Raw genomic sequence first — 225,437 nt, 5'->3', positions numbered from 1 at the left:
GTCCTAGGCGCCCTGCCGGTATTTTGTCTTGATAATCTTGCGCACGTCGCGCGCCCGCATCGGGCGGGCGAAACGGACAGTCCGACGCGAAGCCGCGGCGGGCCGAAGGCTTACGGCGCGGCACAACCGCGCACCCATCGAACAAAACGAGGAGTCACCTGGTGAAAAAGATTCTTGCGGCTGTGACCGTTGCCCTGCTCGCCGTATCGGCCGGCGGCGCGTACGCGAAGGACTGGTCGACCGTGCGGTTCGGCGTCGACGCAAGCTACCCGCCTTTCGAATCGAAAGGCGCTGACGGCAAGGTTGTGGGTTTCGACGTCGATCTCGGCAACGAAATCTGCCGCCGCATGAACGCGAAGTGCGTGTGGATCGAAAACGACTTCGACGGGATGATCCCGGCGCTGAAGGCCCGCAAGTTCGACGGCGTGCTGTCGTCGATGTCGATGACGCCGGCGCGTCAGGAGCAGATCGCCTTCTCGGCGAAGCTGTTCAACACGCCGACGCGCCTCGTGACGAAGAAGGGCGCGGGCCTGATGCCGACGGCTGAATCGCTGAAGGGCAAGTCGGTCGGCGTCGAGCAGGGCACGATCCAGGAAACCTACGCGAAGACGTACTGGGCCTCGAAGGGCGTGAACGTCGTGCCTTACCAGAACCAGGACCAGGTCTACGCCGACCTGATCTCGGGCCGTCTGGACGGCGCGCTGCAAGACGCGGTGCAGGCCGAAATCGGCTTCCTGAAGACGCCGCGCGGCGCGAATTTCGACTTCGCCGGCAAGGATATCGACGATCCGAAGACGCTCGGCAACGGTGCCGGCATCGGCCTGCGCAAGGAAGACACCGACCTGAAGTCGAAGATCGACGGCGCGATCGCCGGCATGCGCAAGGACGGCACGTACGACAAGATCGCGAAGAAGTACTTCGATTTCGACGTCTACGGCAAGTAATCCGCCACGCAAGCGCACGCTTCGCTTCGGCACAGACGGGCTCCGCAAGGCGCCCGTTTTTTTTGCGCGCGCGGTGCAGACAACATTATTTTTTCCGCGCCAACCTGATGATTCTCAACGGAAAACTGCATGCTCTGGCGCCGGTTTGGTGGCGGTGAGAAAGGCAACGTACAATCGTCCTTCCACGCACACCGGACATTCGCGGCTGCGCCGCACTCCCCTCATCATGCAAACGCAGACCCATCCGCTGATTTCCCCCGCCGTCGGCACCGAACGCCAGATCACGAGCTTCCACTACGGCCCGCGCGGCGGCAAGAAGGTCTACATCCAGTCGTCGCTGCACGCGGACGAACTGCCCGGCATGCTGGTCGCCACGCTGCTGCGCCGCAAGATCGCCGCGCTCGAGACGGCCGGCAAGCTGCGCGGCGAAGTCGTGATCGTGCCCGTGCCGAACCCGATCGGCCTGTCGCAGCACGTGTTCGGCGATCACCTCGGCCGCTTCGAGCTCGGCTCGATGCAGAACTTCAACCGCAATTTCTACGATCTCGCGGCGCTGGTGCTGCCGCGCGTCGAACACCACCTCACGAACGACGCGCAGCGCAACCTCGTCGCCGTGCGCGCCGCGATGCGCGAAGCGCTCGACGAACAGAAGCCGCGCACCGAGCTCGACTCGCAGCGCCTCGCGCTGCAGAAGCTGTCGTTCGACGCCGATATCGTGCTCGACCTGCACTGCGACAGCGATGCCGTGATGCACCTCTACACGAATCCCGATCTGTGGCCGGACGTCGAGCCGCTGTCGCGCTATCTCGACGCGCAGGCGTCGCTGCTCGCGCTGAATTCGGTCGGCAACCCGTTCGACGAAATCCACAGCTTCTGCTGGTCGGATCTGCGCAGCCGCTTCGGCGACCGCTTCCCTATCCCGAACGGCGCGATTTCCGTCACGGTGGAACTGCGCAGCGAACGCGACGTGTCGTACGAGCTCGCCGAAAAGGACGCGCAGGCGATCGTCGAATACCTGACCGAGCGCGGCGTCGTCGACGGCACGCCGGCGCCGCTGCCGCCGCTCGCGCATCCGGCGACGCCGCTCGCGGGCACCGATCCGCTCGTCGCGCCCGTGTCGGGCGTGATCGTGTTCCGCACGCCGGTCGGCGCGATGATCGAGGTCGGCGAGGCAGTGGCCGACATCGTCGACCCGCTGACCGATCGCGTCGTCACGCTGAAGAGCAGCGTATCCGGCGTGCTGTACGCGCGCCAGATCGTGCGCTTCGCGACGGCCGGCATGGAAGTCGCGCGGATCGCCGGCGCGACCGCGATCCGCACGGGTTCGCTGCTGTCGGCCTGAGCGCCCGCTGGGCGCGCCGGGCCACGGCGCGCCTCGCATGCACCAACGAAATCGCCCGCTTGCGCGGGCGATTTGCTTTCCGGCGGGCGCGTCGGCCGCCGGCCGGCACGCGTGAAGACCGGTCAGAACGCCGGCACGATCGCGCCGCTGAACTTCTGGTCGATGAACTTGCGCACGTCGTCCGATTCATAGGCCGCGACGAGCTTCTTCACCCACGGCTTGTCCTTGTCCTGCGCGCGCACCGCGATCAGGTTCGCGTACGGGCCGCGCAGATCCTCGATCGCGATCGCATCCTTCACCGGCGTGAGCCCGGCCTTCACCGCGTAGTCGGTGTTGATCGATGCGGCATCGACGTCGGGCAGCGCGCGCGGCAGCTGCGCGGCGTCGAGTTCGACGATCCTGATCTTCTTCGGGTTCTCGGCGACGTCGAGCGGCGTCGCGTTCACGCCGTTCGTACCGGCGCCCGCCTTCAGCTTGATCACGCCGTACTTCTGCAGCAGCAGGAGCGCGCGGTTGCCGTTCGACGGATCGTTCTGGATCCCGACCTTCGCCCCCACCGGCAAGTCCTTCAGCGACTTGAGCTTCTTCGAATAGAAGCCCATCGGCGCCGTATAGGTGAGCCCGACGTTCACGATCTTGTAGCCGCGCTGCTTGATCTGGCTGTCGAGGAACGGCTGGTGCTGGAAGCCGTTCGCGTCGAGATCCCCCGAATCGAGCGCCGCGTTCGGCTGCACGTAGTCGTTGAATTCGATGACCTTGATCGCGAGGCCGTCGCGCGCGGCGACCTTCGTCACCTCGGTCCAGATCTGCGCGTCGGGGCCGCTCATCGTGCCGATCTTCAGCGTTTGCGAGTCGGCGTGCGCGCCGGGCGCCGCGAATGCCAGCGCGGCAGCGAGTGCGCCGAGGCCGGTCAGGAATGAACGTCGCATGGTGTCCTCTTGTCCCGTGTCGTTTGTTGGAGCACGGATCGTGGCACGGGGCCGGAACGCCACCAACCAAGCTTATTTCATGTGCATATTCCTGATCCGGATCGATTCTCAGCCGAATTCGGTATAACTCCCGACTGTACAACCGGGCAGAATTCAGTGTCGCATCGGCACCACACATTCTTCATATGACAGTCGCTGTCATATTCATTACGTGCCCCGCCGATAAAGTTGCCGCCGGTCCGTGAAAGCGCCCATAGAGAGCGCCGGAACCGCAACTGGACACGCCATTTATTCGCTCGGAGAATCCTTTGAACAAGAAACTGTTGACCATCGCCGTCCTGGCAGCAACGGCCGGCACGGCGCACGCACAAAGCAGCGTGACGCTGTACGGCGTCATCGATGCCGGTATCAGCTACGTGAACCACAGCAAGACCGCCAACGGCGGTACGGGCAAGCTGTTCAAGTATGACGACGGCGTTGCCCAAGGCAGCCGTTGGGGCCTGCGCGGCACCGAAGACCTCGGCGGCGGCCTGAAGGCGATCTTCGTGCTCGAAAACGGCTTCAACAGCGGCAACGGCACGATCGGCCAGGGTGGCGCGATCTTCGGCCGCCAGGCTTACGTCGGCCTGAGCCAGTCGCAATACGGCACGGTCACGTTCGGCCGCCAGTACTCGTTCTCGACCGACATCCTCGGTTCGAACTACTCGACGGGCGGCAACACGGTCGCGGGTAACTACGCGTACCACGTGAACGACATCGACCAGCTCACGTCGAGCCGCATCAACAACGCCGTGAAGTTCCAGAGCGCGAACTACTCGGGCTTCACGTTCGGCGCGTTGTACGGCTTCTCGAACTCGACCGACTTCGCCGGCGCAGCCGCGACGACGTCGGGCACGACGACGACCGCAGGCTCGTCGCGCGCATACAGCTTCGGCCTGAACTACGCGAACGGCCCGCTGTCGGTCGGCGCAGCGTACACGGACATCCGCTTCCCGAGCCAGTCGTCGCCGGCATTCTCGACGACGATCGCGAACCTGAGCACGGGCAACGTCCGCGACCTGCGCACGTACGGTGTCGGTGGCCGCTACGTCTGGGGTCCGGCAACGGCATGGCTGCTGTGGACGCGTACGCAGTTCTCGACCGTTTCGGGCGCGGGCGGCACGTTCTACAACGCCTACGAAGCAGGCGCGAAGTACGCCTTCACGCCGGCTCTGTCGGGCGGCCTCGGCTACACGTACACGAACGCCACGCAGAACGGCAATTCGTGGCACTGGAACCAGGTCAACGGTATCGCCGACTACGCGCTCAGCAAGCGTACGGACGTGTACGGCCTGGTCGTGTACCAGCAGGCTTCGGGCAAGGGCGTGCAAGCGCAGATCGGCTCGAGCACGAGCTACTTCAATACGTCGGGCACGGGTTCGAAGAACCAGATCGCCGCACGTATCGGTATCCGTCACAAGTTCTAAAGCATCCGCTTAACTCGCGGATCACGACGGCAAGAAGCGCCCCGCTCCACGCGGGGCGCTTTTTTATGGGCTTTTAAGTTTCGCTTAATTCTGGGCTGAGAGGATGCTCTCACCCCCCCTGTTGGCCGCCTGAGCATCGGCGGCTTTTTTTTTAGACATGCCGACGGCGCCGCCATCGATTGCCCACAAGACAGGATCGGAGGCCATGATGATCGAAGATACCGTTTTCAGCCATCTGCACGCGATTCTGACGTGCCAACACTCGATGCCGGTCCAGAGCTGCCGCGTATCGGTTGAAATGCAGCGGCCCTGGGGCCGCCCGTATCGTCTCGTCGAATGGACGATGCATCTAGACGCGCCCGCGCGGCGCCAGATCGTGCCGGCCGAATCGACCGACGAAGAGATCGCCGAGGTCGTCGCATCGCACGTGCCGGGCCGGCTTTACGGCGACGGCCGGCTGCAGTTCTGAACGCGTTCCCGCGCCACCCGCTTCCCGTCTTTCGGCCGTCCCGCACACATCGTGCGGCAGTCGGTCTCGTTTGACGCGGCAACGAAACCTGCTACGCTGCGCGTTTTCGTCCACGCAACACACGATGGAAAACGCATTCAACGAACGTGGCGTCATGGTCACGCGCAACGGCCTGTCGGCCGCCGGGCAGGTATTCGCACTGCGTGACATCCGCCAGGTCGATGTCGTCAAGATTCCGAAGAACCGTCTCGTTCCGTCGCTGATCTCATTGATCGGCGCGGCCGTCGCCATCGCGGGCGGCATCGGCGCATCGAGCGCCGCACTCGTCGTCGGCGTGATGCTCGTCGTCGTCGGCTATCTCGCGTGGGCCACGCAGGACATCACGTACCGGCTGATGGTCGAGATGCCCGACGGCAAGCGCGAAGCGCTGTCGAGCGCCGACGCCGCGTTCGTCGAACGCGTCGCGCAGGTCGTGCGCGATGCGCAGGCCGCCAGGACCGTCAGTCCCGCCGGCTGATTCCGTTCGCACGGCTGCACGTTTCGACTCGACGTTGCCGGACGCATGCGGCGAGTGTCGGCGCGTGCGGCTGCCTCGTCGAATCGCATTCCTGTCCGTCATCGCCCGCCCTGCACCTGCGCTGCGCCCGCCGACCGCCTAGTATGGAAAGAGCGGCCCGCCGCCGCATCGTCCGAGGAGGCCAGCATGAACGTCCAGTCGCTGTCCGGCACGCTTCGCGCGCAGGAGTTGCTGATCGTGTCGATGATCCGCGCGCTTCCCCCTGACGCACGCCGTGCGCTCGTCGACCTCTACACCGAACAGATCGTCTTCGCCGAACAGGCGGGCCTCGATGTCCACAGCGATCGCGCAACGCACGATGCGTTCATCGCGCATGCGCGCAACCTGCTGATCCGCATCGAAGCGCTGGCCTGACCGGCCCGCACATATCTCGCGACATTCCCGCCGCGGCTCGCGCGAGCCGCGCGGGCGGGCGCTCGCTCACACGCGCCGCGCTTCGTTCTTGTATTGATAATAATTCTCATTTACACTGGTAAAGTTGTCAGTTGCCTTTCAATTCGCCGTTTGCCGCATGTCGCGCGCAAACGGGCCAGCCAGGTGAACGCGTCACCCAGCCAGCCTTCGGGCTTGTTATCGTCAATGGGAGACCACCTGTGCATTGCTATACGCTGGCGCGGCGGCCGATCTGTGCCGCGCTGTTCGGCGCGTTCGGCCTGTCCGCCGCCACGGCTCACGCCGATTCGTCGCCGCAAGGCGCCGCCCTGCCTTCTACCGTGCTCGTCGCCGCGTCCGCGCGCGGCGATGCGGCGCTGCTCGACCCCGTCACCGTCACGGCCACCCGTACCGCCACCGCTGCAAGCCGCACCGCGGCGTCCGTGTCGGTGATCACCGACGAGGATCTCGAGGAACAGCAGGCCACCAACATCAAGGACGCGCTGCGCTACGAGCCGGGCATCACGGTGCGCCGCACCGCGTACCGGCCAGGCAGCGCCGCGCTCGGCGGCGGCCGCGACGGCGATTCGAGCATCAACATCCGCGGCCTCGAAGGCAATCGCGTGCTGCTGATGGAAGACGGCATCCGCCTGCCGAACGCGTTCTCGTTCGGCCCGCTCGAAGCGGGGCGCGGCGACTACGCCGATCTCGACACGCTCAAGCGTATCGAGATCCTGCGCGGGCCGGCGTCGGCGCTGTACGGCAGCGACGGCCTGACCGGCGCGGTGAACTTCATCACGAAGGACCCGCGCGACCTGCTGTCGATCTACAACAAGCCTTATTACTTCTCGTTCCGGCCGAGCTACGACTCGGCCGACCGCAGCATCGGCGCGACCGTGTCGGCCGCGGGCGGCAACGACCGCATCCAGGGGATGATCATCGCCGACGGCCGGCGCGGCCACGAAGTCGACACGCGCGGCAGCAACAACTCGGCGAGCACGCTGCGCACGACGTCGAACCCGCAGGACGTCTATTCGGAATCGCTGCTCGGCAAGCTCGTGCTGACGCCGACCACCCGCGACACGTTCAAGTTCACCGCCGAGACGGTGCAGCGACGCGTGAGCACCGACGTGCTGTCCGCGATCAATGCGCCGACCACGCTCGGCCTCACGACCCACGACCGGCTCGAGCGCAACCGCTTCAGCGTCGACTACGACTTCCGCGACGACGCGTTCCGCTGGTTCCAGACCGCGCACGTGCAGTTCTACTACCAGGACGCGAAGCAGGATCAGTACGCGTTCGAGACGCGCGGCAAACTGCCTTCGCGCTCGCGCGACAACCAGTACAAGGAACGCACGTTCGGCGGCTCCGCGTTCGCCGAGAGCGGCTTCGCGACCGGCCCGTTCGCGCACAAGCTGTTGTACGGCGTGGACGGCAGCCTGTCGCGCGTGACGAACATGCGCGACGGCACGGTGCCCGGCGTCGGCGAAGCATTCCCGAACAAGGCGTTCCCCGACACCGACTACACGCTGTTCGGCGCGTTCGTGCAGGACCAGATCGGTTACGGCCGCCTGCTCGTCACGCCGGGCCTGCGCTTCGACACGTACCGGCTGAGCCCGACCGAAAACGATCCGCTGTTCACCGGCAAGGCCGTGTCGACGAGCGCGAACGAACTGTCGCCGCGCGTCGCCGTGCTCTACGAGATCACGCCCGCGGTCATTCCGTACGTGCAGTACGCGCACGGTTTCCGTGCGCCGACGCCGGACCAGGTGAACAGCAGCTTCTCGAACCCGGTGTACGGCTACACGTCGATCGGCAATCCGAACCTGAAGCCCGAGACGAGCGACACGTTCGAAGCCGGCCTGCGCGGCAAGGCCGGCGCCGGCTACGGCGTCGTGCGCTACAGCGCGGCGGCGTTCACGGGCCGCTACCGCAACTTCATCTCGCGCACGACGATCGCCGGCAGCGGCCGGCCGGCCGACCCGTTCGTGTTCCAGTACGTGAACTTCGCCGACGCGCGCATCCACGGCCTCGAGGGCCGCGCCGAATGGGTGATGCCGAACGGCATCACGCTGAAGACGGCGATGGCGTTCACGAAGGGCTCGACGCAGAACGACGGCGCGGCCAGCCAGCCGCTCAACACCGTCAACCCGTTCTCCGCCGTGTTCGGCGTGCGTTACGAGCCGAGCGAACGCTGGTTCGTGCAGACCGACCTGTTGTTCCAGGCCGCGAAACGCGACAAGGACATCGACAAGTCCGACTGTTCGAACAAGGCGTGCTTCACGCCGCCGTCGTCGTTCGTCGTCGACCTGCGTGGCGGCTACCGCTTCAACAAGCACGTGAGCGCGACGATCGGCATCCGCAACCTGTTCGACCGCAAGTACTGGAACTGGTCGGACGTGCGCGGCATCGCGGCCGATTCGCAGGTGCTCGACGCGTATTCGTCGCCCGGCCGCACGGTCGCCGTCAGCATGAAAGTGGATTTCTGATGCGCACCGCCTGCGCACCCACCCCAACCGTTACTTGAAGGAGTCCGACATGATGCAATCCGCCCTTCCCGGTCAATCGGCCAGCCCGGCCCGTGCAGCCGCCGCGCTGCGCGACGCATTCGTCAAGCTCAAGACCGAGCGCCAGCTGCGCAACCGCGACGTCGCGCAGGCGCTCGGCGTCAGCGAAGGCGAGGCGCTCGCCGCGTTCGTCGGCGAGCACGTCGTGCGGCTCGACGCGCGTTTTCCGGCGATGTTCGAGGAAATGCCGCGCCTCGGCCGCGTGATGGCGCTCACGCGCAACGACACGGCCGTCCACGAGAAGGACGGCGAATATGCGCAAATGAGCCATGACGGCCCCGTCGGCCTCGCGCTCGGCGACATCGACCTGCGCATCTTCTACCGCCACTGGGTGTCGGCGTTCGCGGTGCGCGACGAGACCGCGCACGGCCCGCTGAAAAGCCTGCAATTCTTCGATGCGCAGGGTCATGCGATCCACAAGGTCTACCTGCGCGCGCACAGCGACCACGCGGCATACGATGCGTTCGTCGAACGCTGGCGCGCGCCGTCGCAGGAGCCCGGCCTCGAGGTCGCGCCCGCCGCGCCGAAAGCGCCCGAGCGCGCGGACACCGAGATCGACGTCGCGGGTTTCCGTGCCGCCTGGGACGCGATGACCGACACGCACCAGTTCTTCGGCCTCACACAGCGTTTCGGCGTGAGCCGCATGCAGGCGCTGCGCCTCGCCGATCCGCAATACGCGTATCCGGTCGAGACCACGCATGCACTGCGCCACGTGCTCCAGCAGGCCGCACAAAGCGGACAGCCGATCATGGTGTTCGTCGGCAATGCGGGGATGATCCAGATCCACACCGGCCCCGTCGCGAACGTGCGCGAGGTCGGCGCGTGGATCAACGTGCTCGACCCCGGCTTCAACCTGCATGTGCGCGAGGACCTGATCGCGGCCGCGTGGGTCGTGAAGAAGCCGACGAGCGACGGCATCGTCACGTCGCTCGAACTGTTCGACCGGCAGGGCGACCACGTCGCGCTGCTGTTCGGCGAGCGCAAGCCCGGCAAGGTCGAACGCGACGACTGGCGTGCGCTCGTCGCGACGCTGCCGGCGGCCGCACGCGGGGACGCGCGATGAGCGCGCGGCCGTTCGATCCGCGCCGCCGCGCGGTGCTGGCAAGCGCGGCGGCCGGTGCGCTCGCGGGCGCGCTGCCCGGCAGCGCGCTCGCGCAAGTTGCGGCGGCCACCCCGAAGCGCGTGGTCGTGATCGGCGGCGCACTCGCGGAAACCGCGTTCGCGCTCGGCGGCGCCGAGACGCCGCGCTACCGGCTCGTCGGCGCCGACACGACCTGCACGTATCCGGACGCCGCGAAACGCCTGCCGAAGGTCGGCTACCAGCGCGCGCTGTCGGCCGAGGGGCTGTTGTCGCTGCGGCCCGATCTCGTCCTGGCATCGGCGGAAGCCGGCCCGCCCGCCGCGATCGCGCAGGTGAAAAGCGCGGGCGTCACGGTGACGACGTTCGACGAACGCCACGACGTCGAATCGGTGCGCGCGAAGATCGCCGGCATCGCGCAGGCGCTCGACGTCCGCGACGCCGGCACCGCGCTGCTGCAACGCTTCGATCGCGACTGGCAGGCCGCGCGTGACGCGGTCGCCGCGCGCGTGCCCGGCGGCGCGCAACCGCCGCGCGTGCTGTTCGTGCTGAACCATACCGGCAACCAGGCGCTCGTCGCCGGCCAGCGCACGGCTGCCGACGCGATGATCCGCTACGCGGGCGCGCGCAACGCGATGCAGGGCTTCGATCACTACAAGCCGCTGACGACCGAGGCGCTCGCGGTTGCCGCACCCGACGTCGTGCTGATCTCCGATGAAGGGCTCGCGGCCGTTGGCGGCCGCGCCGCGCTGCTGGCAACGCCCGGCTTCGGCGCGACGCCGGCCGGCCGCGCACAGCGCGTCGTATCGCTCGACGCGCTGTTCCTGCTCGGCTTCGGCCCGCGCCTGCCGCTTGCCGTCACGACCCTGCACCGGCGCCTGTCGGATGCGCTCGCCTGATTCCGGATTGCCTCGATGCCCGCTCACGCTTCGCCCTTCCCCGCGCCGTCGCCCGCTTCGCGCTCCGGCGCCGCGCGCGTCGGCACGTCGCGCCGCTTCGCGCCGTTCGCGCTGGCCGCGCTCGCCGTGCTCGTGTGCGCGATGTCCGTCGTCGCACTGTGTGTCGGCGCGTACCGCATTCCGCTCGCGGAAGCCTGGGCCGCGCTGACCGGCGATGCCGCCGCGCAGCAGGCACGCGCGGTGCTGTTCGACATCCGCGCGCCGCGCGTCGTGCTCGCGCTGCTGGTCGGCGGCGGCTTCGGTGCAACCGGCGCCGCGATGCAGGCGCTATTCCGCAATCCGCTCGCCGATCCGGGGCTCGTCGGCGTGTCGAGCGGCGCCGCACTCGGCGCGACGACGATGATCGTGCTCGGTCCCGCACTCTTTGCCGCGCACGCGAGCGCAGCCGCGCTGCCTGTCGCCGCCTTTGCAGGCGCGCTCGCGGTCGCGGCGCTCGTCTACCGGCTGGCCGCGTCGCGCGGCCGGCTCGCGCTGCCGCTGCTGCTGCTCGCCGGCATCGCGATCAATGCGCTGGTCGGCGCGGCGATCGGGCTGCTCACGTTCGTCGCCGACGACGCACAACTGCGCTCGCTGACCTTCTGGAGCCTCGGCAGCCTCGGCGGCGCGCAATGGTCCGCGCTGGCGGCCGTGGCGCCGTGCGTCGCGATCGGCTGCGTGCTGCTCGCGCGCGAACGCGACGCGCTGAACGCGTTGCAGCTCGGCGAAACTGAAGCGCTGCATCTCGGTGTGCCGGTGCAGCGGCTGAAGCGGCGCGTGCTCGTGGCGGTCGCGCTTGCCGTCGGCGCACTGGTGTCATGCGCGGGCATCATCGGCTTCATCGGGCTCGTCGCACCGCATTGCGTGCGCCTCGCGTGCGGCCCCGACCAGCGCATCGTGCTGCCCGGCGCCGCACTGCTCGGCGCATTGCTGACGCTCGCCGCCGATCTCGCCGCGCGCACCGTCGCCGCTCCGGCCGAGATTCCGCTCGGCGTGCTGACCGCGCTGCTCGGCGCGCCGTTCTTCCTCGCGCTGCTGTGGAAGAACCGCGGCGCGCTCGGCGGGTAATCCCTTTCTCACGACGATCATGCTGACTGCCCACCATCTCGACGTCGCGCGCCGCCACAACGCGATCCTGCGCGACCTGTCGCTGTCGATCGAACCCGGCCGCGTGACCGCGCTGCTCGGCCGCAACGGCGCGGGCAAGAGCACGCTGCTGAAGACCTTTGCCGGCGAACTGACCGGCAGCGTCGCGCCGAACGGCGTACGCGTGACGGGCGACGTCACGCTGAACGGCGAACCGCTCGCACGCATCGACGCACCGCGGCTCGCGTGTCTGCGCGCGGTGCTGCCGCAGGCCGCGCAGCCGGCCTTCCCGTTCAGCGTCGACGAAATCGTGCTGCTCGGCCGCTATCCGCACGCGCGGCGCAGCGGTGCGACGTCGCACCGCGATCGCGACATTGCGTGGCATGCGCTCGAACGCGCGGGCGCCGATGCGCTCGTCGGCCGCGACGTCACGACGCTGTCCGGCGGCGAACTCGCACGCGTGCAATTCGCTCGCGTGCTCGCGCAGCTGTGGCCGGACGACGACGCGCCGGAACGCGGCCCGCGCTACCTGTTGCTCGACGAACCGACCGCCGCGCTCGACCTCGCGCACCAGCATCGCCTGCTCGACACCGTGCGCGCGGTCGCGCGCGAATGGCAGCTCGGCGTGCTGGCGATCGTCCACGATCCGAACCTCGCCGCACGGCACGCCGATACGATCGCGATGCTCGCCGACGGCACGATCGTCGCGCATGGCACGCCGCACGACGTGATGACGCCTGCGCATATCGCGCAATGCTATGGATTCGCGGTGAAGATGGTGGAAACCGGCGACGGTGCGCCGCCGGTGATGGTGCCCGCGTAGCGCGGGATCGTTACCCGGCGCGATGCGCTGCCATCGTCCGCGACTGTCATTTGAGATCGTCCACACTGCCCCTTCGAGGAGACGCCCATGCCGCTTCCGATGACCCGCATCATCCTGTATGTCCAGAACGTCACGCTGCTGAAAACGTTCTACCAGCGGTATTTCGAGTTACCCGTCATCGAGGAAATCGACGGCGAATGGGTCGTGCTCGACGCGGGCGCGATTGAACTCGCGCTGCATCTGGCCGGCCCGGCGTTCCGCCATGCGACGGCGCCTGCGCCTGCAAGCGCAAAAGCGGACACCAGCAACGTGAAACTCGTCTTCAGGATCGACGCCGGTATCGACGCGCATCGCGACCGGCTCGCCCGCGACGGGGTGACCGTGCGCGATCTCAAGCGCTTCGACGGCTTCCCGTACGCGATGTACGACGGCATCGATCCGGAAGGAAACGTCTTTCAGGTGATGCAGCCGGACTGAACGCCGGTGCGGCGCGCGTGGCTGCGCGCGCTCAATGCTCGACGTCCGCCGCGCCGAAGGTCCGCATCTTCCAGCCCAGCTGCACCGCGAGCATCCGCATCGAGAAACCGGCGGCCAGTGCGACGATCGTCGCGAAACCCGCGTCGATGCCCAGATGCTGCATCCCGACATACAGCGTGCCCGTGACGAACGCGACACTCGCATAGAGCTCCTCGCGCAGGATCAGCGGCATCTCGTTGCACAGCAGGTCGCGCAGCATCCCGCCGCCGACGCCCGTGATCGCGCCGGCCAGCACGACGATGATCGGCGCGATGCCGGTCGACGCACCGATGTCGCAGCCGATGATCGTGAATGCCGCAAGGCCGATCGCATCGACGGTGACGAACAGCGTTTTCATCCGCGCGACGTGCCGTGCCGCCCACGACGCGACGGTCGCCGCGACCAGCGTGATCACCAGGTATTCCGGATGCGCGATCCAGCCGAGCGGATAGTGGCCGAGCAGCACGTCGCGCACGGTGCCGCCGCCGAGCGCCGTCACCGCGCCGACGAGCGCGAGCCCGAAGCGGTCCATTCCGCGGCGCATGCCCATCAGCGCCCCCGACATCGCTTCCGCGACGATCGCAATCAGATAAAGCGTATGCATGGTGTGCGTCAGTCGTCGGTCCGGAACAGGTCGAGCACGCGTTCGCGCTCGGCCGCATCGACCGCGGCAGGCATCGGTTCGTCGCGCCGGCCGCGGTCGGCCTGCGCATCCGGCGCATCGGTTGCCAGCGCACCGCCGCACGCAAAGCGGCTGCGGATATAGGCCGGCACGTCGGACGTGCACGTGCCGCGCGTGTATTCGGCGTAGACGAAATCGCCGTCGACGAGCGCGACGTCCTGCGGTGGCGTCGCATCGACCGGCGTGCGCCCGTCCACGGCCGTCTTCATGTAGTCGAGCCAGACCGGCAGCGCCAGCGTCGCGCCGGTTGCGCGCCCCATCGGGCGCGGCGTGTCGTAGCCGAGCCACGCGACCGCGACGATGCCCGACGAGTAGCCGGCGAACCACACGTCCTTCGATCCGTTCGACGTCCCCGTCTTGCCGGCCGCGTCGTCGCGGCGCAGCGCGAGCGCGCCGCGCGCGGTGCCGGCCCGCACGACGTCGCGCAGCATGCTGTCCATCACGAACGCATTGCGCGCCGACACGACCCGCTCGCCCGACGGTGCGGTCGCCTCGTACATCGCGCCGCCGTGACGCTGCTTCACCGACAGGATCAGCCGCGGCTCCATCCGCGTGCCGCCGTTCGCGAACACGCTGTAGGCGCTCGCGAGTTCGAGCGGCGTCACGGCGCCCGCGCCGAGTGCGAGCGGCAGCGACGCCGGATTGCGCTGCGCGTCGAAGCCGAAGTGCACCGCGTGCTGCTGCACGTAGCGGGCGTCGGTGGCCTGCATCAGGCTGACCGCGACCAGGTTCTTCGAGCGCACGAGCCCGCGCCGCACCGGAATGAAGCCCTCGTAACGATTGCCGAAATTGCGCGGACGCCACGGCCGCGCGCCGGTTTCCTCGTGCGTGAGCGTGCGCTGCGTATCGTCGACGAGCACGCCGGGGAAGTAGCCCTTCTCCAGCGCCGCCGAATAGACGAACGGCTTGAAGCTCGACCCCGGCTGGCGATACGCCTGCAGCGCATGGTCGAACACGTTGCGATTGAAATCCGCGCCGCCGACGAGCGCGAGCATGTCGCCGGTGGCCGCATCGAGCGACACGAGCGCGCCTTCGAGCCCGTTGCGCGCATCGCGCTTCGCGCGCGGCTGCCGGCTCAGCGTCCGGTCGAGCGAGGCTTCGGCCGCGCGCTGGTCGCGCATCGAGATCGTCGTCGTCACGTCGAGGCCGAGCGTGTACGCGTCGTCATGAAACCGCTCGACCATCATCCGGCGTGCGCGCTCGGCGACGTACGGCGCCGCGACGATCCCGGGCGGCGGCGTGGTCGCCAGCGCGATCGGCGCGTCGACGGCCGCGCGATAGGTCGCGTCGTCGAGCTGGCCCAGCGCATGCATGCGGCCGAGCACGTAGTTGCGCCGCGCGGTCGCGCGCGACGGATTCACGACCGGGTTGAACGCGGACGGCGCCTTCGGCAGCCCCGCGAGCACCGCCGCTTCACCCGCGCTCAGCGCGTCGAGCGGCTTGCCGAAATACACGTTCGCGGCGGCCGCGAAGCCGTATGCGCGCTCGCCCAGGTAGATCTCGTTCATGTACAGCTCGAGCAGCTTGTCCTTGCTGTATTCGCGTTCGAGCTTGGCGGCCATCAGGATCTCGGCAAGCTTGCGGCTCAGCACCTTGTCGCGCGTCAGGTAGAAGTTGCGCGCGACCTGCATCGTGATCGTGCTGCCGCCCTGCCCCGGCTGCCCGGTCACGACGTTCGCGAACGTCGCGCGCGCGAGACCGCCGATATCGACCGCGCCGTGCTCGTAGAACTTCGCATCCTCGGCCGCGAGCAGCGCGTGCCGCATCAGCGGCGGGATGCGTTCGAGCGGCACGAACTCGCGCCGCTCGACGCCGTATTCGGCAAGCAGGTCGCCGTCGCGCGAGAAAATCCGCAGCGGCAGCGCGGGACGATAGACGGCCAGGTGTTCGACGGACGGCAGTTGCGTCCAGATGCGATCGATCGTCCATGCGCCGATGCCGGCGCACGCGAGCGTCAGGCCCAGCAGCGCGCCCGCGAGCGTGCGCCACACGCGGCGGCGGCTCGGCGGCGGCGCGGGTTGCGGCGGCGGATTGGCGATGTGGTCGGTCATGTCGGGCTCCTTCTTCAGTGCCCGCGCCGGCCGGCGCAAGATGGGCGCCGACCGGTCACGGAAGGCGCGCATTGTCGAAGGGATAGCCCGAAACCGGAACATTCTTTAGCCAAAGTTTGGCTGGCTAAATTTTATTTAGGAAAGCGCGCCGGGGGCCATTCGCGCCGCATGCGCGGGCCTGCGGCATGTCGTCGCGGCGGAGCACACGGCACGCGATCCGGTTCGCTTGTACCATCGCGGGATGTTCGATCGATACCTCGACCTGTGGGGCCTCGCTCCCGACGGCTGCCCGATCCTGACCGCCAGCGGCGGCCTGTTACCCGTCGTGTGGCATGCGCGGCCCGCGATGCTGAAAGTCGCCACGTGCGACGAAGAACGGCGCGGCAATGCACTGATGGCCTGGTGGAACGGGCAAGGCGCCGCACAGGTGTGGCAGCACGACGTCGATGCGATCCTGCTCGAACGTGCGCAGCCGGCACCGTCGCTGGCCGCGTTGTCGGCATCGGGCCACGACGACGACACGATGCGCATCGCGTGTGGCGTCGTCGCGCGGCTGCACGCGCATCGTGCGCCGCAGCCGCCTGCGCAGATCGTGCCGCTTCATGACTGGTTCCGTGCCCTGCTGACGAATGACGCGGACCATAACGTGCTGCGCCGCTCGGCCGCAATCGCGCGCCAGTTGCTGGCCGAAGCCGCCTCGCCCGTCGACGATGTCGTCCTGCATGGCGACATCCATCACGGCAACCTCCTGCATTTCGGCGATCGCGGCTGGCTCGCGATCGACCCGAAAGGGCTACGCGGCGAGCGCACGTTCGACTACGCAAACCTGTTCTGCAATCCCGTGCACGACATCGCGGTCGATCCCGCGCGTTTCGGGCGGCGCGTCGCGCTCGTGGCCGATGCCGCACAGCTCGACCGGCGCCGGCTGCTGCAGTGGATTCTCGCGTGGTCCGGTTTGTCGGCCGTGTGGTTGATGGAAGACGGCCTGCTGCCCGATACGCGGCTGCAAGTCGCGACGCTGGCCGCGGCGGCACTCGGCCTGTAGCGAAACGCATCGCCCATGAAAAAAGCCCGCCGGCATGCACCGGCGGGCTGTCGTGTCCGACTTGCGCGGCGCTCAGCGCGCCGGGTTCAGCAACAGGTTCATGTGACGGTTCACGTCTTTGTACAGCAGGTAGCGGAAGCGGCCAGGGCCACCCGAGTAGCATGCCTGCGGGCAGAACGCGCGCAGCCACATGAAATCGCCCGCTTCGACCTCGACCCAGTCCTGGTTCAGGCGATAGACGGCCTTGCCTTCCAGCACGTACAGGCCGTGCTCCATCACGTGCGTTTCCGCGAACGGGATCACGCCGCCCGGCTCGAACGTCACGATGTTCACGTGCATGTCGTGGCGCATGTCGCTCATGTCGACGAAGCGCGTCGTGACCCATGCGCCGTTGGTGCCCGGCATCGGGATCGGCTCGACGTCCTGCTCGTTGGTCACGAACGCTTCCGGCAGCGGAATGCCGTCGACGGCCTGGTAGTGCTTGCGCACCCAGTGGAAGCGCACCGCGGCATCGCTGACGTTGTGCAGCGTCCAGTCCGCGCCCGGCGGAATGAATGCGTAGCCGCCCGGCTTCAGCGTGTGCTTGTTGCCCTGCAGCGTCAGCTCGGCTTCGCCTTCGACGACGAACAGCACGGCTTCGGCGTTCTTGTCCTGCTCGGGCTTGTCGCTGCCGCCGCCCGGATTCACTTCGACGATGTACTGCGAGAAGGTTTCCGCGAAACCCGACAGCGGGCGGGCGATCACCCACAGGCGCGTGTTCGTCCAGAACGGCAGCCAGCTCGTGACGATGTCGCGCATCACACCCTTCGGGATCACCGCGTACGCCTCGGTGAACATCGCGCGATCGGTCAGCAGATCCGTCTGCGGCGGGTGGCCGCCATGCGGCGCGTAATACGTTGTCTTAGACATATTGCATCCAGGCAATGGGTTGGTCCGGCCCCTGGCGCAAACGGCATCGGGCGGTTCGCACGCGCGTGGGGCACGCATGCGGCGGCGGGACATCGTTGCCGGGGTGGCTTGAAAGCGCATGCGCCTTCGTTCGGTCGGCCAGGCTTCGCGTCGGGTCCGTCCGGTTGATCGGACGCGGCGGCCCAGGTTGCTGGGTCCGGTGGCCGGGCCGCGGCGCTCGCGATCATGCGGCGAGGCGCGGCGGGCGGCACGGTCGACTCCGTACGCGGGCATCGTTGACGATAGCGAAGTCGATCACGATCGACCAATTAAATGTTGCGATGATATCCATTCGATTTTCCACTACCGGCCGGCGCCCGCGACGCGCGGTGAAGGGGCGTTGCGCGGCGTGCTGGCTATCAGGGAAATCCTGACTGCGGCGGATGGGCCGCAACCCGTCCGGTCATGCGAATCGACCGAAAGGCGACGGGCTCGCGGCAGCGGATCGCTGTGTCGCGGTCGTCAGGCCGGCACGGGCCGACGAACGATCCGTGATGACGCGTGCTGACACCGTGCCGGCGCGTTCAAGCGAGGCAGGCCAAGTCGTCGGGAAACGGGGAAACAGGGCGGGAGGGTTGTTGCCTGCCCCTGGATCGGGCGCATGGCAGCGGCTGATGAAGCCGGAGGGGGTCGCCGGCCAGGCCGGCGATGACGGCCCGGCAGGCCGCCGGGCCGAATCTCGCGTCGGGTGCCGACGCCGTGGCGCGCCGGTGCGCATGGCGCGCACCGTGCCGCGCCAGCGGCGATCAGTCCCAGTCGCGGTGATGACGATGCTTGCGGTGGCGATAGCCGCGGTCGCCGTGATCGCGCTCGTACGAGTTGCGCGACATGTTGCCGCCGAGTGCCGCGCCGGCGCCGCCGCCGACTGCCGCGCCCAGCAGGCCGCCCGTGCGGCCGCCCATCGCGTTGCCTGCCGCGGTACCTGCGCCGCCGCCGAGTGCGCCGCCGATGATCGCGCCGGTGCGCTCGTGACGATTCGACGTCACCGCACCACCCGCGCCGCCGCCGATGGCGCCGCCGATTACCGAGCCCGTGCTGCCGCCGAGCGCGCCGCCGACTGCTGCGCCGGCTACCCCGCCGAGCGCGCCGCCAAGCGCATTGTTCATGTCACCTGCCAGAGCCGGCAGCGCAGTCGCGCCGGTCAGCGCGGCGACGACGAGAGCGGGGGCGATTTTCTTCCACATTCCCGTATTCTTCCTTGTTCGCAATCTGGTTATTGAAGGTCCGCCCGGTACGACGATCTGAATCGATCGACGTCGGGTGAGGCATTGTGCCGGACCGCGGACCAATTCATTTCAATGAGCTTGCGGCGAAGAATAGCACCGGTCCCGCTTCCTTGCCGTGGACATTCTGGTAACAAGTTGTTTACGAATAAAGGCGGTCGAACGGGCATCCCGAAATCGGCTGAAACCCGCGCCGGCATTGGCTCCGGCAAAGGTCCGGCCGCGCACGGCGACCGGCCGGCCATGCGCGGCGCCGCACGTTTGAGACACACGTGGCAACACATCGGGCACGCGTCGTGAGCGGGCGGCCGGGCGACGGTCGGGGGAAGATTGACGGGGTCAGTACAGGCCGGGCAGCAACCGCCACGTCCGCGCGCAATACGCGTCGTATTCGGCGCCGAATTGCGAACGCAGCAGCGCCTCCTCCGAGCGGATGCGCGCGACGAGCGGCACCAGCATCAGCACGACCAGCAGCACGCCAACGCCCGAGCGGAACGCCAGCGCCCAGCCGACCGAATTGACGAGCAGGCCAAGGTAGCTCGGATTGCGGATGCGGCGGTAGATGCCGTCGGTCACGAGCGTATGGCCCGGCTGGATCGCGACGAGCCCGCTGAAGCGCTTGCCGAGCACGAACACCGGCCAGATCCGCAGCGCGCCGCCCGCGATGTACAGCACGACGCCGATCCAGCGCACCGTGTCGCCGCCGAAGGTCCAGACATCGAGCCGGTCGGTCAGCGCAGGCAGGTACGCGAGCAGGAACCCGCTCACCGCGAATGCGGCGAGCACCCAGCGGTTGTCGCGATTCTCGCGCTCGCCGCTGCTCAGGTTGCCTTCGGTGAACAGCGCGGCGACGGCCATCACGAGCGTCGCGATCACGACGACGGTCAGCTGGGGATGCGAGAAAAACACCGCGAACCCACCGCTGCCGAGTACGGCGAGCCCGAGATAGACGAGCGTGGAGACGCCCGACAGGACTGCGACCTTGCGGGTGACGGTCATGACGGCCTCGTGGGGATGCGCTTTCCTGTGAAGTATAGGAAGCGCGCACACGAAACGCCGTGCGCCGCCGTCATGCGGTGCGCGAATCCGCGCGAATCGTCCGGCGAAAGGCGGCGAACCAGGCCGGGGCGGCCGGGGCTCGCGCGCGGTGCCGGATCAGCGGATGCGGATGTTGCCGCCGATCCCGACGCTGACGGGCGGCGCGTAGTACGCGGGCGCATAGCCGTAGTAGGCCGGCGCGGGCGCGTAGCCGTACGGCGGCGCGACGTAGCAGCCGGACAGGCCGCCGATCAGGGCAAGCGTGATGAGAAGTCTGGACATGGCTCGGTTCCCGGCGCGAAAGACAAATGGCACCTCGCGAAGGCCGCGCCGCCGCACCAGGCGGTGGCCGGCACGAAGAGGCGATCCGCCCTTCCTGTCGCTCGATGATGCAATGCGCGGAGTCTAGCGCCGGGCCTGGCCGGCCGAGTTTCGCCAGCCGTTACACGTGTTACCTCGCATGACCGCTGAAACAACCGGTGGCGGCGCGGCGGCCGGCCGGCGGGCCGTTGCCGCGCCGCCCGCAATCGTCCCGTTACACGAAACGGGCGCGAATGCGCTGCGCGAGCGTTTCGAGCGTCGCCGCGTCGGCGATCTCACGCGCATGCATCCGCAACTCGGCGCCTTCCCAGCGCGGGATCACGTGGAAGTGCACGTGCGGAACCGTCTGGCCGGCCGCTGCGCCGTTGAACTGGCCGATGAACACGCCGTCCGGCTCGAGCGCCGCGCGCACCGCCGCCGCGACGCGCTGCGTCATGCGGATGCCGGCCGCGGCCGCGTCACCGGACAGCTCGAAGATCTGCGCGGCCGGCTCCTTCGGGATCACGAGCACGTGACCGTCGGCCTGCGGCATGAGATCCATGATCGCGAGCGTCGCGTCGTCTTCGGCGACCTTCACGCACGGCAGTTCGCCGCGCAGGATTTTCGCGAACGGGTTGTTGTTGTCATAGGACATGGCGTTTTCCGATATCGGTTGAACAGTGGGACCGCGAGAGCAATGCCGGACGATTATCGACCGATGGCGGGCCGGATTTCAACTTGTCGGGCCTTGGCGCCAGCGCGGCGAACAATGAACGGCGGCTCGCCTTCGACGTGTGTTGCCGGATGGAATATCCGGCCGTCGCCATCCGTTTATTTCGAGTGCGGGTTCGCGCGGCAAGCTGGCGAACCCGCACCGGACACCCGTCGGCTGCGCAGGCCGGCAGCCGGGATGACTGATCGCGATCATCAACCGGAGTCATGCCATGGACCCTCTTCCCTCCTGTCGTTCGCCCGCCCCGACCGTCTTCACCGCTCATCCGCCGCGCTTCGCGCACGCCTGTCGCACGATGGCGCGCACGCTATGCCGGGCAGCTTGCGGCGCCGCGCTCGTCGCGTTGTCGTCGGCTTTCGCGTGGGCCGGCGACGACGTCATCCTGCCGATTTCATCGGTCACCGCATCGACCGTGCCCGCCAACGGCGACGTCAATCCGTACGGCATCGCGTTCGTGCCGCGTGGCGTGCCGTCGTGGAGCACGCTGAAACCGGGCGACGTCGTCGTGTCCAACTTCAACGCGGCGTCGAACGCGCAAGGCACCGGCACGACGATCGTGAAACTGTCGCCCGGCCAACCGCCGGCAACGTTCTTCCAGGGCCGCAATCTCGGCCTGACGACCGCGCTCGCGGTGCTGCGCAGCGGTTTCGTGCTGGTCGGCAACGTCCCTGCGCCAGACGGCAAGACCGTGGTCGCACCGGGCTCGCTGCTCGTCATCAATCCGCAAGGCGGCCTCGTCACGCAACTCGTCAGCGCCGCGCTGCTCGACGGGCCGTGGGACATGACCGTGATCGATCGCGGCCAGCGCGTCACGGCGTTCGTGTCGAACGTGCTGAACGGGACGGTCGCGCGGATCGACCTGTCGATCGGCAACGACGGCGTCGCGATGCTGCCGAGCTCGCGCATCATCGCGTCGGGCTATGTGAACCGGACCGATCCCAGTGCGCTCGTCGTCGGCCCGACCGGTCTCGCGTACGACCCGAACATCGACGTGCTGTATGTCGCGTCCACCGGCGACAACGCGGTGTTCGCGATCCAGAACGCCGCGTCGACGAACCGTAACGGCGGCGTCGGACGGATGATCTACTTCGACGCGGCGCACCTGCACGGGCCGCTCGCGCTGGCGCTCGCGCCGAACGGCCATCTCGTGACCGCCAACGGCGACGCGGTCAATCCCGACCCGCTGCATCCGAGCGAGATCGTCGAATTCACGGTGAACGGCCGCTTCATCGCGCAAATGCAGGTCGATACCGCACCGGGGTCGGCATTCGGCCTGGCGTTCGGGCAAGGCAGCAAAGGCCAGCCGCAGTTCGCGGCCGTCGACGACAACACGAACACCGCGACGGTCTGGACGCTGCGTCCGGACAGCAACATGCAGTGAGCGTGACCTGAACGGGCCGCGCGCGGCCCGTTCGCCCCCGCTACGACCGACACAACCGATTCGCACACGCCGGGCAACATACGCCCGACCGACGCCGCCCGCCCCGCCATTGCCACCGCTCGCCCGAACCTGCGACACTGCCGGTTCCTGGCCTGCCTGCAGACAACCGAGGACGCTCGCGCATGACGATTCCCTTCAAGAAGCTGATGCTGCGCGGTGTCGCGCTCGCGCTCGCCGCCGCGGTCGGCTATGCCGGCTACATGCTGTCCCGGCTCGCGCCGATCGCGACCGGCTACGCGGCGAAGGCGCTGTGCTCCGGCGTGTTCGTGTCGGGCCGCCCGGCCGCGTCCGTGATCGACGTCGACATCATGGCCGGCGTCCATCCGCTGCTGAAACTGGTGCGCCCGTCGATCGATCCCGATCACCACCGCGCGACGGCGACCTTCGCCGGTTTCGCCGAGCGCGAAGCCGACTTCCGGCCCGGGCTCGGCTGCACGCTCGTGCCCGGGGCGTCGCCCGGCGCGACGTCGACCGCCCTGCCCGCCGCGCTGCCGCCGCTTCCCGATCCGCCGCCCGGCCAGCCTGCATCAGTCACCCCGCCTGCCGGCATCGACGCGCACAAGCTGCAGACCGCGCTCGACCGCGCGTTCGACGAACCCGATCCGGCACGGCCGCGGCGCACGCGTGCGATCGTCGTGATGTGGCGCGGCCAGGTGATCGCCGAACGCTACGCGCCCGGCTTCACGGCCGACACGCCTTTGCCCGGCTGGTCGATGACGAAGACCGTGACGGCCGCGCTGGTCGGCACGCTCGTCGCTCAGCACAAGCTGTCGCCCGACGCGGCGGCGCTGCTGCCCGAATGGCGCGGCGCCGGCGATCCGCGTGCGGCCATCACGCTCGACGCGTTGCTGCGGATGACGAGCGGCCTGCAGTTCAACGAGGACTACGACGACCCGCTGTCCGACGTCGCCGTGATGCTGTTCACGCAGCCCGACATGGCACGGTTCGCGTCGGCGAAACCGCTCATCGCGACGCCCGGCACGCAGTGGTACTACTCGAGCGGCACGAGCGCGATCGTCGCGCGCGTGATGCGCGAAGCGCTCGGCGGCAGCGAGAACGACTACCTCGCGTATCCGCGCCGCGCGCTGTTCGCGCCGCTCGGGATGCGCAGCGCGGTGTTCGAGCCCGATGCGTCCGGCACGCTCGTCGCGCCGTCGTACCTGTATGCGAACGCGCGCGACTGGGCGCGCTTCGGCCAGCTTCTGCTGCAGGACGGGATGTGGAACGGGCAGCGGCTGCTGCCCGAAGGCTGGGTGCGCTACCTGACGCGCGCGACGCCGCAGTCGGCGCGGCAGGAGTTCGGCGCGCAGCTGTGGGTCAAGGTGCCGGAGCCGTTCAACGATCGCGATCCGCAGGCGCCCGCGATGCCGGCCGACGCGTTTCATGCGGTCGGCCATGAAGGTCAGTTCGTGAGCGTGGTGCCGAGCCGTCAGCTGGTGGTCGTGCGGCTCGGGCTGTCGCGGCCGGAATCCGCGTGGAATCACGAGGCGTTTCTCGCGCGCGTGCTCGATGCGGTGCCGGCGCCGGGTGCATGAGCCGATGAATCAGGCGTAAGGCGGCAGCGATTGCAACACTGCCGCTTCACGCGCTACCTGCCTTGCATTACGGATTCGCGCTGCCCGCGTATTGCTTGAAACCTTCGCGCGTCGCCAGACGTTCGATGTAGCGCGACACGGCCGGCAGATCCGGATGCTCGAACGGCGTGCCGAACCAGCGGTTGACCGACAGGCCGATCGGAATGTCCGCGAGCGTGAAGGTGTTGCCGGCCACGTACGCGCCCGTCTTGTCGAGCTGCGCATTCAGCACGTGCATGTGCTTCGTCCAGCCCGCGATCGACTGCGCGATGCCGTCCGGATGCTGGTGATCGGGCGATTTGCGCACGAGGCCGAGAAACGCGCCGACCCACGAGCGGTTCAGGTCCGCACCCTGCCAGTCGATCCACTGGTCGACCCGCGCGCGCGCCTGCGGCTCGGCCGGATACAGCGCGTCGCCGCCGTAGCGGTTCGCGAGGTAACGGATGATCGTGTTCGATTCCCAGAGCACGAAGTCGTCGTCCTTGATGACGGGCACGAGCGCGTTCGGATTCAGCGCGAGATAGGCCGGATCGTTGGTCGTGCGGAAGCCCGCGCCCCAGTCTTCCTGTTCGAACGGCAGGTTCAGTTCGGTGCACAGCCACAGCACCTTGCGGACGTTGATGGACGGGATCTTGCCGAGGATGTGCAGCATGCAGTCTCCTTGTGAGGTCGGATGCGGAGCATTCGGGGCGTACGACACGCCCCGAACGCGTTCACGCCGAATTTATACACGACCTCGCGGCAAACGGCAGGCCGTGTGTGCGAAATCGGTGTGCGGCCGGTTCGTCAGATCGCGCAGCGCGTGCTCGATCGTTGGAAAGCGGAACATGAAGCCGTCCTGATGCAGCCGTGCCGGCATCACGCGCTGCCCGTCCAGCAGCAGCTCGGCCATCTCGCCCATCGCGACGCGCAGCGGCGCCCCCGGCACATGCAGCATCGCGGGGCGGCGCAGCACCTTCGTCACGACCTGCACGAACTCGCGCTGGGTCACCGGCACCGGTGCGACCGCATTGTAGACGCCGTGCATGCCCGCGTTCGACATCGCACGCGCAACGATCCGCAGCACGTCGTCGCGGTGAATCCAGCTGATCACCTGCGCGCCGTCGCCGAATCGCCCGCCCATCCCGAAGTAGTGCGGCAGCAGCATCGGTCGCAACGCGCCGCCGGGGCCGAACACGATGCCCAGCCGCAGCACCACCGTGCGCACGCCGTGACGCTCGAGCGGCTGCGCGGCCTGCTCCCACTGCCGGCACAGATCCGACATGAAGCCCGTGCCGGCGCTGCTGCGTTCGTCGAGCCGTTCGTCGCCCGGCCGCACGCCGTAATAACCGATCGCGGACGCCTGGATCCACGTGCGCGGCTTGACCTCGGCGCGCTCGACCCAGCGCATCAGCGACTGCGTGACGCCGACGCGGCTCGCGAGCAGCACCGCCTGCCGGTGCTTGCTCCAGCGTGCGCCCAGCACCGGTGCGCCCGCGAGATTGATGACCGTGTCGAAACGCTCGTGCGGCTGCAGCTGTTCGGCGGACGTCACGCTGCGCACGCGGCCGTGAAACAGGTAGGCCGCGCGCAGCGGATCGCGCGCCAGCAACGTGACGGTATGCCCCGCATCGAGCAGCTGGTTCACGAGAATTTCGCCGATGAAGCCGGTCCCGCCGGTCGCGAGCACGTTGCCGGGCGGCTGCCCCGCGAACGGGTTGGCGGCCGGCGCGCGGTGCGCGATGCGGCACGCGGCGATCCCGTCGCGAATGCCCGACACCGTCACGCCGACGGCAAACAGGCTGAGCAGCCAGCCGCGCCAGCCGAGATCGATCGGCTGCAGCGCGGTGGGTTCGTGCGCCCAAACGGCCAGTTGCATCGCGATCATCCCGAACAGCGCGCCGCCGTTGACGGCCAGCAGCGTGTGCAGCACGCGCTCGGTCGCCGGCAGCTTGCGGCTTTGGTCCTCGACGACGAAATCCCACAACGTCAGCACCACTTCGACGAGCACGACCGCCGCGAGCGCCGCGACCCACGCGCCGTGAAACGCGACGTTCGCGATCGATGCGAACACGAGGCCGTACAGTACCGACCGCACCGCGTGAATCGCCAGCTCGAGCCGCGCGCGCGGGCTGTGCGGCAGGTCCTGCGTGAGTTCATGGTGATAAAGCGTATCGAATGCGCCCATCGCGCCCTGCACGATCAGCAGGTTGAGCGCCCAGTCGAAAGCAGGCAAGGTGTTCATACCGTATCCCTCCTCCACAGCCAGACAAGCGGCGGCACCATCGCGACGAGCGCGGCAACGTCGATCGCCACGTGGCCCCACACATGCGCCTGCCACGACAACAGCATGTCCTGCGGCGCCCAGATCGACAGGCCGGCCAGCAGCCAGCCCCACACTTCCCGTTTCCGCAACCGGTTGCCGAGATGTACGAGCGCGAGCATCCAGACCGACGCGCACTGCACCGTCGCGCCGATCAGCGACATCCACCAGATCTGCTGGGCACGCGCGGCTTCGGGTGCCGCTCCCGCCCGGAAATGCAGTTCGATCCCCCGGTGATACGCGTCGAGCCACGGCGTACCGGCCACCCACGGCACGACTGCGCCGGCCAGCAGGTGCACGATCGCTACCGCCACCATCCAGTTCACGACGATGCGGCGCAGGGTGTCGCGCGCAGGGCGGTCTGCTTCCCGGCTTTCGGCGGGCTCGCCGGCACCGCACACTGCGTCGTCGCAGCACGCTTCGGCGCGATACCCGAGCCAGCGCGAAACAGCGTGCCGGTTGCGCGCGAAGCGGCGATACAGCGGCGCAAGCGCTGCGCGCAGCGCCGGCACGCGCAGCAGCCAGACGAGCCAGCGACGCCCGGCCAGCGCATGGGCGGCCAGGATGCTGTCGACGCCGGTCAGCATGCGTCCGTCAGGCAGGCGCGCATGCAGCTCGCGATTCAGCGCGTGCAGGTCGACGCCCAGCGGCGCCGGGTCGAAGCCCGGCCTGGCGATATCGACGAACGCCAGTTGATGCCGCGCGTCGCGGGCCCCGAGACGCCGAATTTCCGCGACGCACAACGGACACCGCCCGTCGAAGTAAAGAACCAATTCACTTGAGTTCATGCTTTGCACTCCTTCTTGTTTTAGCAAGCATCATGAATCGATCGGTTGACTGCATTCCGGTGCTGGTAACCGCCCTCGCGCACGGCGGCGACAGACTCACATCGGCTTGACCACCATCAGGAAGTAGACGGTCAGCATCGCGAAGAACGCCGGATAACCGAGCAGTTCCCAGCGCTTCGCGTAGCGCCAGTAGCGCTCCGGCAACGCGGCGTCGCCATTCGCGTGCGCGAGTTTCGCCATCGATGCAAGTTCGAGCTGCAGCCATACGACCGGCAGCCAGCACGCACCGGCGACCGCATACAGCACGATCGACGCGAGCAGCCACGGCGTATGCCACGGCCAGCCGGCCGTATGCGCGAGCCATAGCCCGGACGCCGGCTGGAAGATCACGGCCGGTGTCGTGAACCACCAGTCCGCACGCACCACGAGCCGCGACACGGCCGCGATCGCGGGCACCGAGCGCGTGCGGTTCGCGAAGAACAGGTAGAACGCGGTGCCGAACCCCGTGCCGACCAGCAGCACCGAGGACAGGATGTGAAGCGCCTTGATGACGAGATAGGTATTCATGCTCGTTCTTCTTCTGAATAAAGGATCAACAGGATGGCGAGAATCGGCACGTTCTTGAGCACGGGGCCGAACGGTTCGGCCAGCAGGCCGGGCATCGTGACCGCGATGACGGTCGAATACGCGACGATCAGCACGGCTTGCGCGGCCCACAGGCGCCGCGAAGGCGCGGCGACGGACGCGATGCCGAACGCGAAGTCCAGCGCACTGGCCGCATAGAGCGCAATCAGCGCGGGCAGCCCCGTCAGGTGCGCAGGTGCGAGCAGCGCGAGGCTCGCGTGCAGCGGATGGATGAATGCGCTGGCGATCGCCGTCCAGATCCACACGATCGCGAGCGCGCCCCGCAGCAACGGGCGCCGCCACATCGCGAGCGCGTCGCGGCGCAGCGCGGCGGCGTCCGCACCGATGAAGCTGCCGATGCCGCGCGGCGGCCGGCCCAGTACGGCTGCGGCGGCCGCCGGATCGCCGGTGTTCCCGCCGCGCAGCATCGTCCACGTGTCGCGCGTCAGCATCGCGCCCGGCAACGCGCCGGACAGCACGGCCGCCGCGCCGACCAGCGGGCCCGGCAGCATCACGCGGGCAGCCGGCGGGAAGCCCAGCGTGGCACGGTAACTCGCCAGCATCTCGCGGTATTCGACTTCGTCGTTGCCGACCACGTCGATCACCCGGCTGCCGGCCGCCTGCGCGTCGCCGGGTTGCACGACGAGCCGCGCGACGACTTCAGCGAGATCGTCGACATGCACGGGACGCAGCCGTTGATGGCCGCCGGCCGGCAGCATCTGCACGGGCAGGCTCGCGAGCATCCGGAAAAACCGCGCCGACGCGCCATCCACGCCGTAGACGAGTGCGGGCCGCACGATCCGGCAATCGATCGGCAACGTCTGCAGGAAGCGGTCGGCCGCGTGCTTGCTCGCGAAGTACCGCGTATCGCCGCGCTCGACGCCCAGTGCCGAGATCTGGATCACGCGCCGCACGCCGGCGCGGCAGCACGCGGTAAAAAGCGCGCACGGCGCGGCGCGATGCACGGCGTCGAGCGTCGCGCCGCGTCGATCGGCAAGGATGCCGACCGCATTGATCACCACATCGACGCCTGCCAGCCGCGCCAGCCACGCTTGCGGATCGACGTCCTTCGCGAAGTCGATCGCGACGTCGCACGGCCCGGCAGCGTGACGCACGCCGCGCAGCACGCGATGGCCGCCGGCTTCGAGCTGCGCGCACAGCGCCCGCCCGATGAAGCCGTTCGCGCCGCAGACGAGAACGGTCATGCTGCGCGCGCCGGTGCGATCGTGCTGGCAGGTCGACGGCAGGACTACGTTCATTTTCATCCTCTATTTACAGTTATTTCTGTACAGACAGAAATAACAACCCCGAAAAAAGCGGGCTGTCCGCCCGCACTGCCGTTACCGCTTACTTCGACGGCTTGCGCCTGACCGTCTGGCTGATCTTCGCGCCGATGCCGAGCGCCTTCATCAGCGTATCGGGCTTGAGCCGCAGCATTTCGTCCGACCAGGTCGTGAGCGTCTCGACGAACTGCAGCGTGTCGCGGATGCGCTGTTCGGTCTCGCGGCTCTCGTTCGCGATCTCCGGATTCGTCAGGCAGTCGCGCAGCACCGTAAGCGTCGGCTCGATCTCGCGCTGCCGCCGCCCTTCGACGATCAGCTTGAACAACTCCCAGATGTCGGTCGACGTCTCGAAGTGGTCGCGGCGGTCGCCCAGCACGTGCACGACCTTCGCGAGGCGCCACGCCTGCAGCTCCTTCAGGCTCGTGCTGACGTTGGAGCGCGCGACGTTGAGCGTCTCCGCGATCTCGTCGGCCGCGACCGGCCGGCCAGCCAGGTAGAGCAGCGCGTGAATCTGCGAGACGGTGCGGTTGACGCCCCACCGCGAGCCCATTTCGCCCCAGTGGAGAATGAATCGTTCGGCTATCGGTGTGAGTTCCATGTCGGCAAATTTATTCATTTCAGTTATTTCTGTCAAGAGAGAAATAACCGGATGATCCGGCACCGTCCGGCCGCGCCCGCCCGCGATCGGCCGCATCCATTACAATGCGCGGGATTTTTCCGATTTCAGGCCGTTTCTGCCTTTCTGACAAGAGGTTTCCATGATCATCAAACCGCGCGTGCGTGGCTTCATCTGCGTGACGACTCATCCCGTCGGCTGCGAAGCCAACGTCAAGGAACAGATCGACTACGTGACTTCGCACGGCCCGATCGCCAACGGCCCGAAAAAGGTGCTCGTGATCGGCGCATCGACCGGCTACGGCCTCGCCGCCCGGATCTCGGCCGCATTCGGCTCGGGCGCGGACACGCTCGGCGTGTTCTTCGAGCGCCCCGGCAGCGAAACGAAGCCCGGCACGGCCGGCTGGTACAACAGCGCCGCGTTCGAGAAATTCGCCGCCGAAAAGGGCGTCTATGCGCGCAGCATCAACGGCGACGCATTCTCCGACCACGTCAAGCAGGTCACGATCGACACCATCAGGCAGGATCTCGGCAAGGTCGACCTGGTCGTCTACAGCCTCGCGGCCCCGCGCCGCACGCATCCGAAGACCGGCGAAACCATCAGCTCGACGCTCAAGCCGATCGGCAAGGCCGTCACGTTCCGCGGTCTCGACACCGACAAGGAAGTGATCCGCGAGGTCGCGCTCGAACCGGCGACGCAGGAAGAGATCGACGGCACCGTCGCCGTGATGGGCGGCGAGGACTGGCAGATGTGGATCGACGCGCTGGCTGAAGCCGGCGTGCTGGCCGACGGCGCGAAGACCACCGCGTTCACGTACCTCGGCGAGCAGATCACGCACGACATCTACTGGAACGGCTCGATCGGCGAAGCGAAGAAGGATCTCGACAAGAAGGTGCTGTCGATCCGCGACAAGCTGGCCGCGCACGGCGGCGACGCTCGCGTGTCGGTGCTGAAGGCCGTCGTCACGCAGGCCAGCTCGGCGATCCCGATGATGCCGCTGTACCTGTCGCTGCTGTTCAAGGTGATGAAGGAAACCGGTACGCACGAAGGCTGCATCGAGCAGGTGTACGGGCTCCTGAAGGACAGCCTGTACGGCACGACGCCGCACACCGACGAAGAAGGCCGCCTGCGCGCCGACTACAAGGAACTCGATCCGCAGGTGCAGTCGAAGGTCGTCGCGATGTGGGACCACGTGACGAACGAGAACCTGTACGAGATGACCGATTTCGCCGGTTACAAGACCGAATTCCTGCGATTGTTCGGCTTCGAGATCGCCGGTGTCGACTACGACGCGGACGTGAACCCGGACGTGAAGATCCCGGGCATCATCGACACGACGGTCTGACGGGCCGGCCCGCCGCCACGCCCCGGAGCGCAGGCGGCGGGTCGAACCTGCGCGTTTTTCCCCTGAAGCAGCGACGAAGCAGAACCCGACCCCAACCCGGAGGTTCGAACCATGCCAGTCCATCACGCCCTCATCCCCTGCCTGCGCTACGTGAACGCGCCGGCCGCCATCGACTTCCTTTGCAACGCCTTCGGCTTCGAGCGCCACGCGGTCTATGCCGACGCGAGCGATCCGACGTTGATTCATCACGCCGAGCTGACGCTGCACGGCCAGATGGTGATGCTTGGTTCGGCCCGCCCCGGCCCCGTGCGCGACCTGTATCGCTGGAAGACTGCGTCCGAGGCAGGCGGTATCACCATGTGCGTATGCGCGGTGATCGACGACCCCGACGCGCACTGCGCCCGCGCCCGGACGGCCGGCGCCGAGATCCTCACCGAGCCCACGGACAACGACGGCTATCCCGGCCGCGGCTACAACGTGCGCGACCCCGAAGGCAACGTCTGGACCTTCGGCAGCTACGATCCCTTCGCCGCCCACTGACGCCGCTCGCGCGTCACCCGGCGCGCTGCGCTACTCCACCGCCCGCGCGGCATCCCACAGCGGCTGCCCGCCGCGCGCCGCATTCCACGCGGCGAACTGCGTGCGCCACGATTCGAACGGCTCGGCCAGCGGATGGCGCGGATCTTCGCTGAGCGAATACGCCATCCCTTCGATCAGCCAGCGCGGCTTGGTCACGACGGCGAGGTTGCCGAGCGCTTCCGCCTGGCGGTGATGGATCAGTTCGTGCGCGAGGAAGTAGGTCTGCCAGCCGCGCGGCGCAATCACCACGCCGAAATCGCCGAGCGTCAGCGCCGCGCGCGTGCCGAGGCCGAACGCGTCGGCGCACGCGCGCGTCGAGCAGAACACGACGCGCGGTGCGTCGCGGAACGCGCCGACGGCCGCCGCCGCACGCGCATAACCGTCGCGATAGAGTTGCTGCGCGTCGCCGAGCTTCGCGGCATCGTCCGTGCAGATGTCGGCGCTCGGGCACGACACGCCGGGGACCAGCGCGGGCGCGACGACGCGCAGCGGCTTGACGAGCGCATACGCGGCAATCGGCAGCGCGACCAGCAGGCCCGTGAGGGCGAAAGCGACGTGGGAGCGTTTCATCGAGGCGCGGTTCCGTGGCGTGGCGGTGGAGTCTTCCTGCGTGAACGTGAATATATCGGACCGGCAACGCGTCCAGCCCCGCTTTTCATGCCGGCTGGCTTCCGCTCGACGGCCAGCACGCGCCGCGACCCGGCAGACGTCCACGCGCGCGCCGCCACGAGCCCCCTCCCGCCTCGATAAAGACTTTTTACGACCTAATAGCGTCCAAATAATATATTGGACGTACGATTCGAAGCGCAGCATCCTTGCCCCCTATCGGCTCGCTCCACCGCTCGCGCAGCGGCCGCCTGGCAAGGACAGCACATGAACAGCAACGAACGGCTCGCCGGCATCAGCTACGGATTGCTCGCCGCGCTCATCTGGGGCGGCTTTCCGGTCGTCACGCGCCTCGGCGTCACGCACTCGGCATTCGACGCGTACGACATCGCATTCATCCGCTTCGCCGTTTCGGGCACGTTGCTGCTGCCCGTCCTGCTGCGCCGTGGCCTCGGCACGCTGCGCCCGGCATCGATCGCGCTGATGGTGACCGGCGCCGGCGCGCCGTACATCCTGACCGTCTCGGCAGCCTTGAGCCGCGCGCCGGTCGGCTATTTCGCGCTGACGCCGGGCAGCATGATCGCGTTCACGGCCATCCTCGGCCGGCAGGTCGCGCACGAACGATTGAGCGCCGCGCAGATCGCCGGCATCGCCGCGATCCTCTTCGGCATCGTGCTGACTGCGTCCGACGCATTGCACGGCGCGATCGGGCTGCCTGCGCTTGCGCTGTTCGTGCTCGGCGGCCTGCTGTGGGCCGTCTACAACGTGACCACGAAGCGGGCCGGAACCGGTGCGCTGCACGCGACGGCCGTCGTGGCGGTCGGCTCGGCGGTGCTCTACTGCCCGCTTTATCTCGCGATGCGCGGCGATGCCGTGCTGCATGCGCCGGTCGCGGCCATCGCGACGCAGGCGGTCTACCAGGGCGTGCTGATGTCGGTGCTGGCGCTCTACTGCTTCAGCCAGGCCGTCGTCGCGCTCGGCCCGGCGATCGGCGCGACCTTCGCCGCGATGATGCCGCTTCTTGCCACGCTCGAGGCGGTGCTGCTGCTTGGCGAACGGCCGCATGCGCCGGCGCTCGCGGGTATTGCGATCGTCACGGCCGGGATGGGCTTGAGTCTCGTGAGCCGGTGGCGAACGGGGGAACGGCAGGCCATCCGCCGGGCAAACCCCGCCGCGCAGGGCTGAAACGAAGCAGGTCCGTCACACGGCGGGCCCCGTACGCGCATCGCCCGCCCCCGCGCCCCGTCGGCTCCAGCGCATCCCCAACCCCAGAAGCGCGACACTGCACACGAACAGCAGCATCTCGACCAGCACGGTGTCGACATGCCAGTACCGCGTCAGCAGCACCGCCGCGAGGTCGAACATGAAATGGAACGCGATCGCATACGCGAGCCAGCGCTTCGTGCCGCGGACGAACGCCTGCAGCACGATCAGCGACAGCCCCACATGCGCGGCCATCGCGCTCGCCCGCTCGAACAGCGCGAGAAACGGCGATCCGGGGGTCATGGCCGCGAACTGCGCCCCGATCAGCGACCGATTGCCGGCCGACACGGCGTAGCCCGCATCCGCGAGCAGGTAGCCCGTGCCGAGAACGACAAACCCGACACCGACCAGCAGCATCGCCTCCAGCCCGCCATGCCCGAACCCGAGCATCACCGCCGTCTGCGTGTCGTGCCGCTTCGGCAGCAGATACCGGAATGCGACCCAGCGCCCGCATTCCTCGAAGAGCCCGGCCGTCAACGCCGCGAACGCGAGTATCGGCACACGCCAGCGCGGACCGGTCCCGAGCCAGTAGAACAGCGGCATCTGCCACGACAGACGCAGCACCGGCTGGAACACGAAGAAGGTCAGCATGCCGTAGAAAAACACGCGCAACGGCACCTGCGTGCGGCACCGCCACGCGACCGCGAGCAACGCCGGCGCGATCAGCGCCACGACACCCGCCGCGAGCGTGAAGCACAGGAGCGCCGGGGCGACCGGATGCATGACGGATGCCGTTACGCCAACTGCTTGTGGAAGTACGTCGTCGCGCAGAGCGCACCGTCGGGCATCAGCGCGTAGTTCGGCACGACGCCGACGCGCTGCCAGCCGGCCCGCTCGTACAGCCGCTCGGCGTCGCCGCCCGTCACGGTGTCGAGCACGAGCACGGTCTTGCCGGCGTCGCGCGCGGCCGCGTCGGCCGCCGCCATCAGCCGTGCGGCGATGCCCTGCCGGCGCGCATGCCGCGACACGAGCATCTTCGCGATGTCCGCGCGATGCGGCTGGTTCTCGGGTTGGCCGGTCACGACCTGCACAGTGCCGACGATCCGGCCGGACGCGTCCTCGGCAATGAGCAGGATGCGCTCGTCGTGCGCGACGCCCTCGGCCACGCGCGTCCAGAACGCGACGGCAGTCGGCCGCTCGATCGGCAGCATGAAGCTGACGGATGCGCCGCCTTCGACGCAATCGACCAGCACGTCGGCCAGCGCGTCGACACAGCTCATCGCTTCGCGCGCGTCGACGCGGCGGACGGTAACAGATTCGGTCATGCCATCTCCGGTAGTCAGGTGGGCCGCACGCGCGGGTTCGGCATGGGCCGGGATCGAAAGAGCACCGGCCGGCCATCGAAGCTCGCGACGGCGGCAGGCGTCCGGCAACGTCGCACCCGGTCGGCGCGCGTTACCGCCCCATCATCGTACGCGACGAAAATTTTCGCTGCATCGCCCGTCACGTCGTCTACACTTAGCCATATGGCTAACTTTCAACCCGGCATCAGCGACGTCTTCCACGCCCTTGCCGATCCGACACGCTGCGCGATCGTCAGCGCGCTCGGCCAGGGCGAGCGGACCGTCTCCGCGCTGGCCGCGCCGTTCGACATGGCGCTGCCGTCGTTCATGAAGCATGTCGCCGTGCTCGAGCGCAGCGGCCTCGTCGAGACCCGGAAAACCGGCCGCTCGCGCACCTGCGCGCTGGTCGGCAGCCGGCTGACCGAGGCCGAGGCATGGCTCGCCGCGCAGCGCGCGCTGTGGGAAGCACGATCCGATCGTCTCGTCGAATTCGTCGAACGCCATCATCAGGAGGAGCAAGATGTCAGCCAGCCACGTCGAACCCGTTGAAGCCCACGATCTCGTCATCACGCGCACGCTGCGCGCGCCGCGCCACGCGCTGTGGCGCGCATGGACCGACCCCGAGTTGCTGAAGGAATGGTGGTGCCCGCAGCCGTGGACCACCGAGGTGCGCGCATTCGACCTGCGGCCGGGCGGCGCTTTCCACACGTTCATGCGCGGCCCCGACGGCGGCACGAGCGACAACCCCGGCTGCTTCCTCGAAATCGTGCCGGAATCGCGCATCGCCTTCACGTCGATGCTCACCGGCGGCTGGCGGCCGCAGGCGCCATGGATGGGTTTCACGGCAGTCATCACGATGGCCGACGACGATGCAGGCAGCCGCTACGAAGCGCGCGTGATGCATCCGGATGCCGCGACGCGCGAGCGCCACGAAGCGCTCGGCTTTTTCGAGGGCTGGAACACCTGCATCACGCAGCTCGACGCATTCGCCGCAACGCTACGCTGAACGCAGACGAATGCGCGGTCATTGCGTGGCGCCGCGCCCACGCCTAGGATTCCTGAAGGAAGCATGACGACACGCCGGGCTCCGGCGTGCACCGTCGCGCGCGCTCCGCGGGAGGCCACATGTTGCATACGCACACGCATTCGACCCGGGTCAGCCGGCACCTGAACGCCCCGCGCGGGCGCGTCTACCGCGCGCTGCTCGACCCGCACGCAGTCGAGCAATGGAAGGTGCCCGACGGCATGACGTGCCGCGTGCATGCGTACGATGCACGCGAAGGCGGCGCGCTGCGCGTGTCGCTGAGCTACGACGCGCCGTTGGTCGGCACCGGCAAGTCCGGCGCACGCACCGACACCTATCACGGCCGCTTCGTCACGCTCGTGCCGGACAAGCAGATCGTCGAGATCGACGTGTTCGAAACCGACGATCCGATGCTGCGCGGCGCAATGACGATCACGATCACGCTGTCCGACGAAGCGGGCGGCACGCGCGTGGACGCCGTGCACGACGGCGTACCGCCCGGCGTGCCGGCCGCCGACAACGAGACCGGCTGGCAGATGGCGCTGGCGCGGCTCGCGGCGCTGGTGGAAGCCGCATAGCGCACCGGTCGCGCCGGCGGCGAAAAAGCGATGCGGCAGCGCAAAACGCCGCCGCGTGCGACACTGGTCCGCCCCGATCCACCGGACCCGCACGAGGAGACGCTCGCGATGAACGCCGCACGTACCGCCACCTGGTATTTCGATTTCGTTTCGCCGTTCGCTTATCTGCAACAGGAACAGTTCGACCGCCTGCCGCCCGCCGCGGCGTTCGAGCCGCGGCCGATCGTGCTCGGCGCGCTGCTCGCGCACTGGGGCCAGAAAGCGCCGGCGGAAATCGCGGCCAAACGCGTCTTCACCTATCGTCACGCGCAATATCGCGCGGACAAGCTCGGCATCGCATTCCGGATGCCGCCCGCGCACCCGTTCAACCCGATCAAGCCGCTGCGCCTCGCGATCGCGATGGGCAGTTCACGCGACGCGATCCGGCGGATCTTCCGGCATATCTGGCGCGACGGCCAGGACGTGTCGACGCCGGAAGGCTTCGCCGCGCTGTGCGAAGCCGTCGGTTTCCCGGAGGGCGTGACGGCCGTTGAAGCACAACCGGTCAAGGACGCGCTGCGCGCGAACACCGATCAGGCGATCGCCGACGGCGTATTCGGCGTGCCGACCTTCGCACTCGACGGCGACCTGTTCTGGGGCGAAGACGCGACCGACATGTTCGTCGACTGCGCGACGTCGCGTGCGTGGCTCGACTCGCCCGAGGTGCGCCGCATCAGCGCGCTGCCGGAAGGGATCCGGCGCGGCTGACGGCACGTGCCATCACGCGCCGGCTGGATCGCCCTCGCGCCCTTCGACGAGCGGCGGCACGGCCTCGCGCATCATCGCGACGAACCGCACGAGCCGCGACGGATAGAACTGCGCATGCGGATAGGTCAGGTAGACCGGCAGCGGCGCGGCCTGCCACTCGGGCGCGAGGTGCACGAGCTCGCCGCGCGCGAGATGGCCGGCCAGCATCCATGACGAGCCGACGCACGCGCCGACGCCCAGCAGCGCCGCGCTACGCAGTGCATACAGGTTCGCGGTCGTGATGCGCGGCCGGATCGCGATGCGCCGCGTATCGCCGGTGGCGGCGTGCGTCAGCGCGAGCTCGTTGCGGTAGTAGGTGCGCAGCGCGAGCCACGGCAGCTCGGCCAGCGCGTCGGGGTCGGCCGGCACGTCGGCGCCGTTCAGCACCGACGGCGCGGCGACCACGAAGCGCGGCACCTTCGTCAGCCGGATCGCGACCACGCCCGGATCGGTCGGCTCGCCGACCTGGATCGCGCAATCGATACCGCTGCCGACGAAATCGCGCACTTCGTCCTGCAGCAGCCATTCGATCGACACGCGCGGATAGTCGCGCAGGAACTGCGCGAGCGGCGCGACGAAACGCTCCTGCCCGAATGCGTGCGGTACCGCGACGCGCAGCAGCCCGTCGGGCTCCTCCTGCGCGCCGCGCAAGTCAGCCTCGAATGCCGCCCAGTTCGCCAGCAGCTCCTTCGCGCGCTTGAAACAGCGCTCGCCGTCGACGGTCAGCCGCATCGTGTGCGTCGTCCGTTGCAGCAGCCGCATGCCGAGCGAACGTTCGAGCGCCTGCAGCCGCCGGCTGATGGTCGGCTGCGTCGTATGCAGTTGCGCGGCGGCAGCCGACAGGCTGCCGGCCTCGACTATGCGTACGAAGGTTTCCATCAGCTCGAAACGATAGCCGGCGCCGTCCACCGGCACGGCCTGAACGCGCTGAGGCCCGCCAGCAGCGGGAGAAGAGGAAGATTTCTCGGTCATTCGCGCAGCGTATAACAAATCTGCGCAGGGCGGCACTACCGTGGCCTGCCACGTGCCGCCACACTCGCGTCCATCGCGTTATCCAACCGAGGATGCACACCATGTCCACCCCGACCCGACTCGACACCGCGCCCCGTATGGCGCATGCCCCGGCCCATCCGGCCACCCATCCGGCCGCCCATTCAATGCCCGATCGCCGGCTCGTGCTGCTGCTCGCGGCCGCCGCCGGCCTCGGCGTCGCCCCGCTCTACTACGCGCAGCCGATGCTCGGCGCGCTCGGGCCCGATCTCGGCGCGTCGGCGCGCGCGATCGGCTTCGTGCCGACGCTCACGCAGCTCGGCTATGCACTCGGCATCCTGCTGCTGGCGCCGCTCGGCGACCGCTTCGACCGGCGCCGCGTAATCGTAACCAAGGCTGCCGCGCTAGTCGTCGCGCTGCTGCTCGCGTCGATCGCGCCGTCGCTCGGGTTGTTGCTCGGGGCGAGCTTCGCGATCGGCCTCGCCGCGACGATGGCGCAGGACGTCGTGCCGGCCGCCGCGACGCTCGCGCACGACACGCATCGCGGCCGCATCGTCGGCACGGTGATGACGGGGTTGCTGCTCGGCATCCTGCTGTCGCGCGTCGTGGCCGGCTTCATCGCGGAAACGGCCGGCTGGCGCGCGATGTTCGCGCTCGCGGCCGTCAGCGTCGCCGTGATCGGCGCGGTGGCCGCGCGCGGGTTGCCGCGCTTCGAGCCGACCACGCGCCTGCCTTATCGCGCACTGATCGCGTCGCTCGGCGCGCTGTGGCGCGATCATCCGGCCCTGCGTCGCGCCGCGCTCGCGCAGGGGCTGCTCGCTATCGGCTTCAGCGCGTTCTGGTCGACGCTCGCGGTGATGCTGCACGGCGCGCCGTTTCATCTCGGCAGCGCGGCCGCGGGCGCATTCGGCCTCGCGGGCGCCGCTGGCGCGCTGGCCGCACCGATCGCCGGGCGCCTGGCCGACCATCACGGCCCCGAGCGCGTCACGCGCATCGGCATCGGCATCGCGACGCTGTCGTTCGCGTCGATGGCCGCCGCGCCGCTGATGTCGCCGCATGCGCAGCTCGTGCTGCTCGCGGTCGCGACGATCGGCTTCGATCTCGGCGTGCAGGCGACGCTGATCGCGCACCAGGCAATCGTCTACCGGATCGATCCCGCCTCGCGCAGCCGCCTCAACGCGGTGCTGTTCGTCGGCATGTTCATCGGGATGGCGGCCGGCGCCGCGATCGGCAGTTTGTTGCTCGCGCAACTGGGCTGGAATGCGGTGACCGCGCTGGCCGTTGCGACATCGCTGGCCGCGCTCGCCGTACGGGTCTGGCGCAACTGACATCCGGCGTCGCGCAGACGAGGCGGGCAGACCCACCGGGCTTGCCCGCCTTTTCTTTTATTTTCGATCGGCGCAGGCATGACGCCGCGCGGCCCGGCAGATTCGCCCGCGTATTGCCCGGCAATCGTTCATCCGGCGCAAGGTCCGCACCGGCCGGCCAGATTGCCCAGTTCAACCCAATATTTTTACAACGGCGATGCGTGCTCGCGCGCAAACGTCGGACGATTCGACCCTGCCGCACCGCGCGGCGCTCTCCCATCCGGCCCCACCACACAGCCCCGTTTTATCAGGGGATTCCCGGTATTTTTTCGCATTTTCTTCGAAAAAACGGGTGACATACTTGCCCCCCGTTGCGCTCCGGGCGAGCGCGCTTCCAGATCCTGCCGGCCGCATGTCATGTGCTGCGTCCGCCGGGGTCGCAGAACATGAACAATTTCGACACCACGATCCAGATCTTCCTCACCCACGTGACGTTCGGCCCACTGATGAATCACGCGATCCGCGTGATTGCCGGCCTGTACACGTTCAAGGGCTTCGTGCTCATTCCCGTGCTGTGCTGGCTGTGGTTCCAGCCGGGCCCTGAGCGCGAGCGGCAACGCGAACTGGTCGTCGCGACGATTGCGAGCGGACTCATTGCACTCGCATTCGGCCGCCTGCTCGCGCAGGTGCTGCCGTTCCGCGTGCGGCCGATCTACAACCCCGACCTGCACCTGCACTTCCCGTCGGCCGGACTGCGCGCCGCCACGTTGCAGGCATGGAGTTCGTTCCCGAGCGATCACGCCATGCTGTGGATGGCAATCGCGACCGGCATCTTCATCATCGCGCGCCGCGTCGGCATCGTCGCGCTGCTGTATTCGGTCGTCTTCATCTGCCTGCCGCGCGCGTATCTCGGCTTTCACTACCCGACCGACCTGATCGCGGGCGCCGCGATCGGCATCGCGATCGCGTGGCTGCTGACGCGCGACACGATCCGGTCACGCTTCGCGCCGCAGGTGCTGGCGACGATCCGGCGCTTCCCCGCGCCCGCCTATACGCTCGCGTTCCTGCTGTGCTTCGAGCTGATCACGCAGTTCGACGAACTGCTGACGCTCGCGCAGTCGGTCACGCATACGATGTGACGGACCGGAGCCGCGATGCTGCCGCTGCTGCTTTCATTCCGTCGCCCTGGCGCGCGCTGCCGGCCGTGCGCGGCGGCGGCGCGCCGCGCAACGGCCGCGCAGGTCAGTCGCGATCGGGCGCGCCGAGCGGGAAGAACGAGCGAAACGGCCGCGCCTCGTCCACCGCGCGCGCAAACGACGGCCGCGCGAGCAGACGCTTGCGATACGCGATCACGTTCGCAAACTTCGGATCGATCCGGTGCGTCCAGTCCGCGTAGAACAGGAACGGCGCGGCGCCGCAATCGGCGAGGCTGAAATGATCGCCGGCCGCCCATTCGCGATCGGCCATCTTGTTGTCCAGCCACGCGTACGACGTGTCGAGCATCGCGCGCGCATCGGCGACCCCGCGCGCATCGCGCTCGGATTCCCGGCGCAGCGCGTCGTGCACGACCTTCTGCTGCGGCGTCGACACGTAGTTGTCGAAGAAACGGTCCATCATCCGCACCTCGAGCGCGGCGTGCGGATCGTCGGGCAGCAGGCGCACGGGGCCCGGATGGTTCAGGCCGAGATACTCGATGATGATCGACGCCTCGATCACCGTGCGGCCTGCTTCGACCAGCACCGGAAAGCGCTTCAGCGGCCACAGCGCGGTCAGTTCCTGCATCGGCTTCGGATCGTCGTGTGCAAGCAGGCGATACTCGAACGGCGTGCCGTTCTCGTACAGCGCGGTCAACACCTTCTGGCAGTAGGATGAAAAGGGATGGGCATAGAGCGTCGGCATCATCGCGGGTTCTCTCAGGGTTTCGGCGCCGCGTCTTGCGGCGCCACATGAACGGATACCTTGACGACGAACGGCGCCGGGCCGGTTCGACATCGCTCCGGATATTTTTTGTGCGGCTTCGGTCGCTACGACCGGCCGTCCCTCACGACACGCCCCTCGGCGCGCCAGCGCAGCATCCCGCCGCCGAGATTCGCGACCGCATCGAACCCGGCCTTCAGCAGGATCACGGTCGCCTGCGCGGAGCGCCCGCCGGCCCGGCACACGGTCACGACCGGCCGGTCGCGCGCGATCTCGCCGGCGCGCGCGGCCAGTTCGCCGAGCGGGATCGGCGTCGCGCCGGGCAGATGGCCGAGCGGGCCCGCGAATTCGTCCGGCTCGCGCACGTCGACGACCTGCACGGCCGGCAGGTGATCCTCAAGCCACTGCGGATCGATTTCCCAGAACCCCGCGAACGTATAGACGAGCGGCGCCCAGTCGGGCGCCGCCTGCACATCGGGCGCGTTTGCGGCAACGCCGCATTGCAGGTTCGCCGGCACCGCGACGTCGATCTGACGCGGATGCGCGAGCCCGAGGTTGCGCATGTAGCCCGCGAAATCGTCTTCGCTGAGATCGCCGCCGAGGCGTGGATTGAAGCGCCGCTCTTCGCCGACGCTCGTCACCGTGAGCCCGCGATAGTCGTGCGCCGGATACAAAAGGCACGCGGCCGGCAGCGTGAAGAGCCGGCCGTGCACCGCGCGATACAGTGCGCGCGGATCGCCCTGCTGAAAGTCGGTGCGGCCGGTGCCGCGGATCAGCAGGCAATCGCCGGTGAACGCCATCGATTCGTCGTCGAGCACGAGGCTGATGCAGCCGCTCGTGTGGCCGGGCGTCGTGCGCACGGTCAGGTAGCGCGCGCCGAACGCGCAGCGGTCGCCGTCGTTCAGGTAGCGGTCGGCGCCCTGCGCGCCGCTCGCGGCCGAGATCGCGATCGCGCTGCCCGTGCGCTGCTTCAGGAGCCATGCGCCGGTCACGTGATCGGCATGCACATGCGTGTCGACGGTCGCGACGAGCCGTAGCCCAAGCTCGTCGAGCAGCGCCGCGTCGCGGCGCACCTGCTCGAACACCGGGTCGATCAGCAGCGCTTCGCGCGACGCGCTGTCAGCGAGCAAATACGTATAAGTCGACGATTGCGGGTCGAAAAGTTGCCGGAAGATCATCGCTCAGTCGCTCCGTCGCTGGTTCTTCGGTGAGGTGGGGTCGGGCCTGCGTGATGTACATCGTCGCCGGCTTCGGCTTCGGCTTCGGCTTCGGCTTCGGCTTCGGCTTCGGCTTCGGCTTCGGCATGATGACATCGCCGCCGCGCGAGCGGCATCGCGCCCGCCGCGTTTCGCACATCCCTACAGCGTAGATCAAAATGCACGCGCCGCCGGCATCCCATGCGCGGCAACCCATTCCGATGACGATTCGCCACGCCCGGATGGGTGCGCCCACTGCCTTACACTACGGCCTGTTTTCATCCCCGTTCACAGGAATTCCACCGACATGTCGATGACGATCGATCCGAAGCAGGCCGCCGCGCTGCTGGCCGTCGCCGACACCGGCAGCTTCGAGCAGGCGGCCGTGCGCCTGCACGTGACCGCCTCCGCCGTCACGCAGCGGGTCCGCGCGCTGGAAGCCAGCCTCGGCACGCCGCTCGTGCTGCGCACGCGTCCGTGCCGCCCGACGGTGGCCGGCCAGCGCGTGCTGCAGCACCTGCGCCGCGTCGCGCTGTTGCAAGCCGACCTGCAGAGCACGCTCGCGACCGAGCGCGAATCGCCGATCTCCGTGACGATCGCGCTGAACGCCGACAGCCTCGGCACGTGGTTCCTGCCCGCGCTGACATCCGTGCTCGCGGGCGAGCGCATCCTGTTCGAACTGATCGTCGAAGATCAGGACCACACGTTCGCCCTGCTCGAAAGCGGGATGGCGGTCGGTTGCGTGACGACCGAGCCGAAGCCGATGCGCGGCTGCATCGCCACGCCGCTCGGCACGATGCGCTACCGGCTGCTCGCGGCCGCCGCGTTTGCGGTGCGCTGGTTTCCGCGCGGGCTGAACCGCACGAGCGCGCGCAAGGCGCCCGTCGTCGCGTATTCGCGGCGCGACACGCTGCAGTCGTCGTTCCTGAAGGAGAAGTTCGGGTTGCCTGACGGCGCGTACCCGTGCCATTACGTGCCGGGCACCCATTCGCACTTTGCGGCGGTGCGGCACGGGCTCGGCTATGCGATGGTGCCGGAGCCGCTGATCGGCGCGACGCCGCTCGATGCGCAGGGGCTCGTCGACCTCGCGCCCGCGCATCCGACCGACGTCACGCTGTACTGGCACGCGTGGACCGTGCAGTCGCCGACGATGGCGTCGCTGTCCGAACGCGTCGTCGAAGCGGCGCGCCGGTTACTCGCGCCGCTGCCGTGACGCGCGGGTGGTCGACACTTCCGACGCGGTGCGCGTCGCGGCGAGCATCCCTGCCGCGCCGCCTATACTTTTTTCATCGACCTCGCGAATGCGCCGCGCGGCCGATCAAGCCAATCCGGCCGTTCCCTTTCCCGCAAGGAGAACATCATGTCCCGCCGCTATATCGATTGCCGCGAGTTTCCCAGCGCGATGAACTGCTCGGTCGCGATTTCTGCCGACTCCGACAACGAATTGCTGGAGGCCGCCGTGCAACATGCGGTGCTGGTGCACCAGCACACCGACAGCGCCGAACTGCGCACGCAACTGCAAGCGCTGTTCCGCGACGGCACGCCGCCCGCCGACGCGCCGCGGCAAGCGTAACCCGCCGACTCGCCCGATATCGACAGACGGGTTGCCACGCCGCCCCCGTCGCCTCTTCGCTCCCTGCTTCGCGCCACGTCTCGCCGGCGCCCCCGCCGGCCGGCGCATGCCACCTTACGCGCGGCGCTGCGCGAAATACGCGCCAACCGCATCGAGGAACGTGTCGATGTCTGCACGCGATACGTCGCAGTGCGTGACGAAGCGCGACGCGTACAGCATCTGCGTGAGGATCCCGCGCGCCTTGAGCCACGCCTCGAGCGGCGCGCAATCGGCTTCGGGGAATTGCGCGAACACCATGTTCGTCGCATGCGACAGCACCTTCACACCATCGATGCGCGCGAGGCCTTCCGCGAGATGCGCGGCATTCGCGTGATCGTCCGCGAGCCGCTCGACGTTGTGGTCGAGCGCATACAGGCACGCCGCCGCGAGGATGCCCGACTGCCGCATCCCGCCGCCGAGCACCTTGCGCCAGCGCTGCGCGCGCTCGATCAGCGCACGGCTGCCGACCAGCACCGAACCGACCGGTGCGCCGAGCCCTTTCGAGAAGCAGATCGACACGGTGTCGAACGGCGCGCACAGCTCGGCGATCGGCCGCCCCGACGCGACGGCCGCGTTGCACACGCGTGCGCCGTCGAGGTGCGTGGACAGCCCGCGGCTGCGCGCGAACGCGACGGCTTCCTGCACATAGCCGTCCGGCAAGACCTGGCCGCCGATCGTGTTTTCGAGCGCGAGCAGGCGCGTGCGGGCAAAGTGATTGTCGAGCGGCTTGATCGCCGCGGCGATCTTCGCGAGCGGCAGCGTGCCGTCCGGCGCATTCTCGATCGGCTGCGGCTGGATGCTGCCGAGCACGGCCGCGCCGCCGCCTTCGTACTTGTAGGTGTGCGCGAGCTGGCCGACGATGTATTCGTCGCCGCGCTCGCAATGCGACATCAGCGCGGCCAGGTTGCTCTGCGTGCCGCTCGGGAAGAACAGGCCGGCTTCCTTGCCGGCCCGCTCGGCCGTTACCGCCTGCAGGCGCAGCACGGTCGGGTCGTCGCCCCAAACATCGTCGCCGGTCTCGGCGGCAATCATGGCGGCCAGCATTGCCTGGCTCGGACGTGTCACGGTATCGCTGCGTAAATCGATCATCGCTATGCCCTGAGTAAACGCGGACCGGCATCCCTGCGCCCGGCCCTGCCGAAACGAGACTCAGAGTGTACGCAATTCACGCAGCGTGTGCCGGCCGGCGAGCCGCAATCGCGCGTCAATATCGCGGCGGCGGCGGCTGGACGCCGGCGGGCGGCATCGGCGGCGCCGCGCGCGGCGCGCCGCCGTATCCGCCGCCGTATCCGCCGCCATACCCGCCACCCCTGCCGCCGCTCATCCCGCCCGGCACCGGCACGCGATTGCCCGTCGCATACATGCACTGCAGGTACGCGTAGTCGTAACGGCGCTGAACATCGTAGGCCGAGCCCTGCGCGGCACCCGCACCGACGACGCTGCCCGCGAGCAGCCCCGCGCCCGCGCCGACGGCGGCACCGGTGCCGCCGTTGAACGCGGCGCCGGCCGCCGCGCCCAGCGCGGTACCGACGGCCGCGCTGCCGACCGCGCTCGCGGTCGACGCCTGTCCGGCGCTCACGCCGCCGGATTGCTCGAACGCGTACTGGCGGCAACTGCCGTCGTCGGCGCGGAACTGGTCGAACGACTTGCCGGTGCCGGGCAGCGCCATCACGCTCGGCCCGGCCGGCATGTACGCGCATGCGCCCAGCAGGCCAGCCAGCGCCAGCGCAGCCGGCACGCGCAAGAATCGATAGGCGGATGTCATCGTCGCGGCTCCGTTATTGCGGCCGCGCCGGCACCGATCGCCAGCCCGACTTGCAGGTCTTCACATACGGGTAGTAGTGCTTCGACGCGTCGCAGTAGTACCAGAGGCTCGCGTCGCCGTCGTCCTGCGGCTGCCCCTTCTCGACATACTCGGGCGGCGGCGGCGGATCGACCGGTACCGCGACGACGGGCGGCGGGTAGTAGTACGGCACAGGGACGACGGGGGTGTAATACGGGTAGCCGGGGCCGATATAGACCCCGACCCGGGCAGCATGGGCCACGCCGCCCGTCGCGAGCGCCACCGCGGCAACCGCGCCCAGCGCGAGCTTCAATCCATTCACGTCACGTTCTCCGGCAGGCCGGTTCGTCGATGCGAACCCGACACCCGGAACGCTACGCCGCGCGCGATCCGGCATCCATTACCGGCGGCCACGCCAATGTTGCGCGACGTTACCCGTGTGACACCGCTCCCCGCGACGGCCCGCCGGTACGCCGGCGTCCGTTACGCGTTAATGCGCCGAAACGGATCGGCTGCACCTGGCGCCGCGCGCGAACTGCCCGCCGCGCGATTTCCGCATGGCCGGAACCGTTCCGATGACGCGACGCGCCATATTGACGCACGTGCGTCAGAGCGCCACGCCGCACCCGCGTGCGCCGCGAACGGCCTTCTTGATACGAATCAACGATTTATCCCGCAATCACGCGCGACAGGCTGGACATCTGCGACGAGTTGGCGCATTTCGCGGTGCAACATCGCGGCACATACTCCAGCCAACCCCGACGCCTGTCTGCCGGGGTCCGCCGGCACCCGCCGGCGGGTATCGTCAGCTTCGGTCATCTGGTATGGACACCGCACTTTCGGCCCTCGATCTGGCCCGCCTGCAATTCGCGTTCACCGTCTCCTTTCACATCGTCTTTCCGGCGTTGAGCATCGGCCTCGCCAGCTTCATCGCCGTGCTCGAATACCGCTGGCTCAGGACCGGCAAGCAGTACTACAAAACCCTCTGTCTGTTCTGGTCGAAGATCTTCGCGGTCGCGTTCGGGATGGGCGTCGTCTCCGGCGTCGTGATGAGCTACCAGTTCGGCACGAACTGGTCGGGCTTCTCGAGCTTCGCCGGCGCCGTCACCGGGCCGCTGCTGATGTACGAGGTCATGACCGCGTTCTTCCTCGAGGCCGGCTTCCTCGGCATCATGCTGTTCGGCTGGAACCGCGTCAGCCCGCGCGCGCACTTCGGCGCGACGCTGATGGTCGCGATCGGCACGCTGATCTCGACGTTCTGGATCCTCGCGTCGAACAGCTGGATGCAGACGCCGCAGGGCTTCGAGATCGTCGACGGCCGCGTCGTGCCGACCGACTGGTTCGCGATCATCTTCAACCCGTCGTTCCCGTACCGCCTGTTCCACATGGCGATCGCCGCGTTCATCGTCGCCGCGCTCGTGGTGGCCGCGACGGGCGCGTGGCACCTGCTGAAGGGCCGCCGCGACAAGAGCGTGAAGAAGATGTTCTCGATGGCGCTGTGGCTGCTGCTCGTGCTCGCGCCGCTGCAGGCCGTGATCGGCGACCAGCACGGCATCAACACGCTGAAGCACCAGCCCGCGAAGATCGCCGCGATCGAGGGGCTGTGGGAAACCGAAAAGGGCGGCACGCCGCTCAACCTGTTCGGCATCCCGGACATGAAGGCGGAAACGACGCGCTACGCAGTGAAAGTGCCGCACCTCGGCAGCCTGATCCTCACGCACAGCTGGGACGGCGAGATCCGCGGGCTGAAGGAATTCCCGCCGGAAGACCGGCCGAATTCGACGGTCGTGTTCTGGAGCTTCCGGATCATGGTCGGCCTCGGCTTCGCGATGATCGGCCTTGCCGCGCTCGCGTGGTTCCTGCGCCGCCGCGGCCGCCTGTATGAATCGAAGGGGTTCCAGCGCTTCGCGCTCGTGATGGGCCCGACCGGCTTCGTGTCGCTGCTCGCGGGCTGGGTGACGACCGAAGCGGGCCGCCAGCCGTGGGTCGTCTACGGCGTGATGCGTACCGCGCAGGCCGTGTCGCCGCTGTCGGTGCAGCAGGTCAGCCTGTCGATGATGACGTTCGTGATCGTGTACTTCCTCGTGTTCGGCACCGGCGTGTACTACATGCTGAAGCTGATGAAGGCCGGCCCCGCGCTGCCCGACGCGAAGCACGACGACACGCCCGGCACGCGCCCCGATCACACCGCGCGCCGCCCGATGTCGGCCGTCGACGAGCCGCTCGAAACCGTCTGAGCCCCCCTTTCGCAAACGAGAAAACCTATGGACGTCACCGTAATCTGGGCCGCGATCATCGCATTGGGGCTCTTCATGTACGTCGTGCTCGACGGCTTCGACCTCGGCATCGGCATCGTCTTCCCGTTCTTCCCGGACGAGAAGGAACGCGACCTGATGATGAACACGGTCGCACCCGTGTGGGACGGCAACGAGACATGGCTCGTGCTCGGCGGCGCCGGGCTGTTCGCCGTGTTCCCGATCGTCTATTCGACCGTGCTGTCCGCGCTGTACCTGCCGCTGATCTTCATGCTGGTGTGCCTGATCTTCCGCGGCGTGTCGTTCGAGATTCGCGCGAAGGCGCGACGCACGAAACAGCTGTGGGATCTCGCGTTCATCGGCGGGTCGGCCGGCGCGACGCTGTTCCAGGGCATCGCGCTCGGCGCGTTCCTGCAGGGCATCAACGTGAAGGACGGCGTGTTCGCAGGCGACGCATTCGACTGGCTCACGCCGTTCAGCCTGCTGACGGGCCTCGGCCTGATCGTGACCTATGCGCTGCTCGGCTGCTGCTGGCTCGTCGCGAAGACCGAAGGCGACCTGCAGCGCCGCCTGCATCGCGTCGTGTGGCCGCTGACCGTCGTGCTGCTCGGCTTCATCGCGGTCGTCAGCCTGTGGACGCCGCTGCAGGATCCGGCCATCGCGCAGCGCTGGTTCGATTCGGGGCTGTTCTGGCGCCTGCTGCCGGTGCCGTTCCTGGTCGCCGGGTGCGCGGTGTGGATGCGCCGTGCGGTACGCGACCGGCACGACACGACGCCGTTCGTGCTCGCGCTGGCGCTGGTGCTGCTCGGCTATGTCGGCCTGCTCGTCACGCTGTTCCCGTATGCGATTCCTCAGACGATGACGATCTGGGAAGCGGCGGCCCCGCGTTCGAGCCAGACCTTCACGCTGGTCGGCGCAGCGGTTATCCTCCCGATCATCATCGCCTACACGACGATGGGTTACTGGGTATTCCGAGGCAAGGTGCGCCATGAAGACCAGCATTACTACCACCACTGATTCCGCCGATCGTCCACCCGAGGCGCCACGGCCGCGAATGCGCGGCTGGATGTGGTTCGTCGTCTTGTGGGCGGGCGGCGTGATCGGCGCCGTCACGCTCGGCTATGCGTTCAAGATCTTCATGAATCTGACGCTGTTTGCCGTGAAGTAAGCGAAGCGGTCGCCCCGGTCGAACGACGATCCGGGCGGCCGTTTTCTCGCAGGCGCCTTCGTGCTGCGCGCCGCGCGCCCCGGCTCGCGCATCCGCCCGCCGTCGGGCGGCAGCCCCCCTCCATTCCTCCCCGCCTCGGCACGTGCGTGCCGCTCACCGCTCGCACGACGTCGTGCACATCGCCTTGTCCATTGCACCGAAGAAGGTCTGGTAGCAATCGGGCTCGACGACGGTCTTCATCCGCGAATCGCCGTTGCTGTCCCACACCGTGCGGTCGAAGCGCGCCCGCACGATCGCGTCGCGCGCCGATGTGACGCGGACCGAAACGACGGCGGCCACGCGCTCGTGATCCGGTTTCGCGGGCAAGCCGCCGATCTTCGCCTTCAGCGCGCCGCGCAGCAGTTGCCGCCACTTCGGAATCAGCGTGTTGCTGCGGCCGCCTTCGATCAGCCCCATGTCGCGGTCGACCGTCACCGGCGCATAGCCCTGCGCGCGCAGCACGGCCGCCACCGCGTCGAGCGTGCGCGCCTGCGTCGCGCCCGCATAGCGGCGATCGGTCATCATGCGCAGCGTCTGTTGCTCGTGGTCCGTCAGGTCGACTTCAGTCTGGCTGGAGCTGTAGCGCACCAGCGATCCGCCGCTGCCGATCTGGCGTTCGTTCTGCGGCTTCGCCGCGCACCCGGCCAGCATCGCGAGCAGCCCGGCGCAGGCGAGCGCCAGCGCACCGCGGCCGCGCACCGGCGGCACCGCTGCCACGCGGCGCATCGCGCGCCGCGCCGTGCGCCGGTCGCGAAAACGGCGGCGAATTCCGGTTGATCGGCAATCGGGTGGCGCTATGATCGTCATCGCGGTTTTCTCCTGTCGGCGCCATCATAGGGACGCGCCCAAGCCGCGACAAACGACATTTTTTGACCCACTGTGTAGCTTTTCTTCGCGATCTCACGATGCGCCGATTGCCGCCCCTGAACGCGCTGCGCAGCTTCGAAGCTGCCGGCCGACTGCAGAGCATCACCCTCGCCGCCGAGGAACTGAACGTGACCCAGAGCGCGATCGCGCAGCAGATCCGCGTGCTCGAATCGTTCTTCGGGCAGAAGCTGTTCGAACGCGACGGGCGTTCGCTGCGGCTCACGCCGCGCGCGCGGCATTACCTCGTCGACGTCGCGAGCTGCCTCGGCCGGCTCGCACAGGCGACCGGGCAGATGTTCGAGCCCGTCGGCGGCCATTCGGTCCGGGTCAACGCGTCCGTGTCATTCGCGCATGGATGGTTGCTGACGCAACTGGCCGTGTTCCAGGCCGCGCATCCCGGCATCGACGTGCAGCTCGTCACGAGCGCCGACGTGGAGCGCGACCAGATCGACGAGACGTGCGACATCGTGATCCGCCGCTATACGCCGGAGCTGCGCCGCAAGGGCTTCGTGTCGCGCCCGCTGCTCGCGAACGTCGCGCTACCCGTGTGTGCGCCCGGCCATCCGGTGCTCGCACAGGCGCGTGTGCCGGCGGACCTCCGCAGCGCGCCGCTGCTCCACTACGCGGGGCTGCCGCAGGCGTGGCAATACTGGTTCCACCAGGCCGGCACGGACGTCACCGAAACCTTGCGCGGACCGTTCTATCGCGAGTTCTTCCTGCTGGTCCAGGCCGCCGCGAGCGGGCTCGGCGTGTGCCTCGCGCCGCGCGCGGTGGTGCGCGACGCTCTCGCGAGCGGCCGGCTCGTCGCCCTGTTTCCGGACGTCCACCTGGAAGGGCCGCCGTTTCATTGCCTGTATCGCAACGACGACGATCCGGCGTTGCGCACGTTCGTCGACTGGCTGTTCGCGCGGGCCGAGGAACTGGACGGGCCGCCGCCGCAGTAACCGGCGGTGACCACGGCGAGCGGCGACGCCCGTGGCCGTCTGCGTCAGCGCCGCTCGCGCAACGCCGCGTCGATCTTGCGGTCGGTCTTGTACTGGCTCAACGCATACACCGACCAGATCGCGGCCGGCAGCCAGCCGATGATCGTGAGTTGCAGGACCAGGCAGATGATCCCGGCGATCGGGCGGCCGATCGTGAAAAACTGGAACCACGGCAGCAGCAGGGCAAGCAGAAGGCGCATGAACGATCCTCTCGGTACGTCGTTGAACGGGTGATGCCTGGCCAATATGGCGGGTTGCGCCCGTCATTTCAAGCCCGTGCCCGACGCGCGCCCGTCGGCGCTATGCCGAATCGGCCAGCCACTGGGCAACCCGCACGACGAGCCCGTCCGCTTCGTCGAAGCACTCGACGCCCGCCACCTGCGGCGCGCCGCACATCGTGAACACCGGCTTGCCCCACTGCAGCCCGAGCGCGATTTCGGACAGCGTGCCGAGCCCGCCGCCGACCGCGATCAGGCAGAGCGACGCTCGCGCGACCAGTGCATTGCGCGTGATGCCGAGCCCGGTCGGCAGCGCGACGCTCAGGTACGGATTCGCAAGCGTCGCATCGTCTTCGGGCAACAGCCCGATCGCGCAGCCGCCGGCCGCATGCGCGCCACGGGCGGCGGCCTCCATCACGCCCTGCTTGCCGCCGCCGACGAGCGCGACGCCCGTCGACGCAACCGCGTGCGCAATCCGTTCCGCGGTGCGCATCTGCTCATCCGTCGCGTCGCGCGGGCCGATCAGGCCGACCGGCATCCGGTGCCTGCGCGTGCCGCGTTGCCGCTGCGCCAGTCGCGCGAGCGCATCGCGCGCCGGCTCGGACCACACGCATTCAATGACGTCGTTGGCGAACAAGACCTTCCCCCAGTGCCAGAACGCAGGTACAGATCGCCGTCAGCACGATCGACAGCACAGCCGCCTGCGAAAAATCGGTTTGCCCGTCCGACAGCTTCAGGTACATCAGCAGCGGCAGGATGTTGATCTGCGTGCCGGCCAGCGCGATCGCCGTGCCGTAGGTACCGAGCGCGATCGCGGTCACGAGGCACCATGCGGACGCGACCGACGGCCACAGCTCGCGCCATGCAACGTCGAGCCATGCACGCCACGGCCGCGCGCCGAGCGTCAGCGCCGCCTCGAGCGGCCGCCGGTCGAGATTCGCGAGCGCCGGGTAGATCATCAGCGCGACGCGCGGGATCAGGTAGTACGCGTACGCGACCGCGAGCCCCGGCATCGTGTAGATCGCGCCGCCGACCACGGTCGGATCGGCGCCCAGCGCGGCTAGCAGCGTGGTCACGAAGCCCGCGCGGCCGAAGGCGAGGATGAAGCCGTACGCGATCACCAGCCCGGAAAACGCGAGCGGTACACCGAGCAGCGCGAGCGACCAATGGCGCCGCGCCGGCGACTGCCCGGCCAGCGCGAATGCGACCGGCACGCCCACGCCGACCGACAACGTGCCGGCGCCGATCGCCAGCGCCAGCGAGCGCGCGATCGCGTCGGCGACGAGCGGATCGCGCCACACCGCCGCAAACGCGCGGCCACCGTCCGCGCACGCCGCCTCGACCAACGCGGCCAGCGGCAGCACGAAACACACCGCGAGCAAGGCCGCCGCGGGCAGCGCGCCGAAGCGGCGCAATACACCGCGTTCCGGTAAGGAAGCGTGCATCCCGCGCCCCTTACTGGCCGAGCGTGGCCTGCGACCAGAGCTGGTCGACTTCGGCCTTGCGCGCCGCCGCCTTCGCGACATCGAGCGGACGCACTTGCGGCGCGTTCGGCAGCTTCGCCGCGACCTCCGCGGCGACCGGCGTGCCGGGCACCGCCGGGCGCACATAGCCTTGCGCGAACAGCGCCTGCCCGACGTCGCTCATCACGAGGTTGAGCCAGAGCTGCGCGGCGGACGGGTTGGGGCCGTTCTTCACGAGACTCATCGCATAGGGCGCCGATACGCTGCCGTCCTGCGGAAGCACGACGTCGGCCGCATCGCCCATGCCGTCCGCGTACTTCGCCTTGAGGCCGTCGTTCTCGTAGCCGATCAGGATCGGGATCTCGCCCTTCACGAACTTCGCGTACGGCGTCGTGCCCTCGACGCGCAGCACGTTGCCGGCCTGCTTCAGCTTGCCGAAGAAGTCGGCGCCCGGCTTCGGGTTCTCGACGCTGCCGCCGTTCGCATACGCGGCCGCGAACACCGCGACCTGGCCCTGCCCGGTCGAGCGCGGGTCGAGATAGACCACCGCATTGCGGTACTCGGGCTTCAGCAGGTCGGACCAGCGCTGCGGCACGTTCTTGACGAGCTTCCGGTTGACGAGGAACGCGATGTTCAGCGAATGCACGGCGAACCAGCGGCCGTCAGCCGCGCGGAACACGCCCGGCAGCTTGTCGAAGTTGACCGGCCGGAACGGCGCGACGACGTCCTTGCCTGCGGCATCGAGCGCCGACGCCGCGAAGTAGTACGCGGTGTCGGCCTGCGGACGGCGGCGCGACTTGTCGAGCGCGACGACGGTCGCGGCCGAGCCGATGTCGTTGTACGTGATCTCGACCTTCGGATAGCGCTTGCGGAATTCGGCGAACAGCGCCTTCCAGTTCGCCCATTCGGGGCCGGTATCGAACGACACGACGAGCCCTTCGTCGGCCGCCTTCGCGTACAGCGCGTCTTCGCCCGGATACAGCGGCGCGGCCTGCGCTGCCGCACAAGAGAGCGCCGCGAGCGCGCACAGCGCCAGCACGCGGGCGCGCATGGCCTTCACAAGAGGGGAGCCTGCAAGCATCGTGAATCTCCGTTGAACGAAAGGGATCAGTGCGCGTCCGGCGATGCCGGCAGCACGAGCAGATGGCGCGGGTCGACCGCGATGCTGCGCGCGGCGGGTTCGCGCCCTTCGCACAGCAGCACGTCGGCCGAGCCGTCCGGCATGAAGTCGTAACGCTGCGTCGCGCCGAAATAACGCACTTCCCCGCGACGGCCTTCGATGCGGTTCGTGCTCTGCGCCGGCGGATCGGCCTGCACGTGCTCGGGCCGCACCAGCACTGCGACGTCCTCGCCCGGGCGATGCGCGCCCGTTTCCGCGCGCAGCGTCGCGAAACTCACGTCGATTTCGCCGTGCGCGAGTACCCGCCCGCGCAGTAGCGTCGAATGCCCGACGAAGCGCGCGACCTGCGCGGTGGCCGGGCGCTCGTACAGGTCGCGCGGCGTGCCGGCCTGCAGCACCCGGCCGCCGTCGACGATCGCGACGCGGTCGGCCATGCTCAGCGCTTCGTCCTGGTCGTGCGTGACGAACAGCGTCGTCGCGCCGCACGCGCGCTGCAGCGCGCGGATCTCGTCGCGCAACTGATGGCGGATGCCGGCGTCGAGCGCCGCGAGCGGCTCGTCGAGCAGCAGCAGCTTCGGTTCGATCACGAGCGCCCGCGCAAGCGCGACGCGCTGCTGCTGCCCGCCGGACAGCATCGCGACGCCGCGCGTCGCATGGGCCGACAGCCCGACCCGCTCGAGCATGTCGAGCGCGCGCCGGCGCCGAAGGCCGGCCGCCACGCCGCGCATCCGCAACCCGTACGCGACGTTGTCGACGACCGACAGGTTCGGGAACAGCGCGTAGTGCTGGAACACCATCCCCACTTCGCGCCGCCACACAGGCACGCCGGCCACGTCGGCACCGCCGATCGCGATGCGGCCGCGCCAGCCGTCGAGCAGCCCGGCCGCGAGCCTCAGCAGCGTGGATTTGCCGGACCCGCTGCGCCCCATCACCGCGAGCAGTTCGCCCTGCGCAGCGGACAGCGTGACGTCGTCGACGCCATGACGGGCGCCCGGATACTGAAAGCTGACGTGTTCGAATTCGAGACTCATGGATGACTCATTTCAGACGTTGCACGGTGCCGACGGACACGAGCGTCGCAAGCACGGCGAGCACGAGCAGTACGACGGTGGCCGCGCACGCCATCCCCGTCGCGCCGTAGAACGCCTGCAGCAGCACGATCGGATAGTTCCGGTAGCGAAAGCCGGCGATCAGGTTCGAGATCTGGAATTCGCCGATCGACAGCGCGGCGACCATCACGAGGCCGGAAAACAGGCTGTGCCGCAGGTTCGGCAGCACGATCGTGACGAACTGGCGCAGCGGCGTCGCGCCGAGCGTCGCCGCGCAGGCCTCGAGCCGTGCGAGGCCGAGGTGGCGCAAGTCGCCGAGCAGCGTCTGCAGCAGATACGGCAACGTCAGCACCCCGTGCGCCGCGATCATCAACGGCAACGTGCCGAGCCACGGCAGCGTGTCGCCGCTGAAGATCGCGATGTAGCCGAAACCGAGCGTCAGCGCCGGCACGGCGACCGGCAGCAGCATCACGACGCGCGTCGCGAACCCGCCGCCGGCCTGCGCGCGATGATGCAGCGCATACGCGAGCGGCAGGCCGATCACCGCGTTGAGCGCGCAGCACGCCAGCGCCACCATGAAGCTCACGCCGAACGCGCGGGTGAAGCTCCGGTTCGCAGCCAGGTCGGCAAACCAGTGCCCGGTGACACCGGTGGGCAGCAGCGTGTTCGTCCACGATTCGCCCACGGCGCCGATCAGCAGCAACGCGATCGGCAACAGCAGGTAGAGCGCGAACGCCGCGAGCAGCGCCTGCAGCAACAGTCTGCCGACGCGCGGACAGGCCGGTCTGTTACGACGAATCGGAACACCGTCGGCCAATGCCGGGGCGGTTGACGGATGCATGAACTCACTCGCTGACGATCGGGGAACGCCTCGCTCGACGCCCGCCGGACGGGGCCCGCTTGCGTTGTCGAAGCCGGCGCAGTGTGCGGTTTCGACATGGCATCGTCATGAAAAAAACGTAAAAAGCGCGCATCGACCTGTGCAAGGACGGAACAGCCCGCCATGAAGCACCTGTATCCGAACGTGGCGGAGCTGCACGCGTTCGCCGCCTCCGCGAAGTACCTGAACTTCTCCTACGCGGCCCGCGAACTGGGCCTGACGCCGAGCGCAGTCAGCCGGCAGATCGCGAACCTCGAAGCCCTGTTCGGCGTGAAGCTGTTCGTGCGCGAGGGGCGCGGCCTCGCGCTCACGCGTGCGGGCCAGGTGTATCACGCACGCGTCGTCGGGCCGTTGCGCGAAATCGGCAACGCATCGATCGAACTGCTGAGCGCGCGCGAGAACAGCGACCTGCTGACGATCGCGAGCGTGCCGACGTTCACGACCAAGTGGCTGCTGCCGCGCCTCACGCGCTTTCTCGCCACGGCGCCGGACGTCACGCTGAGCTTTCGCCGCCATCTCGCACCCGGCGACGTGTTTCCTTTCGGACTCGACGCGGCGATCCGCTACGGCGACGGCGGATGGGAAGGTGTGCGAAGCGACTATCTGGGCGGGCGAACCTTCGTGCCGGTCTGTTCGCGCGAATTCGGCGACCGGCATGCGCTGCACGCGCCCGCCGACGCGGCGACGGCGCCGCGCCTCGTGCACGAGCAGGCGGAGATCGCGTGGTCCGCATGGGCGGAGCGTCATCGAGCATCGCAGATGAACGCGCTGGCCGGGCCGCGCTTCGAGCAGTATTCGGTGCTGATCCAGGCCGCACAGGCGGGGCTCGGGATCGCCCTCGTGCCGCGTTTCCTGATTCTCGACAATCTCGCGGCGGGCACGCTGATCGAGCCGTTCGACGCACCGGTCGACGTGGACGCGCAGGGACATTACCTCTGCTACGCGCCGGAGCGTCTCGACACGAGCGATGCGTTGCGGCGATTCAGGGACTGGATGCTGGACGAATCGGGGCGCGCGTAGGGCGGCACGACGTCGCCTCGAAAGCGAACGGCGCGCGCCGCCGCACGGCAACGCGCGCCCGGCGGCGACATCCGGCCTGCCGCGTCAGCGCCCGATCCCGAGCCCCGGCAGCACGCGCGTGTTCTCGGCCACGACCGCATGCAGCAGGCGCGGGTCGGCGCCGAGCAGCTCGAGGATCGTCGGCGCGACCTGCTTCGTGCCGACGAGGTCGTTCACGGTGCGCGCGCGGTGGATGCCCGGATACGACACGAGCAAGCCGAGATGGCTGTCGTCCGGTGCGTTGCCGCCGTGCTCCTCGTCCTTCTTCGTGCTCGTCGTGTAGATCACGCCCGGATTCGGCTGGACGATGATGTCCGGCGTACGGCCGTTGGCCGGATCGCCGAAGCGGTCGGCCAGCGCCGCGCCATGCAGGACATACGCCTGCGGACCGTCCGCGCAGATCCCCGGCGCATTGCAGCCCAGGTTCGCCTTCAGCGTCTCGACCACCGCCGTGCGCTGGCTGCGGTCGCGCAGCCAGATCAGGCCCACGTCGTCGGTCTGCACGAAGCCCGTGCCGACCAGGCCCGAACCGTCGTTCAGGTTGCCCGTCGTCGTGTTGTTCTGGCCGAAGTTGCCGTTCGGATCGAGGTAATTGTTCGTTTCGAGCAGCTTCGTCAGCGTGTCGCCGTTCTTCACGAGCTTCGTGTGATCGGTCGGCGACTGGCCATGCTTCGACGTGACGATCACGGCCGTCGACGCGTACAGGTTCGCCTGCTTCAGCGCCGCGACGATATGACCGATCGAGTTGTCGACGTAGGTGATCGCGTTCGCGACCTGGCCGTTCGGCGTGAAGTCGGCATCGAGATAGCCGCCGCCCTTTGCGACCGGTGACTTCTGCGCGACGCTCAGCGTCTGGAAGTCGGCGCCGAACAGTGTCGGCACCGGCGCGCGCTTCGTGCCCGTCGAATCGCGGCCTTCGATCTGGTTGAGCAGTGCCTGCACGTGCAGGTTGTCGAAGCGCGCGGTGTGCGAATAGACGTCCGTGTAGTCGGTGTTCGTCGCCGGGTCGATCGAGTTGATCTCGGTGCGCATCATGTCGTCGACGCCGGTGCCCGACGGGCCGTTCAGCCAGTCGTAGCCCCACGCGTGCTTGTCGGCCCACGCGGTGTGCGCGTTCGGCACGCCGGCCTTCACGGCTTCGAACACCGTGTTGGTCTTCACGTAGTTGTGCGGATAAACGGGCACGCACTGGCCGTTCACGCGCGCATGCGGGATCGCCTGCGGGTTGAACGCGCCGCCGCCGTCGAGGTGCACGAGCTTGCCGCCGTTGATCGCGTCGATGCCCGTCGTTTCGTCGAACACGACGTTCCAGCCCTGCTTGCCCGAGCACATCGTATCGCCCGGCGCATACAGGTTGCGGTCATACGACACGTCGTAGAACAGGCCTGCCGTCTTCGGCGAGCCGCCCGTGACGAGCGCCGCGAGGCCCGGGAACGAATCCGACAGGCCCGGCGTGTACGCATTCGCGTACGTCACGCCGCTCTTCGCGAGCACCGCGATGTTCGGGCACGTGTTCGCGCCGATGCAGCGCGCGAGATCCTGCTCGTGCAGACCGTCGACGCTGAGCAGCAGCACGTGCTTCACCACGCGGCGCGCATTGCCGCCGTTCTCGCCCTGGCTGTTGCCATCCTGCTGCGCCGCATACGCGCCCGCGCTTGCGAGCGCCAGCGCGCCCGCCACCATCACCGCCATTTTTCGTTGCTTGACGAACCTGGAAATCATCACCCCACCTCATCGATTGACGTTGAACTGCACGACTTGCCATCAGGCGCGCAAAATATCGCCGGATCGTGCGGCGACCGGATGAAGCGGGGCTTTCTGTTCTCTGTCAAACGTAACCAATCGCAAGTGACATGACGCGGTCGCAATGCGATGCCGTTCGGGGCGCCAACGCGTGCAACCGGATTTTTTTTCGGCTTGGCCCGCGACTATTGGCGTGTGATAAAGGGTTTTCCCTGACCCGGAGCACGAGTATGTCGACCCTGGAAGCTCTCCGGTTCGTGCTGGACGATGCACGTACCCCCGAAATCATTCGCCACCACGTCGTCGACGCGCTGCAGTACGCGTTGCGCAACTACGGACAGGTGTTCACCGCGAAGGAAATCGAATGGCTGACGCAGTGGGACGACGCCCGTCTGCCGCTGGCCGCGAGGAAGGAACTGGACAAGCGCGAACCGGCGATCGCCGCGCGCTGAAAAAAACCGCCGCGCCCAGCAGGTGCGGGCGCGGCGGCGGATGGCGGCAAGGCTTACTGCAGCCCGAAGTCGACGCGGGTCGTCGCGCCCTTGTCCGAGATGCCCTTCGCGTCGAGCTTCGGCGCGACGACGAACACGCGGCTCGAATCGATCTTCCCGTCGAGGTACTGGCGCACGGCCTGCGCACGCTGCTGCGCGAGCGCCCGCAGCGCGTTGTCGTCGGCCGGCGCGTGATCGGCCAGCGCCTGCTTCATGTCTGCATCGGGCAGCGTCTTCTGCAGGCCGACGAGGTTGCGCGGCTTCTTGAAGTCGGCGGCCTTGTACGCGCGCGTCAGGTACTTCGTGTATTCGGTCTTGTCGACCTTCACCGACATCGGATCGACGCTTTCGCCCTGGCCGACCACGTCCTTCAGCTTCTGCTGGCGCACCAGCCGCTCGACGTACGCGTCGCGCAGCCCCGGCGTGTCCTGGGCCGGATCGACACGGCCGATCAGGTCCAGGCGGATCGACGGCTTCTCGGTCAGCATCTTCACGACCGTGTCGAGCTTCTTCTGCTGCGCGTCGGTCAGCTCGTACGAGCCCGGCGCAAACTCGACATAGCCGAGGTCCTCGCCGCCGCCGCCGAATGCATTCGCGAGCAGCGTGAACGGCGACGTGACGGCCTTCGCGATCAGGTTCAGCACCGCGTGCCAGATCAGCCCGCCGACGCTGAATTCCGGATTCGACAGCGAACCCGACACCGGCAGGTTCACGTCGATCTGGCCGCGCGTGTTCTTCAGCAGCGAGATCGCGAGCTTCACCGGCAGCTTCGTCGCGGTGTCGTTCTCGACGCGATCGCCGAACGTGAGCTGGTCGATGAAGATGTGGTTGTTCGCCGACAGCTGGTCGTTCGCGAGCTGGTAGTGCAGATCGACGTTGAGCTTGCCCTTCGTGATCGGATAACCGGCGTACTTCGCCGAGTACGGCGTCAGGTTGGTCAGCTCGATGTCGTGTGCGGTCGCCGTCAGGTCGAGCGCCGGCTTTTCGATCAGCGGGTTCACCGAGCCCTTGATCGAGATCGGCCCGTTGCCCGCGAGGTTCGCGGCGACGTCGACCGGCGCGGACGTCGTCGAATCCGTGCCGAACGCGCCGACCGTGCCCTTGATCGCGACGAGGTTCGCCGTGTAGTTCGGCTTGATGAAGTTGTCCGTGTAGGTCACGCGGCCGTTCTGCAGCACAAGCTCGCCGAAGTGCATCCGAACCGGATTCTGCGGCGGCGTCGCGGCCTTCACGACCACCGTCGCGGACGCGGGTGCGGGCGCAGATGCCTGCTGCGCGGCGGCCGGCGCCGACGCGGCCTGCGGCGACAGCGGCACCGGCTCGCCCTTGCTCGCGTCACGCGTGAGCGACTGCGCGGGGCCCGTCTCCTTCGCGACCACGTCCTTCAGGTTCAGACGCCCCTGCGCATCGAGCAGCACGCGGCCGTAGAAGTTCGAGAACGTCACGCGCGCGGCGTCGACGTCGGTGCCCTTCTCGTCGTAGTTCGCCTTCAGGTTCGACAGCGCGAGCGAGCGCCAGCCCGCGAACGGGTCGGACGTCGCCTTGTCGAGCATCCGCACGTCGACTAGCGCGACGTCGCCGCGATAAGTCGCGCGCGGCGTGTCCTTCACCTGCGCGAACGTCAGGTTGCCCTGCGCGTTGAGCAGCGCGCTCGCGATCGTCGCGTTCAGCGCACTGCCGAAGTACGGCTCGAACGCGGCCGCGTCGAGGCGGTTGCCGTTGATCTTCAGGCCGACCTTCAGCGGCTGCGCGGTCACGTCGCCCGTCACGTTCAGCGAGCCCTTGCGGTTCAGCGTCGCCTTCAGCTGCACGGGCAGCGGCTTCGTCAGGTCGTCGCTCAGCTTCTGCACCGACAGTTCCAGCGGCTTGATCGCCAGCTTCACCGGGCGCGGCGTCGACAGGTCGGTGAAGTTCGCGGACGAATCCTTCACGTTCAGCGCGTCGATCCGGTAGTGCCACGACGGCGCGGCGGCCTCCGCCTTGCGCGCGACCGTGCGCTTCGGCACCGACGCCTGCGCGGGTTCGGCCAGCGCGGCGAGGTCGATCTTGCCGTCTTTCAGGCGCTTCACGTCGAGCGCGAGCCCGCTCGCGTCGACGCTCGCGATCTCCGCGGTGCGCGCGGCGACGTCGACCTTCGCGATCTTCGCGCTCGCGTCGGGCAGCACGATCGCGGGCGCCTTGTTGTCCGGCGTCGCGATCTTCAGCGACTTCAGGCTGATCGTGCTGTCGGCGACTTCCGCGGCGAGCGGCGTCTTGCCCCAGTCGGTCTTCGCGTTGACGGTCGCGCCGAGCGTGCCGTCGAGCACGCGCGCACGCGTCGCCTCGCCCAGGTACGGCTGCAGCGCCGGCAGCGCGAGCGCGGCGACCGTCAGCTTCGTGTCGGCCTGCTTGTCCGCCAGGTTGAACGCGCCTTCGGCCGTCACGTCGCCGCCGCGCGACAGCGACGTCGACAACGTGTATTTCGCCGGCGTCTTGCCCTGCAGCGAGAAGCCGTCGAGCGTCGCGGCAAGCTTCGTCAGCGACATCGCGGTCGGTGTCGCAGGCACGCGGTCGTCGACGTTGACCGTGCCGCCGTCGATCGCGAAATGACGGATCGTCAGGTCGAGCGGCGGCGCTTCCTTCGCGGCGGCGGCATCGTCAGCCTTCGCGCCGCTGGCCGCGGCGCCGGCGGCGCCGGAAGCGGCGGCGGCACCCGGTGCGGCCGGCTTGCCGGCTTCGGCCTTCGGGGCGGCAGCCGGCTGCGCGACGAGCTTCTCGACGTTCAGCACGCCCTGCTTGTCGCGCGACAGGTCGACCACCGGCTGGTCGATCTTGATCTCGTCGAAGTGCATCGCGTTGCGCAGCGGCTCGAGGCTGGCCGCCGCGACGTGCACGCCGCGCGCGGCGAACAGCGGCGCGGACGCATGGTCCGTCACCTTCGCGTCGCTCAGGTCGACGGTGCCCGATACGCGAAGCGCGGGCGTCTCGCCGCTCATCACGAAATTGACCGTGAGGTTGCTGCTCAGCAGGCCGCTGGTCACGGCCACCGGCAGCTTCGCCGGCACGTACGAGATCAGCTTGGGGACGTCGAGGCCGTCGAACTTCAGCGCGATCTCCGATTCGCGCGACTGCGCGAACGGCTTGGTCTTGCCGTCGATCGAGAGCGGGCTGCCGTCGAAGCGCGCGCGCAGCTTCGGCTCGACGAAGATGTCGGTCTTCGAGGCCAGCGTCGCGATGTACGGAATGCCGAGCGTCCAGTTGTCGACCACGTGCTTTTCGTTCAGCAGACGGTCGTCGAAATCGATCCGGCCGTCGTTCACCTGGATGTTCGACACCGAGAACTGCGTCGGCTTGCTTTCGGGCTTCGGCGACGGCGCGGAGAACTTCTCGATCAGGTCGGTGAAGTTGAAGCGCTGCGCGTCGTAGCGGACGATGTGAAAGCGCGGCGAGTCGAGCCGGATTTCGTTGACGATCGGCGCACCGCGGAACAGCGACGACCACGACGGCCTCACGACGAGCTTGCCGATGTCGATGAAGTCGCCCTGGCCGCCGCGCTCGCCGAGGTGGATGCCGTCGGCTTCGAGGTTCAGCGTGTACGGGTTCAGTGCGATCCGCTGGATCGTGGCCGGCCGGTCGAGCTGCTTGCTCAGCTGCTGTTCGGCGATGTGACGGATCAGCGGCGGCGCCGCGAAGAACCCGAGCAGTCCGAACAATACGAGGAAGATCAGCACGCCGATGCCGATACGCCGGGCACGGCGCGAGCGTGCAACACCGCCGAGGGCATGGAGGGTCGAGGATACGGTTTCTTTGTCTGGGCTTGCCATGCTTGAATGCCTCGGGAATGGATGCCGGGCCGCGCCGGACAACCGGGCGGCCGCGCACGCTATCCCGAAAGTATAGGCTCAGGAGGTGACGATACGGGGTTCGGGCGCCACCACCGCGCCCGCCGGTCGGACAACGGTGGCGGTCAACCGTTCATTTCCGGACGACGACGGGCGGCATCCACGACCCGTCGCTCGCCTGCGGCTTCGGCGCGTACAGGCGCAATGCGAGCGCGAAATCGGTGCGCGGCGCCGGCAGCCAGTTGCCCGCATGCGCGCCGCCCGGCGATGCCGACACGACGATGTCGATCGAACCGTCGTGGTTGCGGCGCAGCCGGTCGCGATCGCCGAGCGAGCGGCGCGCCGACCCGACGTCGGGCAGTGCGCCGTTCGTCGTATAGGGGGTGAGCGTCCAGAACGCGCGGGCCGGCGGCAGCGCGCCCGGCGCGAAACGCAGCACGTAGCGGTTCGCGCCGTTCAGCGGGTGGCCGTCGCTGTCGACGCGGACGACCGCGAGCGTCTCGTCGTCGCGCGTCGCGGCGCCGAACTGCGTGTAGGCCGCATACGCGCGCAGCGCGTAGTCCTGGCCGTACTTGCCGGCCGTGTCGCCGATCCAGCTCCAGCCGTTCGCGTTCAGCAGGTTCGACGGCGCCGCCGCGAGCCGCGCGCGCGCCTCGGCGACGCCGGCCGTCGCGGCCGTCAGGCGGTCGCCCGTCCACAGCACCGGGTAGCCGGCCGTCACGCCGATGTCGCCGAGCGATTCCAGTGCGTGCGCGTCGTCGACCGGCGCCGGATTGTCCTGAAGCGCCTGCGCGAAGCGTGCGAAGAACGCCTTCGGGTCGAGCGCGGCCACCTGCTCGGCCGGCGTGCCGCCGCCCACCGCTTCGGACGGCGCGCTGCCCGCATGCACCGCGACCGACGCGCCGCGCTCGGCGCCCGTGTAGACGGACAGCGGCACCACGCGGATCGCCCGCTGCAGTTTCTTCACGTTCGTGAGGTCGCGCCCGCCGCTCGTCTGCAGCCGCACGTCGAGCCACGCATTGGCGGACGGCACGTCGACGCGCAGCGCGCCCTTCGGCAGCGTGCCTTGCCAGTCCTTCGCGGCGAAGGCAATCGTTTGCGATCGCACGGCACCGCGGGCACCGCGCGGCACGACGCTCGACGCCGACCACAGCACGTTCGTCCACATGTCGAGCGCGCGCGCGTCCCAGTAGCGGCCGCGCGTGTCGGGCAACGTGACGATCACGGGTTCGGCGGTCACGTCGAGCCAGCCGGTCGAGTCGAGCGTGTCAACGCCCGGCAGCGGCGGATTGACCGCACCGACGGGCGGCAGCGCCTGTGCGTGGCGCAGCGTGTTGAGCGGCGCCTGCCCCGGTTGCGCGCCGTCGCCGCCCGTCGCCGCTTCCTTCGCGACGTCCATCAGCACGAGCGGATACGCATACACATAGGAGTCGGCGACTTCCGCGCGCATCCAGCCGGTTTTCCGCTGGATCGCATCCGGTTGCGACGCGCACCCCGCGAGCAACGCCGTCATGGCCAGCGACACGCACGCGCGCCGCAGAGAAACTGATTCCTGCAGGTTTTCAATCATCGATTACTGGCCGAATATCGTTCTTTTCAGTCAACGCCTTGTTCGTCTCGCGAACGGCGAATGCAAGGCACCCCAGCCTGCCCGGATGCCGTTTTGCTACGTTTCGCAACGGTGGGCGCTGATGTCAGGCCGGTATCATAGCGCCTCGGGGCAATCCCTAATACGCCGAATACATCAGACTTCTGACCAGATTTCCGTTGTTGTGGAAATGAAAGCACAGGCAGGCGGTTCGTACCGCCGACGAACGCACCGTCTGTCGCGCCCTCCGCGCCTCGATCGGTGAAAACAAAAAAGCCCGCAATCGCGGGCTTCGTCACGCGGGCCTGCTCAACGATTACGCAGGAAAGCAATCTCGCAGGATCGGGCGACCGATGAGGCGCCCGGCGCCTTCGCGCACCCACGACACTTTCTGTCCCTTTTCCAGCGACGCGGCGCGCGCTTCGTACGCCTTGCTCCGATAGGCATTGACCGGCATGAACCGGTTGCGGGCCTTCAACTTCACGACGATGTTGTCGAAGGGATCCTTGTCGATGCTTTGAACCGTTCCGCCCACGGCCAGGGCCTTGCCCTTGCATGTCTGGTCCGCGGAGACTTCGTTCTTGTCGCAAGCGGTGAACAGCGCCGATGCGGTGACGCTCACCGTTTCAACGGGCTTTTGCTCCTGTCTGACCGCCATTTAAAAGCACCGCAAGGCTAACGAAGGGAGGCATACCGTCATTGTTAATATATAAACTTCAGGCTGGCGCCTCGTATCGAAGACGAAATGCGAAACGGTATGGCGCGGGGCCGCGGGATTTGGCGCCGTTCCGGCGCCCAGTTAATCAGGAGAATTGACCGGTTATATTTTTCGGCGTCGCCAACTATCCGGTATGGATCATGACGCGCCGGCCAATAGCGACGGTTCTCGACGGCCAGTCAATACCGGTACAACGTCAACGATTACGCGTTCCGGGCAGAGGCAGCGCAATGCCTTGCACGGAACGGGCGCGGTTTGCATTGTCGGCAAGCCCGTCGCTTCCCCGCGATGCAACGGCCCGCCTGCAATGCCTGTCACCTCGGGATTACGACGCCAGTATCTTCATCTTCTGCTCCGAGAACTCGGCATCGGTGAGAATCCCCCGCTCCTTCAACGCGGCAAGCCGCTCCAGCTTCGATACGACGTCGTCGGCGGCAGGCGGCGCGGATACGGCGACCGCCGGATTCGATGCCCGCGTGTACTCGCGAATCGCGTCTCTCACCTTGTTCGTGAACGGCACAACCGTTTTCTTCCAGACGTTCTTGATGATCCGCTCGCTGGCGCCATCCTCGATGCGGATTTCGCCGAACATCATTCCGGTCGTTCCCGATACCGAATTCACCTTGTCGAGATTGATCGAAACCTGTTTGAGACCGTAAATGAGACCTTTGTCGAGGAACACGACGCGGTGGTCGGTGAGTACGATCAACCAGGTATTGCCGTCCATCAATCCGGACGAAAAGGCCAACACCTGCTCGCCGTCCATCAGGATTTCAGGCAGATGATTCAACTCCTTTTTCGTAAAGAATTGATCGTCGCCGACTTCCCGGGCAATACGCTTGTATTCCGCCTTCAATGCCTCTTTGCTGGAATTTTTGAAATCGAACATCGGATGGCCCCCGCGCCTGTTTATAGAGCGTCGGATTTTACAGCCGGGGTCGGCATATTGCTCCGTCAGGTGCAGATCATGCGCCGCTTTCTACGAAAGCGAACAACTGGTGTGCAGCGCGATCACCCCCATATAGGATCGACAGGCTGAAAGGGGCCCGCGGGGGCTCCCGGAATCCGCCCCCCTCCGCACTTGCAATCTGGTGCTTGACCTTACCATCATGGGAATGTTGATACTGGAACCATTCGCGGCACAAACCGCGCTTTTGGGGAATCCGACATGACAGAACCACTTGCCTCCGCAGCGCTGCAAACGATCGGGCTGAGCGTCGACGGCATGCATTGCGGCGGCTGCACGGGCCGCGTGCAGCGGGCGCTGGCCGCCGTGCCGGGCGTCGTCGATGCTGCGGTCGATCTCGATGCGCATGCGGCGACGGTGACCGCGCAGGACACGGTCGAGCCCGGCCGGCTCGTCGACGCAATCCACGAAGCCGGTTACCGCGCGGCCGTGCGCGACGTGGCCGTTGAAGCCGCCGCGGCCGCACCGGCGGAGCATGTGCAGCACGAAGCAGCGCCGTCCGCAGCGACCATGCTTCCTCCCGCCGCCGCCACGATCGAGCTCGATATCGACGGCATGACCTGTGCGTCATGCGTGTCGCGCGTCGAAAAGGCGCTGGCGAAAGTGCCGGGCGTCACGCACGCATCGGTCAACCTGGCGACCAAACGCGCCACCGTCGACGCGTCGGCGGGGGTTTCCGCAGCGCAACTGGCGGATGCCGTGAAGCAGGCCGGCTATGGTGCGACGCCCGCGGCGCCGGACACCGCCATCCCGGCCGCCGTCGCCGCCTTGCCCGTCACGCCCGTCACGCCCGTCACGCCCGCCAGCATCGAAATCGACATCGACGGGATGACCTGTGCGTCTTGCGTGTCGCGCGTCGAAAAAGCACTGGCAAACGTGCCGGGTGTCACGCGTGCGTCGGTCAACCTCGCGACCGAACGCGCCACCGTCGACGCCACAGCCGGCGTGTCCGCCGCGCGGCTCGCCGAAGCGGTGAAACAGGCCGGCTACGGCGCGACACCGGTCGCCGCCGCCACGCCGCCCGCAGTCTCCGCCTCCGCCGGACTCGAACTCGACATCGGCGGCATGACCTGCGCGTCCTGCGCCGGCCGCGTCGAAAAAGCGCTGGCCGCCGTGCCGGGCGTCGCGCGCGCGACGGTCAATCTCGCGACCGAGCGCGCATCGGTGCATGGCGCCGGCGCACTCGACGCCGCCACGCTGATCGCGGCGGTCACCACAGCCGGCTACCGTGCATCGCTCGCCGCCGCGCCGTCAGCCGGCGCAACGGCCGGCACCGACGCGCAACCGGCCAGCCCCGCGCAGGACCCCGATGCCCGCAAGCGCCGCGAAGCGGTGCGCGAACGCAACCTCGTGATCTGGTCCGCCGTGCTGAGCGCACCGCTCGTCGCACCGATGCTCGTCGCGCCGTTCGGCATCGACCTGATGTTGCCCGGCTGGCTGCAGCTCGTGCTCGCGTCGATCGTGCAGTTCGGCTTCGGCGCGCGCTTCTACCGCGCGGCCTGGCATGCGGTGAAGGCGCGCACCGGCAACATGGACCTGCTCGTCGCACTCGGTACGTCGGCCGCATACGGCCTGAGCCTGTGGATGCTGCTGCGCGATCCCGCGCATCCCGGCCATCTGTATTTCGAGGCGTCGGCCGTCATCGTCACGCTCGTGCGCTTCGGCAAATGGCTCGAATCGCGCGCGAAGCGCCAGACTACCGAGGCGATCCGTGCGCTGAACGCGCTGCGCCCCGACCGTGCGCGCGTCGTCGAGTACGGCGTCGAGCGCGACGTGCCGCTGGCGCAGGTGCGCGTCGGCACGCAGGTCAGCATCCGGCCCGGCGAGCGCGTGCCCGTCGACGGCCGGATCGTGTCGGGCCGCTCGCACATCGACGAATCGCTGATCACCGGCGAAAGCCTGCCGGTGCCGAAAGACGACGGCGACGCCGTCACGGCCGGCTCGATCAACGGCGAAGGCGCGCTCGTCGTCGAAACCACCGCGATCGGCGCGGAAACGACGCTCGCGCGCATCATTCGCCTCGTCGAATCCGCGCAGGCCGAGAAGGCGCCGATCCAGCGGCTCGTCGATCGGGTCAGCGAGGTGTTCGTGCCGGCGATCCTCGGCATCGCCGTGCTGACGCTGGTCGGCTGGCTGATCGCCGGCGCCGGGACGGAAACCGCGATCCTCAACGCGGTCGCGGTGCTCGTGATTGCATGCCCGTGCGCGCTCGGTCTCGCGACGCCCGCCGCGATCATGGCCGGCACGGGCGTGGCAGCCCGGCACGGCGTGCTGATCAAGGACGCGCAAGCGCTCGAACTCGCGCAACGCACGACCGTGATCGCGTTCGACAAGACCGGCACGCTGACCGAAGGCAAGCCGTCCGTGACGGCGTTCGAAGCCGTCGGCGCGTCGCGCCCCGACGCGCTCGCGCTTGCGGCGGCCGTGCAGCGGCAGAGCGACCATCCGCTCGCGCGTGCCGTGGTCGCCGCATACGATGCGGACGTTGCCGCACGCGGCGACACCACGCCGCCGGCCGTCGCGGCCGATGCACGCGCGGTGGCCGGACGCGGCGTGGAGGCGCGTGTCGGCGGCCAGCTGCTCGCGCTCGGCAGCACGCGCTGGCGCGACGAGCTCGGCATCGCGGTGCCGCCCGAGCTCGACGCCCGCGCGGCCGAACTCGAACGCGCCGGCAACACGATCTCGTGGCTGATGCGTGCCGATGCGCCGCGCACGTTGCTCGCGCTGATCGCGTTCGGCGACACCGTGAAGCCGGGCGCCCGCGACGCGATCGCGGCGCTGTCCGCGCGCGGCGTCGTCAGCGCACTCGTGACCGGCGACAACCGCGGCAGCGCGGCGGCCGTCGCGGCGTCGCTCGGCATCGGCGAAGTGCACGCGCAAGTGCTGCCCGACGACAAGGCGCGCGTCGTCGCCGAGCTGAAGCGCACGCACGGCGGAATCGTCGCGATGGTCGGTGACGGGATCAACGATGCGCCCGCGCTCGCCGCGGCCGATGTCGGCATCGCGATGGCGACCGGTACGGACGTCGCGATGCACACGGCCGGTATCACGCTGATGCGGGGCGACCCGGCGCTCGTCGCCGACGCGATCGACATCTCGAAACGCACGTACCGGAAGATCCAGCAGAACCTGTTCTGGGCATTCGTCTACAACCTGGTCGGCGTGCCGCTCGCGGCATTCGGCTTGCTGAACCCGGTGATCGCGGGCGCGGCGATGGCGTTTTCGAGCGTCAGCGTCGTGACGAACGCATTGCTGCTGCGGAGATGGAAAGGCCGCGCACGCTGAAGCGTGCCGGTGGCGCTGGCCGGATGGCAGAACGGCCGTTCGGCCAGCGGCCATCGGCCAACAGGAAGGATCGGGAGGCGTGCCGGCGCTGGCCGGTTGCGGCGTGTCGAACCTCGAACCGGCAGCGCGTCACGACGCATCGCCGGCCGGCGGATTCAGTCCGACACGACCGGCTTGATCAACGTCGTCGTGATCGGCGCGAAGCCGCACGCGCGATACAGCGCCCGGGCGGCCGTGTTGTGATTGAACACCGACAGACCGATCTCGGTGACGCCGTACCGGCGCGCCTCGGCGTCGAGCGCATCGAGCGTGCGCGTGGCCCAGCCCTGGCGGCGCCGGGACGGGGCGATGTCGAGGTCGTAGATGAACAGCGTGCGGTTCGGCCCTTCGGGCACGATCGCGTACCAGAGGTCGCCCACCGCGTCGCCGCCGGCGCCGTCGATGAGCATCACGAGGGTCTGGCCGGCTGTCAGCAGGCCGTCCGGAAGGAGCGTGTCGAAACAGGCGCGCGCACGATCGACGGCGTCTTCGACAGCGTTTTGTCCGGATGAAACGAGATCGCGCGCGTAGCCGTCGATGGCTCGCGTGCGGTACGCACGGAATTCGCCGGCCGTCATCGGCCGCATCTGCAACATGGCCCGGTCGCCGCAAAGGGAATCGGACTTCCAGTGTAGCGGGACGGTCGCACCGGCGCGCAACGCGACGGCGGAAAGCGGGCAGGCAGGTGCAGCGAGCGCCGCGCCGAATCAGCGAATCAGCGAATCAGCGAATCAGCGAATCAGCGAATCAGCGAATCAGCGAATCAGCGAATCAGCGACGGTACAGGACGATCGGCACGAGGTGCGCACGGCGCACGCGCTCGGCTTCGGCGCGACGCGCAGCGTACGAGTATTCGGCGTCGAGCGGCAGATGCGGGGACACGAACAGGTCGTCGATCTTTTGCAGCAGGGCGAGGATGAAGCTCATGTGAGACTCCTGACAGATGTGACTAGGGTTATCCCTTAGATGACCTCCATTCTAAGGGTTTTCCCTGAACTCTGCCAGTGAACCGCATCAGTTTGCCGCAGGCGCGCAACCGCCGATCGTCGATGCAGAACGGCGATCCTTGCTCCGTCAGGCTTTCATGACAGGGTCGAAACGATTAACGCGCGCGGTGAGCACGCTTCGCGACGGCCGCCTCGCGGTTCGCGTTGCGCTGCAGCCGGTCGACTTGCGACAGCAGCGCTTCGTGGTGCTCTTCGAGCGTCATCAGCGTTGCCTGCTGCGTCGACAGATCGGCCGCGAGGCGATCGATCCGCTGCTGCTTCGTGGCCACGTCCTGCTTCAGGTGCGCGATCTGCCGCGTTTGCATCGCCAGTGCAACGAGCCCCGCCAGTACGACGACGGCCAGCGCCAGCAGCAGACGGTTGACGCGGCGCATCTCGCGATCGGCCGTGTGCGTCAGGCCGTCCACGTCGGCCTGCAGCGCGGCGAGCCGGTCGGTCAGCGGGCGCAGGTGCGTGTCCGGGTCGAACGCCGGCGCGGCCGGCTGCGCGCGTTCCGACGACGGCCTGGTCACGAAAGACGCGGCGGATGCCACCGGCTGCGTGACCGGCGACGGCGAAACGTCGGGCTGAGGCGTCGCTTCGCCGGGCTTCGCGGAATGCGCGGTGCTGGCCGGTTCGGCCGGCTGCGCCGGCGTCTGCGCTTCGACCGGCTCAGCGGCAACCGGCGGCAAGTTCGATTCGGTCGCTTCCGGCATCGAGTCGGCGCGCGTCGCAACCGCTCCGGATCGCGTTGCCGCCGCTTCGCCTGCACCGGCAGCCGCGCGGCGTTTGCCGCCCGACGATGGGCGGCGCTCTTTCACGGCATCGCCGGGGGCTTTCCCGTCGCGCGATTTGACGGCCACGACCTCGGCCGCGGGCTGCTCGACTTCAGCATCCGCCGCTGGCGATTCGATCGCCTTTGCCGCAGCGCCATCGGACGTTTGCAGCGTGGTTGCCGCCTTCATGGCGCCGTCGGCCGCAGGCACGCCGGCCTTCGTGGCCACGCCATCGGCCGCAGGCAGATCGGCTGCCTTCGTGACGCGCCCCGCTGCCGATGTACCGGCGGCGTCCGCGGCCGCATCACCTTCCGGCGTCGAAACACCCTCGGCTGCCGCCACGACATCCGGCGTCGCCGCACCTTCCGCTGCCGCGTGCACAGCCGAGGCCGCGATCGCCCCCTCCGGCGCGATGAACCCGTCCAGCGCGGCCTGTCGCCCGTCCGCGACACCGGCTGCCGCGTCGTCTTCCACGACAGCCTCATCGCGCGCCGCACCCGGCGCACGCTCGCCCGGCTCGAGCACCGGATCGCCGAACAGGTCGAGCGTCCGTTCGTCCCGCAGCGCATCGCCGGCCGGCGCGTTGCCGGGCCGCGCCGTCGCCCTTGCGGACGTGCTGCCTGCGGCAGCGGCCGAGCGCTGGCGGGAACGGGTCGACGAACGACTGGAACGGGAACGGGGGCGAGGCAAGGAAACGGATTCGGTCATGGAAATCGGATGGCGGGGCCCGCAGGCGCGGAACCGGATGTCGAACGGAATCGGTGGTCGGCCATTGTCGCATGCCCCGTTGCCGATTCAGCCTATTCGTCGCCCGACAGCCCGTTGCCCTCGTCGAAACGCGTGACGCCCTTCAGCGCACGCAGCTTGTCGCAGATCGCCTGGTATTCGAGTTCCGACACCCGTGCGAGCGCGATGCGCACTTCGTCGTGCTCGCCCGTATCGTCGGCGCGCTGCACGATGAACTGCTTCACGCGCGCACTGTCCGGGCCGAGCGCCGCGTGCAGCGAATCGAACGTCAAAGCGCCGCTCACGACCGTCAGCGCGAGCTGGCGCCGCTGGCGCACCGTGAAGTAGCGTCGTTCCAGCGGCTTGATGCCGGCCAGGATGATCAGGATGATGATGGTCGCCGAAATCGACGCGAGATAGAGCCCGCCGCCCACCGCGAGGCCGATCGCGGCGACCGACCACAGGCTCGCGGCCGTCGTCAGCCCGCGCACGATCTCGCCGCGCAGCAGGATCGAGCCCGCGCCGAGGAAGCCGATCCCCGACACGACCTGCGCGGCGATCCGCGACGGATCGAGCACGACGTGGTCGCTGCTGCCGAGCACGTCGGCGAAGCCGAACGCCGACACGATCATGATCAGCGTCGAGCCGACGCACACCAGCATGTGCGTGCGCAGGCCGGCCGCCCAAGACAGGCGCTCGCGCTCGAAGCCGATGACACTGCCGAGCGCCGCCGCCAGAACGAGCCGCATCACGAGTTCCAGGTTGCTGAGCATCCGATTTCTCTCCTTTTTTTGGTGCCGGCCGCGCGGAATGTTTTATCCTTGGCCCCGGCCGCGCCGATCCTCCGGGCCGCGCCGACACGTTTCGATCCAAGCGCTCAACCCCGTCATGCCCGTTTCCGACTCCGCTTCCGCCCAGGCCGCCCAGCTGCGCCACCATTTCGCGCACGTCGTCTTGCCGATCTGGCGGGGTTCAGGGTTCGACCAGACATTGCAGTTGCCGTTCGAGGCCGTCGATCCGGCCACCCACGCGCCGCTGCCCGTCACCCGTTATCGCGCAATGGCGTGCGCACGGCAACTGTTTGTGTTCGCGCAGGCCGGCGACACCGCGCACGCGGCCACGCTGTTCGACGCACTGTGCCGGCACTTTCGCGACGCGCGCCACGGCGGCTGGATCTACAGCGTCGACGCGCAGGGCGCGCCGCTCGATACGACCAAGGATCTCTATACGCACGCGTTCATCGTGTTCGCGTGCGCTGCGTGGCATGCAGCGTCGGGCGACGCCGCCGCGCGCAAAGTGGCCGAGGAGACTGCCGGGCTGATCCAGGACCGCTTCGCGCCGCACCACGGCGACGCGCTGCTCGATGCGGCGCGACACGCCGATTTCTCGTCGTCCGGCAGCGGGGCGCTGCAGAATCCGCTGATGCACCTGACCGAAGCGTGGCTCGCGGCCGCCGATGCCTTCGGCGACGCGGCGTTCGACGATGCGCTGATGCGCACCGCGCAGGCCGTCGAGCGCACGTTCGTCGACGCGGCCACCGGCTGCGTGGCCGAACTGCCGCTTGGCGCAGCCGACAACCGTTTCGAACCCGGCCATCAGTTCGAGTGGTTCTATCTGGTCGATGCGGCCGGCGCGCGGCTCGCGCAGACCGGGCTCCCCGCCGCGCTGTCGCGCGCGTTCACGTTCGCGGAGCAATACGGTGTCGATCCGCAGACGGGCGGCGTCTGTGCGGCGCTCGATGCGCAAGGTGCATGCGTCGACGGCACGCAGCGGATCTGGGCGCAGACCGAATACCTGCGCGCGCTCGCGACGCACGGCGGCACGCCGGCCTCCGCGCCGCTCGCGCGGCAGATCGAGCGGTTCGCCGCGCGCTTCCTGCATCCGCGCGGCTGGTTCGAGTGCAAGACGGCAGACGGGCAGGTGGCGCGCGCCGACATGCCGTCGACGACGCCCTACCACCTCGCGACCGCCTACGCGGCGCTGCCGGCCGGTTCGTAACCCGCCCCGGCGAACGACGGCGCCGCGCGCTCGCCGCGTGCGGAACGTCCGTCACCCAGCTCGAACACCGACACCGCCTGCATCAGGTGTGCGGTCTGGTCGTTCAGCGACGCGGCCGCCGCCGCGACTTCCTCGACCAGCGCCGCGTTCTGCTGCGTGAGCTGATCCATCTGCGTGACGGCCTGATTCACCTGCTCGATCCCGACGCTCTGCTCGACCGACGCCGAGGTGATCTCCGACATCGTCTGCACGACGCGCGTAATCGACGCCGACACCGTCCGCATCGCATCGCCGGCGCGCTCGACGAGCGCTGCGCCACCGTTGATCTGCGCGACCGAATCCTCGATCAACGCCTTGATCTCCTTCGCCGATTGCGCGCTGCGCTGCGCGAGCGAGCGCACTTCACCTGCGACCACCGCGAAACCACGCCCCTGTTCGCCGGCCCGCGCAGCCTCGACCGCCGCGTTCAGCGCGAGGATGTTGGTCTGGAACGCGATGCCGTCGATCACCGAGATGATCTCCGCGATCCGCCCCGAGCTCTGCGCAATGCCGCGCATCCGGTCGATCACGCTGTCGACCACGCCGCCGCCGTGGCCCGTCGCTTCGAGCGCCGCGTCGGCCAGCGCGCTGGCTGCGCGTGCGCTGTCGGTGTTCTGCCGGACGGTTGCGGTCAGTTCCTCCATGCTCGCGGCCGTTTCCTCGAGCGACGCGGCCTGCGTGCCCGTGCGCGCCGACAGGTCGGCGTTGCCGCCCGCGATCTCGCCCGCGCCGAGGTGGATCGCGTCGGACGCCTGGCGCACCGTGCGCACGGTGCCCGCGATGCTCGCCTGCATCGTGGCGAGGCCGCGCAGCATCCGGTCGATTTCGAACACACCGCCCGCGCGCACGGCTTCGTCGAGCCGGCCCTGCGCGATCCGCTCGAAGTGGCGGCCGGCTTCCTCCAGCGGTGCGACCACCGCGCGCCGTGCAGCCGCGTAGATCGCGGCGCTCGCCGCGAGCATCGCCACCAGCAGCACGATGCCGACCGACTTGAACCAGAGCATGCCGCCGTCGATCGTGTCGAGGGCCGCGCGGCTCGATGCGCCGCCGTAGTCGGTGAAGCGGTGCAGTTCGGCGATATAGGCGTCCTGGATGCTTTGCGTCGGCTGGTCGAGGAAAGCCTGGATGTTGTCGGCGTCGAGGAACTGCACGAGTTCGCCCAGCGCGCCGCGCAGCGCGCGATAACGCTCGGTCAGCGCCGCGACGCGTGCGCGGTTCGTGTCGTCGACCGCCTGCGCGGCCGTCAGCACGGCAAACGCCTTGTCCGCTTCCGCGAGCGACGCGCCTGCATGACGGATGATGTCTTCCGGCTTCGGGCCACCGCGCACCATCCGCGTGCCGGCGCGCGACAGGTTGATGCGCGCGTCGAGCAGCTGCTCGGTCGCCCGGCTGGCCGCGCCGACCTGCGCGATCGCGACGTTCGACAGATCGTCGACGCCGCTACGCGTCGACGTGAGCGCCCAGAAGCCGAGCGCTTCGATCGCGAGCAGGAAGAGGCAAAACACGGTCAACACGCCGAGCAGACCCGACGCGAGCTTGATTTTTCCGAACATGGGGAGGTTCCTGGAGAGCGGACGATGAAGCAATGCCCCGGCATTAGCGGCATTTCTTCGTCGGACTTTAGGAACGGAACGCGGCAAAGTTCGCGTTGCCCGCGCATTCCCGCGGAATCGCCCGCAAACCGGGAGATCTCCGGTATTTGACGCAATAATCGCGTCGCATCGCACCGGAATTTGCAGGAAATGCGGACGAATTTCCTTGCTTATCCGCAGCCCCCTTCCTAGAGTTCAGCGCAAGCGGGCACTCATTTCGAAGGAAGTTCGATGACCGACATCACGGACCACGCGCGCGGCGCATTGCGCGCGCAACCGTTCAGCATGCTGCTGGGCACGGAGCTGATGCATATCGGCGACAACGAAGTGTCGCTGTGTCTGCCCGTGCGCGAGGAACTGCGGCAGCAGCACGGTTTCGTGCACGGCGGCGTCATCAGCTATCTCGCGGACAATGCGCTGACGTTCGCGGGCGCGCTCGTGCTCGGCCCGCGCGTGATCACCGCGGAATACAAGATCAACTACCTGCGGCCGGCCGTGAACGGCACGCTCGTCGCGCGCGCGAAGCTCGTTTATGCGGGACGGCACCAGGCGACCTGCCAGTGTCACGTGTTCGTCATCGACGGCGATCACGAGCGGCTCGTCGCGATCGCGCAAGGCACGATCAACCGCGTCGGCGACGGGAAGATGTCGGATGCGCCGGAGGAAACGGCGTGAGACGGGCCGGATAACGGTCTGAGCGGCCGCTACCCGATTTCGCACAGCAAGCCTTCGCGCCGCTAACCGGCGGCGTCGTCAGCCAGCGGCAAGAAACGCGGCGCCACGCGCGCCCGCACGTTTCCGTTCTCGTCAGTTCGATAGATCCCGCGCGCCGCGTTGTGCGGATGTACGGCCGCGTCGGCCACGCTCAGCACCGGCGCGAAACACGCGTCCGTGCCTTCGAGCAGCGCGCGCCAGTGCGCGGACGGCTGCTGCGCGAACACGTCGGCAAAACGCGCCTTCAGCGCCGGCCAGCGCGCGCGGTCGTACTGCGATGCCGGATCGACGTCGGCCAGCCCGAGCCGTTCGACCAGCAACGCATAGAACGGCGGTTCGAGCGCGCCGATCGTCACGTACTCGCCGTCCGCGCAGCGATACACGTCGTAGAACGGCGCATCGTGGAACAGGCTCGGCTGCGCGCCGTCGAGCTGCCCGTTCGCTCGCGCCCACAGCGCAAGCGAGCCGAGCATCGACACGATGTCGACGATCGCGCCGTCGACCACGCGCCCCGGCCCGCCGCCGCGAACGTCGAACAGCGCGCAGACGATCCCGAACGCGAGCCCGAGCGCGCCGCCCGCATCGCCGACGACGGTCGGCGGCACGCCCGGCCGGCCGTCGCGCGGCGCGGACAGCGACAGCAGCCCCGTCAGCGCGACGTAGTTCAGGTCGTGCCCGGCCGCGGCCGCGAGCGGGCCGTGCTGCCCCCAGCCGGTCATCCGCCCGTACACGAGCTTCGGGTGGCGGCGCGAGCAATCGTCGGGCCCGAGACCGAGCCGCTCCATCACGCCGGGCCGCAGCCCCTCGATCAGCGCATCGGCCTGTGCGATCAGGTCGAGCGCCGCATCGCGGCCGGCCGGCGCCTTCAGGTCAAGCTCGACGATCGTCTTGCCTTCGCGCAGCAGATCGCCGTCGCGGGCCCGCAGCGCGTCCGGCGCGCTCGTGCGGCCGGACGGGCGCGCGATCAGCGTGATCCGTGCGCCCATCCCGGCGAGCATCCAGCCCGCGAGCGGGCCGGGGCCGAGACCTTCGAATTCGACGATGTGGATGCCGGAAAGCGGCGCGTTCAATGCCATGGCGACCTCGCTGAAATGCAGCCGGAACAGGAGCGGCGAAACTTCCCGATTCTATGCGAATGCCGGCTCGCGCCGGCGTCGGCCGACTAGTCGACTAGCCGGCTGCCGCATCCGGACGCCGTGCGTCAAGCGCCTCCCGCATCGCCTTCACGATCGCGTCGCGACGCGCGTCGATCCTCTCGACGGGACCGGCCACCCCCATCGCCAGCGGCAGGCCGTTCCAGCCGTCCGCGATCACCATCGAGATCATCGCCGCGCCCTGCGTGACCGTATGCGCCGAATACGAATAGCCGAGCCGGCGCGTCTGTTCGACCTTGTCGAGCACGACATCCTCGTCGATCGTCCTGCCCGACTTCCCGATCCTGCGGATGCTGCGCGAGACGAGCCGGCGGATCGCGCTGTCCGGCTGAAGGCTCAGCAGCGCCCAGCCGAGCCCCGACATACACATCTCGCGACGCGTGCCGATCGGCGCGTAGAACTGGATCGGAATCGTATGCGAACCCTCGACCGCATCGATGTACTGCACGTACAGATCGCTCTGCACCGCGATCACGACCGCCTCGTGCGTACGTGCCGCCAGTCGCTTCGCGACGGCATGCCAGTGCCGCCGGCTGCCGGCCGCCGAATCGACCAGCGCTTCGCCGAGATTGACGAGCCGCGCGGTGGGCGCACACGCGTGGGTCGCGTCGTCGTACGCGAGATAGCCGAGCGCCTTCATGCTGGTCAGCAGCGCCGCCGCGCTCGACCCCGGATACCCGCAGCGCGTGGCGATCTCGCGCACGCTCAGCGGCCGCTGCAATGTGCTGAAGAGTTCCAGTACCTCGAACACGCGCGCCGCGCTCTTGACCACGTTTCCGCTCATCCCGCCCTCTCCGCAGCTACCGGGACGGGCCTTCCACATATGTGGAACGGAATTTCCCGCCGCCAACCGTCGTGACGATACTAGGCTTCGGCCCGCGACGTGAAGTCCCGCGGCACAGAACACACGGAGACACCAACCATGGCAGCCTTTCTGATCCGTGAACGGCAGGGCCCGATCCTGACCGTCACGATGAACCGTCCCGAAACCCGCAACGCCATTTCGGACACCGATGCGATCGACGCGCTGACCGAATGCTGCGACGACGCGAACCGCGACGAATCGATCCGCGTGCTGGTCCTGACCGGCGCCGGCACGACGTTCTCGTCGGGCGGCAACGTGAAGGCGATGCGCGCGTTCATGGAATCGGACCCGCACGATCTCGCCGCGATCCGGACCAGCTACCGTCGCGGCATCCAGCGCCTCGCCCAGGCGTTCCGGCATCTCGAAGTGCCGGCCATCGCGGCGGTCAACGGCCCGGCGATCGGCGCCGGCACCGATCTCGCGTGCATGTGCGACATCCGCATCGCCGCCGACCGCGCGCGCTTCGCCGAGAGCTTCATCGCCCTCGGCCTCGTGCCCGGCGACGGCGGCGCATGGTTCCTGCCGCAGATCGTCGGCGCCGCCGTCGCCGCGGAAATGTCGTTCACGGGCGACGCGCTGGACGCACAAGCGGCGCTGCGCTGCGGGCTCGTGTCGCGCGTCGTGCCCGACGGCGACCTCCTCGCGCACGCCCACGAACTCGCCGGCCGCATCGCCCGTCACTCGGGTACCGCGTTGCGCCTGACCAAGCGGCTGCTGCGCGAAGGCCGCCATGCAAGCCTCGACACGCTGCTCGACCTGTCCGCGTCGTACCAGGCGTTCGCGCACGCAACGCCCGAACATCGCGCGGCGGTCAACGCGCTGTTCGCCGCGCGCGGCTGAACCAGCGACACATCACGGCCGTGCAGCCGGCGCGTGCCGGACTGCCGGCGCATCGCATCCACATCGAAGGAGACATCGTCATGATCAGCAGTACCGAAGGCGCGCTCGCAGGCGTGCGCGTGGTGGACCTGAGCCGCGTCTATGCGGGGCCGTTCTGCGCGCAGACGCTCGCCGACCACGGCGCGGACGTCATCAAGATCGAACCGCCGCAGGGCGACGAGACGCGCGACTGGGGGCCCGCGATGCCGAACGGCATTTCCAGCTACTACTGGGGGCTCAACCGCAACAAGCGCAATCTCGCACTCGACCTGTCGCATCCCGACGGACGCGACGTGCTGTTCCGTCTGCTCGAAACAGCCGACGTGCTGATCGACAACTTCAAGCAAGGCACGCTCGAACGCTGGGGCATCGGCTACGAGGACTGCCTGCGCGAGCGCTTCCCGCGCCTCGTTCATTGCTCGATCTCCGGATACGGCACCGACGGCCCGCTCGCGCGCTTTCCGGGCTACGACGCCGTCGCGCAAGGCCTCGCCGGCTTCATGTCGATCAACGGCGAGCCGGGCGGCATGCCGCTCAAGGTGCCGTTCCCGGTCGTCGATTTCGCGGCCGGCCTGAGCGCGGTATCGAGCGTCCTGCTCGCACTGGTCGAACGGACGCGCTCCGGCCTCGGGCAGCACGTCGACATCGACCTGTTCAGCACCGCGCTGTCGATGCTGCATCCGGTCAGCACGAGCTGGATCGCGACCGGCGAGGTTCCCGTCGCGACCGGCAACGTGTACGGCGCGATCGCGCCGTACGGCGTCTATCCGTGCAAGGACAAGCCGGTCGCGACCGGCGCCGGCAACAACCGAACGTTCGCACGGCTCGTCGACGCGCTCGGCGTGCCCGAGCTGGCGCGCGACCCGCGGTTCGCGACCAACGCGCAGCGCGTCGCGCATCGCGACGCGCTCGACACGCTGCTCGGCCAGCTGACCGCCGAGCTGCGTGCCGACGACGTCGTCGAGCGGCTGATGCAGGCCGGCGTCGCGACCGGGCCGGTCAATACCGTCGCCGATGCATTCGGCCACCCGCAGGCCGCGCGCAACGCGATGTTCGTCGACACCGACACGTACACCGGCGCAGGCATCCCCGCCAAACTGTCACGCACGCCCGGCTCGATACGCCGGCCGCCCCAACCGTTCGCCGCCGACACCGACGCCGTGCTCGACGCGTTCGGCATCGACGCAGCGCGCCGGGATGTACTGCGGCAGGCTGGCGTACTCCACGACACGCGCGCGGACGCCACCGGGAGCACGTCATGAGCGCGTCCGGCTCGTTTTCCTCGCTGACGGGCGACGACGCGCCGTCGATCTTGCGCAACGACGACGACGGCATCGCGTGGCTGACGATCCATCGCCCGCACGTCGCCAATGCGCTGTCCGCCGAAGCGATCCGGCGCCTGTGCGACGAACTCGTCACGCTCGACGACAACCCGTCGATCCGCGTCATCGTGATCCGCGGCTCGGGCGAACGCGCGTTCAGCGCGGGCGTCGATCTCGGCGATCCCGAGATACGCGGGATGCAGCCGATGCGCGGGCTCGCCCGCAACGTGCACGAGCTGATTCTCGAACTGCGCAAGCCGACGATCGCGGCCGTCAACGGCCACGCCATCGGCGGCGGCTGCGAAATCGCGCTCGCGTGCGACCTGCGGATCGCCGCCGATCACGCGACCTTCGCGCTGCCCGAAGCGCGGGTCGGGATGGGCGCGAACTTCGCGAGCGTGCTGCTGCCGCGCCTGCTGCCGCGCGCGATCGCGATGGAGCTGCTGTTCACGGGCCGCCGCTTCGACGCGGACGAAGCGCAGCGCGCCGGCTTGCTGAACTGCGTCGTCCCCGGCGCCGCACTCGACGACACCGTGCGCGAACTGGCGCAGACGATCGCCGCGAACGCGCCGCTCACGATCCGCCGCATCAAGGAAACCGCGACGCGCAGCCAGGGGCTGCCGGTGGCCGCCGCGCTGCGGCTGGACGTCGGCCCCGACGTCTACGCGAGCGAGGACCGGATCGAGGGCGCCCGCGCGTTTCTCGAGAAGCGCAAGCCGGTATTCAAGGGGCGCTGAACCCGATACGGCACGGCGACACCCCGCGCGCAACCGCTCCCAGAACGCGGGCGCGCAAAAAAAAGACATGGAACGGAGACACCTTCATGCAACGGAAAGCACTCCTGATCGGCGTGTGCATGCTGTGCGCCACGTCGGCGCACGCGTCGTCGGTCACGCTGTACGGGATCGTCGACAGCTACGTCGAATTCGATCGCATCGGCAGCCTGTCGAGCGTGCGGCAAAGCGGCGGCGGCTCGTCGACGAGCCGCTTCGGCCTCACGGGCGTCGAGGATCTCGGCGGCGGCACATCGACGAAGTTCGTGCTGGAAAGCGGCTTCTCGCCGGCCGACGGATCGTTCCAGGGCGGCACGCTGTTCTACCGGCAGGCCTACGTGTCGCTGCAGAACACGCGCTACGGCGACCTCCGGCTCGGCCGGCAATACACGCCCGCGTTCTACGTCGTGTATGACGGCGATCCGTTCGGGCTCAACGAACGATTGTCGCCGCTCGCGCTGCTCGCGACGTCGACCGACACGATCACGAGCAACACGACCCCGCCGATTCCGCGCTTCAACCAGGCGGCGTCGTATCTGAGCCCCGACTGGAACGGCCTGCGCGTGATGGCCACGTACGGCTTTCCGACGCCGAACGCGCTGTCGACGCAAGCCGGGCGCAACTACGGCGCCGGGCTCCAGTACCGGATCGGCGGGCTCTACCTCGGCGCCGGCTTCCAGGGCGACACATCGGCCGGCAACCTGGCGCCCGTCGTCTCGCCGTCGACGACGCGCCACTACGTATTCGCGGCCAACTACGCGTTCGCGCGCGTCAAGCTGTACGCCGCGTTCCTGTACGGCGTCGGCACGGCGCCGCACCTGCCCGCGTTCTCGACCGCGAGCGCCGGCGCGTCGATCAACGTCGGCGCGCTCGATCGCGTGCTCGTCTCGATCGTGCGCCGCGACGTGAAAGGCTCGGCGAACGACGCGACCGCGCTCGGCGTCGGCTACGACCATCCGCTGTCGAAGCGCACCTCGCTCTATGCACGCTATCTCTACATGAAGAACGGCGGCGACGCCCGCAACACGGTCGTCGTCGGCCTGCAGCCGCAACCGGGCGGCACCGAGCAGGTGTTCGCGCTCGGCATCGTTCACCGCTTCTGACGGAGTGTCCATGACCCCGACCCTTTCCACTCACCCGGCCGCCGTCGACGAGCGCGCGACGCAGGCGCTCTACCGCCGGATCTCGCGCAGGCTGCTGCCGTTCCTGATCCTCTGCTACACGCTGTCGTTCATCGACCGGATCAACATCGGTTTCGCGCACGCGCAGATGGCCGCCGAACTGCATTTCTCCGACGCCGTCTACGGGCTCGGCGCGGGCATCTTCTTCATCGGCTACATGGCATTCGAGATTCCGAGCAACGCGTTGCTTGCGCGGATCGGTGCACGCAAGACGATCGCCCGGATCATGGTGCTGTGGGGGCTCGGCTCGGCCGCGACGATGTTCGTCACGACGCCCGCGCAGTTCTACGCGTGCCGCTTCCTGCTCGGCGTGTTCGAGGCCGGCTTCTTCCCCGGCATCCTGTTCTATCTCGGCGCGTGGTATCCGCCGCGGCAGCGCGCGAAGGCATTCGCGCTGTTCATGACCGCGCTGTACCTCGCGGGACTGATCGCCGGCCCCGTGTCGGGCGCGATCCTCTCTTACTTCGACGGCGCCGCCGGCCTGAGCGGCTGGCAATGGCTGTTCCTCGTCGAAGGGCTGCCGAGCAGCGTGCTCGGCCTCGTCGCGCTGCGCTTTCTCGACGACCGGCCGGGCGACGCACGCTGGCTGTCGGATGCCGACAAGGCCGCGCTGCGCGCCGCGCATGCGCAGGCCGAAGCCGGCACGCCGGACGCAAACGCGGCGCGGCCACTGCTCGCACACCGCGACTTCTGGCTGCTGTGCGCGGCCAATTTCGCGATCGCGGCCGCCGGCTACGCGCTCGTGTTCTGGATGCCCGTGATCCTGCATCGCGGCGGGCTGCATGGCGCGATGCAGATCGGTCTGCTGTCCGCGCTCCCCTACCTGTGCGGCATCGTCGGCATGCTCGCGATGGGCTGGCGCACCGAGCGCCGGCGCGAATGGCGCGGGCACGGCGCCGTCGCGATGCTCGCGTGTGCGGCCGCGCTCGCCGGGCTGGCGAGCGTCGGCGGCACATCGCACCTGCTGATCGCGCTCTGCCTCGCGGTCGCCACGCACGCCGCGTCGTTGCCCGCTTTCTGGGTGCTGCCGGGGCTCGCACTGCCGAAGCGCTCGATGGCGGTCGCGATCGCGGCGATCACGATGTCCGGCGCGATCGGCGGGTTCGCGAGCCCGTTTCTGATGGGCGTGCTCAACACGGCCACCGGGTCGATGCGCGGCGGGCTGTATTTCAACGCCGCGCTGCTCGCGGCCGGCGCCATCGCGTTGCTCGGCACGCTGCGCGGCCGCGCGGTGTCACGCGCGAACGCCGGCTGACGGCATCGACCTCCCTTTTCTCCCACTCATCGACTCCCATGAATTTCGACCTTGAACTCGAACACCGGATGATCCGCGACCTCGTCGCACGTTTCGTGAAGGACGAGCTGATTCCGCTCGAAGCAGCCGTCATGGCGCGCGAGGCCGACGGCCAGCGTTTCGGGCTGCTCGACGATGAACGCTCGCACCTCGACGAGCGTTCCCGACAACTCGGCCTGTGGGGCCTCGACGCGCCACTCGATGCCGGTGGCTCGGACCTGCCGGCCGTCGCGATGGTCGGCGTGAACGAGGCGATCGGCACGACCGTGACACCGTACATCCTGCCGCCCGATTCACCGAACCTGCGGATGCTGTGCGAAGTGGCCGACGACGCACAGCGCGCGCGCTATCTCGCCCCGTACGCACGCGGCGTCACGCACGCCGCGATGGCGATCTCCGAACCCGGCGCCGGCTCGGATCCGGGCGCGTTGTCGACGACGGCCGTGCGCGATGGCGACAGCTGGGTACTGAACGGCCGGAAGATCTGGATCAGCCACGCGCCTGAAGCCGACTGGACGATCGTGATGGCGCTCACCGATCGAAGCAAGGGCAAGCGCGGCGGCATGTCGGCGTTCATCGTCGATCGCGACACGCCGGGCTTCGTCATCGAGCGCCGGATCCCGATGATCGGCGGACTGTCGACGTATGAAATCGTGCTGGAGGACTGCCGCATTCCCGCGGCGCAACTGCTGGGCCAGGAAGGCGCCGGCTTCGCGCCGATGCAGGCACGGCTCGCGAACCGGCGGCTGGAGATGGCCGCGTGGTGCATCGGCCGCGCCGAGCGCGCGGTCACGATGCTGTGCGACTATGCGAAACAGCGCAAGACCTTCGGTGTGCCGCTCGCGGAACGCCAGGCGGTCCAGTGGTGGGTCGCCGACGCGCTCACGCAGATCCACGCGTGCCGCCTCATGACCTACGAAGCGGCCGCGCGCGTGGATGCCGGGCAGGATGCACGCACGCAGATTTCGATGGTCAAGGTGTTCGCCACCGAAATGGCATCGACCGTCATCGATCATGCGATGCAGACGCTCGGCGCGATGGGCATGACGAAGGAAATGCCGTTGCAGCAGATGGCCAGCGAAGCGCGGTTGATGCGCATCTTCGAAGGCCCGACCGAGGTGCACCGTTGGGTCATCGCGCGCAGCGTGCTCTGACCACGGCGCACCTCCTACCTTCATGATGGAGCCACGCGTTGGACACCCTGCATCTCGTCGATCCTGAAATCCGCCCGCTGCTCGAGACCTGGCCGACCGTCACGCTCGGCGTCGAAAACCTCGCGCAGTCGCGCGAACGCGTGCTTCCGCTGCCGCCGCCCGACCTTGCCGGCAGCACGCTCGAACGCCACATGGTGCCCGGTCCCGCCGGCGCGCCGGACGTCCCGGTCCTCGTCTACCTGCCCGACGATCACGCGCGCCCGCTCCCGGCGATCGTCCACATGCACGGCGGCGGCTTCGTGCGCGGCAAGGCGAAGGATCTCGAGGCGGTGCACCGGTCGCTCGTCACGCAGCTCGGCTGCGCGCTGATCTCGATCGACTACCGGCTCGCGCCGGAAACCGTGTTTCCCGGCGCGATCGAAGATTGCTACGCGGCGCTCGCCTGGGTCTTCCGCCATGCCGATACGCTCGGCATCGACGCAACGCGGATCGGCGTGGCCGGCGAAAGCGCGGGCGGCGGGCTCGCCGCCGCGCTGGCGCTGCTGGCCGGTGACCGCGGCGAATACCGGCTCGCGTTCCAGCACCTGGTCTATCCGATGCTCGACGATCGCACCTGCACGCGCACGCCGCATCCGCATACCGGCGAATTCGTCTGGCATGCGGCCAACAACCGGTTCGGCTGGACCTCGCTGCTCGGTCACGCGCCAGGCATCGACGGCGTGTCGCCCTACGCGGCCGCCGCGCGCGCCACGCGGCTCGACGGCCTGCCGCCCGCGTTCCTGTCGGTCGGCTCGCTCGACCTGTTCCTCGACGAAAATCTCGACTATGCGCAGCGCCTGCTCCGCGCGGGCGTGCCGACGGAACTGCACGTGCTGCCCGGCGGCGTGCACGGTTTCGACATCGTGCCTGGCGCACGCGTGTCCGAAACGGCGCGCCGCCTGAGCCACGACGCGCTGCGCCGCTTCCTGCACGGCTGACGAAAACGACGCGGGCGGCCGAAGCCGCCCGCATCTCCATCGATACCGCCCGCAACGATCAGAACGCGTCGCCCGGCACCCGCACCCAGCCTTCCATCAACACGCGCGCGCTGCGGCTCATGATCGCCTTCGTGACGCTCCACTCGCCGTTCTCGAGCTGTGCTTCCGCGCCGACGCGCAGCGTGCCCGACGGATGGCCGAAGCGCACCGCGTTGCGTGCGCCGCCGCCCGCCGCGAGATTGACGAGCGTGCCGGGGATCGCCGCGGCCGTGCCGATCGCGACTGCCGCCGTGCCCATCATCGCGTGGTGCAGCTTGCCCATCGACATCGCGCGCACCAGCAGGTCGACGTCGCCCGCGTTCACGCGCTTGCCGCTCGATGCGACGTAATCGGCCGGCTTCGCGACGAACGCGATCTTCGGCGTGTGCTGCCGCGTCGCGATTTCATCGAGCGTATCGATCAGGCCCATGCGCAGCGCGCCGTGCGCGCGGATCGTCTCGAACTTCTCGAGCGCCTTCGCATCGCCGTTGATCGCGTCCTGCAGCTCGGTGCCCGTATAGCCGATCGCTTCCGCCTCGACGAAGATCGTCGGGATGCCCGCGTTGATCATCGTCGCCTTCAGCGTGCCGACGCCCGGCACCGCGAGATCGTCGACGAGGTTGCCGGTCGGGAACATCGACCCGCCCGCCCCTTCTTCCTCGGCGGCCGGGTCCATGAATTCGAGCTGCACTTCGGCGGCCGGGAACGTGACGCCGTCCAGCTCGAAGTCGCCCGTCTCCTGCACCGCGCCGTTCGTGACCGGCACGTGCGCGATGATGGTCTTGCCGATGTTCGCCTGCCAGATCCGCACGGTCGCGACGCCGTCGCGCGGCACGCGCACCGGATCGACGAGCCCGCCGCTGATCGCGAACGGGCCGACGGCCGCCGACAGGTTGCCGCAGTTGCCGGTCCAGTCGACGAACGCCTTGTCGATCGCGACCTGGCCGAACAGGTAGTCGACGTCGTGGCCGGGCCGCGTGCTCTTCGACACGATCACCGTCTTGCTGGTGGACGACGTCGCGCCGCCCATCCCGTCGATCTGCTTGCCGTACGGATCGGGGCTGCCGATCACGCGCAGCAGCAGCGCGTCGCGCGCGGCGCCCGGCGCCTGCGCGGCGTCCGGCAGATCCTGCAGCCGGAAGAATACGCCCTTGCTGGTGCCGCCGCGAATGTAGGTCGCGGGAATCCTGATTTGAGGAATGTGAGCCATATGTGTGTTCCCAATGTGCGCCCGTCAGGCCGCCTGCGACGATTCGAGGAAGTCCTGCGCGAAACGCTGCAGCACGCCACCCGCTTCGTAGATCGACACTTCCTCGGCCGTATCGAGCCGGCACGTCATCGGCACCTCGACGCGCTCGCCGTTCTTGCGGTGAATCACGAGCGTCAGGTCGGCGCGCGGCGTGCGCTCGCCGATCACGTCGAAGGTCTCGGTGCCGTCGATGCCGAGCGTCGTCCGGTTCGTGCCCGGCTTGAACTCGAGCGGCAGCACGCCCATCCCGATCAGGTTCGTGCGGTGGATCCGCTCGAAGCCTTCGGCGGCGATCGCCTCGACGCCCGCGAGCCGCACGCCCTTCGCGGCCCAGTCGCGCGACGAACCCTGGCCGTAGTCGGCACCGGCCACGACGATCAGCGGCTGCTTGCGATTCATGTACGTCTCGATCGCTTCCCACATCCGCATGACCTTGCCTTCCGGCTCGACGCGCGCGAGCGAGCCCTTCTTCACCGCGCCGTCGACGACCGCCATCTCGTTGATCAGCGTCGGGTTCGCGAAGGTTGCGCGCTGCGCGGTCAGGTGGTCTCCCCGGTGCGTCGCGTACGAGTTGAAGTCTTCTTCCGGCAGGCCCATCTTCGCGAGGTATTCGCCGGCCGCGCTATCCAGCAGGATCGCGTTCGACGGCGACAGGTGGTCGGTCGTGATGTTGTCGCCGAGCACCGCGAGCGGGCGCATGCCCTGCAGCGTGCGCTCGCCGGCCAGCGCGCCTTCCCAGTACGGCGGACGGCGGATGTACGTGCTCTGCGCGCGCCAGTCGTACAGCGGCGCCGCGCGCTCGCCCGCATCGGCGCTGCGCGCGAACATCGGTTCGTAGACCTTGCGGAACTGTTCGGGCTTCACGCTCGACGCGACGATCGCATCGATCTCCTCGTCGGTCGGCCAGATGTCCTTCAGCGTGACGGGCTTGCCGTCCTGGTCGTGACCGAGCACGTCCTTCTCGATGTCGAAGCGGATCGTGCCGGCGATCGCATACGCGACGACGAGCGGCGGCGACGCGAGGAACGCCTGCTTCGCATACGGGTGGATGCGGCCGTCGAAGTTGCGGTTGCCGGACAGCACGGCCGTCGCGTACAGGTCGCGATCGACGATCTCCTGCTGGATCTTCGGGTCGAGCGCGCCCGACATCCCGTTGCAGGTCGTGCACGCGAACGCCACGATGCCGAAGCCGAGCTTCTCGAGTTCGGGCAGCAGGTTCGCTTCTTCCAGATACAGCTCGACCGCCTTCGAGCCGGGCGCGAGCGAGCTCTTCACCCACGGCTTGCGCGTGAGGCCGCGCGCGTTCGCGTTGCGGGCGAGCAAGGCCGCGGCGATCACGTTGCGCGGGTTGCTGGTGTTCGTGCAGCTCGTGATCGCGGCGATGATCACCGCGCCATCGGGCATTTCGCCCGCTTTTTCTTCCCACTGACCGGCAATCCCGCGCGCGGCGAGATCGGACGTCGGCAGCCGCTTGTGCGGGTTCGACGGGCCGGCCATGTTGCGCACGACGCTCGACAGGTCGAACGTCAGCGTGCGCTCGTATTGCGCGTTGGCGAGCGTATCGGCCCACAGGCCCGCTGCCTTCGCATAGGTCTCGACGAGCTTCACCTGCTCGTCGCTGCGGCCGGTGAGGCGCAGGTAGTCGGTCGTCTGGCCGTCGATGAAGAACATCGCGGCCGTCGCGCCGTATTCGGGCGCCATGTTCGAGATCGTCGCGCGATCGCCGAGCGTGAGGCTCGCCGCCCCTTCGCCGCGGAATTCCAGGTACGCGCCCACCACCTTTTCCTTGCGCAGGAACTCGGTCAGCGCGAGCACGACGTCGGTCGCGGTGATGCCGGGCTGGCGCTTGCCGGTCAGCTCGACGCCGATGATGTCGGGCAGGCGCATCCACGACGCGCGGCCGAGCATCACGTTCTCGGCTTCGAGGCCGCCCACGCCGATCGCGATCACGCCGAGCGCGTCGACGTGCGGCGTGTGGCTGTCGGTGCCGACGCAGGTGTCCGGGTACGCGACGCCGTCCTGCGCCTGGATCACCGGCGACATTTTCTCGAGGTTGATCTGGTGCATGATGCCGTTGCCCGGCGGGATCACGTCGACGTTCTCGAACGCCTTCTTCGTCCACTCGATGAAGTGGAAGCGATCCTCGTTGCGGCGATCCTCGATCGCGCGGTTCTTCGCGAACGCATCCGGATCGAAGCCGCCGCATTCGACGGCGAGCGAGTGGTCGACGATCAGCTGCACGGGCACGACCGGGTTCACCTTCGCCGGGTCGCCGCCGCCGTCGGCGATCGCGTCGCGCAGGCCGGCGAGATCGACGAGCGCCGTCTGCCCGAGGATGTCGTGGCACACCACGCGCGCCGGAAACCACGGGAAGTCGCGTTCACGCTTGCGCTCGATGATCTGCTTCAGCGACTCGGCGAGGATCGCCGTATCGCAGCGGCGCACGAGGTTTTCGGCGAGCACGCGCGACGTGTACGGCAGCGTGTCGTAGGCGCCGGGCGCGATCGCGTCGACCGCGGCGCGCGCGTCGAAATAATCCAGCGACGTGCCGGGCAGGGGTTTGCGGTTGGCGGTATTCATGATGTGGGGCGGGAATCTGGGTATGACGTTCCGCGCGCGCCGGCAGCCCGCATCACGGGCGCCGGCACGCGCGGCGGGCGATCAGCGCTTCTCGATCGGCACGAACTGCAGGTCTTCCGGGCCCGTGTAGTTCGCGCTCGGGCGGATGATCTTGTTGTCGACGCGTTGCTCGATGATGTGCGCGCTCCAGCCCGACGTGCGCGAGATCACGAACAGCGGCGTGAACATCGCGGTCGGCACGCCCATCATGTGATACGACACCGCGCTGAACCAGTCGAGGTTCGGGAACATCTTCTTCGCATCCCACATCACCGATTCGAGACGCTCGGCGATGTTGTACAGCTTCACGTCGCCCGCTTCCTTCGACAGCTTGTGCGCGACGCCCTTGATCACCTTGTTGCGCGGATCCGAGATCGTGTAGACCGGGTGGCCGAAGCCGATCACGACTTCCTTGTTCTCGACGCGGCGGCGGATGTCGGCTTCGGCGTCGTCCGGCGAGCTGTAGCGGCTCTGGATTTCATACGCGACTTCGTTCGCGCCGCCGTGCTTCGGCCCGCGCAGCGCGCCGATCGCGCCGGTGATCGCCGAGTAGATGTCCGAGCCCGTGCCCGCGATCACGCGGCCCGTGAACGTCGATGCGTTGAATTCGTGCTCCGCGTACAGGATCAGCGACGTGTGCATCGCCTCGACCCACGACTTCGACGGCGTCTTGCCGTGCAGCAGGTGCAGGAAGTGGCCGCCGATCGAGTCGTCGTCGGTTTCCGTTTCGATGCGCTTGCCGTTGTGCGAGAAGTGATACCAGTACAGCAGCATCGAGCCGAGCGACGCCATCAGGCGGTCGGCAATGTCGCGCGCGCCCGGCAGGTTGTGGTCGTCCTTCTCCGGCAGCACGGTACCGAGCACCGACACGCCGGTGCGCATCACGTCCATCGGGTGCGCGGACGCCGGGATCTGCTCGAGCGCCACCTTCAGCGCGCTCGGCAGGCCGCGCAGCGCGCGCAGCTTGGTCTTGTATGCGGCCAGTTCGGTCAGGTTCGGCAGCGTGCCGTGCACGAGCAGGTGCGCGATTTCCTCGAATTCGCACGATTCGGCGACGTCGAGAATGTCATAGCCGCGGTAATGCAGGTCATTGCCGGTCTTGCCGACCGTGCACAGCGCCGTGTTGCCGGCCGTCACGCCCGACAGCGCCACCGACTTCTTCGGCTTGAATGCGCCTGCGGCGGCCGGTGCTGCTGCGTCTTTCGTCTCGCTCATCTCTGGATTCTCCGATTTGTCGGCCAGTGTTGGCGCCTCAGCGCTTGTGCTGGCCCCATACAACGTTCAGATTCGTGTCTCGTGGGGGCGGGCCGCGTTACTTCTTGCCCTGCGCGAACAGCTCGTCGAGCTTGCGTTCGTATTCGTGATAGCCGAGGAAGTCGTACAGCTCGGCGCGCGTCTGCATCGTCGGCACGGCTGCCTTCTGCGTGCCGTCGCGCCGCAGCGTTTCGTAGAAATTCAGCGCGGCCTTGTTCATCGCGCGATACGCGCCGCAGCAGTACAGCGCGATGTCGACGTTCGCCTCGCGCAGTTCGTCGAGCGTGAACAGCGGCGTCGAGCCGAATTCGGTCAGGTTCGCGAGGATCGGCACCTTCACGGCGGCCTTGAAGCGGCGGTAGTCGTCGAGCGACTTCATCGCTTCCGGGAAGATCATGTCCGCGCCGGCTTCGACGTAGGCCACCGCGCGCTCGATCGCCGAGTCGATCCCTTCGGCGGCGGCTGCATCGGTGCGCGCCATGATCACGAACTGGTCGTCGGTACGCGCATCGACCGCGGCCTTCACGCGATCGACCATTTCCTCGACCGGCACGACTTCCTTGCCCGGACGGTGGCCGCAACGCTTCTGGCCGACCTGGTCTTCGAGGTGGACGGCCGCGACGCCGGCCTTGATGAACGAGCGGACCGTACGTGCGATGTTGAACGCGCCGCCCCAGCCCGTGTCGATGTCGACCAGCAGCGGCAGGTCGGTCGCGTTGGTGATCCGGCCCGCGTCGATCAGCACGTCTTCCATCGTGCTGATGCCGAGGTCGGGAATGCCGAGCGAGTTTGCGGCGACGCCGCCGCCCGACAGGTACACGGCCTTGAAGCCGACGGCCTGCGCCATCTTGGCCGCGTACGCGGTGATCGCGCCGACCACCTGCAGCGGTTGTTCCGCCGCGACTGCCGCGCGGAATTTCGCGCCGGCGCTCTGAAGATGCGTATTGCTCATGAACGGCCTCCTGATGGAATGCCCGATAACAGCAAGGACCGGGCCAGCTCGCGAAACGTCGCTAACCCACTGATTCTTAAGCAACCGCCCCGGGCGCTACAGCGTCCTGAGATTTCAATTCGGCAATTTCATGTTTCAAAAATGAAATCGCACGCGCATAATCGGCCGTCATGGACCTCTCCTCGACCAAGCCCGCCGGCCCGGCCGACCGCACGGTGCGCCCGCGCATCTGGGCGATGGGCATCAGCCGCCTGCGCGACCTGTTTCGCGAGATCGCCGGCGAATTCGACGAACGCGCCGACGTGCGCATCGTGACGCGCGCGTATGAGGATGCGCTCAGCGCGATCGCCGAGGCCGGCGCCACGCGGCCCGACGTGATCGTCGCGGCCGGCTCGAACGGCGGCTTCCTGAAAACGCGTGCGCAGGTGCCGGTGGTGGTCGTGTCGCCGACCGGCTTCGACGTGATGCAGGCGCTCGCACGCGCGCGGCGCGACGCATCGCGGATCGCACTCGTCAGCGCCGGGGAAACGCCGCCCGAGGTGCGCCGCTTCGTCGCCGCGTACGGCCTCGACGTGCAGTTTGCGTCATATCAGTCCGCGCAGGAAGCGGAAGCCTGCGTGCACGACCTGCGCGATCGCGGCATCGAAACGATCGTCGGCCCGGGCCTCGTCACCGATCTCGCGGCCAGCGCCGGCATGGGCGCGGTGTTCCTGTATTCGCACGCTTCGGTGCGCAAGGCCGTCGAGACGGCGCTCGAAGTCGCGTATGCGACGCACGCCGAGGGGTTCCGCCGCCAGCGGCTCGACACGCTGCTGCAACACCTGCGCGATGGCGTGGTCGCGCTCGACGCACGCGGCCGCGTCGAGGCGATCAACGAGCGGCTCGCGTCGGCGCTCGGGGTCGAACCCGCGGCGGCCGTGGGCCGCGCGCTCGTCGACCTGCGCCCCGAGCTGCGCACGCTGCGCGGCGAGGACGGCGACGCGCTCGCGACTGTGCGCGGCGTGCGCTACGTCGTGCATCGCGGGCCGCTGGTCGATCGCGGCGTGACGTCGGGCAGCGTGCTGACGTTCCAGGAATCGCGCGCGGTCGAACGGCTCGACCGCGCATTGCGTTCGCAGCCGACCACGCAGCAGTTCGCCGCGCGCTACGCGCTCGACGACGTGGTCGGCGCGTCGGCGCCGATGGCGCGCGTGCGCGACCTCGTGCGCCGCTACGCGAAATCCGACGCGACCGTGCTCGTGCTAGGCGAAAGCGGCACCGGCAAGGAAATGATCGCGCAGAGCCTGCACGCGCTGTCCGCGCGGCGCAGCTATCCGTTCGTCGCGGTCAACTGCGGCGCGTTTCCGGAAGCGCTGCTCGAGAGCGAACTGTTCGGTTACGAGGAAGGCGCGTTCACCGGCGCGCGGCGCGGCGGCAAGACCGGCCTGTTCGAGGCCGCGCACCGCGGCACGCTGTTTCTCGACGAGATCGGCGAAATGCCGCCGTCGCTGCAGAGCCGGCTGCTGCGCGTGCTGCAGGAGCGCGAGGTGATCCGCCTGGGCTCGACCGAGCCGATCCGCATCGACGTGCGCGTGATCGCCGCGACGCATCGTCCGCTGCTCGCGGCCGTCGAGGCCGGCACGTTCCGCGCGGATCTCTATTACCGGCTCAACATCCTGAACGTCGGCCTGCCGCCGCTGCGCGAGCGCGCGGCCGACATTCCCGCGCTCGCGGCAACGCTGCTCGTGCAGGCCGCACGACGCGAACCGCGCCTCGCCGAACGCCTGCGCGACGCCGATGACGCGACGCGCGTGCTCGGCGCAACCCGGGCGACGCTCGCGCGCTACCGGTGGCCCGGCAACGTGCGCGAACTGCAGAACGTGATCGAGCGGATCGCGGTGGAGCTGGCCGAGGAAGCCGACGAAAACGATCCGGCCGCCGCTTGCGGCGCGCTCGATCCCGACGCGCTGCAGGCGATCGCGCCCGAGCTGTTCGCGGCGCCGCCCGACGCGGCCGACATCGACGATGCGCAGACACTGCACGCGCGCCGCCGCCGTGCCGAAGCCGACGAGATCCGCGCGGTGCTCGACGCGTGCGGCGGCGACCGCGACCGCGCGTGCGCGATGCTCGGCATCAGCAAAACGACGCTGTGGCGGAAGCTGTCGGTGAAATAGGCAGGCCGGATTCGACGCGCCGGCGCGCTTGCCTGAAACGGTCCGTCACTCGGCCTTGTGATAGTGGCGGTACGCCTTCGCGCGATTGCCGCACGACGACATCGAACACCAGCGGCGGCTGCCGTTCTTGCTGTCGTCGATGAACAGCCACTGGCAGGCGTCGTTCGCGCAACGCTTGACCTTCGCGAGCCGCGCCCCGCCGAGCAGGTCGATCGCCGACCACAGCACCGGGCTCAGCAGCGCCGCGAGCGTGGCGCCCGTGCCGCCGATCCGCCACCCATAGGCGCCGTCGATGCGCGCCAGCGCGACGCGCGGCGCCGCTTCTGCAAGAAAACCGCCGAGCAGCGCCAGATCGTCGGCGTGCGGCTCGCGCTGCTCGGCCTGCGCATGAAAGAGCCGATACAGCGCCTCGCGCAACGCGAGCGCGCGAGCGAGCGTCGCCGGTTCGTCCCCCTTCTCCCGTACGTGACACGCGTCGGCCAGACTGGCCGGTACGCCTGCCTGCTCGCGGCACCACGTGACCAGGTCGTCCAGCGTCCCGAGGGTTTCAGTCGGCGCATCGGCGCCGCGCCAGTACAGCGTGTTCGCGAAATCGATGCTCAGCGTTTCCGGCGGCGCCGGAATCAGGCAGTCCGTCATGACGGAAGGTTGCGTTTTGCTCATGACGCGATCGTATCTAACCATCATGCCGGTTGACAAGCTTCCGGCCGCTTTCTAACATAACCATCATGGTGGTTATGAACGGGTTGGCTGCACTGGCCCCTTCAGATCAAGGAGACACAGATGATCGATCGGCTTTCCTTCGGTGTTATCCACAACGACCGCAGCCGCGCGTCGTACGACAGCACGCTCGGCGCGCTTCGCTGCAAGCGGCTGGCATGGTGCCTGTAAGCCGGCTTGCTGCACTGACGTCCCCCTCAGTTCAAGGAGCCCACAGATGATCGATCACCTTTCCTTCGGCGTCGCCCACATCGGCCGCAGCCGCACGTTCTACGACAGCACGCTCGGCGCGCTCGGCTACAAGCGGCTGTATAGCGACGACGGCTCGATCGGCTACGGCGCGACCGAACCGGTGCTGTGGCTGCAGCATGCAGCTCGCCCCATCGCCGCCGATCCCGAGTCCGGGTTGCACCTGTCGTTCAAGGCAGCGTCGCCCGTCGAGGTCGACGCGTTCTACCGCGCCGCGCTCGAGCACGGCGGCCAGGACAACGGCGGGCCCGGCAAACGCGAGCACTACGGCCCCGGCTATTACGCGGCGTTCGTCGTCGATCCCGACGGATACCGGCTGGAAGCGCATTGCGAACTGGACAACATCGTGTGACCCGTTCGCGTACGAACGCCAAGGGCCCGATTCCTCTTGATGCGGAATCGGGCCCTCGCTTTTGAATCATCGCCGTCCGGTTGCCGACGACCCCCGCAGGCGGTCGTTCAGCGGAATCGCGGCATGCGCGGTTATTGCGCGCCGCGCGTGCGCTGCAACTGCTCGCCAGGCCCTTCGATGCCGAGGCGCACCGCAGGCAAGCTGTGGTATTCGGTGAACTACCGCGCTTGCGGCAAGCCCGCCGCCGGCACCTGCTGGGGCTGGTAAGCGAGCGGCCTGGCGCGGCGTTTTCACATTCAGACGTCGCCCTGCATCGCGGGGCGGCTCTTGACCTTGCCCAGCCAGGCCTGCACCTTCGGGTGCGCGGCCACCGGCGCGCCCACCATGGCGGAATACCCGACCACCGACCCGACCACCAGGTCCGCCAGCGAGTATTCGCCGCCCAGCATCCAGGGCTGGCGCGCCAGGTGCGCATCCAGCAGCCCTAGCAGGGAATCCAGGTCGGCGGTGGCGCGCGCGGCCTGGCCGGCATCGCGAATCTGTTCATCGCCGTGGGTCGTGAGGAACAGGCGCGACAGCACCGCGCCATACGTCACGTAGGCCCAGGCGCACCACGACAGGGCGGCCAGCCGCTCGGGGGTACCGGCGACGGGCCACAGGCCTTGCTTGACACCCCAGTTCTCGCCCAGCCACAGATGGATCGCCAGGGCCTCGAACATCGGCGCGCCGTCCACCGTCAGCGTGGGCACCTTGCCATTGGGATTGAGGGCCAGGAATTCGGGGCGGCGCTGTTCGCCCGCGCGGATATCCACCTTGACGCGTTCGTGCGGGACCTGCAATTCGGCCAGGGCGCAGGCGATGGGGGAGGCGCTGGACTGGGGGTGCCAATAGAAAACGATAGACATGGAAAAGGCTCCGGATTTCGGGGGGTGAGTGCCGCGGCCCCGTGGCCGCTGACGACGGACGAACTGTAGAATCCATTGCGGACAGTTTCTGCCCTCGATACGAGGTATCGTCGCCCCACCATGCTCAGTTCCAGCAACCGCCTGCTCCGCCTGCTTTCCCTGCTGCAGACCCGCCGCCATTGGGCCGGCGCCGAGCTGGCGCAAGCCTTGGCGGTGCACCCGCGCACGCTGCGGCGCGACATCGACCGGCTGCGCGAACTGGGCTACCCGATCCAGGCCAGCAGCGGCGTGGCGGGCGGCTACGCGTTTCGCGCGGGCAACACGCTGCCGCCCCTGCTGCTGGACGACGACGAGGCCATGACGGTGGCCATCACGCTGCGCACGGCGGCCACCGGGTCGATCGGCGGGGTGGAAGAAGCCGCGCTGCGCGCCCTGGTCAAGCTGGAACAGGTCATGCCCACGCGGCTGCGCCACAAACTGGATGCGCTGCGCTCGGCCATCGTGCCGCTGCCGCGCGCCGGCCCATTGGTGGACGCCGGCCAGCTGGCCACGCTGGCGGCCGCCTGCCGCGATCAGCTGCGCGTGAATTTCGACTACGCCGACAGCCGCGGCCAGGCCAGCACGCGCCAGGTCGAGCCGCAAGGGCTGGCGCACACGGGGTGGCGTTGGTATCTGGTGGCGTGGGACCCGGCGCGCGACGACTGGCGCACCTTCCGGCTGGACCGCATTGCCGGCCCCGTGGCGCTGGGCGCGCACTTCGCGCCGCGGCCGCCCCCGGAAGGCGGCGACCTGCGCGCGTATGTGGCGCGTTCCGTGGGCCAGGCGCCCAATGCCGAAGAAGCCCGCATCGTGCTGCATGCGCCGCGCGCGGTGATGGCGGCGCGCATTCCCGCATCGGCCGGCCAGGTCGAGGCGCTGGACGACGACAGCCGCTGCCTGCTGCGCTGCACAGGGCAATCGCTGGAATCGCTGACGTACTGGCTGATGGCGCTGGAAGTGGAATTCGAGGTGCTGGCGCCCGACTCGCTGGCGCTTCGCTTTCAGGCGGCGGGCGAACGTGTCGCCCGCATGCTGCAACGGCGCGAGACGGGCGGCCAGACTTAAGCGCGCAGCCGGCTCGCCGACATGGAGGCTGACGTCGTGCCGAAAGGCGGAACTGACGTGTCGTCGCCCCCGTAAGGAGGTCAGCTGGCCAGCTTGGCCTGGTTGGCCTGGTTGGCCTTCGACAGCTGCTTCATCATCAATGACACTTTCTCGGCGACCTTCAGCTTGTCGGCGGCCGACACGGCGTCGTAGTCTTTCTTGGAAATACCCAGCGACTAGCGACGACGGCGCCATCGGGCACGGCACGACCGAACCGGAGCTGTGGTTGCAGCACGCTGCCCGCCCAGTCGCCGCCGATGCCGAGTCGGGGCCGCACCTGTCGTTCAAGGCGGCTTCGCCCGTCGAGGTCGACGCGTTCTGCCGCGCCGCGCTCGAGCACGGCGGCCAGGACAACGGCGGGCCTGGCAAGCGCGAGCACTACGGCCCCGGCTACCACGCCGCGTTCGTCGTCGATCCCGACGGGTATCGGCTGGAAGCGCATTGCGAACTCGACAACGTCGTGCGATCGAGCCCGCATACACCACGTACAAACGGCAAGGGCCCGATTCCGCATCGCGCGGAATCGGGCCCTTGTCCTTGCTGCATCGATGTTCGGTTCGCGACGCGCGCCGCAGGCAGGCACGCCGACGACCGGGCGGCGCGGCCGGGTTGCGACTGATTGCACCCGCGGCCCGGCTCGCGCCGGGCACATGCTTACTGCGCGTTGCGCGTGCTCTGCAACTGTTCGCCGAGCCCTTCGATCCCGAGGCGCACCATTTGGCCAGCCTTCAGGAACACCGGCGACGGCTTGATGCCCATGCCAACGCCCGGCGGCGTGCCGGTCGTGATCACGTCGCCCGGCTGCAGCGTCATGCAGGTCGACAGATACGCGATCAGTTGTGCGACGGTGAACACCATCGTGCGCGTGTTGCCGTTCTGAAAACGGTGGCCGTCGATCTCGAGCCACAGGTCGAGACGCTGCGGATCCGGCACCTCGTCGCGCGTGACGAGCCACGGGCCGATCGGGCCGAACGTGTCGAAGCCCTTGCCCTTGTCCCACTGGCCGCCGCGCTCGATCTGCCATTCGCGTTCGGACACGTCGTTGACAACGCAGTAGCCCGCGACGTAATCGAGCGCGCTCGCCTCGTCGACGTCCTTGCACTTCGCGCCGATCACGACGCCCAGCTCGACTTCCCAGTCGGTCTTGACCGAGCCTTTCGGGATGTCGATGCCATCGTTTGGGCCGCAGATCGAGCTCGTCCACTTGCCGAACACGACCGGCTCCTTGGGCACCGGCATGCCGGCTTCGGCCGCATGATCGGCATAGTTCAGCCCAATGCCGATGAACTTGCCGACGTGCCCGACGCACGCGCCGATGCGCGGCTCGCCGGACACGAGCGGCAGCGTAGCCGGATCGATCGCGCGCAGCCGCGCGAGACCCGCGTCGGTCAGCACATCGCCGGCAAGATCCGGCACGTGCGCGGACAGGTCGCGAATCCGGCCGTCCGCGTCGAGGATACCGGGCTTTTCCTGGCCGGACGGGCCATAGCGAAGCAGTTTCATCGTGCTTAACCTCTGTTGTCGAATGGGACAGGATTACCGGTCGACGCGACCCTTCGCGGCCGCGCGCCGGACTGATTGTCGATCGTCGATTGCGCGCGTCGGTACCGCATCCGGCGGGCGGTTCGACGCGCGAAGGTCGCGCGGGCGCAGCGATCGCGGCGCCGCACGAAAGTACGGCGCGCATCGAACGGGCGGCCGCCGGTCTGCGCATCGGCGACGACGGCCCGGCACCCGCGACGCGTGCCGGCCCATGGCGGCCGGCTTCACGCGCGGCCGCACCGTCGCTGGCCCGCAAGCCTTTGTACCATCGGCCGCGCATCGTGAAATGACGCGCGACGGATACCGACTATTGGTGCGCCTGCCGACGTTGCGGCGCAGCATCGAATGCACGAACGCCGGCCGACCGCTTGCGGCTGCCGGCGTCGCCTGCCATCAGACCATGAATACTGGATATTCGGGCTGCCCCTGTCATCGAGAACGTTTGCTGATCCGTTCTTGTCCGGTAACGATCGGTAAAAAGACGCTGCATTGCACACTATTTGTTTATTGCTAAGCTCGTACGAATGGCTTTCATTGCCATACGCGGGCCCGAACCATGCGCGTGCAGAACCGGCCAGCGTGCGTCGCCAACCGATCGACGGTAATCCCCCAACCTCACACCGACAATGCAGACAACCAACGACCCGCTTCCCGGCTGCGACGCACGGGAATCGATGGCCGCTATCGACCGCTATCGCGCACCCGCGCTCGACAAGGGCCTCGACATTCTCGAACTCCTGTCCGAACAGAAAGAAGGACTCACCCGCACCGAAATCACGAAGGAACTCGGCCGCAACGCGAGCGAAATCTACCGGATGCTCGAACGCCTCGTCGCCCGCCGCTACGTGATGCGCTCCACCGGCGGCGACCGCTACACGCTCAGCCTCAAGCTGTTTGCGCTCGCGCACCGGCACCCGCCGATGAACCGGCTGATTGCCGAGGCCCTGCCGCCGATGCAGCGCTTCGCCGATGCCGCCGAGCAATCGTGCCATCTGTCCGTCTACGATCGCGGCAACCTGCTCGTGATCGCGCAGGTGGACGGCCCTGGCCCATGGGGCGTGTCGGTCCGCCTCGGTTCGCGGGTCGGGCTCGCCGATACGGCATCGGGGCGCATGATGCTGGCGTTCCAGGGCCCCGAGCAACGGGCGCACATGCTGGCCGAGCACCGCAAGGTCAAGGGCGAAGCGCCGCTGAACGAGCAGGAACTCGCGATTGCGTGCCAGTCCATCCGGCAGTCCGGCTACCTGCGCCAGGACAGCCGCCAGGCGTACGGCGTGACCGATCTGACCGTACCGATCCTAGGGCCGTCCGGCCTGGCGATCGCGGTGCTGACCTGCCCGTACATGCGCCGCATCGACGCGCACACGGTGCAATCCGTCGACGTGGCCGTCGAAGCGTTGCGCGACACGGCCGCCCATCTGTCGATGGGCCGCACCGAAACCTGCTGACACGCGGGTTCGATGAAGCACACCGGGTACGGCGCAATGGCGCCGACCCCGGTCGCGCGCGACGCCCGTTCGGCGCGCGATGCACGCCGTCGCATCGCGCGCCCACGGCGCTACGCTAAAATAGCGGCCCTCTCAAAAACTACGGCGGCCGGTTGTCGCGGCCGTCGTGTCCGATGGATGTCATGGCCAAACTTCTGAACGATCAAGAATTCCAGCGTTTCTCCGAACTTCAGCAGAAGCAGGCAAGCTTCACGATCACGCCCGAGGAAGCGGACGAGCTGCGTGATATCGTCGCGCGCGCGCAGCAAAAGCGCGACGATCGTGCCGCCGCAATGCAGGCGATCGAGAACTACATCGAGCAGTTCGACATCACGCCTGACGAACTCTTCTCGCCCGAGCAGATCGGCGACGCGGCCCGCACCTACGGGCTCATCACGGCGACCAAGAAGGAACGCACGCTGCCGCCGTCGATCACGTTCAACGGCAAGCCGTACCAATGGACCAAGACGCTTCCGGACGACGTGCGCGGCGCGCTGTTCGAAGCATTCACGTCCGGCGAATCGGTCAAGCGCTTCATCGCGATGCCGAAAGACACCGCGCGCTGTGCGCTGACGATCGCCCGCCTCGAGCGCGAAACCGGTGCCGTCTATGCCGATCCGCACCTCGAGGAACTCGCGATTTCGCGCGACCAGGTGAACGACGCGGCGTCGAAACTCGCGGCGTAATGCTGCTGGCGGGCACGGTTCATGCGTGCCCGCACCCGCGTATGACGCCGGCATGGGCCGGCGCCGCGCTCGCGGGAGTCGTGCTTCCGCACGCTCCCGAAAAGCCTCACCTCGGCGTCCCGCAAGCACTCACCCATATCTCCCGAAAAAGCTCACCCAAGGCTCCTGGAGATCCTCACCAACGCCTCCCGAACGTCCTCACCAACACCTCCCGCAGGTGCTCACCGACGCGTCCCGGAAAGGCTCACCAGCGGCTCCTGCAGGTCCTCACCGGCTGTTCCCGGGAAGGCTCACCGAACGCTCCCGTATCGGCTCACCGTGCCATTCCGGAACGGCTCATGTACGGCTCCCGAAAAATCTCACCTTCGTGACGGTTTCGAATCTCCGAGGCCGGAATGCGGCAGCGACATTGCGAAAACACATCGTTTGAACCCGCTTGCCGGACGCGTATCGCGCCATGCCACCCTGCATCGTCGCACACCTCGCGTGCATTGATATTGCCGCGGCTGACAGGGCCCGCGCATTCGCAGACGCTTCGCTCCACAGGCTGGTTCAAATATCCTGCATTCCTGAGTAAGCTTGCGGCGAGGCGAAACGTCGGAGGCATCGACTGCATGCGACAACCCCAAGCCTCAGGCCGCGGGCCGATGCCTACGGCTGCAACTTCATCCTGAAACCCACGACACCGGGCTCTTCCGTCGTCGACACCGCGAAGCCGCACGACTTCGCGAGCGAGATCATCGCCGAATTCTCGCGCAGCGCCTCGCCGACCATCCATGCGGTGCCGCGCGAGCGTGCGTAGTCGATGATGCGGGCCATCATCAGCCGGCCGAGCCCCTTGCCCTTCTGATCGGGCCGCACGGCAATCGCGAACTCCGCCGTCTCGTTGTCGGGATCGGCAACCGCACGCGCCACCGCAAGCGTGTGGTCACGCCCCGACACATCGGTGAACGACACGATGAAAGCCATCTCACGGTCGTAGTCGATCTGCGTCATGCGCGCCACCTGCGAATGATCGAAGCTGCGCACCGCACCGAAGAAACGCATCCGCAGATCTTCCGGCGTCATCGCGCCGAGCAGTTCGTTGTGCGCAGCCTCGTCCTCCGGACGGATCGGGCGGATCGTTACCGTCTCGCCGCGCCACTCGAGCGTCTGCTCGAGGTGCCGCGGATACGGCATGATCGCCAGCCGGCTGCGCCCCGTGGCCAGCGTGATGCGCGGCGCGAGTACCCTTGCGCGGTCGGACATCACGCGCAGCGTGACCGACATCGCGACGACTTCGCGCACGTCGCAGACGACCTGTGACAGCGCCGTCAGCGCATCGAGCGTCGGTTCGACGGGCGTACGGCGTACGGCGCGCATACGGCGAGCGCTCCATTACCGCACGGGCGAGCACGCTGTTCAGCGGCGGCAGGCCGTAGACGACGAACGGCGCCGACACGCCGTCCGCAGGCGGCACGGCATAGCGAAACACCGGACCGAAATTCGCATCGTCGTACATGTCGACCGTGATATCGACGACCTTCGTGCCGACAGGCTCGTTGGCCTGCTCGCCCTGCAAGCCGAAATGGGACAGCCAGCGCAGCGCGGCCTCGCCGGCCAGATCATGCTCACCGGCTTCGACCATCCTGCGCGCGTCGGCCTGTGCGGATGCCACGCACTCGGCCGGCTGCGGCGGCGTACCTTCGGGCGTCTGCATCAGCAGTTGCCGCCCGAGGTTGTAGTCGACGAGACGCGCATACGCGCGTGCCAGCCGCTGCGGTGTCGTGTGCACGGGAATGCCGTTCGCGTGCAGCGCATCGCGCGTCGCTGCGTCGACCGCACCGAAGAAACACGCGAGGATACCGCGATGCGCGTACTGCCGCGAGTCGATCAGCGTGCGTGCGACCGACTCGGCCGGCGCACTGTGGGACGTCGAATGGACGACGAACAGCGTACCCGTTTGCGGAAACGGCGCGAGCGCCTTGATCGCCGCGGCAAAGTGCTCGGGGCGTGCGTCGTCGCCCAGCGTGAGCGGATTGGCGGGCGCCGCGAGATGCGGCAGCGCGGCCGCCACGGCGGACGTGGCCGCGGGCGACCAGTCGGCCAGCACGTCGCGTACCTCGGCAACCGCATCGACCGCGAGTTTCGCCACGCCCGCATCGCTCGTCACGAGCGTCGCCGCGCCACGCGCGGTGACACGGCCGACGCCGAGCGTCTCGATTTCGTCGAGCAGATCGTCGAGTGCATCGACGCGCACCATGCCCGCACGCTGGAACGCCGCCGTATAGAGTGCGTCGCCGGGATCGGCGCGGCCGGTGCGCAACGCGAGCACCGGCTTGTTGCGCGCGGCCGCACGCGCAGCCGACATGAACTTGCGCGCCGCGCGCACGGTATCGAGTTCGAGCAGGATCGCGCGCGTGCCGGGATCGCTTGCCAGATAGTCGAGCACATCGCCCGCATCGACGTCGGATTCGCTGCCGAGCGCGACGACATGCGAAAAGCCGAGACCCCGCGCATCGGCCCAGCCAAGCACCGCGTTCGTCAACGCATTCGATTGCGACACCCATGCGACGCCGCCCGATCGCGCGGTGTACGCCGGCGCGCCGAAATGCGCATGCCGCGCAGGCGACAACACGCCGAGGCTGCCGGGCCCGACGATACGGAGCACGAACGGCTTCGCCGCCTTCAACGTGCGATCGACCGCGGCGCGATCGGCATCGGTGCGCGCCTCGCCGACGATCACCGCGACGCGCGTGCCGAGCTCACCGAGCTTGCGCACGATGCCGGCCCAGGTTGCGGGCGGCGTGCAGATCACGGCAACCGACGGCGGCGCAGGCAACCGGTCGACATCGGCGACAACGGCATGCCCGTCGAGCGCGCGATATTTCGGATTGACGGGCCACACGGGCCCCTGGAACGCACCGTCGAGCACACGCGACCACACCATTGCGCCAATACTGCCCGCACGCGATGACGCGCCGACGACCGCAACGGACCTGGGCTGAAACAACGCATCGAGATGGCGAACGGTCACATCGGCTCCCTGCGGTGACGAAAGACGACACGATCGGCACGCGGCCGGGCAGGCCGGGCGCCGATCGACGCGAACCCCAAGCATAGGCGAAGCGCCTGCGGCTGCCTATATGCCGAACGGCCGACTGTTCGACGAACGTCAATGCTCGCACCATGGACCTGCAACACACGTGTCCGGCATCGCAGCGCCGCTCGCACGACGCAAGCAACGCGGCACGGCACGGCGGCCGCTTCCTCAAAGGTGAGGATTTACAGGAGCGATGGTGAGTATGTTCGGGATTTGCACGACACCCCGCGCAAACACGCGAAAGGTGATGATTATCCGCTGCATGCCTGCACCGCGAAAATCGCGAATGCCAATGCGCGTGCCTGGCGTCATTACGCGATTGTTTACCGGAATTCCCCGCAATATGCAGCCGGATCGCGGCGAATTGGCAAAACAGGATCCGTTAATTGCGCGGCATGACACGTCCATTCGTCAGGGAAAATCGCATGGCGACTGCCCAAAAACAAAACGGTGCGACGGCCGCATGGCCATTCGCACCGTCGGTCAACTTGCGAAAGGTGAGGATTTTCGGGAGTCAGTCCTTGATCAGGAAACGTGCGCGGTTCTTGCCGAGCCAGGTCGGCGATCTTCCGCGGCCACTCCACGTTTCGCCCGTCTTCGGGTTCAGGTATTTCGGCGGCAGCGTCCGCTTGGGCTTCGCGGCGGCAGCGGCATTCGCTCCCACCGGACGAAAACCGAGCTCTTCCGGCGTAATGTCGTATTCCTCGATTTTCGCGCGGATATCCGCAATCGCGTCGGCAATCGCCTTTTCACGTTCCTTGTCGATCTTTTGCTGAAGCCTTTCGAGCTGCGCGGTCAGTTGCCTGTAGGTCGCCATATGGATGGGACTCCGTGAATGTTATTCGTGAAAAACAGGTGACTTCATGCAAACAGAAAAGCACTTCGCCCGATCGTGGTCTCCTCAGCCGGTCATTTCGGGATCAATAACCGCTCTTCTTCTTGCATGCGAAGAGAAGATTTCGCACGGCGTCATCAGTCGATTGCTGAATCACTTCGAAATCCCCGTTGCACATGGCCCGGGCATTGTCCGTGCAATTGCTCCAGTCGCTGCCGGTGCATTGCACCTGGGTGGTCGGACGGCCGTCCGACGTGAAGAGCGGGGCACTGCCACCGCACCCGCCGAGCCCCGCAACCAGAACCAGCATTGCGGCCGCCCGAGGCCACCGACAGACCGACGCAAGCATGTGTTTCATTGTTCTTCCCGTCAACCATTTTTTGAATGTCGCGAGTATGCCATGCGCGGCCCTCCGGCTGTCAGTCCGGCTTGCGGTCGGGTTGCCCACGCGCCTTGTACGGCAAGCGCTTGCGCGGATCGTCGGTGATGCGAACGAACACCTGCTCGACGTCCGGAAGCGCCTCGAATTCGCGTTGCAGCGCCTGACGATCGAACGCCGCATCCGCGCATCCTTCGACGTAGATGAAACGTCGCTGCACGGTGATCCACAGGCTCGTGCCGCGCAGATGATCGGAGCCGGCGAAGTGGGCCTTCGCCGCATCGGCGATCGACGCGTCATACATATACGAGTTCGGCTTCGTGCAGCGATGGGCGAGCCAGCAGGTCGTGCCGCGTTCGGCGCGGTAATGCGCGTCGTCCGTCATCTCGGCGCGCGTCATCCACGGGCCAAGCGGCAGCGGGCATTCGGCCACGTCCCGCGACAGCGCGACGAACGGATCGTTGTACCAGTTGCGCCGCGCCTCGGGCGCGTCGGCGTCGCCGGCCTGCGCAAACGCGGACGTCGCCAGCAACATGGTCAGCCACCCTGCGATGCCGATCCGCTTCATCGTGATCTCCTGTTCGATGCTTGACGTCACGCCGCATCGGCATCGCCGGCCGGTCTACCGGTCGATGCCCAGCGCAGCCAGTTTCTTGTACAGCGTCGCGCGGCCGATCCCGATGCGCGCGGCCGCTTCGACGACCTTCCCGTCGCAGGCCGCCAGCGCGTCGGTCAGGAACTGGCGTTCCCATGCCGCCAATGCATCGGCATACGAAGCGGCCGGTGCGCCGGATTCACCGGCCATATCGCCTGCGCGCCGCCCGGCCGGCGACGCGGCAACCTGCTGCACCGGTGACGCGCCATCCGTCGATACGCGCACCGGTCCGAGGAACGGCGCGAGCGCGCGCGCATCGATGACCGAACGGTCCGACAGCATCAGCGCGCGTTCGAGCGTATTGCGCAACTCGCGCACGTTGCCGGGCCACGGATACGCACACAGCATCCGCAGCGCATCGTCGGTCAGCTCGCAATGCGCGGCGCGGCCGTGCTGCGCGGCCAGCTCCTCGAGCGTCGCGTAGACGAGCGCCGCGATGTCGGATGCGCGCTCGCGCAGCGGCGGCGCATGGATCGTCAGCACGTTCAGCCGGTAATAGAGATCCGCGCGAAAACGCCCGGCCGCCACGAGCGCCGGCAGGTCGGCCGACGTCGCGGCGATGATCCGGACGTCCGCGCGCACGATCCGGTTCGAGCCGACCGGCTCGAACTCCTTGTCCTGCAGCACGCGCAGCAGCTTGCCCTGCAACGGCAGCGGCATATCGCCGATCTCGTCGAGAAACAACGTGCCGCGATCGGCCAGCTCGAACTTGCCGACGCGCCCCTTGCGATCGGCACCCGTGTAGGCGCCGGGCGCCGCGCCGAAGAATTCGGTTTCGAGCAGCGTGTCGGGAATCGCGGCGACGTTGACGGTCACGAGCGGCTGGAGCGCCCGCGCCGACGCCGCATGGATCGCGTGTGCGAGCAGTTCCTTGCCGGTGCCCGTCTCGCCGAGCAGCAGCACCGGCGAATCGACCTGTGCGGCACGACGGGCCTGGCGCTTGGTTTCGAGGCTCGCGGCACTCGTGCCGACGAAGCTCGCGAACGTATATTTCGCGCGGCGGGCCTGCGCGAGGGAGCGCTGCGTCGCGATCAGCTGCTGCTGCAACTGCGCGTAGCGGGAAAAGATCGGCGTGAGCGTCTTCAACTGGTCGAACAGCGCGAAGCCGATCGCGCCGACCGTCTCGCCCGCCTCGTTCTTCAACGGCAGGCGCGTGACGACGAGCGGCTCGCGGCCCGTCTCCATGATGTCGAGCAGGATCGGCTGCCCGGTCGACACGACCTCGCGCATCAGGCTGTTCGGGATCACGGTCTCGCAGTCGAGGCCGACGGCCTGTTGCGGATCGGCGAAACCGAAACGCGCCGCATATCGCTCGTTCATCCACACGACGCGCGCATCGCGATCGACGACCACCGTGCCCGCGCTCGAATCCTCGAAGGTCCGGAACAGCGACTCGGCGGCGCGCCGCAGCACGTCGCCGTAGTTGACGGGCAGGCGGGCCCAGTCGTTCATCATCGTGTCTTCGTCTCCGTGTATTTTCGGCCGGATGTCTCCGGAACGAGACGGATTATCTCATTATGGAGACGCGCCGCAATGCGTTGTCCGGGCAAGCCCTGCACGATTTCATGGGCTGGCCGGATGGCCATATCGTCTCCAGACGGAGACGATTTATGTAGAATCGTCAGACATAGGCCGGCGCGGGCCCGCCAGCCTCCGGCGGACCCATGTCCGGCGGCGCAATCCGGCCGATGGCACGAAACCTGCACGAACCTGAGCCGGTCCGCGGCGCATCGCGCGATCGAACAACAACCAAAGCCATTAGGAGACTCCCTTGTCTTTCGTGATCGTCCTCGCCGCGCTGGCGTTCCTGATGTTCGCCGCCTATCGCGGCTACAGCGTGATCCTGTTCGCGCCGATCGCCGCGCTCGGCGCGGTGCTCCTGACCGAACCCGCCGCCGTCGCCCCGGTCTTCTCCGGCATCTTCATGGAGAAAATGGTCGGCTTCGTCAAACTGTATTTCCCGGTCTTCATGCTCGGCGCCGTGTTCGGCAAGGTGATCGAACTGTCCGGCTTCTCCGAGTCGATCGTCCATGCGGCCATCCGCTACATCGGCCGCTCGCGCGCGAATGCGGTGATCGTCGCGGTGTGCGCACTGCTCACCTATGGCGGCGTATCGCTGTTCGTCGTGGTGTTCGCGGTCTACCCGTTCGCGGCCGAACTCTATCGCCAGAGCAACATCCCGAAACGGCTGATGCCCGGCGCGATCGCACTCGGCGCGTTCTCGTTCACGATGGATTCGCTGCCGGGCACCCCGCAGATCCAGAACATCATCCCGACCACGTTCTTCAAGACGACCGCCTGGGCCGCGCCCGCGCTCGGCACGATCGGCTCGCTGTTCATCATCGTCGTCGGCCTCACGTATCTCGAATGGCGTCGCCGTTCGGCCATGGCAAAGGGTGAAGGCTACGGCACGTCGCTCGTCAACGAGCCGGAACGCGTCGAGGCGACGTCGCTGCCGAATCCCGCGCTGGCGATCCTGCCGCTGATCCTCGTCGGCGTGTCGAACTTCGCGTTCACGAAACTGATCCCGCAGTGGTACGGCGCCGCGTCGTACACGGTCGCGCCGGACGTGCTGCCGGGCGTGCATGCGCCGGTCACGGCGTCGATCAAGACCGTCGTCGCGATCTGGTCGGTCGAAGCCGCGCTGCTGCTCGGTATCGTGCTGGTCGTGCTGACCGCGTTCAAGCGCGTCAGCGACCGCTTCGCGGCCGGCTCGAAGGCCGCCGTCGCCGGTGCGCTGCTCGCGGCGATGAACACCGCGTCGGAATACGGCTTCGGCGGCGTGATTGCCGCACTGCCGGGCTTCCTCGTCGTCAGCGATGCGCTGAAGAGCATCCCGAACCCGCTCGTCAACGCGGCCGTGTCGGTCAGCTCGCTCGCCGGCATCACGGGCTCCGCGTCCGGCGGCATGAGCATCGCGCTCGCCGCGATGTCGGACCTGTTCATCAAGGGCGCGCAAGCGGCCAACATCCCGATGGACGTGCTGCACCGGGTCGTCGCGATGGCCAGCGGCGGCATGGACACGCTGCCGCACAACGGCGCGGTCATCACGCTGCTCGCGGTCACGGGCCTCACGCACCGCGAGTCGTATCGCGACATCTTCGCGGTCACCGTCATCAAGACGCTCGCGGTGTTCTTCGTGATCGCCGTGTACTACGCGACGGGGCTCGTGTAAGCGCCTGTGTGAGGCGGCGTCCTGCACGCCGCCTCGCGACCTGTCCTTCAGGATCGGACCGCATGCGAACCGGAACGGATTCCGGCCTTCGCATCCGGTCCGATTTCTTTTGTCCGCTCGCCGGGCCCCGGTCGAAACCAGGCCGCCGCGGGCCTGCGCAGCACCGCCGGGCCGCCATTCGGCATCGCCGCCGCCCGCCCATTGTTGCCCGCAACAAAACACAGCGTTGGGCGCGATCGCATTTTTCACGCGCCCGCCTCGGCCTACACTGGTTTCAACGTCGCACGGCGCTTCGGCGAACGAAGTGCAGCGATTTACCGGAATCGTGGAGGTCCCGATCATGAAGCGCCTGATCCAAGCCGTTGCCATTGCCCTCGCCGTCTCGGCCCCGCTCGCCGCGCAAGCCCAGTCGAACCCGCCGCTCACGCGCGCGCAGGTCCACGCCGAAGTCAAGGCACTCAAGCAGGCCGGCTTCCAGTCGAGCGACTGGTTCTATCCGGCCAGCATCGTTTCCGCCGAAGCGAAGATCGCCCGCCAGCACGATGCCGGCCACGGCAGCGATCGCGGCACGTCGTCGGAGTCGGGCCGGTAATCGATCGTCCGGCCCGCTCGACGATGCCTGCTTGCTTCGTCAGGCCTTCACGGGCTGGATCAGCTTCGTGCACGCCGCTGCCTGCGGATCGCCCGCGGGCAGTTTTCCGCATACGCCGTCGAACTGCTTCACGACCGACCTGACCGACGCATCGTGCGCGCCGCCGGCGCGCCAGCGGTTCAGCTGCGTGACGACCTTGGTCAGCGCGCGCAGGTTGGCGCCGTAAAACGCGTCCCGTGTCTTGTCGGCCTGGGTGAGCACACTGGCGGCGATCCCTTCGATGCGCGCCGAATCGTCCGGCGCCAGCTGGACCGCATTCGCAAAGTAAGTCGCGCCCCAGCGCAGCTTCGTCGCCGGCCCGTTCGCCGCGTCGTAGGCCTTGCGGTACCAGTCGAGCGCCGCGGCCTTGTCGCCGCGCGCCTTCGCATTCGCGGCCAACCCGGACATGAAGTAGTACGGCGTGGACGAACGCGGCAACTCGGCCTTCAGCAACGCATCCGACGCGTCGTACAGCCCCGCGTCGGTCAACGTGTCCGCGCCTTCGCTGACGAGCGCCTGCCGCTCGTACGCATTTGCCGCGCCCTGTACCGATGCGGCGATCTGCTTGCGTGCGGTATCGGCCAACGCGGGCGGCGCGCCCTTGCCCGCGTCGCCGCGCGCGAGCAGCACGCGGCCATGCAACGCCATCAACCGGTCGATCGACGACAGCGTGGTGTCGGCCGACAGGCGCGCGAGCGCCGTGTCGTACGCGCCGCGGAGCTTCGCGCGCTGCGCGTCGTCACCCCCGAGATAGGCAACCACCCGCGCAGGCGCCGTGACCAGCACATCCGAATCGGCCCGCGACAGCACCGGATCGTGCAGCACCGTGCGCAGCGATTCGGCGAGCGCCGCCTTGTCCAGCGCACCGGCCTGCGCCGGATCGTCCGATGCGGCGACCGCCGCCGATTTCAGCGCGAAGCGTGCCGCTTCGGCCTTCGCGCCGGCCGCCCGCGCGCGTTGCGCGAGCGACTGCAGCGTCTCCGCGACACGATCGGCCGGCACCGGCAACGCGCCGTCGGTATCCCACGAATAGTCGGCCAGCAGGCGCCACTCGTCCGGCGTCAGCGACGCGCCGTTCTTCAGCGCGGTCGCGAGCGTCTGCCGCACCGGATGCGCGGCCGTCATCCCGAGCGACAGCGCCTGCATGTAGCGGTCGAGATCGGCTTCGCCCGGCAGCCGCGTCACTTCGGTGCCGTCGGGGCGGAACAGGATCATCGTCGGATAGCCGTGCACCTTGAAGCGCTCGCCGAGCTTCTGCGCGCTTTCGGTATCGCCGTCGAGATACACGGGCACGAAGAACGACGAGCGCGTCTTGAATGCCTGCTGGCTGAAGATCGTCGACTTCACCTGGTTGCACGACGGGCACCACACCGCGCCCCAGTACAGCAGCAGCGGTTTTCCCGTGCGCTTCGCGAGCGCGAATGCGGCATCGACGTCACCGTGTTGCCACGCGATGCCGGGCGGCAGATGCGCGCCATCGGACGCGGCGCTCGCCACCGGCGCGCCTGCAGGCGTAGCAGCGGCAAACGCCGCACCCGCGGCGGCGAACAGGCAGGCGGCAGTCAGATTCCGGAGAACGGTTTTCATGGAAGCGGGTTCCGTTGAAAGGGACGGTTGCGGGACAGCAAGGCGAGCCAAAACACGGGCCGTGAAGCGATGACGATGAAGCCAGCCGACGTGCAACGCCGCGCATGCATCGAGTCGGAAAAGCGAGCACCGGCCGAAGCGGCCGGCAAATCGTTCAACGATACGACGGGTACAGCCGGGGGAAAACGAACGAATTCTCGAATGAATATGACGCGCGGCATCGCGGCCGCGCGTGCCGACGCCCGGGCGGCGGCCGGCCCTTCACTGCCGGCCCTTGATCCGTGCCATGTGATACACGGACGCATGCACGCCGTCGCGCAATGCATAGCCCGGCGATTCGCCTTCGATCCGGAAACCGTGCTTTTCGTAGAGCGCGATCGCCGCGCGGTTGTCGGAAAACACGGTCAGTTCGAGGCGCGTGACGTTCAGCCAGTTCTCCGCGAGATCGATCGCGGCCGCGAGCAGCCGGCTGCCGATGCCGTGCCCGTGACGGGCCGCATCGACCATCATGCCGAGCCCTGCCGCATGGCGCCGGCGCGGATTCGGCTCGGGATGCAGGCCGAGATGGCCGACCACCGTGCCGTCGATTTCGGCGACGAGGCTCACACCGTGCTCATGCACGTTTTCGATCCGCTTCTGCCATTTCCCGAGCGACGGAAACGGATGCTGCAGCGTATTCATGTACACCGCGGGATGTGCGGCGATCTGCCGGATCGCGTCGACGTCGTGCGTCTCGCTGTGCCGGATCTTGATGTCGGTCATGGGTAGGCCGGTTCCGAAAAGTCGCGCCAGCGGCGCGGGCTGCAACACGTATGCAGCAACGTGTCGAGCTTATCCGATTTCACGCATTTGAAACACGGGCGTCACGCAGCTTCCTGGGTCGTTGCCTTTACAACGACAGGCGACCACGCGCACGGGCCACGAGTCGGAAATATCTGACCGGTCCCGCGCGAGGGAATCGGTAATTCCTAGCCTTTTCTGCCGACATAGTTGCGCACGCAACGTCACACGCGCGACATGCGGTGTCATGCCTTCATCACGTCGACGTCATCTCGTCTCCCTAGACTGGGCGCCACCCAGCCCGGCATGCGCCGGACCGGTGTGTGCCGCCGCCCTGTCCCGCGCATCACGAGCGCGCGGCACGCAGGATCGCGTCGACGGCCGCTGCCTCTGCGCGACACCCCGTGCCGGACGCGATGCGCGCATCTCCGCCGCGTGCGGCCGGCGCACCCGAACCCACACGCATCGCGATTCGTCCCGGGGGGACGACGCATGGGCGCCTCCACACGAAGTCACGAACGCTCCCACCATCACAGGATCCGAACGCCATGACGTCACGCCGCAAATTCCTTCAGCAGACCGCCACTTCCGGCCTCGCCGCCGCCGCGCTGTCCGCGTTCCCGCCGAGCATCCGCCGCGCGCTCGCCATTCCCGCGTTCCACGAAACGGGGACCATCAAGGACGTCAAGCACGTCGTGCTGCTGATGATGGAGAACCGCGCGTTCGACAGCTACTTCGGCACGTTCAAGGGCGTGCGCGGCTACGGCGACCGCTTCGCGGTGCCGTCGCCGAACGGCCGCGACGTGTTCTACCAGTCATACACGAAGGCGACGCCCGCCACGACCGTGACGCCGTATCACCTCGACGCGAGCCAGGGCAACGCGCAGCGCGCGGGCGGCACGCCGCACACGTGGGCCGATGCGCAGGCCGCGTGGGACCACGGCCGGATGAACCGCTGGCCCGACGCGAAGACGCCGCTGTCGATGGGCTACTACGACGCCGCGGAAGTACCGTTCCAGCGCGCGCTCGCCGATGCATTCACGCTGTGCGACCACTACCACTGCGGGATGCACACGGGCACGATCGCGAACCGCCTGTTCTACTGGAGCGGCACCAACGGCCCGAACGGCATCAGCCCGGCCGACGGCAGCCGCGTGAAGATCGCCGCGCTGAACAACCAGTTCAACGGCGGCAACGACATCGGCCCGTCGAGCCAGGGCTGGACCTGGACGACCTATGCCGACCGGCTGCAGCAGGCCGGCGTGAACTGGAAGGTCTACCAGAGCCTGATCGACAACTTCGGCTGCAACGAGATGATGAGCTTCCGCCACTGGCGCGCGGCGATCGAGCAGATGCCGGCCGCGCGCCGGCCCGCGTACGTCGCGTCGACGGACATCACGCAGCCGGTGACGGCCGCCGGCGCGTTCTACGACCCGGCGATCGACGATCCGCTGAGCCCGCTCGCGAAAGGGTTCGGCAACACGATGCCGTACGGCTTTCTCGAATCGTTCCGCGACGACATCCGCAACGGCACGCTGCCGGAAGTGTCGTGGATCATCCCGCCGTCCGTGTACAGCGAACACCCGGGGCCGTCGAGCCCCGCGCAGGGCGGCTGGTACGTGCAGGCCGTGCTCGACGCGCTGACGGCGAACCCGGAGGTGTGGAGCAAGACCGTGCTGCTGGTCAACTACGACGAGAACGACGGCTTCTTCGACCACATGCCGTCGCCGGCCGTGCCGTCGCGCAACGCCGACGGCACGCTCGCGGGCGGCCATACGCTGCGCGACGCCGACGTCGCCGCCGAATACCACGACTTCACGCCGGCCACGTCGAGCCAGCCGGCCAGCGACGGCCGCCCGTACGGCCCGGGCCCGCGCGTGCCGATGTGGGTCGTGTCGCCGTGGAGCCGCGGCGGCTGGGTCAACTCGCAGGTGTTCGACCACACGTCGACGCTGCTCTTCCTCGAGAAGCGCTTCGGCGTCGCCGAGCCGCAGATCAGCGCGTACCGCCGCGCGGTGTGCGGCGACCTGACGAGCGCGTTCAACTTCCGCTCGCCGAACAACGAGCCGCTGCCGACGCTCGCGGGCCATACGACGAAAAGCCAGGTCGACGCGCTGAGCGCCGCGCAGCAGGCCGCGCCGAAGATCGTGCCGCCGACCGCGCCCGCGCTGCCCGCGCAAACCACCGGCGTGCGCCCGTCGCGCGCGCTGCCGTACGAGCTGCATGCGAGCGCGCGTACCGACGCCGACACCGGCACGGTCACGCTGAAGTTCGCGAACACCGGCCGCGCGGCGGCCGTGTTTCACGTCTATGACAAGCTGCACCTCGACCGGCTGCCGCAGCGCTACGTCGTCGAGCCGGGCAAGACGCTGCACGGCAACTGGGCCGCGCGCGCCGACAATGGCGGTAAATATGACCTGTGGGTGCTCGGCCCGAACGGCTATCACCGCCGCTTCACCGGGGACCTGGGCCGCCTCGCCGACACGCGCGCGCCGCGCCCGGAAGTGCGCGTCGGCTATGCGGGCGCCAGCGGCAACCTCCATCTGCGGCTGCGCAACGAAGGCGGCGGCACGGTGCGCTTCACGGTGAAGTCGAACCAGGTCTACGGGCCGCTGTCCGGCCGCGGCGGCAACGACGGCCACGGTCATGGCCATGGCAACGAGGACGGCAACAGCCAGGGGCGCGGTCACGGCACCGGTACCACGTGGACCGTCACGGTGCACGCCGGCGACCAGTCCGAACTGCACTGGAAGCTCGACTCGACCGGCCACTGGTACGACTTCATCGTGACCGCCGACAGCGACGCGAGCTTCTCGCGGCGTGTGGCCGGCCGCGTCGAAACGGGACGCCATTCGGTCAGCGATCCGGCGATGGGGCTCGCCGACCGCTTCTGACGCCACGCTCGGCGACACGCATCGCACCGCGTGTCGCCGCCCGCGCCGGCGCGACCGCGAACGCCGGTCCCGCGCCGGCCGCGGCCGGTGCCCGATCTGGCTGAAACGCCCGCCCGGCATGGCTCAAACATCAGAAGGATCGGTGGTACAACCCTCATTTCACCGCACGAAAATGCTCCGTGTTGCGGCCCGTTCGCGTTAAACTGCGTCAAGCCGTATTCAACAAAGACATCTTTGCCGCCAAGGCATCCACGACACGATACGAGGATAGGTTCGATGCGCACTACCGGCTCATCCGGGGCAATGACCCTGCTCACCGAACACGACCCGGCCGACGGCCGTGAATTGCGCTCGCTCCGGCTCGAAGCAACGGGCGATGGCAAGAGCGTGCTGCTGATCGAGATCGACGAACGCAAGCCCGGCATTCACCGCGAGGTTCGCTACGAGATCACGCCAGCCGAACTGATCGCCGCGATCCGCTCGCATGGCGCCGAGCTGCCCGGCGAAAACCACGGTGCCGCGTCGCTCGCCCGTACCCCGTCCTGATTCCGAACGGTGAGCCGCGCGCAATGCGCAGGCTCACCGACATCCCCCTGCCGCCGTCAGGCGCTTTCCGTCATTCCCGCCGTTGTCTTGAAAAAGGCCGATAATCGGCCCATCTGCATTTCCTGCCCACGCCATTCCTTTTCGGCCAGCCGTCATGCTCCTACGTGACCTCGTCGCCCAGTACGGGCCGCTTCTCGTGTTCGTCAACGTGCTCGCGGCGGCCATCGGCCTGCCGGTGCCCGCGATGCCGACGCTCGTGCTGTTCGGCGCGATGTCCGCGATGCATCCGGCGATGATCGGGTCGCAGCTCGTGACGGTGGTCGCGCTGTCGGTGCTCGGCGCACTGATCGGCGATACCGTCTGGTACCTCGCCGGTCGGCGCTTCGGCGGCACGACGCTGAAGACCATCTGCCGGCTGTCGCTGTCGCGTGACAGCTGCGTGAAAAAGACCGAACGCTTCTTCGGCCGCTACGGCGTGCGCGTGCTCGCCGTCGCGCGCTTCATTCCCGGGCTGTCGCTCGTGTCGGTGCCGATGGCCGGCGCGTTCGGCACGCGCTATCGCACGTTCGTCGGCTACGATGCGCTCGGCGCCGCGCTGTGGACGATCGTCGGGCTGGTGGTCGGGGTGATGTTCTATCGCCAGATCGACTGGCTGTTCGCCGGCGCGGGCCAGCTCGGCCGTGTGGCGCTGCTGGCGGCCGTCGCGGTGCTGGCGGTGTACGCGGCGATCCGCTGGATGCGCCGCCGCGCGCTGATCCGCCAGCTCGCGAGCGCGCGGATCGGCGTCGACGAGCTCGACGCGATGCTGCGCGATACGTCCGCGCCGGTGGTCCTCGACGTGCGCTCGCCCGAGCACCGCAAGCTCGACCCGTTCACGATTCCCGGCGCGCAGTTCGCGGACGAACGCCAGATCGGCGACATCGTCGCGCGCTATCCGATCACGCAGAAGTTCGTCGTGTATTGCTCGTGCCCGAACGAGTTCACGGCCGCGCTGATGGCGAAGCGCCTGCTCGACGCAGGCTTCACCGATGCGCTCGCGCTGCGCGGCGGCCTCGACGCATGGCGCGATACGGGCCGCCAGCTCACGTCGCTCGTGGAAGAGATGCCCGCCGCGAACGATCCGGTCGCGGGGTTGCACAAGCCGGCCTGAGCACGGGTTATACGGTAGCTGTTTCAAACGCTCATGGTAACGACACCGTTGTAAAGAGCCGTACTGCAGTGTGGTAACTCAACGCCACGCAACGATCTGCCGCGACACGAGCGCCTCTCCAAGTCAGCAAACACCGTCCGTATCGCCGCCGAAATCCCGTTTGACGGCCCGGCAAAGCGTCGATTTCGACACGCCATCCGTTGCCCGGAACACCCTCCTGAGAATTCGATCGATGCCCGCGTAGGTATCGACGATTGCCTGATCAAGCCCCAACGACATTCAACTGCTCGCGCTTTCAGCTCGTCGCCTCGCTAGTGCGCCCGGATGCGTCTCCTGTGGATCTGCAAGACCACCGACGGCCACCCGTTCAATGCTCGGTATAGCTGAGCCGGAGATCGACCAACCAGTTCGCCAACCTCAGGGTCTCCTTGCACGATATCGCCGCGGAATCCCTTGCGAGGGAAACATCCCGCGAAAATGGTTATCCGAACTCCGGATTTCGTACGACGAAATTTATTCGATAGATATTTTTGATTAGCTACATTTACAAAAAATATATCGAATAATTTCGCATTCCTTCATGAATATCGATCTTATCTCACTGGAGCAAATTTGCTCGTCGCATGGCTGCGTCATTTCTGAAACAGTTACGCAATTCGACATTTACAGATCTGACCGAGGTCGCTTTCGACCTGCCAGCGCATTCACTAAATCGTCAGGCATCACTTTCCTCTCGCGCACCACTCCATTTTCGAATTTGTCCCATAGACGGACATGTCGTCTTCGTCAACCATCACCACTCAAGCGTCCGCATGCACCGTCGGCGGCGTCATGAAGATGGCGATTACGTTGCTCACCGAACATACCCACGGTCGAATGATCGCTACGTAAAACATGCCTGCAGGTAAATGAATTCAAAGCATGAAGCAAAAGACGAGTCTCCCGTTCGATATCGTCGACAACGGCAACCATGCAGCGTTGGCAGGCTGAAAGCCCAGGGATGTTGCTGCGATGGCTCGTTTGATGACGCCCCCAAGCCGGGTCTTGTGGTGGACGTTCATCACTACTCGTTCGGCAATACATTGTGAAAGCCATTTTCGATGGTAATGAGCCGACTATGCCCACGCAATCCGACCTGCGCTTTACCTTCACCGCTGGCGATGAATCGTTCGAGGTGGTGGAGTTCACACTGCACGAGGGGTTGTCCGAAACCTTCCTGTTGCAGATCGAACTCGCCAGCGCCAACGGCGCCATCGACTTCGGCCAAGTGCTCGATCGCAGCGGCCTGCTCACCATCTGGCAAGGCGGCGTGCCCGTGCGTTACGTGTACGGCGCGGTGTCCAGTTTCGTGCAGCGCGACACGGGTTTCCGGCGCACTCGGTATGCCGCTGTAGTCGAGCCGCGCCTGGCGCGCCTGAAGCTGTCCTCCGACTGGCGCATCTTCCAGACTCTGAGCGTGCCTGAGATCGCCACGGTCGTGCTCAAGGCGCATCACCAGACGCTGGACTATGAACAGCGTGTCACCAACGAGCATCTGGCGCGCGAGTACTGCGTGCAGGCCGGTGATACCGACTACGATTTCGTCGAGCGCATCCTGCGCGAGGAAGGCTTTTTCTACGCCTTCCAGCACAAGGCCGACGGCCACCGGCTGATCCACTGCGATCGACTCTTTATCTTCGGTCGCCAGCAGGGCGAGCCGGTGCTGTATAACCCCACACCCGGCGGCGACCAGTCGCAGCCGTGCCTGCGTACGTTCGCCTATACCGAGAACGTGCGCACCGCGCGCCAGGTGCAGCGTGACTACACGTTCAAGAGCCCACGCTATCCGCACGAATATCCGCGTGAGGGCACTGACCTCCATCACCAGGGCCGCAGCTACGCGCGCTACGACTATCCGGGCCGCTACAAGCACGAGGGTAGCGGCAAGGCCTTCACGCAAGACCGGCTGCGCGGCCACCGCCGCGATACGCGTATCGCGCGGGTTAGCGGCGACGATGCGCGCCTGCAGCCGGGCATCGCGTTCGACCTGACTGGCCACCCGCGTGAGGACATGAACCGCGGCTGGCGTCCGGTCAGCATCGTGCATCACGGCGTACAGACCACCAGCCAGGCGGAGGAAAGCGCTGACGCGCGGCAAGGCACGCACTACCGCTATGACGCCGTACTGGTGCCGGACGATATCGAGTGGCGCGCCGAGCCGCTGCCGCGCCCGCGCATCGACGGCCCGCAGCCGGCGACCGTGGTGGGCCCGGAAGGCGAAGAGATCTACACCGACGAATTCGGCCGGGTGAAGGTGCAGTTCCCATGGGATCGCGACGGCAAGCACGACGAGCACAGCTCGTGCTGGATCCAGGTTGCGCAGAACTGGGCCGGTGCGACCTGGGGACATATGGCGATTCCGCGCATCGGGCAGGAAGTGATCGTGGTCAACCTGGATGGCGATCCGGACCAGCCTCTCATCATCGGGCGGGCGTACAACCGCCTGCAGTTGCCGCCGTACGAACTGCCGCGGCACAAGACGCGGATGACAATCAAGAGCCAGACGCACAAGGGCGAGGGCTACAACGAACTGCGCTTCGAGGACGAGAAGGACCAGGAGGAAATCTACGTCCACGCGCAGAGGGATCAGAACATCCACGTCAACCACGACGAAACCACCTTCGTGGGCAACGACCGCAGCGAGCAGGTCGAGCACGACGAAACGATCGCCATCGGCAACGATCGCAAAGAAACCGTGGGTCGCGACGAGCAGGTCACCATCGGTCAGGACCGGCGCCACGACATCGGGCAGGACGACTTCCAGGCTATCGGCCGCAACCACACGATCCACACCGGCAAGGATCGAACCGAGGAAGTCGGCAACCATCGCTGCGACAAGACCGTTGCCGATCACACGGTGGATATCGGTGGGCATCTAACGCAGCGCGTGCAGGGCCGTGCCGAACTGGAGGCGAGGCAAGCCATTCGCCAACGCACCAAGGTCTATGAAATCAACGCTGCCGATTTGCTGGAAGTCAAAGGCCCAGGTGGCACCTTGCGCATCGATGGCGGCGGAATCACGCTGGAAGGCGTGACGATTCGGACGAAGGGGTCGATGCAAATCAACTCCGGCACGGCAAGCAACGCGCTCACGCTGCCTGCAGCGCCCCGTAAAGGGCAAGGTATGGACCTCGCCTGCACGATGCGCGTCGATGGTTCCTGCCCACGCAGGCCGTGTCCCTGCAGCAAGGGAGCAGCATGATGAACACGATCGATCCACTCCCCTGGTCGCGTCAGGTGGTGAGCACACTGCCTTGCACGAGCTGGGCGACGCTGGAACAGGGGCCGCGCCCCTGGCTTTGCTTAAGCGGGGTTCACAGCAAAGCGCTTGAAGAAGACGTGCAAGCGATCACCAAGGGCTTTGATTATCGTTGGGTCTGGCGCAACACGGCATGGGAGTACGGCTCCCCAGGCTATCGTGAAGGCCCCTTGCTGGTGCCGCTCGACGAAGCGGTGTACGCCCACGCCGTCGACCATTGGATAACCCGACAAGCCGGACTGATCCTGCTGGCCCCCGCTGATGGCGACGACCTGGTGATTCATCTGCAACGATTGCGTCAGTTGACGGCACCCGACGGCTTTCCGCTCGGCTTCAGCCTGCATGCCGCGCGACAACTCGAAGAACTCTGCGAAGCGTTGCCGACCGAACGTCTGTCCGAACTGTTCGGCCCCATCCAGCGCCTCATCTGGCATGCGGATGATGAGCGGACGGTTGAATGGTTGTTTGCCGATGCACCGGCAACCGATCGTCCGCAGACCGTGACCGACGAACCCATCGCTTTGACGCACGACGACGAGTTCGCACTCGATCAAGCCAGCTTCGCATGGGTCATGCGCGACTGCGCCCGCGAGTTCCGCCACCGCTTTCCGGTTTACGACCATCCGGATAACGAACCAGTGCTACGGCGCTACCTGATCCACTTCGCCAACGAAGCGATTGATCGACTAGCACTTACCGCAGAGCGGGACGTGCGCCACTACATGGAGCTGCGTTTCCGGTATCCGCATGATTTCTTTGCCACGGACGCCTCGTTGCGCAACATCTTGCTCCAGCGGCAAGTGAAGGGGAAACAGCGATTGTCCAATGCGGAGGCGCTGCTGGCGGCGCGGACCGCCGCAACGTCCTGAAGGACACCACATGGCAACCACCTCCCCAAAGGCCCTCGGCCCGAATCGTCCCAACGAGAAGCAAGTGGGCAAAGCCATCTCGCCGCCATCATGTGAACGAGGCGTGCCAGTCTACCCGTTGCGCTATGGCATCGCGGATCAAGCGCCGGATAAAACGGTGTTTTCCACACTTGGCACCGACGGCTATCCTGCGCTCACGGCGGGCAGAGCCTACGGCTTGCGCGTGCTGCGTCCAGGCAGCTACGTCTACCTCTGCTACTTCGAGAACGGTCGCATGTGGACGCAGCACTACCAGGTGACCGAGCAAGTGCGCTTTGCGCGCATCTGGTGGCGCAAGGCAGACGACGACCACGACGCACCGGGACGCCTGTCTGAACCGGATACCGCCGTGGCCAAGCCCTATCTGCTGGCACCCGAAACTGCCGAGACGGTATACGTTCTGGCGGCCGATACAGTGCTCACCCATGACACGCTCTGGCGTATCGAAACGAACAAGGACGGGCTGCGCGACAAACTCGCCACGACCGTCAAACCGGCAAATGGCGTCGGGCAGCCGCATGCGTTCAATGCCGCCCTGCTAGGCAACGCCACGCGCGAACTGGTACCGCCCGCCGTGTATGGCGTACCCATGCAGTACACGTGGAGCGAAATCTCGCTCCCTGACGGTATACCAGGGTACGGCGCTATCCTGACCGCCATGTCTATCGCCACGGCGCCGCGGAAAGACATCACACCATTGGCCGTGGTGTTGCAGGATCCGATCGGCGTGGTCAGCGAGTTGCACCATCTGGCCGCAGACGCTGTCAAAGCGAAGGCCCGGTACGAGGGCAAGCATGCCCACAAACTGCAAAGTGCGAAGTACATCGCCGATTACTTCGCGGCCGCGCAACAGCGCGCGCAACGGTCACCCGACGTGGCCAAAGTCGTCGCCAGGCAGCGCGACCTGACCGACTACAACGGCGCCATCGCCTTTCCTGCGAAACACGCCAATCAGCTTTCCGAGTTCGATACCCGTATCACGATAGCCGTTTCGGATGTCGTGGCCTGGGTCAAGCACCTCGGCAAACCCAGACGGCTAGGTGCTGCGCTCAGTTGCTTCGACCTGACCGTGCTGTGCAACGCACGCGACTATGAAAAAGCCGTGTTCCAGTGTCTCGGTGCCCTGGTTCATACCGACGAAGGGCAGAAAACGCTGGCGGACATCGTCGAGATGTCGGCCGACGAAAGCCCCTATTGGCTGGCCTTGATCAACGGCAGCCAAGTGCTCATGGAGCGCGTGAAAGACAAGACACTGGACATTGCCAGAAACGTTTTCGACGTGGTGGACAAATTCCTCGAGGAGCACGCGGCCACGCCGGCTACCAACGCGTTGATCGGCTTGTTGCAGGCACTACCGCCAGAGAGATCCGCTGATGTGCTGGTGCGGCGCATGCGCCACGTGCTCGAAATCCGCTTCAACGCCACCATTGTTCTTTACGAACTCGCGGTCGCCGATTTCCAGCGCTTCCTTTGGGAATTCCAGGGATTCCAGACGCTGGGCGCGGAGCGCATGCGCGGCTGGCAACTGTCTTCGCCCACGGTGATTCATGTGGAAGGGGCAGCACGCGTCGTGTTTTACGACTGGGTCAAGGTTGGCGAAACCACTTTCCGTGAACTGGATCAGGCACCTCCCCAACGACCGGCTTTGCCACCGAAGCGTCCTATCCGGTTGGAAGGGAATCCCTTTGTCAATGCGGTGAATCGTGTGCGGGGGCCGGGGGGGTACGCTTTTACAGGAGTGGGGGGATATCTGGCTTGGAAAGGTCTAAAAGACGCAGGTACCGAGTTCAATATGGCAAGAAACGATGCAGCAAACTTTGCGAGCTTTCTTGGAGCTGGCAGCGCTCTCATTGGCACCGGAATTGAAATGTCGGCAACAGCAGTCGCGTTCGGTGCCGAAAAGCGTATCAACGCGACTCTGGCAGCCAGTGTCAGGGTATTTTCCGCCAAGTACGGTGTTGCCATGTTCGGTGCCGGAGGCGCCGGCCTTGCGGCATTGGCTGACACCGTTCGTGCAGGTAACGCGTTAAGCGACAGCAACACCGTGCAAGCTAGTATGTATCTGACTTCAGGTCTCGCCGGAGGTGTTATGGCGCTCGCTGCGTGGGGCGGGGGCACGGCAACCGTGGCGACTATAGTTGGCGGCACCGGCCCGGCCGCCGCAGTACTGGGTCTCACACCGGCAGGATGGGTCGTGGTGGGCCTGATTGCCTTGGGCGTGGGCATCGCCTTTTCCGTCGGAGCGGATCTTACGAAACATGGGCCAGTGGAGATATGGCTCAAACACAGCGCGTGGGGCGCCAATCACCGCCATTACACCAACAGCGAGGAACTCGATGCCATCCACGGTCTCTATTTCCGCCCGCGCCTAAGCGCGGAATGGGACCAAGCCTCCGGTTATGAGGTCGGCACGCTACGTATCCATTGCCAACTGCCCGGCGTTAACGATCGGCCTGGCGAGCGTTTCCAGGCACGCCTGAAGGTCACCCTTCGGGGCAATCTGCTAACGCGGATCGACGGCCCGATTATGCATCCCATGGGAAGCAATCCCATCAATTACAAAGCTCAATGCTTAGTCACCGCCCTTGGCCATACCGGCAGCGAGTGCGGCTGGGCTATCCAGATGCATGAGGACTCTGTGGTAGCGCTGGAGTACCTGTATCGGCCTGCACCGGAAACGCAGCCTGGTTTAGTCATCGATCAGGCTGGTGCACCAGCCCCGTTGGTATTCACCTCTAGCGGCTTGTTCCGTGGCCCGATCGATCCAGCCAAGCTGGAGCCGGTACGAGCGCCCAAATGAGCGATGCAATCAAACGGTTGCCGGGCAACCTGCGCCTGGGTGGCACGAAGCTGTATCACGGTCAGTGCACAGGCGCATCACCGCAGCCGGATGGCGTGCGGAGAGTCAATATGCAGTGTGTGGAGTTGGAGACCTATGCCAACTTCACGCGTGGAGGAAGCGCAGGATTCGTTGGAATGTCGGTCATTGTGACCATTGCAACCACGATCCTAGGTATTTCCATTGTTGGTCTGGACGAGATGACTGTCCAAATCGCGATGAATATGCTGATTTGCGCTCCACTTCTGACTGGAATGGCTTTTTTGTTTTACTACGCAAGCGGCGCGCACCGGTGCCGCGGCGGCTTCATCCGCATCCATCGCGGCACCCGCAAGCTGTACTTCATCTACCCCAACGACCTCACGCGCTTGCATGTGCTCGACTGGGATCAGCTCGAAGTCCTCGCCGGCTATATCCCTATCGTCTCGGCCAGCGGCTATGCCAGCCGTCATCCCCTCTACCTGATCGGCGTCGATCACGCCATGACCCCGCCCACCGAGATCTGCGCGGCAGCCGGCAATCTCGGCATGGTCGACGGCGATCGCTCCGCTCGATCGTTGTGGGCGTATCTGCAAGCCTTTATGGCACACGGCCCGGAAGGCTTGCCCGAGCCCCCGCCGTTGCCTCCCCGGCTCAGCCGCGGGCAGGCCACGTTGCAACCCTACCGCGACTGGTACGCCGGCTTGCGTCGCACGTTGGCCAGGCCATACGGCAAGCTCTGGGCACCTGTCACCATTCCCCTGTGGCTTGGCTGGCTACTGATCAACGCCTTTCCCGACAGCGTTGGGGCCTGGCTGCAATACCACGTGCCTTATGCCACGTTCTCGAACGAGATCGACGAACTTTGCGGCTTTGCCGAGACACGCAAGCCAGTGATCCGCGTCAACTGCGAGATCATCGAACCATGACAACGACAGTCAAGAACAGGCTGCCATCTGGCTTGTCGATGCACCAGCGGCTGTGCTTACTACGGTAGTGGCACAAACCATCCAACAGTGATCCGCATCAACCGATCCAGATTCGGCAAATACGCGTATTGAGCGCGCGGACGTCGCCGCGCGCATGCCCTTCCAGTTTCTCGCCCCGCCAATCAGAACGCGTGCAGCGGCAGGTTCACGACCAGACGGTACTCGCGGTTCGTCGCGTCCGAGTAGTGAGCCGAACCGTTGTGCCACATCGCGATGAACGTGACCTTCGTGTCCTTCAGCTTGCCGCTCTGGAACGTGTACGACGGGATGAAGCCGAACTCGTGGTGACGGCCCTGCACCGGCGCGCCGTTGCTCCAGTAGATGCTCGACTTGCTCGGATCGTTCGCCGCCCCCGCGCTGCCGTCCGCCCCCCAGCCCGTCACGCCCCAGACCATCGCCTTGAAGCCCGGCAGGCCCGCTTCCTTGCCGTAGAACGTGTAACGCAGCTGCAGCGATTTTTCGTGCGGCGCGTTGTAGTCGACGTCCATCGAGTTGGTCAGGAAGATGCCGTTCGTTTCGTTCAGGTAGTCGAAGAACTGATCGCCGAGCACCTGCTGGAAGCCGAGCAGCAGCTCGTGCGGGCCGTGCTGTGCGGCCACTGACAGGCTGTATGCGTTGTTGTCGATCTTGCCCTGCAGCGCATCGCCCGTGTCGTGCGTCGAGTAGACGTTGCCGAAGCCGGTCCACTTGATCGTCTGCGGGCTGCCGATGCTGTGCTTCACCGACGCGTAGTACTGGTGCCACACGTCGTCGGCCTGGTTCGCGTACAGCGCAACTTCGCCGTTCGGCGAGTAGTCCCACGTGCCGCCGACGTACGACAGGCGATTGACGCGCGTGCCGCCGTACTGCGTCGTCAGGTTCGTGAGCGTCGTGTGACCGCGCGCGTCGGTCTTCGTGAAGCTGCCGGCCTCGAGCATCACGTTCTTGAATTCATTGCTGACGATCGTCGCACCGAGGAACGTCGGCGGCAGCGCACGGTTGTCGTGCTGCTCCATGAACGGGTTGTCGACGGCCTGCAGACCGTACTTGACCACCGTGTTCGAGATCCGCGCCTTGATGTCGTAGATGCCGGGGTATGCCCACGCCAGCTGGTTGCCGCCGCCGCCGCCCTTCGCGATGTGCACCATGCTGCCGGCACCCTGGCCGCCGTCGAGCTTGAGTGCCGCATACAGCGATGCGTCGAAGCCGATCCCGATCAGGCCCGTCGTGTAGCCCGACTCGAAGTTCGCCATCGCGCCCTGGACCCATGCGTGGCGATGCGGGCCGCCCTTGCTGTCGAGGACGTCCGAGTAGTTGCGGAACAGGAAGTCGAGGTGGCTGTCGGCGATGAAGCCCTTCGACTTCGACTGCGCCGACGGCTCATCGGGCGGCGTGACGGCCTGGGTCGCTTCGGCGTTGACAATGGCGTTCTGCGTCGGTGCGCCCGTGCCGTTGGCCGGTGCGGCCTGCGCGACCGTCAGCGGCGCGGGGGCCGCGTCGTCGGCGTGCGCGACGCCCGTCAACGAGACGCCGGCGAGTGCCGGCAGTCCCCATGCGAGCAGCATCTTCGATGCCGTCCCGATCGTCTTCTGCTTTTTCATCGTAATTCTCGTCTTGTGTTGATATCGTCCACGCCGGTCGCGATCCGCTTCCGGCCCCCCGGCGAGCCCGGCTAAGGACGCGCCTGTACCCGCGGCGCGAAGATCGTTCGCGCCGCACCTACCCCTGTTGACCTGCCTTGGTTATGTTTGCTGCGTCACTTCACATCACGCCGCGCCCGCGCGGATGCATGCGACGCGCGCCGCCGACCCCTGCCGAACTTCCGGCAGCGGCACGTCCCGCGCACACGCGTCGATCGCGACCGGGCAGCGCGTGCGGAATGCGCAGCCGGACGGCGGGTTGAGCGGCGAGGGCATCTCGCCCGCCAGCAGCATCGGACGGCGAGCACGCTCGCGCGCCGGCTCCGGCGTCGGCGCCGCATCGAGCAGCGCCTTCGTGTACGGGTGTTGAGGCACGCCGTACACGTCATGCCGCGTGCCGAACTCCATCACGCGGCCGAGATACATCACGAGCACACGCTGGCTGATCGCCTTGACCACCGCCAGATCGTGCGCGACGAACAGATAGGACAACGACAGTTCGCGCTGCAGGTCGCGCAGCAGGTTCACGATCTGCGCCTGGATCGACACGTCGAGCGCCGATACCGGTTCGTCGCAGATCACGAGCTTCGGCTCGCCGATCAGCGCACGTGCAATTCCGACGCGCTGGCACTGCCCGCCGGAAAATTCATGGGGATAACGCAACAGGTGATGCGCGTTCAGGCCGACGCGTTCGAGCATCGCGATCACGCGGCGGCGCACTTCGGTGCGGCCGAGGCCGGACTGGTGCGTGACGAGCGGCTCCGCGACGACCTGTTCGATCGTCATGCGCGGGTCGAGCGACGCAAGCGGATCCTGGAAGATCATCTGCACTTCGCGCCGCATCGCGTTGCCGCGCAGGTGATCGGGCGTGACGGCTTCGCCGCGCCATTTCACGGTGCCGGCCGTCATCGGCACGAGGCCGATCAACGCGCGCGCGAGCGTCGACTTCCCGCAGCCCGATTCGCCGACGAGCCCCACCGTCTCGCCGCGCTTCACGTCGAACGACACGCCGTCGACCGCGCGCAGCGTGCCCTTCGGCGACCACGGATAGCCGCCGAGCGGCACGCGGAAATGCACCTTCAGATTGTCGACGGACAGCAGCGTGTCGTCCGTCGCGCCGGCATCGCGGCGTTCATTGACGCTCATCGCAAACCTCCCGTCAGATCGGCCACGGGCCGGTGGCATGCGCGCACCGCGCCCACGGCGCCATAGGTTTCGAGCACGGGGCGCGCGGCGCCGCAGCGTTCTTCCGCATACGTGCAGCGCTTCGCGAACGCGCAGCCGGCCGGCGCGGTGCCGGGCATCGGCGGATTGCCGGGAATCGCGACGAGCGGCGTGTCGTCCGCGTCGGTCAGGCGCGGCAGCGCATTGAGCAGGCCGATCGTGTACGGATGCGACGGCGCCGCGAAGATCGATTCGGCCGGCGCATGTTCGACGGTGCGGCCCGCATACATGACCATCACGTCGTCCGCGAGGCCGGCGACCACGCCCATGTCGTGCGTGATCAGCACGATCGCGGTGCCGCGCTCGCGGTTCAGCTCGCGCAGCAGGTCGATGATCTGCGCCTGCACGGTCACGTCGAGCGCGGTGGTCGGCTCGTCGGCGATCAGGATTTCCGGCTCGGACAGCAGCGCCATCGCGATCATCACGCGCTGCCGCATGCCACCCGAGAACTCGTGCGGATACATGCGGATGCGGCGTGCCGCATCGGGAATGCGCACCGATTCGAGCGCCTCGATCGCGCGCTTGGTCGCTTCCTTGCGCGACAGCTTGCGATGCAGCTGCAGCGTCTCGGTCATCTGCCGCTCGATCGTGAGGAACGGATTGAGCGACGTCATCGGATCCTGGAAGATCATCGCGATCCGGTCGCCGCGCACCGCGTTCAGTGCGCGCGTATCCATCTCGAGCAGGTTGTCGCCGCGGTAGCGTGCGGCGCCCGTCGTCGTGCCGTTGCCGGCCAGCAGGCCGAGCAGCGCCATCACGGTCTGGCTCTTGCCCGAGCCCGATTCGCCGACGATGCCGAGCGTCTTGCCGGCTTCGAGCGAGAACGACACGCCGCTCACGGCGTCGATCGGCGGCGCATCCTTGCGCGTGAAGCGCACGCCGAGGTTGTCGACTTCCAGCAGTGCTGTCATGTCAGCCTCCGCCGGGCCGCCCGGTACTTCGATGGAAGCGCCCGGGGGGGCTGCGCGCCCCCGGGCGAGCGAAGCGAACGTGGGAGTTGTTTCATCGTCAGCGATCCTTCGGGTCGAGCGCGTCACGCAGGCCGTCGCCAACGAAGTTCACGCAATAGAGCGTCACGCACAGCATGACGGCCGGAGCCAGCAGCAGCCACGGCATCGATTCCAGTTTCTGCGCGCCGTCCTGGATCAGCACGCCCCAGCTCGTCATCGGTTCCTGCACGCCGAGGCCGAGGAACGACAGCACCGATTCGGTCAGCACGATATTCGGCACCGAGACCGTCGCGTACACGACGACCACGCCGAGCAGGTTCGGCACGACGTGGCGCAGCACGATCGAGGCCGGCGACACGCCGATCGCACGCGCCGCATCGACGAATTCGCGGTTGCGCAGCGACAGCGTCTGGCCGCGCACCACACGCGCCATGTCGATCCACGAGAACGCGCTGATGGTCAGCACGACCAGCATGAACGAGCGGCCGAACAGGGTCATCATCAGGATCGCGATCAGCAGGTACGGGATCGCATACATCATGTCGACGACGCGCATCATCAAGGAGTCGACACGGCCGCCCGCGAAGCCCGCGGTCGCGCCCCACGCGACGCCGAACAGGCCCGACACGAGCGTGCCGAGCAGGCCGACCTCGATCGACACGCGGCCGCCGATCAGCGTGCGCACGAGCAGATCACGGCCAAGCTCGTCGGTGCCGAACCAGTGCTGGTTCGCCCAGGTCGGCGGCAGGCTGATCGAGCCCCAGTCGCTCGCGGCGGGATCGGCCGCGAGCAGCCACGGGCCGACGAAGCAAGCGAGCGTGATCAGCGCGAGCAGCACGAGGCTGAGCACCGCTGCGCGGTTGTGAAGGAAGCGCGCGAACGCAAGCTCGAGCGGCGAGCGCGAACGCGGCGGCGAATCGGTCTGCACGGGCAGGCCGACGACAGGAGTAGTCGGAGTCATCGCTGTGCCTCGCTCAATAGCGGATGCGCGGATCGAGCCATGCGTACGCAAGGTCGACCAGCAGGTTGAACAGCACGGCGCAGACGGTCGTCAGCACGACGAGGCCGAGCACCAGCGTGTAATCGCGGTTGATGGCACCGTTCACGACGAGCTGCCCGAGGCCCGGCAGCGCGAACACCGATTCGGTGACGACGGCCGCCGTGATCGACGTGATGCAGACCGTGCCGAACAGCGACACGACCGGCATCAGCGCGGGCTTCAGTGCGTGGCGCAGCACGATCGTCGAGCCCGGCAGGCCCTTCGCGCGCGCGGTGCGGATGTAGTTGCTCGACAGCGTCTCGATCATCGAGCCGCGCATCACGCGTGCGAGCAGCGACACGTTGATGAGGGTCAGCAGCGCGATCGGCAGCAGCCGGTAGCGCCAGCCGCCGTCGCCCCAGCCGCCGGCCGGCAGCCAGCCGTTGCCTTCCGACGTCTTCAGCAGGATCGCGAAGATCCACACCATGACGGGACCGAGCACGAACGGCGGCACGACGTTGCCGAAGTTGCCGATCAGCATCACGAAGCGGTCGATCGCGCTGTCGCGGCGCACGGCCGCGACGGTGCCGAGCAGCACGCCGAACACGATCGAGATCGGGATCGACACGCCGCCCACGCCGAGGCTCACGGGCAGCGCCTTCTTCACGAGATCGTTCACCGACCAGTCGACGTAACGGAACGACGGGCCGAGATCACCGTGCAGCAGCGAGCCGAGATACATCAGGTACTGCTTCCACAGCGGCTCGTCGAGGTGGTATTTCGCGTTCAGGTTCGCGAGCGTCGCGGCGGACAGCTGCTTCTCCGTATCGAACGGACCGCCGGGCGTGAAATGCAGCAGCAGGTAGCAGACGGTGATGACCGCGAGGATGGTCGGCACCGCCCACAACGTGCGCCTCAATGCGTAGGCCAGCATGATCGCTCCGCTCAGTGCTTGATCAGGTACATGTCCTGCGAAGCACGCATGTCGATCACGTTCTTCAGCGAGTAGCCGCCCACGTAGGACTTCACGAGACGGTCGGCCGAGTACTGGAACAGCGGCACCATCGGCGTGTCGTTCATCGCTGCGTCGTGCGCCTGCGTGAGCAGTGCGGCGCGCGCCTTGTCGTCGAGCTTCTGGTTGCCTTCCTCGACGTACGCATCGACCTGCTTGTTGCAGTAGCCGACGGTGTTCTGCGAGCTGCCGCAGCGGATCAGGTCGAAGAAGGTCATCGCGTCGTTGTAGTCGGCGAACCAGCCGTCGCGCGCGATCTGCACCTTGCCGTCATGACGTTCCTTCATCAGCACCTTGAACTCGACGTTCTCGAGCTTCGTGTTAACGCCGAGCTTCGTACGCCATTCCGATGCGGTGAACAGCGCGACCTTCTTGTGCAGGTCGTTGGTGTTGTACGTCAGCGTGAACGACAGCGGCTTCGCATCCGAGTAGCCGGCCTGCTTCAGCAGGTTCTTCGCGGTTTCGACGCGCTTGGCCATCGGCCACGCCGCCCATTCCGGCGTGAACGACTGCACGCCCTTCGTGCCGTTCGGCATCAGGCCGTACATCGGCTTCTCGCCGGCCTGCGTGAGCTTCTGCGTCAGCACGTCGCGATCGATCACCATCGACAGCGCCTGGCGCACGCGCTTGTCCTTCAGCGCCGCGTCGCTGTTGTTCAGGTAGTAGTAGTACGTCGCGAGCTGCAGGCCCGGGCGCAGTTCGCCGCCGAACTGCTTGCTGACCTGCTGGAAGATGCCCGACGGGATCGAGTAGCTGTAGTCGATCTGGCCGGCCTGGTACATGCGCATCGCGGTTTCGTCGCTTTCGATCGGCAGGTACGTGACCTTGTTGATCACGACCTTCGGCGCGTTCCAGTACTTCGCGTCCTTCGACACGACGATACGGTTGTTCGGCTGCCAGTCGACGAGCTGGTATGCGCCGTTGCTGACGATGTTGCCCGGGCGCGTCCATGCGTCGCCGAACTTCGCGACGACGTCCTTGTTCACCGGCACGAGCGGCGCCATCGCGGTCAGTTCGGGGAAGAACGCGACGGGCACGTCGGTCGTCACTTCCAGCGTGTACGGATCGACGGCGCGCACGCCGAGCGTCGACGGCGCGGCCTTGCCCGCAATGATGTCCTTCGAGTTCTTCACGAACTCGACGAGGATCGTGTATTTCGAGCCGGTCTTCGGATCGACGAGGCGCTGCCACGAATAAACGAAATCGGCGGCCGTCACCGGCTGGCCGTTGCTCCACTTCGCGTCATGGCGAAGCTTGAAGATCCACGTCTGCGGCGTCTTGCGTTCCCACGACAGCGCGACGCCCGGCACGACCTGGCCGGATGCATCGATGCGGGCCAGCCCTTCGAACAGGTCGAGGCCGATCGTGTTGCCGGTCCACGATTCGATGTGCGCGGGGTCGAGCGACTCGACTTCGGCGGGCACCTGTCGCGTCAGATCCTGTTGAGGAGCGAGCGCGACGTTCGACGGGACGGTAACGGCGTGGGCAACAGGCGTCGTCAGGGCGAGCGCGGCCAGCACGGCCGACATGGCATGCAAGGATTTCATCGTGGCTGTCTAGAGAAGGTTGGTTCGGGGCGTCGCGCGGCGAATGCCGCGGATTACGCGTGAGACGCTGACGGGTACAGCGATTGAGGAGGCCCGTGATTCTCGTATTGCATATTAGTATTCCTTACGTTTCTTTCGACAGGCATCCCGTCTTGGAAACGAAGGAATACCTGTGCGTTAGAACAGCCTTGGTGTACCGACCCAGACCACCACCGACTCCACTTTCGCGGTGTTGACCCAGCTGTGCGGCACCGTCGACTGATAGTGCGAGCTGTCGCCGGCCTGCAGGACGAACGTCTTGCCTTCCAGCGTCAGCGACACTTCCCCTTCAATCACATACAGGAACTCCTCTCCTGCATGCGTCGTCACCTCCGACCGCTTCTGCCCCGGCGGCATCCTCACGAGGATCGCCTCCAGCTGGCGCCCTTCGGATACGTTCGTCAGCCGCGCGAACAGGTTCGCCGAATCGGCAAACCCGAAGAAGCGCAACTGCTCGCCTCGGCAGACCGAGCGCTCTTCACTCGGCGTATCCACGAAGTACTGCACCGTCACACCGAGCGCGTGCGCGATACCGGCCAGCGATGTCAGGGACGGTGACGCGAGCCCGCGCTCGACTTGAGACAGAAACGGCTTCGAAATCCCCGCGGCGGTAGCGGTGTCGTCGAGCGTGCGCTTGAGTCGTTGGCGCAACGCGCGAATCTTGCTGCCCAGTGCGGCGGCAGCGTCTGCAGACCGCGAGTTTTCAGTGGGGGGAACCATAGCAGGCCGAAAAGTGATCGTCAAAAAATGTTTGATGGAAAATAACTAAGTTAGATCGATATAGCTTAGTCTTCGGGTTCGCACACGTCTTCGGTGTTGAGCCCGGTGCGCTAAACAGGGCACGAGGCGAGCGAAACGACGCGCTATCTTGCCAGACTCGCCCGCTTCACAGGCAAGCTGCAAGCGGCTCTCCGGGAATCTTCGGAGGACCTGCGCGGATTCTTACAAATAGATGATGAGACGAATGTTCCTGAAAGCTGCTGCCAAATCGGGAGTTTCCCTAGGTAGCACACACCTGTCGCACCGGACCGGCAACCGTTACCATGCGCGCGCCGGTCGGGGACCTTCCCCGCCCCACCAGGCGGTGTCCGACCCCGGCCCGGGCTAATCCGCCCGACTGTTCCATCGCCAGCGCAAAGCTTACCCGGCCCATTGCGCACAGGCGCCAGTTCGACCCCAAGACGACGCGCGATCCGTGCCGTCCGTTTCAACCGAGATTGATGATGCATGCACCTGTTTCACAAACCCGATCGTTCACGACGGTCTTCCTCATCGAAATGTGGGAGCGCTTCGGCTACTACGGCATGGCCGCGCTCCTGGTCCTCTTCATGGTCGACCGGCTCGGTTTCACCGACAGCCATGCGAACCTGACCTGGGGTGCGTTCACCGCACTCGTCTATGCCGCGCCGTCGATCGGCGGCTGGATCGGCGACAAGGTGCTCGGCGCCCGCCGCACGATGATCATCGGCGCGTCCGTGCTGTGCGCCGGCTACCTGATGCTCGCGGTACCGAACGATCACCTGACGTACATGTATGCGTCGCTCGGCGTGATCGTCGTCGGCAACGGCCTGTTCAAGGCCAACGCGGCGAACCTCGTGCGCCGCATCTACGAAGGCGACGACGCGCGCATCGACAGCGCGTTCACGATCTACTACATGGCGGTCAACATCGGCTCGACGGTGTCGATGCTCGCGACGCCGTGGATCAAGGATCACTGGGGCTGGCACACCGCGTTCGCAGTCTGCTGCGGCGGCATGCTGCTCGCGATCCTCAACTTCATGCTGATGCACCGCACGCTCGCGCACGTCGGCTCGAAGCCGGACGACGAACCGATCCGCTGGAAGCGCCTCGGCTCGGTCGCGCTGGGTGGCGTCGCGCTCGCGCTGGTCACGCTGTACGTGCTGCAGCACAAGCAGCTCGCGGTCGCCAGCGTGTGGACGGCAGCGTTCGCGATCCTCGCGATCTTCGCATACATGATCGCGAAGTCGGAGCGCTCGGAGCGCGCGGGCCTGATCGCGGCACTCGTGCTGATCGGACAGGTGATCCTGTTCTTCATCTTCTACGTGCAGATGTCGACGTCGCTGACGCTGTTCGCGCTGCGCAACGTCGATCCGCGCTTCATGCTGTTCGGCACGACGCTGTTCACGTGGAGCGCCGCGCAGTTCCAGGCGCTGAACCCGATCTGGATCATGCTGCTGAGCCCGGTGCTCGTGCTGATCTACAACGGCATCGCGAAGGGCGGCCGTGACCTGCCGGTCGCGGCGAAGTACGCGCTCGGTTTCGGCGCGGTCGCCGCGGGCTACCTGGTGTTCACGATCAGCGGCCGCTACGCGGTGGACGGCCGCGTGTCGTCGTGGTTCATGGTGTGGGGCTACGGCCTCTACTCGCTCGGCGAACTGCTGGTGAGCGGCCTCGGCCTCGCGATGATCGCCCGCTACGTGCCGGCGCGCATGAGCGGCTTCATGATGGGCGCGTATTTCGTCGCGACGGGCGTGTCGCAGTACCTGGGCAGCGTCGTCGCGAACTTCGCGCAGATGCCGTCGCACGACCTGCCGGCTACCGATTCGCTGCCGCTCTACCTGTCGCTGTTCGAGAAGCTCGGCTGGCTCGCCGCGATCGGCATGGTGCTCGCGCTGCTGCTGCTGCCGCTGATGAACCGCCTGTCGCGCCAGCATCAACGCTGCGCGGAAGAGCGCCGCGAAGAGGCACTGCAGGCGCAGGGCGTCGCCACGGCGCAGTAAGTAATATCCCTCGGCGTGCGGCCTGCACGCCACATTCTCCCGCCAGGCACGCGAACGCGTCCTACACTGGTTGCAGGACGTGCATCTGCTTCGCACGATGCGCACTGGCGGGAGAAAGCCATGAAAAGCAAGACAACGCGGCTGCTGAGAATACTGTCGGACATCCGGCACGCTCAGCGCTGCACCGCGATGCGCGCCGCCCGGGCCGCAGCCGAAGCCGACGCGGTTCTCGCCGAGCCTGACGATCCGGCGCAGGACGAACGCGACGACACCGAATCCGACGACGCAACCGCCGTTCCCCGCTCCCGTATCGGCTCACCTCACTGACGCCGCGCGGCACATTCCGTGCCGCACGCGCCGCCTTTCGCACCGCTCACGCAGCCGCACTGCGCCACCGCGCGATCCACGTTCCCGAACCGGCCACGGCCATCATCAGCCCGAGCGCGCATGCGTCGGCCACGAGGCCCACGCCGACATGCCGCAGATCGGCGCTGCGCACGACCGGATGCAGCAGCGAATCGATGACGAGCGAGATCGCCGCGCCCGCAACGAAGCAGATCAGCCCGCGCTGGCCGACCGCCACGACGGGCCGCACGCCCTGCGCTATCCGCGCGATCCAGCCGAAGCGCACGCAATCGGCCATCAGCCACGCGACGGCCGCGAAGCTCACGACACGCGGCAGTGCGAGGTCGCGCTTGAGCACGCCTTCGGGCAGCGGCAACCCCGAGAACAGCTTGTAGCTTGCGCAACCGAGCACGACCGCGCACGCGAGCCCGGTTGCCGCCGCGCCCCAGCGCCCGAGCGCGAGGTGCCGGTAAAACGGCTGGCAGCGCGCCAGCACGCCGGCGACGAACATCAGCTGCCATGCGAACGGGTTGAAGCTCCAGCGGAAGCCGTCGGTGTCCAGCAGCTCGGGGCCGAGCCAGCCCGCCGCGATCCACGATGCGGCGCTGAGCGCGACCAGCAGCCACGGATGACGCCGCGCGAACGGCACGAGCACCGGCGACGCGAGCGCGAACAGCACGTACATCGGCAGCACCGACGCGAGATACGGCTGGCGCTGGAATGTCAGCAGTTCGGCTGCGCCCGTGAGCGGCGACGCGAGCATCACGCTGACGTCGTCGAGTGCGAGGTTCGGCGCGTCGATCCCGTAGTGATCGAGCACGGCCGACACGACGAGCATCAGCGTCGACGTCGCGAGAAACGCGCGGTAGATCTGCATCGCGCGACGCACGAAGCGCTGCTGCGCGGCACGCGCACCGTGCCGTTCGGCGATCGCGCCGTACGCGCTCGCGGTCGCGAAGCCGCCGAGAAACACGAACACCTCGGCCGCATCGCACAGCGCGAACGCGTGCAGCGTCACGCGCGACAGCACGCTCGCGCCGATGTGATCGACGACGATCATCAACAGCACGAGCCCGCGGAAGAAGTCGATTTCGATCAGGCGGCCGCCGCGCGACGGCTGAACCGTGGCGGCAGGCGGCGGGCTCAACGACATGAGCGCACCTGCGCGACGGCGGTGCGACGCGCACCGGGGAAGGAATCGGGAAGGAGAAGGCGAGCGCGATCGGCGGCGATACGCGTATGCTCGCATCGCGCCAACCCGGCCGGCCAGGCACGGAGATGACCGTTCATTGAAAAGCTGCATACGAAGGGAAGTCGGTCAGGCCAGTCTAATGGCCGATCCGGGCAGACCCTAAGTAACAAAGTGCAACCGAATCTTCTGTTCGATTACACGCCCGAGCCTTGTGGAGAGAAGCGGTCAGCGTCGCCAGATTCACGTCAGCGCGACGCCAGTTTGCGGTCAGCCTCGCTGCATGCGCGTGCCGAGCGATCGATGCCCGACCGCTGGATGATGCGCGATGCGCGGCACGTTCCGTGCGGCCGCCGCATCGCGACCGGTGCTTATCCGCGTGCGGGCAGGCGCCGCATCAGCAGCGCGCTGTGCCACGCGGTGAGCGCGACGGCAACCCAGATCGGGCCGTAGGTCGCGAGCTTCGCGACGCTCAGCGTCTCGCCGAGCAGCAGCAGCGACACGGCGACGAGCAGCACGGGCTCGACGTAGCCGAGGATCCCGAACAGCGCCATCGGCAGCATCCGGCTCGCCTTCAGGTAGCTCGCGAGCGCGAGCGTGCTGAGGATGCCGAGCCCCGGCAGCAGCACGGCCCACAGCACCGGATGCACGGCGACGCGCGTCGTGCTCGTCGAAACCATCGCGAACGCGATCGGGCACAGCAGCGCGATCTCGACCGCGAACGCGGCCAGCGAATCGGCGTTGATCCGCCGGCGCAGCACGAAATACGGCGGATAGCCGAGCGCGACGACGAGCGTCGGCCACGCGAACGCGCGCGTCGCCCACACTTCATGCGCGACGCCGAGCGCGGCGCACGCGACCGCCGCCCATTGCAGCGGATCGAGCCGTTCGTGATAGTAGAAGCGGCCGACGAGCACCATCGTCAGCGGCAGCAAGAAATAGCCGAGCGATACTTCGAGCATGCGGCCGTGCAACGGCGCCCACAGGAACAACCACAGCTGCACGCCGAGCAGCGCCGCGCTCACCGGCAGCGCGATCAGCAGGCGCCAGTCGCGCACGGTGCGCCGCGCGAGCTCGACGAGCGCCGGCCAGCGGCCGCGCAGCGCGATCAACGCAAGCGCGCCCGGCGCGGTCCACAAGACGCGCCACGCGAAGATGTCGAGCCCCGTGAGCGGCGCGAGCAGTTTCGCGTAAGCCGACATCAGCGCGAACAGCGTCGACGCCATCACCGACAGCATGAGGCCGCGCCCGGCTTCCGGATACCCCGTCATGATTGTTCCGCGCCTCTTACTGCTGCTGGAAACGCTCGAAGCGCCGTTCGGTCTGGCGCTCCTCGAACGTCACTTCGGTCACGCGCGCGGCCGGCGGCCCGTGCCGCAGCCACGCGAGCATCCGGTCGATCTGCGCGCCGGGGCCCTGGATCATCGCCTCGACGGTGCCGTCCTCGAGGTTCGCGACCCAGCCGCGCAGTTTCAGCGCATGCGCTTCGCGCACCGTCGCATGACGAAAGCCGACGCCCTGCACGACGCCGCGCACCCGCACGTAGTAGGTCTCGATCCGTTCGTCCAGTTCATTGCGGCTCATCGCGTCGCCCTCCCGTTGCATTCAAGCCCGGCATTGTAGTCGCGTCGGCCGCTTCGCACACGCGCCGGCCAGGCGTCGCCGCGCGCGCCGACCACGTACAATCTCGCCGATGCTCAACCGCCGCGCCGCCCGCGCGCGGCCCTGAAGGAAACGCATGACTGATACCTCCCGCGATCTCGTTCTCGTCACCGGCGCGTCCGGTTTCGTCGGCTCGGCCGTCGCACGCATCGCGCAGCAGAAAGGCTATGCGGTGCGCGTGCTCGTGCGCCCGACCAGCCCGCGCACGAACGTCGCGGATCTCGATGCCGAGATCGTCACCGGCGACATGCGCGACGAGGCGTCGATGCGCGCCGCGCTGCGCGGCGTGCGCTACCTGCTGCACGTGGCGGCCGACTACCGGCTGTGGGCGCCCGATCCCGACGAGATCGAGCGCGCGAACCTCGAGGGCGCGGTCGCGACGATGCGCGCGGCCCGCGCGGAAGGCGTCGAGCGAATCGTCTACACGAGCAGCGTTGCGACGCTGAAGGTGACGAGCGCCGGCGATCCGTCCGACGAGAACCGGCCGCTCACGGCCGAGCAGGCGATCGGCGTGTACAAGCGCAGCAAGGTGCTCGCGGAGCGCGCGGTCGAGCGGATGATCGCCGACGAGGGGCTGCCGGCCGTGATCGTCAATCCGTCGACGCCGATCGGCCCGCGCGACGTGAAGCCGACGCCGACCGGCCGCATCATCGTCGAAGCCGCGCTCGGCAAGATTCCCGCGTTCGTCGATACGGGGCTGAACCTCGTGCACGTCGACGACGTCGCACACGGCCACTTCCTCGCGCTCGAGCGCGGACGGATCGGCGAGCGCTACATCCTCGGCGGCGAGAACCTGCCGCTGCAGCAGATGCTCGCGGACATCGCGCAGATGACGGGCCGCAAGGCGCCGACGATCGCGCTGCCGCGCTGGCCGCTGTACCCGCTCGCGGTCGGCGCCGAAGCGGTCGCGAAGTTCACGAAGAAGGAGCCGTTCGTCACCGTGGACGGGCTGCGGATGTCGAAGAACAAGATGTATTTCACGTCCGCGAAGGCCGAACGCGAACTCGGCTACCGCGCGCGTCCGTACCGCGAAGGGCTGCGCGATGCGCTCGACTGGTTCGGCTCGGCGGGCTACCTGAAGTAACACAAAGCGGCGCACCTCGCGCCGCTTTGCGCACTTTGTTACACGACCCGCGCGGCCCGGCACCGGCGCAGCGGGTAAAATCGCGGGTCTTACGCAGAGAAGACACGCATGAACCTGAACGATCAGATCGCTTCGCTCACCACGGGCGTCGATCAGCTCCTCCACGATCACCACGCCGCCCAGCAGGCGGCCCGCAGCGCGGAAGCCTTCGCGCGCGCCGCCGCATCGGAAGCCCAGGCCGCAGCCGAACGTCACGCCGCCGCCGAAACCGAAGCGCAGGCCGCCGCGCAGCGCCACACGGCCGCTGCCGCCGACGCCGACGCCGCGCAACAGCGCCATGCCGACGCGACCGCCGCCGCCGAAGCCGCCGCCCAACGTCATACGGATGCTGCCGCGCAGGCCGAAGCGGCCGTGCAGCGCCATGCGGAAGCCACCGCGCTGACCGAAGCGCTCGCGCAGCGTCACGCGGATGCCGAAGCCGCATCGCAGCGCCACGCGGCTGCGATCGCCGAAGCCGAAGCTGCTGCGCAGCGCCATCACGCCGCCGCGACCGAAGCCGATGCCGCCGCGCAACGTCATGCGGCCGCGACCGTCGAAGCCGGGGCCGCCGCGAAGCGTCACGCGGAAGCGACCACCGAGGCCGAAGCCGCCGCACAGCGTCACACAGCCGCGATCGCGGAAGCCGAAGCGCTTGCGCAACGTCACGCGCAAGCAATCGCCGAGGCCGAAGCCACCGCGCAGCGTCACGCCGATGCGGCCGCCGAGGCCGAAGCCGTCACGCAGCGTCACACGGAAGCGATCGCGCAGGCCGAAGCCGCCGCGCAACGCCACGCCGACGCGACCGCCGAGGCCGAGGCCGTCACGCAACGCCATGCCGCGGCGATCGCACAGGCCGAAGCGGCCGCGCAGCACCATGCGAAGGCCATCGCCGACGCCGAGGCGCTGGTCGAGGCCGTCGTCAAGGAAGCCGCGACGCACACGGCAGCGGCTACGGCCGTAGCCGCCGAAGTCGTCGCCCCGGCGGCGTCGGACACGCCGGCGGCGGAAACCGTCGTGAGCGCAATGGCACCGGCCGAGGCCGAAACGGCCGACGTTTCCGACGCACCGGCCGACGCGGGAACCGCGATCGTCCCGGCCGCACAAGCCGAACCTGCGGTGGAAACCGAAACCGCTGCTGCGCCGGCCGACAAGGCGACGCTGCACGTCGCGCGCCCGTCGCAGAACGAACTCACGCTGACCGTCAACGGCCAGTCGATCACGCTGAATCCGGAGCAACTGGGCCAGCTGATCGAGGAACTCGCGCATGCACGCGCGTCGATGCAGCCGGAGCCGCCGCCCGGCATCCCGGCCGGCTGGCGTTTCGTGACGACGAAGAACCCGATGATGGCCGTGCAGAAGCAGTCGAACGGCGACCGCCTGCTGGTCGCGCGCCACACCGGCTACGGCTGGGTGCCGTTCACGTTCTCGCCGGACGTCGTGATCCAGATGTACATGATGCTGACCCAGCGGTAAGCACACGCGCTGGCGGCAGCCCCCGCCGAAAACGAAACAGCCCGACCGGTTTGCACCGATCGGGCTGTTTCGTTTGCCGGCTGCCGGGAGGCACGCCTCCCGGAACACGCTCAGCGATCCACCGGCGCCTGCACGCGCGCCTTCCACTGGCCGCCCTTGCCGCGCCAGTAGCGCCACGCGGACGCGAACGTCGCGCCGACGTAGAACAGCGCGACGAGCGGCAGCGCGGGCGCCCACAGCGGCGAGCGCCGGTAGTAGCGCAGCATCGGCGCATACGCGGCACACATCGACGCCCACGCGAGCCAGGCCGGCCACGCACGCGCGCCGTACGCGAGCGCCGCGACGGGCGGCACGAGATAGATGATCGTCATCCCGAGCAGCGTGCCGGCCAGCAGCAGCGGCGAATAGTGCAGCTGCGTGAACGCAGTGCGCGCGATCATGTTCCAGATGTCGCGCCAGCTGTCGTACGGGCGCAACGACACGCTGCGGTCGGCCAGGTCGAGACGGATCGGATGGCGGCCGCTGCCGCGATGCTTGATCTGCGCGGCCAGGCTGCAGTCGTCGATCAGCGCGCCGCGGATCGACTCGATGCCGCCCGCTTCCTCGAGCGCCGTGCGCTTCACGAGCATGCAGCCGCCGGCGGCGCCGGCCGTGCGGTTGCGCGGGTTGTTGATCCACGAGAACGGGTACAGCTTCACGAAGAAGAACACGAACGCCGGGATCAGCGCCTTTTCCCAGAACGAATCGCAACGCAGCCGCACCATCAGCGACACGAGATCGCGGTTCTCGGCCTGCGCGCGCGTCACGAGCTGCGCGACGGCATCGGGCGGATGGCCGATGTCGGCGTCCGTCAGCAGCAGGTAGTCGGCCGGCAGGCCAAGCGTCTGCACCGCGGCGATCCCCTGCGACTGCGCCCACACCTTGCCCGACCAGCCGGCCGGCAGCGGCTTCGCGGCCAGCACCGTCAGCCGGTCGGCGCGGTTGATCGCGAGCGCGGCCGCGCGGGCCGCGTCGGCGGTGCCATCGTCGCTGTGGTCGTCGACAATGATCAGATGAAATCCGCCCGGGTAATCCTGCTCGAGCAGCGAGGTCGCTGCGCGAGCGATCACGTCGGCTTCGTTACGCGCCGGCACGACCGCGACGACGGCCGGCCAGCCAGCCTCGGCAGCCGCCCCGCGTGCCTCGGGCGGCAGCGGCCGCGCAGGCTGCGCACGCCAGAAACCGCCGCGCGCGACGAGCAGCACGATCCAGATCATCAGCGACAGGCCGGACACCAGGAAAGCAATCACCAGCATCATCGGCATGCCTCCTGCCGGACGCCGGCATGCCCGATATCAATAGGGGTCAGGAACAAAACGCCCAAAACCGCACCGGCGGACGGGCAATACGCGTAAGAATCGACGGTCATCGAATGGCCTTGAAATGAGCGCGACGCCGGGCAGCCGGAGCGGCCGCCCGCGAAACCGCGTAGTTTACTGGGTTCCGCGCACGCCAGCGCCGACGCGGCTCTCCCGCAATTGCAACAGCGCCGACACAGCACCAGAGCAAGGACGGCGCGATAGGGTTAAAATGCGCGATTAATTCGGGGTTCCGGGGCCTGGCCGGCCGGTTCGTTCCTGCCTTCATAACATCAAGCCGGGGCGAGCGAGCAGGTGCCAGCTCCTTGAACCCCGGCGTCTGTCGTCGGAGTTCGCTCACCTATGCGAGTCATCCTTGCCCAGCCCCGCGGCTTTTGTGCGGGGGTTGTCCGCGTGATCGAAATCGTCGATCGCGCGCTGCAACAGCACGGTGCGCCGGTTTATGTACGCCATGAAATCGTGCATAACCGGCACGTCGTAGAAAATCTGCGTAATAAAGGGGCACGATTCGTTGAGGAACTCGACGAGGTGCCGCACGGCGCTGTCGCGATCTTCAGCGCGCACGGTGTCGCCCAAACGGTCGAGCGCGACGCGGAAACGCGCGGGCTCGACGTGCTCGACGCGACCTGCCCGCTCGTCACGAAAGTGCACGTGCAGGGCCGCCAGTATGTCGGGGCGGGCCGCCGGCTGATCCTGATCGGCCACGCGGGCCACCCGGAAGTCGAGGGTACGATCGGCCAGATTCCGGCCGAGGTGATCCTCGTGCAGAGCGAAGCCGAAGTCGATACGCTGACGCTGCCCGTCGACACGCCGGTCGCGTACATCACGCAGACCACGCTGTCGGTCGACGATACGCGCGGCATCATCGAAGCGCTGCAGCGCCGGTTCACCGACATCGTCGGCCCGGACACGCGTGACATCTGCTACGCGACGCAAAATCGCCAGGCCGCCGTGCGCGAGCTGAGCGAACAGGTTGACGTGCTGCTCGTCGTCGGTGCGACGAACAGCTCGAACTCGAACCGCCTGCGCGAGATCGGCACCGAAAGCGGTGTGCCGAGCTATCTCGTCGCCGACGGCTCGGAAGTCAAGGCCGAATGGTTCGCGGGTGTGCAGACGGTCGGCCTGACGGCCGGTGCGTCGGCGCCCGAAGAGATGGTCGAGGATGTAATTGGCGCGCTGCGCGCGCTGGGGCCCGTCGATGTCGCGACGATGGCGGGCCGTGAGGAAAAAGTCGAATTCAAGCTGCCGGCGAAGCTCACGCAAGCTGTCGCCCGCGAAGTTTAAGGAGGACATCCCTTGTCTATTCCGCTGCTCCAGCAAGTCCGTGTCGGCGCCTACATCGTGCGCCAGCACCTGTCCGGCAACAAACGCTATCCGCTCGCGCTGATGCTCGAGCCGCTGTTCCGCTGCAACCTCGCGTGCAACGGCTGCGGCAAGATCGATTATCCGGATCCGATCCTGAACCAGCGCCTGTCCGTCGAGGAATGCCTGCAGGCCGTCGACGAGTGCGGCGCGCCCGTCGTGTCGATCGCCGGTGGCGAACCGCTGCTCCACAAGGAGATGCCGGAAATCGTCAAGGGCATCATGAAGCGCAAGAAGTTCGTGTACCTGTGCACGAACGCGCTGCTGATGGAAAAGAAGATGGACGACTACGAGCCGAGCCCGTATTTCGTCTGGTCGGTCCACCTCGACGGTGACAAGGAAGCGCACGATCACTCGGTGTCGCAGGACGGCGTGTACGACAAGGCCGTCGCGGCAATCAAGGAAGCGAAGCGCCGCGGCTTCCGCGTGAACATCAACTGCACGCTGTTCAACGATGCAGTGCCGGAGCGCGTCGCGAAGTTCTTCGACACGCTGGGCCCGATCGGCGTCGACGGCATCACGGTGTCGCCGGGTTACGCGTACGAACGCGCGCCGGATCAGCAGCACTTCCTGAACCGCGACAAGACGAAGAACCTGTTCCGCGAAATCCTGAAACGCGGCGAAGGCGGCAAGCGCTGGTCGTTCAGCCAGTCGTCGCTGTTCCTCGACTTCCTGGCCGGCAACCAGACGTACAAGTGCACGCCGTGGGGCAACCCGGCGCGTACGGTGTTCGGCTGGCAGAAGCCGTGCTACCTGGTCGGCGAAGGTTACGTGAAGACCTTCAAGGAACTGATGGAAACGACGGAGTGGGACAACTACGGCGTCGGCAACTACGAGAAGTGCGCGGACTGCATGGTCCACTGCGGCTTCGAAGCCACCGCCGTGATGGACACGATCTCGAACCCGCTGAAGGCGCTGCGCGTGAGCCGCAAGGGCATCAAGACCGACGGCCCGTTCGCGCCGGACATCTCGATCGCGAAGCAGCGTCCGGCCGAGTACGTGTTCTCGCGCCACGTCGAGATCAAGCTCGAGGAAATCCAGCGCGCCGGCAAGGGCAAGCTGCAGAAGCCGGCCAAGCCGGCAACCGCGGCTTAAGCGCGGTTGGCCACGCGGAGGCTTGCGCCTCCGCGCCGGCAGGTATCGAAAAAGCGCCACGGAGTTCGCTCCGCGGCGCTTTTGTTTTTCCGGACGCGGTGTCGCGCATTGCGCTTGCGCGCAGCGTGCCGGGGGCGAACGCCGGTTGCCTAGCTTCGCGACTCCGCCGCCGCGATCAGCTGCCACGCGGTCGGACCCGGATCGCGTGCCGGGTCGGACGGCGGATCGAGATCGTGGCGATGCGCTTCGTCGGATGGCAATGCCTGCGACTTCGCGATGCCGATCTCGTCGCCGCATACGGTGCATCGATAAATGCCCGCAACGGTCACCTGACTGCCCGGTGACAGGTTCTCGCTGAATGCGCGACCGCTTCCGCACGTGAAGTAGCCGCCGATCCTGTATTGCGCCATCGCTCCTCCTGACCAAAACGAATGCGTTCACTTCGACACGCACGATCGTCGCAAACGCGAGGATGGACCGTCATCGACCGAACGCATCCGGGCTCCAGTGATGACATTAGACGGCGAGCGTCGGCACGATGAAATGGGACGCGTATGAAACACGCCCCACGGCCGGTCACTCAATGCAGAACGGCGGGCGCGCGCATCTTCGCCGCCGCCTGCGCGACCAGTGCCGGCTGTTCGGCCGACGCGAACGTGCAGACATGACGCCACAGCTCGGCGAGCCGATGCCGGGTGAGCGTCGCGACGCAGGCATCGTTCGCGGCGAGCACGGGTTCGAGTACCGCGCATTCGTCGTCGTACAGCGTCCATGCGCCGCTTTGCGCGGCGCGCGCCACGCTCGCGTCGAGCGCGCGCTCCGCGTCGACGCACAGGTCGATGCTCGCTTCGGGAGAAACCGCATCGTCGAGCGCGAGAAAAACCAGATACACGCTCGTGCGCAGCCGCATCAGCAACGTTTCGCTGCCGTGCTCGCCGCGCAGCGCGACGAGCGCCATGTGGCATTTCAGCGAGATGTCGCGTGCATGCGCGGGCGGCAGCGGCAGCAGCCATTCGCGGGTCAATGGCGGATGGCGACGGACTTTCCGGGCGGCCTTCATGATTCGGCCTCGCTCGCGGCCCCGTCGTCCGCCGCAAATGCCGGCCACGCGGCGCGGCACGCGACGGCGCCGCGGCACGCGCCGCCAAGGCCGCTCGCGCGGCGCCGCCCGCCGTGCACATCGGCCCGCTGCCGCGTCGCGCATGCTTCCGGCAGCCTGCGTATCGCCGACGCGCACAACGCGCCGGCCAACCGGTTGGGGCATGCCATGTTCGTCTCCTGCATCAGAACGTGTTCTCGCCCTTCAGGTAGTACGCGGTTTTCACGAAGAACGCCTTCACCGGATGACCGCCCTGCGCGTCGCGGGCTGCCTGCGCTTCCATCGCGGCCTTCTCTTCGCGCGAACGGTCGGGCACCGGATCGTGCACACGCTGGAGCGCGCGCTGCATCTCGAGCGGATAGTTCTGGTTGCCGGCCGACGTCGCGCGATAACCGGCACGTGTCATCTGCATCAGCTGCGCATCGGTTTCGGCACGCGCCGCCGACCAGGTCATCCGCGCGGCATTCGGGGTGTCGCCGGTACCCATCGACTGCGCAAAACCGACGGCGGGCAGCGCAGCGAGTGCGCAGGAAAGAACAGCAACGGGAACGAGGGATCGCATAGTGGCCTCCAGATGGTTGTCCCCGCATCGATCGTTCATCGTCGATGCGTTGAAATCATCGTATGCCGCGCCGCATGCCGCTTGAATAGACGAATCCGCAATTGATATTTTCGGCTTCGGAATCGGGCGCGCGAGTCGTGTCATTCGCGAATCCCGTCGAAATGGAATTTCTTTATTTCATTCAACGACCTGATCGCATTTTTGCGAGCGATCAGAAGCGCCATGCCCACCGCTTTTTCAATTTCCGAAATGACGTGTTGCCGGTGCGATTCCGGCCGGCACCCGTGCCGGCAGGGCTTCCGGCGTGATATCGCGCACGCGGATAGCGTGACAATGATTTCATCGGATCAAACGGTTCTTCTGATACCGGACAAATCATCTGCTTCGGATTACCGGATCGCGACACGACGGTCGCAGCAAGGACGCGCGATAATCACGCATCGACCGTTTCGCACGGCATCTCACGCATTCCTTTTTTATCGAGTCCTTCCATGGCAGCCCTCGACACCACCGCCATCGCCAGCTGGCATGCACACGTCTATTTCGATGCGGCCAGCCGCGACGCAGCCTGGGCATTTCGCCAGGTCGTCGACGAACGGTTCGGCGCGGTCATCGAACTCGGCCGCTTTCACGAGCGCCTCGTCGGCCCGCATCCGGCCTGGTCGTACCAGATCGCGTTCGACGCCGCGCGATTCGACGACATCGTGCCGTGGCTCGTACTGAACCACGGCGCGCTCGACATCTTCCTGCATCCGAATACGAACGACGAACTGCGCGACCATCGCGATTGCGCGGTGTGGATCGGGAAGTCGTATGCACTGAATCTCGACGCGCTGGCCGGATAAGGGCCCGCGGCGACCGGCGACGGCGACGGCGACGCAGCCGGCGATCGCGATCAATCGATGTCGTTCGCGCGCTCGATTCCGGCCATCCGTTCGAGATTCGCATTCACGCGGCCGAGCAACGCCGCCAGCTGTTCTCGCTCCGCGTCGCTCAACCCCGCCAGCGCCTGCTCGCTCGCACCGTCCATCACGGCCCGCCCCTTCGCAAGCCCCTTCGTCGCCGAATCCGTCAGCGAGATCAGGCGGCTACGCCGGTCGTCCGGATCGGGCACGCGCAGCACGAGGCCGTCGCGCTCCATCCGGTTCAGCAACTGCGCCATGCTCGGCTGCTCGACCTGCGCACGCCGCGCGAGCTCCGTCTGCGACAGCGCGCCCGCCTTCTTCAACGACACCAGCACCGGGACCTGGCTCATCGCGAAACCCAGTTCACGCAGCGGCCGATCGACCACGCGCGCGAACAGCCGGTAAGTGAAGCCGATCAGCGGCAACGGATTCGTCTTCGTCGTCTCGGGAGCGCTCATATTGACATTCCATAGGTGGCCATGATTTTATATAGGCACCTATATTATCAAACCGTGAGCGCACCATGGAGCCGGGTTTCCGCATTGCCATCGTCGGGGGTGGGCCGGGCGGCCTCACGCTCGCCCGCCTGCTGACCCTCGGCGGAATCGACGCAGTCGTGTACGAACGCGACGCGCATCCGCTCGAACGCCCGCAGGGCGGCACGCTGGACCTGCACGAGGAGTCGGGCCTGCTGGCGCTCGCGCAGGCAGGCCTCACCGGCGCGTTCCTGGCCGTCGCGCGCTACGAGGATCAGGGCTCGCGCCTGCTCGATCGCGCGGGCCGCGTGCTGTTCGACGACGACGGCGCCGGCGGCAACCGGCCCGAGGTCGACCGCACCGCGTTGCGCGCGCTGCTGCTCGACGCATTGCCGCCGGGCTGCGTGCAATGGGACCGCCCGGTACGCGAGGTCCGGATGGCGTCCGACGGGCGCGCGACGCTCGTGTTCGAGCACGGGACGGAGGGACCGTTCGACCTCGTGGTCGGCGCCGACGGCGCATGGTCGCGCCTTCGCCCGCTGCTGTCGCCGTACCAGCCGCAGTACAGCGGCCTCACGTTCATCGAATTCGGCATCGACGACATCGATCGCCAGCATCCCGCGCTGTCGCAGCTCGTCGGCCGCGGCAAGATCGGCGTGCACGGGAACGGCAAGGCAATCATCGCGCAACGCAACGGGCATGCGCACGTGCGCGGCTATGCGATCTTTCGCGTGCCGCTCGACTGGGTCGCACGGCGCTTCGACTGCGCATCACCCGAGGCGATGCGTGCCGCGCCGGTCGCCGAATTCGACGGCTTCGCCGACGCCTTCCACGACCTGTTTCGCGCCAGCGGCGACCGCTTCGCCAACCGGCCGATCGTCGCGCTGCCGGTCGGACATTGCTGGGCGCATCGTCGCGGTGTCACGCTGATCGGCGACGCCGCGCATGTGATGTCGCCGTTCGGCGGCGAAGGCGTAAACAACGCGATGCGGGACGCAGCCGAACTCGCGGCCGGCCTCATCGCCCACGCCGATCGCGACGCGGCCGTCGCGGCATTCGAGCAGCAGATGTTCGTGCGCGTGACCGAATCGGCACGGGAAGCGGCCGACGCCGCCGCCACCCAGCTTTCGCACGACGCCGAAGCCCTGACCCTCGCGCGGTATCGCGCCCTGCACGCGGCTTGAGCGGCGCGCACATCGCGCGCCGGCATCCACGTTTCGGGTTGGCGTGAAACGTCTCGCGGTGGCGCGCCCATACAGTGGGTTTCCGTTATCGACGCTTCCGGAAACCCGCCATGACACCCGCAGACACCGACGCCGACGCCCGGCGCATCCATGAAAACTGGCACGCGGCCGTCGTCGCCCGCGACCTCGACGCGCTGATGGCGCTGTATGCCGACGACGCGGTGCTCGAAACGCCGCTCGTCGTCGTCACGCTGCCCGCGCACGGCTCCGGCGTGCTGCACGGCAAAGCCGCGATCGGCGAATTCTTCGCGGCCGGCCTGCGCAATCCGGGCAGCCGGCTTGGACGCTGGTACCGGACCGGACTGTTCGTCTCGAACGGCCGCCAGCTGACATGGGAATATCCGCGCGCCACACCGGACGGCGATCAGGTCGATCTCGTCGAAGTGATGGATCTGCGCGACGGGCTGATCGCGCATCATCGCGTGTATTGGGGATGGGTCGGCTTTCTCGCGCTGCGGGCCGCCACGCCGTCGCCCGGCCGCGCATGACGGCCGCCGCGGCGGACCGCGCCGCCGCCCGCCGCGTGCTCGCCGCGACCTGCGTGAGCTACACGCTCGTGCTGCTCGACGCGTCCATCGTCAACGTCGCGCTCACCGACATCGCACACACGTTCGGCAGCCATGTGGCCGGCCTGCAGTGGATAGTGAACGCTTACACGCTCGCGTTCGCAAGCCTGCTGCTGACGGGCGGCACGCTCGGCGACCGGTTCGGCGACCGCACGGTCTATGTCGCCGGGCTCGCGGTATTCGTCGTCGCGTCGGCGCTGTGCGGCATCGCGCCGACCCTCCCGGCACTTGCCGCCGCCCGCGCGTTGCAAGGCGTCGGCAGCGCGATGCTGGTGCCCTGCTCGCTCGCGCTGATCAACCGCGCCTTCCCCGAGCCGGCCGCGCGCGCGTCGGCGATCAGCCTGTGGATGGGGTGCGGCGGCATCGCCATGGCGTCCGGCCCGCTGATCGGCGGGCTGCTGATCCACCTGTCCGGATGGCGCAGCCTCTTCTTCGTGAACCTGCCGCTCGGGCTCGCCGGCATCTGGCTCGGCCGCACGGTCGCGCGCGCCGCCGTCGACCGGTCGCGGCATTTCGACTGGGGCGGCCAGGCCGCGGCCATCGTCGCGATCGCGGCGCTGATCGGTACGCTGATCGAAGGCCCGTCGCTCGGCTGGCGCTCGGCGCCGATCGTCGGCGGGGCCGTGACGAGCGTCGCCGCATGGATCGCGTTCGTCGTGATCGAAGCGCGGCGCCGCGAACCGATGCTGCCGCTCGCGTTCTTCCGCAACCGGTTGTTCGCGGGGTCGACATTCGTGTCGATGGTGTCGGCGTTCGTGTTCTACGGCCTGCTGTTCGTGCTCAGCCTGTTCTATCGGCAGGTTCGCGGCGCGAGCCCGCTCGACACGGGGCTCGCGTTCCTGCCGATGACTGCGATGGTCGCGCTCGGCGGGCTGTGTTCGGGGCGGATCGTGGCACGCTTCGGCGCACGCGGCACGATGTGCGCGGCGTTCGGGCTCTATACGGCCGGCGCGCTCGGGATGACGGGCATCGGTGCAACGACGCCCGCGTGGCTCGCCGTCGCGCCGATGCTCGCGATCGGCTTCGCGTCGGGATTCATCTCGCCGGCCGCGACATCGCCGGCGCTCGGGACGGTCGACCGGCACCGTGCCGGCGTGGCGGCAGCCGCGCTGAACGCGGCGCGGCAGAGCGGATCGGCGCTTGGCGTGGCGGTCTTCGGCGCGTGCATCGCGACGCTGCAGCCGTTTCCGGCTGCGATGCGGGTAGCGCTGGTCATGGCCATCGCGTTGTCGGCGCTCGCCGCGGCAACGTGGTGGATCACGGCCGGGCGGGCACCGGCAACCGGCGCAACGGCCGCGCACCTGCAAGCCGCCACGCGCCGTTAGCGAATGCGCCAGCCGATGCGCCGCCCGAGCGTGGTCATCGGCTCACCGCCGCGTTCCGGTCACGCGACATACATCGCGACACTGACGAACTGGCACAGGCTGCCGGCCAGTACGAAAAGGTGCCAGATGCCATGCCCGTGGCGGATGCGTTCGTCGTTGATGAAGAAGTAGATCCCCGCGCTGTAGATCAGGCCGCCGGCCACGAGCCACGCGGTACCGACCGGCGGCAGCGCGTGGATCAGCGGCCGCACCGCGACGAGCGCGAGCCAGCCCATGGCCACGTACAGGATCATCGACAGCAAGCGCGTACGCCGCCCGAGCGTCAACTCCTGCACGATGCCGAACACGGCGAGCCCCCAGCTCACGCCGAACAGCGACCAGCCCCACGGGCCGCGCAGCGTGACGAGTGTGAACGGCGTATAGCTGCCGGCGATCAGCAGGTAGATTGCCGAGTGGTCGCATTTCTGCAGGATCGCCTTCAGGCGCGGGTTGCGCACGCTGTGATACAGCGTCGAGATCGCGTAAAGCAGGAACAGCATCGCGCCGTACACGCTGAAGCTCACCACCTTGTACGGATCGCCTTCGAGCGCGCCCATCGTCACGAGCGCCACGAGGCCTGCCACCGACAGCACCGCGCCGATGAGATGGGAAATACTGTTGAAACGCTCACCGACATGCACGACGTGTTCTCCTGCGGGTCCATCGGGAAAAGAGATAACCCTATGATACCGGCGGCCGGATTTCGCCGTGCTGCGCTCGGGCAAACGGCGACGCGGCCGCTGCGCCGCCGCTCCAAAGAAAAAAGCGCCGCGATCTCCATCGCGGCGCTTCCCTTTCGATTACCGAACGGCTTGAACAGCCCGGTTCAACAGCACTTCCCCGCCCCCGACCCGTACCGCGCATTCTGGCGTTCGCGGAAAAATTCCTCGTACGTCATCGGTTCGCGGTCCGGATGGGTTTCGCGCATGTGCGCGACGTAGGTGTCGTAGTCGGGCAGGCCGACCATCAGCCGCAACGCCTGCCCGAGGTAACGCCCCGCGCTGCGCAGGTCGCTGCCAAGATCGCTGAACATCGCGGCCTCCCCTTAGCGTCCGCTGCCGAGCGCCTGCGCGGCCGGCATCGCTTCGTACGGCGTCTCGCGCACGGTCGGCTTCGACTCGCGGCGCGCGCGCAGCACGGCGATGACGCCGTACACCGCGATCGCCACGACGACGAAGATGAACAACCCGGCCAGCGCCGCATCGATGTAGTCGTTGAAGATGATCCGCTGCATCTGCGCGATCGACTTCGCCGGGGCGAGCACCTTGCCTTCGTCCACCGCGGCCTGCAGCTTCGCGGCGTGCGCGAGGAAGCTGACCTTCGGGTTCGAGTCGAAAATCTTCTGCCAGCCGGCCGTCAGCGTGCAGATCAGCAGCCACGCCGTCGGCACGATCGTCACCCACGCATAGCGCTCGCGCTTCATCTTGAACAGCACGACGGTACCGAGCACCAGCGCGATCGCGGCGAGCATCTGGTTCGAGATGCCGAACAGCGGCCACAGCGTGTTGATGCCGCCGAGCGGATCGACCACGCCCTGGTACAGGAAGTAGCCCCACGCGGCCACGCACAGCGCGGTGGCGACGAGGTTCGCGGGCAGCGACTCCGTACGCTTGAGCGCCGGATGGAACGTGCCGAGCAGGTCCTGCAGCATGAAGCGGCCCGCACGCGTACCGGCGTCGACGGCCGTCAGGATGAACAGCGCTTCGAACAGGATCGCGAAGTGATACCAGAACGCCATCATCGCTTCGCCGCCGATCACCTGGTGCAGGATGTGCGCCATGCCGACGGCCAGCGTCGGCGCGCCGCCCGCGCGCGCGATGATCGTCGTTTCGCCGACGGCCTTCGCGGTCTGCGTCAGCATGTCGGGCGTCAGCACGAAGCCCCACTGCGTGACGGTGTTCGCGACGGCCTCAGGCGTCGAGCCGAGCACGGCGGCCGGCGCGTTCATCGCGAAGTAGATGCCCGGCTCGATCACGCAGGCGGCGACCAGCGCCATGATCGCGACGAACGATTCCATCAGCATCGCGCCGTAACCGATGAAGCGCGCGTTGGTTTCGTTGTCGATCAGCTTCGGCGTCGTGCCCGACGAGATCAGTGCGTGGAAGCCCGACACCGCGCCGCATGCGATCGTGATGAACAGGAACGGGAACAGGTTGCCCGACCACACCGGGCCCGTGCCGTCGACGAACTTCGTCAGCGCGGGCATCTTCAGTTCCGGTGCGACGACCAGGATGCCGATCGCGAGGCCGAGGATCGTGCCGATCTTCAGGAACGTCGACAGGTAGTCGCGCGGCGCGAGCAGCAGCCACACCGGCAGCACCGACGCGACGAAGCCGTAGCCGATCAGGATCCACGTGAGCTGCGTGCCGGTGAACGTGAACCACGCGGCAAGCGTCGGCGAATCGTGCACATGCTGGCCGAACGCGATCGACGCCATCAGCAGCACGAAGCCGATGATCGACACTTCGCCGATGCGGCCCGGACGGATGTAGCGCGTATAGACGCCCATGAACAGCGCGATCGGAATCGTCGCGGCGACGGTGAACGTGCCCCACGGCGAGTTGGTCAGTGCCTTCACGACGATCAGCGCGAGCACCGCGAGGATGATCACCATGATCAGGAACGCGCCGAACAGCGCGATCACGCCGGGCACCGTGCCAAGCTCCATCTTGACGAGATCGCCGAGCGAGCGGCCGTCGCGGCGCGTCGAGATGAACAGCACGATGAAGTCCTGCACCGCGCCGGCGAACACGACGCCGGCCAGGATCCACAGCATGCCGGGCGTGTAGCCCATCTGCGCGGCGAGCACGGGCCCGACGAGCGGGCCGGCGCCGGCAATCGCGGCGAAGTGATGACCGAACAACACGTACTTGTTGGTCGGCACGTAGTCGAGGCCGTCGTTGTACTTCACCGCCGGCGTCATTCGCAGCCCGTCGAGCTGCATGACCTTGCTGGCGATGAAACGGCTGTAGAAGCGATACGCGATCAGATACACGCAGACTGCGGCGATCACGATCCAGAGGGCACTCACGCGCTCGCCGTGTGCGAGTGCGATCGTCCCGAACGAGAACGCGCCGAGCAGCGCGACCGCGATCCAGAGCAGGGTACTGGAAGCCCGATTCATGGCGTCTCCTGGTCTCCAATGTGGTTTTAGATGGCATGCGGCGAGGGTGCCGCACACGCGTGACGTCGATGCGTCGTGCCACGGTCTCGCTGAGACCGGGGCGATGGGCCGTAGTATTCCGCGCGACCGGGGCCGCTTACAAGCGGATAACTACGTATGCGGGGCTACGTAGAATTACGTAGACACCGGTTGCGTGTGCATCGTCCGGCGCGCGATTGATCGCGGCCGGCGAGCCACGTACAGTATTCGCCTGCCTCCATGCCGGAACCGCCATGCCGATCGGATTTCAGAAGATGCACGCAAACGGCGATGACTTCGTCATCGTCGACCTGCGCGGTCAGGATCACGTACCGCGCATCGACCGCGACCTCGTGCGACGCATGGGCGACCGGCATAACGGCATCGGCTTCAACCAGCTCGCGGTGATGTCGGACTGCGACGACGCGGCCGCGCGCGTCGCGTTCTGGAATCCCGACGGCTCGACGCTCGATACGTGCGGCAGCGCGACGCGCGGCGTCGCGTGGAAGCTGATGCGGGAAACCGGTACGGCGTCGGTCTTGCTGCGCACGAATCGCGGGCGCCTGCTGTGCGCGCACGATACGCACGGGTTGATCAAGGTCGAGATGGGCGCGCCGCGTGTCGGCTGGCAGGACGTGCCCGTCGCCGAAGCGGTCGATACGCTCGCGCTGCCGCTGCCCGGCGCACCGGCCGCGTGCAGCATGGGCAATCCGCACTGCACGTTCTTCGTCGACGCGGTCGATGCGCTCGACCTCGAAGCGTTCGGCCCGTCGATCGAAACGCATCCGCTGTTTCCGCTGAAAACCAACGTGCATGTCGTGCAGGTCATCGACCGTTCGCACATTCGCCTGCGCATCTGGGAACGCGGCGGCAGCGTGCCGCTCGGTTCCGGCTCGTGTTCGTGCGGCGCGGTGGTCAACGGCATCCGGCGCGGGCTGCTCGACGATACCGTGCGGGTGACATGCGACGGCGGCGACGTCACCGTTCAATGGGATGGCGCCGGCAGCGTGTTCCTGAGCGGGCCGGTTGCGTTCGGGTTCGGCGCGGTGTGGGTGGACGGGGAGGCGGCGGCGAGCTGATCGCCGGTGTGTGCGGCATTCATGGCGTGTTGCGGATCACCGCGCCGATTCGCGCACGATGCGCAACCGCGTCGCCATCGATCGTCGAGACAATTCGTCCGGTGCCATGATGCGACGCCATGCCTCCGCCGTTTCGCGCCGACCCGCATGGCGATCGACGGCCGGCGATCGCCAGCCCGGGCGCAATGCGCGCCGGGCTGCGATACATCGAATCGATGCTCAGTGCTTGTCGTCGAGCTTCTTCGGCTTCGGCGGCGACGGCACCTTCGCGTACTGGAACGCGGGCGTCGCCTTCAGCGCGTCCTTCGTCGCGCCCGGCAGGTAGATGTTGCCGTTGCGCACGTCGAGCGACGCGATCGGCACCGCGACGTCGTGCGCGGCCACGCCAAGGAACCCGCCCGCCGACACGATCGCCGCCGACACCGAGCCGTCCGGCGCGACGATCAGGTCGCGCACGGTGCCGACCTTCTTGTTTTCGTCGTTGTAGACGGCCTTGCCGAGCACGCTCTTCTTCACGCTCCAGCCTTCGAGCAGCGCCTGCGATTGCTCGACGGTCACGCTGAGCGGCTGGGCGCCGGCGATCTGCGCGTGCGCGCTGACGCTCGAGGCGAGGATGGTTGCTGCGATGAGGGTTTTGTAGAACGTCATGTGTTTTGCACTCCGGTTCGATTGTTGTTGATTCCGGGAGCGAAGCGACGCGGACGCAACGGCCGATCGGTGGGCACCCCGCGCTTCGTCGGTGGCATGGCGGCCGGCCGCACCGCCACTGCTTGCGTGCATGACGGACCGGCATGGCCGGACCGCAACGTGCAACACGGCTTTCATGGTAACGGCATTCGCCGGATCGTGCGTTCGGAGTGCGACTTGACAGGAGAGTCGAGCCGGACGGAGATCAACGAACGTGCGGATAGTCGATGCCGCGCACCACGGCATGTCGATCACGCGGTCCGACCTTCCTCGATCAGCTTGCGGGATGCGAATAGTTCGGCATCGCTACGAATGCCGAGCTTGCGAAACGCCGATTGCTTTTGCGCGCTGATCGTCTTGGGGCTGCGGGAGAACTTCGAGGCGATGTCGGATACGGACATGCCGGCGAGAAAGCAGCGCAGCACCTCGTGCTCGCGCGGGCTGAGGCGCAGGTCGGTGGACGATGCCGATTCGGGCGCCAGCGTGCCGTTGCCGCCCGCCGCCTTCGTGTCGGCCATGCGCGGATCGGGCGTCGCGCTCGACTCCATCCGCGCGGCCAGTTCGGCGCTGATGTACGGACGGCCGTTTGCCACGACACGGATGGCATACGCAAGCTCCCCGAGATCCTCGCTCTTGCCGAAGAAGCCGAGCGCCCCCGCGCGCATCGTCATGTTCACGGTCGCAGGCGTATCGCTGCTCGACGTCATGAGAATCCGGCAATCCGGAAAGCGCGTATTGACGAGCTTGACGAGATTGAGGCCGTCGATCTCGCCGGGGCCGAGCGTGTAGTCGAGCAGCACGACATCCGCGCGATTCGCCTCGAGCCAGCGGATCAGGTCGCGCGATTTCGCAAAGCTCGCCACGACCTGGATGCCGGTCTTCTCCGTCAGGTAACTCGCGATCCCGTGCTGGACGACGGCGTGGTCGTCCAGGATCACGACCTGGATCGGCTGGTGCTCTGGCCTCATTGCTAACCCTTTATCTATTTCAGTGCGGCTGTGACTGGCTGCGCCCCGTTGCTCGTCGTCGCAAGCCGCCATCGATGCCATCGTTTATTGGGATTAGCTTACCGGCTTTCCGGTTGATTTTTAACCCCGCCGGCTAAACCGGGCAGGCCCTTTCAGCCTGGTTCCTCCGCAATAGGGCGGCGTTGCGCTTCCCCGGCGCGCGACCTATGATGGCGAGCCCGTTTTCCGACGGTTCTCGCGCTCGTCGCGGCGACCGATGCGGATCCGGCCGCCGTGCGCCGCACCTGACGGAAACCACGACGCCGGAACTGGCGGCATCGCCGCAACCACTCCGGTCACGCGGCCGGTTCGATTGCAACCCGGCCGATAACGCGAGGGAAGAACGTGAGCATGATGAGGTTGAAGGGTTGCGCCGTCCTGATCGGCATGACGATCGGGTTGACGCCGGCACCCGGACAGGCGGCCGGCGCACCGCAGTTTACGGCAGAGGAACGGGCGTGGATAGCCGCGCATCCCGTGGTGCGCGCCCGCGCCGATTCGAAATGGCGCCCGTTCGAATTTCGCGAAAACGGCAAGGTCGTCGGCGTGGTACCGTCATTTCTCGATGCCATCGCGCGGATCAGCGGGTTGCGCTTCGAGTATGTCGACGATGTCATGTGGCGCGACTCGATGGACGCATTGCGCGCCGGCCGGATCGACATCGTTCCCGACGTGACGTGGCGCAGCGCGTCCGATGCAATGAAGATGCCTGCCCCCGGTGCCGCCTCCGGTGCGACGGCGAGCAGCGCTGCCGCATCGCTCCGCAGCGACCTCATCGTCAGCCGCCCCTATTTCGTCGGCACCGTGTTCGTCATCGCGTCCGAGCGCCTGAACCTGTTCGTCGACTCCCGCAATCTCGCCGGCCGGCGCGTCGCGATCAAGGGCGGGGGCGCACTGGAATACGCGATCCGCCATGGCGACATCCCCATGACCCTGCTGACCTACGACGACGAACGCGACGCGCTCGCGGCCGTCTCCGACGGTGACGCGGACGTCGCGATCGGTCCCGACATGTCCATCCTGCCGCTGCTGCAGCGGCAATACCGCGACAAGCTGTTCGTAGCGGGCGGCCTGCCCGACAGCCCGTATGCGCTCGCGATCGCCACGCGCCCCGACCTGCCGGTGCTCGCATCGATTCTCGACAAGTCGCTCGCGGCGATCCCGGCGCGCGACGCCGAGCACATTGCGCGTCAATGGATCGAATCGGCCGATTATGGCAAGCCGTCGCTGCACTCGATCCTTTACTACCGGCGCTGGCAAGTCGCGGCGGCCGGGGCCGGCCTGCTCGCGCTGGCCGCAATCGCATTCGTTTCCTGGCGCTCGCGCGCCGCGGCGCTGCGCAGCGAGCGCGACAAGGCAATGTTCTTCGCCTTCATCAGCCACGAGATCCGCACGCCGATGCACACGATCCTGTCGTCGCTGGAATTGCTGCAACGCTCGAAGCTGCCGCCGAAGGAGGCCGGCCGCGCGGATGCGGCGGTGGCCGCATCGGAATCGTTGCTGACGCTGCTCGACGACATCCTCGAATACTCGCGCCTCGAATCGCACAACGTGACGCTCGCGCCCGAGCCCACGCACATCGAGCCCTGGGTGCGGCACAGCGCCGACATGGTGCGCTGGCGGGTGGACGACAAGAAGCTGAGCCTCGCGCTCGAACTCGCGTGCGCGCCCGTGCTGTGTGTGCTGATCGACCCGGTGCGCACGCGGCAGATCGTGTTGAATCTGCTCGTCAACGCGATCAAGTTCACGTCGGCCGGCTCGATTGCGCTGCGCGTCGACTATCTCGACGGCAAGCCGGACCGTGCCGGCTCGCTCGTGATCGAGATCCGTGATACCGGCATCGGTATTCCGCCCGAACGCCAGCGCCGCATTTTCGAGCCCTACCAGCGCGTCGAGCCCTCGGGCAACCGTCGCGTCGCCGGCAGCGGATTGGGACTGTCGATCTGCCGCGAACTGGTCGACCTGATGAAAGGCGTGATTACCGTCAGCAGCAGCCCCGACAAGGGCACCGTCTTCACGGTGATCCTGCCGGCGCGGCGCATCGCGCTCACGCCGGCGCCCGGCACAACCGGCACACCGGGGGAAACGCCGCTGGCGCGCATGCAGGTGCCTGTCGAAACCGGCATACGACAGCCAGCCGGAAACGGCCCGATGATTCTGGTCGTCGACGATCACGAAGCCGTTCAACATGCGATCGAGCATCAACTCGCCGCGCTCGCATGCCGCTCGGCGATTGCCGGCACCGGTGAGCAAGCCCTCGCGCAGTTCGAGCACACGGCGTTTGACATGGTGCTGCTCGACTGCGACCTGCCCGACGTCGACGGCTATACGGTCGTGCAACGCATACGCGACAGCGAACGCCTGCGAAAGCAGACACGCACGCCCGTCATCGCGATCTCGGCGTCGACCGGCGACGCGCATCGCGAGCGGTGCTTCGACAGCGGCATGGACGGCGTGCTGGGCAAGCCGCTGCGGCTCGATGCGCTGCGCCAGATGATCGACCTGTGGTGTCCGACCGGCGTCGCGGACGAAATCGCGCCACCGGCGCAGGACACGCGATCGGCGCAAGCCGATTTCCGGGCGATCTACCGGGAAAGCGTCGACGCCGATCTGGCGGCGCTCGGCGATGCGCTGTCGAATGACGATGCCGAGCGCGCGCGTCATGCTTCGCACCGCATCAAGGGTGCCGCGGCCATCGCCGGCCATGCGGCGACGAGCGAACTGGCAGCCGAACTCGAACGCCGGCTGCAATTCGCATCCGGCGGCATGCCGCCCAGCATCCGTGCGCTCGGTGACGAACTGTTGCGCCAGCATCGCGCCGACATGGCTCGGCCGGACGCCCGTGAGCGCGAGTCCGGCGACGCCGACACATAGATAACCCGCGTGGCCGGAAACCCGGTCCCGGGCCACGGGGACGCGTAACGCGTCGCGGCCCTATGGCGCAATCGACGCATCCGGTGCGGTTCCCGCATCGGCCGGGCACCAGGTCGCGATCGCCTGCCGGAGCGTTTCGAGGCGCAGCGGCTTGCCCAGCACGCCGTCCATGCCGCTTTCCAGGCAACGCACCCGGTGCGCCTCGCCGGACTCCGCCGAAATCGCGATGATCGGAACGTGCCCGGCCATCCGCGCGGTTTCTTCCTGACGGATCATCTGCGCGAGCGCATAACCGTCGATGTCGGGCAGATTGCAATCGAGCAGCACGATGTCGATCCGGCCCTGCCCGACGTGCCGCAACGCATCCTCCCCCGTACCGGCGACGATGCCGACGCAGCCGAGCGCATCGCACTGATCCTGCAGTGCGGCCCGCACGGTGTCGTGATCGTCGACAATCAGGACGCGCGGGGCGCCGCGATGTGCCGGCGCTGCAGCTGCGTCCGCCAGTGCCGGCGGCGGCGCGGCGGGCTGTGTCGACGGCACGCCGTCCACTGTCGTCACCGGCAGATGCACCGTGAATACCGTTTCGACGTACGGCGCGCTTTCGACCGCGATCGAGCCGTGCATCAACTCGACGAGCTCCCGGCAGATCGCGAGCCCGAGCCCGCTACCGCCGATGCCCTGTTGCGGCGTGCGATCGGCCTGCCAGTAGGTTTCGAAGACGTGGCCGATGCGATCGGGCGCGATACCGATGCCGGTGTCGCGCACTTCGAGGCACAACGTGCCGTTGCGCCCGTGGCGAGCCGCCAGATAGCGCACGCGCAGCGTAACAGCCCCGGATGCCGTGAAATTGATCGCATTGACGAGCAGGTTCAGCGCGATCTGGCGCACGCGGACAGGATCGATGACGACGTGCAACGGCAGCGGCCCCGCAACGTCGAGCATCAACGCCAGCGCCTTTCGCTCCGCACGCCAGCGCACCATGTCGACGGTTTGACGAACCCACGCGTCGAGCTCGACCGTTTGCGGCGACAGCGTGACCTTGCGCGATTCGAGGCGCGAATATTCGAGGATGTCGTCGAGCAGCGTCAGCAGCGTTTCGGAAGCCGATGCGGCCGCATCCACACGGCCTGCCTGCTGCACGGGAAGCCGCGAGCGCTTCAGGAATTCGAGCGACGACAGGACCGTCTGCATCGGCGTGCGGATCTCATGACTGACGAAAGCCAGGAACATCGCCTTGTCGCGCTTGCTCCGGATGGCCGCCGCACGTGATTTCCACATCAGGTAGGCGAGCACTGCGAACGTCAGCAAGGTCACGGCGATGGCCAGCACCACCGGCGCACGATAATGCACGATCGAGCGGATCGTCGGCTTGCCGTAGTCGCCCAGCTCGATCGAGTCACGCGTGATCCCGGCCGTCTCGCTGACCGGAATGGCCGCGAGCGACTTCTCGATGATCGACGCGAGAATCGGCAGGTCGGCGCGCGTGAGCATCGCGAGCGACACGGGGCGGTCGGCCAGCATGCCGGACATGTAAAGCTGGCCGGTGAATTGCCGCCGCACGATCGGCAGGATCGTGACGTCGATGCCGAGCGCCGCGTCGGCTTCGCCGCTGGCAACCGCGGCAAGCGCAAGGTCTTCCGTGTCGAACGTGAGCACGTGAAGCGGCACGCCGCTGTGGCGCACGAAGTACTCGACCGCACCATGCCCCTTGATCGCGATGCGCCGCCCCTTCAGCCGTTGCAGGCCGAAGATCATCGCGGAATTGTTGCGCGTCACGACGGTCAGCCGCCCGACCAGGTAGGGCGCGCTGACCAGCGCACCGACACCGACGCGATCCGGAACCAGCTCGCGCCAGACACCCGGCAGCAAATCGACCTTGCCTGCGACGAGCGCGTCGTACGCACGGCCCCATTCAGTACCCGGCACCGTCTGGAACGCGAGTCCGGTCATTTTCGAGATCGCGCCCAGGTAGCCGGCGACGAGCCCCGCATGCCTGCCGTTGCGCATGTATTCGATCGGGTGCCAGTTTGCCTCGACGGCGATATGGACGACCGGGTGCGCGCTGATCCAGCGCAGCTCTTCATCGGTGAAGATCGGCTTCCAGCAGGCGGTCGCGGCGCCCGTGCCGATCGGGACGGTCAGCAGCATCGTGATCAATACGTGGCGAAGCATGCGCCACACCGGGCGATGCGCGGAGAACCTTGCTTCCATGATCGATTCGCTTGGGGTAAGGCGCCCGGCGCCACTTCACGGGCGCCGAACGCGCTAGAGACTCGCTGACGATGGCGTAAACGTGATCGTCAGTTTGTTGCTGTACTTGCCCGGACGCTTCCAGACCGACTGGAATTCCGGCGTCTCGAGTGTCAGTGGCGTCGGCGTGCAGACGACCGGCACCGAAATGCCCGGCAGCGATACCGAGCGACCGGCGCTGTTGTTCACGCCCTGGAGTCGCACGGTCTCTTTGTTCTGCAGTGCGATCTTCATTCCTGAGTACGTCAGGCTCACGTTGTAATCGACGCGTGATTCGTAGGCACCGCTCTTGTCCTTATCGAGCAGCACGGAATAGCTCCCTTTGTCGCGGCGGTCGATCGTGAGGCCATCGCTCGCAGACACGTCGAACCACGTGCTCTGAGCGTTGTAGCCGTCGTACAGGCACATGTCGACGTTCGACGTGCCCGACATCCGGCTACCGTTCGGCAGCTTTCGCAGCTTGAGGTCGACGGTGGGCGTCGCGCTCGTAAACTCCGGCAGGTAGACCTGGATGTTGTTCTTGTCGGTGACGTTCAGCTTGATCGCGGCATTGAAGACGGCGATCGTGGCAAGCACATTCGTACTCCACAGTCTCAGGTTCAATTGAAGGTTCGCCTTCCAGATTCCGCCCGAAGGGAGATGCTTCAGTTCCGCGGCGGGAATCTTGACGAAGAGCGTGCGCCCGTCCCAGCGAATGTTGCTGCAACTGCTCACAACAGCGGACTGCGCCATCTCGATTGGCGTTTGCGTTTTCGACACGGATTCCGGAGCCGCGTTGCCGTTGCAATCTTGGTGACGGCTGTACGCACTCCCTCCCTGAAGATTCAGCACGGCCGTAGCGCCGGTTTTTTCCTCCTTGAACGACAGCCTGATCGTGGTCGAGTTGCCCGCCACCACCCATATCGGCTCGGTCGCGCACGCACCTGTCGCCGTGTCGGCGGCCGACTGGCATGTCCACGAATTTCGCCCCCATCTATTGGGGTCCGTCGTGTCATAGCCACCCGACGCTCTGTTGAACACCATGACGTCCGCCTGCGGCGCGCCACGATCCAACGTAGCTTCCACCGTATCGTTGCGGTTGGCCGGCTGCTCGGAGGCCGCCGATGCGTCAAGCGCGACCGCACTCAATGCGGCCGCCAGAACGATTGCCCGGCAGCGACTTCGACTGATCTGAATCATTTGAATGGCTGTTTCCTTTTATATTCGAAATCGCAGGTCGCGCCGCGTGGCATCCGCGCATACGCGTCATTGCGCCGCGTTGGTCACGTCCGGCGACTGCGCCCGCATCGACATTACGTAGCGATGCTCCAGCAGCTTGCGCACGCGGGCCTGCTTGCGCAGCGATTCCGGCAACGCATCCGGCCCGGCCACTTCGCAACGCACCTTGCCCACCATCATCAGCACGTCCTGCTGGCGCTTCACGTGCAGCGGGCAACGCATCAGCGTCGGACCGTCCACGACGAACAGTTCGCTTTCCTTATTGTCAAGCTCGGCAATGAAGCCGCCCTGACTGTCGATCAGCGGCATCGCGCCGTTGAGAATCACGCTGTCCGACAGCGGCATGCCGCCCTTCGAGAAGGCCTGGCCGACATAGGTATACGTCACCTTCGCGTCGACGTTGCGCAGCGCGAGCTGCCCCGGCACCATGAACAGCATGCGCTTGCCGAGCCCCTCGGTCACGCTCGTCGCGCCCGCGGCCGCCCGGGCACCCGCGTCGTTCACTTCGGTCGTCACGGGCGTGAATGCCGACACCGGCAACAGCGCGCGCTGCCCGAAACCCACCTTGATCCGCGCGCTCGAATCGCTGTGCACCTCGGCCGCCATGCCGCTCGCATCTCCGCGCTCGCCGACCCGCACGGCGAACCCCGCGAGTGGATCCGACTGCGACGCGGATGCGCCGAGGAACACGCCCTGCCGCGCCACCGCGAACGACGACGAATAGCTCGCCGTCACCGATGGATTGTTACCGCCGCTGTCGCGGCTGTAGCTGTTCGCGACCGACCCGGCGACGTCGCCGTAGCGCCCCTTCCAGCGGCCCTGCACGGTGCCCGTCAGGCTGTCGGCACCATATCCCGACACGCCGAGCGCGAGTTCCCGGTAGGTGTCGCCCTGCCAGTTCCAGTTGCGGTCGAGCGTATAGTTCGTCGTCGTGCTGTTGCGATCCGTGCGAACATCGACGCCCGCCGACGTGTACGCGGACGCACTCCCGGGCTGCATCGCGGGTTCGGCCATCGACAGCGTCACACCGACATAGCCGCCGTACTCGCTTCGAGCACCGGTATTGCGGTTCGCGTACGCGCCCACGCGCAGGTTCGCGCTGACCTTACGCCATGCGAAGGATCGCGATAGCGACGCCTGAAGCGCGCGCGACACCTGATCGCCCTGACGGAAGACCGGCGTCGCCCACGGGCGATCCGTCGTGTCGGGCTGCCAGTTCTGCGACCGCCCGACGCTCTTGTTGTACGTGTAGCCGAGCATCGCCGACCAGTTTCCCACCGGAAACGACACGGTCGCGTTCAGCATGTCATAGCAACCGATGTCGCGATACGACACGGCCGGGCCGTTGCACGCCGCGCCGCGCATCTGGTAGCGGTACACGCTCCACGACACGCCGTCGGCGAACGAAACCTGCTGCGTGTTGCCGCGCGACCCATCGTCGCCGACGAAGAACGAACCGCCGGCGGAGAGCACGCCCAGCGCAAACGCATGGCGCCACTCCAGCGCAGTTTCGTTGTACACGTGCCGGCCGACGCTCGCGATACCGCTCGTCAGCGCCATTTCGCGCAACAGCGGAATCCGCACGCCGGCTGCCGCTGCCATGCCGTCCGGTGCGTCCCGGTCGGACGGGCGACCAGCCTGCGCGAACCATTGTCGTGTGCGCGAATTGACACCACCGCCCGTCTTCGTGAACGGCGTCGTCTGCGTGCGTACCTGCACGCCATTCTCGAACACGCGAAGCGCCAGCGGATACGTGCCTTCCGGAAAACGAGACGTATCGAGCGCATTGACACCGGCCTTCATGTAGAACGTGCCCAGCAACTCCTGCCCGCGGTACGCGTCGATCCGCGAATCACGCGGCAACAGCAGCGTGACCGGCGTGCCCTGTTGCGCGACTTCCGGGTTCACATAGGCCAGCGTCGTGCCGACGCGCACACCGTCAAGCGTACCGACCGGCAGCATCGTGAACCCGAAGTTGCCGCCGAGCGCGCTCGCGAGGTTGCGGTTGTCCATCCGGCCGGCCTGCGCGTAATGCTCGGTGCCGAGATCGCGGCGGTAGTAGAGATCCTGAAGCTGGATGTGGCTGTCCGATCCCCTCGAATAACCCGTATGGGTGAAGCTCCAGTTCCCGCCGATGAAGCTCTTCGGCGTGATGCCGAGCGCGCCCGTGCCCGACACGGACAGGCTCTCGTAGCCGCGCCCGCCCGACAGGTTGATCGTCTGCTGGTGAATCAGCGCGTTTTCCGTGAGCGGCGACGGCTCCCGAAACCGCCGGTCGTGCTCTTCGGTGCTCACCCAGTCGCGCGACAGGAACAGTTCGAGGTTGCCTTCGCTTTCGTCGTAGATCACGGCCGCGCTGTCGGTGTCGACATACCCGCAGCCGTTCACGCCCGCTTGCCCCGCGCAGGCGAGGTTGCCGTTGCGCGCCATCGACTTCGACAGCGCGTCGCTGATCGTCGACACGTCCGCCGCCGGGTTCACTTGCGAGTCGAGCGCCTGCAACACGTGCGCGGGATCCTCGAAACGCACTGCGTCCGGCGTCACGAACACACGAAACAAGCCGAGCGGCTTGCCCAGAAAGTTGACGTTGATACGCTCGTCGTGCCCCGTCATGATGTCCTCGAAGCCCGGCGGCACGGCCGAAGCAGCCTGCGCGACGGACACGATGTCCATCACACACAGAGCGCTCAGGCATGCGACAACGGTCTTCTTGAGATCAAATGGGATCATGAAGGAATCTGGGATAATTTAGAAGGAGTACTACAAAAAACAAGGCGCGCCATTCAGGCGCGCCCGTCGATACTTCGGAGGGGCTTAGCTACCCGATGCCGCGCTCTGCGTGACGATCACGCTGACGAGACCCTGGTAGCTGCCGGAATCCGTGACGGCTGCGACGGTCTTCTGACCGATCGACAGCGGCAGCACGTTCGAACCCTGCGCCAGCTCGCCGGGGAAGAGTTCCGCTGTCTTCAGCGTCGTCGCCGTGGTGCTCAGCGCGGTGCTGCCCAGCATGACCGTCAGGGGAATTTCCTTTGCGCCCGGGCTCGTCTGGTTCTTCAGCGACGGGTCGGTCGCGAGGCGGATCTGCAGATCCTTCGCCTTGTCGTTCGTGAAGATCTTCGTGTTCACGACGGCGGCCTGAAGACCCGTACCCGGCAGATATTGCATCTGCATGGTCGTCGGCAGTGCCGAGCCGTCCGCCGACAGCATTTCGAGCGTCGAGTCGACATTGGCGGTGACAGTGATGTCCTTCTGGACGGCATAAGCCGACATCGACATCAGGGCTGCAGCGGCGATCGGAACGTATTTCAGCATGGGTTAGTCCTTCTGGTTGGTTGAAACAATGGTATGACCCGTCCGGGTCTCGTTATTCGCGCTCGGCGCGTTCATCGCGTCGACGGAATGCGTGCGCACAACCTTCTGCTGTACATCGGCCATTCCCCCCACTCGATATCGGATTCGCACATAAGGTGCGGAATGCAGTCCCTCCAGCCTGAAGTGCTGGTCCGGGTAGACACTGCGGTCGAATTTCGTCCACTGGCATGAAGCATCGTCCTGCTCGGACTGGCACGCGCCGGCCTCCAGCAAACCGATCCGCACGTTGCCGGTATTGGTCAACGCGCCATTCGACACGTCGAAATCAGGTACCGGCGACTTCGGCAGCACACGGATGAGCGGCGCCCAGACCAGGCTGAAGTCGACCTTGCCGGACACGTCGCCCGTCGCCGCGGAATCGTCGTCGGACGGTGCCGCCACCGGCTGCAGGTAGACGCGATACAGCACCTCCTTCTGCGGCGCACCCAGTGGAATCACCCGCAGGAGCCGCGTGCCGCCGGCCGGCAGCGCGAACTTGGCCGGCGAGATGACGATCGCGTCGTCGCCGGAATTCATGCTGGCCTCTTCGCGCTCGTGATCCGTCGCCGGATCGATCACACGCTTCGCGATCGCCTTCACGTATTGCGTCGCATCGGATTTTGAGTAGATGCGCAGCTCGGCGGCCGATTCCCGGCCGGCCCCGATCGACGCCGTCATCGGATAGACCAGCATGTTCGCGCTGGCGATCGACGAGGCAAGCGACATCGCGATTACGGCAAGCCATATCCGGTGCGCACGGTACTTCTCGCTATAAATAATTTGCATAACTTATCGATATGGAATCCATTTCACGCATTCACGGACAGTCTCACCTCGATCGAGTCAAGCTCCAGGTGACTTCCGACCGACTCGCGACATGCCTGAATCCGCTGCGGATACGGGCCCCGGCGCTCCCCCCGAACCGCCGAGTCATCGGCGACGAACGCGGCGCAGGTCATGAAACCCTTCGTCGATGCGGCCTGCAAGCGACAGGCCGATAATTCGGGCGGCCGCGGAATCTCCAGCGCTATTTCGTATCAGGTGCCATATCCAGCGCACCGGCTATCGCAACGCATTGCTTGATTAGGATTCTGACTAATCCGACGGACATGGAATATAGGAATCGTCCTAAATTCAGCGATCCTGCGCCAATCTCCGGGACTAGTTCGCCCATATCAGCCTAAGTACCCGCTATCCGCATAGTGGGACGAAAGGTGATGTCCTGTGTGGAAAACTCGCTCACGGGATTTTTCCGAATGGGGCTGCGCACCGGATAGCGAATGTCGCCACCGGGCAATCGAGGCGGGAAGACGCGCGGGCACGATGCCGGCGTCCGATGTGAAGCCGAAAGCGCAGGCGAACGCGCCCTCGGTGGAACAAATACCTTGCGCGGCGCCAATCTTCGTTGACGCACCGCATATGACAACGGCGGGCGCTGGCCCGCCGCCGTTACCTCACGCGTTTCGCGAATACACGCGCCGATGCCGCACCGCCTCCGCCAGCACGTCCAGCACCGGCTCCGTCTGCGTCCAGCTCAAACACGCGTCGGTGATCGACACCCCGTACTTCAACGGCACGCCCGGCTTCAGATCCTGCCGCCCCGCCTCGAGATGGCTCTCGACCATCACGCCGACGATCCGGTGCTCGCCCTGCGCAAGCTGCCGCGCGAGATCCTGCGCGACGTCGATCTGCCGCTCATGCGACTTGTTCGAGTTCGCGTGCGAGCAGTCGACCATCACCTGCTCGCGCAAGCCGGCCTTGCGCAGCACCGCGCAGCACGCCTCGACATGCTCGGCGTCGTAGTTCGGGCCGTTCTTGCCGCCGCGCAGGATCACGTGCGCGTCGTCGTTGCCGCGCGTCTCGAAGATCGCGGCCATCCCCATCTTCGTCATCCCCATGAACGCATGGCTCGCGGCCGCGGCGACGATCGCGTCGGACGCGACCTGCACGCCGCCGTCCGTGCCGTTCTTGAAGCCGATCGGGCAGCTCAGGCCCGAAGCGAGCTGCCGATGGCTCTGGCTCTCCGTCGTGCGCGCGCCGATCGCACCCCACGCGATCAGGTCGGCGATGTACTGCGGGCTCAGCAGGTCGAGGAATTCGGTCGATGCCGGCAGGCCGAGCGCATTGATGTCGAGCAGCAGTTGCCGCGCGGCGCGCAGCCCCTCGTTGATGCGGAAGCTGCCGTCGAGGCGCGGATCGTTGATGTAGCCCTTCCAGCCGACCGTCGTGCGCGGCTTCTCGAAGTAGACGCGCATCGTGATCAGCAGGTCGTCCTTCAGCGCATCGGCCGCGACCTTCAGGCGGCGTGCGTATTCGAGCGCCTGGTCGTGATCGTGGATCGAGCACGGGCCGACGACGAGCAGCAGCCGGTCGTCGCGGCCGTGCAGGATGTCGCCAATCGCGCGGCGCGTGTCCTCGACGAGCGTCTGCGTGCCGGCCGGCACCGGCAGCTCGTCCAGCAGCAGCGCGGGCGAAATCAGCGGGCGCACGGCGCCGATGCGGACGTCGTCGATACGCGTGGTGTCCTGCGTCGCGTCGGCGCTGCCTACCTCGCGATCATGGGAAGGATTGTCGAGGTTCTGCATGGTGATTCTCCGGGGGACGTCTGGAATGATGGGCAGGCTCGATTATGGCACCCGGAGGCGGCAGCAGCGGGTTACCGTGCGCGCATGCGGGTGGCGACGGCGGCGGTCATGCGGCCGGCACGAGACCCGCAAAGAAAAAGGCGACCCCTCGCGGGTCGCCCGGCCATTCGCCGCGTTGCGCGGCGCGTCTAGTGCAGCGTCTCCGGCGCCAGCGAGTTGCTCGGCAGCAGCGACGTCAGCCAGCAATTGCTCGGCGCGGCTTTCCCGTTGAAGCGGTCGTAGAGCCAGGGCAGCATCCCGGCCACCCACGGCACGATCGCGCCTGCATGTTCCAGCGGATACTCGTTGTACGTGACCCGTGTGCCGCTCGCGCAAAACTTCTGCGCGAGTGCGCGCACGTCGTACGCGAGCATCACGCCGTCGCCCACCTGGCTGCTGAAGGTGCCGTCCAGCGCGCCCGCGGTGCCCTGGCCGATGAACATCGGGATCGTCGGCGACGCGGCCAGCCCCGCATTCACCTTGTTCGCATACGTCACGTACGCCGGAATGCTGTTGATGTCGTTCGCGTATTGCGGCTTGAACAGCGTGCTCCAGTGCAGACCCGTGTACTTCGGCAGGATGTACGCGAGCGACTGGTTCTGGATGTCCTTGAACACGGCGACGCCCGTATCGCTGAGATACGGCGTCAGGTCGAAGTTGTAGCCGCGCGACAACCCGGCCAGCGCGGCCGCGGCCACGCCGCCCCACACGATGCTGCCGTCGACATAGCGCAGGTTGTGCGCCGGGTCGACCAGCACGCCGCCCTCCGCCGCGCCAACGAGCTGCTTGTTGATCTCGGGCGCATAGCTCGGCGCGAGCTGCGCGGCCCAGTTCGTCGCGATCGCGCCGCCGGAGTAGCCGATCATCGCGACCTTGCTCGACGGATTCAGGCCGGTCGACGGCGTATTGAGCGCCGCGCGGATCGAATCGAGCGTCGTCATCCCGTATTCGGGGCCGGCCGCGAAGTCGGCCGTCTGGCCTTCCGTATCGGGCACGATGATGTTGTAGCCGAGCAGCAGCAGCGTCGACAGCGGAATCGATTCCGCGCTGTAGAGCAGCGTGCCGATGTTGATGATCTTGGTCACGTCGCGGTCGCCGGCGATCACCTGCGACGGCTCGTCGTACGGGTTCAGCGAATCGTAGGCCGACTGGTACGAGATGGCCTGGCCGTTGCTGACCTGGCTGCGGATCACCGACGTCACGTTGACAACCGGCTGGTTCTGCGCGTTGTTGGTGCGGTACAGCAGCTGCTGCGCGGTCACGGCGGTCGGAATGCCGGCCACGTGATAGGTGACGTTGCGCGTCTTCAGCACCGTGCCCGGTGGAACCGATGCCAGCGGCGTGGTGCCGGTGTACGTGTAGAACGGATCGGGCACGGTCGGCGCGGCGGCGTTGACCGGCGGTGCGGCAATGGCCAGCGCAGCGCACACGGCGGCCGCGACGGTCATGAATCGTCTGGAGGACATGGGTGGGGGCCCCTGGGATAACCTGCTTTCATCGAAGGAAGTTCGCGGTGTTGCAGACCATCGTGTGCCGCTTCAAAGCCGTTTCCGAGCCATCGACTGTCTCCTGTGAATGAATAATCCGGCTTGTTCTGAATCTGTAATTTTAGTAGGAGTACAAACCGGATTAATTGAAGCACAACGAGAACGCAATCGAAGGGCGTTTTCCATTGTTTGAAGGTAAACGTCTAAACCCGCCGTCACACGATGCGGGTCGCGTCGGCCATTCGGCCGACTGTCCTCGCTTTGCCGAAGTGCCGTACGATCACGGCTGTCCGGTGCCGAAGCGGCCGCGTCGTGCGACGCCGGTCGCGCCGCACGCCGTCTGCCAGCAACCGATCGTTCCCTGCCCGACCGACACGCCACGATGACCGTCTCCGAACTGCTCCGCGCCATCCGCCAACCGTATGCCGACCTGCTCGCGAAAGCGGCTGCACAACCGGCCATGATCGTCGAACCGGCCTACCGGCGCCCCGACGGCACGCTCGCCACCGAAGGGCCGCTCGCGCTGCCGTGCCGGGCCGACATCATCGCGACCGAAGGCGAATCGGCCGGCCAGCCGACGATGGTCGATTCCGCCGCGCAACTGGCGTTCGAGCCGCTGGCGTTCAACCTCGAAACGGCGGCCGTGTCGATCCGCCCGTTCGTATGGGACTGGGCCACGATCGAGGCCGACGGTCTCGACGAAAGCGCGGCGGCCGATGCGATCAAGACGTGGTTCTTCGCGTGGTTCGACGTCGACGACGAGAACACGCCGGCCGAAGACGGCCTGCATGGCATCGTTCATTTTTTGTCGGAACCGGTTCGCACGGAACAGGGGTGGCGCGTCAATGCGGATCTCGGCTCCGCGCCCGAGACGGCCGTCGAGGATCTGCTTTTCCGGCTCGTCGACGCGGGCGCTTCGCGGATCAGCGTCGGTTGACGCACCGCTTCATTTCTCTCGCTCCATCATGAAAAAAGTCCTCGCAGCCGTGCTGCTCTGCGTGTCGCTACCGGCACTCGCCAAGGTGTCCACCGAAGTGTTCTGCTTCCGGTCGGACGGCGACAAACCCGCGCGCTTCGAGATGCGCACCTACTATGACGATGCGGTCAAGTGGTCGGGCGGCATGGTCCGGTATGCGCAATCGAAAACGGCCCTGCCGCTGGTGATCGAGCACGAGGAGGACGAAGTGCTCGACGAAAGCCGTCCGCACCAGTACACGACGACCTGGGTCGAAATGGTCGGCGGCAGGATCAACGGGCGCTACGAAATGATGACCCAGGGCGCGATGGTCTATTCGATGACCTACACCAATGCGCGCACCGGCAAGCAGACGGCGTTCGGCCGCGCGCTGGATGTCGACGCATCCGAACAGACCGGGTGCCGCTGGTGATGCGCCCGCTGATCCGAATCGCGGGGTTGCTGGCCGCGCTGCACGCGGGCTTCGCCAATGGCGCGCCGCGCGCCGTCTACGAAGGAACGCTGCAGGGCGCCGGCACCGTCGTCATGGAGCTCGACGATCACCCTTCCAAGGACGGTTCAATCTCCGGCCGCTACTTCTATGCGCAGCACGGCGTCGATATTCCGCTGCACGGCACGCCCGCGCAACTGATCGAACCGCTCGTGCGAACGCAGTTGCCGGACGATGCCCGCAGTCCATTGGGATTCCGCGAGCAAGCCGATTTCGATCATGCTGCGGCCACCTGGCAGGGCACGCGGGACAAGGCCGGCTATCGCGGCCGCTGGACCGATGCACGCTCCGGCAAAACGCGCAGCTTCACGCTGCGACGCATCGCTGAATACGATCCCGACGCGGTTGCGCCCGGCTCCGTCGAAGCCGTCACCAACAGCATCGCCGGCGGCGGCGGCAGCGGTATCGCAAGCGGCGTGGCCATCGACATGCGGCAGGCGCCTTATGCCACGCTGAAGCTTGCCGGGCACGCGGAGCCGGCTGGCCCCGAGATCGGAGACGGCACCGTCGCGTACCGAATGTGGCGCGACCCGCGCACGAAGCTCATGTATCCGCGTCTGAGCCGCCATCCCGATCCAGCGGTCATGGCACGGGTCAACCTCCTGCTCGAACAGCAGCACTGGCAGATGAATCTCGCCGCGCTCGAATGCGCGTCGACCCGCTATTCCGACGACGGGCCGGCCGCCGGTTCGCTCGGCGGCTACGACGACGAACAGGTGACGGTCACGTGGCTGTCACCTGCGGCACTCGGCATTGTGGAATCGGGCAGTACGTACTGCGGCGGCGCTCATCCAAACAATCACTACGATCCGGTCACGTTCGACCTGCTGCGTGGTACGTACCTCGATTGGAATCGCGTGATCGACGCGGCTACGGCAGGCAAGGACGGCGACCCGGGAACGAGCCCCGCGCTGGTGAGTTTCATTACGCAGTTGCGCGACAAGGCAACACACGGTCAGCAAGTGACGGACGGCGAAGGCGATTCGCTGTCGTGTGCCGACGTGTTCCCGCAGTATCTGACGTTCGAGCTCGATGCGCCCGGCAAGCTGTCGTTCGTCGTATCCGGAATCGGTCATGCGATGGGCGCCTGTCTCGGGCCACAACTCGATGTGCCGTTTGCGGCGCTCGCGCCGATCCTGAGACCGGACGGCGCACGCTATCTGGTACCGGGCGTCAAGCTGAAGTAACGCGGCGGCGCAGCCGGTATCCGCAGCGCGCTCCGGCCCGGCCGCGTGGCGACGGGGCCGGGCGATGCACATGCACCGCAGGCGCTCGTGTCAGGACGCGTCGCCTTGCGCGTCGACGTCGATGCCCAGCTCGCCGGCCATCCGCAGGACCAGCGCATTCAGCCGCGCCACGTCATCCACGAGGCGCTTCTGTTCGGCCTTCAGCGCTTCGAATTCCGAAGGCGGCACCGAATCCGCGCCGCCGCCGGCCTCCGCGCTTGCGAAGTCCGCGATGTTCACTTCACCGCACATCAGGTGCATCCAGCGGTTCTCGCGCGCCCCCGGTGCACGCGGCAGCCGGATGACGAGCGCCTGCGCGCGTGCCGCGAGTTCGTCGAGAAATGCCTCGACCGACGAGATATCTGCGAAGCCGTGCAGGCGCGCGCTGTTCAGGCGCAGTTCGGCGGCCGTCTGCGGGCCGCGCAACAACAGGATCGTCAGCAGCGCGATCGCCTGGCTCGGGATACCGAGCACGCGGTTCATGTTGTGCTCGAAACGCGGCACGCGGCTGCTGCTGCCCTCCATCACGAGGCTCAGGCGCTTCAGTTCGTCGAGCGCGGTCGTGACCTCGTCCTCGCTGACGCTCATCACGGGCAAGCGCGCGGTTTTCTGGTTGCAGCCCGCGGTCAGCGCGTTCAGCGACAGCGGGTAAGTATCCGGCACAGTGTGCTGTTTCTCGACGAGCACGCCGAGAATGCGGGCCTCGAGGGGCGTGAGTTCGCGAAGGGCGCGAGGCGTAGGCGTATCCGGCGTGGTGTTCATGAGTGGCGTCGCAGCGTGCAGCAGGTGAAGGGAAACGATCGCGGCCCGTCCGGCATCGCGCACGGGCGAGCCATATGATAGCTCGCGGCGCGCGGCCCGGCTCCGCTCGCTGCACCGGCGCGCGCACTTGCCGCAGCGCGCTCTTGTCCAACCTATCGGGCCGCCCGATGCCGCCCGATGCCGCCCGATGCCGCCCGATGCCGCCCGATGCCATGCGGTGCCGTGCGGTGCCACGGCGATGCGTGTGCGCGGCGGCGCACGTTCACCCGTCACGTGCGCCCCGACGTTTGCGCGACGCGCATGCCGGCGCTACGATATGCGTTCGTTCCGATATCCGCGGCGCCGCGCGCCACCGTCTTCGCGCGCAGGCTCCACGCATCGCCCGTCCTTATGGTGCTGCCGCCGCGCATGCACTCCGCTCGTCAACATCGTTCCCCCCATCACCGGTTCACCGCCATGACTGCATCCTCTACCGCGCACGTGCGCGCCATCGTCACCGGACATACTCGCGGCCTCGGCGCGTCGCTCGCCGAACAACTGCTGCTGGAAGGCATCGCCGTGCTCGGCGTGTCGCGCAGCCGTCATCCGTCGCTCGGTTCGCAAGCCGGCGACCGCTTCTCCGAAGTCGAACTCGACCTGTCCGACTCCGCGGCAGTCGCGACCTGGCTCGCCGGCGATACGCTACGCGGCTTCGTCGACGGCGCGTCGCTCGTGCTGCTGTTCAACAACGCAGGCATCGTCGATCCGATCGGTCCGCTCGCCGCGCAAGACCCGGCGATCGTCGCCCGCGCGGTCGGCCTGAACGTCGCAGCGCCGCTGATGCTGTCGGCCGCACTCGCACAAGCGGCTTCGGCCACGACCGAATGCCGGATCCTGCACCTGTCGAGCGGCGCAGCCCGCAACGCATACGCGGGCTGGAGCATCTACTGCGCGACCAAGGCCGCGCTCGATCACCATGCGCGCGCGGTCGCGCTCGACGCGAACGGCGCGCTGCGAATCTGCAGCGTCGCGCCGGGCGTCGTCGATACGGGCATGCAGGCCACGATCCGCTCGACCAGCGACGACAACTTCCCGATGCGCGAGAAATTCGACCAGTTGAAGTCGAGCGGCGCGCTCGCGACACCCGAGGCAGCCGCGCGTCAGCTGATCGGCTATGCGCTGAGCGACGCATTCGGCGCCGAGCCGACGGCCGACGTGCGGAACCTGCCGGCCCGATAAGCCGCGGCGCGGCCCGTCAACCTTCGAGCCGCTTCGTCCAGTCTTCGACCTGCCGTTCCGTCCGGCGCTTTTCAAGCATCTTGCGCCAGCCGGGCGGCAGCAACGGCACATCGCACAGCGCATCGAGCGCGGCCATGTCGAGCGTGCGCCGGTACAGCACATCGAGCACCGCCGACAGCGGCCATTGCGGATACGGGCGCGCGTGCAGCGTCAGACCATCCCCCGCCTCGACCCAGCCTTCCTGCAGCACGCGGTAATACCAGCCGGTCCGGCCGCTCTGCTGCACGAGCGCGGCCATCCTCGGATGATCGAAGCGTGCGTTGAGTTTCCAGCACGGCTGCCGCGACTGCGACACCTGAAGCGCCGTACCGCCCAGCGTGAACACATCGCCGAGACAGACGTCGCGCTCGGTCACGCCGTGCGTCGACAGGTTCTCGCCGAACGCGCCCGGCTGCGCGAGCACGCGGCGCGCGCCGATCTGCTCCGACCACCACGCATAGTGGTCGTGTGCATAGTGGTGGACCGCCTTGTCCGGGCCGCCGTGATGCCGCGCATCGGCCTGTTCGTCGCCGGCGAAGCCGAGCGCGCCCAGCCATAGGCGTGCATCGACCGGCTGCTTGTCGATCGCGCTCGCATGCGGCGTGCCGGCCAGCGGCCGGCTCGTGCCGACGCGCACCGCGCCGATGGCGGCCGCGATCGCCGGCCGTGCGTCTTCGCTCATGCCGTCACACCGTCCGGCAATGCTGCAAGCAAGCGTTCGAGTTCGCGTGTGCGTGCTTCGCCAAGCGGCAGCAGCGGCTTCCTCGGCTCGCCGGCGTCAAGGCCGCGCAGCCGGAGACCGGCCTTCACGGTCACCGGCAACCCGCCGTTGACGATGAACTGCAGCAACGGCAACTGCGCGTGAAATACCGCCCTGGCACGCGCCAGATCGCCCGTCCGCATCGCGTCGACCAGCGCCAGCGGCCACGCGGCATTCAGGTTCGGCGCGGCCGTGCACCATCCGGCCGCACCGGCGGCCAGCGCGGCGAGCGCCATCGGGTTGCTGCCGTTGTAGAACGGGATCGTCCCGTCGCTCAACTGCGCGAGCCGGTGCATCCGGCCGATGTCCCCGGTACTCTCCTTGACCATCGTCACGTTGTCGACGCTCCGGCAGATCGTCGCGATCAGGTCAGGCAGCATGTCGACGCCGCTCGTCGCCGGGTTGTTGTACAGCATGATCGGGATGCCGATCGCGTCGCCGATCGCGCGGTAGTGCGCGACGATCTCGTCGTTGCCGAGCTTCCAGTACGACACCGGCAGCACCATCACCGCATCGGCGCCGGCTTGCTCGGCGAAACGTGCACGGCGCACCGCACCCGCCGTGGTGAGGTCGGAAATCCCGACGACGGTCGGCACGCGCCGGCGCACCGCGCGAATCGACGCGGTGGCGACGGCCTCCCATTCGGCGTCGGACAGGTAAGCGCTTTCGCCGGTACTGCCCAGCGGGGCGATCGCGTGAACGCCGTCGGCAATGAGTCGCTCGATCAGCGCGTCGAGCGTTTTCAGGTCGACGCCGCCATCAGCGGCGAACGGCGTGACCGGGTAGGCAATGATGCCTTGCAGCAGGATGGACACGATGTGTATTCCTCAATGATTGTCTGACAAGGTGGAAACGACGTACGCATTCACGCGACGCAGTCCCGATGTGTACGCAACGCGCGGCGCGCGTAGTAGTCGAACGTCACCGCATCGCGCTTCGGCTTCGAGATCCAGTCGTGCGCTTCCCTCGCCAGCGCCGGCGGCACCGGCTTGATCTCGCCGGCCGACATCGCGAGCAGTTGCAGTTTCGCGGCCCGCTCGATCAGCAGCGCGAGAATGCAGGCCTCTTCGATGGTCTTGCCGACCACGAGCTGGCCGTGATGCGACAGCAGGATCGCGCGCTTGCTGCCCAGCGCCTTCGAGATGATCTCGCCCTCCTCGTTGCCGACCGGCACGCCCGGCCAGTCCTTCAGAAACGCGCAATCGTCGTACAGCGGACAGGTGTCCATGTGCGACACGACGAGCGGCTGCTCGAGCATCGACAGCGCCGCGACGTGCGCCGGATGCGTGTGGATGATGCAGTTCACGTCCGGGCGCTCACGGTAGATCCACGTATGGAACCGGTTGGCCGGGTTCGGAATCCCTTCGCCGTCGACCACGTCGAGATCCTCGTTGACGTGCAGCAGGTTCGCGGCCGAGATCTCGTCGAACCCGAGCCCGAGCCGCTGCGTGTAATACGTGCCGGCGTCGGCCGCACGGCAGGTGATCTGTCCGGCCAGGCCCGAGTCGTGACCGGCGTCGAACAGGATCCGGCACGTGAGCGCGAGCTTCTGCCGCGCGGACCAGCCGCTGTCGCCCACTTCGCTCTCAAGCCGCCGCTCCGCCAGCGCGACCAGCGCGTCCTTCGTCAAATGCAGCGTTTCCGCCATGTTCGCCTCCTGATTGGATCGGGTCTGCCGCGCCGTCCGCGGCCGTTTCCCCGGCACCACGTGACACACGATACACCACAGGACACTTTGTGTCATGCGTTACAATCGGTTTTTCGAAGGACACCTGGCGCCCCATGACGATTCGCCTGAAGCTGCTCAGAAAACAGAAGGGCTGGACGCTCGATGTGCTGGCCGACGAGACGGGCCTCACCAAGAGCTACCTGTCGAAGGTCGAGCGCGGCCTGAGCGTGCCGTCGATCGCGGTCGCGCTGAAGCTGTCGAAGGCGCTGAACGTCGACGTCGAGCAGCTGTTCTCGGAAAGCCACAACCGCGAGCTGATCACGGTCACGCGCGCCGGCGAGCGCACGGCGATGGGCGCGGCGGCCGACAGCCACGCGCACCGCTTCGAAAGCATTGCGGCCGGCGTCGCGCCGAAGAAGATGCTGCCATTCGTCGTGCACCCGCCGCACGAATTCGTCGCGTCGACGTTCCGCGAGCACGAGGGCGAGGAATTCCTGTTCGTGCACAAGGGGCGCGTCGAAATCGAATTTCCGAACGAGACGGTGCAACTCAAGACCGGCGATTCAGTCTATTTCAACGCACTCATCCCGCACCGCACGCGCAGCCTCGGCACCGCGCAGGCGGAGATCCTGGTCATCGTCAGTCACGACGACTAGCCTCGTCACTTCTTCGCGCAAGGATCCCCGATGGTCACGAAGGCCACCGCCCCGTTCCAGCAGATCAAGACGCTCGTTCGCCAGAACGTCGAGTCCGGCGACTGGCGCCCCGGCGACCGCATCCCGTCCGAGCTCGATCTCGCCGCGCAGTTCGGCGTCGCGCGCATGACGGTCAACCGCGCGCTGCGCGAGCTGACCGAGGAAGGCGTGCTCAAGCGCATCGCGGGCGTCGGCACTTTCGTCGCCGAGGTGAAGCCGCAGTCGAACCTGCTGATGATCGCGCACATCCGCGACGAAATCCGCGCACGCGGGCACGAATATCGCTGTCGCGTGCTGAGCCGGTCGAGCGAGCCTGCGTCGTTCGACGTTGCGGCCGCGTTCGGCCTGGCGGTCAACACGCCGGTCTTCCATGTGGTGTGCGTGCATGAGGAAAACGGCCGCCCGATCCAGCTCGAGGACCGCTACGTGAACCCGGCCGCCGCGCCCGGCTTCATCGACCAGGATTTCCAGGCCGAGCCGCCGTCCGAGTACCTGTTCAACAACGTGTCGCACTACGAACTGGAAATCGAGCACGTTGTCGACGCGTCGCTGCCGACCGCCGAGCAGGCGCGCCTGCTCGACATGCGCGCCGACGAGCCGTGCCTCACGCTCACGCGCCGCACCTGGACGGACGGGCTGCCCGTCACGTTCGTGCATTTCCTGCATCCGGGCAACCGCTACCGGCTCGGCTCGCGCTTCAAGCCGGGCGCCGGGCGCCACCCGACCTGACCGTTCGTCATCCGCAACAAGCACCGGGCGGCCGTTTCGTGATGAAACGGCCGCCGTGTTCGTGACCGGCGCGGCTCAGATCGCGCCAACCTGCCCCGCGCCGCGCGACCATACGACCGGAAACAGCGGGTGGTCGAGCGTTGCGCCGTCGGCCAGCTGCTCCGCGAGCCCGGGGAAATCGGGCGACGTCTTCCAGCGGCGCGGCGCGTGACGGACATCGTCGCCGACGAAGCGGATCGAGAACGCTCGCCGGCGGTTCTGCGTCCCGCCCGACGCGTGCAGCGTCAGCATCCGGAAGCACACCATGTCGCCGGGCTCGAGCGCCCAGTGGCGGATCGGGAACGCCGCGCGGTCGGCTTCGATGTCGGGCAGGTCCGCGAGGCTGCCTTCCGGAAACCACTTCGCCTCCTTGTCCATGAACGTGCGCGGCATCAGCCACGGCCCGCGATGCGAGCCCGCGACGAACTCCAGCGTCGATTCGAGCGGCACCGGATCGACCGGAATCCACATGCTGACGTTGTCGTCGCCTTCGATGTTGTAGTACGGCTGGTCCTGGTGCCACGGCGTGCGCTGCCGCGTGCCGGGCTCCTTCACGAGCAGGTGGTCGTGATGCAGCCGCACGTGCTCGGTCCCCATCAGCGCGGCGGCGACCGACGGCGCCGGCGAGCGCACGATGAAATCGCGATACGCGTCGTTGTGCTGCCAGTTGCAGAAATCCTCGAAGAACCAGCCCGGATCGTCGGGCCGGCTCGCCACTTTCGCGCGTTCGCTCGGCTGCGCGAGATTCGTATCGATGCCGGCCCGCAGCGCGGCCACTTCGTCGGGCGAAAAGATGCCCTTGATGCAGACCGCACCTTCCTCGCGGAACGCGGCGATCAGTTCGGGCGTCACGGCTTGCGCGACGCGATCGTGGATACTCGTCATGGTGTGCCTGTCGATGGAATGAGTCACGGAATCACGGTGCCGAAGTCAGCTGCTGCTTCGTGCCGTAGATGTCGAAGTCGAAGTATTTCGCGGCGATCTTCTGATACGTGCCGTTCGCGCGGATCGCGACGATCGCGTCGTTCAGCCGCTTCTTCATGTCGGCGTCGCCCTTGCGCACGCCCATCGCGACGCCGTAGCCGGTGATCCGCACGTCGGTCACGTCGGGGCCCGCGAACGCGTAGCCCTTGCCGCGCGGCGTCTTCAGGAACGAGTAGCCGGCCTGCGTCTTGTCCTGGAACGTCGCGTCGAGGCGGCCGTTGACGAGATCCTGGTACACCTGGTCCTGATTCTGGTACGAGACGATCGTCACGCCCTGGGTCGCCCATTCGGCCTTCGCATACGCCTCCTGCGTCGTGCCCTGGTCGATCCCGATGCGCTTGCCCGCGAGCGACGCGGCGGTCGGCAGCAGCTTCGAGCCGACCGGCGCAACGAGCGCGCCCGGCGACGCATACAGCTTGTTCGAGAAGTCGATCTGCTTGAGCCGCTCGTCGGTGGCCGTCATCGCGGACATGATCACGTCGAACTTGCGCGCGCGCAGCGCCGGAATCATCCCGTCGAAGCCCTGCTCGACCCACACGCACTTCGCATGCAGTTGCTCGCAGATCGCATTGCGCAGGTCGATGTCGAAGCCGGCGAGCGACCCGTCGGGCTGCTTCGCCTCGAACGGCGGATACGTGGGGTCGATACCCCAGCGGATCGTCGACGTGTCCTGGGCGAACGACACGAGCGGCGCGAACGCCAGCGCGGTAACGAGGAGCTTTGCAGTGCGGTTCATGGCGTGTCCTTGAAGGTCTCGACGCGGCGGGCAACGCCGGCGTCCGGTGGTGGGCGCCGCGCCGGGACGCCGGCACGGTGCGCGAAAGACGGGACTTCGATGAAACTGCGATGCAGTCTAGACCGCTCAATTTATGAGCGCAAGCGGAGGAATGCGGGGACGTGGCGGATTGACGGGCGAGGGGGACCGGGCAAGCGGGATCGCGCTTGATTGGCGGCCTTATCGCGGGGTTTTCGGGTGTTTACCCTGCGCGACGCCCCTCAGCCACAGAGCGCGTTTTTCCGGATGTTCGCTGGATTAGGGTGTCTATACCGGAGATCGACGTGAAGGCGCGCCCGATGCTGAATCGGCGGCGTTGACAACGCGCCCTATACCGTATGGCAAATCGCTCGAACACGATAACGCGTTCGACGATGCAAGATAGCCCTTTATATTCATGCGCTGCTGAATCCGTGCCTGGGGGCCCGCATGCAACTCAATGAGATCGGTCAGGCCGTGGCGAAACGGAGAGCGGAACTCGCCCTCACACAGGCCCGATTGGCCAAGCTCGCCGGGCTGTCTCGCCTCACCGTCAACCAGCTCGAATCGGGCAAGCTCAACGAGCTCGGCATCAACAAGCTGATTCCGTTGCTCGCATTGCTCGGCATCGAACTCGTGACCCGTGCGCGGCCCGCTCAAAAGGACCTCTACAAGGCCGTCGTGAGTGCAAACGTCAGTTGCAAAGGTGAATTGACCGAGCAGCGACTGGTCGACGCATTGGCCACCGGGCACATCCCGGCAGGGTATGCATCGCAGTTCGCCGTCATTCTCGACGAGGTGCCGCTCCCCGTCGTCGTGCAGGCGGCCGAGGAAGCCGCGGAACGCTCTGGCACCCCGCTGCGGTCCATCTGGAAAAACCTTGCCGCATGGTCGCAGGCGCTGCACCTCTATCGGAAAGTGTGGATCCAACCGCAGCACCTTCCTGCCCCCGCTAAACCCTACCGCGCCCCCGCCGCCGCCAGCACCCGCTCGATCGCGCCATACCCGCGCTGCCGCGCATGCTGCAGCGGCGTCACACCGTTCGAATCGGCCAGATCGACGTCCGCGTGCCCGTCGACGAGCAACTGCACGATCCGCACAAAGCGCTCGCTGCCGTCGCCGAGCATGATTGCCTCCAGCAGCGCGGTCCAGCCGAGCCGATTCACGTGGTCGACGTTCACGCCCGCATCGATCAGCGTGCGCACCGTCTCCACATGGCCGCGCTCCGACGCAGGAATCAGCGCGGTGCCGCGATACCGGTTCGTGCTGCGCAAATCGGCGCCGTGCGCGAGCGTCATCCGCAGGATGTCGAGATAGCCGCGCGCCCCCGCATACAGGTACGGACTGTCCTGGATCGCATCCTTGGCATTGACGTCCGCGCCCGCGTCGATCAGCACGCGCGCCGCCTCGGCGTGATTGCCGTGCGTCGCGATCAGCAGCGCGGTGCGGCCCTGCCCGTCGCGCGAATCGATCTGTGCGCCGTGCTCGAGCAGCGTGCGCACTTCGCCCGCGTCGCCACGGTCGGCCGCGCTGCGCAGCCGGTTCTCGGGCGCGCCGCCGTCGGCGGCGGCCACGGCCGACGTCAGCGTCGTCAACGCAAACGAGCCGACGATCGCGATCCGTTTGAAAAACATCCCGTTTCCTCCTTGCGCGCCGCGCACGCCGATGCGCGGCCGATGCGATGCGTCAGGCGCCGGCACGGCACCCCACCACGCCGCGCCGGGTCCGGCGAAACCGCGATTGCCCGCGGCGTCCGGTCATGTTAAAAGTCGTCGCAGGCATTTGGAAATGGAATGTTCGAATCCACAGAAGTGCAGAAATGAATAGACCCCTGTTCGACATCGACCTGTTGCGCGCGCTCGTGATGGTCGCCGACTGCGGCAGTTTCACGACGGCTTCCGCGCGCCTGCATTCGACGCAGTCGACGGTCAGCCAGAAGGTGCGCCGGCTCGAGGAAATCGCCGGCCACCGCCTGCTCGACCGCGGTACGCGCGACGTGCGGCCGACCGATGCGGGCGTGACGGTGCTCAGCTATGCACGGCGCATGCTTGCGCTGAACGACGAGATGCTGGAAGCGCTGTCGGGCGCGACGGTCGCGCTGACGATCCGGCTCGGCGTGCCCGACGATTTCGCGGCGGGCCGGACGACGCACGCGCTCGCGGCGTTCAAGCGCGAGCATCCGCAGGTCAAGCTCGAAGTGATGTGCGGGTTGAGCCGTGACATCAGCGCCGCATACGACCGCGGCGAACTCGACCTCGTCTTGATCAAGCAGCGGCGCGACAGCCGCGAAGCCGTCGTGCGCTGGCCCGAGAAGCTGCGCTGGATCGACAGCGCGAAGCATCCGTCGATCGATCTCGACCCGGTGCCGATCGTCGTGTTTCCACCGCGCGGGCTCTACCGCGACGACATGATCAAGGCGATCGAGGAGCGCGGCCGCCGCTGGCGGATCAGCTTCACGACGTCGAGCCTGAGCGGCATCCAGGCCGCCGTCGCGGACGGGCTCGGCATCAGCGTGCTGCCCGCGCGCGTGGTGACCGACGAGCACGTCGTGCTGACCGCGAAACAGGGCTTCGAGCCGATCGAGAACATGGACATCGCGATCCTGCACCGCCCGACCGCCGACCCGATGGTCAGCGAACTGACGAAGACGCTCGCGGCCATGCTGGAACTCGAGAGGCAGTAGGCGCTGCGTGTTTCATTCGGCAGCAGGGAACCGGGCGCGGCGTGCTGCGCCCCGCTTGCATCAGAACATCGTGTTGCCGTTCGCGGCCTGCTCGGGCACCGGCTGGTTCACGTCCCAGTGCTCGACGATCTTGCCGTTCTCGAGCTTGAAGATATCCATGATCGCGCTGCCGCGCGTGCCCGGTTCGCGCACCGCATGCACGTGCAGGATCACGTAGTCGCCGTCGACGAACGAGCGCTTGATCTCGCTATGCGACTGCGGGTATTTGTCGCGCAGAAAGGCGACGAACTTGCGGAAGCCGTCGCGGCCGTCGGCCGCATTCGGGTTGTGCTGCACGTAGCGATCGCCGACATACGCGAGCGCGGCGTCGGCGTCCTTTTCGTTCAGGCCTTTCTCGTAGAACGCGAGCACCGTCCGCCGGTTGGCTTCCTGCTGCGCGTCCGCCGGGCCGGCCGCCACCGCATGCGCGGCCGTCACGGCGAACAGGGTCGCCGCCATCCATCGTGCGGCCCGTGCCGCTGTCGTGCGTCGCATCGTCGTCTCCCCGGAGATCCGGCTGAAAACCGGATCATACCGGGGCGACGCGACGCTCAGACCAGTGCGCCGTTGCGCGCGACGATCTTCCCGGACGACACGACGAGACGCCGCACCGGCCGCGCGACGACGGCCTCGGCGAACGTCAGCGCGTCGACGAGCACGACATCCGCGCGGCTGCCCGGCTGCAGCCCGTAATCCGCGAAACCGCAGCCGCGCGCCGCGCTGTGCGTCACGCAGTCGAGCGCGACTTCCAGCGCATCGTCGCGGCGGAAATCGTTGCGCATGCCGATCAGCATCGCGCGTTCGAGCATGTCGGGCGAACCGTACGGCGACCACGTGTCGCGCACGCCGTCGTTGCCGCCGATCACCGTCACCCCCGCTGCGCGGCACGCGACCACCGACGGCACCGGCACCGCCGCCGGCGCGGTCGTGACGATGGCCACGCCGAGTTCGGCCATCCGCGCGAGCAGCGCATCGCGCTCACGTTCGGCGATATCGCCGAGACAGAAGCCGTGGCTGATCGTGACTTTCCCCTGCATGCCGTGCGCGGCCGTGCGCTGCAGGATCAGGTCGAGCGAGTACGCGCCCATCGATGCGCGCTCGTGCAGGTGGATATCGAGCCCGCGGCCGTGGCGCTCGGCGATCGCGAACAGCACGTCCACCGCCTCGACCGGATCGCCTTCGATCGCGCACGGATCGAGCCCGCCGAGCAGGTCGGCGCCCGCGCCGAGCGCGTCGGACAGCAGCGCATCGGTGCCCGGCCGCTTGAGCACGCCCGATTGCGGAAACGCGACGATCTGGATTTCAACCTGCCCGCGCAGCGTCTCGCGCGTCGCGAGCACGCCGTGCAGATGGCGCAGCCCCGCTTCGGTATCGACGTCGACGTGCGTACGGATGCGCGTCGTGCCGGCCGCGAGGAATGCGCGCGCCAGCGCGAGCGATGCGGCACCCGCGTCGTGGCCGCTCGTCGCGCGATAGTGGCGTTCGTTCTCGATGCGGTCGACGAGGCGCGGCCCGACCTGGTTGCGATACCACGGCAGCCCCCAATGGGTCTTGTCGAGGTGCGTGTGGCCTTCGACGAGGCCAGGCAGCGCAAGCGCGCCCGCGCCGTCCTCGATCGCGCAGCCCGCAGGCGCGTCGAGCGACGGGCCGACGCGCGCGATGCGGTCGCCTTCGATCAGGATGTCGAGCGCCGTGTCGGCGCTCGTGCGGACGTTGCGGATCAGCAGGTTCGTCATGTCGGTTCCGGTGAGGTCGGTCAGTGCGAAGCAGGCACGGCGCATGCCGTGCCGCCGGTCAATGGGTCAGCGCGTGAAGCGCAGCGACGGGGCGAACGGCGCGCCCGTATCGCTTTCGCCGCGGCGGAATACCCAGCGCTCGGCCGGCACGCCCGCGACGGCGGCGGCCGCGTTCGGCGCGCGCACCGCGACGAAGCTTGCGTCGCAGCCGACCGCGATGCCGTAGTGTTCCTTGCCGATCGCGCGCGCGCCCGCGTGCGTCGCCATGTCGAGCGCGACGCCGAGCGCTTCGTCGGTGTAGAAACCCGACCGGTAGCCGACCATCATCGCGCGCTGCAGCATGTCGCCGTTGCCGTACGGCCACCACGCGTCGCGGATGTTGTCGTTGCCCGCGAACACGTGCACGCCCGCGCCGCGCAGTTGCTGCACCGGCGGGAATGCACAGTCGCCCGGCGCGTTCGTCAGGATCGACACGCCCGCTTCGGCCAGTGCCGCGGCAGTGCGCTGCACGTCGTCATCGCTCACCTCGCCGAGCGCGTACGCATGGCTCACGTTCACGCGCCCGCCGAGCCCGGCGGCGCGCGTGCGCGCCGCGATCCGCAGCAGCTGCGCGATGCCGGTTTCGCCCGGCTCGTGCAGGTGGATGTCGATCTTCGCGCCGCGCTTCTCGGCGATGCCGAACACGATGTCGAGCTGGCCGTCAGCGTCGCCGTCGAGCGTCGTCGGGTCGATTCCGCCGACCACGTCCGCGCCTTCGCGCACCGCTGCGTCGAGAATCCCGGCGGTGCCCGGGCACGTCACGACGCCGGCCTGCGGAAACGCGACCAGCTCGATGTCGACGATCCCGCGCCATTGTTCGCGCGCGGCCATCACGGCCTGCAGGTTCGACAGACCCGTCGTCGCATCGACGTCGACATGGCTGCGCATCGCGATCGTGCCGAACGCGGCGGCCTGCGCGATCAGCGCGTTGGCGCGCTCGACGATCGGCGGCGCGGCGGCGAGCTGGCGCTTCTCGACCGCGAGCCGCTCGCGCAGCGAGCCGACCGATTCGTGCGGCACCCAGCGATCGCCGACGAAGCTCTTGTCGAGGTGGATGTGACCGTCGACGAAACCGGGCAGCACGACGCGGCCGTCGAGGTCGATCGTCTCCGCGCCCGGCGCGGCTGCGCAATCGGCGCCGATCGCGGTAAAGCGGCCGTCACGGACGACGAGGTTGATGGGCTGGCCGCCGGCATCGACGGCGTTGATGAAAATACGTTCGGTCATGGCTTGGAATGTGGGGCGGCCGCTGCGCGACACCGGCGCGGACAGGGGAAGGCACCGCAGCCGGCGCGGCGCGACCATCGGCAGGGAATGCGGCCACGATATCGGACGGTACCGCCCGAGGCCAATTAAATGTCGCGATGCCGCGCATTCGATTTCGCGATGTGTGGCGCGCATGCCCGCCGGGCCTGGCGCGGCGATGGGGTTCGATCGCAGGGGGAAACGACGGATTGGCCGCCTGAAACGCGCGGGCCGCATGGCCGGCACCCGGATGACCGGAAGCCGCTTCGCGCCCTTGCTGGCGATGGCTCGAACGCCCCGCCCGACCGGCGATTTACGCGGCAACAGACTTTACACGTTGTTACCCGGCCGCACCGGACGTGCATCCGGCCATTCCTTATACTCACGCCGAGTTCGCCACCCGTGACGGGAATCCATCGGCGGACACGTCGCCGATGCAGGAAACATCATGATGCGCATGCCCTCCACGAAAACCGTTCTGTTCGCCTCGCTCGTCGCCGTGGCGGCGCTTCCGCTGACCGCCTGCGTCGCGCCGGGTTACTACGGCGCGCAACCGGGCTATCCGCAGCAGCAGCAATACGCGACGCCCGGCTACGCGCAGCCCGCGTATTCGCAACCGGGCTACGTGCAGCAACAGCCGGCGTATCCGAACCAGGCGCCGCAGCCGTACGATCAGTATGGCAACCAGTCGCAGTACGGCACGCAGCCGTATGACCAGTACGGCAATCAGCAACAGCAATACGCGAACCCGTACGGCGCGCAATACGGCACCGTCGCGAACATCCAGCCGGTCAACGGCTCGGTCGGCCCGTCGGGCGTGGCCGGCACCGTCGTCGGCGCGCTGATCGGCGGCGTGCTCGGCAACCAGGTCGGCCGCGGTCACGGCCGCGATGCGGCGACCGTGATCGGCGCGCTCGGCGGTGCGGTGGCAGGCAACCAGATCGGCCAGCAGATGGGCGCCGCGCAAGGACCGAGCAGCTACCGGATCGACGTGCAGGTCAGCGACGGCTCGATGCGCTCGTTCGACGTGCAGTCGCCGGGCAACCTGCGTCCGGGCGACCGCGTGCAGATCAACGGCAACCAGCTGTCGCGTTATTGATGCCGCTGGCGTGCGCGTGACCTGATCGCGCGCACGTCGGACGTTCGACGTCGGGCGCAGCGGATTCGGCGCGGCGTCGGCGTTGCCTTCACACGCGCCCGGCCCCGGGTGCGACGCGCGCCGACCGCGCAGCGGCCTGCAGATGCCGCGAACGCCGGTAAGCGATCGCCATCAGCGCCATCACCACCGCACCGGCCACCAGCGAGCCGCGCGTCGACGGATCGACGCCGAGCATCACGAACACGAACGCGACGAACACCAGGCAGATCCACGACGTGACCGGGGCCCCCGGCAAGCGGAACGCCACCGTCTCGCCGCGCGCGGCCAGCGCGCGCCGGAACCGCATGTGCGTCAGCACGATCATCGCCCAGATCACGGCCACGTCGAACGACAGGAACGACATCAGCCAGCCGAACACCCGCGCGGGAATCACGTAGTTCAGCACCACCCCGACCGACATGAACAGCACCGTCGCCCGCACCGCGCGCGACGGCGAGCCGCTCGCGCTCAGCGCCGCGAACGACGCGGGGGCAAGGCCGTTCTCCGCCATGCTCGACAGCATGCGCGCCCCGCTGAACACGATGCAGTTGAAGCTCGACAGCGCCGCGGTCACCACCACGAAGTTGACGATGCCGGCCGCCTGCCGCAGCCCGAGCGATTCGAATGTCGTGACGAACGGGCTGCCGTGCTCGCCGAGTTCATTCCACGGATACAGCGCCATGATGATGAACAGCGCGCCGACGTAGAAGATCAGGATGCGCCACAGTACCGAGTTGATCGCGCGCGGGATCATCTTCTGCGGCTCGCGCGCCTCGCCGGCCGTGAGGCCGATCATCTCGACGCCCGCGAACGAATACGCGACGATCGGCAGTGCGCTCACGACACCGAGCACGCCGTGCGGGAACACGCCGCCGTGGCGCCACAGGTTCGACAGCCCGACCGGCTCGCCGTGATGGCCGATCCCCGTGAACACGATCAGCGCGCCGCCCGCGATCATCAGCACGATCGTCACGACCTTCACGATCGCGAACCAGAACTCCAGCTCGCCGTACACCTTCACGTTGAGCAGGTTGAAGCCCGAGATCGCGGCGATCGCCGACACGACCCACAGCCACTGCGGCACGTCCGGAAACCAGAAACCCATGTAGATGCCGATGGCGGTCGTCTCCGCGACGCCGACACCGACCATCAGCAGCCAGTAGCTCCAGCCGACCACGTAGCCGGCGAACGGCCCGACGTATTCGAACGCATACGCGCCGAACGAGCCGGACACCGGCCGGTGCACGGCCATCTCGCCGAGCGCGCGCATGATCAGGAAGATCATCGCGCCGCCGATCAGGTACGCGACGAGCGCGCCGGGCCCGGCCGCCTTGATCGCGGACGCCGAGCCGAGGAACAGGCCGACGCCGATGGCCATGCCGAGCGCCATGAACGAAATCTGGCGCGCGCCGAGCGCGCGCCGCATCGTGTGCTGTTGCATGTTGTCTCCAGTCGTTGATCGTTGCGGCGAGCCGGATGGGCCGGCCGCTGGACGGAGCGGCCGGCGTCGTGTGCCGGCCGCCCTGCTGCAGCGCACGGTCGCCGGTTCAGCGGCCGTGAAGGAAACGTTCGACGCGAAACGGCGCCGGATCGACGAACGGTTGCGCGCCGGTCATCAGGTCGGCGATCAGCCGGCCGGTCACGGGGCCGAGCGTGAAGCCGTGATGCGCATGCCCGAACGCGAACCACAGATCGCGGTGGCGCGGCGCCGCGCCGATCACGGGCAGCATGTCGGGCGTACACGGCCGGCGGCCCAGCCACGGTGTGCCGTCGACACGTGCGCCGAGCGGAAACAGCTCGCGCGCGACCGGTTCGACGGCGGCGAGCTGGGCCGGCGTGGGCGGCGTGTCGCGATCGCCGAGTTCGACGCCGGTCGTCAGGCGAATGCCGCGCGTCATCGGCGTAATCAGGAAGCCGCTGTCCGCATCGAGCACGGGCCGGTGCAGCCGTGCGCCCGGCTGCGGCGCGTAGTGCATGTGATAGCCGCGCTTGACCGCGAGCGGCAGCGTATAGCCGAGCCGTTCGCACAGCAGGTCCGACCACGGGCCGAGCGCGACGACCGCCGCGCGCGCGTCGACCGGGCCTTGCGCGGTGTCGACACGCCAGCCGTTCGCGGCCGACAGCGTCAGCGCATCGCCAGTCATGATGCGGCCGCCGAGTTGCTCGAAGTGCCGCGCGTAAGCCGTGACGAGCGCATTCGGATCGCTGATCGAATCGGAATCCGTATAGCGCAGCGCGCCGAGCAGCGCGCGGCTCAGGTGCGGCTCCGCGTCGCGCAGCGCCGCCGCATCGAGTGCGTCGAACGTCACGCCGTATTCGGCGCGCCAGCGCTCGGCGTCGCGCGTTTCGGCATCGCGCGTCGCCGCCGTGCGGAACACCTTCAGCCAGCCGCCTTCACGCAGCAATTCGCCGGCGCCGGCCGCTTCGATCAGCGCGCGATGCTCGGTCACGCAGTGTTCGATCAACGGCGCATACGCACGTGCGATCTCGGCATGGCGCGCCGGATGCGAATTGCGCCAGTAGCGGTACAGGAACGGGATCAGCTTCGGCAGCGCACCGGCGTGATAGCGGACGTCGGGCGAGCGGTTGCATGCGTATTTCAGCAACGTGCCGAAGCCACGTGGAAACGCATACGGGTACACGCCTTCGCGCTGGATCAACCCGGCGTTGCCGAGCGACGTTTCGTTGCCGGGCGCCTTGCGGTCGACGAGCACGACCGACAGGCCGCGCTGTTGCAGATGAACGGCGACCGATACGCCGATCATGCCGCCGCCCAGGACGAGCGTGTCGAATGTCATCGGGAATTCCTCGCGGCGGGCAACGCGAGCGTCAGGCGAGCGCGGTCACCGCGATCTCGACGTCGAGACCGGGCTTCATCAGCAGCGCCTGCACGCACGCGCGGGTCGGCGCGTGGCCGGCCGGCACCCAGGCGTCCCACACCGCGTTGAACGCGTCGAAATGCGCGGCGTCGCTGAGCCACACGTTGGCCGTCAGCACGCGCGTCTTGTCGACGCCGGCCGACGCGAGCAGCGCGTCGATGCGCGTGAGGATTTCGGTCGCCTGCACGGCGATCGGCGCGCCGGCCGTATCGGGCACCTGGCCGGCGAGATGGACGAAACCGTTCGCGATCACGACCTGGCTCATGCGCGGGCCGGTCTGCAGACGTTTGATTTCACTGGACATGGATTGCACCTTCGCGTGCCCGGCCGCATCGGGCCGGGGAAATGACAAGGAAAACCGCCGGCACGTACATGATCGGGCAGCCGCCGCACGGGCGAGCTGCGCCGATCCGTACCCGCCTCGTTCGCGCCGGCCGCATCGGCGCCGCGAGTTCCGCGCCGTCCGATGCTAGAGTGGCCGTCACGCCCACCTCGGCGATTTCGACGAAAATTATCATATACGAGAAAAATTATTCTCGTATACGACAAAACCCGTATTCACGCCGTATTCGTATCCGCATGCCCAAACCCACCGCTCCCGTTCCGCCGCCCTCCGACGCCGCCGCTCCGCAGCTCGACCACCAGACGGTCGGCGCGCGGCTGCGCGACGCGCGCAAGTCGCGCGGCCTGACGCTCGCGCAACTGTCCGAGCGTTCCGGTATCGCGGTGTCGACGATCTCGAAGGCCGAACGCGGCGACATCGCGCTCACCTACGACAAGTTCGCGGCGCTCACGCATGCGCTCGCACTCGACTTCGACACGATGTTCGGCCGGCCCGCGCCGGCCGGCGCGATGACGCCGTCGTTCACGCCGGCCGGCCAGCAGATGGTCTACGACACGCCGAACTACGCGTACGGGATGCTCGCGAACGACCTGACGGGCAAGCGGATGGTGCCCGTGCGCGGCAGGATCCATGCGCGCAAGCTGTCGGACTTCGCCGACTACATCCGGCACAGCGGCGAGGAGTTCGTGTTCGTCCTGAGCGGCGAGCTGGAACTGCGCTTCGAGAACGGTCATGCGTACCGGCTCGGCGCCGGCGACAGCCTGTATTTCGACAGCGCGGTCGGGCACGTGTACCTGAGCCTCGGCGACACCGATGCCGAAGTGCTCGCGTGCTGCGTCGACGGCGATGCGCGGCGGCCGCGCGACGCGATCTGACGGCGAGCGCGAAACTCCGCCGAATGGCGCCACGCGAGATCCGGATTCCCATTAGGATAAGGACGATGCATCCCGCGGCCGCAGCGGCCCGCGCCGGCATGCACGACCCTCAACCGGAATTCACCCGATGACGATCACGACCCGCCTGCTCGATGCGGCCGACGCCGCCCGTTTCCAGACCGTTCGCCTGCGTGCGGTCGACACCGCGCCCACGTCCTTCCTGCCGACGCTCGACGAGGAATCGCAGGTGCCGGTCGACGAGTTCGCGACGCGCATCACGCCGACCCACGAGCGCGCAGTGTTCGGCGCATTCGACGGCGATACGCTCGTCGGCATCACCGGCGTGCGCCGCGATGCACGCGCGAAGATCGCGCACAAGGCGACGATCTGGGGCGTGTTCGTCGATCCCGCGTATCGAGGGCGGGGCATCGCGCAGGCGCTGCTCGAAAGCGCGACCGGGCATGCCGCACAGGCGTGGGCATGCAAGCAACTGATGCTGTGCGTGAACGAGGTCAACAGCCACGCGGAACGGCTGTATGCGTCGCAAGGGTTCGTGCGGTTCGGTACGGAACCGCGCTCGATGTTCGTCGATGGCAAGTTCTACGACGAGCACTACATGGTGAAGACGCTCGCGTAACGCGTTCACGTTCGCTCACTTGTGCGCTTGCCGGTGCGCTTGCCGGTGCGCTTGCCGGTGCGCTTGCCGGTGCGCTTGCCGGTGCGGTTGCGTTCGCGTGCCTCGACCGGCCACCCCGCACGCGAACGCCTTGCCTCCGTCACCTCATCGCGTCACCGCTTGTCGGTGATCGTCGTGTTGACCGCCTGCCCGGCGATCGTCACGTTCGTCAGCGTCATCGCGCTCACGTTGAACGCATAGATCGGCCCCGGCGACGTGACCGTCGGCGTGCCCGACGCGACCGGCGTGCCGAAATCGCAGTGGCTGATCGTCACGCCGGAGATCGGCTGCACGGCAGGCGTGGGCGGCGTACCGTTGTAGTCGAACGCGACCGGCCCCTGCGCGACGATTGCCTGGAAGCACGACGCGGTCACGCCGTTCAGCGTCACGTTGCTCGCCTTCACGTCCGAGATCGTCACGTTCTGCACGACCGGCGGACGCGTGCGCACCGCATCGTTCGCGGGCTGGTAGTCGCAGTCGAACGTGACGATGCCGCCCTGTGCCGCGGATGGATTGCCCGCCGACGGCGTCACGACGCCGAGCGGCACGCTCGCGTTGACCGGGCTGCCCGCGAGCAGCGCGCTGCCGTAGCCGCCGCCCTTCAGCGTCACGCCGTTCGGCAGCGCGACACCCTTCACGTGGAAGTCCTTCACGTAGCCGCCGCGATTCATGTTGGTCTTCACGCGAATCGCGATGTTCAGCGGGTTGGTCTGCCAGTTCGCGTTCAGCATCGACAGGTTCGTCGCATAGATCTGCTCGACGCCACCGCCCATCTCGCTGCCGAGCGTGATGCCGCCGTGCCCGCTGTTCATCGTGCAGTTGCGAATCAGGTGCCGCTTCGCCGGGCCGTATTCGGTGTCGCGGTCCTTGCCCGACTTGATCGCGATGCAGTCGTCGCCGGTGTTGAACGTGCAGTCTTCGCACAGCACGTCGGTGCAGGCGTCCGGATCGAAGCCGTCGTTGTTCGGGCCGATGCTGTTGGTCGTCACGCCGCGAATCACGACGTTGCGGCTCGCGGTCGGATGGTGCTGCCAGAACGGCGTGTTCTGCGTCTGGTAGTTCGCCATCAGCACGTTCGTGCAGCCGATGAATTCGACCATGCACGGGCGCAGGTAGTGACCGAGGCCGAAGATGCGTTTCTCGACCGACACGCCGGCCTCGGACAGCGCGGGCAGATAGTTCTGGTCCTGCTGCCACGGCGTGACCGGCGACGTCAGCAACGCATAGAGCGCGTCGGGAATCGCGGGCGCGACGATCCGCAGGTCGACGTTGTTCGCATTCGCATACGCCTGGCTCGGCACCGTCGCGCTTGCGCCGTACGCGCCCGACGAACCCTTGTAGGTCCACCAGCAGACGCTGTTCGCGCCGCTGCCGGAGAACGGCGTCATCGCCTGCCCGTTGAGTACCGACGTCGGGCCTTCGCCCGTCAGCGCGATGTTCGTCGCGTTGCGCGCATAGACGGGCGCGCCGTAGTTCAGGCAATCGTTCGCCTGCCAGCGGCTGTAGTACAGGCGGCCGTTCGCACCGCAATCGACCGGGCCGTCCTTCGCGTAGTCGGCCGGGTTCGGGCTGAAGTAGATCGTGCAGTTCGCGCTCAGGTGGAACGTGACGTTGCTCTGCAGCACGATCGGCCCCGCGCAGTACCAGGTGCCGGACGGCACGACGACCCGGCCGCCGCCTTCGCGCCGGCACGCGTCGATCGCCGCGAGGAACGCGGGGCGCGAATCGAACGCGCCGGGCGCGGTCGTCAGTTCGGAACCCGGGCTGACCGGCGATTTCGCCACCGGGTACGGCGACGTCTGCGCGACCGTCGCGCACGGGCGCGCGCCGTAGTGCGTCACGTCGAAGTCGCGCCCGCGCCGCGCGAGCCGCGACACATGCGCGAGCGACGCGGCGATGCGTGCCGCCGCGCCGTGCTCGCCCCACACGAGATCGACCGCCGACGCATTGGACACGGCGCCTCCCGCCAGCGCCCGGGTCGCCGCGAACGGTCCGCCGAGCATGGCGCCGCCGGCGAGTGCGCCGGTCCAGCCGATGAAGGCGCGGCGCGATACCCGCCTCGACGAGGGCGGCGGGGCAGACGAAGACGAACGGCGGCGATAGGCGGCCATGGGCACTCCTTCAGTGTAGGGGGTATCGATGCGCCGGGTGGCGTATCGCGATTTATACGTCGTCGTACTACATCGCGCAGTCTAGACGCGATCGGAGCACGACACACATCTGTCGTTTACCCTGTTTTTACTGACTTAATGCCATGAATGTGGGCACATACTCACATCTGGAAGTGCACCTTTAGAGATACGTTGTCATATGTTTATGCGCAAAAACTCTAACTAAAAAAACCCGGCGGAAGATGTCCGCCGGGGGATTTCCGCTACTCGTCAGCCGCCGCGACGGCCTTCGTTGCCGGCTCGCGTCCCGCCGAAGCAGCCGGCTCGAACACCAGCACGAGGTCGCCGCGATAACACCCGTTCGTCGAAACCGCACCACCTGCGCCCGGCGCTTGCGCGCTGATCTTCACGTTGCGGGTTTCGTCGTAGCCGTCGAAGCCGTCGTGTCCGGGGCTCACCAGTGTGATCGGGCGAGCGGTACCGGGCGCGATGTCCGCGTTGCCCGCGCCACCGGCCATCAGCACGACCTTCGCGTTGACCATGTCGTCGCGGCCGTTCGACAGCCGCAGCGGCTGCAGCAATGTGACGTGGATCTCGGGATTCGTCGCGCGCACGCGGAGCGGCAGCGTCGTCGCGAACGTCTGCTGCGTGCCGTCCATCGCATTCAGCTCGACCACGTCGTACGCGGAGTTGTCCGGCTTCGACACGAACAGGCTGTCACCGATGTTCGCGGTCAACCTGATTTTCTTGACGACCGCGTGCGGCGATGTCGAGCCTGCGTGAGCGATGCCGGTCAATGCGCTGCAGGCGACGAGTATGGCGAGATGGATTCGGATTTTCATTGTGCGGTCCCGCATTCTGGAGCGTTGGAATCGGGCGCCCGAATCCGTCCCGTCGCAGGCAATTCCGGAACCCAACTATCCCGAAATTTGCCGGCAAGCCCCCGTCGAATTCGCTGCGTCCAGCCGCGTGCGCGAACGATCGAGTCGGCCGGATTCGATCGCAACCACCTACCGGATTCGCGCGCCGGCCAATACTGGCGTGCTCGCGCGAACCCATCGCGCCATGACATGCAACAACGATAGGCCACGAAAAGCCCGTTAAACATCCATGAAAACCTTCACGGTTTCGTGCGGCTTTCGTTCACCTGTTCCATCTTGAAATCAAATAGGAAGCGCCGGCGAATTCCGCCATCAACCCGCCTCGGTAATTCCGCGTCTGTTCAGCCCCCCGCCGCACGCGCTATCGTTTCCTCTTGTTCACAGCCCAGGAGCTGCCTTTGCCTTCCCGCCACGGAGTCGACCTCATCCGCGCCCGCGCGCTGTTCGATCGCGAGCGCCAAGCGTTCACCGAAGCCATGCCGGTCTCCCGCGCCCTCTCCGCGGAAGCGTCCGAGCACCTGCTGTTCGGCGTGCCGTTGCACTGGATGCAGGACTGGTCGACCCCGTTCTCGCTGGTCGTGAAGGAGGCGCGCGGCGCGACGTTCACCGACGTCGACGGCCATCGCTACGTCGATTTCTGCCTCGGCGATACGGGCGCGATGTTCGGCCATGCGCCCGAGCCGGTCGCCCGTGCGCTCGTCGAACAGGCCACGCGCGGCTACACGACGATGCTGCCGAGCGAAGACGCCGCCTGGGTCGCGCGCGAACTCGCGCGCCGCTTCAAGCTGCCGGTGTGGCAATTCGCGTTGAGCGCGAGCGACGCGAACCGCTTCGTGCTGCGCTGGGCGCGCGCGGCCACCGGCCGCAACACGATCGTCGTATTCAACGGCTGCTATCACGGCACGGTCGACGACGTGTTCGTCGATCTCGTCGACGGCCGCCCGGTGCAGCGCGACAGCCTGCTCGGGCAGTCCTACGACCTGCTCGCGAACACGCGCGTCGTCGAATTCAACGACCTGGCCGCGCTCGAGGCGGCCTTGAAGGATGGCGACGTCGCATGCGTGCTCGCCGAGCCCGCGATGACGAACATCGGGATGGTGCTGCCCGACCCGGGCTTCTGGGAAGCCGCACGCGAACTGACGCGCCGCTACGGCACGCTGCTCGTGATCGACGAAACGCACACGATCAGCAGCGGTCCCGGCGGCTACGCGGTCGCGCACGATCTCGAACCGGACATGCTGGTGGTCGGTAAGCCGATCGCCGGCGGCGTGCCGTGCGCGGTGTACGGCTTCAGCGCCGAATTCGCCGAACGCGCGAAGCAGGCGAAGCTGAACGCGCCGCCCGGCCATTCGGGCATCGGCACGACGCTCACCGCGAACATGCTCGCGATGCATGCGATGCGCGCGACGCTGGCCGAAGTCGCGACCGACGCCGCGTATGCACACATGTTCGAACTCGCTGCGCGACTGGCGACGGGCCTCGAGCAGGCGATCGCGAAACACGGGCTGCCGTGGTGCGTGACGCGCATCGGCGCGCGCACCGAGTTTCAGTTCACCCCCACGCCACCACGCAACGGCACGTTCGCCGGCGCGCAGCTCGACAGCGAACTCGAACACATCGTGCACCTGTATCTGCTGAATCGCGGCGTGCTGATCACGCCGTTCCACAACATGATGCTGGTGTGCCCGAAGACGACGGCCGACGATGTCGACCGGCTCGTCGCGCAGTTCGACGCTTGCCTCGGCGAGCTGGTGTGACGTGACGTGGTCCCGGCTCGCGCATCGACGCGAACCGGGACCTCGCACGCAACCTACTTCGGCAGATCCGTCGGATCGACCTGTGTGCCGGGTACGCCTTCGGCATGCGCACTCAGGTCAAGCTCGCGCGTGAGCGCAGCGCGCGCATCGCCGCCTGAAGCCTGCACCGAAGAAGCCGCGCCATCGAGCGCCGGCAGGATGTAGCCGTTGACCATCCGGCGGAACAGCTTCACGTTCTCCGCATCGCGCAACCCGCCTTCCACCGGCAGCACACCCGTCATCACGACCACCGCATTGCGCTTCGGCAGCACCGTGATGAATTGCCCCTTGAAGCCCATCGCGCCGAGCTCAGGCTCGCTCTCGACGATGTTGTTGATCCACCAGTAGTAGCCGAAGTGCGGCGACACGCGCGGTGTCGTCATCTCCGCAATCCACTGCTGCGGGACAACCTGCCGCCCCTGCCAGCGGCCGCCGTCGAGCACGAGCATGCCGATCTTCGCCATATCGACCGCGCGCAGCCGCAGGCCCCAGCCGGCCGATACGAGCCCCGTTCGATCCGCGCGCTCCCATGCCGCGCGTTTCATGCCCAGCGGGCCGAACAGGTGCGTCTGCGCGTAGCGCTCGACCGGCTCGCCGGCGGCCGCGCTCAACATCGCCGCCGCGAGGATCGGGTTCACGTCGGCGTACTCGAACGCGGTGCCGGGCGCCACCTTCGGCGCGGCCGACGCGGCGAGCTTCAGCCGGTCGGGCGCCGTGTAATAGATTGGATCGTCCTTCGGGCTGAAGTCGTAGTGCAAGCCGCTCGACATCGACAGCACGTGTTTCAGCGCGATATCGCGCTTGTCCGCGAGCGCGCCGGCCAGATCGGGCCGCCATGCGGCGAGCCGCGCGGCGACCGGTTCGTCGAGCCGCACGGCGCGCTGATCGACCAGGACGCCCGCGACGAGCGACGTCACGGCCTTCGTCACCGAGTACAACTCGTAGGTCGCATCGCGCGACGCCTTGGCGCCGTAGCGCTCGAAGATCAGCTTGCCGTCCTTCACGACGAGCAGGCTGTACACGTCGAGCTTCTGCTCGCGGATCCAGCGCGACAACTCGACGAGCTTGCGCGAATCGACGCCGACGTCCTCCGGCGCGGCGGCTTCGATACCCGTTTCTTGCAGCGGCGGCCATGCAGCGGCCGCGTGCGCCGCGGAGATCGCCGGCCCCGGCGCGAGCGCACCGCTGCCGATCAGCATCGTCGCAAGCCGCGCGAGCAGCCGGCGCACGCAAGGCACGGCGCGCGATCCGGGCCGCCGCGCATCGAGCCACGCATCCGGGCTGGCCATCATGTTCGTCATCCTCATCAAATCTCCGGTGCATCGTTGAACGCGGCGGCCGTGCCGGGCACGCCCTTCGTCTCGCGGCTGCGCGCCAGCTCGTCGCGCAGCGCCTGCGTCGTCGCTGCACGCTCGACCGGCGGCTGCGCCGGCGTGAGCGCCGGCAAGATATAGTCGTTCACCATCCGGCGATACAGGTTCAGGTAGGTCGCATCGCGCAGCCCGCCGTCGGTCGGCAGCAGGCTCGTCATCACGACCACCGCGCGCTGTTCAGGCAGCACCGTGATGAACTGCCCCTTGAAGCCCATCGCGCCGAACTCGGGCGTGCCGTGCTCGACCACGTGGTGAATCCAGCAGTAGTAGCCGTAATCGTCCGCGGCCGGCGACGGCGTCGTCATCTGCCGGACCCAGCCAGCCGGCACGACCTGCTTGCCGTTCCACCGGCCGTGGTCGAGCAGCAGCATGCCGAGCTTCGCCATGTCGACCGCGCGCAGCCGCAAGCCCCAGCCGCCCGCCACCGCGCCCGTGCCGTCGGCGCCGCTCCAGCGGTAGTGCGCGAAGCCGAGCGGCTCGAACAGCCGCTGGCGCGCGAATTCGTCCTCGCGTTCGCGCGCGGCGATCGACACGGCCGTGCCCACCAGCACCGGGTTCACGTCGATATAGTCGAACCGCGTGCCGGGCGGCTGCGCCGCGCGGCTCGTCACGGCGACTTTCAACCGGTCGGGTGCTTCGTAGTACAGCGGATCGGTGCCTTCGCGCGTCGTGTAGCGCAGCCCGCTCGACATCGACATCAGGTGCCGCAGCTCGAGGTCCCGCTTGTCCGCGAGTTCGCTCGCGAGATCGGGCCGCGCGGCCGCGATCAACGGCGCGACCTTCGTCGACGGGCCGAGCTTGCCTTCGCCGTCGAGAATGCCGGCGAGCAGCGCGGTAATCGTCTTCGTCACCGAATACAGCTCGTAGTTGTGGTCGCGCGTGAGGCCGTCGCCGTAGCGCTCGAACACGATCTTGCCGTCCTTCACGACGACGAGGCTGCGCACGTCCATCCGGTCGTGGCGAAGCCAGGCCGACAGCCGCACGAGCGGCGCCGAATCGACGCCGGCCGATTCGGGCACGACGCTCGGCATGTCCTGCGGCGCGCCGCCTGCGGCCAGCGCCGGGCCGCCGCACGAACCGGCGACGACGGCTGCTGCCGCGATACCGCGCATTGCGTGGGAAACGCTCATCACTGCTCCTGTCGAATCCTGCGCCCGCGCCATCGCGCGGGCCTTCACTTCAATCGAGGCACGGCTTGCCGGCCGGCACGAACTGCCCGCGCCCGGGCTCGGCCGCGAGCAGCCGACCGTCCTCGACCAGCAATTCGCCGCGCGACAGGCAATGGCGCGGCCAGCCCGTCACGTCGATGCCTTCATACGGCGTGTAGTCGACGGCATGATGCAGCGACGCATTCGCGATCCGCACCCGCTTGTCCGGATCCCACACGACGATGTCCGCATCGGCGCCGACCGCGATCGTTCCCTTGCGCGGATACAGCCCGTACAGCTTCGCGGGCCGCAGCGACGTCAGCTCGACGAACTGGTGCAGCGACAGCCGCCCGTGACGCACGCCGTCGAACAGCAGCGGCAGCCGCGTCTCGAGCCCCGGAATCCCGTTCGGGATATGGTCGAACGAGACGGCCTGCCCGCCCGGATGCTTGCCGCACGGATCGTCGTAGTTGAACGGCGCGTGGTCGGACGAGAACACCGAGAATACGCCCTGCTTCAGCGCCTTCCACACGGCCTGCTGGTTCGCCGGATCGCGCGGCGGCGGGCTGCATACGCACTTTGCGCCTTCATAGCCATGATCGTCGTGGCCGAGATCGGCGGCCGTCAGATACAGGTATTGCGGGCACGTTTCGGCGAGAATCGGCAACCCGCGCGACTGCCCCCAGCGGATCTGCTCGATCGCCTCGGCGCCCGACACGTGCACGATCAGGATCGGCACGTCGACAAGTTCCGCGAACGCGATCGCGCGGTGCGTCGCCTCGCGTTCGACCACGGCCGGGCGCGCGTGCGCATGGAAATGCGGCGCAACGCGACCGTCGCCGAGCAGCCGCTCGGTGAGCCAGCCGATGCAGTCGGAATTCTCCGCATGCACCATCACGAGCGCACCGTGCTCGCGCGCGACCGACAGCACGTCGAGCATCTGCCGGTCGTTCAGCTTCAGGTCGTCGTAGGTCATGTACACCTTGAACGACGTATAGCCGTTCGCGATCAGCCGCGGCAGCTCCTCGGCCAGCACGTGCGGCGTCGGATCGGCAACGATCAGGTGAAAGCCGTAGTCGACCAGCGCGCGCCCTTCGGCGCGCCGGTGATAGTCGTCGACGGCGGCCTGCAGCGACTGCCCCTTCGCCTGCGCGGCGAACGGGATCACGGTCGTCGTGCCGCCGCACAGCGCCGAGCGCGTGCCGGACAGGAAATCGTCGGCCATCCGCAGCCCGTCGGGCATCGGCTGATCGAGGTGGCAATGCGCATCGACGCCGCCCGGCATCACGAGCATCCCGCTTGCATCGAGCTCGCGCGGCGCGCGCGGCAGCCCGTGGCCGAGCATGGCCACGCGCCCCGCGCGGATGCCGATGTCGCACGAGAACCGGTCCGCCGCCGTCACGACGTCGGCGTGACGGATCACGAAATCGAGATCGTTCGACATGGCGCGCGCCTCAGATCACTTCGTCGAATAGACGGCCCCAGCCCTTCACCTGCCGCGTGTCGTAGTCGGCAAGCTGCAGCGATTTCCACACGACGGTCGAGATCGTGTCGTAGATCGGGATGCCCATTTCCTCCTCGAGCGCCGGCACCAGGTGCGCGGCGTTCAGGTTCGTGCAGAAGATCGAGATCGCGCGCGGGCCGGCCGCCGCGACTTCGCGCACCATGTTGCCGATCTCGTCGCCCGTCACTTCGGAGAACGAGAAATTGACCTTCAGGTTCAGGTGGCGCTCGGCAATGCAGTTCAGCCCGGAACGGCGATAGTTGTCGACGATCTTCGTCTGCACGTCGTCGAGGTACGGCGTGACGAGGCCGAACTCGTGCGCGCTCGTCTTCTTCAGGATCTCGTTGAGCGCGAGCACCGACGTGGTGGCCGGAATGCCGGTCGCCGCGGTGATCCGCTCGCACAGCCGCTCGTCGGCTTCGAAGCCGAGCCAGCCCGACGACGTGCCGTTCCACGCGATCACGTCGACCTTCGCATCGGCGAGCAGCATCGCGGCCTGGATGATCTTGTCGTCGTCGAACTGGCCGAGCGCCTGGCCCGTCAGCGAGATCTCGGTAACCGGAAAGCGCGCGAAGTGCGCGGACACGCCCGGCAGGCCCGCGACCATTGCGCTCGTCAGCGGTTCGAGCGACGTGTTGGAGGACGGGGTGAGCATGCCGAGCAACGTACGTTTTTTCATGATGGTTTCTCTCTACCGGTGAATGCAGTCGATGCAGTGAAAGGGGTCGGTCAGACGGGGAGCTTGTTTTCGTAGTCGATCGCGCTGGAGCACACGAGCAGGCCGACGCCAGCCGCCGCGAACACCATCAGCGCAAGGAAATAGGAACCGGTGAACTGCACGATCGCCCCGACGGCGATCGGCACGGTGACGCCGCCGATGTTGCCGCCGAGGTTCATCAGGCCGCCGAGGAAGCCGATCTTGTTGCGCGTGCCGAGCGACGACGGGATGCACCAGTACAGCCCGCACCAGCGCAGGAAGAACAGCGTCGACGACAGCAGCGCGACGCACACGACCGGGTCCTTCACATACGCGACCGAGAAGATCGACACCGTGGCGATCACCGCGGCGATGCCGAACAGCGTGCGCATCACGACGTTCGGGCGGCCGCCCGCGGCCTTCCATTTGTCGGCGATCCAGCCGCCGAGCAGTTCGCCGACGAAGCCGCTGAAAAAGATGATGAAGGTCGAGCCGCCCATCTGCTTGATGTCGAAGCCGTGCACCTTGTGCAGGTAGTTCGGCATCCACGTGAGCAGCCCGTAGAACACGCTGTTGAAGCACATCCAGCCGAAGAACATGCACCACACCGAGCGGTACTTGAAGAAGTCGCGCGAACGGCCCGACGCGCCGGCCGGCTCGGCCGCGAGATCGCTCGCATGCGACGCCTCGATGTAGTCGGCTTCGAGGTCGTTGACGCCCCGATGCTCGCGCGGCGAGTTGCGGATGTAGTGCCACGCGAGCAGCCCGGCCAGCACGGTGCCGACGCCGGCCACCGCGAATGCGAGCCGCCACGAGCCGAGCACCGCGATGAGCCCCGCGATCAGCACCGCGCCCAGTGCCGCGCCGAGCGGCGCGCCGCCATCGAGCAGCGTGGCGCCGCGGCCGCGCTCGGTCTGCGTCATCCAGATCGCGTTGAGCTTGCCGCCGGCCGGGTAGATCGGCGCTTCGGCCGCGCCGAGGCCGAGGCGCGTGAGCAGCAGCGACGGCGCGTTCGTGCACAGCGCGGCGATCGCCTGGAAGAAGCCCCAGAACACGGTCGCCGTCGCGATCACGATGCGCGGCTTGAACCGGTCGGCCAGCATCCCGCCCGGGATCTGCATCACCGCATAGGTCCAGAAGAACGAACTGAGGATCAGGCCCTCCATCGCGGGCCCGATATTGAACTCCTGCGAGATGTAAGGCATGGCGACGGACAACGACGCGCGATCGACGTAGTTGATCGCGATGAGGCTCAGCATGACGACGAATATCTTCCAGCGAACAGCGGATTTACCGACCGTCAGGGCGGCGACACCGGAGGTTGAAGACATGGACGGACTCCAGGAGTGAACGAGGATGGTCAGGACGTCGCGCAACGTGGAGCCGAGTATAGAATTAGAAATTTATAATTACCGTTATCGTAAACACTTGGTTTGATTGAGATTCTTATATCACAATGTTGGTGCAGGGTAAGCCCCGATATCGTGATAAGCTCGCACCATCATGAGCCAGACACCCCGCAATCCCCTGCTTCTGCGCACGCGCGGCATGGCCGCCGAGATCGCCGCGCGCCTGCGCGTGATGATCGACGAGGGCGAATTGCCGCCCGGCGCGCGGATCGACGAAAAGGAACTCAGCCTCGCGTTCGACGTGTCGAAAACGCCGCTGCGCGAAGCGTTGAAGGTGCTCGTCGCGGAAGGCGCCGTCACGCATCGCCAGTACATCGGCTATCGCGTCGCGTCGATCGACCTCGACGACCTGGTCGCGACGTTCGAGCTGCTGCACGGGCTGGAGGCGATGGCGGGCGAGTTGCTGCGCAAGCGCATCGGTACGTCGACGCTCGCCGCGCTGCAGGCGAAGCACCGGAAGATGGTCGAGTGTCACGAAGCGGGCAAGCGGGTCGAGTATTTCCGGCTGAACCAGCAGATTCATCAGATGATCGTCGACGCGGCCGGCAACCCCGTGCTGTCGGGCATCTATGCGTCGCTGATGTCGAAGGTGCACCGTGCGCGCGGTGCGGCGAACACCGACACGCTGCGCTGGGCCGAGTCGCTGCACGAACACGACGACATCATGGCCGCGCTCGCCGACCCCGACCACGCGGTGCTGCCGCAGCTGCTGCGCAGCCATTCGGAGAACACCGCACGCGAGGTGCTGGCCATCCTCGACCGCACCGGCACGGCCGATGCGCCGGAGCAGCGGTCGGCCGGCGCGTGAAGCGTCAAGGCTGTCTGACGACCCGCTACGCGGCCCGCAACGCGCGCCGCGCCACTTCCGCGAAATACCGCGCGCCGGCCGGCAAAATCGCGTCGTTGAAATCGTACGTCGCGTTGTGCAGCGGCACGCCGCCTTGGCCAGCCGCTTCGCCGTTGCCGATGAACACGAAATTGCCGGGCACCGCCTGCAGGAACGCGCCGAAATCCTCCGAGATCATCATCGGCTGCACGTCGGCGTTCACCGCGTCGGCGCCCGCAATCTGCGCGGCGGCCTGCACCGCCGTGTCGACCCATTCCGCTGAATTCACCGTCGGCGCGAACTCGTGCGTGTACTCGAACGTGCAGGTCGCGCCGTGCGTGCGGCAGATCCCTTCGCTGATTTCGCGCATCCGCGTTTCCAGCAACCCCTGCACGTCGCGCGAATAGCTGCGCGTATCGCCCTTGATCGTCACGGTCGACGGCAGCACGTTGCGCAGCCCGTCGGTGATGAACTCCGTGCACGAGATCACGGCCTGCTGGCCCGGGTCGAGATTGCGCGACACGATCGTCTGCAGCGCGAGCACGATCTGCGAGCCGATCACGATCGGATCGATGCCCATGTGCGGCCGCGCCGCATGCGTGCCGCGCCCGTCGATCCGGATCACGAAATTGTCTTCGCTCGCCATGATGCCGCCCGCGCGCGTCGAGAACGTGCCCGCACGCATGCCGGGCATGTTGTGCGCGCCGAAAATCGCGTCAACCGGAAAGCGCTCGAACAATCCGTCGGCCATCATCGCCTTCGCGCCGCGGCCATGCTCTTCCGCCGGCTGGAAAATGAAGCGCACGGTGCCGTCGAAATCCTTGCGCTCGGCCAGCAACTGCGCGGCACCGAGCACCATCGACATGTGGCCGTCGTGCCCGCACGCATGCATCTTGCCCGGCGTGCGCGACGCGTGTTCGCGGCCCGGCGCGTGCTCGGCGATGTTCAGCGCGTCCATGTCCGCGCGGATGCCGATCGCGCGCGTGCCGGTGCCGGCCGTCAGGTTCGCGACCAGCCCCGTGCCGCCGATCCCGCGATGCACGTCGAGCCCGAGCGTCGTCAGGATGCGCGCGACGTAATCCGACGTGTTCACTTCTTCGAAACCCGTTTCCGGATACTGGTGCAGATGGCGGCGCCAGCGCTTCAGTTGCCCCTGCAACGTGCTTTCTTCGATTGCGTCCATTGCGTTCGCCTCGTCGGTCGTCATGTCGTTCAGGCCGCCACCGCCGCGCGGTTCAGCCAGTCGCGCTGCCGCGCGAGCACCGCGTCGGCCGTCTCGCCGACGCAGTTCCGGTACACGGACGGCGCCGTCGCGCCTTCCGTATTGATCGCCAGCACGCGTGCGTTCGCATCGAGCCCGACCTGCCGCGCGAGCGCCGGATCACGCATCAGCACGTCCAGGCCCGCCACGCCGGCCGCACCCGATTCGCCGGCGACGACCGGCACGTCGCGTTCGCTGCCGGCCGCGAGGCAGCGCATCGTCTGCACCGCGTCTTCGTCGTCGATCAGCATGAAGTGGTCGATGCACATCTCGAGGAAATCCCATGCGAGCGGCGACGCCTCGCCGCACGCGAGCCCGGCCATCACCGAATCGACGCTGCCGGTCGCCTTGGTCGCGCGGCCGGCCAGCGCGCTCTGGTACAGGCAATCGGCCTGGCGCGGCTCGACGACGACGAAGCGCGGCCGCTGCACGCCGTCGCGCTCCCACAGGTAACTCGCGACGCCCGCGGCGAGGCCGCCCACACCGCCCTGCAGGAACACGTGCGTGAACGGCCGCCCGTCTTCCTCCGCCGCCTGCGCGGCCGCTTCGGCGGCGATCACGCCGTAACCCTGCATCACGTCGCGCGGAATCGCTTCGTAGCCGTCGTACGACGTATCCGACACCACATACCAGCCATTCGCCTGCGCGAGTTGCGCCGCGCAGACCACCGATTCGTCGTAATTCCCCGCGATGCGCACGATCCGGGCGCCGTATGCCGAGATCGCGCGTTCGCGCTCGGCGTCGACGTTCGCGTGCAGCACGATCACGCACCCGCAGCCGATCGCGCGCGCGGCGGCGGCCAGCGCGCGGCCGTGGTTGCCGTCCGTCGCGCTGATCACCGTCAGGTCGGCCAGCTCCGACGCGTAGGCGCCGGTGACGAGCCCTTGCGGATCGAGATCTTGCGTACGGCGCAGCCGCTTCACGAGCCGCACCAGCGCAATCGGCGCGCCAAGCGCCTTGAAGCTGCCGAGCGGCGAGCGGCACGACTCGTCCTTCACGCTGATGCTCGCGACGCCGAGCCGCGCGGCGAGATCGGGCAGCGCACGCAGCGGCGTGCGCGCGTTGCCGACGAGCGGCCAGTGCGACAGCCATGCGCCGCTTTCGTCGGCCGATGCGATGTTCATCACGCGGCGCAGCGCGTGGGGGTAAGCGGTGCGCGACGCGCGCGGGTTGGCGATCAGCATGGCGGAAGGCTCCTGAGCAGGACCGCGCGGGCGGTCAGCCGGTTAGGTCGGATCGGGCAAGCGCCAGTTGCGCTCGCCGTCGGTTGGAAAAATAATATTGCGCAGGCCGATCAATAAAATCGCCAAATCGACGGCTTCAACGCAAAAATTTCTCATTCTTTCGAGGTTTCACGCGCCATCATGACGACCCCACTCGATGCGTTCGACCGCAAGCTGCTGATGGAACTCCAGCGCGACGCGCAAACGCCGCAGGCCGAGCTCGGCGCGCGCGTCAACCTGTCGACCGCGGCCGTGAACCGGCGCCTGAAACGTCTCGCGGAAGACGGCGTGATCGAGCGCTACACGGCCGTGATCGCGCCGGACAAGGTCGATCATCCGCTGACGATCATCGTGAACGTCGAGGTCGAGAGCGAGCAGATCGGCCAGCTCGATGCAATGAAACGCGCGTTCGAGCGCTGCCCGCAGATCCAGCAGTGCTACTACGTGACGGGGGAATGGGATTTCGTGCTGATCCTCGCGGTGCGCAACATGGATCAGTACAACGCGCTCACGCGCGAGCTGTTCTTCGCGAACAACAACGTGAAGCGGTTCAAGACGCTGGTGAGCATGAGCCGCGTGAAGGTCGGGCTCGACGTGCCGGTCGATCTCGGCGAGTAAGTGAGCGCCTGCTTGCAGGAACGATTCGGCCGGCGCGTCACTGCTCGCGCCGGCCGCTTCCCATCGACGGCTACTTCACCGACAACTGAAGCTCGCCGCCGCATTCGCGTCGCCCGAGCCGTTATAGCGCGCGACCTGCGGATACGGGCACAGCGGCCGCGTGCGGCCCGTGCCCCACGACGTGGGCACATCGGCATTCGGCACCGCGTTCGTCGTGTCGCGCGCGGCGGCGACGATCGCGGCCGGCGCCTGCCCCTGCTCGACCCACGCGACGAGCGGCGTCAGCATGTCGAACTGGTCGGTCGCCGGCCCGCCCGAGCAATGGTTCATCCCCGGCACCGGATAGAAGCGCGCAAAATCCGACGCGTCGCCGCCGTTCGCCTGCGCGACGTTCGCGTACCAGTCGCGCGTATCGTTGAACGAGAACACCGGGTCGCCCGTGCCGTGATACGCGATCAGCTTCGCGCCGCGCGACTTCAGCGCGGACAGGTTCGTCTCGTCGGGCGGCGTCATGAACGACCACGCGGATTGCGTGTACACGCCGTTCGTCGCGAAGATGGCCGGCGCGTCGTTGTCCATGTCGAAGCCGAGCGCGAAACCGGGCAGGTTCGCGAGCGTCGCGGCGGTTTTCGGCGGCGTCATGAACGTGAACGCCATCGCGGCCGGATCGAGCGTGACCGAATTCGACTGCTTCCACGCAGCCCAGCCGCTGCCGGCCACGCCCGGATCGTACGGAAAACTCGCGTACAGCGCCGTGCCCGCGCTGTTGCGCGCACCCGCGAACACGTTCTCCAGCGCGGTTTTCTGCGCGGGCGTCAGGCAGGCGCCCGTGCGCGCGCCGTTCGCGCAGGTCGGGATATCGGTATCGACGCTGAAATGCGCCTGGCATGCGGCGACGTCCTGCACCATCCCGTCGGCCGCACCGTCGAGCGCATCGCATTTGTCGAGGATCTTCGCACCGACGAACTGCCGCTCCGCATCGGTGAAGCCGCTGCGGATATCCGGCAACCCGTTCGTGCCCGTCGCCGACGCGATCTTCGCGAACTGCTGCGCGCCGTACATCTCGCCGATCGCCGCCTTCGGCAGATGGAAACCCGGATCGCCGACGATGATGCCGTCGTAGTCGGCCGGGTTGCGCACCGCCGTGACCATCGCGTGACGGCCGCCGTTCGAGCAGCCGCCGAAATAGCTGCGGTCGGGCGCTTTGCCGTATGCAAGACGGATCACCTGCTTCGCCATCGGCGTGAGCGCGTCGACCGCGCCATAACCGTAGTCGATGCGAGCCTGCGGATCGAGGCCGAACAGCGGATTCTGTGCGGCACTGTGCCCGGAATCCGAACTGATCACGGCGAAACCCAGGTTCAGCGCATCGCTCAGCGGCCCGCCGCCGCCGATCTCGCCGGTCGCGGTCACGACGTTGCCGTCGAGCCCGCCGTTCGCCTGGTAGAAGAAGCGGCCGTTCCATGCTTTCGGCAGACGCATCTCGAAGCCGATCGCATAGGTATTGCCGTCCACCGTGCTCACGCGCTCGTTCATCTTCCCTTCGATCACGCAGTGCTCGGCGATCGGCTTGCCGGCTACCGTGAGCGCGCCGGCGGCTGCGGTCGTCACCGACGTGAACGACGTGTTCGCATACGCGAGCTTCGCGGCGAGCGCGTCGCAGGTCTGCGCCATCGCGGCCGGCGTCGCGGCGCCCAGATGCGTGGGCGCGGCGTTGACCGAATCGTCGCCGCCGCACCCGGCGAGCATGGCCGCCGCGGACAGCGGCGCGATACAGAGGAATGCAGATTTCCTGTTCAAGATATCTCCCGTTCTTCAGGCTGCCGGATCAGAACATGTGCCGCACGCCGACCATCGCGCCGAGCTGCCCCATCCCTTCGCCGGGCGTCGTGCCGGCCCCACCGCCGCTGACCGCGTAGCGCGCATGCGCGCTGTTCCACAGATACGACGATTGCGCATAGACGGCCGTGCGCTTCGTCAGCAGATAAGTCGCGCGCAATGTCGCCATCGTCGCGCGCGTGTCGTGCGCGCTGTTGACGATCCGGTAGCCTTCGCCATCGACGACGAAATCGGGCTTCACCGCATACGACGCGCCGACGAAGAACAGGTCCGAATGCGCACCAGCCGCGGCCGGCGAGCCGGTCGACACGCGCCGCCCGATCCAGCCCGCGCCGATCCGCGCGCCCGCCGCCTGCGCGTAGGCGCTCACGTGCGTGCGCGCGTCCTTGCCGCCGCTGCTCGTGAAGGCGACCGGCGCGATGCCGTCGAAGAAGTTCGCGGCCGCGCCGGTGCCGCCGCGTTGCTCCTCGTACGACGCCGCCGCCCCGAAATACGCGCTGTCGTACTTGAGCATCACCGACCAGTCGCGACACTGCGTGGCGTCGCCCGGCACCTGCCCCGCGCACGTTCCTTGGCCCGGCGAGTTGCCGGTGCCCGCGCCGTCCCGGCCGAACGAATAGGCCGCGCCGAGCGTCACGCCGCGATAGGTGCCGACGTAGGTCACCGCGTTGTCGGCGCGGCCGTTCGGCACATAGGCATCGAGCGAACCGAGCCCGTAGATGTCGGGGCCGATGATGTCCGCGCCCTGCAACGCGAGATAGGTCATCGTGTACTGGCGGCCGAACGCGAGCGTGCCGAAGCCCCCCTTCAGCCCGACGAACGCCTGCCGCCCGAACAGCCGGCCGCCCTGCCCGAGATCGCCGCCGCGCACGTTGAAGCCGCTTTCGAGCGTGAACACCGCCTGATAGCCGCCGCCGAGATCCTCCGTGCCGCGCAGCCCCCAGCGCGACGGCAGTTCGCCCGTCACGCCCGGCATGCGCACCACGTGGTCGCCGGCCGCGTTTGCGTGCGACACGAATTCGACGCCCGTATCGATGATCCCGTACAGCGTCACGCTCGATTGCGCGTGCGCCGCCGGCGCGGCCAGCGCGCAGCACGCGCCGGCGGCCAGCAGGCCGTTCCTTGTCTTCGTCTTCATTTCGTTGTGTCTCCAGACCGTGAGTAATCGCGCGCTCTGACGGCACGCATTGAAGAAACGGGAAAGGTCAGTCGCCGGCTTGCGGGCGGCGAATCAGCAGCAGCGCGGCAACGGCCGCGACGAGCGTGACGGGGATGCTCGCGCCGATCACGACCGGCGCGCTGCGGCCGGCGGCCAGCAGCGTCGCGGCCGCAAGCGGCCCGACGACGGAACCGAGGCGGCCGACGGCCACCGCCGTGCCGACGCCCGTGCCGCGCATCGCGGTCGGGTAGTACATCGCCGCAAGCGCATACAGCACCGACTGCCCGCCGACCACGAACATCCCGGCCGCGAACGCGGCCGCCGCGAGCGACGCGAAGCCGGGCGCCGCTGCGAGCGCGGCAAGCGACAGCACGATGCCGACATACATGCCGCCGACCACGCGAGACGCGCGCATCCGGTCGAGCGCCGCGCCGATGCCGAGCGCGCCGAGCCCCGCGCCGACGTTGAACGCGATCTGCACGAGGCCGACGTGCTCGCGATCGAGTCCGCGCGCGGCCATCAGCGACGGCAGCCAGTTCAGCAGGAAGTAGAGGACGATCAGCGTGCAGAAGTAGCTGACCCACAGCGCGACCGTCGACGTCGTGCGGCCGTCGCCGAACAGCGTGCGGGCGACGCTCGCGCGCGCGGCCTGCGTGCCGGCGACGTCGAGGTACGCACGCGACTCCGGCAGGAACCCCACCAGCAGCGGCACGAGCAGCAGCGGCCCCGCGCCGCCGACGTAGAAGATGTGCCGCCATTCGGTGTCGCCGGCGAGCAGCACGCCGATCAGCGATGCGATCACGCCGCCGAACGGGATGCCGCAGTACATCGCCGCCACCGCGCTGCTGCGCGAGCGCGGCTCGACTGCTTCGGACGACAGTGCGATCAGGTTCGGCATCGCGCCGCCGAGCCCGATGCCGGTCAGCACGCGCACGACGACGAGCATCGCGAACGTCGACACCTGCGCGGTGGCGATCGACAGCAGCCCGAACAGCACGGCCGAGGCGATCAGCACGCGCTTGCGGCCGATCCGGTCGGCGAGCCGGCCGCCAAGCATCGCGCCCGGCAGCAGCCCGAAGGTGCCCGCGCTGAACGCGATGCCCATCTGCGATACGGTGAGCCCGAATTCGCGCGCCATGCGCGGTGCGGCGACGCCGACCGACTGCAGGTCGAGCCCTTCGAGGAGGGCGATCGCGAAACACAGCGCGAGCGTGGTCGCGACCGTGGGTTTTTCGGCAACGTAAGTGTTCATGCTGTCTCCAAATCCGATGTCTTGTCTTGTAGTCGGTCGGCCGTGCAACAACCGCCGCGCGCCGCCGCCGGCCAGTGGCGGATCGGTGCGCGAGGTGTCGTCGAAACGGCTGCCTTTATCAGGCAACCTGAGTCACTGGCCGCAAGAATGCCTGCCGGTCACGTGGCCAGCCGGTCGTTACGCCTGCTTGTAGCGGCTCGTACCTGCCAACCGCTTACGCGTAAATCACGTCGGGATCGTGCCGCGCCGGGTCGTACAGCGCGTCGATCGTCGCCGCGCGATGCTTCTGCACGGCCGCCTGGTTCAGCGAACCCTTGTCGGTCGCTTCGCCGAGATCGAGCGACGGCAGCGCGTCCATCAACCGGATGCGCGCGACGAATGTCGAGCCGCCGCTCGCATGCCGGTTCAGCGCGGCAAGCCACGCCGCGAACGCCGCGCGCACGGCCGGCGCGCGCAGCACGTCGGCGACCGGTGCATCGGCTGCAAGCCCCGCCAGCGCACGACACGCGTCGACACGCGGAAACACCAGCAAGCCGATGTCGTCGCGATTGATCCCGGTGACGACCACGTCCTGCACGTACGGCGCGCCACTCGATACCGCGTTCGCACGCAACGGCCCGACGCTCACGAACGTGCCGCTGCTCAGCTTGAAGTCCTCGGTCAGCCGGCCGTCGAACAGCAGCCCGAGTTCCGGCCGCTCGGGATCGGCAAACACGCCCGCGTCGCCGCTGCGGTAATAGCCTTCGTCGTCGAACACATCGCGCGGATCGACGTCCGCGTGCCAATAGCCGCGCATCACGTTCGGCCCCTTGAAACGCAGTTCGAGCTTGCCGCCGCACGGCACGAGCTTCGCGTCGCAACCGGGCGCGGGCAGCCCGATGTAGCCGGCGCGCATCAGCGGCCCTGTCGTGAACAGGCACGACGGCGACGCCTCCGTCATCCCGAGGCCGGCCATGATCCGGATGCGCTCGCCGCAATGCGCGTCGGTCACGCGGTCGAGCCGGTCCCACGCGGCCTGCGACAGCCCCGCGCCGCCAAAGAAATACAGCTTCACGCGCGAGAAAAACGTGTCGCGCAGCACGGCGTCGCTTTCGAGCGCGGCGGTCAGCTCCTCCCAGCCCTTCGGCACGTTGAAGTAGATGGTCGGCGCAATCTCGCGCAGGTTGCGCACGGTTTCGTCGAAGCGGCCGGGAACCGGGCGGCCGTCGTCGATGTACAGCGTGCCGCCGTTGTACAGCGCGATGCCGAGGTTGTGACTGCCGCCGAACGTGTGATTCCACGGCAGCCAGTCGACCAGCACCGGCGGCTCGCGCGTCAGCTCCGGCATCGTCTGGCGCAGCATCTGCTGGTTGCTGCACAGCATCCGGTGCGTGGTCGGAACGGCCTTCGGCTGCTTCGTCGAACCGGACGTGAACAGGATCTTCGCGAGATGATCCGGGCCGACCGCCGCGTGGATTTCATCGATCGTGCGCGGGACGGTGGCGAGCAGGCGCGACAGCGGCACCGTGCGCGCTCCGGCATCGCCATCGGCATCGTGCGCGACGATCAGCGCCGCATCGGCCGGCAGCGTCGCGTCGAGCGCACGCGTGAACGGCGCGCGTTCGGCGACGAACACCGCGCCCGGCCGCAGCACGCCGAGCGTGTGACGCAGCTTGCCGTAGTCGGTCGACACCAGCGAATACGCGGGCGAGATCGGCGAGTACGGCACGCCGGCCAGCATCGCGGCGAACATCAGCTGCAGATGCTCGAGATCGTTGCCGGACAGCACCGCGAGCGGACGCTCGGCCGACAGGCCGAGATCGACGAGGCCCTGGCCGAGCGCGCGGGCGCGTTCGAGCATCTGCGCGTAGGTGATCTCGATCCAGCGACCGTCGGCGCCGCGCCGCGCGGCCAGCACGCGGTCGGGATGCGCCTGTGCGCCGCGCACGAGGCAGTCGGTCAGGCGCGTCGGGTAGTCGCCGAGCGGTTCGCGCGAGCGCAGGTACCACGCGCCGTTATCCGCGCGACGAATCTCGGCCGCACCGACGGCAACGGCCGCCGCGCGATAGCGCACGCCGCCCGTGTCGTTCACCGGCCCGCTCGCGGGCGTTGCAACATTCATCGTCGGCTCGCTCATATCGGGTAGTGACGCGGCGTGGTCTGCACGGTGATCCAGCGCAGCTCGGTGAATTCGGCGATCGACGCGCGGCTGCCGAAGCGGCCGTAGCCGCTCGCCTTCGTGCCGCCGAACGGCATCTGCGCTTCGTCGTGCACGGTCGGGCCGTTGATGTGGCAGATCCCCGAGTCGATCCGGCGCGCGACCGCCATCGCACGTGCGACATCGCGGCTGAACACGCTCGCCGACAGCCCGAACTCGCTGTCGTTCGCGAGCGCGACCGCTTCGTCGTCGCTGTCCGCGCGCAGGATCGCGACAACCGGCGCGAACGATTCCTCGCGATACAGGCGCATGTCGCGCGTCACGCCGTCGACGATCGCCGGCTGCATCGTCGCACCTTCGACGCGGCAGCCGAGCGGCAACTGCGCGCCATGCGCGCGAGCGTCCTCGACGAGCGACGCCGCGCGCGCGGCGGCGGCCGCGTCGACCATCGTGCCGAGCGGATGGCCTGCGAGCGGATCGCCCGCGACGAGCGTGCGCGCCTTCGCGGCGAGGCGTTCGACGAGCGCATCGGCGATCGCCCGCGCGGCGATCACGCGTTCGGTCGACATGCAGATTTGCCCCTGGTTGAAGAACGCGCCGAACGCGATCGCGTCGACGGCCGCATCGAGATCGGCGTCGTCGAGCACGAGCACCGGCGCCTTGCCGCCGAGTTCGAGCAGCACGGGTTTCAGGTGCGCCGCCGCGTGGCGCGCGATGATGCGCCCGACGTGCGTCGACCCGGTGAAGTTGATCCGCTTCACGTGCGGATGCGCGATCATCCGCTCGACGAGTTCGGGGGCATCGGCCGCCGCATGAGTAATCACGTTGACGACGCCCGCACCGAGCCCCGCCTCGTCCAGCACCGCGCCGATCAGCGCGTGCACGCCGGGGCACGCTTCGGATGCCTTCAGCACGACCGTGTTGCCGCATGCGAGCGGCATCGCGAGCGCACGCGTGCCGAGAATCACCGGTGCGTTCCACGGCGCGATGCCGAGCACGACGCCGCACGGCACGCGCATCGCGAGCGCGAGATTGCCGGGCACGTCGGACGGGATCACGTCGCCGGCGATCTGCGTCGTCATCGACGCGGCCTCGCGCAGCATGTTCGCCGCGAGCGTCACGTTGAAGCCGAGCCAGCCCGGCGTCGCGCCCGTTTCGGCGACGCCCGTCGCGACGATCTCGTCGATGCGCGCGTCCATCAGGTCGGCCGCCTTCAGCAGCCGGCGGCGCCGCTCGGTCGGCGCGAGCGCCGCCCACGCGGGGAACGCGCGGTGCGCGGCGTCGATCGCCGCGTCGGCGTCGGCCACGCCGGCCGCCGGCGCGCGCGACGCGAGCGCGCCGGTCGCGGGGTTGAATCGGTCGAAGGTCCCGCCGTCGCGGGCGGTGCACCACTCGCCGGCGATCAGCATCCGTCTGTCGGTCATGTCGTCTCCTGCCTTGCCTGTCTCTTGCGGTTGCGTGGGCGGTTCGTCCGCGCTCGTATCAGCGCTTGTACGCCTGCAGGCCCGGCTTGATCGTCTTGTCGTCGAGGAACTGCTTCAGCCCTTGCTCGCGGCCGCGCTCCGGATCGCGCAGCTGCGCCTGGTCGAGCTTCGCATACAGGTAATCCTCGCACTGCTCCCACGTGAGTTCACGCGAACGCTTGAAGCCGTGCTTCGCCGCGCGCAGCACGACCGGGTTCTTGTCCATCAGCCGCGCGGCGAGCGCGATCGTCTCGTCGCGCAGGCCGGCCAGCGGCACGCTGCTGTTCACGAGGCCCATTTCCGCCGCGTCCACGCCGGTGAACGTGTCGCCGGTCATGATGTAGTGCAGCGCGCGACGATGCCCGACCGTGTCCGCCATCGCCTTGCTGACGAGGTTGCCGGGCGGGATGCCCCAGTTGATCTCCGACAGCCCGAACACCGCTTCGTCCGCGGCGATCGCGAGGTCGCACGCGACGAGCGGCGAGAACCCGCCGCCGAAGCACCACCCGTTCACCATCGCGATCGTCGGCTTGTTGTACATCCGCAGGCGGCGCCATTGCCATTCCGATGCGTCGCGGCGCACCTTTTCCTGCAGCGCGTCGGAGCCGCCGTCGATCTCGCGGAAATATTCCTTCAGGTCCATGCCGGCCGTCCACGCGCCGCCCGCGCCGGTCAGCACCAGTACCTTCGCCTCATCGTCGAACTCGACCGCGTCGAGGACTTCCAGCATCTCCCGGTTCAACGTCGGGCTCATTGCATTGCGCTTGTCCGGACGGTTCAGCGTCACCCATGCGATGCCGGCCTCCACGTTCACGTCCACGGTCTGCCAGCGGTTGTCGTACTTGCTCATGTCTGTTCCTGTCGTTCGTTCCTGTGCGATTCGGTGCGCAGCATTCCTGCTGCGGACGGCTTCATTTAATATCAGGCTACCTGATATTGCAAGCGGCACGAGTGGCGGTGTAAACCCGGAGCGGAAAGCGGCGGAAATGGGGAAAGAAGTCGCGACCGGCACTGGCCGCGGAAGCGGGCCGGACGGCCCGCGCCGGGAAACTTCAGGAAGCGATCAGCCGCGCAGGTTGCGCGCGAACAGTTCGAGGGCGCGCTGCACGTGCGCGGCATCGTCGGCGGAGAGGTCGCCGAGCATCCGCGTCTCGAGCGGACGCAGCACGGTTTCGCATTCGCGCAGCATCGCCGCGCCTGCGTCGGTCAGCGTGAGCAGGATGATGCGGCCGTGCGACGGGTCGGCTTCGCGCGTGACGAAGCCGCGCGCGGCCATCACGCTCATCACTTCGTTCGCCGATTGCGGCGTGATGAGCGAGCGCTCGGCCAGTTGCGCGTTCGACGACGTGCCGCGTGCCTCGAGCACCGACAGCGCCGTGTATTGCGCGAGCGTGATGCCGAGCGGCGCGAGCGCGTCGGTCATGTGGCGACGCAGCAGCCGGTCGAGGCCGCCGATCACGTAGGTCATGCGCTGCGGCACGCGCGCCTTCGGCTTGTCGCCCGTCACGCGGGTAGTGTTCGTCGCGGCGTGCTTCGGGTTCGCGGGCTTGGTCGGGGTGGAGCTCATGGCGCGGGCAGGATGGGATTGCGGGCCATCTTACCAGCAGGTCGAGGGACGAACGGGGTGTTCCGGCAGCCGGACGGCGTCGGTGCCGCTCACGCATCCGCAGTGGACTGCGGACCTGAGTGCACAGTGCGCAGCGTCGGCGGCATCCCATGAACGGGATCCCTTGCGTGAATCCGCGATCAGCCGCGCGGCGTGCCGGCGAACCGCGCGGTCGGCAACCCTGCGTAGCGCGTCCGGGCGACGAACACGCCGCCGGCATCGGCATCGCTCGCAAGCGCATCGTCGCTCAACCCGACCCGCGCACTCGTCACGTACAACCGGCCTTCGCCGTCGAGCGCCACGCAGCTCGGCTGTGCGGTCGGCACGGCCACACGATCCGTCTCGACGCCGTCCGGCCCGTAGCGCACCACGCGCCGGCCGCCCCACTGCGCGTTCCACAGCCCGCCGTCGCAGTCCATCGTGGCGCCGTCCGGGTCGCCGTCCGCATCGGTCAACCGCGCGAACGGCCGCACGTTGGCCACGTCGCCGCCCGCGCAGTAATCGCACACGAAAATCTCGCGCACGAGCGAATCGCAGAAAGTCATCTTCGCCCCGTCCGGCGAGAACGCGATGCTGTTCGCGATCGCCGCCGGCGGCAACGCGAGCCGTTCGAGCGTCAGGTCGGCGTTGAGCCGGTAGAACCCGCCGACCGCGCGCGGCGGCTCGGCGCCTTCGTCCTTCATCCCGAACACGAACGCGCCGGACGGATCGCAGCGCCCGTCGTTCAGGCGCGTCGGCAGATCAGGCTCGACGTCGACGATCCGCGTGAACGCGCCGCTGCGCAGGTCGAAGAACGCGAGATGGGTCGCGAGCCCGACGAGCAGCACATCGGGATCGTCGGTCAGCGCGAAGCACGCGAGCCGCTCGGGCATCGCCCACGGTGTCAGGCCGGAACCGTCCGCGCGGCAGCGCCACAGTTGCGCGCCTTCGATGTCCACCCAGTACAGCGCGTGTGCCCTGTCGCACCACGTCGCGCCCTCGCCGAGCGTGTTGCGGCTGTCGGCCAGCAGCGTCGCCGACGCGGCCGGATGAGTCTGTTGCATGCCGTCTCCCGATATCTGATCTGTCGCGTTCGCGGGCGGCCGCGCTGCCGGTCAGATCTTCATCGCGCGCCGCTGGTTGCGACGATACTGGTCGAACAGCACCGCGAGCAACAGAATTCCGCCGCGTATCAGATATTGGTAAAAGGTCGGCACGTTCAGCAGGCTCATCGCGTCCTGCACCGCCCCCATGATCAGCACGCCGACCAGCACGCCGGAGATCGTCGCGACGCCGCCCGTCAGCGACACGCCGCCGAGCACGCATGCGGAGATCACGCCGAGTTCGAGGCCGACCGACGTCTTCGGATCGCCGAGGCTCATCCGCGACGCGAGCATCACGCCCGCGAAGCCCGTCACGAGCCCCTGCAGCACGAACACGGCGATCTTGATGCGCATCACCGGCAGCCCCGCGAGCAGCGCGGCCTCGCCGTTGCCGCCGACGGCCAGCACGTTCTTGCCGAACACCGTCTTGCGCAACAGGAAGCCGAACACGACGAAGCCGACGATGTTGCTCCAGATCGGATAGGAGATGCCGAGGAACGAACCCGACCCGAGTTCGAAGAAGCGCTCCTCGGAGATCATCACCGCATCGCCGTTCGACGTGATGAACGCGAGCCCGCGCACGACTTCCATCATCGCGAGCGTGACGATCAGCGAATTGATCCGGTAGCGCGCGATCAGCACGCCGTTCACGAGCCCGACCGCGCCGCCCGCGAGCACGCCGGCCGCGGTGCCGAACAGCACGCTGTGCGTCGCCGTGATCAGCGTCGACGCGACGACACCCGAGAACGCGACGATCGATGCGACCGACAGGTCGACCTCGCCGAGCGCGAGCACGAACATCATCGTCACCGCGATCGAGCCGATCAGCGTGACCGACAGCAGCAGGCCCTGGATGTTGCGCGGCGTGAGGAAGTCCGGCACCGTCAGCGACAGCGTCGCGAACAGCACGACAAACACCATCACGATGCCGGAGCGGTTGATCAGTTGCCACACGCCGCTGCGCGCGCGTGCGGGCACGGCGGCGGCATCGGGGGACGGGGTAGTACGTTGGGGTTGCATGGCCTGGCTCATGTCGTATGCGTTCCGGTTGTTGCAGCACGCCGCTAGCGCGGCAGCGCGAGCTTGATCAGCGCATCGGGCGTCGCGTGCGCCTTCGCGACCTCGCCCGCGATCCGTCCTTCCTTCATCACGACGATGCGATCCGACACGCCGATCACCTCGGCCAGATCGCTCGACACGAGAATCACCGTGCGGCCCGCTTCCGCGAGTTCGTAGAACAGGTTGTAGATTTCCGCGCGCGCGCCGACGTCGATGCCGCGCGTCGGCTCGTCCATCAGGAACACGTCGATGCGCTCGGCCAGCCAGCGCGCGAGCACGACCTTCTGCTGGTTGCCACCGGACAGCGCGCCGATCGGCGTATCGCCGTCGCGGGTCTTGATCGCGAGCCGCTCGATGTAGCGTTGCGCGAGTTCGCGTTCGCGTCGCCCGTCGAGCAGCATGCGCGCCGGGCTGAAATGGCGGCGCGCGCTGATGTTCAGGTTGTCGGCCACCGACGCAATCGCGACGATGCCTTCCTGCTTGCGGTCTTCCGGGCACAGCGCGATGCCGGCGCGCACCGCGTCGCGCGGGCTTCCGAATGCGACGCGCTTTCCGTTCAGCTCGACGTGCCCCGCACTCGGGCGCACCGCGCCGTACAGCAGCTTCATCAGCTCGGAGCGGCCCGCGCCGACGAGCCCGAAGAAGCCGACGATCTCGCCGCGCCGCGCGGTGAACGACACGGGCTCGGCCAGCCCGGGCCCGGCCAGCCCCTTCGCCTCGATCAGCACGTCGCCGGCCGTGCGCGGCCGGTAGCCGTATACGTCTGCAATCGAGCGGCCGACCATGCAGCCGATCAGCCGGTCGCGATCGAGACCGGTCGCGGAATCGAACGTGTCGATGCGCCGGCCGTCGCGGAACACGGTCACGCGGTCGCACAGTTCATAGACCTCTTCCATCCGGTGCGTGACGTAGATGATCGCGCGGCCTTCCGCGCGCAGCGCACGGATGATCCGGAACAGCTGCGTCGTTTCGCGCGCCGACAGCGAACTCGTCGGTTCGTCGAACGCGATCACGCGCGCGTCGCGCATCAACGCCTTGCCGATCTCGATCATCTGGCGCTGACCGATCGACAGGTACTTCACCGGAATGCCCGGATCGATGTGCTCGCCGAGCCGCTCCAGCGCATCGAGTGCGCGCGCGGCGAGCGTGCGCTCGTCGACCACGCCGAGCCGGCTCGGCAGTTGCCCGAGCATCAGGTTCTCCGCGACCGTCAGCTCGGGCACCAGATGCAGCTCCTGGTAGATGATCGCGATGCCGGCCTCGAGCGCCGCGCGTGTCGACGCGAAGCGCTGCACGGCGCCGTTCAGCGTCAACGTGCCGGCCTGCGGCTGGTTCACGCCGGACAGCACCTTCAGCAGCGTCGATTTGCCCGCGCCGTTTTCGCCCATCAGTCCGTGCACTTCACCCGCGCGCACCGACAGCGACACGCCATCGAGCGCACGCACGCCCGGGAACGTCACCGTGATGCCGTCGAGCGCGAGCAGCGGGCCGCCCGGCGGCGTAGCCGTCTCGGCGTCGCTGCCGGACACGGCCGTCATCGTCTGCATCGTCATCGCCTTCTCGCCTCGCGCGCTCAGATGCCGAGCTCGGTACGCACGGCCTGCCAGTTCGCGCGCGTCATCAGCTTGCCGCTCGTCTGCGTGTCGGCCGGCGGCGTCTTGCCGTTGCGGATCCAGTCGACGAGGTTCTGCGTGCTGTCCTTGCCGTGGTTCGTCGAGCTGACCGCGATCGTCCCGTAGAAGCCGGTCGGCTCCTTCTTCTGGAATTCGGCGAACGCCTCGCCCGCGCCGTTGATACCGACGCCGATCACGTCGGCCGACGGGATGTGCAGTTGCTCGGTCGCACGCACCGCGCCAAGTACGGTCTCCTCGTTCAGCGCGTAGACGACCCATTTCTTCACGTTCGGATGGCGCGCGAGCACGGGCGCGGCCGCGCTGAAACCGCCTTCGTCGTCGGTCGTCTTCTGCGGCGCGTCGAAGATGTTCTCCTTGCGGAAGCCGTTCGCGAGCAGCGCCTGCGTCGCGCCGTCGGTGCGCAGCTTGGCGGTCGGCAGCTCGTAGTTCGTGACCCGCAGCGCGCCGACTTCCTCGGGCTTCCAGCCGCGCCGCTTCATCTCGTCGGCGATCGCTTGGCCGACCTGGTTGCCGATCTTGGTCGCCGACATCCCGAGGTGCGGCACGTTCGTCAGCGGCTTGCCGGTCGAATCGACGAGCTGGTCGTCGACCGTCACGAACTTCATGTTGTAGCGCTTCGCGCGCGCGGCGATCGCCGGGCCGAGGCGCACGTCGGGCGCGCAGATCACGAAGCCCTGCGCGCCCTGCGAACCGAGGTTGTCGATCGCGGCCAGCACCTTCTCGCCGTCCGGCGTGCCGATCTTCACGACCGAGAAATTCTCCTTCTGGCCAAGCGCGGACGCCGCGTTCTGCTCGTTGATGAACCATGCCTGCTCGGGCATCTTCACGAGGAAGCCGATCTTCAGCGGCGCGTCGGCGCGCGCGGCGCCCTGCATGCCGAGCGGCGCGATGCAGAGCGCGGCCAGCAGCGCGCGCAACGTATGGCGGCGAATCGTGTGAGTCGTGCGGTTCATGCGGTGTCTCCTTTATGTCGGCTTGTGCCGTGACGTGGTGTGCCGGAAAGATTCGTCGTGCGCGCTTCGTGCCGAAGCGCGCACGTTCAGCGGCCGAACGCGTCGGTCTGCACGCGCCGACCGAACAGGAACGCATCGGCGACGAGCCGCAGCGGCCGCACGTCGACGTCGCTTTCGCCCCGCGCGATCAGCGCGTGGAAGTGCGCATACAGCGCCGGATACTCGCGTTCGGGCCCGATCTCGACCGGCTCGCCCGCAATCGACAGTTGCGCGCCGCCGCGGCTGATCGCGAGCACGCCGTCGGCCGTATCGACCGCGATCTCCCATTGCTCGACGGGGCCGTGCCGCCAGTCGAATTCCGCGCGCACCGGCACGCCGCCGGTATCCGCGCAATCGAGTTCGGCCGCGATCGGCGTCTGCACATCGCCCGGCACGAACAGCGTCGCTTCGCGCAGCACGAGTTCGCGCGGCAGGATTCGCGTGACGATCGACAGCGCGTTGATGCCCGGATCGAACACGCCGAGGCCGCCCGGCTCCCAGATCCACTGCTGCCCCGGATGCCAGCGCCGCACGTCCTCCTTCCAGCGCACCTGCACCGCGCGGATCGTGCGCGTCGCGAGCCATGCACGCGCGGGCTCGACCGCACTCGCGCAGCGCGAATGCCAGGTCGCGAACAACGTGAGGCCGCGTTCGCGCGCCAGCGCGTCCAGCGCCGCCACTTCGCCGAGCGTCGCGCCCGGCGGCTTCTCGAGCATCACGTGCTTGCCGGCTTCGAGCGCCGCGCGTGCCTGCGCGTAGCGCACCTGCGGCGGTGCGCACAGCGACACCGCGTCGAGCTCGCGCTCGGCCGCCAGCAGCGCGCGCAGATCGGGATAGTTGCGGACGCCCGCGACTTCCGCGTGGCGGCTCGCGCACGCGGTCAACGCAAAGCCCGGTTCGGCGGCGATCGCCGGCAGGTGCTGGTCGCGCGCGATCTTGCCGATCCCGACGACACCCAGCGAAATCGGATCACTCATCGTGCGTGTCTCCTTCGCGCATCGCTCAGTGCGCCCAGCGCAGCACGAGCGGATCGAGCCGGCGCGCGATCGCGAGCAGCTCCGCGCGCGTGTCCGGGTGCAGTTCCGGCATCGGATGCCGCGGCCGCTCGCACGCGATCACGCCGCCTGCGCGCATCAGCGCCTTCGCGGTGAGGATCCCGGACTGGCGGTTCTCGTGATTGATCAGCGGCAGCCACGCCTGGTAGCGCGCGTACGCATCGTCGTGGCGCCCTGCGCGCCACGCGTCGAGGATCGGCCGGATGCCGTCCGGATACGCGCCGCCCGTCATCGCGCCGGTCGCGCCCGCATGGAGATCGGCGAGCAGCGTGATCGCCTCCTCGCCGTCCCACGGCCCCTCGATCGCGTCGCCGCCGAGCCGGATCAGCTCGCGCAGCTTGTTCGCGGCGCCTGGCGTCTCGATCTTGAAGTACGCGACCTGCTCGATCTCGCGCGCCATCCGCGCGAGACACGGTGCGGACAGCGCGGTGCCGCTCGCGGGCGCGTCCTGGATCATGATCGGGATCGAGATCGCGTCGGATACGCGCGCATAGAAGTCGAAGATCTGCGCTTCCGGCACGCGGAACGTCGCGCCGTGGTAAGGCGGCATCGCCATCACCATCGCCGCGCCGAGCTGCTGCGCGCGCAGGCTGCGCGCCGCGCACACCTGCGTGCTGTAATGCGACGTCGTGACGATCACCGGCACGCGGCCCGCGACGTGCTCGAGGATCGTGCGCGTGAGCACGTCGCGTTCATCGTCGGTGATCGCGAACTGCTCGGAGAAATTCGCGAGGATGCACAGCCCGTCCGAGCCCGCGTCGATCATGAAATCGACCGCGCGCTTCTGGCTCGCGAGGTCGAGCTCGCCGGTGTCGGCAAACGTCGTCGGGACGACGGGGAAGATGCCGCGATAACGCGGCGTGCTGCTCGATGTCATGGTTCGCGTCCTGCTTCGGCCCCGGTCACGGCCGGCCGTCATGCGTTCACGGTTTCACGTCGTGCGGGCCGGGCGCCCGCGACCGGCTGCGGCGCACCTCGCGCCGCGCGCCGCTCAATGCGAATGGCTCGGCACGTCCGCGCCGCGCGTGCCGACCAGGAAGTCGAGGTCGCACCCCTCGTCGGCCTGCAGCACGTGATCGATGTACAGCCGCGCGTAACCGCCCTTGCCGATCTGGCCGGCCACCCCCGGTGCCGCGGCCGGATCGACGTCCGACAGGCGGCGCTGCAGTTCGTCATCCGTAATGTCGAGATGCAGCGTGCCGGCCTCGCAGTCGAGTTCGATCCAGTCGCCGTTGCGTACGGCCGCGAGCGGGCCGCCGGCAGCGGCCTCGGGCGCGACGTGCAGCACGACCGTGCCGTACGCGGTGCCGCTCATCCGCGCATCCGAAATCCGCACCATGTCCTTCACGCCCTGGCGCAGCAGCTTCGGCGGCAGCCCCATGTTGCCGACCTCGGCCATGCCCGGATAGCCGCGCGGCCCGCAGTTCTTCAGCACGAGCACCGAGCTGGCGTCGACCTCGAGCGCCTCGTCGTTGATCGTCGCCTTGTAGTGGTCGAGGTTCTCGAACACGACCGCGCGGCCGCGATGCTTGAGCAGTTCGGGGCTCGCCGCCGACGGTTTCAGCACCGCGCCGCGCGGCGCGAGGTTGCCGCGCAGGATGCAGATGCCGCCATCCGCGATCAGCGGCCGGTCGAGCGGGCGGATCACCTCGTCGTCGTAGTTCGGCGCTTCGCGCACGTTGTCCCACAGCGACTTGCCGTTCACCGTCAGCGCCGCCGGGTGCGGCAGCAGCCCACCTTCGCCGAGGCGGCGCAGCACGGCCGGCAGCCCGCCCGCGTAATAGAACTCTTCCATCAGGAAGCGCCCCGACGGCATCAGGTCGACGATCGTCGGGGTCGCGCGGCCGATCCGCATCCAGTCTTCCAGTTCGAGCGGCACGCCGATGCGGCCCGCGATCGCCTTCAGGTGGATCACCGCATTCGTCGACCCGCCGATCGCCGCATTCGTGCGGATCGCGTTCTCGAACGCCGCGCGCGTCAGGATCTTCGACAGCACGAGACCGTCGAGCGCCATCTCGACGATGCGGATGCCCGACATGTGCGCGAGCACGTAGCGACGCGAATCGACGGCCGGAATCGCCGCGTTGTGCGGCAGCGCGACGCCGAGCGCCTCGGCCATGCACGCCATCGTCGACGCGGTGCCCATCGTGTTGCAGGTGCCGGCCGAGCGCGACATCCCGGCTTCGGCCGACAGGAAGTGATGAAGATCGATCTCGCCGGCCTTCAGCGCTTCGTGCAGCTGCCACACGGCCGTGCCCGACCCGATGTTCTTGCCTTCCAGCTTGCCGTTCAGCATCGGGCCGCCCGACACGACGATCGCCGGCACGTCGCAGCTCGCCGCCCCCATCAGCAGCGCAGGCGTCGTCTTGTCACAGCCG

Annotated in this window: 202 protein-coding genes and 3 pseudogenes (1 of these 205 cut by a window edge); 85 read left to right on the top strand and 120 right to left on the bottom strand. The window is 67.6% G+C overall.

The window, feature by feature from the left end; translation table 11 throughout:
* Positions 1–161: 161 nt before the first annotated feature.
* The gene (locus ACWMMN_RS18115) at positions 162–944 is read left to right on the top strand and encodes an ABC transporter substrate-binding protein (RefSeq protein ID WP_059238701.1); all 783 of its coding nucleotides are present in this window, start codon (positions 162–164) and stop codon (positions 942–944) included.
* A 226-nt stretch (positions 945–1,170) separates the two neighbouring features.
* Positions 1,171–2,286, top strand: coding sequence for a succinylglutamate desuccinylase/aspartoacylase family protein (locus tag ACWMMN_RS18110; RefSeq protein WP_059238700.1), 1,116 nt, complete (start codon positions 1,171–1,173; stop codon positions 2,284–2,286).
* A 122-nt stretch (positions 2,287–2,408) separates the two neighbouring features.
* Here the strand turns inward: ACWMMN_RS18110 and ACWMMN_RS18105 are convergent, their stop codons facing one another.
* Positions 2,409–3,215, bottom strand: coding sequence for a MetQ/NlpA family ABC transporter substrate-binding protein (locus ACWMMN_RS18105; protein WP_059238698.1), 807 nt, complete (start codon positions 3,213–3,215; stop codon positions 2,409–2,411).
* Between the two features lie 308 nt (positions 3,216–3,523).
* Between ACWMMN_RS18105 and ACWMMN_RS18100 the strand changes: the two genes are divergently transcribed.
* From ACWMMN_RS18100 to ACWMMN_RS18055, 10 genes are all read left to right on the top strand, one after another.
* Positions 3,524–4,681, top strand: coding sequence for a porin (locus tag ACWMMN_RS18100; protein WP_059238696.1), 1,158 nt, complete (start codon positions 3,524–3,526; stop codon positions 4,679–4,681).
* 208 nt (positions 4,682–4,889) lie between these two features.
* On the top strand, positions 4,890–5,150 hold the full coding sequence (locus tag ACWMMN_RS18095; RefSeq protein WP_011353838.1) for a DUF2866 domain-containing protein: 261 nt from the start codon (positions 4,890–4,892) through the stop codon (positions 5,148–5,150).
* A 124-nt stretch (positions 5,151–5,274) separates the two neighbouring features.
* A complete protein-coding gene (locus ACWMMN_RS18090) occupies positions 5,275–5,667 on the top strand; it encodes a DUF6232 family protein (RefSeq protein ID WP_059238694.1) in 393 nt (130 codons plus the stop codon).
* 186 nt (positions 5,668–5,853) lie between these two features.
* Positions 5,854–6,081, top strand: a complete 228-nt coding sequence (locus tag ACWMMN_RS18085; RefSeq protein ID WP_059238692.1) for a hypothetical protein — start codon at positions 5,854–5,856, stop codon at positions 6,079–6,081.
* A 239-nt stretch (positions 6,082–6,320) separates the two neighbouring features.
* Positions 6,321–8,588, top strand: coding sequence for a TonB-dependent hemoglobin/transferrin/lactoferrin family receptor (locus ACWMMN_RS18080; protein WP_486423743.1), 2,268 nt, complete (start codon positions 6,321–6,323; stop codon positions 8,586–8,588).
* A 49-nt stretch (positions 8,589–8,637) separates the two neighbouring features.
* Positions 8,638–9,729 (top strand): hemin-degrading factor, encoded by a 1,092-nt coding sequence (locus ACWMMN_RS18075; RefSeq protein WP_486423742.1) that lies wholly within the window; start codon positions 8,638–8,640, stop codon positions 9,727–9,729.
* Positions 9,726–10,643 (top strand): heme/hemin ABC transporter substrate-binding protein, encoded by a 918-nt coding sequence (locus ACWMMN_RS18070; protein ID WP_256087099.1) that lies wholly within the window; start codon positions 9,726–9,728, stop codon positions 10,641–10,643. Before ACWMMN_RS18075 ends, ACWMMN_RS18070 begins: the two co-directional genes overlap by 4 nt.
* Before the next feature lie 15 nt (positions 10,644–10,658).
* Entirely contained in the window at positions 10,659–11,747 is a 1,089-nt protein-coding gene (locus ACWMMN_RS18065) for a FecCD family ABC transporter permease (protein ID WP_175845897.1), read from the top strand.
* A gap of 19 nt (positions 11,748–11,766) precedes the next feature.
* Positions 11,767–12,588 (top strand): heme ABC transporter ATP-binding protein, encoded by an 822-nt coding sequence (locus ACWMMN_RS18060; RefSeq protein WP_486423741.1) that lies wholly within the window; start codon positions 11,767–11,769, stop codon positions 12,586–12,588.
* 87 nt (positions 12,589–12,675) lie between these two features.
* Positions 12,676–13,065 carry a VOC family protein gene (locus ACWMMN_RS18055; protein ID WP_174991592.1) on the top strand — a complete coding sequence of 130 codons (390 nt, stop codon included), beginning with the start codon at positions 12,676–12,678 and terminating at the stop codon, positions 13,063–13,065.
* A gap of 31 nt (positions 13,066–13,096) precedes the next feature.
* Here the strand turns inward: ACWMMN_RS18055 and ACWMMN_RS18050 are convergent, their stop codons facing one another.
* Positions 13,097–13,708: a trimeric intracellular cation channel family protein gene (locus tag ACWMMN_RS18050; RefSeq protein WP_059238679.1), complete on the bottom strand. Its 612-nt coding sequence runs from the start codon at positions 13,706–13,708 to the stop codon at positions 13,097–13,099.
* A gap of 8 nt (positions 13,709–13,716) precedes the next feature.
* Positions 13,717–15,837, bottom strand: coding sequence for a penicillin-binding protein 1A (locus ACWMMN_RS18045; protein ID WP_486423740.1), 2,121 nt, complete (start codon positions 15,835–15,837; stop codon positions 13,717–13,719).
* 241 nt (positions 15,838–16,078) lie between these two features.
* On the opposite strand from ACWMMN_RS18045, the gene ACWMMN_RS18040 reads away from it, so the two are divergent.
* The gene (locus tag ACWMMN_RS18040) at positions 16,079–16,882 is read left to right on the top strand and encodes an aminoglycoside phosphotransferase family protein (protein ID WP_486423739.1); all 804 of its coding nucleotides are present in this window, start codon (positions 16,079–16,081) and stop codon (positions 16,880–16,882) included.
* Between the two features lie 72 nt (positions 16,883–16,954).
* Here ACWMMN_RS18040 and ACWMMN_RS18035 read toward each other — a convergent pair whose 3' ends face one another.
* From ACWMMN_RS18035 to ACWMMN_RS18015, 5 genes are all read right to left on the bottom strand, one after another.
* Positions 16,955–17,791: a bifunctional allantoicase/(S)-ureidoglycine aminohydrolase gene (locus ACWMMN_RS18035; protein WP_059238674.1), complete on the bottom strand. Its 837-nt coding sequence runs from the start codon at positions 17,789–17,791 to the stop codon at positions 16,955–16,957.
* 785 nt (positions 17,792–18,576) lie between these two features.
* Positions 18,577–19,014 (bottom strand): hypothetical protein, encoded by a 438-nt coding sequence (locus ACWMMN_RS18030; RefSeq protein ID WP_059238672.1) that lies wholly within the window; start codon positions 19,012–19,014, stop codon positions 18,577–18,579.
* Positions 19,015–19,392: 378 nt separating this feature from the next.
* Positions 19,393–20,052 (bottom strand): methyltransferase family protein, encoded by a 660-nt coding sequence (locus ACWMMN_RS18025; RefSeq protein WP_059238669.1) that lies wholly within the window; start codon positions 20,050–20,052, stop codon positions 19,393–19,395.
* A 156-nt stretch (positions 20,053–20,208) separates the two neighbouring features.
* On the bottom strand, positions 20,209–20,373 hold the full coding sequence (locus ACWMMN_RS18020; RefSeq protein ID WP_174991595.1) for a hypothetical protein: 165 nt from the start codon (positions 20,371–20,373) through the stop codon (positions 20,209–20,211).
* Positions 20,374–20,626: 253 nt separating this feature from the next.
* Positions 20,627–21,046 carry an HIT family protein gene (locus ACWMMN_RS18015; protein ID WP_059238668.1) on the bottom strand — a complete coding sequence of 140 codons (420 nt, stop codon included), beginning with the start codon at positions 21,044–21,046 and terminating at the stop codon, positions 20,627–20,629.
* 289 nt (positions 21,047–21,335) lie between these two features.
* Here ACWMMN_RS18015 and ACWMMN_RS18010 point away from each other — a divergent pair, with 289 nt between their 5' ends.
* Both ACWMMN_RS18010 and ACWMMN_RS18005 read left to right on the top strand, forming a co-directional pair.
* Positions 21,336–22,505, top strand: coding sequence for a YncE family protein (locus ACWMMN_RS18010; protein WP_256087094.1), 1,170 nt, complete (start codon positions 21,336–21,338; stop codon positions 22,503–22,505).
* Between the two features lie 182 nt (positions 22,506–22,687).
* Positions 22,688–24,100, top strand: a complete 1,413-nt coding sequence (locus ACWMMN_RS18005) for a serine hydrolase domain-containing protein (protein WP_174991598.1) — start codon at positions 22,688–22,690, stop codon at positions 24,098–24,100.
* Between the two features lie 67 nt (positions 24,101–24,167).
* Here ACWMMN_RS18005 and ACWMMN_RS18000 read toward each other — a convergent pair whose 3' ends face one another.
* The 6 genes from ACWMMN_RS18000 to ACWMMN_RS17975 all read right to left on the bottom strand — a co-directional run bounded on the left by ACWMMN_RS18000 (position 24,168) and on the right by ACWMMN_RS17975 (position 29,734).
* Positions 24,168–24,791 carry a glutathione S-transferase family protein gene (locus ACWMMN_RS18000; protein WP_256087093.1) on the bottom strand — a complete coding sequence of 208 codons (624 nt, stop codon included), beginning with the start codon at positions 24,789–24,791 and terminating at the stop codon, positions 24,168–24,170.
* Between the two features lie 72 nt (positions 24,792–24,863).
* Positions 24,864–26,363, bottom strand: coding sequence for a TIGR01777 family oxidoreductase (locus tag ACWMMN_RS17995; RefSeq protein ID WP_256087092.1), 1,500 nt, complete (start codon positions 26,361–26,363; stop codon positions 24,864–24,866).
* Positions 26,360–27,229 carry a thiol-disulfide oxidoreductase DCC family protein gene (locus ACWMMN_RS17990; protein WP_486423738.1) on the bottom strand — a complete coding sequence of 290 codons (870 nt, stop codon included), beginning with the start codon at positions 27,227–27,229 and terminating at the stop codon, positions 26,360–26,362. Before ACWMMN_RS17990 ends, ACWMMN_RS17995 begins: the two co-directional genes overlap by 4 nt.
* 96 nt (positions 27,230–27,325) lie before the next feature.
* Complete coding sequence (locus tag ACWMMN_RS17985) at positions 27,326–27,796, bottom strand: DUF2269 family protein (RefSeq protein WP_059238660.1); 471 nt, start codon at positions 27,794–27,796, stop codon at positions 27,326–27,328.
* Entirely contained in the window at positions 27,793–29,112 is a 1,320-nt protein-coding gene (locus ACWMMN_RS17980; protein ID WP_256087090.1) for an SDR family oxidoreductase, read from the bottom strand. The genes ACWMMN_RS17985 and ACWMMN_RS17980 overlap by 4 nt, the downstream gene beginning before the upstream one ends.
* Before the next feature lie 88 nt (positions 29,113–29,200).
* Entirely contained in the window at positions 29,201–29,734 is a 534-nt protein-coding gene (locus ACWMMN_RS17975; RefSeq protein ID WP_006480371.1) for a GbsR/MarR family transcriptional regulator, read from the bottom strand.
* A 160-nt stretch (positions 29,735–29,894) separates the two neighbouring features.
* On the opposite strand from ACWMMN_RS17975, the gene fabV reads away from it, so the two are divergent.
* Positions 29,895–31,097 (top strand): enoyl-ACP reductase FabV, encoded by a 1,203-nt coding sequence (gene fabV / locus ACWMMN_RS17970; RefSeq protein WP_256087089.1) that lies wholly within the window; start codon positions 29,895–29,897, stop codon positions 31,095–31,097.
* A gap of 111 nt (positions 31,098–31,208) precedes the next feature.
* On the top strand, positions 31,209–31,637 hold the full coding sequence (locus tag ACWMMN_RS17965; protein ID WP_059238657.1) for a VOC family protein: 429 nt from the start codon (positions 31,209–31,211) through the stop codon (positions 31,635–31,637).
* 30 nt (positions 31,638–31,667) lie between these two features.
* Here ACWMMN_RS17965 and ACWMMN_RS17960 read toward each other — a convergent pair whose 3' ends face one another.
* Positions 31,668–32,246, bottom strand: a complete 579-nt coding sequence (locus tag ACWMMN_RS17960) for a hypothetical protein (protein WP_256087088.1) — start codon at positions 32,244–32,246, stop codon at positions 31,668–31,670.
* 303 nt (positions 32,247–32,549) lie between these two features.
* Between ACWMMN_RS17960 and ACWMMN_RS17955 the strand changes: the two genes are divergently transcribed.
* On the top strand, positions 32,550–33,467 hold the full coding sequence (locus ACWMMN_RS17955) for a DMT family transporter (RefSeq protein ID WP_256087087.1): 918 nt from the start codon (positions 32,550–32,552) through the stop codon (positions 33,465–33,467).
* A 15-nt stretch (positions 33,468–33,482) separates the two neighbouring features.
* Here ACWMMN_RS17955 and ACWMMN_RS17950 read toward each other — a convergent pair whose 3' ends face one another.
* Together ACWMMN_RS17950 and ACWMMN_RS17945 are read right to left on the bottom strand one after the other, a co-directional pair.
* Positions 33,483–34,268, bottom strand: coding sequence for a YhfC family intramembrane metalloprotease (locus tag ACWMMN_RS17950; protein WP_486423737.1), 786 nt, complete (start codon positions 34,266–34,268; stop codon positions 33,483–33,485).
* 11 nt (positions 34,269–34,279) lie between these two features.
* Complete coding sequence (locus ACWMMN_RS17945) at positions 34,280–34,810, bottom strand: GNAT family N-acetyltransferase (RefSeq protein ID WP_059238649.1); 531 nt, start codon at positions 34,808–34,810, stop codon at positions 34,280–34,282.
* A 201-nt stretch (positions 34,811–35,011) separates the two neighbouring features.
* Here ACWMMN_RS17945 and ACWMMN_RS17940 point away from each other — a divergent pair, with 201 nt between their 5' ends.
* The 4 genes from ACWMMN_RS17940 to ACWMMN_RS17925 all read left to right on the top strand — a co-directional run bounded on the left by ACWMMN_RS17940 (position 35,012) and on the right by ACWMMN_RS17925 (position 37,177).
* Positions 35,012–35,377 carry an ArsR/SmtB family transcription factor gene (locus tag ACWMMN_RS17940; protein WP_174991783.1) on the top strand — a complete coding sequence of 122 codons (366 nt, stop codon included), beginning with the start codon at positions 35,012–35,014 and terminating at the stop codon, positions 35,375–35,377.
* Complete coding sequence (locus ACWMMN_RS17935) at positions 35,349–35,834, top strand: SRPBCC family protein (protein WP_256087085.1); 486 nt, start codon at positions 35,349–35,351, stop codon at positions 35,832–35,834. The genes ACWMMN_RS17940 and ACWMMN_RS17935 overlap by 29 nt, the downstream gene beginning before the upstream one ends.
* A 119-nt stretch (positions 35,835–35,953) precedes the next feature.
* Positions 35,954–36,430 carry an SRPBCC family protein gene (locus tag ACWMMN_RS17930; RefSeq protein ID WP_059238643.1) on the top strand — a complete coding sequence of 159 codons (477 nt, stop codon included), beginning with the start codon at positions 35,954–35,956 and terminating at the stop codon, positions 36,428–36,430.
* 108 nt (positions 36,431–36,538) lie between these two features.
* Positions 36,539–37,177, top strand: a complete 639-nt coding sequence (locus ACWMMN_RS17925) for a 2-hydroxychromene-2-carboxylate isomerase (protein ID WP_059238641.1) — start codon at positions 36,539–36,541, stop codon at positions 37,175–37,177.
* A 12-nt stretch (positions 37,178–37,189) separates the two neighbouring features.
* On the opposite strand, the gene ACWMMN_RS17920 is transcribed toward ACWMMN_RS17925, so the two are convergent.
* Positions 37,190–38,188, bottom strand: coding sequence for a LysR family transcriptional regulator (locus tag ACWMMN_RS17920; protein ID WP_059238639.1), 999 nt, complete (start codon positions 38,186–38,188; stop codon positions 37,190–37,192).
* A gap of 101 nt (positions 38,189–38,289) precedes the next feature.
* On the opposite strand from ACWMMN_RS17920, the gene ACWMMN_RS17915 reads away from it, so the two are divergent.
* Both ACWMMN_RS17915 and ACWMMN_RS17910 read left to right on the top strand, forming a co-directional pair.
* Positions 38,290–39,534, top strand: a complete 1,245-nt coding sequence (locus ACWMMN_RS17915; protein ID WP_342705440.1) for an MFS transporter — start codon at positions 38,290–38,292, stop codon at positions 39,532–39,534.
* A 425-nt stretch (positions 39,535–39,959) separates the two neighbouring features.
* The gene (locus ACWMMN_RS17910; RefSeq protein WP_059240880.1) at positions 39,960–40,652 is read left to right on the top strand and encodes a phosphatase PAP2 family protein; all 693 of its coding nucleotides are present in this window, start codon (positions 39,960–39,962) and stop codon (positions 40,650–40,652) included.
* Positions 40,653–40,755: 103 nt separating this feature from the next.
* Here the strand turns inward: ACWMMN_RS17910 and ACWMMN_RS17905 are convergent, their stop codons facing one another.
* Positions 40,756–41,415, bottom strand: a complete 660-nt coding sequence (locus ACWMMN_RS17905) for a glutathione S-transferase family protein (protein ID WP_174991610.1) — start codon at positions 41,413–41,415, stop codon at positions 40,756–40,758.
* Positions 41,416–41,537: 122 nt separating this feature from the next.
* Positions 41,538–42,608 (bottom strand): rhodanese-like domain-containing protein, encoded by a 1,071-nt coding sequence (locus tag ACWMMN_RS17900; RefSeq protein WP_059238635.1) that lies wholly within the window; start codon positions 42,606–42,608, stop codon positions 41,538–41,540.
* 53 nt (positions 42,609–42,661) lie between these two features.
* Between ACWMMN_RS17900 and ACWMMN_RS17895 the strand changes: the two genes are divergently transcribed.
* From ACWMMN_RS17895 to ACWMMN_RS17885, 3 genes are all read left to right on the top strand, one after another.
* Positions 42,662–42,799 (top strand): hypothetical protein, encoded by a 138-nt coding sequence (locus ACWMMN_RS17895; RefSeq protein WP_486423736.1) that lies wholly within the window; start codon positions 42,662–42,664, stop codon positions 42,797–42,799.
* Between the two features lie 134 nt (positions 42,800–42,933).
* Entirely contained in the window at positions 42,934–43,839 is a 906-nt protein-coding gene (locus tag ACWMMN_RS17890; protein ID WP_342705442.1) for an HTH-type transcriptional regulator ArgP, read from the top strand.
* Positions 43,840–43,986: 147 nt separating this feature from the next.
* Positions 43,987–44,199: a DUF1059 domain-containing protein gene (locus ACWMMN_RS17885; protein WP_011353793.1), complete on the top strand. Its 213-nt coding sequence runs from the start codon at positions 43,987–43,989 to the stop codon at positions 44,197–44,199.
* Between the two features lie 114 nt (positions 44,200–44,313).
* On the opposite strand, the gene ltaE is transcribed toward ACWMMN_RS17885, so the two are convergent.
* The 3 genes from ltaE to ACWMMN_RS17870 all read right to left on the bottom strand — a co-directional run bounded on the left by ltaE (position 44,314) and on the right by ACWMMN_RS17870 (position 46,343).
* On the bottom strand, positions 44,314–45,327 hold the full coding sequence (ltaE, locus tag ACWMMN_RS17880; protein ID WP_486423735.1) for a low-specificity L-threonine aldolase: 1,014 nt from the start codon (positions 45,325–45,327) through the stop codon (positions 44,314–44,316).
* Between the two features lie 115 nt (positions 45,328–45,442).
* Positions 45,443–46,003 carry a glycine zipper family protein gene (locus tag ACWMMN_RS17875; RefSeq protein ID WP_059238629.1) on the bottom strand — a complete coding sequence of 187 codons (561 nt, stop codon included), beginning with the start codon at positions 46,001–46,003 and terminating at the stop codon, positions 45,443–45,445.
* Positions 46,004–46,016: 13 nt separating this feature from the next.
* Positions 46,017–46,343, bottom strand: a complete 327-nt coding sequence (locus tag ACWMMN_RS17870) for a hypothetical protein (RefSeq protein WP_059238627.1) — start codon at positions 46,341–46,343, stop codon at positions 46,017–46,019.
* A gap of 502 nt (positions 46,344–46,845) precedes the next feature.
* Here ACWMMN_RS17870 and ACWMMN_RS17865 point away from each other — a divergent pair.
* From ACWMMN_RS17865 to ACWMMN_RS17855, 3 genes are read left to right on the top strand one after another with little or no spacing between them, the layout of a single operon-like run.
* The gene (locus tag ACWMMN_RS17865) at positions 46,846–48,258 is read left to right on the top strand and encodes a cytochrome ubiquinol oxidase subunit I (RefSeq protein ID WP_256087080.1); all 1,413 of its coding nucleotides are present in this window, start codon (positions 46,846–46,848) and stop codon (positions 48,256–48,258) included.
* 27 nt (positions 48,259–48,285) lie between these two features.
* Positions 48,286–49,293, top strand: a complete 1,008-nt coding sequence (cydB, locus tag ACWMMN_RS17860) for a cytochrome d ubiquinol oxidase subunit II (RefSeq protein WP_486423734.1) — start codon at positions 48,286–48,288, stop codon at positions 49,291–49,293.
* Positions 49,265–49,444, top strand: a complete 180-nt coding sequence (locus ACWMMN_RS17855; protein WP_034187692.1) for a hypothetical protein — start codon at positions 49,265–49,267, stop codon at positions 49,442–49,444. The genes cydB and ACWMMN_RS17855 overlap by 29 nt, the downstream gene beginning before the upstream one ends.
* A gap of 153 nt (positions 49,445–49,597) precedes the next feature.
* On the opposite strand, the gene ACWMMN_RS17850 is transcribed toward ACWMMN_RS17855, so the two are convergent.
* Positions 49,598–50,209, bottom strand: coding sequence for a hypothetical protein (locus ACWMMN_RS17850; protein ID WP_342705445.1), 612 nt, complete (start codon positions 50,207–50,209; stop codon positions 49,598–49,600).
* A gap of 179 nt (positions 50,210–50,388) precedes the next feature.
* Between ACWMMN_RS17850 and ACWMMN_RS17845 the strand changes: the two genes are divergently transcribed.
* Positions 50,389–51,294, top strand: a complete 906-nt coding sequence (locus ACWMMN_RS17845; protein WP_059238622.1) for a LysR substrate-binding domain-containing protein — start codon at positions 50,389–50,391, stop codon at positions 51,292–51,294.
* Between the two features lie 44 nt (positions 51,295–51,338).
* Here ACWMMN_RS17845 and ACWMMN_RS17840 read toward each other — a convergent pair whose 3' ends face one another.
* The 6 genes from ACWMMN_RS17840 to ACWMMN_RS17815 form a co-directional block, all read right to left on the bottom strand.
* Entirely contained in the window at positions 51,339–51,533 is a 195-nt protein-coding gene (locus ACWMMN_RS17840; RefSeq protein ID WP_048023552.1) for a YqaE/Pmp3 family membrane protein, read from the bottom strand.
* A gap of 100 nt (positions 51,534–51,633) precedes the next feature.
* Entirely contained in the window at positions 51,634–52,089 is a 456-nt protein-coding gene (locus ACWMMN_RS17835) for a TIGR00725 family protein (protein ID WP_155627300.1), read from the bottom strand.
* A 76-nt stretch (positions 52,090–52,165) separates the two neighbouring features.
* Positions 52,166–52,996: an ABC transporter permease gene (locus tag ACWMMN_RS17830; protein ID WP_342705447.1), complete on the bottom strand. Its 831-nt coding sequence runs from the start codon at positions 52,994–52,996 to the stop codon at positions 52,166–52,168.
* A gap of 10 nt (positions 52,997–53,006) precedes the next feature.
* Positions 53,007–54,095 carry an extracellular solute-binding protein gene (locus ACWMMN_RS17825; RefSeq protein WP_342705448.1) on the bottom strand — a complete coding sequence of 363 codons (1,089 nt, stop codon included), beginning with the start codon at positions 54,093–54,095 and terminating at the stop codon, positions 53,007–53,009.
* A gap of 26 nt (positions 54,096–54,121) precedes the next feature.
* Positions 54,122–55,165 carry an ABC transporter ATP-binding protein gene (locus ACWMMN_RS17820; RefSeq protein ID WP_486423733.1) on the bottom strand — a complete coding sequence of 348 codons (1,044 nt, stop codon included), beginning with the start codon at positions 55,163–55,165 and terminating at the stop codon, positions 54,122–54,124.
* A gap of 7 nt (positions 55,166–55,172) precedes the next feature.
* Entirely contained in the window at positions 55,173–56,024 is an 852-nt protein-coding gene (locus ACWMMN_RS17815; protein ID WP_486423732.1) for an ABC transporter permease, read from the bottom strand.
* A 162-nt stretch (positions 56,025–56,186) separates the two neighbouring features.
* Between ACWMMN_RS17815 and ACWMMN_RS17810 the strand changes: the two genes are divergently transcribed.
* On the top strand, positions 56,187–57,083 hold the full coding sequence (locus tag ACWMMN_RS17810) for a LysR substrate-binding domain-containing protein (protein ID WP_486423731.1): 897 nt from the start codon (positions 56,187–56,189) through the stop codon (positions 57,081–57,083).
* 84 nt (positions 57,084–57,167) lie between these two features.
* Here ACWMMN_RS17810 and ACWMMN_RS17805 read toward each other — a convergent pair whose 3' ends face one another.
* On the bottom strand, positions 57,168–58,844 hold the full coding sequence (locus ACWMMN_RS17805; RefSeq protein WP_486423730.1) for an alkaline phosphatase family protein: 1,677 nt from the start codon (positions 58,842–58,844) through the stop codon (positions 57,168–57,170).
* Between the two features lie 251 nt (positions 58,845–59,095).
* Between ACWMMN_RS17805 and ACWMMN_RS17800 the strand changes: the two genes are divergently transcribed.
* Positions 59,096–59,317 (top strand): hypothetical protein, encoded by a 222-nt coding sequence (locus tag ACWMMN_RS17800; RefSeq protein ID WP_059238606.1) that lies wholly within the window; start codon positions 59,096–59,098, stop codon positions 59,315–59,317.
* 53 nt (positions 59,318–59,370) lie between these two features.
* Here ACWMMN_RS17800 and ACWMMN_RS17795 read toward each other — a convergent pair whose 3' ends face one another.
* The 4 genes from ACWMMN_RS17795 to ACWMMN_RS17780 form a co-directional block, all read right to left on the bottom strand.
* A complete protein-coding gene (locus ACWMMN_RS17795) occupies positions 59,371–63,159 on the bottom strand; it encodes a DUF748 domain-containing protein (RefSeq protein WP_486423729.1) in 3,789 nt (1,262 codons plus the stop codon).
* A 151-nt stretch (positions 63,160–63,310) separates the two neighbouring features.
* Positions 63,311–64,747, bottom strand: a complete 1,437-nt coding sequence (locus ACWMMN_RS17790) for a DUF1254 domain-containing protein (protein ID WP_059238602.1) — start codon at positions 64,745–64,747, stop codon at positions 63,311–63,313.
* Between the two features lie 334 nt (positions 64,748–65,081).
* On the bottom strand, positions 65,082–65,423 hold the full coding sequence (locus ACWMMN_RS17785) for an OB-fold protein (RefSeq protein WP_059238601.1): 342 nt from the start codon (positions 65,421–65,423) through the stop codon (positions 65,082–65,084).
* Between the two features lie 385 nt (positions 65,424–65,808).
* Positions 65,809–66,372 (bottom strand): PH domain-containing protein, encoded by a 564-nt coding sequence (locus ACWMMN_RS17780; protein ID WP_174991623.1) that lies wholly within the window; start codon positions 66,370–66,372, stop codon positions 65,809–65,811.
* 279 nt (positions 66,373–66,651) lie between these two features.
* Here ACWMMN_RS17780 and ACWMMN_RS17775 point away from each other — a divergent pair, with 279 nt between their 5' ends.
* The gene (locus ACWMMN_RS17775; RefSeq protein ID WP_486423728.1) at positions 66,652–69,735 is read left to right on the top strand and encodes a heavy metal translocating P-type ATPase; all 3,084 of its coding nucleotides are present in this window, start codon (positions 66,652–66,654) and stop codon (positions 69,733–69,735) included.
* Positions 69,736–69,890: 155 nt separating this feature from the next.
* Here the strand turns inward: ACWMMN_RS17775 and ACWMMN_RS17770 are convergent, their stop codons facing one another.
* The 4 genes from ACWMMN_RS17770 to ACWMMN_RS17755 form a co-directional block, all read right to left on the bottom strand.
* On the bottom strand, positions 69,891–70,370 hold the full coding sequence (locus ACWMMN_RS17770) for a GNAT family N-acetyltransferase (RefSeq protein ID WP_059238597.1): 480 nt from the start codon (positions 70,368–70,370) through the stop codon (positions 69,891–69,893).
* Between the two features lie 175 nt (positions 70,371–70,545).
* Complete coding sequence (locus tag ACWMMN_RS17765) at positions 70,546–70,701, bottom strand: hypothetical protein (protein ID WP_006481665.1); 156 nt, start codon at positions 70,699–70,701, stop codon at positions 70,546–70,548.
* A 175-nt stretch (positions 70,702–70,876) separates the two neighbouring features.
* A complete protein-coding gene (locus ACWMMN_RS17760) occupies positions 70,877–72,244 on the bottom strand; it encodes a flagellar hook-length control protein FliK (protein ID WP_486423727.1) in 1,368 nt (455 codons plus the stop codon).
* Positions 72,245–72,336: 92 nt separating this feature from the next.
* On the bottom strand, positions 72,337–73,035 hold the full coding sequence (locus ACWMMN_RS17755; RefSeq protein WP_059238593.1) for an MgtC/SapB family protein: 699 nt from the start codon (positions 73,033–73,035) through the stop codon (positions 72,337–72,339).
* 115 nt (positions 73,036–73,150) lie between these two features.
* Between ACWMMN_RS17755 and ACWMMN_RS17750 the strand changes: the two genes are divergently transcribed.
* Complete coding sequence (locus tag ACWMMN_RS17750) at positions 73,151–74,260, top strand: AGE family epimerase/isomerase (RefSeq protein ID WP_059238591.1); 1,110 nt, start codon at positions 73,151–73,153, stop codon at positions 74,258–74,260.
* Here ACWMMN_RS17750 and ACWMMN_RS17745 read toward each other — a convergent pair.
* On the bottom strand, positions 74,233–75,852 hold the full coding sequence (locus tag ACWMMN_RS17745) for a methyl-accepting chemotaxis protein (protein WP_174991630.1): 1,620 nt from the start codon (positions 75,850–75,852) through the stop codon (positions 74,233–74,235). The genes ACWMMN_RS17750 and ACWMMN_RS17745 overlap by 28 nt on opposite strands.
* Positions 75,853–76,122: 270 nt before the next feature.
* On the opposite strand from ACWMMN_RS17745, the gene ACWMMN_RS17740 reads away from it, so the two are divergent.
* Positions 76,123–76,566, top strand: a complete 444-nt coding sequence (locus tag ACWMMN_RS17740) for a PaaI family thioesterase (RefSeq protein WP_059238587.1) — start codon at positions 76,123–76,125, stop codon at positions 76,564–76,566.
* 62 nt (positions 76,567–76,628) lie between these two features.
* Here the strand turns inward: ACWMMN_RS17740 and ACWMMN_RS17735 are convergent, their stop codons facing one another.
* Positions 76,629–77,681 carry a CaiB/BaiF CoA transferase family protein gene (locus ACWMMN_RS17735; RefSeq protein ID WP_059238585.1) on the bottom strand — a complete coding sequence of 351 codons (1,053 nt, stop codon included), beginning with the start codon at positions 77,679–77,681 and terminating at the stop codon, positions 76,629–76,631.
* 94 nt (positions 77,682–77,775) lie between these two features.
* Positions 77,776–78,543 carry an IclR family transcriptional regulator gene (locus tag ACWMMN_RS17730; RefSeq protein WP_486423726.1) on the bottom strand — a complete coding sequence of 256 codons (768 nt, stop codon included), beginning with the start codon at positions 78,541–78,543 and terminating at the stop codon, positions 77,776–77,778.
* 138 nt (positions 78,544–78,681) lie between these two features.
* Between ACWMMN_RS17730 and ACWMMN_RS17725 the strand changes: the two genes are divergently transcribed.
* The 7 genes from ACWMMN_RS17725 to ACWMMN_RS17695 all read left to right on the top strand — a co-directional run bounded on the left by ACWMMN_RS17725 (position 78,682) and on the right by ACWMMN_RS17695 (position 86,204).
* Positions 78,682–79,464, top strand: coding sequence for a crotonase/enoyl-CoA hydratase family protein (locus ACWMMN_RS17725; RefSeq protein WP_486423725.1), 783 nt, complete (start codon positions 78,682–78,684; stop codon positions 79,462–79,464).
* 80 nt (positions 79,465–79,544) lie between these two features.
* A complete protein-coding gene (locus ACWMMN_RS17720; RefSeq protein WP_059240878.1) occupies positions 79,545–80,765 on the top strand; it encodes a CaiB/BaiF CoA transferase family protein in 1,221 nt (406 codons plus the stop codon).
* Complete coding sequence (locus ACWMMN_RS17715; protein ID WP_174991631.1) at positions 80,762–81,562, top strand: enoyl-CoA hydratase/isomerase family protein; 801 nt, start codon at positions 80,762–80,764, stop codon at positions 81,560–81,562. The genes ACWMMN_RS17720 and ACWMMN_RS17715 overlap by 4 nt, the downstream gene beginning before the upstream one ends.
* 86 nt (positions 81,563–81,648) lie before the next feature.
* Positions 81,649–82,701 (top strand): porin, encoded by a 1,053-nt coding sequence (locus ACWMMN_RS17710; protein ID WP_340625602.1) that lies wholly within the window; start codon positions 81,649–81,651, stop codon positions 82,699–82,701.
* A 10-nt stretch (positions 82,702–82,711) separates the two neighbouring features.
* Positions 82,712–84,034 (top strand): MFS transporter, encoded by a 1,323-nt coding sequence (locus ACWMMN_RS17705; RefSeq protein ID WP_486423724.1) that lies wholly within the window; start codon positions 82,712–82,714, stop codon positions 84,032–84,034.
* Between the two features lie 38 nt (positions 84,035–84,072).
* Positions 84,073–85,227 (top strand): acyl-CoA dehydrogenase family protein, encoded by a 1,155-nt coding sequence (locus ACWMMN_RS17700; protein WP_059238574.1) that lies wholly within the window; start codon positions 84,073–84,075, stop codon positions 85,225–85,227.
* A 38-nt stretch (positions 85,228–85,265) separates the two neighbouring features.
* Positions 85,266–86,204, top strand: a complete 939-nt coding sequence (locus ACWMMN_RS17695; protein WP_059238572.1) for an alpha/beta hydrolase — start codon at positions 85,266–85,268, stop codon at positions 86,202–86,204.
* A gap of 58 nt (positions 86,205–86,262) precedes the next feature.
* Here ACWMMN_RS17695 and prpF read toward each other — a convergent pair whose 3' ends face one another.
* The 4 genes from prpF to prpB all read right to left on the bottom strand — a co-directional run bounded on the left by prpF (position 86,263) and on the right by prpB (position 92,317).
* Positions 86,263–87,453: a 2-methylaconitate cis-trans isomerase PrpF gene (prpF, locus tag ACWMMN_RS17690; RefSeq protein WP_059238570.1), complete on the bottom strand. Its 1,191-nt coding sequence runs from the start codon at positions 87,451–87,453 to the stop codon at positions 86,263–86,265.
* Between the two features lie 24 nt (positions 87,454–87,477).
* Positions 87,478–90,072: a Fe/S-dependent 2-methylisocitrate dehydratase AcnD gene (acnD, locus tag ACWMMN_RS17685; protein WP_486423723.1), complete on the bottom strand. Its 2,595-nt coding sequence runs from the start codon at positions 90,070–90,072 to the stop codon at positions 87,478–87,480.
* An 81-nt stretch (positions 90,073–90,153) separates the two neighbouring features.
* Positions 90,154–91,326 (bottom strand): bifunctional 2-methylcitrate synthase/citrate synthase, encoded by a 1,173-nt coding sequence (prpC, locus tag ACWMMN_RS17680; protein WP_059238566.1) that lies wholly within the window; start codon positions 91,324–91,326, stop codon positions 90,154–90,156.
* Positions 91,327–91,423: 97 nt separating this feature from the next.
* Complete coding sequence (gene prpB / locus ACWMMN_RS17675; RefSeq protein WP_059238564.1) at positions 91,424–92,317, bottom strand: methylisocitrate lyase; 894 nt, start codon at positions 92,315–92,317, stop codon at positions 91,424–91,426.
* 170 nt (positions 92,318–92,487) lie between these two features.
* On the opposite strand from prpB, the gene prpR reads away from it, so the two are divergent.
* On the top strand, positions 92,488–94,470 hold the full coding sequence (prpR, locus tag ACWMMN_RS17670) for a propionate catabolism operon regulatory protein PrpR (protein ID WP_174991639.1): 1,983 nt from the start codon (positions 92,488–92,490) through the stop codon (positions 94,468–94,470).
* 45 nt (positions 94,471–94,515) lie between these two features.
* Here prpR and ACWMMN_RS17665 read toward each other — a convergent pair whose 3' ends face one another.
* The gene (locus ACWMMN_RS17665) at positions 94,516–95,157 is read right to left on the bottom strand and encodes a CGNR zinc finger domain-containing protein (protein ID WP_486424115.1); all 642 of its coding nucleotides are present in this window, start codon (positions 95,155–95,157) and stop codon (positions 94,516–94,518) included.
* A gap of 250 nt (positions 95,158–95,407) precedes the next feature.
* Here ACWMMN_RS17665 and ACWMMN_RS17660 point away from each other — a divergent pair, with 250 nt between their 5' ends.
* A complete protein-coding gene (locus ACWMMN_RS17660) occupies positions 95,408–95,791 on the top strand; it encodes a VOC family protein (RefSeq protein ID WP_059238558.1) in 384 nt (127 codons plus the stop codon).
* 296 nt (positions 95,792–96,087) lie between these two features.
* Here the strand turns inward: ACWMMN_RS17660 and ACWMMN_RS17655 are convergent, their stop codons facing one another.
* Entirely contained in the window at positions 96,088–96,696 is a 609-nt protein-coding gene (locus ACWMMN_RS17655) for a glutathione S-transferase family protein (RefSeq protein ID WP_059238555.1), read from the bottom strand.
* Between the two features lie 120 nt (positions 96,697–96,816).
* Here ACWMMN_RS17655 and ACWMMN_RS17650 point away from each other — a divergent pair, with 120 nt between their 5' ends.
* Entirely contained in the window at positions 96,817–97,800 is a 984-nt protein-coding gene (locus ACWMMN_RS17650) for a helix-turn-helix transcriptional regulator (RefSeq protein WP_059238553.1), read from the top strand.
* A gap of 217 nt (positions 97,801–98,017) precedes the next feature.
* Positions 98,018–98,302, top strand: a pseudogene (locus ACWMMN_RS17645) (VOC family protein); the annotation flags it as partial.
* Positions 98,303–98,493: 191 nt separating this feature from the next.
* On the opposite strand, the gene ACWMMN_RS17640 reads toward ACWMMN_RS17645, so the two are convergent.
* Positions 98,494–99,342: an ureidoglycolate lyase gene (locus ACWMMN_RS17640; RefSeq protein ID WP_059238549.1), complete on the bottom strand. Its 849-nt coding sequence runs from the start codon at positions 99,340–99,342 to the stop codon at positions 98,494–98,496.
* Positions 99,343–99,592: 250 nt separating this feature from the next.
* Here ACWMMN_RS17640 and ACWMMN_RS17635 point away from each other — a divergent pair, with 250 nt between their 5' ends.
* The 3 genes from ACWMMN_RS17635 to ACWMMN_RS17625 all read left to right on the top strand — a co-directional run bounded on the left by ACWMMN_RS17635 (position 99,593) and on the right by ACWMMN_RS17625 (position 101,554).
* A complete protein-coding gene (locus ACWMMN_RS17635; protein ID WP_174991643.1) occupies positions 99,593–99,895 on the top strand; it encodes a hypothetical protein in 303 nt (100 codons plus the stop codon).
* A gap of 112 nt (positions 99,896–100,007) precedes the next feature.
* Positions 100,008–100,829, top strand: coding sequence for an IclR family transcriptional regulator (locus tag ACWMMN_RS17630; RefSeq protein WP_059238546.1), 822 nt, complete (start codon positions 100,008–100,010; stop codon positions 100,827–100,829).
* A 173-nt stretch (positions 100,830–101,002) separates the two neighbouring features.
* Positions 101,003–101,554: a hypothetical protein gene (locus ACWMMN_RS17625; RefSeq protein WP_059238544.1), complete on the top strand. Its 552-nt coding sequence runs from the start codon at positions 101,003–101,005 to the stop codon at positions 101,552–101,554.
* 651 nt (positions 101,555–102,205) lie between these two features.
* Here the strand turns inward: ACWMMN_RS17625 and ACWMMN_RS17620 are convergent.
* From ACWMMN_RS17620 to ACWMMN_RS17600, 5 genes and pseudogenes are all read right to left on the bottom strand, one after another.
* Positions 102,206–104,570 (bottom strand): annotated as a pseudogene (locus tag ACWMMN_RS17620) (bifunctional acetate--CoA ligase family protein/GNAT family N-acetyltransferase).
* Positions 104,571–105,150: 580 nt separating this feature from the next.
* Positions 105,151–105,453: an H-NS histone family protein gene (locus ACWMMN_RS17615; protein WP_174991645.1), complete on the bottom strand. Its 303-nt coding sequence runs from the start codon at positions 105,451–105,453 to the stop codon at positions 105,151–105,153.
* Between the two features lie 103 nt (positions 105,454–105,556).
* Positions 105,557–105,829, bottom strand: a complete 273-nt coding sequence (locus tag ACWMMN_RS17610; RefSeq protein ID WP_063805267.1) for a hypothetical protein — start codon at positions 105,827–105,829, stop codon at positions 105,557–105,559.
* A gap of 61 nt (positions 105,830–105,890) precedes the next feature.
* The gene (locus ACWMMN_RS17605) at positions 105,891–106,418 is read right to left on the bottom strand and encodes a BON domain-containing protein (RefSeq protein ID WP_059240875.1); all 528 of its coding nucleotides are present in this window, start codon (positions 106,416–106,418) and stop codon (positions 105,891–105,893) included.
* Positions 106,419–106,472: 54 nt separating this feature from the next.
* A complete protein-coding gene (locus tag ACWMMN_RS17600; RefSeq protein ID WP_256087065.1) occupies positions 106,473–107,960 on the bottom strand; it encodes a sigma-54 interaction domain-containing protein in 1,488 nt (495 codons plus the stop codon).
* A gap of 316 nt (positions 107,961–108,276) precedes the next feature.
* On the opposite strand from ACWMMN_RS17600, the gene ACWMMN_RS17595 reads away from it, so the two are divergent.
* On the top strand, positions 108,277–109,680 hold the full coding sequence (locus tag ACWMMN_RS17595; RefSeq protein ID WP_059238535.1) for a GntP family permease: 1,404 nt from the start codon (positions 108,277–108,279) through the stop codon (positions 109,678–109,680).
* A gap of 340 nt (positions 109,681–110,020) precedes the next feature.
* A complete protein-coding gene (locus tag ACWMMN_RS17590) occupies positions 110,021–110,272 on the top strand; it encodes a DUF4148 domain-containing protein (protein WP_486423722.1) in 252 nt (83 codons plus the stop codon).
* Positions 110,273–110,311: 39 nt separating this feature from the next.
* Here ACWMMN_RS17590 and ACWMMN_RS17585 read toward each other — a convergent pair whose 3' ends face one another.
* Positions 110,312–111,898: a thioredoxin family protein gene (locus ACWMMN_RS17585; protein WP_486423721.1), complete on the bottom strand. Its 1,587-nt coding sequence runs from the start codon at positions 111,896–111,898 to the stop codon at positions 110,312–110,314.
* A gap of 261 nt (positions 111,899–112,159) precedes the next feature.
* Positions 112,160–112,660 (bottom strand): GNAT family N-acetyltransferase, encoded by a 501-nt coding sequence (locus tag ACWMMN_RS17580; RefSeq protein WP_486423720.1) that lies wholly within the window; start codon positions 112,658–112,660, stop codon positions 112,160–112,162.
* 566 nt (positions 112,661–113,226) lie between these two features.
* Between ACWMMN_RS17580 and ACWMMN_RS17575 the strand changes: the two genes are divergently transcribed.
* The 3 genes from ACWMMN_RS17575 to ACWMMN_RS17565 all read left to right on the top strand — a co-directional run bounded on the left by ACWMMN_RS17575 (position 113,227) and on the right by ACWMMN_RS17565 (position 117,268).
* The gene (locus tag ACWMMN_RS17575) at positions 113,227–115,572 is read left to right on the top strand and encodes a phosphocholine-specific phospholipase C (protein ID WP_174991651.1); all 2,346 of its coding nucleotides are present in this window, start codon (positions 113,227–113,229) and stop codon (positions 115,570–115,572) included.
* 276 nt (positions 115,573–115,848) lie between these two features.
* On the top strand, positions 115,849–116,118 hold the full coding sequence (locus ACWMMN_RS17570; RefSeq protein WP_012493620.1) for a hypothetical protein: 270 nt from the start codon (positions 115,849–115,851) through the stop codon (positions 116,116–116,118).
* Between the two features lie 154 nt (positions 116,119–116,272).
* Positions 116,273–117,268, top strand: a complete 996-nt coding sequence (locus ACWMMN_RS17565; RefSeq protein ID WP_174991652.1) for a DedA family protein/thiosulfate sulfurtransferase GlpE — start codon at positions 116,273–116,275, stop codon at positions 117,266–117,268.
* A gap of 123 nt (positions 117,269–117,391) precedes the next feature.
* On the opposite strand, the gene ACWMMN_RS17560 is transcribed toward ACWMMN_RS17565, so the two are convergent.
* Positions 117,392–117,547 carry a hypothetical protein gene (locus tag ACWMMN_RS17560; protein WP_342705463.1) on the bottom strand — a complete coding sequence of 52 codons (156 nt, stop codon included), beginning with the start codon at positions 117,545–117,547 and terminating at the stop codon, positions 117,392–117,394.
* 838 nt (positions 117,548–118,385) lie between these two features.
* Here ACWMMN_RS17560 and ACWMMN_RS17555 point away from each other — a divergent pair.
* The 4 genes from ACWMMN_RS17555 to ACWMMN_RS17540 are packed head-to-tail and all read left to right on the top strand — an operon-like array spanning position 118,386 to position 125,221.
* Positions 118,386–120,509, top strand: a complete 2,124-nt coding sequence (locus ACWMMN_RS17555; protein WP_486423719.1) for a type VI secretion system Vgr family protein — start codon at positions 118,386–118,388, stop codon at positions 120,507–120,509.
* On the top strand, positions 120,509–121,435 hold the full coding sequence (locus tag ACWMMN_RS17550; RefSeq protein WP_486423718.1) for a hypothetical protein: 927 nt from the start codon (positions 120,509–120,511) through the stop codon (positions 121,433–121,435). Before ACWMMN_RS17555 ends, ACWMMN_RS17550 begins: the two co-directional genes overlap by 1 nt.
* 10 nt (positions 121,436–121,445) lie before the next feature.
* Entirely contained in the window at positions 121,446–124,274 is a 2,829-nt protein-coding gene (locus tag ACWMMN_RS17545) for a toxin VasX (RefSeq protein ID WP_486423717.1), read from the top strand.
* Positions 124,271–125,221, top strand: coding sequence for a DUF6708 domain-containing protein (locus ACWMMN_RS17540; protein ID WP_174991656.1), 951 nt, complete (start codon positions 124,271–124,273; stop codon positions 125,219–125,221). The genes ACWMMN_RS17545 and ACWMMN_RS17540 overlap by 4 nt, the downstream gene beginning before the upstream one ends.
* A gap of 182 nt (positions 125,222–125,403) precedes the next feature.
* Here the strand turns inward: ACWMMN_RS17540 and ACWMMN_RS17535 are convergent, their stop codons facing one another.
* From ACWMMN_RS17535 to ACWMMN_RS17505, 7 genes are all read right to left on the bottom strand, one after another.
* Positions 125,404–126,861, bottom strand: a complete 1,458-nt coding sequence (locus ACWMMN_RS17535; protein WP_059238522.1) for an OprD family outer membrane porin — start codon at positions 126,859–126,861, stop codon at positions 125,404–125,406.
* 165 nt (positions 126,862–127,026) lie between these two features.
* Entirely contained in the window at positions 127,027–128,046 is a 1,020-nt protein-coding gene (locus ACWMMN_RS17530; protein ID WP_486423716.1) for an ABC transporter ATP-binding protein, read from the bottom strand.
* Positions 128,043–129,035: an ABC transporter ATP-binding protein gene (locus ACWMMN_RS17525; protein ID WP_486423715.1), complete on the bottom strand. Its 993-nt coding sequence runs from the start codon at positions 129,033–129,035 to the stop codon at positions 128,043–128,045. Before ACWMMN_RS17525 ends, ACWMMN_RS17530 begins: the two co-directional genes overlap by 4 nt.
* 97 nt (positions 129,036–129,132) lie before the next feature.
* Positions 129,133–130,035: an ABC transporter permease gene (locus ACWMMN_RS17520; protein ID WP_059238516.1), complete on the bottom strand. Its 903-nt coding sequence runs from the start codon at positions 130,033–130,035 to the stop codon at positions 129,133–129,135.
* 13 nt (positions 130,036–130,048) lie between these two features.
* Positions 130,049–130,987 carry an ABC transporter permease subunit gene (locus ACWMMN_RS17515; RefSeq protein WP_059238514.1) on the bottom strand — a complete coding sequence of 313 codons (939 nt, stop codon included), beginning with the start codon at positions 130,985–130,987 and terminating at the stop codon, positions 130,049–130,051.
* An 11-nt stretch (positions 130,988–130,998) separates the two neighbouring features.
* Positions 130,999–132,612 (bottom strand): peptide ABC transporter substrate-binding protein, encoded by a 1,614-nt coding sequence (locus ACWMMN_RS17510; protein WP_059238512.1) that lies wholly within the window; start codon positions 132,610–132,612, stop codon positions 130,999–131,001.
* A gap of 177 nt (positions 132,613–132,789) precedes the next feature.
* Positions 132,790–133,371: a cupin domain-containing protein gene (locus ACWMMN_RS17505; RefSeq protein WP_059238510.1), complete on the bottom strand. Its 582-nt coding sequence runs from the start codon at positions 133,369–133,371 to the stop codon at positions 132,790–132,792.
* 500 nt (positions 133,372–133,871) lie between these two features.
* Here ACWMMN_RS17505 and ACWMMN_RS17500 point away from each other — a divergent pair, with 500 nt between their 5' ends.
* Together ACWMMN_RS17500 and ACWMMN_RS17495 are read left to right on the top strand one after the other, a co-directional pair.
* Positions 133,872–135,392 (top strand): peptide MFS transporter, encoded by a 1,521-nt coding sequence (locus ACWMMN_RS17500; protein ID WP_486423714.1) that lies wholly within the window; start codon positions 133,872–133,874, stop codon positions 135,390–135,392.
* Positions 135,393–135,512: 120 nt separating this feature from the next.
* Positions 135,513–135,719, top strand: coding sequence for a hypothetical protein (locus ACWMMN_RS17495; RefSeq protein ID WP_059238506.1), 207 nt, complete (start codon positions 135,513–135,515; stop codon positions 135,717–135,719).
* 46 nt (positions 135,720–135,765) lie between these two features.
* Here the strand turns inward: ACWMMN_RS17495 and ACWMMN_RS17490 are convergent, their stop codons facing one another.
* The 3 genes from ACWMMN_RS17490 to ACWMMN_RS17480 all read right to left on the bottom strand — a co-directional run bounded on the left by ACWMMN_RS17490 (position 135,766) and on the right by ACWMMN_RS17480 (position 138,510).
* Positions 135,766–136,890, bottom strand: a complete 1,125-nt coding sequence (locus ACWMMN_RS17490; RefSeq protein ID WP_059238504.1) for an OpgC domain-containing protein — start codon at positions 136,888–136,890, stop codon at positions 135,766–135,768.
* A 407-nt stretch (positions 136,891–137,297) separates the two neighbouring features.
* Positions 137,298–138,197: an EamA family transporter RarD gene (gene rarD / locus ACWMMN_RS17485; protein WP_486423713.1), complete on the bottom strand. Its 900-nt coding sequence runs from the start codon at positions 138,195–138,197 to the stop codon at positions 137,298–137,300.
* Between the two features lie 16 nt (positions 138,198–138,213).
* Positions 138,214–138,510 carry an acylphosphatase gene (locus tag ACWMMN_RS17480; protein ID WP_034205906.1) on the bottom strand — a complete coding sequence of 99 codons (297 nt, stop codon included), beginning with the start codon at positions 138,508–138,510 and terminating at the stop codon, positions 138,214–138,216.
* 154 nt (positions 138,511–138,664) lie between these two features.
* On the opposite strand from ACWMMN_RS17480, the gene hpnA reads away from it, so the two are divergent.
* On the top strand, positions 138,665–139,672 hold the full coding sequence (gene hpnA / locus ACWMMN_RS17475; protein WP_011353724.1) for a hopanoid-associated sugar epimerase: 1,008 nt from the start codon (positions 138,665–138,667) through the stop codon (positions 139,670–139,672).
* A 108-nt stretch (positions 139,673–139,780) separates the two neighbouring features.
* Positions 139,781–141,184 (top strand): phage tail protein, encoded by a 1,404-nt coding sequence (locus ACWMMN_RS17470; RefSeq protein WP_486423712.1) that lies wholly within the window; start codon positions 139,781–139,783, stop codon positions 141,182–141,184.
* Between the two features lie 110 nt (positions 141,185–141,294).
* On the opposite strand, the gene ACWMMN_RS17465 is transcribed toward ACWMMN_RS17470, so the two are convergent.
* Complete coding sequence (locus tag ACWMMN_RS17465) at positions 141,295–142,482, bottom strand: glycosyltransferase (protein WP_486423711.1); 1,188 nt, start codon at positions 142,480–142,482, stop codon at positions 141,295–141,297.
* 402 nt (positions 142,483–142,884) lie between these two features.
* Here ACWMMN_RS17465 and ispH point away from each other — a divergent pair, with 402 nt between their 5' ends.
* Complete coding sequence (gene ispH, locus ACWMMN_RS17460; RefSeq protein ID WP_486423710.1) at positions 142,885–143,826, top strand: 4-hydroxy-3-methylbut-2-enyl diphosphate reductase; 942 nt, start codon at positions 142,885–142,887, stop codon at positions 143,824–143,826.
* 12 nt (positions 143,827–143,838) lie between these two features.
* Positions 143,839–144,999 carry an adenosyl-hopene transferase HpnH gene (gene hpnH / locus ACWMMN_RS17455; protein ID WP_059238496.1) on the top strand — a complete coding sequence of 387 codons (1,161 nt, stop codon included), beginning with the start codon at positions 143,839–143,841 and terminating at the stop codon, positions 144,997–144,999.
* Between the two features lie 149 nt (positions 145,000–145,148).
* Here hpnH and ACWMMN_RS17450 read toward each other — a convergent pair whose 3' ends face one another.
* From ACWMMN_RS17450 to ACWMMN_RS17440, 3 genes are all read right to left on the bottom strand, one after another.
* A complete protein-coding gene (locus ACWMMN_RS17450) occupies positions 145,149–145,409 on the bottom strand; it encodes a hypothetical protein (protein ID WP_342705474.1) in 261 nt (86 codons plus the stop codon).
* A gap of 170 nt (positions 145,410–145,579) precedes the next feature.
* On the bottom strand, positions 145,580–146,059 hold the full coding sequence (locus ACWMMN_RS17445; RefSeq protein WP_174991664.1) for a hypothetical protein: 480 nt from the start codon (positions 146,057–146,059) through the stop codon (positions 145,580–145,582).
* 223 nt (positions 146,060–146,282) lie between these two features.
* The gene (locus ACWMMN_RS17440) at positions 146,283–146,660 is read right to left on the bottom strand and encodes a hypothetical protein (protein ID WP_256087056.1); all 378 of its coding nucleotides are present in this window, start codon (positions 146,658–146,660) and stop codon (positions 146,283–146,285) included.
* A gap of 491 nt (positions 146,661–147,151) precedes the next feature.
* Here ACWMMN_RS17440 and ACWMMN_RS17435 point away from each other — a divergent pair, with 491 nt between their 5' ends.
* Positions 147,152–147,505 (top strand): DOPA 4,5-dioxygenase family protein, encoded by a 354-nt coding sequence (locus ACWMMN_RS17435; RefSeq protein WP_059238488.1) that lies wholly within the window; start codon positions 147,152–147,154, stop codon positions 147,503–147,505.
* Positions 147,506–147,555: 50 nt separating this feature from the next.
* Here ACWMMN_RS17435 and ACWMMN_RS17430 read toward each other — a convergent pair whose 3' ends face one another.
* Positions 147,556–148,023: a MarR family winged helix-turn-helix transcriptional regulator gene (locus tag ACWMMN_RS17430; RefSeq protein WP_059238486.1), complete on the bottom strand. Its 468-nt coding sequence runs from the start codon at positions 148,021–148,023 to the stop codon at positions 147,556–147,558.
* A gap of 65 nt (positions 148,024–148,088) precedes the next feature.
* Between ACWMMN_RS17430 and ACWMMN_RS17425 the strand changes: the two genes are divergently transcribed.
* The 3 genes from ACWMMN_RS17425 (at position 148,089) to ACWMMN_RS17415 (ending at position 151,176) form a co-directional block, all read left to right on the top strand.
* The gene (locus tag ACWMMN_RS17425) at positions 148,089–149,225 is read left to right on the top strand and encodes an FAD-dependent oxidoreductase (RefSeq protein WP_486423709.1); all 1,137 of its coding nucleotides are present in this window, start codon (positions 148,089–148,091) and stop codon (positions 149,223–149,225) included.
* A gap of 110 nt (positions 149,226–149,335) precedes the next feature.
* On the top strand, positions 149,336–149,773 hold the full coding sequence (locus ACWMMN_RS17420) for a nuclear transport factor 2 family protein (RefSeq protein WP_486423708.1): 438 nt from the start codon (positions 149,336–149,338) through the stop codon (positions 149,771–149,773).
* Positions 149,770–151,176, top strand: a complete 1,407-nt coding sequence (locus ACWMMN_RS17415; protein WP_486423707.1) for an MFS transporter — start codon at positions 149,770–149,772, stop codon at positions 151,174–151,176. Before ACWMMN_RS17420 ends, ACWMMN_RS17415 begins: the two co-directional genes overlap by 4 nt.
* A 59-nt stretch (positions 151,177–151,235) precedes the next feature.
* On the opposite strand, the gene trhA is transcribed toward ACWMMN_RS17415, so the two are convergent.
* The 3 genes from trhA to ACWMMN_RS17400 all read right to left on the bottom strand — a co-directional run bounded on the left by trhA (position 151,236) and on the right by ACWMMN_RS17400 (position 154,339).
* On the bottom strand, positions 151,236–151,856 hold the full coding sequence (gene trhA / locus ACWMMN_RS17410; protein WP_059238479.1) for a PAQR family membrane homeostasis protein TrhA: 621 nt from the start codon (positions 151,854–151,856) through the stop codon (positions 151,236–151,238).
* Between the two features lie 185 nt (positions 151,857–152,041).
* Positions 152,042–152,248, bottom strand: coding sequence for a YbdD/YjiX family protein (locus ACWMMN_RS17405; RefSeq protein ID WP_006480280.1), 207 nt, complete (start codon positions 152,246–152,248; stop codon positions 152,042–152,044).
* A gap of 12 nt (positions 152,249–152,260) precedes the next feature.
* Positions 152,261–154,339 (bottom strand): carbon starvation CstA family protein, encoded by a 2,079-nt coding sequence (locus tag ACWMMN_RS17400; RefSeq protein WP_059238477.1) that lies wholly within the window; start codon positions 154,337–154,339, stop codon positions 152,261–152,263.
* A 272-nt stretch (positions 154,340–154,611) separates the two neighbouring features.
* Here ACWMMN_RS17400 and dapF point away from each other — a divergent pair, with 272 nt between their 5' ends.
* A complete protein-coding gene (gene dapF / locus ACWMMN_RS17395; RefSeq protein ID WP_174991669.1) occupies positions 154,612–155,436 on the top strand; it encodes a diaminopimelate epimerase in 825 nt (274 codons plus the stop codon).
* A 219-nt stretch (positions 155,437–155,655) separates the two neighbouring features.
* On the opposite strand, the gene ACWMMN_RS17390 is transcribed toward dapF, so the two are convergent.
* Both ACWMMN_RS17390 and cblR read right to left on the bottom strand, forming a co-directional pair.
* The gene (locus tag ACWMMN_RS17390; protein WP_486423706.1) at positions 155,656–156,084 is read right to left on the bottom strand and encodes a PRC-barrel domain-containing protein; all 429 of its coding nucleotides are present in this window, start codon (positions 156,082–156,084) and stop codon (positions 155,656–155,658) included.
* 290 nt (positions 156,085–156,374) lie between these two features.
* Positions 156,375–157,091, bottom strand: coding sequence for a cable pilus system response regulator transcription factor CblR (gene cblR / locus ACWMMN_RS17385; protein ID WP_486423705.1), 717 nt, complete (start codon positions 157,089–157,091; stop codon positions 156,375–156,377).
* Between the two features lie 390 nt (positions 157,092–157,481).
* Here cblR and ACWMMN_RS17380 point away from each other — a divergent pair, with 390 nt between their 5' ends.
* Positions 157,482–160,004: an ATP-binding protein gene (locus tag ACWMMN_RS17380; protein ID WP_486423704.1), complete on the top strand. Its 2,523-nt coding sequence runs from the start codon at positions 157,482–157,484 to the stop codon at positions 160,002–160,004.
* A 60-nt stretch (positions 160,005–160,064) separates the two neighbouring features.
* On the opposite strand, the gene ACWMMN_RS17375 is transcribed toward ACWMMN_RS17380, so the two are convergent.
* The 7 genes from ACWMMN_RS17375 to ACWMMN_RS17345 form a co-directional block, all read right to left on the bottom strand.
* Positions 160,065–162,218, bottom strand: a complete 2,154-nt coding sequence (locus ACWMMN_RS17375) for an ATP-binding protein (RefSeq protein ID WP_486423703.1) — start codon at positions 162,216–162,218, stop codon at positions 160,065–160,067.
* 54 nt (positions 162,219–162,272) lie between these two features.
* Positions 162,273–163,436, bottom strand: a complete 1,164-nt coding sequence (locus ACWMMN_RS17370) for a CblD like pilus biogenesis initiator family protein (RefSeq protein ID WP_486423702.1) — start codon at positions 163,434–163,436, stop codon at positions 162,273–162,275.
* A gap of 66 nt (positions 163,437–163,502) precedes the next feature.
* Positions 163,503–166,205 (bottom strand): cable pilus usher protein CblC, encoded by a 2,703-nt coding sequence (cblC, locus tag ACWMMN_RS17365; RefSeq protein ID WP_486423701.1) that lies wholly within the window; start codon positions 166,203–166,205, stop codon positions 163,503–163,505.
* 84 nt (positions 166,206–166,289) lie between these two features.
* On the bottom strand, positions 166,290–166,790 hold the full coding sequence (gene cblA, locus ACWMMN_RS17360) for a cable pilus major pilin CblA (RefSeq protein WP_486423700.1): 501 nt from the start codon (positions 166,788–166,790) through the stop codon (positions 166,290–166,292).
* A 3-nt stretch (positions 166,791–166,793) separates the two neighbouring features.
* Entirely contained in the window at positions 166,794–167,615 is an 822-nt protein-coding gene (gene cblB, locus ACWMMN_RS17355; protein WP_486423699.1) for a cable pilus chaperone CblB, read from the bottom strand.
* A 668-nt stretch (positions 167,616–168,283) separates the two neighbouring features.
* A complete protein-coding gene (locus tag ACWMMN_RS17350; RefSeq protein ID WP_059238468.1) occupies positions 168,284–169,414 on the bottom strand; it encodes a 3-deoxy-7-phosphoheptulonate synthase in 1,131 nt (376 codons plus the stop codon).
* 188 nt (positions 169,415–169,602) lie between these two features.
* Positions 169,603–170,919, bottom strand: coding sequence for a lipase family protein (locus tag ACWMMN_RS17345; RefSeq protein ID WP_059238466.1), 1,317 nt, complete (start codon positions 170,917–170,919; stop codon positions 169,603–169,605).
* A 403-nt stretch (positions 170,920–171,322) separates the two neighbouring features.
* On the opposite strand from ACWMMN_RS17345, the gene ACWMMN_RS17340 reads away from it, so the two are divergent.
* From ACWMMN_RS17340 to ACWMMN_RS17330, 3 genes are read left to right on the top strand one after another with little or no spacing between them, the layout of a single operon-like run.
* Positions 171,323–171,877, top strand: coding sequence for a hypothetical protein (locus ACWMMN_RS17340; protein WP_486423698.1), 555 nt, complete (start codon positions 171,323–171,325; stop codon positions 171,875–171,877).
* A 28-nt stretch (positions 171,878–171,905) separates the two neighbouring features.
* Positions 171,906–172,328 (top strand): hypothetical protein, encoded by a 423-nt coding sequence (locus tag ACWMMN_RS17335; protein WP_342705481.1) that lies wholly within the window; start codon positions 171,906–171,908, stop codon positions 172,326–172,328.
* Positions 172,328–173,593, top strand: a complete 1,266-nt coding sequence (locus tag ACWMMN_RS17330) for a hypothetical protein (RefSeq protein ID WP_486423697.1) — start codon at positions 172,328–172,330, stop codon at positions 173,591–173,593. The genes ACWMMN_RS17335 and ACWMMN_RS17330 overlap by 1 nt, the downstream gene beginning before the upstream one ends.
* 90 nt (positions 173,594–173,683) lie before the next feature.
* Here the strand turns inward: ACWMMN_RS17330 and ACWMMN_RS17325 are convergent, their stop codons facing one another.
* Positions 173,684–174,394, bottom strand: a complete 711-nt coding sequence (locus tag ACWMMN_RS17325) for a YceH family protein (RefSeq protein ID WP_342705483.1) — start codon at positions 174,392–174,394, stop codon at positions 173,684–173,686.
* A 456-nt stretch (positions 174,395–174,850) separates the two neighbouring features.
* Between ACWMMN_RS17325 and ACWMMN_RS17320 the strand changes: the two genes are divergently transcribed.
* Positions 174,851–175,612, top strand: coding sequence for an SDR family oxidoreductase (locus ACWMMN_RS17320; protein ID WP_486423696.1), 762 nt, complete (start codon positions 174,851–174,853; stop codon positions 175,610–175,612).
* Positions 175,613–175,628: 16 nt separating this feature from the next.
* Here the strand turns inward: ACWMMN_RS17320 and ACWMMN_RS17315 are convergent, their stop codons facing one another.
* From ACWMMN_RS17315 to ACWMMN_RS17305, 3 genes are read right to left on the bottom strand one after another with little or no spacing between them, the layout of a single operon-like run.
* Complete coding sequence (locus ACWMMN_RS17315; RefSeq protein WP_486423695.1) at positions 175,629–176,333, bottom strand: MOSC domain-containing protein; 705 nt, start codon at positions 176,331–176,333, stop codon at positions 175,629–175,631.
* A complete protein-coding gene (locus ACWMMN_RS17310) occupies positions 176,330–177,226 on the bottom strand; it encodes a dihydrodipicolinate synthase family protein (RefSeq protein ID WP_486423694.1) in 897 nt (298 codons plus the stop codon). Before ACWMMN_RS17310 ends, ACWMMN_RS17315 begins: the two co-directional genes overlap by 4 nt.
* A 50-nt stretch (positions 177,227–177,276) precedes the next feature.
* Positions 177,277–178,059, bottom strand: a complete 783-nt coding sequence (locus ACWMMN_RS17305) for an aldolase (RefSeq protein WP_342705486.1) — start codon at positions 178,057–178,059, stop codon at positions 177,277–177,279.
* 134 nt (positions 178,060–178,193) lie between these two features.
* Between ACWMMN_RS17305 and ACWMMN_RS17300 the strand changes: the two genes are divergently transcribed.
* Both ACWMMN_RS17300 and hutC read left to right on the top strand, forming a co-directional pair.
* Positions 178,194–178,736 (top strand): helix-turn-helix domain-containing protein, encoded by a 543-nt coding sequence (locus ACWMMN_RS17300; protein ID WP_048246144.1) that lies wholly within the window; start codon positions 178,194–178,196, stop codon positions 178,734–178,736.
* Positions 178,737–178,766: 30 nt separating this feature from the next.
* Positions 178,767–179,504, top strand: a complete 738-nt coding sequence (hutC, locus tag ACWMMN_RS17295) for a histidine utilization transcriptional repressor HutC (RefSeq protein ID WP_174991676.1) — start codon at positions 178,767–178,769, stop codon at positions 179,502–179,504.
* A gap of 75 nt (positions 179,505–179,579) precedes the next feature.
* Here hutC and ACWMMN_RS17290 read toward each other — a convergent pair whose 3' ends face one another.
* On the bottom strand, positions 179,580–180,428 hold the full coding sequence (locus ACWMMN_RS17290; RefSeq protein WP_059238448.1) for a phytanoyl-CoA dioxygenase family protein: 849 nt from the start codon (positions 180,426–180,428) through the stop codon (positions 179,580–179,582).
* A 31-nt stretch (positions 180,429–180,459) separates the two neighbouring features.
* Positions 180,460–181,263, bottom strand: coding sequence for an ABC transporter substrate-binding protein (locus ACWMMN_RS17285; protein WP_059238446.1), 804 nt, complete (start codon positions 181,261–181,263; stop codon positions 180,460–180,462).
* Between the two features lie 468 nt (positions 181,264–181,731).
* Here ACWMMN_RS17285 and ACWMMN_RS17280 point away from each other — a divergent pair.
* Positions 181,732–181,857: pseudogene (locus tag ACWMMN_RS17280) on the top strand (helix-turn-helix domain-containing protein); the annotation flags it as partial.
* A gap of 383 nt (positions 181,858–182,240) precedes the next feature.
* On the opposite strand, the gene ACWMMN_RS17275 reads toward ACWMMN_RS17280, so the two are convergent.
* Positions 182,241–182,915 carry an ankyrin repeat domain-containing protein gene (locus ACWMMN_RS17275; protein ID WP_174991678.1) on the bottom strand — a complete coding sequence of 225 codons (675 nt, stop codon included), beginning with the start codon at positions 182,913–182,915 and terminating at the stop codon, positions 182,241–182,243.
* Positions 182,916–183,100: 185 nt separating this feature from the next.
* On the opposite strand from ACWMMN_RS17275, the gene ACWMMN_RS17270 reads away from it, so the two are divergent.
* Complete coding sequence (locus ACWMMN_RS17270) at positions 183,101–183,964, top strand: LysR family transcriptional regulator (protein WP_059238442.1); 864 nt, start codon at positions 183,101–183,103, stop codon at positions 183,962–183,964.
* Positions 183,965–184,024: 60 nt separating this feature from the next.
* On the opposite strand, the gene ACWMMN_RS17265 is transcribed toward ACWMMN_RS17270, so the two are convergent.
* From ACWMMN_RS17265 to ACWMMN_RS17255, 3 genes are all read right to left on the bottom strand, one after another.
* Complete coding sequence (locus ACWMMN_RS17265; protein WP_059238440.1) at positions 184,025–184,498, bottom strand: nuclear transport factor 2 family protein; 474 nt, start codon at positions 184,496–184,498, stop codon at positions 184,025–184,027.
* Between the two features lie 56 nt (positions 184,499–184,554).
* Complete coding sequence (locus tag ACWMMN_RS17260) at positions 184,555–185,739, bottom strand: amidohydrolase family protein (RefSeq protein ID WP_059240870.1); 1,185 nt, start codon at positions 185,737–185,739, stop codon at positions 184,555–184,557.
* 66 nt (positions 185,740–185,805) lie between these two features.
* A complete protein-coding gene (locus ACWMMN_RS17255) occupies positions 185,806–187,005 on the bottom strand; it encodes an amidohydrolase family protein (RefSeq protein WP_174991680.1) in 1,200 nt (399 codons plus the stop codon).
* Positions 187,006–187,471: 466 nt separating this feature from the next.
* Here ACWMMN_RS17255 and ACWMMN_RS17250 point away from each other — a divergent pair, with 466 nt between their 5' ends.
* Positions 187,472–188,122, top strand: a complete 651-nt coding sequence (locus ACWMMN_RS17250; protein WP_059238436.1) for an outer membrane lipoprotein — start codon at positions 187,472–187,474, stop codon at positions 188,120–188,122.
* Positions 188,123–188,210: 88 nt separating this feature from the next.
* Here the strand turns inward: ACWMMN_RS17250 and ACWMMN_RS17245 are convergent, their stop codons facing one another.
* From ACWMMN_RS17245 to ACWMMN_RS17235, 3 genes are all read right to left on the bottom strand, one after another.
* Positions 188,211–189,602, bottom strand: a complete 1,392-nt coding sequence (locus tag ACWMMN_RS17245) for an amino acid permease (protein ID WP_256087048.1) — start codon at positions 189,600–189,602, stop codon at positions 188,211–188,213.
* Between the two features lie 106 nt (positions 189,603–189,708).
* On the bottom strand, positions 189,709–190,959 hold the full coding sequence (locus ACWMMN_RS17240) for an NAD(P)/FAD-dependent oxidoreductase (protein WP_059238433.1): 1,251 nt from the start codon (positions 190,957–190,959) through the stop codon (positions 189,709–189,711).
* A 31-nt stretch (positions 190,960–190,990) separates the two neighbouring features.
* The gene (locus ACWMMN_RS17235; protein WP_059238431.1) at positions 190,991–191,344 is read right to left on the bottom strand and encodes a RidA family protein; all 354 of its coding nucleotides are present in this window, start codon (positions 191,342–191,344) and stop codon (positions 190,991–190,993) included.
* Positions 191,345–191,619: 275 nt separating this feature from the next.
* Between ACWMMN_RS17235 and ACWMMN_RS17230 the strand changes: the two genes are divergently transcribed.
* Both ACWMMN_RS17230 and ACWMMN_RS17225 read left to right on the top strand, forming a co-directional pair.
* Entirely contained in the window at positions 191,620–192,258 is a 639-nt protein-coding gene (locus ACWMMN_RS17230) for a helix-turn-helix domain-containing protein (protein WP_059238429.1), read from the top strand.
* 127 nt (positions 192,259–192,385) lie between these two features.
* Complete coding sequence (locus ACWMMN_RS17225; protein ID WP_256087045.1) at positions 192,386–192,895, top strand: GNAT family N-acetyltransferase; 510 nt, start codon at positions 192,386–192,388, stop codon at positions 192,893–192,895.
* 152 nt (positions 192,896–193,047) lie between these two features.
* Here the strand turns inward: ACWMMN_RS17225 and ACWMMN_RS17220 are convergent, their stop codons facing one another.
* Both ACWMMN_RS17220 and ACWMMN_RS17215 read right to left on the bottom strand, forming a co-directional pair.
* On the bottom strand, positions 193,048–195,045 hold the full coding sequence (locus tag ACWMMN_RS17220) for a glycoside hydrolase family 28 protein (RefSeq protein WP_340625572.1): 1,998 nt from the start codon (positions 195,043–195,045) through the stop codon (positions 193,048–193,050).
* Between the two features lie 263 nt (positions 195,046–195,308).
* On the bottom strand, positions 195,309–195,887 hold the full coding sequence (locus tag ACWMMN_RS17215) for a CS1 type fimbrial major subunit (protein WP_256087043.1): 579 nt from the start codon (positions 195,885–195,887) through the stop codon (positions 195,309–195,311).
* A 437-nt stretch (positions 195,888–196,324) separates the two neighbouring features.
* On the opposite strand from ACWMMN_RS17215, the gene ACWMMN_RS17210 reads away from it, so the two are divergent.
* Positions 196,325–197,683 carry an aspartate aminotransferase family protein gene (locus ACWMMN_RS17210; RefSeq protein WP_174991683.1) on the top strand — a complete coding sequence of 453 codons (1,359 nt, stop codon included), beginning with the start codon at positions 196,325–196,327 and terminating at the stop codon, positions 197,681–197,683.
* 53 nt (positions 197,684–197,736) lie between these two features.
* Here the strand turns inward: ACWMMN_RS17210 and ACWMMN_RS17205 are convergent, their stop codons facing one another.
* The 5 genes from ACWMMN_RS17205 to ACWMMN_RS17185 are packed head-to-tail and all read right to left on the bottom strand — an operon-like array spanning position 197,737 to position 203,775.
* A complete protein-coding gene (locus ACWMMN_RS17205; protein WP_486424114.1) occupies positions 197,737–199,011 on the bottom strand; it encodes a serine hydrolase domain-containing protein in 1,275 nt (424 codons plus the stop codon).
* Between the two features lie 17 nt (positions 199,012–199,028).
* On the bottom strand, positions 199,029–200,225 hold the full coding sequence (locus tag ACWMMN_RS17200; protein WP_256087041.1) for a serine hydrolase domain-containing protein: 1,197 nt from the start codon (positions 200,223–200,225) through the stop codon (positions 199,029–199,031).
* 49 nt (positions 200,226–200,274) lie between these two features.
* Complete coding sequence (hydA, locus tag ACWMMN_RS17195; RefSeq protein WP_256087040.1) at positions 200,275–201,687, bottom strand: dihydropyrimidinase; 1,413 nt, start codon at positions 201,685–201,687, stop codon at positions 200,275–200,277.
* Positions 201,688–201,697: 10 nt separating this feature from the next.
* Positions 201,698–202,426: a maleate cis-trans isomerase family protein gene (locus tag ACWMMN_RS17190; RefSeq protein ID WP_486423693.1), complete on the bottom strand. Its 729-nt coding sequence runs from the start codon at positions 202,424–202,426 to the stop codon at positions 201,698–201,700.
* Positions 202,427–202,476: 50 nt separating this feature from the next.
* Complete coding sequence (locus ACWMMN_RS17185; RefSeq protein ID WP_059238417.1) at positions 202,477–203,775, bottom strand: MFS transporter; 1,299 nt, start codon at positions 203,773–203,775, stop codon at positions 202,477–202,479.
* A 172-nt stretch (positions 203,776–203,947) separates the two neighbouring features.
* On the opposite strand from ACWMMN_RS17185, the gene ACWMMN_RS17180 reads away from it, so the two are divergent.
* Complete coding sequence (locus tag ACWMMN_RS17180) at positions 203,948–204,661, top strand: GntR family transcriptional regulator (RefSeq protein WP_486423692.1); 714 nt, start codon at positions 203,948–203,950, stop codon at positions 204,659–204,661.
* 25 nt (positions 204,662–204,686) lie between these two features.
* Here ACWMMN_RS17180 and ACWMMN_RS17175 read toward each other — a convergent pair whose 3' ends face one another.
* Positions 204,687–205,862 (bottom strand): M20 aminoacylase family protein, encoded by a 1,176-nt coding sequence (locus ACWMMN_RS17175; RefSeq protein ID WP_174991686.1) that lies wholly within the window; start codon positions 205,860–205,862, stop codon positions 204,687–204,689.
* A gap of 29 nt (positions 205,863–205,891) precedes the next feature.
* Positions 205,892–207,124, bottom strand: a complete 1,233-nt coding sequence (locus tag ACWMMN_RS17170; protein WP_174991687.1) for a diaminopropionate ammonia-lyase — start codon at positions 207,122–207,124, stop codon at positions 205,892–205,894.
* 180 nt (positions 207,125–207,304) lie between these two features.
* On the opposite strand from ACWMMN_RS17170, the gene ACWMMN_RS17165 reads away from it, so the two are divergent.
* Positions 207,305–207,781 (top strand): Lrp/AsnC family transcriptional regulator, encoded by a 477-nt coding sequence (locus ACWMMN_RS17165; RefSeq protein WP_059238411.1) that lies wholly within the window; start codon positions 207,305–207,307, stop codon positions 207,779–207,781.
* A 75-nt stretch (positions 207,782–207,856) separates the two neighbouring features.
* On the opposite strand, the gene ACWMMN_RS17160 is transcribed toward ACWMMN_RS17165, so the two are convergent.
* The 14 genes from ACWMMN_RS17160 to ACWMMN_RS17095 form a co-directional block, all read right to left on the bottom strand.
* Positions 207,857–209,581 carry a tannase/feruloyl esterase family alpha/beta hydrolase gene (locus tag ACWMMN_RS17160; RefSeq protein ID WP_059238409.1) on the bottom strand — a complete coding sequence of 575 codons (1,725 nt, stop codon included), beginning with the start codon at positions 209,579–209,581 and terminating at the stop codon, positions 207,857–207,859.
* A gap of 28 nt (positions 209,582–209,609) precedes the next feature.
* Positions 209,610–210,758 carry a porin gene (locus ACWMMN_RS17155; protein WP_486423691.1) on the bottom strand — a complete coding sequence of 383 codons (1,149 nt, stop codon included), beginning with the start codon at positions 210,756–210,758 and terminating at the stop codon, positions 209,610–209,612.
* A 67-nt stretch (positions 210,759–210,825) separates the two neighbouring features.
* A complete protein-coding gene (gene mhpT, locus ACWMMN_RS17150; RefSeq protein WP_174991690.1) occupies positions 210,826–212,031 on the bottom strand; it encodes a 3-(3-hydroxy-phenyl)propionate transporter MhpT in 1,206 nt (401 codons plus the stop codon).
* A gap of 214 nt (positions 212,032–212,245) precedes the next feature.
* Complete coding sequence (locus tag ACWMMN_RS17145) at positions 212,246–214,147, bottom strand: feruloyl-CoA synthase (RefSeq protein WP_486423690.1); 1,902 nt, start codon at positions 214,145–214,147, stop codon at positions 212,246–212,248.
* On the bottom strand, positions 214,144–215,592 hold the full coding sequence (locus ACWMMN_RS17140; RefSeq protein WP_059238400.1) for an aldehyde dehydrogenase: 1,449 nt from the start codon (positions 215,590–215,592) through the stop codon (positions 214,144–214,146). Before ACWMMN_RS17140 ends, ACWMMN_RS17145 begins: the two co-directional genes overlap by 4 nt.
* Positions 215,593–215,650: 58 nt before the next feature.
* Positions 215,651–216,481 (bottom strand): p-hydroxycinnamoyl CoA hydratase/lyase, encoded by an 831-nt coding sequence (locus tag ACWMMN_RS17135; RefSeq protein ID WP_486423689.1) that lies wholly within the window; start codon positions 216,479–216,481, stop codon positions 215,651–215,653.
* Between the two features lie 213 nt (positions 216,482–216,694).
* The gene (locus ACWMMN_RS17130; protein WP_059238396.1) at positions 216,695–217,198 is read right to left on the bottom strand and encodes a MarR family winged helix-turn-helix transcriptional regulator; all 504 of its coding nucleotides are present in this window, start codon (positions 217,196–217,198) and stop codon (positions 216,695–216,697) included.
* Positions 217,199–217,377: 179 nt separating this feature from the next.
* Positions 217,378–218,280 (bottom strand): SMP-30/gluconolactonase/LRE family protein, encoded by a 903-nt coding sequence (locus ACWMMN_RS17125; protein ID WP_486423688.1) that lies wholly within the window; start codon positions 218,278–218,280, stop codon positions 217,378–217,380.
* Between the two features lie 51 nt (positions 218,281–218,331).
* Positions 218,332–219,351 (bottom strand): L-arabinose ABC transporter permease AraH, encoded by a 1,020-nt coding sequence (araH, locus tag ACWMMN_RS17120; protein ID WP_059238391.1) that lies wholly within the window; start codon positions 219,349–219,351, stop codon positions 218,332–218,334.
* A gap of 32 nt (positions 219,352–219,383) precedes the next feature.
* The gene (gene araG, locus ACWMMN_RS17115; protein WP_486423687.1) at positions 219,384–220,931 is read right to left on the bottom strand and encodes an L-arabinose ABC transporter ATP-binding protein AraG; all 1,548 of its coding nucleotides are present in this window, start codon (positions 220,929–220,931) and stop codon (positions 219,384–219,386) included.
* A gap of 20 nt (positions 220,932–220,951) precedes the next feature.
* Positions 220,952–221,965: an arabinose ABC transporter substrate-binding protein gene (locus ACWMMN_RS17110; protein WP_340625563.1), complete on the bottom strand. Its 1,014-nt coding sequence runs from the start codon at positions 221,963–221,965 to the stop codon at positions 220,952–220,954.
* Between the two features lie 86 nt (positions 221,966–222,051).
* Positions 222,052–222,981, bottom strand: a complete 930-nt coding sequence (locus ACWMMN_RS17105; protein WP_059238386.1) for a Gfo/Idh/MocA family protein — start codon at positions 222,979–222,981, stop codon at positions 222,052–222,054.
* 25 nt (positions 222,982–223,006) lie between these two features.
* Positions 223,007–223,936 carry a dihydrodipicolinate synthase family protein gene (locus ACWMMN_RS17100; protein WP_059238384.1) on the bottom strand — a complete coding sequence of 310 codons (930 nt, stop codon included), beginning with the start codon at positions 223,934–223,936 and terminating at the stop codon, positions 223,007–223,009.
* Between the two features lie 114 nt (positions 223,937–224,050).
* On the bottom strand, positions 224,051–225,437 hold the 3' portion of the coding sequence (locus ACWMMN_RS17095; RefSeq protein ID WP_256087035.1) for an IlvD/Edd family dehydratase. Its footprint extends 365 nt past the window's final position; the window shows 1,387 of its 1,752 coding nt (coding positions 366–1,752); its start codon lies beyond the right edge, outside the window — the gene reads right to left on this strand; the stop codon is at positions 224,051–224,053.

Source organism: Burkholderia cepacia complex sp. TUM26381, from assembly GCF_057439935.1.
The sequence above is the reverse complement of the archived record's forward strand: the minus strand, read 5'-3'. Positions and strand labels throughout refer to the sequence as shown.

Coding starts and splice junctions, on each gene's coding strand:
- ACWMMN_RS17490 (WP_059238504.1), bottom strand. CDS start 136,890: ATGTCGTTGAGCCCGCCGCCTGCCGCCACGGTTCAGCCGTCGCGCGGC.
- ACWMMN_RS17465 (WP_486423711.1), bottom strand. CDS start 142,482: ATGATGCTGGTGATTGCTTTCCTGGTGTCCGGCCTGTCGCTGATGATC.
- ACWMMN_RS17895 (WP_486423736.1), top strand. CDS start 42,662: ATGTACATCGTCGCCGGCTTCGGCTTCGGCTTCGGCTTCGGCTTCGGC.
- ACWMMN_RS17545 (WP_486423717.1), top strand. CDS start 121,446: ATGGCAACCACCTCCCCAAAGGCCCTCGGCCCGAATCGTCCCAACGAG.
- ACWMMN_RS17205 (WP_486424114.1), bottom strand. CDS start 199,011: ATGGCCAGCCCGGATGCGTGGCTCGATGCGCGGCGGCCCGGATCGCGC.
- ACWMMN_RS17780 (WP_174991623.1), bottom strand. CDS start 66,372: ATGTTCGATTTCAAAAATTCCAGCAAAGAGGCATTGAAGGCGGAATAC.
- ACWMMN_RS17380 (WP_486423704.1), top strand. CDS start 157,482: ATGATGAGGTTGAAGGGTTGCGCCGTCCTGATCGGCATGACGATCGGG.
- ACWMMN_RS18110 (WP_059238700.1), top strand. CDS start 1,171: ATGCAAACGCAGACCCATCCGCTGATTTCCCCCGCCGTCGGCACCGAA.
- ACWMMN_RS17890 (WP_342705442.1), top strand. CDS start 42,934: ATGTCGATGACGATCGATCCGAAGCAGGCCGCCGCGCTGCTGGCCGTC.
- dapF (WP_174991669.1), top strand. CDS start 154,612: ATGCCGATCGGATTTCAGAAGATGCACGCAAACGGCGATGACTTCGTC.
- ACWMMN_RS17850 (WP_342705445.1), bottom strand. CDS start 50,209: ATGCGCCGCGTGGCAGCGGTGCCGCCGGTGCGCGGCCGCGGTGCGCTG.
- ACWMMN_RS18025 (WP_059238669.1), bottom strand. CDS start 20,052: ATGACCGTCACCCGCAAGGTCGCAGTCCTGTCGGGCGTCTCCACGCTC.
- ACWMMN_RS17960 (WP_256087088.1), bottom strand. CDS start 32,246: ATGAAACGCTCCCACGTCGCTTTCGCCCTCACGGGCCTGCTGGTCGCG.
- ispH (WP_486423710.1), top strand. CDS start 142,885: ATGCGAGTCATCCTTGCCCAGCCCCGCGGCTTTTGTGCGGGGGTTGTC.
- ACWMMN_RS17300 (WP_048246144.1), top strand. CDS start 178,194: ATGACGATTCGCCTGAAGCTGCTCAGAAAACAGAAGGGCTGGACGCTC.
- ACWMMN_RS17725 (WP_486423725.1), top strand. CDS start 78,682: ATGGCAGCCTTTCTGATCCGTGAACGGCAGGGCCCGATCCTGACCGTC.
- ACWMMN_RS18035 (WP_059238674.1), bottom strand. CDS start 17,791: ATGTCTAAGACAACGTATTACGCGCCGCATGGCGGCCACCCGCCGCAG.
- ACWMMN_RS17610 (WP_063805267.1), bottom strand. CDS start 105,829: ATGAAACACATGCTTGCGTCGGTCTGTCGGTGGCCTCGGGCGGCCGCA.
- ACWMMN_RS17815 (WP_486423732.1), bottom strand. CDS start 56,024: ATGCATCCGTCAACCGCCCCGGCATTGGCCGACGGTGTTCCGATTCGT.
- ACWMMN_RS17135 (WP_486423689.1), bottom strand. CDS start 216,481: ATGAGCAAGTACGACAACCGCTGGCAGACCGTGGACGTGAACGTGGAG.
- ACWMMN_RS17440 (WP_256087056.1), bottom strand. CDS start 146,660: ATGCGATCCCTCGTTCCCGTTGCTGTTCTTTCCTGCGCACTCGCTGCG.
- ACWMMN_RS17175 (WP_174991686.1), bottom strand. CDS start 205,862: ATGGACGCAATCGAAGAAAGCACGTTGCAGGGGCAACTGAAGCGCTGG.
- ACWMMN_RS18095 (WP_011353838.1), top strand. CDS start 4,890: ATGATCGAAGATACCGTTTTCAGCCATCTGCACGCGATTCTGACGTGC.
- ACWMMN_RS17785 (WP_059238601.1), bottom strand. CDS start 65,423: ATGGCGGTCAGACAGGAGCAAAAGCCCGTTGAAACGGTGAGCGTCACC.
- ACWMMN_RS17540 (WP_174991656.1), top strand. CDS start 124,271: ATGAGCGATGCAATCAAACGGTTGCCGGGCAACCTGCGCCTGGGTGGC.
- ACWMMN_RS17865 (WP_256087080.1), top strand. CDS start 46,846: ATGGACACCGCACTTTCGGCCCTCGATCTGGCCCGCCTGCAATTCGCG.
- ACWMMN_RS17110 (WP_340625563.1), bottom strand. CDS start 221,965: ATGAACCGCACGACTCACACGATTCGCCGCCATACGTTGCGCGCGCTG.
- ltaE (WP_486423735.1), bottom strand. CDS start 45,327: ATGATCGATTTACGCAGCGATACCGTGACACGTCCGAGCCAGGCAATG.
- ACWMMN_RS18005 (WP_174991598.1), top strand. CDS start 22,688: ATGACGATTCCCTTCAAGAAGCTGATGCTGCGCGGTGTCGCGCTCGCG.
- ACWMMN_RS17820 (WP_486423733.1), bottom strand. CDS start 55,165: ATGAGTCTCGAATTCGAACACGTCAGCTTTCAGTATCCGGGCGCCCGT.
- prpF (WP_059238570.1), bottom strand. CDS start 87,453: ATGGCTCACATTCCTCAAATCAGGATTCCCGCGACCTACATTCGCGGC.
- ACWMMN_RS18055 (WP_174991592.1), top strand. CDS start 12,676: ATGCCGCTTCCGATGACCCGCATCATCCTGTATGTCCAGAACGTCACG.
- ACWMMN_RS17235 (WP_059238431.1), bottom strand. CDS start 191,344: ATGTCCAGTGAAATCAAACGTCTGCAGACCGGCCCGCGCATGAGCCAG.
- hutC (WP_174991676.1), top strand. CDS start 178,767: ATGGTCACGAAGGCCACCGCCCCGTTCCAGCAGATCAAGACGCTCGTT.
- ACWMMN_RS17805 (WP_486423730.1), bottom strand. CDS start 58,844: ATGATTTCCAGGTTCGTCAAGCAACGAAAAATGGCGGTGATGGTGGCG.
- ACWMMN_RS18070 (WP_256087099.1), top strand. CDS start 9,726: ATGAGCGCGCGGCCGTTCGATCCGCGCCGCCGCGCGGTGCTGGCAAGC.
- ACWMMN_RS17520 (WP_059238516.1), bottom strand. CDS start 130,035: ATGACTCCGACTACTCCTGTCGTCGGCCTGCCCGTGCAGACCGATTCG.
- ACWMMN_RS17470 (WP_486423712.1), top strand. CDS start 139,781: ATGAACCTGAACGATCAGATCGCTTCGCTCACCACGGGCGTCGATCAG.
- ACWMMN_RS17925 (WP_059238641.1), top strand. CDS start 36,539: ATGAACGCCGCACGTACCGCCACCTGGTATTTCGATTTCGTTTCGCCG.
- cydB (WP_486423734.1), top strand. CDS start 48,286: ATGGACGTCACCGTAATCTGGGCCGCGATCATCGCATTGGGGCTCTTC.
- ACWMMN_RS17715 (WP_174991631.1), top strand. CDS start 80,762: ATGAGCGCGTCCGGCTCGTTTTCCTCGCTGACGGGCGACGACGCGCCG.
- ACWMMN_RS17770 (WP_059238597.1), bottom strand. CDS start 70,370: ATGTTGCAGATGCGGCCGATGACGGCCGGCGAATTCCGTGCGTACCGC.
- ACWMMN_RS17835 (WP_155627300.1), bottom strand. CDS start 52,089: ATGCCGGTCGGCCTGATCGGCCCGCGCGACGCGACGGATGAGCAGATG.
- rarD (WP_486423713.1), bottom strand. CDS start 138,197: ATGACGGGGTATCCGGAAGCCGGGCGCGGCCTCATGCTGTCGGTGATG.
- ACWMMN_RS17575 (WP_174991651.1), top strand. CDS start 113,227: ATGACGTCACGCCGCAAATTCCTTCAGCAGACCGCCACTTCCGGCCTC.
- ACWMMN_RS18075 (WP_486423742.1), top strand. CDS start 8,638: ATGATGCAATCCGCCCTTCCCGGTCAATCGGCCAGCCCGGCCCGTGCA.
- ACWMMN_RS17500 (WP_486423714.1), top strand. CDS start 133,872: ATGATGCATGCACCTGTTTCACAAACCCGATCGTTCACGACGGTCTTC.
- ACWMMN_RS17165 (WP_059238411.1), top strand. CDS start 207,305: ATGACGACCCCACTCGATGCGTTCGACCGCAAGCTGCTGATGGAACTC.
- ACWMMN_RS18060 (WP_486423741.1), top strand. CDS start 11,767: ATGCTGACTGCCCACCATCTCGACGTCGCGCGCCGCCACAACGCGATC.
- ACWMMN_RS17655 (WP_059238555.1), bottom strand. CDS start 96,696: ATGTCTATCGTTTTCTATTGGCACCCCCAGTCCAGCGCCTCCCCCATC.
- ACWMMN_RS17750 (WP_059238591.1), top strand. CDS start 73,151: ATGCCCGTTTCCGACTCCGCTTCCGCCCAGGCCGCCCAGCTGCGCCAC.
- ACWMMN_RS17125 (WP_486423688.1), bottom strand. CDS start 218,280: ATGCAACAGACTCATCCGGCCGCGTCGGCGACGCTGCTGGCCGACAGC.
- araG (WP_486423687.1), bottom strand. CDS start 220,931: ATGACGATGCAGACGATGACGGCCGTGTCCGGCAGCGACGCCGAGACG.
- ACWMMN_RS18020 (WP_174991595.1), bottom strand. CDS start 20,373: ATGTCCAGACTTCTCATCACGCTTGCCCTGATCGGCGGCCTGTCCGGC.
- ACWMMN_RS17495 (WP_059238506.1), top strand. CDS start 135,513: ATGAAAAGCAAGACAACGCGGCTGCTGAGAATACTGTCGGACATCCGG.
- ACWMMN_RS17335 (WP_342705481.1), top strand. CDS start 171,906: ATGAAAAAAGTCCTCGCAGCCGTGCTGCTCTGCGTGTCGCTACCGGCA.
- cblR (WP_486423705.1), bottom strand. CDS start 157,091: ATGAGGCCAGAGCACCAGCCGATCCAGGTCGTGATCCTGGACGACCAC.
- ACWMMN_RS17560 (WP_342705463.1), bottom strand. CDS start 117,547: ATGTCGTTGGGGCTTGATCAGGCAATCGTCGATACCTACGCGGGCATC.
- hydA (WP_256087040.1), bottom strand. CDS start 201,687: ATGTCGAACGATCTCGATTTCGTGATCCGTCACGCCGACGTCGTGACG.
- ACWMMN_RS17885 (WP_011353793.1), top strand. CDS start 43,987: ATGTCCCGCCGCTATATCGATTGCCGCGAGTTTCCCAGCGCGATGAAC.
- ACWMMN_RS17855 (WP_034187692.1), top strand. CDS start 49,265: ATGAAGACCAGCATTACTACCACCACTGATTCCGCCGATCGTCCACCC.
- ACWMMN_RS17755 (WP_059238593.1), bottom strand. CDS start 73,035: ATGCTCAGCAACCTGGAACTCGTGATGCGGCTCGTTCTGGCGGCGGCG.
- ACWMMN_RS17450 (WP_342705474.1), bottom strand. CDS start 145,409: ATGGCGCAATACAGGATCGGCGGCTACTTCACGTGCGGAAGCGGTCGC.
- ACWMMN_RS17240 (WP_059238433.1), bottom strand. CDS start 190,959: ATGACATTCGACACGCTCGTCCTGGGCGGCGGCATGATCGGCGTATCG.
- araH (WP_059238391.1), bottom strand. CDS start 219,351: ATGAGCCAGGCCATGCAACCCCAACGTACTACCCCGTCCCCCGATGCC.
- ACWMMN_RS17530 (WP_486423716.1), bottom strand. CDS start 128,046: ATGAGCGTCAATGAACGCCGCGATGCCGGCGCGACGGACGACACGCTG.
- ACWMMN_RS17735 (WP_059238585.1), bottom strand. CDS start 77,681: ATGGCATTGAACGCGCCGCTTTCCGGCATCCACATCGTCGAATTCGAA.
- ACWMMN_RS17480 (WP_034205906.1), bottom strand. CDS start 138,510: ATGAGCCGCAATGAACTGGACGAACGGATCGAGACCTACTACGTGCGG.
- ACWMMN_RS17155 (WP_486423691.1), bottom strand. CDS start 210,758: ATGAAGACGAAGACAAGGAACGGCCTGCTGGCCGCCGGCGCGTGCTGC.
- ACWMMN_RS17510 (WP_059238512.1), bottom strand. CDS start 132,612: ATGAAATCCTTGCATGCCATGTCGGCCGTGCTGGCCGCGCTCGCCCTG.
- ACWMMN_RS17665 (WP_486424115.1), bottom strand. CDS start 95,157: ATGATGGTTAGATACGATCGCGTCATGAGCAAAACGCAACCTTCCGTC.
- ACWMMN_RS17525 (WP_486423715.1), bottom strand. CDS start 129,035: ATGACAGCACTGCTGGAAGTCGACAACCTCGGCGTGCGCTTCACGCGC.
- ACWMMN_RS17660 (WP_059238558.1), top strand. CDS start 95,408: ATGATCGATCACCTTTCCTTCGGCGTCGCCCACATCGGCCGCAGCCGC.
- ACWMMN_RS17445 (WP_174991664.1), bottom strand. CDS start 146,059: ATGAAGGCCGCCCGGAAAGTCCGTCGCCATCCGCCATTGACCCGCGAA.
- ACWMMN_RS17705 (WP_486423724.1), top strand. CDS start 82,712: ATGACCCCGACCCTTTCCACTCACCCGGCCGCCGTCGACGAGCGCGCG.
- ACWMMN_RS18040 (WP_486423739.1), top strand. CDS start 16,079: ATGTTCGATCGATACCTCGACCTGTGGGGCCTCGCTCCCGACGGCTGC.
- ACWMMN_RS17875 (WP_059238629.1), bottom strand. CDS start 46,003: ATGACATCCGCCTATCGATTCTTGCGCGTGCCGGCTGCGCTGGCGCTG.
- ACWMMN_RS17285 (WP_059238446.1), bottom strand. CDS start 181,263: ATGAACCGCACTGCAAAGCTCCTCGTTACCGCGCTGGCGTTCGCGCCG.
- ACWMMN_RS17140 (WP_059238400.1), bottom strand. CDS start 215,592: ATGACCGACAGACGGATGCTGATCGCCGGCGAGTGGTGCACCGCCCGC.
- ACWMMN_RS17700 (WP_059238574.1), top strand. CDS start 84,073: ATGAATTTCGACCTTGAACTCGAACACCGGATGATCCGCGACCTCGTC.
- ACWMMN_RS18015 (WP_059238668.1), bottom strand. CDS start 21,046: ATGTCCTATGACAACAACAACCCGTTCGCGAAAATCCTGCGCGGCGAA.
- ACWMMN_RS17810 (WP_486423731.1), top strand. CDS start 56,187: ATGAAGCACCTGTATCCGAACGTGGCGGAGCTGCACGCGTTCGCCGCC.
- ACWMMN_RS17740 (WP_059238587.1), top strand. CDS start 76,123: ATGACCGACATCACGGACCACGCGCGCGGCGCATTGCGCGCGCAACCG.
- ACWMMN_RS17900 (WP_059238635.1), bottom strand. CDS start 42,608: ATGATCTTCCGGCAACTTTTCGACCCGCAATCGTCGACTTATACGTAT.
- ACWMMN_RS18010 (WP_256087094.1), top strand. CDS start 21,336: ATGGACCCTCTTCCCTCCTGTCGTTCGCCCGCCCCGACCGTCTTCACC.
- ACWMMN_RS17630 (WP_059238546.1), top strand. CDS start 100,008: ATGCAGACAACCAACGACCCGCTTCCCGGCTGCGACGCACGGGAATCG.
- ACWMMN_RS18050 (WP_059238679.1), bottom strand. CDS start 13,708: ATGCATACGCTTTATCTGATTGCGATCGTCGCGGAAGCGATGTCGGGG.
- ACWMMN_RS17325 (WP_342705483.1), bottom strand. CDS start 174,394: ATGAACACCACGCCGGATACGCCTACGCCTCGCGCCCTTCGCGAACTC.
- ACWMMN_RS17345 (WP_059238466.1), bottom strand. CDS start 170,919: ATGTCCTCCAGACGATTCATGACCGTCGCGGCCGCCGTGTGCGCTGCG.
- ACWMMN_RS17730 (WP_486423726.1), bottom strand. CDS start 78,543: ATGAGCGGAAACGTGGTCAAGAGCGCGGCGCGCGTGTTCGAGGTACTG.
- ACWMMN_RS17265 (WP_059238440.1), bottom strand. CDS start 184,498: ATGCGACGCACGACAGCGGCACGGGCCGCACGATGGATGGCGGCGACC.
- ACWMMN_RS17330 (WP_486423697.1), top strand. CDS start 172,328: ATGCGCCCGCTGATCCGAATCGCGGGGTTGCTGGCCGCGCTGCACGCG.
- ACWMMN_RS17980 (WP_256087090.1), bottom strand. CDS start 29,112: ATGAACGTAGTCCTGCCGTCGACCTGCCAGCACGATCGCACCGGCGCG.
- ACWMMN_RS17910 (WP_059240880.1), top strand. CDS start 39,960: ATGAACAATTTCGACACCACGATCCAGATCTTCCTCACCCACGTGACG.
- ACWMMN_RS17415 (WP_486423707.1), top strand. CDS start 149,770: ATGACGGCCGCCGCGGCGGACCGCGCCGCCGCCCGCCGCGTGCTCGCC.
- mhpT (WP_174991690.1), bottom strand. CDS start 212,031: ATGAACACTTACGTTGCCGAAAAACCCACGGTCGCGACCACGCTCGCG.
- ACWMMN_RS17920 (WP_059238639.1), bottom strand. CDS start 38,188: ATGACCGAGAAATCTTCCTCTTCTCCCGCTGCTGGCGGGCCTCAGCGC.
- ACWMMN_RS17400 (WP_059238477.1), bottom strand. CDS start 154,339: ATGAATCGGGCTTCCAGTACCCTGCTCTGGATCGCGGTCGCGCTGCTC.
- cblC (WP_486423701.1), bottom strand. CDS start 166,205: ATGATCCCATTTGATCTCAAGAAGACCGTTGTCGCATGCCTGAGCGCT.
- cblA (WP_486423700.1), bottom strand. CDS start 166,790: ATGCTGAAATACGTTCCGATCGCCGCTGCAGCCCTGATGTCGATGTCG.
- ACWMMN_RS17225 (WP_256087045.1), top strand. CDS start 192,386: ATGACGATCACGACCCGCCTGCTCGATGCGGCCGACGCCGCCCGTTTC.
- ACWMMN_RS17640 (WP_059238549.1), bottom strand. CDS start 99,342: ATGAAACTGCTTCGCTATGGCCCGTCCGGCCAGGAAAAGCCCGGTATC.
- prpB (WP_059238564.1), bottom strand. CDS start 92,317: ATGAGCAATACGCATCTTCAGAGCGCCGGCGCGAAATTCCGCGCGGCA.
- ACWMMN_RS17565 (WP_174991652.1), top strand. CDS start 116,273: ATGCTCCTACGTGACCTCGTCGCCCAGTACGGGCCGCTTCTCGTGTTC.
- ACWMMN_RS17825 (WP_342705448.1), bottom strand. CDS start 54,095: ATGCTTGCAGGCTCCCCTCTTGTGAAGGCCATGCGCGCCCGCGTGCTG.
- ACWMMN_RS17220 (WP_340625572.1), bottom strand. CDS start 195,045: ATGGCCGCCTATCGCCGCCGTTCGTCTTCGTCTGCCCCGCCGCCCTCG.
- ACWMMN_RS17950 (WP_486423737.1), bottom strand. CDS start 34,268: ATGCATCCGGTCGCCCCGGCGCTCCTGTGCTTCACGCTCGCGGCGGGT.
- ACWMMN_RS17270 (WP_059238442.1), top strand. CDS start 183,101: ATGAATAGACCCCTGTTCGACATCGACCTGTTGCGCGCGCTCGTGATG.
- ACWMMN_RS18065 (WP_175845897.1), top strand. CDS start 10,659: ATGCCCGCTCACGCTTCGCCCTTCCCCGCGCCGTCGCCCGCTTCGCGC.
- ACWMMN_RS17505 (WP_059238510.1), bottom strand. CDS start 133,371: ATGGTTCCCCCCACTGAAAACTCGCGGTCTGCAGACGCTGCCGCCGCA.
- ACWMMN_RS17845 (WP_059238622.1), top strand. CDS start 50,389: ATGCGCCGATTGCCGCCCCTGAACGCGCTGCGCAGCTTCGAAGCTGCC.
- ACWMMN_RS17535 (WP_059238522.1), bottom strand. CDS start 126,861: ATGAAAAAGCAGAAGACGATCGGGACGGCATCGAAGATGCTGCTCGCA.
- ACWMMN_RS17435 (WP_059238488.1), top strand. CDS start 147,152: ATGGCAGCCCTCGACACCACCGCCATCGCCAGCTGGCATGCACACGTC.
- acnD (WP_486423723.1), bottom strand. CDS start 90,072: ATGAATACCGCCAACCGCAAACCCCTGCCCGGCACGTCGCTGGATTAT.
- ACWMMN_RS17710 (WP_340625602.1), top strand. CDS start 81,649: ATGCAACGGAAAGCACTCCTGATCGGCGTGTGCATGCTGTGCGCCACG.
- ACWMMN_RS17955 (WP_256087087.1), top strand. CDS start 32,550: ATGAACAGCAACGAACGGCTCGCCGGCATCAGCTACGGATTGCTCGCC.
- ACWMMN_RS17245 (WP_256087048.1), bottom strand. CDS start 189,602: ATGCAACAGCACACGATGCGGCGCGCGCTCGGCGCGCGCCAGATTTCG.
- ACWMMN_RS17935 (WP_256087085.1), top strand. CDS start 35,349: ATGTCAGCCAGCCACGTCGAACCCGTTGAAGCCCACGATCTCGTCATC.
- ACWMMN_RS17625 (WP_059238544.1), top strand. CDS start 101,003: ATGGATGTCATGGCCAAACTTCTGAACGATCAAGAATTCCAGCGTTTC.
- ACWMMN_RS17570 (WP_012493620.1), top strand. CDS start 115,849: ATGCGCACTACCGGCTCATCCGGGGCAATGACCCTGCTCACCGAACAC.
- ACWMMN_RS17615 (WP_174991645.1), bottom strand. CDS start 105,453: ATGGCGACCTACAGGCAACTGACCGCGCAGCTCGAAAGGCTTCAGCAA.
- ACWMMN_RS17230 (WP_059238429.1), top strand. CDS start 191,620: ATGCCCAAACCCACCGCTCCCGTTCCGCCGCCCTCCGACGCCGCCGCT.
- ACWMMN_RS17215 (WP_256087043.1), bottom strand. CDS start 195,887: ATGAAAATCCGAATCCATCTCGCCATACTCGTCGCCTGCAGCGCATTG.
- ACWMMN_RS17600 (WP_256087065.1), bottom strand. CDS start 107,960: ATGATGAACGACTGGGCCCGCCTGCCCGTCAACTACGGCGACGTGCTG.
- ACWMMN_RS18085 (WP_059238692.1), top strand. CDS start 5,854: ATGAACGTCCAGTCGCTGTCCGGCACGCTTCGCGCGCAGGAGTTGCTG.
- ACWMMN_RS17255 (WP_174991680.1), bottom strand. CDS start 187,005: ATGACCGAACGTATTTTCATCAACGCCGTCGATGCCGGCGGCCAGCCC.
- ACWMMN_RS18000 (WP_256087093.1), bottom strand. CDS start 24,791: ATGCTGCACATCCTCGGCAAGATCCCGTCCATCAACGTCCGCAAGGTG.
- ACWMMN_RS18105 (WP_059238698.1), bottom strand. CDS start 3,215: ATGCGACGTTCATTCCTGACCGGCCTCGGCGCACTCGCTGCCGCGCTG.
- ACWMMN_RS17550 (WP_486423718.1), top strand. CDS start 120,509: ATGAACACGATCGATCCACTCCCCTGGTCGCGTCAGGTGGTGAGCACA.
- ACWMMN_RS17905 (WP_174991610.1), bottom strand. CDS start 41,415: ATGATGCCGACGCTCTATGCCCATCCCTTTTCATCCTACTGCCAGAAG.
- ACWMMN_RS17795 (WP_486423729.1), bottom strand. CDS start 63,159: ATGGCAAGCCCAGACAAAGAAACCGTATCCTCGACCCTCCATGCCCTC.
- ACWMMN_RS17945 (WP_059238649.1), bottom strand. CDS start 34,810: ATGACCGAATCTGTTACCGTCCGCCGCGTCGACGCGCGCGAAGCGATG.
- ACWMMN_RS17130 (WP_059238396.1), bottom strand. CDS start 217,198: ATGAGCTCCACCCCGACCAAGCCCGCGAACCCGAAGCACGCCGCGACG.
- ACWMMN_RS17370 (WP_486423702.1), bottom strand. CDS start 163,436: ATGATTCAGATCAGTCGAAGTCGCTGCCGGGCAATCGTTCTGGCGGCC.
- ACWMMN_RS17420 (WP_486423708.1), top strand. CDS start 149,336: ATGACACCCGCAGACACCGACGCCGACGCCCGGCGCATCCATGAAAAC.
- ACWMMN_RS17430 (WP_059238486.1), bottom strand. CDS start 148,023: ATGAGCGCTCCCGAGACGACGAAGACGAATCCGTTGCCGCTGATCGGC.
- ACWMMN_RS17405 (WP_006480280.1), bottom strand. CDS start 152,248: ATGTTCAGCGATCTTGGCAGCGACCTGCGCAGCGCGGGGCGTTACCTC.
- ACWMMN_RS17185 (WP_059238417.1), bottom strand. CDS start 203,775: ATGTCTTCAACCTCCGGTGTCGCCGCCCTGACGGTCGGTAAATCCGCT.
- ACWMMN_RS17800 (WP_059238606.1), top strand. CDS start 59,096: ATGTCGACCCTGGAAGCTCTCCGGTTCGTGCTGGACGATGCACGTACC.
- ACWMMN_RS17145 (WP_486423690.1), bottom strand. CDS start 214,147: ATGAGCGAGCCGACGATGAATGTTGCAACGCCCGCGAGCGGGCCGGTG.
- ACWMMN_RS17840 (WP_048023552.1), bottom strand. CDS start 51,533: ATGCGCCTTCTGCTTGCCCTGCTGCTGCCGTGGTTCCAGTTTTTCACG.
- ACWMMN_RS17290 (WP_059238448.1), bottom strand. CDS start 180,428: ATGACGAGTATCCACGATCGCGTCGCGCAAGCCGTGACGCCCGAACTG.
- ACWMMN_RS17830 (WP_342705447.1), bottom strand. CDS start 52,996: ATGCACGCTTCCTTACCGGAACGCGGTGTATTGCGCCGCTTCGGCGCG.
- ACWMMN_RS17275 (WP_174991678.1), bottom strand. CDS start 182,915: ATGTTTTTCAAACGGATCGCGATCGTCGGCTCGTTTGCGTTGACGACG.
- ACWMMN_RS17320 (WP_486423696.1), top strand. CDS start 174,851: ATGACTGCATCCTCTACCGCGCACGTGCGCGCCATCGTCACCGGACAT.
- ACWMMN_RS17650 (WP_059238553.1), top strand. CDS start 96,817: ATGCTCAGTTCCAGCAACCGCCTGCTCCGCCTGCTTTCCCTGCTGCAG.
- ACWMMN_RS17940 (WP_174991783.1), top strand. CDS start 35,012: ATGGCTAACTTTCAACCCGGCATCAGCGACGTCTTCCACGCCCTTGCC.
- ACWMMN_RS17375 (WP_486423703.1), bottom strand. CDS start 162,218: ATGGAAGCAAGGTTCTCCGCGCATCGCCCGGTGTGGCGCATGCTTCGC.
- prpC (WP_059238566.1), bottom strand. CDS start 91,326: ATGAGCGAGACGAAAGACGCAGCAGCACCGGCCGCCGCAGGCGCATTC.
- ACWMMN_RS17260 (WP_059240870.1), bottom strand. CDS start 185,739: ATGACGAACCTGCTGATCCGCAACGTCCGCACGAGCGCCGACACGGCG.
- ACWMMN_RS17790 (WP_059238602.1), bottom strand. CDS start 64,747: ATGATTGAAAACCTGCAGGAATCAGTTTCTCTGCGGCGCGCGTGCGTG.
- ACWMMN_RS18090 (WP_059238694.1), top strand. CDS start 5,275: ATGGAAAACGCATTCAACGAACGTGGCGTCATGGTCACGCGCAACGGC.
- ACWMMN_RS17590 (WP_486423722.1), top strand. CDS start 110,021: ATGAAGCGCCTGATCCAAGCCGTTGCCATTGCCCTCGCCGTCTCGGCC.
- ACWMMN_RS17990 (WP_486423738.1), bottom strand. CDS start 27,229: ATGAACTCAAGTGAATTGGTTCTTTACTTCGACGGGCGGTGTCCGTTG.
- ACWMMN_RS17315 (WP_486423695.1), bottom strand. CDS start 176,333: ATGAGCGAAGACGCACGGCCGGCGATCGCGGCCGCCATCGGCGCGGTG.
- hpnA (WP_011353724.1), top strand. CDS start 138,665: ATGACTGATACCTCCCGCGATCTCGTTCTCGTCACCGGCGCGTCCGGT.
- ACWMMN_RS17765 (WP_006481665.1), bottom strand. CDS start 70,701: ATGAGCTTCATCCTCGCCCTGCTGCAAAAGATCGACGACCTGTTCGTG.
- ACWMMN_RS17995 (WP_256087092.1), bottom strand. CDS start 26,363: ATGAACACCTTGCCTGCTTTCGACTGGGCGCTCAACCTGCTGATCGTG.
- fabV (WP_256087089.1), top strand. CDS start 29,895: ATGATCATCAAACCGCGCGTGCGTGGCTTCATCTGCGTGACGACTCAT.
- ACWMMN_RS17775 (WP_486423728.1), top strand. CDS start 66,652: ATGACAGAACCACTTGCCTCCGCAGCGCTGCAAACGATCGGGCTGAGC.
- ACWMMN_RS17250 (WP_059238436.1), top strand. CDS start 187,472: ATGATGCGCATGCCCTCCACGAAAACCGTTCTGTTCGCCTCGCTCGTC.
- ACWMMN_RS17180 (WP_486423692.1), top strand. CDS start 203,948: ATGAGCCAGACACCCCGCAATCCCCTGCTTCTGCGCACGCGCGGCATG.
- cblB (WP_486423699.1), bottom strand. CDS start 167,615: ATGCAAATTATTTATAGCGAGAAGTACCGTGCGCACCGGATATGGCTT.
- ACWMMN_RS17915 (WP_342705440.1), top strand. CDS start 38,290: ATGTCCACCCCGACCCGACTCGACACCGCGCCCCGTATGGCGCATGCC.
- ACWMMN_RS17190 (WP_486423693.1), bottom strand. CDS start 202,426: ATGAAAAAACGTACGTTGCTCGGCATGCTCACCCCGTCCTCCAACACG.
- ACWMMN_RS17305 (WP_342705486.1), bottom strand. CDS start 178,059: ATGGCGGAAACGCTGCATTTGACGAAGGACGCGCTGGTCGCGCTGGCG.
- ACWMMN_RS17585 (WP_486423721.1), bottom strand. CDS start 111,898: ATGAAAACCGTTCTCCGGAATCTGACTGCCGCCTGCCTGTTCGCCGCC.
- ACWMMN_RS17760 (WP_486423727.1), bottom strand. CDS start 72,244: ATGACCGAATCCGTTTCCTTGCCTCGCCCCCGTTCCCGTTCCAGTCGT.
- ACWMMN_RS17390 (WP_486423706.1), bottom strand. CDS start 156,084: ATGACGTTCTACAAAACCCTCATCGCAGCAACCATCCTCGCCTCGAGC.
- ACWMMN_RS17965 (WP_059238657.1), top strand. CDS start 31,209: ATGCCAGTCCATCACGCCCTCATCCCCTGCCTGCGCTACGTGAACGCG.
- ACWMMN_RS17975 (WP_006480371.1), bottom strand. CDS start 29,734: ATGGAACTCACACCGATAGCCGAACGATTCATTCTCCACTGGGGCGAA.
- ACWMMN_RS17200 (WP_256087041.1), bottom strand. CDS start 200,225: ATGAGCGTTTCCCACGCAATGCGCGGTATCGCGGCAGCAGCCGTCGTC.
- ACWMMN_RS17745 (WP_174991630.1), bottom strand. CDS start 75,852: ATGTTCGGAAAAATCAAGCTCGCGTCGGGTCTGCTCGGCGTGTTGACC.
- ACWMMN_RS17350 (WP_059238468.1), bottom strand. CDS start 169,414: ATGCAGAACCTCGACAATCCTTCCCATGATCGCGAGGTAGGCAGCGCC.
- ACWMMN_RS17635 (WP_174991643.1), top strand. CDS start 99,593: ATGGCGGCCGGCTTCACGCGCGGCCGCACCGTCGCTGGCCCGCAAGCC.
- ACWMMN_RS17605 (WP_059240875.1), bottom strand. CDS start 106,418: ATGAAGCGGATCGGCATCGCAGGGTGGCTGACCATGTTGCTGGCGACG.
- ACWMMN_RS17340 (WP_486423698.1), top strand. CDS start 171,323: ATGACCGTCTCCGAACTGCTCCGCGCCATCCGCCAACCGTATGCCGAC.
- ACWMMN_RS18045 (WP_486423740.1), bottom strand. CDS start 15,837: ATGACCGACCACATCGCCAATCCGCCGCCGCAACCCGCGCCGCCGCCG.
- ACWMMN_RS17985 (WP_059238660.1), bottom strand. CDS start 27,796: ATGAATACCTATCTCGTCATCAAGGCGCTTCACATCCTGTCCTCGGTG.
- ACWMMN_RS17720 (WP_059240878.1), top strand. CDS start 79,545: ATGATCAGCAGTACCGAAGGCGCGCTCGCAGGCGTGCGCGTGGTGGAC.
- ACWMMN_RS17930 (WP_059238643.1), top strand. CDS start 35,954: ATGTTGCATACGCACACGCATTCGACCCGGGTCAGCCGGCACCTGAAC.
- ACWMMN_RS17170 (WP_174991687.1), bottom strand. CDS start 207,124: ATGCTGATCGCCAACCCGCGCGCGTCGCGCACCGCTTACCCCCACGCG.
- ACWMMN_RS17105 (WP_059238386.1), bottom strand. CDS start 222,981: ATGAGTGATCCGATTTCGCTGGGTGTCGTCGGGATCGGCAAGATCGCG.
- ACWMMN_RS17100 (WP_059238384.1), bottom strand. CDS start 223,936: ATGACATCGAGCAGCACGCCGCGTTATCGCGGCATCTTCCCCGTCGTC.
- ACWMMN_RS17580 (WP_486423720.1), bottom strand. CDS start 112,660: ATGACCGACATCAAGATCCGGCACAGCGAGACGCACGACGTCGACGCG.
- ACWMMN_RS18030 (WP_059238672.1), bottom strand. CDS start 19,014: ATGTGGAAGAAAATCGCCCCCGCTCTCGTCGTCGCCGCGCTGACCGGC.
- ACWMMN_RS17515 (WP_059238514.1), bottom strand. CDS start 130,987: ATGCTGGCCTACGCATTGAGGCGCACGTTGTGGGCGGTGCCGACCATC.
- ACWMMN_RS17425 (WP_486423709.1), top strand. CDS start 148,089: ATGGAGCCGGGTTTCCGCATTGCCATCGTCGGGGGTGGGCCGGGCGGC.
- ACWMMN_RS17555 (WP_486423719.1), top strand. CDS start 118,386: ATGCCCACGCAATCCGACCTGCGCTTTACCTTCACCGCTGGCGATGAA.
- prpR (WP_174991639.1), top strand. CDS start 92,488: ATGGACCTCTCCTCGACCAAGCCCGCCGGCCCGGCCGACCGCACGGTG.